This window comes from Curtobacterium sp. MCBD17_028, assembly GCF_003234875.1.
Lineage (GTDB): Bacteria > Actinomycetota > Actinomycetes > Actinomycetales > Microbacteriaceae > Curtobacterium.
The window spans coordinates 1-226,232 of the sequence record NZ_QKTQ01000003.1; the positions used below are offsets into that span (position 1 = coordinate 1).

Annotated in this window: 220 protein-coding genes, 1 tRNA gene and 1 pseudogene (1 of these 222 running past the window's edge); 90 read left to right on the forward strand and 132 right to left on the reverse strand. The window is 72.1% G+C overall.

The annotated features are described in order from the left end of the window. A pseudogene (locus tag DEI86_RS04430) lies at positions 1-531 on the reverse strand (hypothetical protein); the annotation flags it as partial. A 165-nt stretch (positions 532-696) separates the two neighbouring features. On the opposite strand from DEI86_RS04430, the gene DEI86_RS04435 reads away from it, so the two are divergent. Continuing rightward, positions 697-906 carry a DUF3073 domain-containing protein gene (locus DEI86_RS04435; protein ID WP_111011543.1) on the forward strand — a complete coding sequence of 70 codons (210 nt, stop codon included), beginning with the start codon at positions 697-699 and terminating at the stop codon, positions 904-906. 330 nt (positions 907-1,236) lie between these two features. Here the strand turns inward: DEI86_RS04435 and purM are convergent, their stop codons facing one another. Next, positions 1,237-2,337 (reverse strand): phosphoribosylformylglycinamidine cyclo-ligase, encoded by a 1,101-nt coding sequence (gene purM / locus DEI86_RS04440; protein ID WP_111048907.1) that lies wholly within the window; start codon positions 2,335-2,337, stop codon positions 1,237-1,239. A 70-nt stretch (positions 2,338-2,407) separates the two neighbouring features. Here purM and purF point away from each other — a divergent pair, with 70 nt between their 5' ends. Then, positions 2,408-3,865 (forward strand): amidophosphoribosyltransferase, encoded by a 1,458-nt coding sequence (purF, locus tag DEI86_RS04445; protein WP_111011545.1) that lies wholly within the window; start codon positions 2,408-2,410, stop codon positions 3,863-3,865. Positions 3,866-4,009: 144 nt separating this feature from the next. Here the strand turns inward: purF and DEI86_RS04450 are convergent, their stop codons facing one another. Further along, complete coding sequence (locus DEI86_RS04450; RefSeq protein ID WP_111027221.1) at positions 4,010-4,456, reverse strand: hypothetical protein; 447 nt, start codon at positions 4,454-4,456, stop codon at positions 4,010-4,012. 87 nt (positions 4,457-4,543) lie between these two features. On the opposite strand from DEI86_RS04450, the gene DEI86_RS04455 reads away from it, so the two are divergent. Next, positions 4,544-7,147, forward strand: coding sequence for a LuxR C-terminal-related transcriptional regulator (locus tag DEI86_RS04455; protein WP_111035497.1), 2,604 nt, complete (start codon positions 4,544-4,546; stop codon positions 7,145-7,147). Between the two features lie 237 nt (positions 7,148-7,384). Here the strand turns inward: DEI86_RS04455 and DEI86_RS04460 are convergent, their stop codons facing one another. Beyond that, the gene (locus DEI86_RS04460) at positions 7,385-7,750 is read right to left on the reverse strand and encodes a sterol carrier family protein (RefSeq protein WP_111048908.1); all 366 of its coding nucleotides are present in this window, start codon (positions 7,748-7,750) and stop codon (positions 7,385-7,387) included. A gap of 55 nt (positions 7,751-7,805) precedes the next feature. On the opposite strand from DEI86_RS04460, the gene purD reads away from it, so the two are divergent. The 6 genes from purD (at position 7,806) to DEI86_RS04490 (ending at position 12,933) form a co-directional block, all read left to right on the forward strand. Further along, positions 7,806-9,074 (forward strand): phosphoribosylamine--glycine ligase, encoded by a 1,269-nt coding sequence (purD, locus tag DEI86_RS04465; protein WP_111012430.1) that lies wholly within the window; start codon positions 7,806-7,808, stop codon positions 9,072-9,074. Next, positions 9,071-9,979 (forward strand): phosphoribosylaminoimidazolesuccinocarboxamide synthase, encoded by a 909-nt coding sequence (locus tag DEI86_RS04470; RefSeq protein ID WP_258376461.1) that lies wholly within the window; start codon positions 9,071-9,073, stop codon positions 9,977-9,979. The genes purD and DEI86_RS04470 overlap by 4 nt, the downstream gene beginning before the upstream one ends. Positions 9,980-10,081: 102 nt before the next feature. Beyond that, the gene (locus DEI86_RS04475) at positions 10,082-10,408 is read left to right on the forward strand and encodes a hypothetical protein (RefSeq protein WP_111027219.1); all 327 of its coding nucleotides are present in this window, start codon (positions 10,082-10,084) and stop codon (positions 10,406-10,408) included. A 91-nt stretch (positions 10,409-10,499) separates the two neighbouring features. Next, a complete protein-coding gene (locus DEI86_RS04480; RefSeq protein WP_258376462.1) occupies positions 10,500-11,297 on the forward strand; it encodes an SDR family oxidoreductase in 798 nt (265 codons plus the stop codon). A gap of 19 nt (positions 11,298-11,316) precedes the next feature. Next, complete coding sequence (locus tag DEI86_RS04485; protein WP_111011550.1) at positions 11,317-11,883, forward strand: GNAT family N-acetyltransferase; 567 nt, start codon at positions 11,317-11,319, stop codon at positions 11,881-11,883. Positions 11,884-12,105: 222 nt separating this feature from the next. After that, on the forward strand, positions 12,106-12,933 hold the full coding sequence (locus DEI86_RS04490; protein WP_111012428.1) for a cytochrome c oxidase assembly protein: 828 nt from the start codon (positions 12,106-12,108) through the stop codon (positions 12,931-12,933). Positions 12,934-13,055: 122 nt separating this feature from the next. On the opposite strand, the gene DEI86_RS04495 is transcribed toward DEI86_RS04490, so the two are convergent. Further along, a complete protein-coding gene (locus tag DEI86_RS04495) occupies positions 13,056-14,744 on the reverse strand; it encodes a DHA2 family efflux MFS transporter permease subunit (RefSeq protein ID WP_111048909.1) in 1,689 nt (562 codons plus the stop codon). Then, on the reverse strand, positions 14,741-15,370 hold the full coding sequence (locus DEI86_RS04500) for a PadR family transcriptional regulator (RefSeq protein WP_111012314.1): 630 nt from the start codon (positions 15,368-15,370) through the stop codon (positions 14,741-14,743). Before DEI86_RS04500 ends, DEI86_RS04495 begins: the two co-directional genes overlap by 4 nt. 125 nt (positions 15,371-15,495) lie before the next feature. On the opposite strand from DEI86_RS04500, the gene DEI86_RS04505 reads away from it, so the two are divergent. From DEI86_RS04505 to DEI86_RS04520, 4 genes are all read left to right on the forward strand, one after another. Next, on the forward strand, positions 15,496-15,747 hold the full coding sequence (locus DEI86_RS04505; RefSeq protein ID WP_111011554.1) for a phosphoribosylformylglycinamidine synthase subunit PurS: 252 nt from the start codon (positions 15,496-15,498) through the stop codon (positions 15,745-15,747). Between the two features lie 5 nt (positions 15,748-15,752). Then, positions 15,753-16,448: a phosphoribosylformylglycinamidine synthase subunit PurQ gene (purQ, locus tag DEI86_RS04510; RefSeq protein ID WP_111012427.1), complete on the forward strand. Its 696-nt coding sequence runs from the start codon at positions 15,753-15,755 to the stop codon at positions 16,446-16,448. Between the two features lie 256 nt (positions 16,449-16,704). After that, positions 16,705-19,005 carry a phosphoribosylformylglycinamidine synthase subunit PurL gene (gene purL / locus DEI86_RS04515; protein ID WP_111012426.1) on the forward strand — a complete coding sequence of 767 codons (2,301 nt, stop codon included), beginning with the start codon at positions 16,705-16,707 and terminating at the stop codon, positions 19,003-19,005. A gap of 2 nt (positions 19,006-19,007) precedes the next feature. Further along, entirely contained in the window at positions 19,008-19,952 is a 945-nt protein-coding gene (locus DEI86_RS04520) for a 2-hydroxyacid dehydrogenase (RefSeq protein WP_111048910.1), read from the forward strand. Between the two features lie 116 nt (positions 19,953-20,068). Here the strand turns inward: DEI86_RS04520 and DEI86_RS04525 are convergent, their stop codons facing one another. From DEI86_RS04525 to DEI86_RS04535, 3 genes are all read right to left on the reverse strand, one after another. Next, on the reverse strand, positions 20,069-21,184 hold the full coding sequence (locus tag DEI86_RS04525) for a beta-propeller fold lactonase family protein (RefSeq protein ID WP_111048911.1): 1,116 nt from the start codon (positions 21,182-21,184) through the stop codon (positions 20,069-20,071). Further along, positions 21,181-21,543 carry a chorismate mutase gene (locus tag DEI86_RS04530; protein WP_111011557.1) on the reverse strand — a complete coding sequence of 121 codons (363 nt, stop codon included), beginning with the start codon at positions 21,541-21,543 and terminating at the stop codon, positions 21,181-21,183. Before DEI86_RS04530 ends, DEI86_RS04525 begins: the two co-directional genes overlap by 4 nt. 62 nt (positions 21,544-21,605) lie before the next feature. Further along, positions 21,606-22,277 (reverse strand): haloacid dehalogenase type II, encoded by a 672-nt coding sequence (locus DEI86_RS04535; protein WP_111048912.1) that lies wholly within the window; start codon positions 22,275-22,277, stop codon positions 21,606-21,608. A 197-nt stretch (positions 22,278-22,474) separates the two neighbouring features. Here DEI86_RS04535 and DEI86_RS04540 point away from each other — a divergent pair, with 197 nt between their 5' ends. Next, on the forward strand, positions 22,475-22,762 hold the full coding sequence (locus DEI86_RS04540) for a putative quinol monooxygenase (protein WP_111011559.1): 288 nt from the start codon (positions 22,475-22,477) through the stop codon (positions 22,760-22,762). Positions 22,763-22,859: 97 nt separating this feature from the next. Next, a complete protein-coding gene (locus DEI86_RS04545) occupies positions 22,860-23,264 on the forward strand; it encodes a DUF1304 domain-containing protein (RefSeq protein ID WP_181434616.1) in 405 nt (134 codons plus the stop codon). A gap of 37 nt (positions 23,265-23,301) precedes the next feature. Here DEI86_RS04545 and DEI86_RS04550 read toward each other — a convergent pair whose 3' ends face one another. From DEI86_RS04550 to DEI86_RS04565, 4 genes are all read right to left on the reverse strand, one after another. Further along, positions 23,302-23,850 carry a class F sortase gene (locus DEI86_RS04550; protein ID WP_146244860.1) on the reverse strand — a complete coding sequence of 183 codons (549 nt, stop codon included), beginning with the start codon at positions 23,848-23,850 and terminating at the stop codon, positions 23,302-23,304. Between the two features lie 161 nt (positions 23,851-24,011). Beyond that, complete coding sequence (locus DEI86_RS04555; protein WP_181439695.1) at positions 24,012-27,032, reverse strand: DUF11 domain-containing protein; 3,021 nt, start codon at positions 27,030-27,032, stop codon at positions 24,012-24,014. 523 nt (positions 27,033-27,555) lie between these two features. After that, positions 27,556-28,068 (reverse strand): VOC family protein, encoded by a 513-nt coding sequence (locus DEI86_RS04560; protein ID WP_111011568.1) that lies wholly within the window; start codon positions 28,066-28,068, stop codon positions 27,556-27,558. Between the two features lie 235 nt (positions 28,069-28,303). Further along, positions 28,304-29,317, reverse strand: a complete 1,014-nt coding sequence (locus DEI86_RS04565; protein ID WP_111011269.1) for an iron-siderophore ABC transporter substrate-binding protein — start codon at positions 29,315-29,317, stop codon at positions 28,304-28,306. A gap of 133 nt (positions 29,318-29,450) precedes the next feature. Between DEI86_RS04565 and DEI86_RS04570 the strand changes: the two genes are divergently transcribed. Then, positions 29,451-30,215, forward strand: a complete 765-nt coding sequence (locus DEI86_RS04570) for an enoyl-CoA hydratase/isomerase family protein (protein ID WP_111048915.1) — start codon at positions 29,451-29,453, stop codon at positions 30,213-30,215. Positions 30,216-30,300: 85 nt separating this feature from the next. Next, complete coding sequence (locus DEI86_RS04575) at positions 30,301-30,879, forward strand: TetR/AcrR family transcriptional regulator (protein WP_181439696.1); 579 nt, start codon at positions 30,301-30,303, stop codon at positions 30,877-30,879. A gap of 129 nt (positions 30,880-31,008) precedes the next feature. On the opposite strand, the gene DEI86_RS04580 is transcribed toward DEI86_RS04575, so the two are convergent. Then, complete coding sequence (locus tag DEI86_RS04580) at positions 31,009-31,704, reverse strand: SDR family NAD(P)-dependent oxidoreductase (protein ID WP_111048917.1); 696 nt, start codon at positions 31,702-31,704, stop codon at positions 31,009-31,011. Between the two features lie 101 nt (positions 31,705-31,805). On the opposite strand from DEI86_RS04580, the gene DEI86_RS04585 reads away from it, so the two are divergent. Both DEI86_RS04585 and DEI86_RS04590 read left to right on the forward strand, forming a co-directional pair. Next, the gene (locus DEI86_RS04585) at positions 31,806-32,678 is read left to right on the forward strand and encodes a helix-turn-helix transcriptional regulator (RefSeq protein ID WP_111048918.1); all 873 of its coding nucleotides are present in this window, start codon (positions 31,806-31,808) and stop codon (positions 32,676-32,678) included. Between the two features lie 42 nt (positions 32,679-32,720). After that, positions 32,721-33,605 carry a shikimate dehydrogenase gene (locus DEI86_RS04590; RefSeq protein WP_111035484.1) on the forward strand — a complete coding sequence of 295 codons (885 nt, stop codon included), beginning with the start codon at positions 32,721-32,723 and terminating at the stop codon, positions 33,603-33,605. On the opposite strand, the gene DEI86_RS04595 is transcribed toward DEI86_RS04590, so the two are convergent. From DEI86_RS04595 to DEI86_RS04605, 3 genes are all read right to left on the reverse strand, one after another. Then, entirely contained in the window at positions 33,583-34,380 is a 798-nt protein-coding gene (locus DEI86_RS04595) for a metal ABC transporter solute-binding protein, Zn/Mn family (protein WP_258376463.1), read from the reverse strand. The two genes, DEI86_RS04590 and DEI86_RS04595, sit on opposite strands and share 23 nt — an antisense overlap. Before the next feature lie 370 nt (positions 34,381-34,750). Beyond that, positions 34,751-35,239 (reverse strand): FBP domain-containing protein, encoded by a 489-nt coding sequence (locus DEI86_RS04600; RefSeq protein ID WP_111012301.1) that lies wholly within the window; start codon positions 35,237-35,239, stop codon positions 34,751-34,753. A 211-nt stretch (positions 35,240-35,450) separates the two neighbouring features. Then, positions 35,451-36,035: a helix-turn-helix domain-containing protein gene (locus DEI86_RS04605; RefSeq protein ID WP_111011277.1), complete on the reverse strand. Its 585-nt coding sequence runs from the start codon at positions 36,033-36,035 to the stop codon at positions 35,451-35,453. Between the two features lie 83 nt (positions 36,036-36,118). On the opposite strand from DEI86_RS04605, the gene DEI86_RS04610 reads away from it, so the two are divergent. After that, positions 36,119-37,147 (forward strand): NAD(P)/FAD-dependent oxidoreductase, encoded by a 1,029-nt coding sequence (locus DEI86_RS04610; protein WP_111048919.1) that lies wholly within the window; start codon positions 36,119-36,121, stop codon positions 37,145-37,147. A 109-nt stretch (positions 37,148-37,256) separates the two neighbouring features. On the opposite strand, the gene DEI86_RS04615 is transcribed toward DEI86_RS04610, so the two are convergent. Next, a complete protein-coding gene (locus tag DEI86_RS04615; protein WP_111049049.1) occupies positions 37,257-37,799 on the reverse strand; it encodes a TetR/AcrR family transcriptional regulator in 543 nt (180 codons plus the stop codon). A gap of 54 nt (positions 37,800-37,853) precedes the next feature. Between DEI86_RS04615 and DEI86_RS04620 the strand changes: the two genes are divergently transcribed. Continuing rightward, positions 37,854-38,564, forward strand: a complete 711-nt coding sequence (locus DEI86_RS04620) for an MBL fold metallo-hydrolase (protein ID WP_111012298.1) — start codon at positions 37,854-37,856, stop codon at positions 38,562-38,564. Between the two features lie 92 nt (positions 38,565-38,656). On the opposite strand, the gene DEI86_RS04625 is transcribed toward DEI86_RS04620, so the two are convergent. Next, entirely contained in the window at positions 38,657-39,037 is a 381-nt protein-coding gene (locus DEI86_RS04625) for a YchJ family protein (RefSeq protein ID WP_111048920.1), read from the reverse strand. A gap of 143 nt (positions 39,038-39,180) precedes the next feature. Between DEI86_RS04625 and DEI86_RS04630 the strand changes: the two genes are divergently transcribed. Further along, a complete protein-coding gene (locus DEI86_RS04630; protein ID WP_220037876.1) occupies positions 39,181-39,753 on the forward strand; it encodes a GNAT family N-acetyltransferase in 573 nt (190 codons plus the stop codon). An 80-nt stretch (positions 39,754-39,833) separates the two neighbouring features. Next, positions 39,834-40,187, forward strand: a complete 354-nt coding sequence (locus DEI86_RS04635; RefSeq protein ID WP_111048921.1) for a hypothetical protein — start codon at positions 39,834-39,836, stop codon at positions 40,185-40,187. Between the two features lie 72 nt (positions 40,188-40,259). Here DEI86_RS04635 and DEI86_RS04640 read toward each other — a convergent pair whose 3' ends face one another. Both DEI86_RS04640 and DEI86_RS04645 read right to left on the reverse strand, forming a co-directional pair. Then, on the reverse strand, positions 40,260-42,053 hold the full coding sequence (locus DEI86_RS04640; RefSeq protein ID WP_181439697.1) for an IPT/TIG domain-containing protein: 1,794 nt from the start codon (positions 42,051-42,053) through the stop codon (positions 40,260-40,262). Positions 42,054-42,383: 330 nt separating this feature from the next. After that, on the reverse strand, positions 42,384-42,809 hold the full coding sequence (locus DEI86_RS04645; protein ID WP_111011329.1) for an organic hydroperoxide resistance protein: 426 nt from the start codon (positions 42,807-42,809) through the stop codon (positions 42,384-42,386). Between the two features lie 85 nt (positions 42,810-42,894). Between DEI86_RS04645 and DEI86_RS04650 the strand changes: the two genes are divergently transcribed. Further along, on the forward strand, positions 42,895-43,503 hold the full coding sequence (locus DEI86_RS04650) for a maleylpyruvate isomerase family mycothiol-dependent enzyme (protein WP_181439698.1): 609 nt from the start codon (positions 42,895-42,897) through the stop codon (positions 43,501-43,503). 63 nt (positions 43,504-43,566) lie between these two features. Here DEI86_RS04650 and DEI86_RS04655 read toward each other — a convergent pair whose 3' ends face one another. Beyond that, entirely contained in the window at positions 43,567-44,130 is a 564-nt protein-coding gene (locus tag DEI86_RS04655; protein WP_111011288.1) for a DUF3040 domain-containing protein, read from the reverse strand. Between the two features lie 174 nt (positions 44,131-44,304). Here DEI86_RS04655 and DEI86_RS04660 point away from each other — a divergent pair, with 174 nt between their 5' ends. Then, entirely contained in the window at positions 44,305-45,036 is a 732-nt protein-coding gene (locus tag DEI86_RS04660; protein WP_111048924.1) for an SOS response-associated peptidase, read from the forward strand. Positions 45,037-45,043: 7 nt separating this feature from the next. Here DEI86_RS04660 and DEI86_RS16455 read toward each other — a convergent pair whose 3' ends face one another. Then, entirely contained in the window at positions 45,044-45,193 is a 150-nt protein-coding gene (locus DEI86_RS16455) for a hypothetical protein (RefSeq protein ID WP_181435049.1), read from the reverse strand. Positions 45,194-45,310: 117 nt separating this feature from the next. Here DEI86_RS16455 and DEI86_RS04665 point away from each other — a divergent pair, with 117 nt between their 5' ends. After that, positions 45,311-46,207 carry a VanZ family protein gene (locus DEI86_RS04665; protein WP_111048925.1) on the forward strand — a complete coding sequence of 299 codons (897 nt, stop codon included), beginning with the start codon at positions 45,311-45,313 and terminating at the stop codon, positions 46,205-46,207. A gap of 108 nt (positions 46,208-46,315) precedes the next feature. On the opposite strand, the gene DEI86_RS04670 is transcribed toward DEI86_RS04665, so the two are convergent. Further along, entirely contained in the window at positions 46,316-46,873 is a 558-nt protein-coding gene (locus DEI86_RS04670) for a sortase (protein WP_111027196.1), read from the reverse strand. 74 nt (positions 46,874-46,947) lie between these two features. Then, positions 46,948-48,759: a DUF4012 domain-containing protein gene (locus DEI86_RS04675; protein WP_111048926.1), complete on the reverse strand. Its 1,812-nt coding sequence runs from the start codon at positions 48,757-48,759 to the stop codon at positions 46,948-46,950. Between the two features lie 95 nt (positions 48,760-48,854). Here DEI86_RS04675 and DEI86_RS04680 point away from each other — a divergent pair, with 95 nt between their 5' ends. Then, complete coding sequence (locus DEI86_RS04680) at positions 48,855-49,955, forward strand: glycosyltransferase (protein WP_111048927.1); 1,101 nt, start codon at positions 48,855-48,857, stop codon at positions 49,953-49,955. 9 nt (positions 49,956-49,964) lie between these two features. On the opposite strand, the gene DEI86_RS04685 is transcribed toward DEI86_RS04680, so the two are convergent. The 6 genes from DEI86_RS04685 to DEI86_RS04705 are packed head-to-tail and all read right to left on the reverse strand — an operon-like array spanning position 49,965 to position 58,041. Next, positions 49,965-52,025: a glycosyltransferase gene (locus DEI86_RS04685; protein WP_181439699.1), complete on the reverse strand. Its 2,061-nt coding sequence runs from the start codon at positions 52,023-52,025 to the stop codon at positions 49,965-49,967. Next, complete coding sequence (locus DEI86_RS04690) at positions 52,022-53,095, reverse strand: glycosyltransferase family 4 protein (protein ID WP_111048929.1); 1,074 nt, start codon at positions 53,093-53,095, stop codon at positions 52,022-52,024. The genes DEI86_RS04685 and DEI86_RS04690 overlap by 4 nt, the downstream gene beginning before the upstream one ends. Then, on the reverse strand, positions 53,086-54,114 hold the full coding sequence (locus DEI86_RS04695; protein WP_258376470.1) for a glycosyltransferase family 4 protein: 1,029 nt from the start codon (positions 54,112-54,114) through the stop codon (positions 53,086-53,088). The genes DEI86_RS04690 and DEI86_RS04695 overlap by 10 nt, the downstream gene beginning before the upstream one ends. Continuing rightward, positions 54,053-55,510, reverse strand: coding sequence for a hypothetical protein (locus DEI86_RS16795; protein ID WP_258376464.1), 1,458 nt, complete (start codon positions 55,508-55,510; stop codon positions 54,053-54,055). The genes DEI86_RS04695 and DEI86_RS16795 overlap by 62 nt, the downstream gene beginning before the upstream one ends. Before the next feature lie 34 nt (positions 55,511-55,544). Beyond that, entirely contained in the window at positions 55,545-56,684 is a 1,140-nt protein-coding gene (locus DEI86_RS04700) for a glycosyltransferase family 4 protein (protein ID WP_181439701.1), read from the reverse strand. Beyond that, positions 56,641-58,041, reverse strand: coding sequence for a lipopolysaccharide biosynthesis protein (locus DEI86_RS04705; RefSeq protein ID WP_111012284.1), 1,401 nt, complete (start codon positions 58,039-58,041; stop codon positions 56,641-56,643). The genes DEI86_RS04700 and DEI86_RS04705 overlap by 44 nt, the downstream gene beginning before the upstream one ends. Positions 58,042-58,115: 74 nt before the next feature. On the opposite strand from DEI86_RS04705, the gene DEI86_RS04710 reads away from it, so the two are divergent. After that, positions 58,116-58,814: a GDSL-type esterase/lipase family protein gene (locus DEI86_RS04710; protein ID WP_181434607.1), complete on the forward strand. Its 699-nt coding sequence runs from the start codon at positions 58,116-58,118 to the stop codon at positions 58,812-58,814. A gap of 31 nt (positions 58,815-58,845) precedes the next feature. On the opposite strand, the gene DEI86_RS04715 is transcribed toward DEI86_RS04710, so the two are convergent. Genes DEI86_RS04715 through DEI86_RS04730 form a run of 4 tightly spaced genes read right to left on the reverse strand, consistent with a single transcriptional unit; the run spans position 58,846 to position 63,356 of the window. After that, positions 58,846-60,312 (reverse strand): sugar transferase, encoded by a 1,467-nt coding sequence (locus DEI86_RS04715; protein ID WP_258369989.1) that lies wholly within the window; start codon positions 60,310-60,312, stop codon positions 58,846-58,848. A gap of 19 nt (positions 60,313-60,331) precedes the next feature. Beyond that, positions 60,332-61,324 (reverse strand): hypothetical protein, encoded by a 993-nt coding sequence (locus DEI86_RS04720; protein ID WP_111048932.1) that lies wholly within the window; start codon positions 61,322-61,324, stop codon positions 60,332-60,334. Further along, positions 61,321-61,923 (reverse strand): low molecular weight phosphatase family protein, encoded by a 603-nt coding sequence (locus DEI86_RS04725; RefSeq protein ID WP_111048933.1) that lies wholly within the window; start codon positions 61,921-61,923, stop codon positions 61,321-61,323. Before DEI86_RS04725 ends, DEI86_RS04720 begins: the two co-directional genes overlap by 4 nt. Further along, positions 61,923-63,356, reverse strand: coding sequence for a polysaccharide biosynthesis tyrosine autokinase (locus DEI86_RS04730; protein ID WP_111012280.1), 1,434 nt, complete (start codon positions 63,354-63,356; stop codon positions 61,923-61,925). Before DEI86_RS04730 ends, DEI86_RS04725 begins: the two co-directional genes overlap by 1 nt. Positions 63,357-63,499: 143 nt before the next feature. Here DEI86_RS04730 and DEI86_RS04735 point away from each other — a divergent pair, with 143 nt between their 5' ends. Continuing rightward, positions 63,500-64,243: a CPBP family intramembrane glutamic endopeptidase gene (locus tag DEI86_RS04735; RefSeq protein WP_181439702.1), complete on the forward strand. Its 744-nt coding sequence runs from the start codon at positions 63,500-63,502 to the stop codon at positions 64,241-64,243. Positions 64,244-64,277: 34 nt separating this feature from the next. Here DEI86_RS04735 and DEI86_RS16460 read toward each other — a convergent pair whose 3' ends face one another. Beyond that, positions 64,278-64,418, reverse strand: coding sequence for a hypothetical protein (locus DEI86_RS16460; RefSeq protein ID WP_181435044.1), 141 nt, complete (start codon positions 64,416-64,418; stop codon positions 64,278-64,280). Between the two features lie 126 nt (positions 64,419-64,544). After that, a complete protein-coding gene (locus tag DEI86_RS04745) occupies positions 64,545-64,751 on the reverse strand; it encodes a hypothetical protein (RefSeq protein ID WP_111011312.1) in 207 nt (68 codons plus the stop codon). A 286-nt stretch (positions 64,752-65,037) separates the two neighbouring features. Here DEI86_RS04745 and DEI86_RS04750 point away from each other — a divergent pair, with 286 nt between their 5' ends. Continuing rightward, a complete protein-coding gene (locus DEI86_RS04750) occupies positions 65,038-65,706 on the forward strand; it encodes a TetR/AcrR family transcriptional regulator (RefSeq protein ID WP_181434605.1) in 669 nt (222 codons plus the stop codon). A gap of 153 nt (positions 65,707-65,859) precedes the next feature. On the opposite strand, the gene DEI86_RS04755 is transcribed toward DEI86_RS04750, so the two are convergent. Further along, on the reverse strand, positions 65,860-66,180 hold the full coding sequence (locus DEI86_RS04755; RefSeq protein WP_111011314.1) for a hypothetical protein: 321 nt from the start codon (positions 66,178-66,180) through the stop codon (positions 65,860-65,862). Positions 66,181-66,605: 425 nt separating this feature from the next. Here DEI86_RS04755 and DEI86_RS04760 point away from each other — a divergent pair, with 425 nt between their 5' ends. The 5 genes from DEI86_RS04760 (at position 66,606) to DEI86_RS04780 (ending at position 71,277) form a co-directional block, all read left to right on the forward strand. Next, positions 66,606-67,280 carry an acyl-CoA dehydrogenase gene (locus DEI86_RS04760; RefSeq protein ID WP_111048936.1) on the forward strand — a complete coding sequence of 225 codons (675 nt, stop codon included), beginning with the start codon at positions 66,606-66,608 and terminating at the stop codon, positions 67,278-67,280. Continuing rightward, positions 67,253-67,993, forward strand: a complete 741-nt coding sequence (locus DEI86_RS04765; protein WP_111048937.1) for a hypothetical protein — start codon at positions 67,253-67,255, stop codon at positions 67,991-67,993. Before DEI86_RS04760 ends, DEI86_RS04765 begins: the two co-directional genes overlap by 28 nt. Further along, a complete protein-coding gene (locus tag DEI86_RS04770) occupies positions 67,990-68,955 on the forward strand; it encodes a hypothetical protein (RefSeq protein WP_111048938.1) in 966 nt (321 codons plus the stop codon). Before DEI86_RS04765 ends, DEI86_RS04770 begins: the two co-directional genes overlap by 4 nt. Beyond that, positions 68,949-70,805, forward strand: a complete 1,857-nt coding sequence (locus DEI86_RS04775) for a choice-of-anchor G family protein (protein WP_111048939.1) — start codon at positions 68,949-68,951, stop codon at positions 70,803-70,805. The genes DEI86_RS04770 and DEI86_RS04775 overlap by 7 nt, the downstream gene beginning before the upstream one ends. Before the next feature lie 106 nt (positions 70,806-70,911). Continuing rightward, positions 70,912-71,277: a hypothetical protein gene (locus DEI86_RS04780; RefSeq protein WP_111048940.1), complete on the forward strand. Its 366-nt coding sequence runs from the start codon at positions 70,912-70,914 to the stop codon at positions 71,275-71,277. Between the two features lie 193 nt (positions 71,278-71,470). Here DEI86_RS04780 and DEI86_RS04785 read toward each other — a convergent pair whose 3' ends face one another. Further along, on the reverse strand, positions 71,471-72,763 hold the full coding sequence (locus DEI86_RS04785) for an adenylosuccinate synthase (RefSeq protein ID WP_111011316.1): 1,293 nt from the start codon (positions 72,761-72,763) through the stop codon (positions 71,471-71,473). Positions 72,764-72,939: 176 nt separating this feature from the next. Here DEI86_RS04785 and DEI86_RS04790 point away from each other — a divergent pair, with 176 nt between their 5' ends. Genes DEI86_RS04790 through DEI86_RS04800 form a run of 3 tightly spaced genes read left to right on the forward strand, consistent with a single transcriptional unit; the run spans position 72,940 to position 76,228 of the window. Continuing rightward, positions 72,940-73,857, forward strand: coding sequence for a bacteriorhodopsin (locus DEI86_RS04790; protein ID WP_111048941.1), 918 nt, complete (start codon positions 72,940-72,942; stop codon positions 73,855-73,857). Next, positions 73,854-75,119, forward strand: a complete 1,266-nt coding sequence (locus DEI86_RS04795) for a lycopene cyclase family protein (RefSeq protein ID WP_181439703.1) — start codon at positions 73,854-73,856, stop codon at positions 75,117-75,119. Before DEI86_RS04790 ends, DEI86_RS04795 begins: the two co-directional genes overlap by 4 nt. After that, a complete protein-coding gene (locus DEI86_RS04800) occupies positions 75,116-76,228 on the forward strand; it encodes a Brp/Blh family beta-carotene 15,15'-dioxygenase (RefSeq protein WP_111048943.1) in 1,113 nt (370 codons plus the stop codon). The genes DEI86_RS04795 and DEI86_RS04800 overlap by 4 nt, the downstream gene beginning before the upstream one ends. Before the next feature lie 105 nt (positions 76,229-76,333). Here DEI86_RS04800 and DEI86_RS04805 read toward each other — a convergent pair whose 3' ends face one another. Further along, complete coding sequence (locus DEI86_RS04805) at positions 76,334-77,065, reverse strand: triose-phosphate isomerase family protein (protein WP_258376465.1); 732 nt, start codon at positions 77,063-77,065, stop codon at positions 76,334-76,336. Between the two features lie 126 nt (positions 77,066-77,191). Here DEI86_RS04805 and DEI86_RS04810 point away from each other — a divergent pair, with 126 nt between their 5' ends. Then, positions 77,192-77,365: an Rv0909 family putative TA system antitoxin gene (locus DEI86_RS04810; protein ID WP_111011321.1), complete on the forward strand. Its 174-nt coding sequence runs from the start codon at positions 77,192-77,194 to the stop codon at positions 77,363-77,365. Between the two features lie 159 nt (positions 77,366-77,524). Here DEI86_RS04810 and DEI86_RS04815 read toward each other — a convergent pair whose 3' ends face one another. Next, complete coding sequence (locus DEI86_RS04815; RefSeq protein WP_111012275.1) at positions 77,525-77,866, reverse strand: hypothetical protein; 342 nt, start codon at positions 77,864-77,866, stop codon at positions 77,525-77,527. Between the two features lie 175 nt (positions 77,867-78,041). After that, complete coding sequence (locus DEI86_RS16465) at positions 78,042-78,212, reverse strand: hypothetical protein (RefSeq protein ID WP_181434603.1); 171 nt, start codon at positions 78,210-78,212, stop codon at positions 78,042-78,044. Between the two features lie 300 nt (positions 78,213-78,512). Between DEI86_RS16465 and DEI86_RS04820 the strand changes: the two genes are divergently transcribed. Genes DEI86_RS04820 through DEI86_RS04830 form a run of 3 tightly spaced genes read left to right on the forward strand, consistent with a single transcriptional unit; the run spans position 78,513 to position 82,014 of the window. Further along, positions 78,513-79,193, forward strand: a complete 681-nt coding sequence (locus DEI86_RS04820) for a TetR/AcrR family transcriptional regulator (RefSeq protein ID WP_111048944.1) — start codon at positions 78,513-78,515, stop codon at positions 79,191-79,193. Beyond that, entirely contained in the window at positions 79,190-79,909 is a 720-nt protein-coding gene (locus tag DEI86_RS04825) for a hypothetical protein (protein WP_111048945.1), read from the forward strand. Before DEI86_RS04820 ends, DEI86_RS04825 begins: the two co-directional genes overlap by 4 nt. Beyond that, the gene (locus DEI86_RS04830; RefSeq protein ID WP_111048946.1) at positions 79,906-82,014 is read left to right on the forward strand and encodes a YhgE/Pip domain-containing protein; all 2,109 of its coding nucleotides are present in this window, start codon (positions 79,906-79,908) and stop codon (positions 82,012-82,014) included. Before DEI86_RS04825 ends, DEI86_RS04830 begins: the two co-directional genes overlap by 4 nt. A gap of 30 nt (positions 82,015-82,044) precedes the next feature. Here the strand turns inward: DEI86_RS04830 and DEI86_RS04835 are convergent, their stop codons facing one another. After that, entirely contained in the window at positions 82,045-82,851 is an 807-nt protein-coding gene (locus tag DEI86_RS04835; RefSeq protein ID WP_111048947.1) for an NAD(P)-dependent oxidoreductase, read from the reverse strand. A gap of 282 nt (positions 82,852-83,133) precedes the next feature. Beyond that, positions 83,134-83,796: a TrmH family RNA methyltransferase gene (locus DEI86_RS04840; RefSeq protein WP_111049052.1), complete on the reverse strand. Its 663-nt coding sequence runs from the start codon at positions 83,794-83,796 to the stop codon at positions 83,134-83,136. A 299-nt stretch (positions 83,797-84,095) separates the two neighbouring features. On the opposite strand from DEI86_RS04840, the gene DEI86_RS04845 reads away from it, so the two are divergent. Continuing rightward, positions 84,096-84,893: an HAD-IIA family hydrolase gene (locus DEI86_RS04845; RefSeq protein ID WP_111012270.1), complete on the forward strand. Its 798-nt coding sequence runs from the start codon at positions 84,096-84,098 to the stop codon at positions 84,891-84,893. Positions 84,894-84,946: 53 nt separating this feature from the next. Here the strand turns inward: DEI86_RS04845 and DEI86_RS04850 are convergent, their stop codons facing one another. Next, the gene (locus DEI86_RS04850) at positions 84,947-85,894 is read right to left on the reverse strand and encodes a CPBP family intramembrane glutamic endopeptidase (protein WP_111048948.1); all 948 of its coding nucleotides are present in this window, start codon (positions 85,892-85,894) and stop codon (positions 84,947-84,949) included. 95 nt (positions 85,895-85,989) lie between these two features. On the opposite strand from DEI86_RS04850, the gene DEI86_RS04855 reads away from it, so the two are divergent. Together DEI86_RS04855 and DEI86_RS04860 are read left to right on the forward strand one after the other, a co-directional pair. Beyond that, complete coding sequence (locus tag DEI86_RS04855) at positions 85,990-87,051, forward strand: sodium:calcium antiporter (protein WP_111048949.1); 1,062 nt, start codon at positions 85,990-85,992, stop codon at positions 87,049-87,051. Positions 87,052-87,104: 53 nt separating this feature from the next. Further along, on the forward strand, positions 87,105-88,052 hold the full coding sequence (locus tag DEI86_RS04860) for an aldo/keto reductase (protein ID WP_111048950.1): 948 nt from the start codon (positions 87,105-87,107) through the stop codon (positions 88,050-88,052). A gap of 145 nt (positions 88,053-88,197) precedes the next feature. Here the strand turns inward: DEI86_RS04860 and DEI86_RS04865 are convergent, their stop codons facing one another. Together DEI86_RS04865 and pyrE are read right to left on the reverse strand one after the other, a co-directional pair. Further along, positions 88,198-90,264: a septum formation family protein gene (locus DEI86_RS04865; protein WP_111048951.1), complete on the reverse strand. Its 2,067-nt coding sequence runs from the start codon at positions 90,262-90,264 to the stop codon at positions 88,198-88,200. Between the two features lie 383 nt (positions 90,265-90,647). Continuing rightward, positions 90,648-91,199: an orotate phosphoribosyltransferase gene (pyrE, locus tag DEI86_RS04870; RefSeq protein ID WP_111048952.1), complete on the reverse strand. Its 552-nt coding sequence runs from the start codon at positions 91,197-91,199 to the stop codon at positions 90,648-90,650. A gap of 101 nt (positions 91,200-91,300) precedes the next feature. Here pyrE and DEI86_RS04875 point away from each other — a divergent pair, with 101 nt between their 5' ends. Both DEI86_RS04875 and DEI86_RS04880 read left to right on the forward strand, forming a co-directional pair. Beyond that, the gene (locus DEI86_RS04875) at positions 91,301-92,950 is read left to right on the forward strand and encodes a hypothetical protein (protein WP_111048953.1); all 1,650 of its coding nucleotides are present in this window, start codon (positions 91,301-91,303) and stop codon (positions 92,948-92,950) included. Between the two features lie 51 nt (positions 92,951-93,001). Beyond that, a complete protein-coding gene (locus DEI86_RS04880) occupies positions 93,002-93,727 on the forward strand; it encodes an aminoglycoside 3'-phosphotransferase (protein ID WP_258376466.1) in 726 nt (241 codons plus the stop codon). Between the two features lie 182 nt (positions 93,728-93,909). On the opposite strand, the gene DEI86_RS04885 is transcribed toward DEI86_RS04880, so the two are convergent. Genes DEI86_RS04885 through DEI86_RS04905 form a run of 5 tightly spaced genes read right to left on the reverse strand, consistent with a single transcriptional unit; the run spans position 93,910 to position 96,329 of the window. Beyond that, the gene (locus tag DEI86_RS04885) at positions 93,910-94,503 is read right to left on the reverse strand and encodes a hypothetical protein (RefSeq protein ID WP_111048954.1); all 594 of its coding nucleotides are present in this window, start codon (positions 94,501-94,503) and stop codon (positions 93,910-93,912) included. Next, on the reverse strand, positions 94,500-95,213 hold the full coding sequence (locus DEI86_RS16470) for a hypothetical protein (protein WP_181439704.1): 714 nt from the start codon (positions 95,211-95,213) through the stop codon (positions 94,500-94,502). The genes DEI86_RS04885 and DEI86_RS16470 overlap by 4 nt, the downstream gene beginning before the upstream one ends. Next, positions 95,210-95,599 (reverse strand): hypothetical protein, encoded by a 390-nt coding sequence (locus DEI86_RS04895; RefSeq protein ID WP_111048955.1) that lies wholly within the window; start codon positions 95,597-95,599, stop codon positions 95,210-95,212. Before DEI86_RS04895 ends, DEI86_RS16470 begins: the two co-directional genes overlap by 4 nt. Next, a complete protein-coding gene (locus DEI86_RS04900) occupies positions 95,596-95,787 on the reverse strand; it encodes a DUF2273 domain-containing protein (RefSeq protein ID WP_111009649.1) in 192 nt (63 codons plus the stop codon). Before DEI86_RS04900 ends, DEI86_RS04895 begins: the two co-directional genes overlap by 4 nt. Continuing rightward, on the reverse strand, positions 95,784-96,329 hold the full coding sequence (locus DEI86_RS04905) for an Asp23/Gls24 family envelope stress response protein (RefSeq protein WP_111012263.1): 546 nt from the start codon (positions 96,327-96,329) through the stop codon (positions 95,784-95,786). The genes DEI86_RS04900 and DEI86_RS04905 overlap by 4 nt, the downstream gene beginning before the upstream one ends. Before the next feature lie 162 nt (positions 96,330-96,491). On the opposite strand from DEI86_RS04905, the gene DEI86_RS04910 reads away from it, so the two are divergent. Next, a complete protein-coding gene (locus DEI86_RS04910) occupies positions 96,492-97,328 on the forward strand; it encodes an exodeoxyribonuclease III (RefSeq protein WP_111048956.1) in 837 nt (278 codons plus the stop codon). 65 nt (positions 97,329-97,393) lie between these two features. Here the strand turns inward: DEI86_RS04910 and DEI86_RS04915 are convergent, their stop codons facing one another. Next, on the reverse strand, positions 97,394-98,314 hold the full coding sequence (locus tag DEI86_RS04915) for an AEC family transporter (RefSeq protein WP_111012261.1): 921 nt from the start codon (positions 98,312-98,314) through the stop codon (positions 97,394-97,396). 122 nt (positions 98,315-98,436) lie between these two features. Between DEI86_RS04915 and DEI86_RS04920 the strand changes: the two genes are divergently transcribed. After that, complete coding sequence (locus tag DEI86_RS04920) at positions 98,437-99,036, forward strand: nitroreductase family protein (RefSeq protein ID WP_111009653.1); 600 nt, start codon at positions 98,437-98,439, stop codon at positions 99,034-99,036. 146 nt (positions 99,037-99,182) lie between these two features. Here the strand turns inward: DEI86_RS04920 and DEI86_RS04925 are convergent, their stop codons facing one another. Next, positions 99,183-99,713: an AAA family ATPase gene (locus DEI86_RS04925; protein WP_111048957.1), complete on the reverse strand. Its 531-nt coding sequence runs from the start codon at positions 99,711-99,713 to the stop codon at positions 99,183-99,185. A 101-nt stretch (positions 99,714-99,814) separates the two neighbouring features. Between DEI86_RS04925 and DEI86_RS04930 the strand changes: the two genes are divergently transcribed. Then, positions 99,815-100,585 carry an HAD-IIB family hydrolase gene (locus tag DEI86_RS04930; RefSeq protein ID WP_111048958.1) on the forward strand — a complete coding sequence of 257 codons (771 nt, stop codon included), beginning with the start codon at positions 99,815-99,817 and terminating at the stop codon, positions 100,583-100,585. Between the two features lie 167 nt (positions 100,586-100,752). Here DEI86_RS04930 and DEI86_RS04935 read toward each other — a convergent pair whose 3' ends face one another. Both DEI86_RS04935 and DEI86_RS04940 read right to left on the reverse strand, forming a co-directional pair. Further along, positions 100,753-101,379: a phosphoribosylanthranilate isomerase gene (locus DEI86_RS04935; RefSeq protein ID WP_111009656.1), complete on the reverse strand. Its 627-nt coding sequence runs from the start codon at positions 101,377-101,379 to the stop codon at positions 100,753-100,755. A 209-nt stretch (positions 101,380-101,588) separates the two neighbouring features. After that, on the reverse strand, positions 101,589-102,656 hold the full coding sequence (locus DEI86_RS04940; protein ID WP_111027539.1) for a serine/threonine-protein kinase: 1,068 nt from the start codon (positions 102,654-102,656) through the stop codon (positions 101,589-101,591). 176 nt (positions 102,657-102,832) lie between these two features. Between DEI86_RS04940 and DEI86_RS04945 the strand changes: the two genes are divergently transcribed. Next, the gene (locus DEI86_RS04945) at positions 102,833-103,033 is read left to right on the forward strand and encodes a DUF2945 domain-containing protein (RefSeq protein ID WP_111009884.1); all 201 of its coding nucleotides are present in this window, start codon (positions 102,833-102,835) and stop codon (positions 103,031-103,033) included. 153 nt (positions 103,034-103,186) lie between these two features. Here DEI86_RS04945 and DEI86_RS04950 read toward each other — a convergent pair whose 3' ends face one another. The 14 genes from DEI86_RS04950 to DEI86_RS05015 all read right to left on the reverse strand — a co-directional run bounded on the left by DEI86_RS04950 (position 103,187) and on the right by DEI86_RS05015 (position 119,257). Beyond that, positions 103,187-103,852 (reverse strand): DedA family protein, encoded by a 666-nt coding sequence (locus DEI86_RS04950; RefSeq protein ID WP_111012258.1) that lies wholly within the window; start codon positions 103,850-103,852, stop codon positions 103,187-103,189. Between the two features lie 217 nt (positions 103,853-104,069). Beyond that, positions 104,070-104,633 carry a DUF2231 domain-containing protein gene (locus DEI86_RS04955; protein WP_111048959.1) on the reverse strand — a complete coding sequence of 188 codons (564 nt, stop codon included), beginning with the start codon at positions 104,631-104,633 and terminating at the stop codon, positions 104,070-104,072. A 148-nt stretch (positions 104,634-104,781) separates the two neighbouring features. Further along, on the reverse strand, positions 104,782-105,975 hold the full coding sequence (locus DEI86_RS04960; RefSeq protein ID WP_111009660.1) for an ABC transporter permease: 1,194 nt from the start codon (positions 105,973-105,975) through the stop codon (positions 104,782-104,784). After that, positions 105,972-106,790: an ABC transporter ATP-binding protein gene (locus tag DEI86_RS04965; RefSeq protein ID WP_111048960.1), complete on the reverse strand. Its 819-nt coding sequence runs from the start codon at positions 106,788-106,790 to the stop codon at positions 105,972-105,974. The genes DEI86_RS04960 and DEI86_RS04965 overlap by 4 nt, the downstream gene beginning before the upstream one ends. Continuing rightward, positions 106,787-107,878: a peptidoglycan-binding protein gene (locus DEI86_RS04970; RefSeq protein WP_111009662.1), complete on the reverse strand. Its 1,092-nt coding sequence runs from the start codon at positions 107,876-107,878 to the stop codon at positions 106,787-106,789. Before DEI86_RS04970 ends, DEI86_RS04965 begins: the two co-directional genes overlap by 4 nt. Before the next feature lie 44 nt (positions 107,879-107,922). Next, on the reverse strand, positions 107,923-108,477 hold the full coding sequence (locus tag DEI86_RS04975) for a hypothetical protein (RefSeq protein ID WP_146244862.1): 555 nt from the start codon (positions 108,475-108,477) through the stop codon (positions 107,923-107,925). A gap of 68 nt (positions 108,478-108,545) precedes the next feature. Then, complete coding sequence (locus DEI86_RS04980; RefSeq protein ID WP_146244863.1) at positions 108,546-109,079, reverse strand: hypothetical protein; 534 nt, start codon at positions 109,077-109,079, stop codon at positions 108,546-108,548. Positions 109,080-109,126: 47 nt separating this feature from the next. After that, positions 109,127-110,335 carry a HAMP domain-containing sensor histidine kinase gene (locus tag DEI86_RS04985; protein ID WP_111027537.1) on the reverse strand — a complete coding sequence of 403 codons (1,209 nt, stop codon included), beginning with the start codon at positions 110,333-110,335 and terminating at the stop codon, positions 109,127-109,129. 50 nt (positions 110,336-110,385) lie between these two features. Next, positions 110,386-111,039: a response regulator transcription factor gene (locus DEI86_RS04990; RefSeq protein WP_111009666.1), complete on the reverse strand. Its 654-nt coding sequence runs from the start codon at positions 111,037-111,039 to the stop codon at positions 110,386-110,388. Between the two features lie 182 nt (positions 111,040-111,221). Further along, positions 111,222-113,390, reverse strand: a complete 2,169-nt coding sequence (locus DEI86_RS04995) for an ATP-dependent Clp protease ATP-binding subunit (protein ID WP_111009667.1) — start codon at positions 113,388-113,390, stop codon at positions 111,222-111,224. A 73-nt stretch (positions 113,391-113,463) separates the two neighbouring features. After that, on the reverse strand, positions 113,464-114,957 hold the full coding sequence (locus DEI86_RS05000) for an MFS transporter (RefSeq protein WP_111049054.1): 1,494 nt from the start codon (positions 114,955-114,957) through the stop codon (positions 113,464-113,466). Further along, the gene (locus DEI86_RS05005) at positions 114,954-115,805 is read right to left on the reverse strand and encodes an SDR family oxidoreductase (protein ID WP_111009668.1); all 852 of its coding nucleotides are present in this window, start codon (positions 115,803-115,805) and stop codon (positions 114,954-114,956) included. Before DEI86_RS05005 ends, DEI86_RS05000 begins: the two co-directional genes overlap by 4 nt. Before the next feature lie 215 nt (positions 115,806-116,020). Continuing rightward, complete coding sequence (gene tatA, locus DEI86_RS05010) at positions 116,021-116,293, reverse strand: twin-arginine translocase TatA/TatE family subunit (protein WP_111009886.1); 273 nt, start codon at positions 116,291-116,293, stop codon at positions 116,021-116,023. Between the two features lie 147 nt (positions 116,294-116,440). Continuing rightward, positions 116,441-119,257, reverse strand: a complete 2,817-nt coding sequence (locus DEI86_RS05015) for a glycoside hydrolase family 2 protein (RefSeq protein WP_111048962.1) — start codon at positions 119,255-119,257, stop codon at positions 116,441-116,443. Positions 119,258-119,504: 247 nt separating this feature from the next. Between DEI86_RS05015 and DEI86_RS05020 the strand changes: the two genes are divergently transcribed. From DEI86_RS05020 to DEI86_RS05030, 3 genes are all read left to right on the forward strand, one after another. Continuing rightward, positions 119,505-119,930, forward strand: coding sequence for a pilus assembly protein CpaE (locus tag DEI86_RS05020; protein WP_111012416.1), 426 nt, complete (start codon positions 119,505-119,507; stop codon positions 119,928-119,930). A 266-nt stretch (positions 119,931-120,196) separates the two neighbouring features. Further along, positions 120,197-121,033 carry an aldo/keto reductase gene (locus DEI86_RS05025; RefSeq protein ID WP_111009671.1) on the forward strand — a complete coding sequence of 279 codons (837 nt, stop codon included), beginning with the start codon at positions 120,197-120,199 and terminating at the stop codon, positions 121,031-121,033. 107 nt (positions 121,034-121,140) lie between these two features. Next, positions 121,141-122,127, forward strand: a complete 987-nt coding sequence (locus DEI86_RS05030) for a hypothetical protein (protein ID WP_111048963.1) — start codon at positions 121,141-121,143, stop codon at positions 122,125-122,127. A gap of 78 nt (positions 122,128-122,205) precedes the next feature. On the opposite strand, the gene DEI86_RS05035 is transcribed toward DEI86_RS05030, so the two are convergent. The 9 genes from DEI86_RS05035 to DEI86_RS05075 form a co-directional block, all read right to left on the reverse strand. Then, on the reverse strand, positions 122,206-123,354 hold the full coding sequence (locus tag DEI86_RS05035) for a class I SAM-dependent methyltransferase (RefSeq protein WP_111012250.1): 1,149 nt from the start codon (positions 123,352-123,354) through the stop codon (positions 122,206-122,208). A 39-nt stretch (positions 123,355-123,393) separates the two neighbouring features. Beyond that, a complete protein-coding gene (locus tag DEI86_RS05040) occupies positions 123,394-123,807 on the reverse strand; it encodes a heat shock protein transcriptional repressor HspR (protein ID WP_111009674.1) in 414 nt (137 codons plus the stop codon). A 4-nt stretch (positions 123,808-123,811) separates the two neighbouring features. Beyond that, positions 123,812-124,810, reverse strand: a complete 999-nt coding sequence (locus tag DEI86_RS05045; RefSeq protein ID WP_111009675.1) for a DnaJ C-terminal domain-containing protein — start codon at positions 124,808-124,810, stop codon at positions 123,812-123,814. Positions 124,811-124,914: 104 nt separating this feature from the next. After that, the gene (locus DEI86_RS05050; protein ID WP_111009676.1) at positions 124,915-125,622 is read right to left on the reverse strand and encodes a nucleotide exchange factor GrpE; all 708 of its coding nucleotides are present in this window, start codon (positions 125,620-125,622) and stop codon (positions 124,915-124,917) included. 3 nt (positions 125,623-125,625) lie between these two features. Continuing rightward, entirely contained in the window at positions 125,626-127,485 is a 1,860-nt protein-coding gene (dnaK, locus tag DEI86_RS05055; protein WP_111009677.1) for a molecular chaperone DnaK, read from the reverse strand. A 166-nt stretch (positions 127,486-127,651) separates the two neighbouring features. Beyond that, complete coding sequence (locus DEI86_RS05060) at positions 127,652-128,911, reverse strand: ABC transporter permease (RefSeq protein WP_111048964.1); 1,260 nt, start codon at positions 128,909-128,911, stop codon at positions 127,652-127,654. Further along, positions 128,908-129,855: an ABC transporter ATP-binding protein gene (locus DEI86_RS05065; protein WP_258368529.1), complete on the reverse strand. Its 948-nt coding sequence runs from the start codon at positions 129,853-129,855 to the stop codon at positions 128,908-128,910. Before DEI86_RS05065 ends, DEI86_RS05060 begins: the two co-directional genes overlap by 4 nt. Positions 129,856-129,922: 67 nt before the next feature. Next, complete coding sequence (locus tag DEI86_RS05070; RefSeq protein ID WP_111048965.1) at positions 129,923-130,789, reverse strand: alpha/beta fold hydrolase; 867 nt, start codon at positions 130,787-130,789, stop codon at positions 129,923-129,925. A gap of 77 nt (positions 130,790-130,866) precedes the next feature. Next, positions 130,867-131,571, reverse strand: coding sequence for a GntR family transcriptional regulator (locus DEI86_RS05075; RefSeq protein WP_111009680.1), 705 nt, complete (start codon positions 131,569-131,571; stop codon positions 130,867-130,869). Positions 131,572-131,645: 74 nt separating this feature from the next. Here DEI86_RS05075 and DEI86_RS05080 point away from each other — a divergent pair, with 74 nt between their 5' ends. Further along, a complete protein-coding gene (locus DEI86_RS05080; protein ID WP_111048966.1) occupies positions 131,646-132,833 on the forward strand; it encodes an MFS transporter in 1,188 nt (395 codons plus the stop codon). Positions 132,834-132,960: 127 nt separating this feature from the next. Here DEI86_RS05080 and DEI86_RS05085 read toward each other — a convergent pair whose 3' ends face one another. Together DEI86_RS05085 and DEI86_RS05090 are read right to left on the reverse strand one after the other, a co-directional pair. After that, on the reverse strand, positions 132,961-134,178 hold the full coding sequence (locus DEI86_RS05085; protein WP_111048967.1) for a Vms1/Ankzf1 family peptidyl-tRNA hydrolase: 1,218 nt from the start codon (positions 134,176-134,178) through the stop codon (positions 132,961-132,963). Continuing rightward, positions 134,159-134,470, reverse strand: coding sequence for a hypothetical protein (locus DEI86_RS05090; RefSeq protein WP_111009683.1), 312 nt, complete (start codon positions 134,468-134,470; stop codon positions 134,159-134,161). Before DEI86_RS05090 ends, DEI86_RS05085 begins: the two co-directional genes overlap by 20 nt. 237 nt (positions 134,471-134,707) lie before the next feature. Here DEI86_RS05090 and DEI86_RS05095 point away from each other — a divergent pair, with 237 nt between their 5' ends. Further along, a complete protein-coding gene (locus DEI86_RS05095) occupies positions 134,708-137,833 on the forward strand; it encodes a glycoside hydrolase family 2 TIM barrel-domain containing protein (RefSeq protein WP_111048968.1) in 3,126 nt (1,041 codons plus the stop codon). Between the two features lie 107 nt (positions 137,834-137,940). Here DEI86_RS05095 and DEI86_RS05100 read toward each other — a convergent pair whose 3' ends face one another. Then, positions 137,941-138,357, reverse strand: coding sequence for a DUF3151 domain-containing protein (locus DEI86_RS05100; protein ID WP_181435042.1), 417 nt, complete (start codon positions 138,355-138,357; stop codon positions 137,941-137,943). Between the two features lie 128 nt (positions 138,358-138,485). On the opposite strand from DEI86_RS05100, the gene DEI86_RS05105 reads away from it, so the two are divergent. Beyond that, positions 138,486-139,616, forward strand: coding sequence for an L-dopachrome tautomerase-related protein (locus DEI86_RS05105; RefSeq protein WP_111048969.1), 1,131 nt, complete (start codon positions 138,486-138,488; stop codon positions 139,614-139,616). A 12-nt stretch (positions 139,617-139,628) separates the two neighbouring features. Here DEI86_RS05105 and DEI86_RS05110 read toward each other — a convergent pair whose 3' ends face one another. The 5 genes from DEI86_RS05110 to DEI86_RS05130 all read right to left on the reverse strand — a co-directional run bounded on the left by DEI86_RS05110 (position 139,629) and on the right by DEI86_RS05130 (position 142,700). Next, positions 139,629-139,961: a DUF3140 domain-containing protein gene (locus DEI86_RS05110; RefSeq protein ID WP_111009687.1), complete on the reverse strand. Its 333-nt coding sequence runs from the start codon at positions 139,959-139,961 to the stop codon at positions 139,629-139,631. Between the two features lie 56 nt (positions 139,962-140,017). Beyond that, on the reverse strand, positions 140,018-140,713 hold the full coding sequence (locus DEI86_RS05115) for an SDR family oxidoreductase (RefSeq protein ID WP_111009688.1): 696 nt from the start codon (positions 140,711-140,713) through the stop codon (positions 140,018-140,020). Positions 140,714-140,804: 91 nt separating this feature from the next. After that, positions 140,805-141,839 carry a YihY/virulence factor BrkB family protein gene (locus DEI86_RS05120; protein ID WP_111009689.1) on the reverse strand — a complete coding sequence of 345 codons (1,035 nt, stop codon included), beginning with the start codon at positions 141,837-141,839 and terminating at the stop codon, positions 140,805-140,807. Positions 141,840-141,889: 50 nt separating this feature from the next. Further along, complete coding sequence (locus DEI86_RS05125) at positions 141,890-142,294, reverse strand: hypothetical protein (RefSeq protein ID WP_111048970.1); 405 nt, start codon at positions 142,292-142,294, stop codon at positions 141,890-141,892. 7 nt (positions 142,295-142,301) lie between these two features. After that, the gene (locus DEI86_RS05130) at positions 142,302-142,700 is read right to left on the reverse strand and encodes a YtxH domain-containing protein (protein WP_146244865.1); all 399 of its coding nucleotides are present in this window, start codon (positions 142,698-142,700) and stop codon (positions 142,302-142,304) included. A 168-nt stretch (positions 142,701-142,868) separates the two neighbouring features. On the opposite strand from DEI86_RS05130, the gene DEI86_RS05135 reads away from it, so the two are divergent. Next, positions 142,869-143,606, forward strand: coding sequence for an MBL fold metallo-hydrolase (locus DEI86_RS05135; RefSeq protein ID WP_111012242.1), 738 nt, complete (start codon positions 142,869-142,871; stop codon positions 143,604-143,606). A 164-nt stretch (positions 143,607-143,770) separates the two neighbouring features. Here DEI86_RS05135 and DEI86_RS05140 read toward each other — a convergent pair whose 3' ends face one another. From DEI86_RS05140 to DEI86_RS05165, 6 genes are all read right to left on the reverse strand, one after another. Beyond that, positions 143,771-144,697: a prenyltransferase gene (locus tag DEI86_RS05140; RefSeq protein ID WP_111009693.1), complete on the reverse strand. Its 927-nt coding sequence runs from the start codon at positions 144,695-144,697 to the stop codon at positions 143,771-143,773. Further along, positions 144,694-145,065, reverse strand: coding sequence for a lycopene cyclase domain-containing protein (locus tag DEI86_RS05145; protein WP_111012241.1), 372 nt, complete (start codon positions 145,063-145,065; stop codon positions 144,694-144,696). The genes DEI86_RS05140 and DEI86_RS05145 overlap by 4 nt, the downstream gene beginning before the upstream one ends. A gap of 64 nt (positions 145,066-145,129) precedes the next feature. Continuing rightward, on the reverse strand, positions 145,130-145,495 hold the full coding sequence (locus DEI86_RS05150) for a lycopene cyclase domain-containing protein (RefSeq protein ID WP_111048972.1): 366 nt from the start codon (positions 145,493-145,495) through the stop codon (positions 145,130-145,132). Further along, positions 145,495-147,123, reverse strand: a complete 1,629-nt coding sequence (gene crtI, locus DEI86_RS05155) for a phytoene desaturase family protein (protein ID WP_111048973.1) — start codon at positions 147,121-147,123, stop codon at positions 145,495-145,497. The genes DEI86_RS05150 and crtI overlap by 1 nt, the downstream gene beginning before the upstream one ends. Beyond that, entirely contained in the window at positions 147,120-148,025 is a 906-nt protein-coding gene (locus tag DEI86_RS05160; protein WP_111027632.1) for a phytoene/squalene synthase family protein, read from the reverse strand. The genes crtI and DEI86_RS05160 overlap by 4 nt, the downstream gene beginning before the upstream one ends. Positions 148,026-148,057: 32 nt before the next feature. Further along, positions 148,058-149,116 carry a polyprenyl synthetase family protein gene (locus DEI86_RS05165; protein ID WP_111009697.1) on the reverse strand — a complete coding sequence of 353 codons (1,059 nt, stop codon included), beginning with the start codon at positions 149,114-149,116 and terminating at the stop codon, positions 148,058-148,060. 21 nt (positions 149,117-149,137) lie between these two features. On the opposite strand from DEI86_RS05165, the gene idi reads away from it, so the two are divergent. From idi to DEI86_RS05190, 5 genes are all read left to right on the forward strand, one after another. Beyond that, positions 149,138-149,671: an isopentenyl-diphosphate Delta-isomerase gene (gene idi / locus DEI86_RS05170; protein ID WP_111012239.1), complete on the forward strand. Its 534-nt coding sequence runs from the start codon at positions 149,138-149,140 to the stop codon at positions 149,669-149,671. A 194-nt stretch (positions 149,672-149,865) separates the two neighbouring features. After that, the gene (locus tag DEI86_RS05175; protein WP_111009699.1) at positions 149,866-150,885 is read left to right on the forward strand and encodes a LacI family DNA-binding transcriptional regulator; all 1,020 of its coding nucleotides are present in this window, start codon (positions 149,866-149,868) and stop codon (positions 150,883-150,885) included. Positions 150,886-151,208: 323 nt separating this feature from the next. Then, entirely contained in the window at positions 151,209-152,732 is a 1,524-nt protein-coding gene (mmsA, locus tag DEI86_RS05180; RefSeq protein WP_111012411.1) for a multiple monosaccharide ABC transporter ATP-binding protein, read from the forward strand. Further along, complete coding sequence (mmsB, locus tag DEI86_RS05185) at positions 152,729-154,021, forward strand: multiple monosaccharide ABC transporter permease (protein WP_111012238.1); 1,293 nt, start codon at positions 152,729-152,731, stop codon at positions 154,019-154,021. The genes mmsA and mmsB overlap by 4 nt, the downstream gene beginning before the upstream one ends. Before the next feature lie 133 nt (positions 154,022-154,154). Then, complete coding sequence (locus DEI86_RS05190) at positions 154,155-155,252, forward strand: sugar-binding protein (protein WP_111048974.1); 1,098 nt, start codon at positions 154,155-154,157, stop codon at positions 155,250-155,252. Positions 155,253-155,397: 145 nt separating this feature from the next. Here the strand turns inward: DEI86_RS05190 and dcd are convergent, their stop codons facing one another. Further along, positions 155,398-155,985, reverse strand: coding sequence for a dCTP deaminase (gene dcd / locus DEI86_RS05195; protein ID WP_111009702.1), 588 nt, complete (start codon positions 155,983-155,985; stop codon positions 155,398-155,400). Between the two features lie 203 nt (positions 155,986-156,188). On the opposite strand from dcd, the gene DEI86_RS05200 reads away from it, so the two are divergent. Beyond that, complete coding sequence (locus DEI86_RS05200) at positions 156,189-158,330, forward strand: cytochrome c oxidase assembly protein (protein WP_111048975.1); 2,142 nt, start codon at positions 156,189-156,191, stop codon at positions 158,328-158,330. A gap of 54 nt (positions 158,331-158,384) precedes the next feature. Here DEI86_RS05200 and DEI86_RS05205 read toward each other — a convergent pair whose 3' ends face one another. Beyond that, complete coding sequence (locus DEI86_RS05205; protein ID WP_146244866.1) at positions 158,385-158,732, reverse strand: hypothetical protein; 348 nt, start codon at positions 158,730-158,732, stop codon at positions 158,385-158,387. Further along, entirely contained in the window at positions 158,722-159,774 is a 1,053-nt protein-coding gene (locus DEI86_RS05210) for a DUF6177 family protein (protein WP_111048977.1), read from the reverse strand. Before DEI86_RS05210 ends, DEI86_RS05205 begins: the two co-directional genes overlap by 11 nt. Positions 159,775-160,053: 279 nt before the next feature. Between DEI86_RS05210 and DEI86_RS05215 the strand changes: the two genes are divergently transcribed. From DEI86_RS05215 to DEI86_RS05230, 3 genes are all read left to right on the forward strand, one after another. Next, positions 160,054-160,127 (forward strand) — tRNA-Gly (locus DEI86_RS05215). 325 nt (positions 160,128-160,452) lie between these two features. Then, entirely contained in the window at positions 160,453-160,905 is a 453-nt protein-coding gene (locus tag DEI86_RS05225; RefSeq protein WP_111048979.1) for a MarR family winged helix-turn-helix transcriptional regulator, read from the forward strand. Positions 160,906-160,978: 73 nt separating this feature from the next. Continuing rightward, complete coding sequence (locus DEI86_RS05230) at positions 160,979-161,188, forward strand: hypothetical protein (protein ID WP_111009708.1); 210 nt, start codon at positions 160,979-160,981, stop codon at positions 161,186-161,188. A gap of 58 nt (positions 161,189-161,246) precedes the next feature. On the opposite strand, the gene DEI86_RS05235 is transcribed toward DEI86_RS05230, so the two are convergent. Then, positions 161,247-162,038 carry an SDR family NAD(P)-dependent oxidoreductase gene (locus DEI86_RS05235; protein ID WP_111048980.1) on the reverse strand — a complete coding sequence of 264 codons (792 nt, stop codon included), beginning with the start codon at positions 162,036-162,038 and terminating at the stop codon, positions 161,247-161,249. Positions 162,039-162,100: 62 nt separating this feature from the next. Here DEI86_RS05235 and DEI86_RS05240 point away from each other — a divergent pair, with 62 nt between their 5' ends. Then, the gene (locus tag DEI86_RS05240; RefSeq protein WP_111048981.1) at positions 162,101-162,826 is read left to right on the forward strand and encodes an SDR family oxidoreductase; all 726 of its coding nucleotides are present in this window, start codon (positions 162,101-162,103) and stop codon (positions 162,824-162,826) included. A 40-nt stretch (positions 162,827-162,866) separates the two neighbouring features. Here DEI86_RS05240 and DEI86_RS05245 read toward each other — a convergent pair whose 3' ends face one another. Beyond that, the gene (locus DEI86_RS05245; RefSeq protein ID WP_181434598.1) at positions 162,867-163,769 is read right to left on the reverse strand and encodes a phosphatase PAP2 family protein; all 903 of its coding nucleotides are present in this window, start codon (positions 163,767-163,769) and stop codon (positions 162,867-162,869) included. A 169-nt stretch (positions 163,770-163,938) separates the two neighbouring features. Between DEI86_RS05245 and DEI86_RS05250 the strand changes: the two genes are divergently transcribed. Further along, positions 163,939-164,394, forward strand: coding sequence for a DUF4383 domain-containing protein (locus tag DEI86_RS05250; RefSeq protein ID WP_111012409.1), 456 nt, complete (start codon positions 163,939-163,941; stop codon positions 164,392-164,394). A 174-nt stretch (positions 164,395-164,568) separates the two neighbouring features. On the opposite strand, the gene DEI86_RS05255 is transcribed toward DEI86_RS05250, so the two are convergent. From DEI86_RS05255 to DEI86_RS05310, 12 genes are all read right to left on the reverse strand, one after another. Further along, complete coding sequence (locus DEI86_RS05255) at positions 164,569-165,864, reverse strand: ATP-dependent RecD-like DNA helicase (RefSeq protein WP_111048982.1); 1,296 nt, start codon at positions 165,862-165,864, stop codon at positions 164,569-164,571. Then, positions 165,861-167,825 (reverse strand): cytochrome c oxidase assembly protein, encoded by a 1,965-nt coding sequence (locus DEI86_RS05260; protein WP_111048983.1) that lies wholly within the window; start codon positions 167,823-167,825, stop codon positions 165,861-165,863. Before DEI86_RS05260 ends, DEI86_RS05255 begins: the two co-directional genes overlap by 4 nt. 128 nt (positions 167,826-167,953) lie before the next feature. After that, a complete protein-coding gene (locus DEI86_RS05265) occupies positions 167,954-168,241 on the reverse strand; it encodes an HU family DNA-binding protein (RefSeq protein ID WP_111009715.1) in 288 nt (95 codons plus the stop codon). A 327-nt stretch (positions 168,242-168,568) separates the two neighbouring features. Further along, positions 168,569-168,874 (reverse strand): 30S ribosomal protein S14, encoded by a 306-nt coding sequence (gene rpsN / locus DEI86_RS05270; RefSeq protein WP_111009716.1) that lies wholly within the window; start codon positions 168,872-168,874, stop codon positions 168,569-168,571. A 2-nt stretch (positions 168,875-168,876) separates the two neighbouring features. After that, on the reverse strand, positions 168,877-169,047 hold the full coding sequence (gene rpmG, locus DEI86_RS05275; protein WP_110823153.1) for a 50S ribosomal protein L33: 171 nt from the start codon (positions 169,045-169,047) through the stop codon (positions 168,877-168,879). Next, the gene (rpmB, locus tag DEI86_RS05280) at positions 169,047-169,283 is read right to left on the reverse strand and encodes a 50S ribosomal protein L28 (RefSeq protein WP_111009717.1); all 237 of its coding nucleotides are present in this window, start codon (positions 169,281-169,283) and stop codon (positions 169,047-169,049) included. Before rpmB ends, rpmG begins: the two co-directional genes overlap by 1 nt. Before the next feature lie 481 nt (positions 169,284-169,764). Continuing rightward, positions 169,765-171,219 (reverse strand): lipase maturation factor family protein, encoded by a 1,455-nt coding sequence (locus DEI86_RS05285; protein ID WP_111035419.1) that lies wholly within the window; start codon positions 171,217-171,219, stop codon positions 169,765-169,767. Between the two features lie 113 nt (positions 171,220-171,332). Further along, on the reverse strand, positions 171,333-172,064 hold the full coding sequence (locus tag DEI86_RS05290) for an alpha/beta hydrolase (RefSeq protein ID WP_111035418.1): 732 nt from the start codon (positions 172,062-172,064) through the stop codon (positions 171,333-171,335). A gap of 100 nt (positions 172,065-172,164) precedes the next feature. Next, positions 172,165-172,656 carry a Fur family transcriptional regulator gene (locus DEI86_RS05295; RefSeq protein ID WP_111035417.1) on the reverse strand — a complete coding sequence of 164 codons (492 nt, stop codon included), beginning with the start codon at positions 172,654-172,656 and terminating at the stop codon, positions 172,165-172,167. Beyond that, the gene (locus DEI86_RS05300) at positions 172,653-173,585 is read right to left on the reverse strand and encodes a metal ABC transporter permease (RefSeq protein WP_111009721.1); all 933 of its coding nucleotides are present in this window, start codon (positions 173,583-173,585) and stop codon (positions 172,653-172,655) included. The genes DEI86_RS05295 and DEI86_RS05300 overlap by 4 nt, the downstream gene beginning before the upstream one ends. Further along, positions 173,582-174,466 (reverse strand): metal ABC transporter ATP-binding protein, encoded by an 885-nt coding sequence (locus DEI86_RS05305; protein WP_111009722.1) that lies wholly within the window; start codon positions 174,464-174,466, stop codon positions 173,582-173,584. Before DEI86_RS05305 ends, DEI86_RS05300 begins: the two co-directional genes overlap by 4 nt. Before the next feature lie 133 nt (positions 174,467-174,599). Next, complete coding sequence (locus DEI86_RS05310) at positions 174,600-175,847, reverse strand: PTS transporter subunit EIIC (RefSeq protein WP_111009723.1); 1,248 nt, start codon at positions 175,845-175,847, stop codon at positions 174,600-174,602. A gap of 131 nt (positions 175,848-175,978) precedes the next feature. Between DEI86_RS05310 and DEI86_RS05315 the strand changes: the two genes are divergently transcribed. Further along, on the forward strand, positions 175,979-176,269 hold the full coding sequence (locus tag DEI86_RS05315) for a PTS glucose/sucrose transporter subunit IIB (RefSeq protein WP_258368533.1): 291 nt from the start codon (positions 175,979-175,981) through the stop codon (positions 176,267-176,269). Continuing rightward, on the forward strand, positions 176,266-176,718 hold the full coding sequence (locus tag DEI86_RS05320; RefSeq protein WP_111009725.1) for a PTS glucose transporter subunit IIA: 453 nt from the start codon (positions 176,266-176,268) through the stop codon (positions 176,716-176,718). Before DEI86_RS05315 ends, DEI86_RS05320 begins: the two co-directional genes overlap by 4 nt. On the opposite strand, the gene DEI86_RS05325 is transcribed toward DEI86_RS05320, so the two are convergent. Further along, a complete protein-coding gene (locus DEI86_RS05325) occupies positions 176,715-177,485 on the reverse strand; it encodes a GntR family transcriptional regulator (RefSeq protein WP_258368534.1) in 771 nt (256 codons plus the stop codon). The genes DEI86_RS05320 and DEI86_RS05325 overlap by 4 nt on opposite strands. 285 nt (positions 177,486-177,770) lie before the next feature. On the opposite strand from DEI86_RS05325, the gene DEI86_RS05330 reads away from it, so the two are divergent. Then, complete coding sequence (locus DEI86_RS05330; RefSeq protein ID WP_220038487.1) at positions 177,771-179,069, forward strand: glycosyltransferase family 2 protein; 1,299 nt, start codon at positions 177,771-177,773, stop codon at positions 179,067-179,069. Further along, entirely contained in the window at positions 179,066-180,586 is a 1,521-nt protein-coding gene (locus tag DEI86_RS05335; protein WP_146244867.1) for a glycosyltransferase family 39 protein, read from the forward strand. Before DEI86_RS05330 ends, DEI86_RS05335 begins: the two co-directional genes overlap by 4 nt. Before the next feature lie 36 nt (positions 180,587-180,622). On the opposite strand, the gene glgX is transcribed toward DEI86_RS05335, so the two are convergent. Beyond that, positions 180,623-182,641, reverse strand: coding sequence for a glycogen debranching protein GlgX (glgX, locus tag DEI86_RS05340; protein WP_111026958.1), 2,019 nt, complete (start codon positions 182,639-182,641; stop codon positions 180,623-180,625). Between the two features lie 114 nt (positions 182,642-182,755). Here glgX and DEI86_RS05345 point away from each other — a divergent pair, with 114 nt between their 5' ends. Then, the gene (locus DEI86_RS05345) at positions 182,756-183,169 is read left to right on the forward strand and encodes a hypothetical protein (protein WP_111012203.1); all 414 of its coding nucleotides are present in this window, start codon (positions 182,756-182,758) and stop codon (positions 183,167-183,169) included. Between the two features lie 12 nt (positions 183,170-183,181). Here DEI86_RS05345 and DEI86_RS05350 read toward each other — a convergent pair whose 3' ends face one another. The 5 genes from DEI86_RS05350 to DEI86_RS05370 form a co-directional block, all read right to left on the reverse strand. Next, positions 183,182-184,030, reverse strand: a complete 849-nt coding sequence (locus tag DEI86_RS05350; protein ID WP_111048985.1) for a CPBP family intramembrane glutamic endopeptidase — start codon at positions 184,028-184,030, stop codon at positions 183,182-183,184. Positions 184,031-184,163: 133 nt separating this feature from the next. After that, a complete protein-coding gene (locus DEI86_RS05355) occupies positions 184,164-185,663 on the reverse strand; it encodes a dihydrolipoamide acetyltransferase family protein (protein ID WP_111048986.1) in 1,500 nt (499 codons plus the stop codon). 55 nt (positions 185,664-185,718) lie between these two features. Continuing rightward, positions 185,719-186,678: an alpha-ketoacid dehydrogenase subunit beta gene (locus tag DEI86_RS05360; RefSeq protein ID WP_111012407.1), complete on the reverse strand. Its 960-nt coding sequence runs from the start codon at positions 186,676-186,678 to the stop codon at positions 185,719-185,721. A gap of 86 nt (positions 186,679-186,764) precedes the next feature. After that, positions 186,765-187,907, reverse strand: a complete 1,143-nt coding sequence (locus DEI86_RS05365; protein ID WP_111048987.1) for a thiamine pyrophosphate-dependent enzyme — start codon at positions 187,905-187,907, stop codon at positions 186,765-186,767. A gap of 29 nt (positions 187,908-187,936) precedes the next feature. Then, positions 187,937-189,010 carry a histidinol-phosphate transaminase gene (locus tag DEI86_RS05370; protein ID WP_111048988.1) on the reverse strand — a complete coding sequence of 358 codons (1,074 nt, stop codon included), beginning with the start codon at positions 189,008-189,010 and terminating at the stop codon, positions 187,937-187,939. A gap of 69 nt (positions 189,011-189,079) precedes the next feature. Here DEI86_RS05370 and DEI86_RS05375 point away from each other — a divergent pair, with 69 nt between their 5' ends. Beyond that, positions 189,080-189,478, forward strand: coding sequence for a phage holin family protein (locus DEI86_RS05375; protein WP_111009734.1), 399 nt, complete (start codon positions 189,080-189,082; stop codon positions 189,476-189,478). Positions 189,479-189,627: 149 nt separating this feature from the next. Here DEI86_RS05375 and DEI86_RS05380 read toward each other — a convergent pair whose 3' ends face one another. From DEI86_RS05380 to DEI86_RS05405, 6 genes are all read right to left on the reverse strand, one after another. Next, the gene (locus tag DEI86_RS05380) at positions 189,628-190,086 is read right to left on the reverse strand and encodes an Hsp20/alpha crystallin family protein (protein WP_111012406.1); all 459 of its coding nucleotides are present in this window, start codon (positions 190,084-190,086) and stop codon (positions 189,628-189,630) included. 193 nt (positions 190,087-190,279) lie between these two features. Beyond that, complete coding sequence (locus DEI86_RS05385) at positions 190,280-193,417, reverse strand: glycoside hydrolase family 38 C-terminal domain-containing protein (RefSeq protein WP_111048989.1); 3,138 nt, start codon at positions 193,415-193,417, stop codon at positions 190,280-190,282. Between the two features lie 142 nt (positions 193,418-193,559). Continuing rightward, positions 193,560-194,474 carry a carbohydrate ABC transporter permease gene (locus DEI86_RS05390; protein ID WP_111048990.1) on the reverse strand — a complete coding sequence of 305 codons (915 nt, stop codon included), beginning with the start codon at positions 194,472-194,474 and terminating at the stop codon, positions 193,560-193,562. A gap of 2 nt (positions 194,475-194,476) precedes the next feature. Next, positions 194,477-195,424, reverse strand: a complete 948-nt coding sequence (locus tag DEI86_RS05395) for a carbohydrate ABC transporter permease (protein ID WP_111009737.1) — start codon at positions 195,422-195,424, stop codon at positions 194,477-194,479. A gap of 160 nt (positions 195,425-195,584) precedes the next feature. Beyond that, positions 195,585-196,943: an extracellular solute-binding protein gene (locus DEI86_RS05400; RefSeq protein ID WP_111009738.1), complete on the reverse strand. Its 1,359-nt coding sequence runs from the start codon at positions 196,941-196,943 to the stop codon at positions 195,585-195,587. A 215-nt stretch (positions 196,944-197,158) separates the two neighbouring features. Further along, on the reverse strand, positions 197,159-198,499 hold the full coding sequence (locus DEI86_RS05405; RefSeq protein WP_111048991.1) for an ROK family transcriptional regulator: 1,341 nt from the start codon (positions 198,497-198,499) through the stop codon (positions 197,159-197,161). A 124-nt stretch (positions 198,500-198,623) separates the two neighbouring features. On the opposite strand from DEI86_RS05405, the gene DEI86_RS05410 reads away from it, so the two are divergent. The 3 genes from DEI86_RS05410 to DEI86_RS05420 all read left to right on the forward strand — a co-directional run bounded on the left by DEI86_RS05410 (position 198,624) and on the right by DEI86_RS05420 (position 200,658). After that, positions 198,624-199,076, forward strand: a complete 453-nt coding sequence (locus DEI86_RS05410; protein WP_111009740.1) for a GNAT family N-acetyltransferase — start codon at positions 198,624-198,626, stop codon at positions 199,074-199,076. Positions 199,077-199,084: 8 nt separating this feature from the next. Then, positions 199,085-199,405 (forward strand): MGMT family protein, encoded by a 321-nt coding sequence (locus DEI86_RS05415; RefSeq protein WP_181434597.1) that lies wholly within the window; start codon positions 199,085-199,087, stop codon positions 199,403-199,405. A gap of 104 nt (positions 199,406-199,509) precedes the next feature. Next, positions 199,510-200,658 carry a glutathione-independent formaldehyde dehydrogenase gene (locus DEI86_RS05420; protein WP_111009741.1) on the forward strand — a complete coding sequence of 383 codons (1,149 nt, stop codon included), beginning with the start codon at positions 199,510-199,512 and terminating at the stop codon, positions 200,656-200,658. 21 nt (positions 200,659-200,679) lie between these two features. On the opposite strand, the gene DEI86_RS05425 is transcribed toward DEI86_RS05420, so the two are convergent. From DEI86_RS05425 to sucC, 8 genes are all read right to left on the reverse strand, one after another. Further along, positions 200,680-201,204, reverse strand: a complete 525-nt coding sequence (locus DEI86_RS05425; protein WP_111009742.1) for a DUF805 domain-containing protein — start codon at positions 201,202-201,204, stop codon at positions 200,680-200,682. 174 nt (positions 201,205-201,378) lie between these two features. Continuing rightward, positions 201,379-203,187 carry an ABC transporter ATP-binding protein gene (locus tag DEI86_RS05430; protein ID WP_111035599.1) on the reverse strand — a complete coding sequence of 603 codons (1,809 nt, stop codon included), beginning with the start codon at positions 203,185-203,187 and terminating at the stop codon, positions 201,379-201,381. A 167-nt stretch (positions 203,188-203,354) separates the two neighbouring features. Then, the gene (locus tag DEI86_RS05435; RefSeq protein WP_111048992.1) at positions 203,355-205,166 is read right to left on the reverse strand and encodes an ABC transporter ATP-binding protein; all 1,812 of its coding nucleotides are present in this window, start codon (positions 205,164-205,166) and stop codon (positions 203,355-203,357) included. Between the two features lie 452 nt (positions 205,167-205,618). Further along, positions 205,619-207,283, reverse strand: a complete 1,665-nt coding sequence (purH, locus tag DEI86_RS05440; RefSeq protein WP_111048993.1) for a bifunctional phosphoribosylaminoimidazolecarboxamide formyltransferase/IMP cyclohydrolase — start codon at positions 207,281-207,283, stop codon at positions 205,619-205,621. Then, positions 207,280-207,873 carry a phosphoribosylglycinamide formyltransferase gene (gene purN, locus DEI86_RS05445; RefSeq protein WP_111009746.1) on the reverse strand — a complete coding sequence of 198 codons (594 nt, stop codon included), beginning with the start codon at positions 207,871-207,873 and terminating at the stop codon, positions 207,280-207,282. The genes purH and purN overlap by 4 nt, the downstream gene beginning before the upstream one ends. An 81-nt stretch (positions 207,874-207,954) precedes the next feature. Then, positions 207,955-209,682 (reverse strand): DUF6350 family protein, encoded by a 1,728-nt coding sequence (locus tag DEI86_RS05450; RefSeq protein ID WP_111048994.1) that lies wholly within the window; start codon positions 209,680-209,682, stop codon positions 207,955-207,957. 64 nt (positions 209,683-209,746) lie between these two features. Beyond that, positions 209,747-210,637, reverse strand: a complete 891-nt coding sequence (sucD, locus tag DEI86_RS05455) for a succinate--CoA ligase subunit alpha (protein ID WP_111009748.1) — start codon at positions 210,635-210,637, stop codon at positions 209,747-209,749. A 14-nt stretch (positions 210,638-210,651) separates the two neighbouring features. Continuing rightward, positions 210,652-211,821: an ADP-forming succinate--CoA ligase subunit beta gene (gene sucC / locus DEI86_RS05460; RefSeq protein WP_111009749.1), complete on the reverse strand. Its 1,170-nt coding sequence runs from the start codon at positions 211,819-211,821 to the stop codon at positions 210,652-210,654. A gap of 192 nt (positions 211,822-212,013) precedes the next feature. Between sucC and DEI86_RS05465 the strand changes: the two genes are divergently transcribed. The 6 genes from DEI86_RS05465 to DEI86_RS05490 all read left to right on the forward strand — a co-directional run bounded on the left by DEI86_RS05465 (position 212,014) and on the right by DEI86_RS05490 (position 216,959). Then, positions 212,014-213,669: a RecQ family ATP-dependent DNA helicase gene (locus tag DEI86_RS05465; protein ID WP_111048995.1), complete on the forward strand. Its 1,656-nt coding sequence runs from the start codon at positions 212,014-212,016 to the stop codon at positions 213,667-213,669. A 303-nt stretch (positions 213,670-213,972) separates the two neighbouring features. Then, positions 213,973-214,407 carry an ester cyclase gene (locus DEI86_RS05470; RefSeq protein WP_111009751.1) on the forward strand — a complete coding sequence of 145 codons (435 nt, stop codon included), beginning with the start codon at positions 213,973-213,975 and terminating at the stop codon, positions 214,405-214,407. A 138-nt stretch (positions 214,408-214,545) separates the two neighbouring features. Further along, positions 214,546-214,845, forward strand: coding sequence for a hypothetical protein (locus tag DEI86_RS05475; RefSeq protein WP_111009752.1), 300 nt, complete (start codon positions 214,546-214,548; stop codon positions 214,843-214,845). Next, on the forward strand, positions 214,842-215,624 hold the full coding sequence (locus DEI86_RS05480) for an oxygenase MpaB family protein (protein WP_258376471.1): 783 nt from the start codon (positions 214,842-214,844) through the stop codon (positions 215,622-215,624). The genes DEI86_RS05475 and DEI86_RS05480 overlap by 4 nt, the downstream gene beginning before the upstream one ends. Before the next feature lie 94 nt (positions 215,625-215,718). After that, positions 215,719-216,354 (forward strand): hypothetical protein, encoded by a 636-nt coding sequence (locus DEI86_RS05485; protein ID WP_111048997.1) that lies wholly within the window; start codon positions 215,719-215,721, stop codon positions 216,352-216,354. Then, on the forward strand, positions 216,354-216,959 hold the full coding sequence (locus tag DEI86_RS05490) for an FHA domain-containing protein (protein ID WP_111048998.1): 606 nt from the start codon (positions 216,354-216,356) through the stop codon (positions 216,957-216,959). The genes DEI86_RS05485 and DEI86_RS05490 overlap by 1 nt, the downstream gene beginning before the upstream one ends. A gap of 14 nt (positions 216,960-216,973) precedes the next feature. Here the strand turns inward: DEI86_RS05490 and DEI86_RS05495 are convergent, their stop codons facing one another. Further along, complete coding sequence (locus tag DEI86_RS05495; protein ID WP_111048999.1) at positions 216,974-221,416, reverse strand: FtsK/SpoIIIE domain-containing protein; 4,443 nt, start codon at positions 221,414-221,416, stop codon at positions 216,974-216,976. 179 nt (positions 221,417-221,595) lie between these two features. On the opposite strand from DEI86_RS05495, the gene DEI86_RS05500 reads away from it, so the two are divergent. The 6 genes from DEI86_RS05500 to DEI86_RS16480 form a co-directional block, all read left to right on the forward strand. After that, complete coding sequence (locus tag DEI86_RS05500) at positions 221,596-221,892, forward strand: WXG100 family type VII secretion target (RefSeq protein ID WP_111009757.1); 297 nt, start codon at positions 221,596-221,598, stop codon at positions 221,890-221,892. A gap of 97 nt (positions 221,893-221,989) precedes the next feature. Next, on the forward strand, positions 221,990-222,316 hold the full coding sequence (locus DEI86_RS05505) for a hypothetical protein (protein WP_111009758.1): 327 nt from the start codon (positions 221,990-221,992) through the stop codon (positions 222,314-222,316). Positions 222,317-222,318: 2 nt separating this feature from the next. Continuing rightward, complete coding sequence (locus DEI86_RS05510) at positions 222,319-224,115, forward strand: WXG100 family type VII secretion target (protein WP_111049000.1); 1,797 nt, start codon at positions 222,319-222,321, stop codon at positions 224,113-224,115. Further along, on the forward strand, positions 224,112-224,909 hold the full coding sequence (locus DEI86_RS05515) for a hypothetical protein (protein ID WP_111049001.1): 798 nt from the start codon (positions 224,112-224,114) through the stop codon (positions 224,907-224,909). The genes DEI86_RS05510 and DEI86_RS05515 overlap by 4 nt, the downstream gene beginning before the upstream one ends. A gap of 154 nt (positions 224,910-225,063) precedes the next feature. Further along, positions 225,064-225,756 carry a hypothetical protein gene (locus DEI86_RS16475; protein WP_181439706.1) on the forward strand — a complete coding sequence of 231 codons (693 nt, stop codon included), beginning with the start codon at positions 225,064-225,066 and terminating at the stop codon, positions 225,754-225,756. A gap of 187 nt (positions 225,757-225,943) precedes the next feature. Further along, positions 225,944-226,232: the beginning of a pyridoxal 5'-phosphate synthase gene (locus DEI86_RS16480; RefSeq protein ID WP_181439707.1), read on the forward strand. Its footprint extends 374 nt past the window's final position; the window shows 289 of its 663 coding nt (coding positions 1-289); it begins with the start codon at positions 225,944-225,946; its stop codon lies beyond the right edge, outside the window.

Genomic DNA, 226,232 nt, shown 5'->3' on the forward strand with positions numbered 1-226,232 from the left:
GTCCCCGCCGACCTGGTCCCCGCCGACCTGGTCCCCGCCGCCGCGGTCCCCGCCGTCGTCCGCGCCGCCGTCGTCCGCGCCGCCGCCGTCCCCGCCGCCGCGGTTCCCGCCGCCGGCGTCCGCGCCGCCGTCCCGGCCGCCGTCGGCCACACGGACCACCTCCACCGGGCGGTCCACGTGGATCCCGTGGTGCGCTTCGTAGCGGCCGTAGTACTCCGCGACGACGTCCCGGGCAGGACGCTCCGGGTCGGCGTCGGCGAAGTGCAGGCCCATGGCCCCCATGCCCGGCAGCTCGTGCACCCGGTGCGCCGCGCCGAGCCGCAGGGCTTCCCACCGGAACTGCCACGCGCCTCCCGGCCCGGGTGCCCGGTCGACGACGACCACCTCGTGCAGGCCGACGGTGCCCGCGGAGGACGCCGGATCGGCGGTCCGGAGCCCGAGCCGGCCGAGATGGTAGGCGACCGCGAGCCCGGCCTGACCCGCACCGACGACGAGCACGCGCGTGCGTCCGGTCGGCAGGGTGGCGTGCATCCCCTCGATTCTCCTGTGGACGCCCCCCGACGACCATGAGCGGATCGGGGTACATGGTAAAGTGACCGCTAGATTTCGAAACCACGCACCGTTCGGCTGCCCGGGTTCGACCCGGAGAGACGGGCCCGAGCCGGATGCCGGGCCGATCACACGAGGGGGTCACGCATGGGGCGCGGCCGTCAGAAGGCGAAGCACACCAAGGTCGCTCGGGAGCTGAAGTACTTCAGCCCCGAGACCAACTACGGTGCGCTCGAACGCGAGCTGTCCGCAGGGCATGAGTCCTCGGACGACTACGTCGACAAGTGGGCAGATCAGTACGCCGACGATGACGACGAGGTCGAGCAGGAGCAGGACCAGCACGACCGGTCCGCCTGACCTCGTCGTCCGGCCCGGGCGTCGTCCCGGATCGGGATCGGCATCGTCGGGAGCAGCGCCGCGCGGAGGACCGCGCGGCGCTTCGCTGTGTCCGCAGGCTTCGTGCGCGGTCAGCGACCGGGCGCCCCGACGACGAGTGCGCCGTCGCCTGATCGCGCCGTTGTCGCCCGCACGCGCAGTCGGCGCGCGGCCGCAACGGGCGCGGGTCGAGGACACACGGGCGCCGTCGTCCGGGCGGGCAGGTGTCGTCCGGGCGCGCAGCAGCGCGCGTGCCCGATCGCGCAGCAGCGTGCAGGCCCGATCGCGCAGCGGCGTGCAGGCCCGAGCGCGTCAGTCCGCGTAGCGTCCGACCAGCCGGACCGCGCCCCCGTCGACGCCCTTGGCGCCCTGCTCGAAACCGGCGAGGTCGTGCTCGGCGGTCGAGACCTCGCCGACCTGCCAGGCGGCGAGCCCGGAGGCCCCGAGCGCGGCGACGATCTGCGGGGCGGCGGAGCGCGCGACGACGGCGATCATCCCGACGCCGAGGTTCCAGGTGCCCTCGGTCGACTCGACGCTCATGTCGCCCATGTCGGCGAGCACGCGGAAGACCGGGAGGGGCGCCCACGTCGTGCGGTCGACCTCGGCCCAGGCACCGCGCGGCAGGACCCGGGCGAGGTTCGCCGCGATGCCCCCGCCCGTGACGTGGCTCAGCGCGTGCACGGTGCCGGCGAACACGGGGTCGCCGAGCAGGTCGAGCAGCGGCGCGGTGTAGAGCCGGGTCGGCTCGAGCAGGACCTCGCCCACGGTGCCGCCGAGGTCGTCCGAGTGGTCGGTGTACCCGACGCCCCGCGCGGCCAGGACGTGCCGGACGAGGGAGTAGCCGTTCGAGTGCAGGCCGGACGACGCGATCGCGATGACGGCGTCCCCGTCCTGCACGAGCTGCGGGCCGAGGGCCAGATCGGCCTCGACGACGCCGACGGCGGCACCGGCGACGTCGTAGTCGTCCGGACCGAGCAGCCCGGGGTGCTCCGCGGTCTCGCCGCCGACGAGCGACGTGCCCGTGGCGGAGCAGCCGCGGGCGATGCCGGCGACGATGTCCGCGATGCGACCGGGGACGACCCGGCCGCAGGCGATGTAGTCCGTCATGAACAGCGGCCGCGCGCCGACCACGACGATGTCGTCGACGACCATGCCGACGAGGTCCTGGCCGATCGTGTCGTGCTTGTCGATCGCCTGCGCGATGGCCACCTTGGTGCCCACGCCGTCGGTCGAGGTCGCGAGCAACGGACGGCTGAAGTCCCGCAGGAACGAGACGTCGAAGAGCCCGGCGAACCCACCGACGCCCCCGAGCACGGACGCGGAGTGCGTCGCCGCCACCGCGGTCTTCATGAGCTCGACGGCGAGGTCGCCCGCCGCCGTGTCCACACCGGCCTCGGCGTAGGGATTCGCCATTCGTTCATCCTCCGAGGGCGTGGCAGACTTGTTCGGTACCCCCCACTCTACGGTCTGGAGTCCGCTGCGCATGTGCGGCATCGTCGGTCTCGTCTCCCAGGGACCAGCCAACCAATCCATCTACGACGCACTCCTCCTCCTGCAGCACCGCGGGCAGGACTCGACCGGTATCGCCACCGCCGAGGGGCACGTCTTCCACTCCCACAAGACCCGCGGACACGTGCGCGAGGCCTTCCGCACGCGCGACATGCGCGCACTCCTCGGCACGATGGGCCTCGGCCACGTCCGGTACGCCACGAAGGGTGCCGCGAGCAACGAGGAAGAGGCCCAGCCCTTCTACGTGAACGCCCCCTACGGCATCGTGCTCGTCCACAACGGGAACCTGACGAACACGCGTGAGCTCACGCGCGAGCTGTTCGACATCGACCGCCGGCACCTCAACACGTCGTCGGACACGGAGCTGCTCGTCAACGTCCTGGCGCACGAACTGCAGGCCCAGGTCCGCGGCACCGACCTCGACCCCGACCAGGTGTTCGACGCCGTCGCACGCGTGCACGAGCGGGTCGAGGGCTCCTACGCCGCGATCGCGCTCATCGCCGGGCAGGGCGTCCTGGCCTTCCGCGACCCCTACGGCATCCGGCCGCTCATCCTCGGGCACCGGTTCGACGACGCGGGGTCGAGCGAGTGGATCGTGGCGAGCGAGTCGCTCGTGCTCGAGTCCGGCGGGTACGACATCGTGCGCGACGTCGCCCCGGGCGAGGCCGTGTTCATCTCGGTCGACGGGCAGATGGTCTCGCGCCAGTGCGCCGTCGAGCCGCGCCTGGTCCCCTGCTCGTTCGAGTACGTCTACCTCGCTCGTCCGGACTCGATCATGAACGGCATCTCGGTGTACGAGGCCCGGCTCCGCCTCGGCGAGCGCCTGGCCGACACCGTCGCCAAGTACGCGCCGGCGGGCGACATCGACGTCGTCATGCCGATCCCGGACTCGTCACGGCCCGCGGCGATGCAGGTCGCGCGGAAGCTCGGCATCGAGTACCGCGAGGGCTTCTACAAGAACCGGTACGTCGGCCGCACGTTCATCATGCCGGGGCAGGCGGAGCGCAAGCGATCGGTGCGCCAGAAGCTCAACGCGATGTCGAGCGAGTTCAAGGGCAAGAACATCCTCATCGTCGACGACTCGATCGTCCGGGGCACCACGAGTCGCGAGATCGTCGAGATGGCCCGCGCGGCGGGGGCGAACAACGTGACGTTCACGTCAGCCGCGCCGCCGGTCCGCTACCCGCACGTCTACGGGATCAACATGCCGACCCGCGCGGAGCTCATCGCGCACGGCCGCCGGATCCCGGAGATCAACGCCGTGCTCGGGAGCGACCACCTCATCTACCAGGAGGTCGCGGACATGGAGCAGGCGATCATCGAGGGCTCGGACGTCACCGAACTCGAGATGAGCTGTTTCACGGGCGAGTACGTGACGGGCACCGTCACGCCGGAGTACCTCGCCTGGGTCGAGGCGAACCAGCTCAGCTGACGCCCGACGCACGCGTGCGTGACGGCCGGGAGGCCCGCCTCCCGGCCGTCACGCGTGTCCGGCCCGTCGGACCAGGCGTGGTGCTCGGACCGGAGGGAGGGCGCCCGCGGCGCCCGCGGTCGCACTCAGCGCCCGCGGTCGGGTTCAGCGCCCGCGGTCGTCCTCGACGACGCCGTCGACCGTCTCGGTCGGCGATGTGATGCCGAGGTGCTCGGCGGTCAGCCGTCGGGCCTGCTTCGAGAACCGGTGGTCGAGCACGATCGCGACGATCGCGCCGATGACGCCGCCCGCCGTCACACCGTAGAACGAGAAGTACCCGACGAGACCCCAGAACCCGACGTCGGACCCGCGGCTCGTGCCGGTCGTGGCGACGGACGCGCCGTCGGCGAGGTGCTGCGTGGCGAGCACGACGAAGAAGGTCACGACGAATCCGAGCAGGCCGCCGCCGACGATGAACACGCCGAACTTCGGAGCACGCCGGATCGAGACCTCACGACGCGACGCCACTTCGGACGGGGCGGGGACGGACGCGTCGACGGTCCGCGGTTCGTCGGGGGTCCCGCGGTCTGGGGACGGCTCGGTGGTGCTCACCGGACCATTGTCCCCCACTGTGGGACATCCGCGGCCTGGCCATGGGTCCCCCGGACCGAGGACAATGGGGGACGACGAAGTCCCGACATGCGAGGAGCGACGGCCGTGGTGGAGCCGGAGGACGACACGCGCCGACGGGTTTCCCGTCCCGGTGCCCGTCTCCCGTGGCCACTCGTCCCCCGGCGCGAGGAGGACCGCGCCGTCACCGTGCTCGCCGACGACGGCTGGAGTGTCGCCATCGTCGGCGCGGCGGGACTCGGCAAGAGCGTCGTGGCCGCGCGCGTCACGGACCGCGTGGCGCAGCGCAGCACCGGGGACGTCCGGGTCATTCCGATCACGGCCTCACCGCACGAGACGGCCAAGCCGTTCGCGGCCGCCATCGCCCGGTTCGGGGACCTGCCGGCCGCGGCGCTCACCGACGAGCTCGAGGCCGAGCACACCCTCCGCGTCGCGGCGGACCTCGTCGACCGCGACGTCGTCCTGCGCATCGACGACGCCGACCACCTCGACCCGATCACCGCGCGGTACGTCGCCTGGCTCGTCCGGCACGCGCACGCACGGCTCGTGCTGACGTGCCGCGACTTCACCGGGCTCGAGGAGCCCCTGCGCCGCCTGTGGCAGGACGACCTGCTCGAACGCATCGACCTGACGCCGCTCGACCTCCGCGAGACCGAGCGGCTGCTCGAGCGGGCGCTCTCCGGCCCGCTCGAGCACGCCAGCGTGGAACGGGTGCACCGCGCGACCCGCGGCAACCCCCTGCACCTGCGCGAGGTCGTCCGCGCGGCGGTCGCGTCCGGCGCCCTCGAGCGGACCGCGTCGGGGTGGTACTGGCCCGGGCGGATCACCGCGTCGAACAGCCTGGCGGACATGTACCGATCGGAACTCGCGGGCCTCGAACCGGCCCTCCGGGACGTCGTGGACATCGTGGCGTTGGCGGACCCGATCCCGTTGTCGCGGCTGCTGGCCCTGGTGGACGACGCCGATGTCGACCGCGTCGCGTCGCTCGGTCTCGTGTCCGTCGACTCCGACATGACGGCGGACGGCACACCGGTGGTCCGGCCCGCCCACCCGCTCGTCGGCGAGGTCGTCCGGTCCCTCGTCCCGGTGGCACGTCGGGCCCGGTTGTTCGCGCGGGCGAACGCGTTCCGCGCTGACCCGGTCGGCGGGGACGCCCCACCGGCCGCGCGCCTCCGTGCCGCGTTGTGGGCGCTCGAGTGCGGCGTCGTGCCGTCGGCCGACCAGCTGCTCGACGCCGCCGGGGTGGCGGTACGGCTGCAGGAGTACGAGAGCGCGACGGCGCTCGCCTCCTCAGCGTTGTCGGCCGACGACACGACGTTGGCGGTGTCGGTGGCCGCGCTGTGCCTCCGAGCGACGGCCCGGACCTACGGGGTCGGGCGTGAGGCCGCGCGCCACGACGCCGAACGTGCCTGGCTGCTCGCCCGCTCCGACCCGACCGCCCTGCCCGGGGACCTGCTCGTCGAGGCCGTGGAGGTCCTGGCGAACCTCCGGCAGTTCCACGACGACGACGTCGACGCCGCGGTCGCCCTGGTCGAGGAGGCCGCGACGCTCGTGGACGACGCGTCCCGAGAGCGTCTCCGGGTCCTCCGGCTGACGCATCTCGGCTGGGGCGGCCGGTTCGCCGAGGTGCTCGCCGAGGTCGAGCGCAGCGGCGTGCTGCACGCGCCCGTGATCCCGTTCGGGTTCCTGGCGATCGCACCGTGCGCCGTGGTGGCACTCGCCACGACCGGCCGGATCGGCGAGGCCCTGCGGCTGTGCCGGACGTCACTCGAGGTCGCCGCCGCGAACATCGAGGTCGCGCCGTGGAGCCTCGGCGAGCTGTACTCGGTGCTGCACCAGGTCCAGCTCTGGGCGGGCGACGTCAGCGGCCTGACGGTGCAGGTCGACCGTCGGTGGAGCCCGTTCTTCAAGTACGACTTCACGCTCGAGCTCCTCGGCGCCGGGAACCAGGCGCTCGCGGAGCGCCGCTGGGACGACGCGATCACCGCGTTCTCCGGCGCGTGCGAGCGGTTCGCGGTGCTCGACCACGGCGGGTTCGCCGGATACGCCTGGGCGAAGCTCGCGTTCGCGCAGGCCGTCGCGGGGCGGACGCGCGAGGCCGTGGTGTCGGCGGAACGCGCCCGTGCGACGCCGCTCCGTGGGATGCGCATCACGGGCGAGGAGATCCCGCTGAGCCTGACGTTCACGGACTCGGTGCTCGGGCGACCTGCCGCGATGGCGGACGCCATGACGATCGCGCAGCGGTCGGAGCGCTCGGGCGCGTGGATGCCGGCGATGCTCGCGCGCAACGTCCAGTTCGTGCTGCTGTTCGCGCAGGGGGCCGACACCCGGGGCGCCCTGGCCCGGCTCCGCGCCGCCGCCGAGCACGTCGAGGGTGCCCTCGCGCCGGCGATCGTCGGCCACGCAGCGGCGCTCGCGAGCGGGGACGAGCGGGTCATCGCCGAGGCACGTGCGACCCTGGCGGCCGCGGGCGTGATGATCCGCGTCGGCCAGAAGGGCCCCCCGTTGACCCGTCGCGAGTACGAGATCGCGGAGCTCGCCGGGCAGGGGCTGAGCAACCGACAGATCGCCGAGCAGCTCGGTCGGAGCGTTCGCACGATCGACGCGCACATCGCGCGGATCTTCGCCAAGTGGGACATCCACTCGCGGTCGGAACTCGTCGATCGACTCTGATCGTCGAGTCCGCCGCACACCACGTGCGCCGTGATCACGGCCATGGCACCCACACGAACGCTGTTCGGGCAGCGTCGTGTGGGTGTCGTCGGGGTCGGGCCCGTTCGGGTCGGGCCCGCCTCCCGGTGGCTCCACCAACGCTAACGAGGGGACCCACCGGTCGGCATCGGTAAGCAGGTACCTAAATCTGTCACCCGCCCGAGGGACACGGGGGACAACCGGACCGATCGAGCGCGGTCAGGCGCGCGGCAGGCGGACCGGGAGGAACGGGGCCAGGTCGGCGCGTGATCCCGACGCCGTCACGCGCGCGGCTCCGACCGCCTCGGCCCAGGAGATCGCCCCCGTGGCGAGGGCGATCCAGGTCGCGGCATCGGTCTCGACCACGTTCGGCGGCGTGCCGCGCGTGTGGCGCGGTCCCGGAACGGCCTGGACGGCTCCGTACGGGGGGACACGGACCTCGACGCTGTTGCCCGGCACGGTGTCGGCGAGTACCTGGAGCGTCCACCGCACGGCGGTCGCGGTGGACGTGCGATCGGTGGCTCCGCCCTGCACGGCGGCGAGCGCGGCGGCGCCCTCGGCGGCGTCGATGGTCCTGCGGGGCACGGCGTCAGCGTACCGCCCGGGCCGGCGGTCGACCGTCGCTCGGTAGGCTGTGGCCGTGCGCATCCTCGTCCTCGGTTCCGGTGCCCGTGAGCACGCGATCATCGCCGCGCTCCTCGCGGAGGACGCCGGCCACGTCATCACCGCAGCCCCGGGCAACACCGGCATCGCCGCCGACGTCGAGACGGTCGGGCTCGACGCGACGAACCGCGGGCTCGTGACGGAGTACGCGATCGAGAACGGCATCGAACTCGTCGTGATCGGCCCGGAGGCCCCGCTCGTCGAGGGCGTCGCGGACGCGCTCCGGACGCGCGGCATCGCGGTGTTCGGGCCGGGCAAGGCCGCGGCGCGGATCGAGGGCTCCAAGGCGTTCGCCAAGCGGATCATGGCCGAGGCCGGGGTCCCGACGGGCGAGGCCGCCCACGTGGGAACAGCGGACGAGGTCGAGGCCGCCCTGGACCGCCTCGGCGCGCCGTACGTCGTCAAGGCGGACGGGCTGGCGGCAGGCAAGGGCGTGCTCGTGACCGAGGACCGCCAGGCCGCCGTCGAGCACGCGACCTACTGGCTCCAGTACGGCCACGTCGTCATCGAGGAGTTCCTCGACGGCGAGGAGGTCTCGCTCTTCTTCTTCAGCGACGGCCACGACGTGCTGCCGATGACCCCCGCGCAGGACTACAAGCGGCTCGGGGACGGCGACGTCGGGCCGAACACCGGCGGCATGGGGGCGTACTCGCGCCTGCCGTGGCTCGACGAACGCTGGGGCTCCGAGCGGGCCTTCGTCGACGAGGTCACCGAACTCGTGGCGCTGCCGACGGTCCGCCGGCTCGAGCACGAGGGCACCCCGTTCATCGGGCTCCTCTACTGCGGCCTCATCGTCACCGAGCAGGGCGTCCGCGTCATCGAGTTCAACGCGCGGTTCGGCGATCCGGAGACCCAGGTGGTGCTCCCCCGCCTCGTGACGCCACTCAGCGCGCTCATGCTCGCCGCCGCGACCGGACGGCTCGGCCAGACCCCGCGTCCGGAGTTCGCGCCCGGTGCCGCCGTCACCGTCGTGCTCGCGAGCGAGGGCTACCCCGACAACCCCGTCACCGGTCGGCCGATCACCGGACTCGACGACGCCGCGGCACTCGAGGGCGTGACCGTCCTGCACGCCGCGACGGGGATGCTCGAGGGACAGCTCATCGCCACGGGCGGCCGGGTGCTCAACGTCGTCGCGATCGGTGACTCGTTCGAGCAGGCGCGGGCCCGGGCCTACGCCGGCCTGTCCCGGATCCACCTCGAGGGCGCGCAGTACCGCACCGACATCGCGGCGCGGGTGGCACGGTGACCGCCGCGGAGACGGGGGGCGTGCGCCCCGCGACCGCAGCGGAGCTCGAGGGCTGGCGGCACGTCGCGACCGGCAAGGTCCGTGACCTGTACGTGCCGGCGAGCGCGGCCTCCCCGGCGACCGCGACCGAGCTCCTGCTCGTCGCGAGCGACCGCGTCAGCGCGTTCGACCACGCGCTCGAACCGCCGATCCCCGGCAAGGGCGAGCTGCTCACGCGGCTGTCGCGGTTCTGGTTCGCGCAGCTCGGGGACGTCCCGAACCACCTGCTCGGCGAGACCCACCAGGGCACGCCCGTACCGGAGGCCGTGGCGGCACGGTCGATGCGCGTCCGGCCGCTCACGATGTTCCCGATCGAGTGCGTCGTGCGCGGGTACCTCGTCGGCAGCGGCTGGGCGGAGTACCAGGAGACCGGGAGCGTGTGCGGCGTCGCCCTGCCCGCGGGGCTGTCGAACGGCGACCGGCTGCCCGAGCCGATCTACACCCCCGCGTACAAGGCCCCGCAGGGCGCCCACGACGAGAACATCACCTACGAGCGGACGGTCGAGCTCGTCGGGCCGGACGTCGCCGCCGCGCTCCGCGACATGTCCCTGCACGTGTACGAGTCCGCGGCCGCGATCGCCCTGCAGCGCGGGGTCGTCATCGCGGACACGAAGTTCGAGTTCGGCCACGACGCCGCCGGGCAGATCCGGATCGCGGACGAGGTCCTGACGAGCGACTCGAGCCGCTACTGGGACGCCGAGGCCCACGAGGGCGGCGACCGCACCGCGTCGTTCGACAAGCAGATCGTGCGGAACTGGCTCACCGAGCACTGGGACGGGCAGGGCGCCCCGCCCGTGCTGCCCGACGAGATCGTCGAGCGGACCGCAGCGCGGTACCGGGAGCTCATCGAACGCCTCGGCGCCTGACCCGCAGCACGTCAGCCCGCGGCGCAGCACGGCAGCCCGCCGCGCAGCACGACCGGCCACGCTCCGAGCACCGGTCCGGGAGGCGCGACGTACGCTGGATCCGTGCCTCGCGTCCTGTGTTCCATCGCTCTGGCCGCAGGCCTCGTCACCGGCCTGGCGGGCTGTTCCGTCCACGACAGCACGGGTCGGGTGAGCGTCGACGTGAGCACCGACGCCGCGCAGGGACACCGCTACAACGTGCAGGTGCTCGACGCCGACGGGCAGCTCGTCGAGCACCAGTCGATGCTCCCCGGGCAGTCGTCCGACTTCGCCGGGGTGCCGCTCGGGCGCATCACGGTCCGCGCGTCGGGGCTCTGCACGCTGCGCACGACGCTGCACGTCGACGAGGTCGTCCACGTCCGGCTCGGCACCGGGGGCTGCCACCGCTGATCTCCGTTCCGGCGTGTGCCGCCCGTCGACGGTCATCAGCGAGGCCATGATGTCCGAGGCGGACGAGACAGCCGACGGGGAGGACGACGACGTGGTCGACCGAGGGACATCAGCGCGACCGGTCGCGCTCGTGACGGGGGTCGGGCGCCGCGCGGGCATCGCGGCGGCGCTCGCGGAACGGCTGGCGGCGGACGGCTGGGACCTCGCCTTCAGCTGGTGGGGTCCGTACGACGAGCGCGTGTACGGCGCACCGGACCCCGAGGGGGTCGACGCGGTGGTCGAGGTCTGCGCCGCTGCCGGTGCCCGAGTGGCGCGCCTCCCGGTCGACCTGGCGGAGGCGGACCAGGCGGCGGGACTCGTGCCCGCGGCGGCGGCGGCGCTCGACGTACCGGTGGCGGCGCTCGTGCTGTCGCACGCCGAGTCGGTCGACTCGTCGATCGCGACCACGACGGTCGAGGCCTTCGACCGGCACGTCGCGGTGAACGCCCGGGCCACGTTCCTGATGATCCAGGCGTACGCCGAGGCACTGCGGGGCCCGGCCGCCGAGGTCCCGCGGGAGCGGCGCCGGATCGTCGCGCTGACGAGCGACCACACCGCGTTCAACCTGGCGTACGGCATGAGCAAGGGCGCGCTCGACCGGATCGTCCTGGCCGCCGCCAAGGAGCTCGCCGACCTCGGTGTCGCGGCGAACCTCGTGAACCCCGGACCGAACGACACCGGGTGGATGACGCCCGAGGTCGTCGAGATGGTGCTCGGGCGGACCCCGGGCGGTCGACTCGGCACCCCCGCGGACACGGCCGCGCTCGTCGGGTTCCTCTGCTCGCCCGAGGGCGGCTGGGTGAACGGGCAGCTGCTGAAGTCCGACGGCGGGTTCTCGCTCGAGGTCTGAGCCGGGGCAGGATGGAGCGATGACCGAGCCCGCACCCGAGTGGACCGTCGTCCGCGAGGGCGACCTCACCCTCACCGACCACGAGGCCATCGCGGCGATGCTCGCGCAGGCGTTCCCGGACTGGGACCACTGGTACGTCGGCGGGCGGAGCTGGAGCGGGATGCAGCCCGAACGGCGGGTGATCGCGACCGTGGACGACGTCGTCGTCGCGCACGTCGGGATCCGGCGGATGTTCGTGACCGTCGGCGGACGCGACCAGCTCGTCGGGGCGGTCGGGCTCGTCGGGGTGACCCCGCGCCTCCAGGGCCGGGGGCTCGGTGGCGAGCTCCTGGCGCGGACCGCGGCGGTGCTCGACGAGCTCGCGGTCCCCTTCGGCCTGCTCGGGACGGGCGAGGACCGCGTGCCGTTCTACGGCTCGGCCGGCTGGCGGCTGCTCTCCGACACCGCGGGCTGGTACTCGGCCTTCACCGCCGACGGGGCGGGCCTCACCGTCGTCGACGACGAGGGGTGGCTCGTGCTGCCCGTCCGCGCGACGCTCGAGGACTGGCCGGGCGGCGAACTGCACTGGGACGCGCAGCTGGTCTGAGCCGGATGCCGGTCTGCCGCGACGGCACCCGGTGCGGAGCACAGCGGGGCTGAGCCGAATCTCACCGAGGCGGAGCGTGCCGGACGGTCGCCGTGGACCGACAATGGAACCTCCACCGCCGCGGCTCCCGCGCGAGCCGCGGCCCCGCACGCCAGGAGGCACCCCACGCCCACGCCCGCCGTCTTCTGGAGCACCTGGCACCTCGACCCGCTCGCGGCCGTGATGCTCGTCGTCGCTGCGGTGGCGTACGGGCGGTGGCTCGTCATCGCACGTCGCCGCGGACACCAGTGGTCGGCAGCGCGGGTGCTCGGCTTCGTCGCGGCCCTCGTGCTGTTCGCGGTCCTGCAGTTCGGGATCACCGGCGTGTACGACCGGGAACTCCGCTGGGCGTTCGTCCTCCGGCTCGCGCTGCTGCTCATCGCCGTGCCGACCTTCGCCGCGCTCGGCGGCCCGCTCACGCTCGTCCGTCTGGCGGGCTCCGAGCGGAGCGTCCGCGTCGTCGACGGTCTGCTGCACTCGCGGGCGGTCCGGCTGCTCGGCAACGCGATCGTGTCGCCGCTCGTCGCGCTCGCGGTGTTCGCGGTGCTCCTCACCCCGCTCGCGGCGACGATCCGCACGTCGGGCGTGTGGGAGGTCGTCATCACCGTGTTCGTCCCGATGCTCGGGTTCGCGCTCGTCGCGCCGATCTCGGAGCCGGGCGTGCTGCGCTCCACGACGTTCCTCACGGCGGAGTTCCTGCTCGCGTTCGTGGAGCTGCTGCTCGACGCCGTGCCCGGGGTCGTCATGCGGATCACGAACCACGTCATGGACCACGCGGGCGTCGGGCTCGTCGGGCCGTCGTGGGCGCCGTCCGCCCTGCAGGACCAGCACCTGGCGGCGGACCTGCTCTGGTTCATCGCCGAGGTCGGGGACATCCCGATCCTCATCGCGCTGTTCATCCGGTGGCAGCGGACGGACCGCCGCGAGGCCCGCAGCATCGACGAGCTGTCCGACGAGGAGGTCGAGGCCATGACGCGGGAACACCTCGACCGGTTCCGCCGCCAGGCCTGACCCGCCGTCCCCCCTCCGGGGCCCCCGCTTCCGCCGGTTCCCGACACTCCCGCGGTCGGACGACGGCGGCCCGTCGCCACATGCAGGCGCATGGGACGGCGGGGCCGGGAGGCCGGGCGCGGCTACTCGAGGATGGTCGGCGTCGCGTCCGTGGTCGGGCCGACGGTGGCCGGGACAGCGGTCGCACCGGCCTCCGCCCTGGCGCCAGCCCGCGCCGGAGCACCGGCACCGGCACCGGCACCGGCACCGGCACCGGCACCGGCACCGGCACCGACCGGAGTACCAGCCGCCGCGGCAGGGGCACCGGCCTGCGCCGAGGCACCCGCACCCGCCGCCGGACGACCGGCCCCGCCCCACGCCGCGGCCTTCGGCTTCGCGAAGAACAGCGCGGCGACGATCGCCACGATCAGCACGGCCGCGGGGAGCACGAGCGCCTGCCCCATCGCGGTGCTGAACGGCAGCTTGAGGAACGACGGGAGCACCCCGATCGCGGAGGAGGCGCTGCCGGAGTTCCCCGCGCCTCCCGAGTGGGGGAACTCGGCGGAGATCCGCGACTCCATGAGCGCGGCGATGCCGGCGGAACCGAGCACGGCGCCGATCTGCCGTGTCGTGTTGTACACACCGGAGCCGGCGCCTGCGAGGCGCGGCGGCAGGTTCCGGGTGGCGGTGACGGACAGCGGCCCCCACATGCAGGCGTTGCCGAGGCCGAGCAGCAGCGCGGGGAGCAGGATCCAACCCCAGGGCGCGTTGCCGGCGATGAGGGAGCCGATCCAGAACAGCCCGGCCGAGGTGCAGGCGAGCCCGAACGCCCCGATCCACTTCGGGTTGACGCGGTGCATGTTGCGTCCGACGAACGGCGCGAGCCCCGCGGAGAGCACGGCCATGGGCGTGAGGAGGAGCGCGGCCTGCGTCGGCGAGAACGCCGTGACGTCCTGCGCCCAGAGCGTCACCGGCAGCGCGAAGGACGAGATCGAGACGCCGACGGCCGTGATGGCCAGGTTGGCGAGCGAGAAGTTGCGGTCCGCGAACAGGCCGAGCGGGAGGAGCGGCTCACCTTTCTGCACGCCCTGCCACACCACGAACGCGGCGAGCACGACGATGCCGGCGATGATGAGCGACCAGACGGAGATCGGGCCCGTGATGGTGCCCCAGTCGTAGGTCCCGCCCTCCTGGATGCCGAAGACGAGCAGGAACAGCCCGGCGGCGCTGAGCACGATGCCGAGGACGTCGAACGAGTGCGCGTGCGTGTCGAACGTCGGGACGAGCCGCTGCGCGAGCACGAAGGCGACGACGCCGACGGGCACGTTCACGAAGAAGATCCACTGCCAGCCGAGGCCGTCGACGAGCAGGCCGCCCGCGATCGGTCCGACGAGGGTCGCGACGCCGGCCGTGGCACCCCAGAGGCCCATGGCGGCACCACGGCGCTCGGGCGGGAACATCCGCGTGATGGTCGCCATGGTCTGCGGGGTCATCATCGCGGCACCGAGGCCCTGCACGACGCGGGCGACGATGAGCATGCCGATCGAGCCGGACAGCCCGCACCAGAGACTGGACAGGGTGAAGACGACGAGCCCGATCTGGTACATCGTCTTCGGGCCGAAGCGGTCACCGAGGCGACCGGTGATGAGGAGCGGCACGGCGTACGCGAGCAGGTAGGCGCTCGTCACCCAGATGACGGAGTCGATGTCGGCGTCGAGCTTCCGCTCGATGGTGGGGGTCGCGACGGACACGATGGTCGAGTCGACGAGGATCATGAAGAAGCCGATGACGAGGGCCCAGAGGGCCGGCCAGGGCTTGCGTTCGGTGGTCATGCGTTCGGTTCTGCTTCCTTGTGGTGGTCAGTCGCGTGGTACGCGAGGGCGTCGGGGTGGTCGTCCGCGCCCTCCCAGTCGAGGTCGCCCGTGGTGAGGCGGTCGACGACCTGCTCGACCGCCGCGAGTTCGGCGGCGAGCACGGTGCGCTGGTACGCCAGGTCGAGCCAGTAGCGCTCGGGGAGGTGCTTCGAGGTGACGCTCTCGTACGCCTCGTCGAGGAAGGCCGTCCGTTCCCGGAGCGCGGCGATCCGCGTGCCGAGGGTGTCGAGGACCTCGACGCGGGGCAGGTTGTGCGCCTCGGCGATGGCGAGCGGGAACTCGGGGTACTCCTCGGCCGGGGTCGCGAGCATCGTCAGGAGCTGCTCGCGGAGTACCGCCCGCCCCTGCTCCGTGATGGCGTAGGTGGTGCGCTCGGGCCGGTTGCCCTCGCGGTCCGTGCCCTGCTCGACCAGGTATCCGAGTTGCGTCAGTCGCCCGACCTGGTGGTAGAGCGTGCCCGGGCGCACCTTGACGTTCCGGTCCTCCTTCCGGAGCACCATCGTCTGGAACATCTCGTACGGGTGCATGGGGCGCTCGGCGAGCAGCGCGAGCGCGGCGAACGCGAGCGGTGTCATGTCCGGCATGGAGGGCCTCCCGTCCTGGTTGTCCGACGCCGATTATTCGACGTGGAATATACGCCTTGGAACAACCGGACGCAAGGGTAGACTCGGCTGGTCCCTTCCCCCCGACCCCTGTTGGAGTTGACAAGGTGCCCACGATCGTCGTCGAGGTCATGCCGAAGGCAGAGATCCTCGACCCCCAGGGGAAGGCCGTGGGCGGCGCCCTGGCCCGCCTCGGCAAGTCCGACCTCACGAACGTCCGCATCGGCAAGCGGTTCGAGGTGTCCGTCGACGGGCCTGTCGACGACGCCAAGCTCGACGAGGTCCGCGGGATCGCTGCCGACGTCTTCTCGAACGCCGTGATCGAGGACGTCGTCTCCGTCCACGTCGAGGGCGAGTGACCCCGGTGCGCATCGGCGTCATCACGTTCCCCGGATCGCTGGACGACCGCGACGCCCAGCGCGCCGTCCGCCTGGCCGGTGCCGAGCCGGTCGCGCTCTGGCACGGCGACCACGACCTCCAGGGCGTCGACGGCATCGTGCTGCCCGGCGGGTTCTCGTACGGGGACTACCTGCGCGCCGGTGCGATCGCCGCGAAGGCGCCGATCATGGCCGAGGTCATCGACGCCGCCGACAAGGGGATGCCGGTGCTCGGCATCTGCAACGGGTTCCAGATGCTCGCGGAGGCCCGGCTCGTCCCCGGCGCGCACACCCGGAACGCACACCAGCAGTTCATCCGGCGCGACCAGAAGCTGCGCGTCGAGAACGCCGAGACCGCGTGGACGAGCGGGTTCGCGCCCGAGCAGGAGATCACCATCCCGCTCAAGAACGCCGACGGCCGGTTCGTCGCCGACAGCGAGACGATCAAGCGCATCGAGGGCGAGGGGCAGGTCGTCTTCCGGTACGTCGGGGTCAACCCGAACGGCTCCATCGACGACATCGCCGGTGTCTCGAACGAGCGCGGGAACGTCGTCGGGCTCATGCCGCACCCCGAGCACGCCACCGAGCCCGGGTTCGGGCCGGACACCCCCGCCGCGATGTCCTCGGGCACCGACGGTCTCACCTTCTTCACCTCGGTCATCGAGTCGACGCTCGTCCGGTGACGAGCACCCCCGCTCGTCACACGGCGAGCACCGACGTGACCACCCGGCGCCGAACCGTCGACGCCCGCGACCAGGAGCCTCCGCAGCCGTGACCGACGCCCAGCAGTCCGACGCCCACGCGCAGTTCGCGCCCGAGCCCGCCACGACCGCGCCGGGCGCCCCGGTCGCCGAGGCGCCGACGATCCCCGGGCCCGCTCCCGCTGGCGCCGCTGGCGGTCCGTCCGCGGGCGGCCGAGGGGTCCCGGCTCCCGACACCGTGCAGGACGCCGCCGCGACGCCCGACAAGGAGCAGCCGTACGAGGCCCTCGGGCTCACGGCCGACGAGTACGCGCGAATCCGCGAGATCCTCGGCCGCCGCCCCACCTCGGGCGAGCTCGCCATGTACTCGGTGATGTGGAGCGAGCACTGCTCGTACAAGTCGTCGAAGAACTACCTGCGGCAGTTCGGCCGGAAGGTCACGCCGGAGATGACCAAGCGGCTCATGGTCGGCATGGGCGAGAACGCCGGCGTCGTCGACGTCGGCAACGGCTACGCCGTCACGTTCAAGGTCGAGTCCCACAACCACCCGTCCTACGTCGAGCCGTACCAGGGCGCGGCCACGGGCGTCGGGGGCATCGTCCGCGACATCATCTCGATGGGTGCCCGCCCGGTGGCGGTCATGGACCAGCTTCGGTTCGGCGCCATCGACGCCGAGGACACCGCGCGCGTCGTGCACGGCGTCGTCGGGGGCATCTCGTTCTACGGCAACTGCCTGGGCCTGCCGAACATCGGCGGCGAGACCTACTTCGACCCGATCTACCAGGGGAACCCCCTGGTGAACGCGCTCGCGGTGGGGGTCCTCAAGCACGAGGACCTGCACCTGGCGAACGCGTCGGGCACCGGCAACAAGATCGTCCTGTTCGGCGCCCGGACGGGAGGCGACGGCATCGGTGGCGCGTCGATCCTCGCCTCCGACACGTTCACCGAGGGCGGCCCGACCAAGCGTCCGGCGGTCCAGGTCGGCGACCCGTTCGCCGAGAAGGTCCTGATCGAGTGCTGCCTCGAGCTGTTCCGCGCTGGCCTCGTCGAGGGCATCCAGGACCTCGGCGCGGCCGGCATCTCGTGCGCGACCTCGGAGCTCGCGTCGAACGGCGACGGCGGCATGCACATCTCGCTCGACGACGTGCTGCTCCGCGACCCCACGCTCACGGCCGAGGAGATCCTCATGTCGGAGAGCCAGGAGCGCATGATGGCCGTCGTCCGGCCGGACAAGCTCGACGCGTTCCTCGCGGTCACCGCCAAGTGGGACGTCGAGACGAGCGTCCTCGGCGAGGTCACCGGCACCGGCCGCCTGGTCATCGACTGGCAGGGTCAGGAGATCGTCAACGTCGACCCCCGCACCGTCGCGGTCGACGGCCCCGTGTACGACCGGCCCGTCGCCTACCCGACCTGGATCGACGCGGTGCAAGAGGACAGCGCGGCCTCGCTCGACCGTCCGTTCGAGGGCGAGGACCTCCGCACCCAGTTCCTGCAGGTGCTCGGCTCGCCGAACATGGCGGACAAGCGCTGGGTGACGAACCAGTACGACACGTACGTCCTCGGGAACACGGCCCTGTCGTTCCCCGACGACGGCGGCATGATCCGCGTCGACGAGGAGACCGGCCTCGGTGTGGCGATCGCCACGGACGCCAACGGCCGCTACTGCTACCTCGACCCCAAGGAGGGCGCCCGTCTCGCCCTCGCCGAGGCCTACCGCAACGTCGCGACGACGGGTGCGGTGCCCGCGGCGGTGACCGACTGCCTGAACTTCGGCTCCCCGGAGAACCCCGAGGTGATGTGGCAGTTCTCGCAGGCGGTCGAGGGCCTCGCCGACGGCTGCATGGAGCTCGGGATCCCCGTCACGGGCGGCAACGTGTCGTTCTACAACCAGACCGGCACGACGCCGATCCACCCGACCCCCGTGGTCGGTGTCCTCGGGATCATCGACGACGTCGCCAAGCGGGTGCCGTCGGGCTGGCAGGACGACGGCCACAACGTCTACCTGCTCGGTCGGACCTCGCTCGAGCTCGACGGCTCGGCCTGGGCCGGCACCGTGCACGGGCACCTCGGCGGGCGTCCGCCGGCGGTCGACCTCGACCAGGAGAAGGCCCTCGCGGACCTCCTGCACGCCGCGGCCGACGAGCAGCTGCTGACGAGCGCGCACGACCTCGCCGACGGCGGGCTCGCGCAGTCGCTCGCCGAGTCCGTGCTGCGGTTCGGCATCGGCGCGCGCGTCGTGCTCGACGAGCTCGAGGACCGCGACGGCATCGACCTCGCCACCGCGCTGTTCTCGGAGTCGACCGGCCGCGTGCTCGTCACCGTCCGGCGCGAGGACGACGTCCGGTTCCAGGGACTCTGCGACGGCCGCGGGTACCCGGTGCTCCGCATCGGCGTGACCGACGCGGAGTCGCAGGCGCTCGAGCTCCAGGGCGCCTTCACCGTGCCGCTCGCCGAGCTCCGTCGGACCCACGGCAGCACCCTGCCCGAGCGGTTCGGTGCCGTGGTCGAGGAGACCGTCACCGAGGGGACGCTCGGCTGACGATGACGGTCGTCACCCTGCCGACCGCGGAGATGCTCGACCTGTTCGGGCCCGCGCCCGACGGCGTCACGCTCGAGGTGTGGGACATCGAGTCGCCCCACCCCCGGCCGTCCTCCGTCACCGGCGTGCTCATCCCGGCGTACTTCCGCGGCGGTCACCGCTGGCAGTACGTGCACGACCTGCCCGGGCTCGAGCTCCTGCAGCTCCCGAGCGCGGGGTACGAGTGGGCGCTCCCCCACGTGCCCGGACACGCCACGCTCGCGAACGGCCGCGGGATCCACGACGACGAGACCGCCGAACTCGCCGTCGGCCTGGCGTTGACCTCGCTCCGGAACCTCGACGTGCACACGCTCGAGCGCACCCGGCAGGAGTGGACCGTTCGGCTCGGGCGCTCGCTCGCGGAACGGCGGGTGCTCGTGGTCGGCCACGGCTCGATCGGCCGCGAGATCGCCGCGCGGTTCGAGGCGTTCAAGTCCCACGTCACCGTCGTGGCCCGCACCGCTCGCGAGCAGGACGGCCGGCAGGTGCACGCGTTCACCGAGCTCCCGACGCTCGTGGCGACGGCCGACGTGGTCGTGCTCATCACCCCGCTCACCGACACGACGGCCGGGCTGATGTCCGCCGAACTGCTCGCCGCCATGCCCGACGGCGCCCTGCTCGTCAACGTCGCCCGCGGTGGGGTCGTCGACACCGAGGCGCTCGTGGCCGAGTTGTCGTCCGGGCGCCTGTCCGCGGCGCTCGACGTCACCGACCCGGAGCCGCTGCCCGCGGGGCACCCGCTCTGGACGACGCCGAACACCGTGTTGACGCCGCACGTCGGAGGGAACACGGGTCTGAGCGTGCCGCGGACGGTGGACCTCATGCGGCGGCAGGTGGCGGCCCTGGCGGCCGGGCGGCCGCTCGCGAACGTGGTCCAGCCCGAGGGGGCGGGCTCCCCCACGGCCTGACCCCGCCCACCGATCCCGTTCCGCCTGTCTTCGACGGTCCGGGCGTGGCCTGTGGACACGGCACCCGCGGACACGGCGCCCGCGGACACGTCGCCCCGGGCTGCCCGACCCTCGGCTCAGGCGATGGGCACGATGCAGGTCGGGGTCCCAACGGGGACGACCGCGACGGGGACACCCGGGATGCCGTCCTGGTCGAGCGGCAGGACCGCGACGCCGTCGGACCGCTCGTTCGCGACGAGGAGGAACCCGCCGACGCGGGCGAAGTGCCGCGGCCACGATCCGCCGCACGGGACCTCCGCCAAGCGTCGCAGCCCCTGCGCGGCATCGAGCACGCAGATGGTGTCGCGCCCGCGAGCCGCCACGTACACGCGACCGGTGTCGTCGACCTCGATGTGGGACAGCAGCGTCTCGCCGACGGGCCCGCCGAACGCGGGTGCACTCTCGACGTCGTGCAGGACGCCGTCGGCATCGGCCTGGAGGCGGTGCACCCGTCCGTCGAGCTCCCCGCTGACGAGCAGGTGGTCGCCCCACCAGGCCATGTGCCGAGGCCCCGTCCCGGCGGGCAGGGTGTGCTGACGGACGTGGTCGATGACGGGGGCGCCGTCATCGTCGACACCCATGCGGTACTCGTGGATCGCGTCCCCGCCGAGGTCCGAGACCAGGACGGTGCCGTTGCGGCCCGCGACGACCTGGTGCGCGTGCGGCTGCTCCTGCCGCGTCACGACCGGCCCCGAGCCGTGCGGGAGGTCGGTGCCGGTCGTCGAGAGGACCGGGGCTCCGGCCCGGGTCTCCGCGCCGTGCTCGTACGCGACGGTCCCGTCGTGGAGGACCGACTCGGCGTGCACGTCCGCTGGTTCGAGTGCGACCGCACCGACGCTGCCCGAGGAGTAGTTCGCGAGCAGCAGGACGCCGGACGCATCGACGTGCGCGTGGCAGGGGTCTGCACCGTGGCTCGGGGCATCCCAACGGTGCTCGAGGGTGGCGTCGTGACGGCGGAACGCATGCACGCTGCCCTCCGCCGCTTCGGACACGGCGAACACGCTGTCGCCGGACTGCACGAGGAACGAGGGGTTGTCGACGACGGCGATGGTCCGCGCCGTCAGATCACCCGCGGTGTCCGCCTCGACCAGGGAGATCCCCGTCGCGTTCCCACCCCGGGATGCCGTGTACCCGCCGACGAGGAACCGCAGCGCGGCGAGTCCCTGCCCCGCCCCGTCCGCGGTGTCCGTCACTCGTCGCCCACCGCGATCCGCTCGTGGTGGTGGATCACCTCGGCGATGATGAAGTTGAGGAACTTCTCGGCGAAGGCGGGGTCGAGGTGCGACTCCGCCGCGAGCGACCGCAGCCGCGCGACCTGGACCTGCTCGCGCTCCGGGTCCGCCGGCGGCATACCGGCCGCGGCCTTCAGGTACCCCACCCGCTGCGTGTACTTGAACCGCTCCGCGAGCATGTGCACGACGGCCGCGTCGATGTTGTCGATGCTCTGCCGGATCGCCGCGAGCTCGTCGACCGCGGAGCGCTCGTACGGCGAGGCCGAGCGGGTTCCTCGGGTGTCGGTGGTGGTCCCGGAGGGCTGATCGGCGGCGGTCATGCGACGAGCCTAACGGCGGCCACCACCACGGGTCGCTGTGTGACAGCGGCTGTGGAGAGCACTCACATGTGGATCACGCCTGCGAGCTCGACGAGGGACGGCACGGCGAACTCGGCGCGCTCGAACACCGCCGGCCAGGGCGCTCCGGTGCGGTCGACGAACGCCGTCCGGAGCCCGGCCCGCCGAGCACCGTGCAGGTCCCAGGGGTGCACCGCGGCGAGCACGGCCTCGCCCGGTTCGACCCCGATCGACGCGAGCCCGCGCCGGTAGGCGTCCGGGTGGGGCTTCATGACGCTCGTGTCCTCGACGCCGATGTGCCGCTCGACCAGGTCCGCGACCCCGGCTCGCTCGACCAGTGCCCGTGCGTTGGCTCCCGCCCCGTTCGACAGCGTCACGATCCGGTGCCCCGCTGCGGCGAGCGCGGTGATCCCCCCTGCGACGTCGTCGTGCGGCGGGAGCTCGGCGAACGCTCCGAGGATCGCGTCAGCCGCATCCGCCGGCTCGTCGAGCAGACCCTCGACGTGTGCCAGGAGCCCGAGCAGCACGGGGCGTCCGACCTCGGCGAACGAACGGGACTCGCCCACCATCGTCAGGGCGAAGCCGTCGCGCAGGGTGGCGGCGAACCAGGTCTGCGCGAGGGCACCGGCAGCCCCCTCGGCCTCGAAGGCCGGGGCGAGCGCCGACAGGTCGGAGAGGGTCTCGTTGACGTCGAGCACGATGACGGGTCGGTCCATGTCGGTGACGCTACGCGCCAGGACGGGCGCGCCAGGGCCTCCCGGCTGACCCTGGGGACGACGGCGGTGCGGTCGGCGCTGTGGAGGGGAGGATGCCGGACACGGCCCTCCTGCCCGCCTAGGCTCGGCAGCGCCCGGCAGCGCCCGGCGTCGGCCGGGACCGGCGCGGGCCGGGAGGCACGGGAACGGAGTCGAGGATGGCAACGATCGTCAGCGCCACGTGGATCGCGATCGAGGGACACGAGGGGACCGTCGCCGAGTCCCTGCAGAGCCTCGTGGAGGCCACGCACGCGGAGCCGGGCAACCTCGTGTACGAGGTCTACGTCGACGACGCCGAGCCGCGCGTGTTCCGGATCTTCGAGAAGTACGTCGACGACGACGCGTTCCAGGCACACATCGACTCGCCCCACTTCTCGGAGTACGGCACGCTGGGAGCGATCCCCCATCTGGAGGGCCGGGAGCGGCGGACGTTCCGCGCACTCTGATCGGCGGTTCCCCCACACACCCCGCTGACACCACCGCCGTCCACACCACTCCTGTGCGTGGTCTGGGCAGCTCCCCGCTCCTGGGACAATGGTTCCCATGTCGATCGTGCTCGGGATCTCGTGTGTGTTCGCCGTCCTCGCCGGACTGGTGCACGTCTACATCTTCTTCCTCGAATCCGTCGCCTGGACGAGCCCGCGCACGCGTCAGGTGTTCGGCATCGCGGACGAGGCCGAGGCGCGATCGACCCGGACACTGGCGTTCAACCAGGGCTTCTACAACCTCTTCCTGGCGATCGGGGCGGTGCTCGGGGTCGTCCTCGTCGTCACGGGCAGCAGCGCGACCGGGTGGGCTCTCGTCGTCTTCGCGTGCGCGTGCATGGTCGGCGCATCGGTGATCCTCGGGGCCACCGGTCGCCGCTACCGCAACTCCGCGCTGGTGCAGGGGTCGTTCCCGCTGATCGCGCTCGTGTTCGCGTTCATCGGGTCGTTCTTCGCGTCCTGAGCCGCGCCTCCCGGCCGCACCGCGTGGCGGGCCCCGCTCACTCCCGGGTCGCCTCGATCACCACGTTGTCGACGGAGCGGCGGCCGTCCGGTCGCTGGAGGCACGTGATCACGACGAGTCGGCCCGGCACGTCCCTCCAGATCGACGAGGTCGACGCGAGCCGACCCTTCGGCACGACGCGCGCCGTGCTGACGCGGTACTCGACACCGCCGACGCTGATGACCGTTCCGGGGGCCACCGAAGCACGCCGCCGAGCGACGTCGATCAAGAAGTTCCCCGGCGCGAGGCCGCCGTTGCGGAGGGAGTGCATGACCACGAAGACCGTGCCGCGGTCCCCCTCGGCGCGAGACGCCCCGAGACCGTCCACGACGTAGGCGGACGTGAACCCGGGCGGGGTGATGACCCCGCCGACGGCGGCGAGCCGAGCGAGGGGCACGTCGAGATCGAGGGACCTGACGATGAACCGGGAGCCGGCCCGTTCCTCCTGCCCGGCCTCGGTTCCGGCACCGGTCGTGGCTCCGGACCCGGTCGCGGGCCGGGTCGCGATCGGACCCTCCGGGTCGAGCTGAACGGCGTTGCCGCGCATGTCCACCACCGTTCCGGCCGCTGAGGATCCGGCGTCTAGGAAGTACCCGCTCACGCCACCGGCGATCATGAGCACGGCGAGGGCGCCGGCCGCGAGGAGCACCCGCGGCCGGCGCCGGCCCGTCCGACGTCCCCGTCGCGCGGGATCCGCCTGCGGATCGGTCACCGCTGGCGACGCCGGAGGACCGTGAACAGCACCACACCGGCGAGCGCCGTGCCTCCGGCACCGAGGAGCACCGTCCACCAGCGCGCGCCCGCCCCGGGCTCGGCGACCGTGCCCCCGGTGCGCACCGCCGCGCCGGTCACCGGTTCGTCCGGCGCGGCCTCCGCGCCGGGCTCGGGCTCGGGAGGCGCGACCACCGTGGTCGTCGTGCATCCCGCGTCGGTCACGCATGCACCGCCCGGAGCACTCGGGGTGACGACGTTCACGAGCGATCGGTCGCCGGTGTCGGGATCGTCGACGGTCACCGAGTACGAGACCCTCGTCGTCTCGCCCACCCCGAGCGCCCCGGACCAGGCGAGGGTGGCGTCCGACACCGTCGCGCCGTGGTCCGCGTCCCGGTCGTAGGTCGCGTCGTCGAGGACCGCCGACAAGTCGTCCTCGAAGGACACCGGGTCCTCGTCCGTGAACGCGACGGCCCCGGTGTTCTCCACCGTCACCGTGTAGGTGACGACGTCCCCCGGATCCGCGTGGTCGGTGTCGGCCGTCTTCTGCAAGGAGTACGAGCGGACCGGGACCCGCACGACGCACGTCGGGTCCTGCAGGTCGGAGCGGCAGTTGCTGTGGGGCGCGACGACGGTGTTGGTCAGGACGTCGTCGGCGTCACTCGCGGCACGGTCACCGACGGTGACGGAGTAGGTGAAGGCCTCGGAGGCGCCGGCGCCGAGCGGGCCGCTCCACGTCAACTCCGGCTCGCGGTAGGTGACGTCGTCCGGGAGGGTCTCGACGGTCGCGTCGTCGAGCACCCCCGACAGGTCGTCGACGAACGTCGCCGGGTGTGCCGCGGTGTAATCCGCGGTACCGGTGTTCCGCATCGTCACGGTGTAGGTGACCGTCCCTCCGGGCGTGACGACGTCGACGTCGGCGGTCTTGCTCACCGCCAGGGAGCGCACCTTCGTGGTCGTGGCGCACCCTGCCGTCCCACAGGAGCCCCCTGCGGCCGTCGGTCGGACGGAGTTCACGAGCTCGTGATCGCCCGTGTCCGGGTCGTGGACGGCCACCGAGTAGGTGATGGTCTTCGTCCGCCCCACGGCCAGGGCCCCCGACCAGGAGAGGGTGTTCCCGGAGATCGTCGCGCCGTCCGGAGTGTCGCCCTGGTGGTCGGCGTCGTCGAACACGCCGGAGAGGTCGTCGGTGAACGAGGCCGGGTTCCCAGCCGTGTAGTCGACCTTGCCGGTGTTCGACACCCGAACGGTGTAGGTCACGACGTCGCCCGGATCGGCGACCGACGCAGACGCTCGCTTCTCGACGGTGTAGGCGGCGGCGCGGGAGTGGGCCGTGCAGTCCGGGTCCGGGTGTGTGGTCGTGCAGTTGGCGCCCGGAGCAGTGCCGACGACGGTGTTGTCGAGCCGGCCGTCACCGCCACCACCCGGATCACCGACGACGACGGAGTACGTCACGGTGACCTTCGCCCCCACCGCCAACGGCCCCGACCACCGCAGCCCGGGCTCGTCGTACGCCACGGCACCGCCGGACGCCGTCGCGTCCCGGCCGTACGCGGCGTCGTCGAGGACCTGGGCGAGGTCGTCGTCGAACGACGCCGGATGCGCGTCCGTGTACGGGGCCGCGCCCGTGTTCTCGACCGTGATGGTGTAGCGGACGGTCGATCCCGCGACGACGTCGGAACGGTCCGCCGTCTTCGTCAGGACGTAGGACCGGACCGGCGTCGTCGTGGCGCACCCGGCCGCTCCGCAGGTCCCGCCCGGGGACGACGGGGCGACCACGTTGCGGAGTCGGTGATCACCCTGGTCGGGATCGTCCACCGTGACCGAGTACGTGATCGTGCGGGTCGCACCGGCCGCGAGCGCGCCCGACCAGGAGAGCGTCTTCCCGGTGACGACCGCACCACCGGACGCGTCGTCGCGGTATCTGGCGTCGTCGAGGACACCCGTGAGATCGTCCGTGAACGACGCGGGGTCCTCCGACGTGTAGCCGACGTTCCCCGTGTTGGCCACCGTGATCGTGTACGACACGCGGTCCCCCGGCTGTGCGACCGTCGCTGAGGCGGACTTGGTCACCGTGTAGCTCCGGGCGCTGTTGGTGACCGTGCACGTGATGTCGTCACCGGCCGCCGGGGTCACGCGTTGGACGGTGCCGCCGCCCGACGGCAACCGCGTCGGGCTCCCGGCGTTCGCGTTGGTGCAGGTCCACTGCTGCGCGTACCCGGACAGGTCGGTGCCCGTGCCCGTGGTGGCGGTCTCGGAGAGCGTGAACGCGCCTCCACGGCTGTCCGGGAGGACCGTGGTCGACCCCGTCGTCGAGGTGTCGGCACCCCCGGTCGTCGCGGATGCCAGGACGGTCCCCTGCGGTGACGTGATCGCCGTGTCGAACGAGTCGGACGGACTCGAGCGGCCGTCGACCGCCTTCCGCAGGGTCAACCTCGACGTGACGAACGCGAACGCGACAGCCTCCGCGCCGCTGCGGTTGGTCTCGCTCAGGACGGCCTCGATCGACGTCGGTTCGTTCGCCTGGAGCACGAGCGCACCGAACGGTCCTCTGCCCCCCTCGCACCGGACCGCGGTCGATCCGATCCCGGTCACGCCCCCGCTGCATGCGGGTCGCGCCGGATCCGGGACGTCGAGGCGACCGAGCGGAACGTCCGACGCGAAGTCGATCCGTTCGTGGGTCTCCGAGGTCTCCGCATCGGCGGCGACCATGCCCCATCCTGTGACCGGCGTCCCCGACGCGTCCTCGACGTGGATGTCGCTCAATGCGAAGCGCGCCCCGACGTTCCGCGCGTCGTCGAACCCGAGTGCCGGTCGACCTGGGATGCCCCGGTAGATCTGCGTCCCGATGTACGCCTGTTTGTACGTCGGTGTGCTCGCAGCACGCGTGGTGCCGGCACGGTACCCGCTCGGCGTCGCGGTCCTGATGGTGTATCGCAGGACGTAACCGCCGGGGAGCCGGGCGCTCATCGTCTGGCCGGTCGTGGAGCGCGCCTGACCCTCGTCGTACGAGGACATGTCCAACCAGCACAGATTGGACGCTTCAGTCCCTCCACTGCCGTACCCGCAGCCCGTGGGCGAATCCGAGACGGTCCGGGCTTCGGCGACGGGCGCGAGGACGCCGGTGGCGAGAGCGGTGCTCGCGGTGAGGACGGCGGCTGCGAGAGCCGCGATCCGCCTCCGGATGGGTGCGCCGCCGGGGCGGTTCCTGTGGTGTTGCGTGTGCATCGGGGCAGCGTGGGCCTTCCACCACCGCGGACCGCGGCGACCGCGGTCGGGTGGACGTCATGAACGGGAGGCGTTCACTCTGACGTCCACGGGCGGCGGCGATCGGCCATCCCTCGCAGCACACGGGGGTCGTGGCCGGTCACCTCACCCGTCGCATGACCTGGGGGCGACGCGGGATCCTCGAGCACCTCGTCCCCACACCGGGCCGCGACCGCGGGCCCGGGCTCGGGCTCGGGCTCGGGCACGTGCACGGCCCGGGCCCTGGTTACGGCTCGGGCGCTGGTTACGGCTCGGGCGCTGAGCAGCCCGGTGCTCAGGCGTCGGCGGCGAGCTGTGCGGCGGCCTGCCCCCACCACTCCTCGACGGCGCGGATGCTCTGCTCCTCGGAGATGTCCGGGCGGCGGCTGAGCAGTGCCCAGCGGTGTCCGAACGGGTCGATGATCGACGCGAAGCGATCGCCGGACACGAAGTCACTCGGGGCCTCGCGCCCGTCGGCCCCTGCTGCGACCGCCCTGGCGTAGACGGTGTCGACGTCCGCCACGTAGAGGACGGTCGAGCTGCTGACGCCGTCGCCGCCCTTCTGCGGCGGGGTCAGTCCCATCGCCGGCATCGGGTCGGACAGCTGCAGTCGCCCGGTCCCGAAGTCGAGCTCCGCCTGCCCCACGAACGGTTCGCCGCCCTGGGTGGCGGGAGCGTCGAGGCGGTAGACGACCTCGGCGCCGAAGACATCGACGTAGAACGCGATCGCCTCGGCCGCGGGGTGCACGACGAGGAACGGGGTCAGGCTGGTGTAGCCGGCGGGGCGGAAGGCGCTGTCATCGGTCATGTCGCTCATCCAACTCCCGGCCGCGGAGCACTGCTCGGACGGCGTCGTGTCCACAGACGACCGAACTCGTGTCGCCCGACAGTGGTTCCGTCGTCACATGCGCACCAGCATCTGCGGACACATGAAGCGACGTTCCCGTTGTCGGACGACGCGCACAGTGTCGGGAACAGGCGGTCTCCGAAGGAGGGCGGGGCGAGGCCGAGGGCCCGGGGCGGGGCCGAGGGCCCGAGGCGGGTCAGCCGAGCTTCGCCGCGAACTGGTCCGGCAGCCGCTTCAGGGCCCAGAGGATCGCGGGCACGGTCCCGATCGAGAACGCGGAGGAGACGTCGGCGTTGCGCTCGACGATGACGTGACCCTTCTTCACCGAGGGCACCTGCTTGAACAACGGGCTCGAGGACGCCTGGGCCGCCGTGGTGTAGATCGGCAGGATCACGGTGAGGTCCGCGTCGAGCAGGTCGAGGTTCTCGTTCGACAGCGTGGCGGAGAACGCGCTGCCCGCGGCCTTGTCGACCGCCTTCGGCTGGGTGAACCCGAGCTGCTTCATGAACGCGACGCGGGAGTCGCCCGAGGCGTAGGCGCCGTACCCGCTCGATGTGTACGCGCCGATGACGGCCGTCTTGCCCTTGAACTCGGGGTGGGCCTTCCGCGCGCTGGCGAACGCGGAGTCCACCTGGTCGAGCAGGTCCTTGCCCTGCTGCACCTTGCCGAGGGCCTTCGCGATCATGGTCACCTGCTGGTCGGTACTCGTCAGGTAGTTCGCGCCGCCCTTCGGGATGGCGACGGTCGGGGCGATGGCGGAGAGCTTCTGGTAGCGGTCCTTGTCGCCCGAGCTCTTCGTGTCGAGGATCAGGTCGGGCTTGAGCGCGACGATCTGCTCGTAGCTCGGCTCCAGGGTGCCGATGATCTTCGGCGACGTGGTGTACGCGCCCTTGAGCCAGGGGCCGACGCCCTCGCCGCCGAACGCGAGCCAGTCGCTCGCGCCGACGGGCTGGACACCGAGGGCGAGGGCCGTCTCGGCGTCCCCCCACCCGAGCGCGACCACGCGCTTCGGCGCGGACGGGATCGTCGTCGTGCCGAACGCGGTCTGCACCGACACCGGGTAGGAGGAGCCGCTCGTCGCCGTCTGCGAGGCGCTGTTCGAGGCGGTGCCGCTGCTGCACCCGGCGAGGACGAGGGTGGCCACGACGGCGGTCGCGATGGCGGCGACGAGGGAACGGAGGCGGCGCGCGGGCCGACGGCTGGCAGTCACGAAGGTGAGGCTACCCTAAGCCGCCCCCACGCCTCCCGCGAGTCCGGCTTGACGTAACTGAACTGATCTGTATGGTTGAGCCAACGCGGCTGAACAGACCTGTTCAGTTGCCAACCGAGCCCGAGGAGCCACCATGACCACGCCCACCTACTTCGACCAGTACGACAACCTCGCCTTCGAGCGCGACGAGGACGGCGTGCTCGTCCTCCGCTTCCACACGGACGGCGGACCCCTCACCTTCACCGGCCGGACCCACGAGGACCTCCCCCAGGCCCTCGAGGACATCGCGCTCGACGCCGACAACCGGGCCCTGGTCATCACCGGCACCGGCGAGCACTTCATGAAGGACATCGACGGCCCGAGCCTCGGCGAGATCTTCAAGCCGGCCGCGTGGGAGAAGACCCGCGTCGAGGGCCGCAAGGTCCTCGAGCGCCTCCTCGACCTGCCGATGCCGGTCGTCGGCGTCGCGAACGGCACCGCCACGATCCACTCGGAGTACCTGCTGCTCGCCGATGTGCACATCGCGTCGGAGCGGGCGACCTACGGCGACTTCCCACACCCCGCGTTCGGCGTCACCGCCGGCGACGGCCTGCACGTGGTGTGGGAGGAGATCGCCGGCACCCAGCGCGCCAAGTGGCTGCTCTGGACCGGCGAGACCATCGACGCGCAGACCGCGTTGCAGTGGGGTGTCGTCAACGAGGTCGTCGCGCACGAGCACGCCCTCGAGCGCGGCATCGAGATCGCGCGGAAGCTCGCCGCCAAGCCCGCGCTCTACCGTTCGCTGCAGAAGCAGACGCTCAACCTCGCCCTGCGACGCCGGCTGACCCAGGACGTCCCGTTCGGGATGGCGCTCGAGGGCCTCACCGCCGCCGATCTGGCGTACCAGCAGCAGGCCTGACGTGGAAAGCGCGGGGGTGCCGCCGTCTCGATCGGCGCCCCCGCCCGCGTCGTAGACTGAACAGATCAGTTCAAGGAGGCCCGACGTGGCGACCACGACACCCCGCACCCGCAAGCGCCCTGCGCTCGACCGCGTCGTGCAGACCGCCGACCGGCTCTTCTACGCCGACGGCATCCACGCGACCGGCGTCGACACGATCGCCGATGCCGCGAACGTGTCGAAGGCCACCATGTACACGTACTTCCGCACGAAGGACGACCTGGTCGGCGCGTACGTCGAGGGCCGGAGCCTCGCTTGGCGCGACCATCTCACGACGCAGCTCGCCGCGGCCGACGTCGACGCGGCAGAGCAGATCCTCATGGTCTTCGACCTGCTCGGCACGTGGTTCGCGACGGACGACTTCAACGGCTGTCCGTTCATCAACGCCGAGGCCGAGAGCACGACGGATTCGCCCGCGCACGTCGTGAACGTCGAGCACCGCACCTGGATCCGGGCGCTCTTCACCGACCTCGCCGCCCGGGCCGGCACCGCCGACCCCGCCGCGACGGCGATCCGGCTCGCGATGCTCTACGACGGTGCCATGGTGGGCGCACACACGGAGCCGCAGCTGCCGTGGGCCGCCGAGGCCCGCGACGCGGCCGCCGTCCTCATCGCCCAGCGCTAGCGACGCGTCCGCGGCCCCGCAGGGTGGCGCGGCGCACATCGGACGCACACCGCCCCTCGAGGACGTGGCCGGGAGGCGCGACGCACGTCGGACGCGCGCCCCGCCTCCCGGCCATGGTCGATGGCCCGATCACCAGGCGACGGCGCCGCTGCGATCGACGAACGTGCCGGTCGGGCCGTCGGCGCCGATCGTGGCCATGGCGACGATCACGTCGGTGCCTTCCTCCACGGTCTGGTGGCCGGAGTTGCCGTTGAGGTCGGTGGCGGTGTAGCCGGGGTCGACCACGTTGAAGCGCACCTCCGGGATCCACTTGGCGTAGATCGTCGTGAGCATGTTGAGCGCGGCCTTGCTCGCACTGTACGAGAGGGTCGGGATCTGCGCCTCGATCCGGGAGTCGTCGGCGCGGACGGCGAACGAGCCGAGGCCGCTCGAGACGTTCACGACGACGGGTGCCGTGGAACGACGGAGCAGCGGGAGGAACGCGTGGACGACCCGGACGGGGCCGACCGTGTTCGTGTCGAGCACCTGGGCGATCGCGGGCCCGTCCACCTCGTCGAGCGGCGCACGGCCTCCGGCGATGCCCGCGTTGTTGACGAGCACGTCGAGGGTGCCGAACCGCTCGGTGAACTCGGTGGCGGCCTTCGAGACGGACTCGTCGGAGGCGACGTCGATGGTGATCCAGTCCACGCCGAGCTCCGCTGCTGCCGATGCACCGCGCTCGGGGTCGCGGGATCCGATGACGACGGTGTGCCCGAGGTCGCGGAGTCGCTGCGCCGCCGTGTACCCGAGTCCCTTGTTGCCGCCGGTGATGAGTGTCGTTGTCATGGCTCCACCGTGCTCCTCCACAGCGGGGGCTACCAGGGAACCGTCAACAGTGTGACCGGCGGTACCACCCAGGGGACCGCGGTCGGTGGGACCATCGATGCATGACCGAACGAGGCGACTTCGCGACCCTGCTGCGCGCGTGGCGCGACCGGTTGCACCCGGCCGCGGCGGGCCTCCCGGCCGGTGCCGGGCGGCGGGCGACTGGGTTGCGGCGTGAGGAACTCGCGGCCCTGGCCGGGGTGTCGGTCGACTACGTCGTGCGGTTGGAGCAGGGGCGGGCGGACCGGCCGTCGGCGCAGGTCGTCGCCGCGATCGCCCGCGCGCTGCAGGTGTCCGAGGGCGAGCGCGACCAGTTGTACGTGGCGGCCGGGCTCGCCGCTCCGTTACCGACGGTGGTCCCGACGTTCGTGCCACCGAGCGTGCAACGGCTGATCACGCGGATGCCGGACGCCGCCATCGCGGTGTGCAGTGCGGACTGGACGATCCTGACGACCAACGCGGCATGGGACGCGCTGCACGGCGCTCCTCCGGCGAGCGGGCCGGAGCGGAACGTCGTCCGGCGGCACTTCCTCGGCTCGCCGACCCGGCTGCTGCGCGAGGAGGGCGAGACCGAGCGGTTCGAGCAGGCGATCACGTCGGACCTGCGGACGACGACGGTGCGCTACCCGCAGGACCGGCAGCTGCAGGCGCTGATCGACGAGCTCGTCGCCGGGAGTCCCCGGTTCGCCGAGCTGTGGGCGCAGGTCGGCGCCGCCCGACACCGGACGGAGCGGAAGACGATCCTGCACCCGACGGTCGGGCCGGTGCTGCTCGACTGCGATGTGCTCAGCGTGTCAGGCGAGGACCTGCACATCGTCACGAACACGGCCGAGCCGGGCACCGAGGACGCCTCGCGGTTCGACCTGATCCGGGCACTCGGGGCGACCGGGGCGGCACCGCTCGACCCCGCGGATTCGCCGCTCCTGCCCAGCTGAGTCGCCCAGCGGTCACGGTCCCGGTCGGTAGGGTGATGCGCTGTGCCCGCTGCTCTCCCCGATCCCGACCGCACCCGCCTCGCCGTCCTCGGTCAGCCGATCGACCACTCGCTCTCGCCGACGTTGCACGCCGCGGCGTACCAGGCCCTCGGTCTCGATCTGACGTACGAGCGGCACGAGGTCGGCTCCGGCGAGCTCGAGGCGTTCGTCGGTGACCTGGACAGCTCGTGGCGCGGCCTGAGCCTGACGATGCCGCTCAAGCGCGAGGTCCTGCCCCTGCTCGATCGCACGACACCGCTCGTCGACGAGCTCGGCGTCGCGAACACCCTGCTCCTCCGGACCGAGGCCGGCCGCACCGTGCTCTCGGGGGCGAACACCGACGTCGACGGCATCGTCCGCCCGGTCGAGGCCCTGGGGCACGTGCCGGGTGCCGCGACGATCCTGGGCGGCGGAGCCACCGCGGCGAGCGCCTTGTTCGCGTCGCTCCGTCTCGGGGCGTCGTTCGTGCGCGTGTACCTGCGCGACACGACGAAGGCGAGCGAACTCGTGCTGCTCGCGACGCGGCTCGGTGTGACGCTCGAGGTGCACCCGCTGGCAGACCTGCCCGATGCTCCCGCGTCGGGGCTCGTCATCTCGACGCTGCCGGGCGGCGCCGCCGACACCCTGCAACTGCACCCGTCAGGCGACGACGCCGTCCTGTTCGACGTCGCGTACGACCCGTGGCCGTCCGTGGTCGCCGAGCGCTGGTCGGCAGCGGGCGGCCGGGTGCTCAACGGGCTCGACATGCTCGTCGAGCAGGCCATCGGTCAGATCCGGTTCTTCACGAGCGGGGACGCCGACCTGCTGCTGCCCGACGAGGCCCGCGTCCGCGATGCCATGCGGGCCTCGGTCGGGCTGTCGGCGATCAGCCCGCAAGCGCCTTCTTGACGGCGTCGATGTTGCTCTGCTGCCAGGCGATGTAGCCCTTGCCGGACGGCAGGGTCTCGGTGACGCCGACGACCGGCACGTGGTTGCTGCGCGCCGCGGACTTGACCTGCTCGGTCTCGGGGCTCGAGGTCTGGTCGTTGTAGGCGAGGAGCTTGACGGGGTCCTTGCCAGTGAACAGCTGGAGCGTGTCGTTGAGCGCCGCGGGTGGCACGTCGTCGCCTTCCTCGATTGCCTCCGAGAAGTCCTGCGGGGTGACGTTGCGCAGCCCGATCGCGTCGAACAGGTAACCCGGCACCGGCTCGGTGTAGGCCACGCGGTCGCCGGCGTCCTGCTGCTTGAGCGCTGCCGTCTGCGCTTCGAGGCCCTGGAGCTGCTTGGTGACTCGTGCCGCGTTGGCCCGGAACGACCCCTTGTGCGTGGGCTGCTCCTGGCCGAGCTCGGTCGCCACGCGACTGACGAACCGGACCATGGTCGGGTAGCTGTAGAACACGTGCTCGTTGAAGTCGTCGTCGCCGGCCTTCTGGAGCCCGGACAGCTTGACGACGTCGATGAGGTCGGCCTTGGACTTCGTCGAGTCACGCAGGGTCTCCATGTACGAGTCGTACCCGCCGCCGTTCTCGATGAGCAGGTCTGCATGGGACACGGCGAGCTGGGTGCGGGGCGAGGCCTCGAACGAGTGCGGGTCCTGCGAGGGGTCGGACAGGATGCTCGTCACGTGGACGTGGGAGCCGCCGATCGTCGACACGAGGCCGCCGTACACGTTGGTCGACGCCACGACGTCGATCCGGCCGGAGGACCCGGAGCCACCGGAGGCGGACGACCCGGATCCGGACGTTCCACCCGCCCCTCCGGAACTCGAGCATCCGGTGAGACCGAGAGCGGCGGCGCCGGCGACGGCGGCGAGGGCGATGAGGGCGCGTTGACGCATGAGGGGTGGAGGTCCGTTCCGAGGCCGCTCGACAGGGACGGGCGGCGGCGACCACGCTGCGCCCGCACCGCGACGCTATTCACTATCGATAATGATTGTCAATTCCGATGCACTGGGGAGGCGCGACCCGCGCCTCCCCAGCGGCCCGCGCCTCCCCCGCGGCTCACGCCGCGCGGACGGCCCCCGCTCCGCGGACCGTTCACGCCCCCCGGACGGTTCACGCCCCCCGCACGTCCCGCGCGAACGCGGCCGCCCGCTGCCGGAGGCTGACGATGCGCTCCTGCCGGGCCGCCTCGACGTCGAACCCGAGGTACGCCGGCGGCGGTGGGTTCCGCACGTTGGCCGAACACTGGAAGTCGGCGCAGACGAGCGTGCCGACGGTGTTGCCGTTCCGCCCCGAGGCCCCACTCCGGCGCGCGCTGTAGAACAGCACGTCGTTCGGCAGGCGGACGTCCTGGCACCAGGCGCACTGCGGCCGGGTGCGGGTGCCGCCATCGGCCTGGCGGAACAGGATGCCGACGAGGGCGTCGCCGTCGGGGATGATCGCGTACGCCCGGCGTCCGATCTTCGGGTCGCGCCAGCCGAGGTAGTCGAGCTCGTCCCAGTCGAGGGCGTCGAACCCGCTGGGCAGGGTGATGTCGGAGACCTCTTTGCGCGAGGCGTTCACGAACGCGGCGCGGATGGCCTTCTCGGTGATGGGGAGCATGGGTGTGCCGTTCTCTCAGCCCGGGCGCGCTGGCGCCGGGCGGGTGTCATGGGGAGGAGGGCACAGCGGACGACGGTCACGACGACCGGGATCGATCCACTGCGCCGCCAGCCGGCATCCGCGGAAGCGGGTGCCGGGGCGGCCGTCACCTGACGTCGGCGGATGGACCGCCGGCGACCTCCTGCCATGACGAGTTGCGCACGCTCCTACGCTACCGCGCGCCGGACGTGGGCAGGACGTGCGCGCGCTCCCCGCTCCTCCCGGACAGGCTGAGGAACTCGACCGCTTCCGGCCCCGCAGCACCGGACCAGTGTGGGGTGCGGGTGTCGAACTCGGCCGCTTCACCGGGACCGAGCACCATGTCCTGGTCGCCGAGCACGAGGCGGAGTCGGCCGGTCAGGACGTACAGCCACTCGTGCCCGGGATGGGTCATGGGCTCGGGCACGGCCGGCGCGACCCGCCCCGGCATGACGTGCTTGAACGCGGTGATCCCGACGGCCCCGCGTCCGAGCGGCAGGATCGTGTGGCCGTGGGCGCGGAACGGTCGGATGTGGATGCGCGGGTCGCCACTCGGCGGCGCTCCGACGAGCTCGTCGAGCGGCACCTGGTATTCGCGGGCGAGCGGGAGGAGCAGCTCGAGTGTGGGACGTCGCCCGCCCGACTCGAGCCGCGACAGCGTGCTCACGGACACCCCGGTGGCGGCGGACACCTGCGCGAGCGTCAGTCCGCGGTTGGTCCGGAGCTTCCGAAGCCGGCCGCCGACCGCGTCGAGGGTGCGTTCCCACGTCTCGTCCATGGCCCCACTTTGCCATTCCCGCAAGAACGATTGCCACTTCGGCGAGCACCGCACAAGCTGACGGTCGAACGAGGAGGAACGACATGCCCACACACACTGACCACGACGTCGTCGTCATCGGCGGCGGTGCGGCCGGCCTGAGCGCCGCGACGGCACTGGCGCGCTCGATGCGATCGGTGGTGGTCGTCGACGCGGGCGAGCCCCGGAACGCACGGGCGGCGGCCGCCCACAACGTCCTCGGCCGCGAGGGGACCGCACCGGCCGACCTCCTGCGCCTGGCCCGCGCGGACGCCGAGCGCTACGGCGTCCGCATCACCGTCGGACGAGCGACCGCCGCCGCACGGCAGGGCGACGGCATCGCCGTCAGCCTCGAGGACGGCAGCCGACTCCGCGGCCGCCGTCTCGTCCTGGCGTCGGGCGCGGTCGACGAGCTCCCCGACGTGCCCGGACTGCGCGAGCGCTGGGGGCGCGACGTCGTGCACTGCCCCTACTGCCACGGTTGGGAGGTCCGGGGCCAGCGGATCGGCGTGCTCGGCTCCGGCGCGATGGCCGTCCACCAGGTGCTGCTCTTCCGGCAGCTCAGCGACGACGTGACGCTCTTCCGGCACACGATGCCCGAGCCCTCGGACGAGGAGTGGGAGCGGTTGGCGGCTCGGGGCATCCGCGTCGTCGAGGGTCCGGTCGCTCGGGTGCTCGTCGACGACGACCGGTTGACGGGCGTCGAACTCGACGACGGGCACGTGTTCCCCCTCGACGCGGTGGCCGTGCAGACGCGGGTGGTCGCCCGAGCGGACGTGTTCGAGCACCTCGGCGGCGAGGTCGCCGAGCATCCGAGCGGCATGGGCCGACACGTCCCCGCCGACCCGACCGGTCGGACTGCGCTGCCCGGCGTGTGGGCGGCCGGGAACGTGACGGACATCGGCGCGCAGGTCATGAGCTCCGCCGCCGCGGGCGTGATGGCCGGCGCGGCGGTCAACATGGACTTCATCGAGGAGCAGACGGCCGCGGCGGTGCGAGCGCGGCGGGAGCCGTTCTCGCCCGAGGCCGAGCGCGAGGTCACCGGGCGGGTGCTCGGCGATCGCCGCCACGGGTTCGAGCCGGCGCGGGACTGAGCCTGACGCCGGCGCGGGGCCGAGCCTGACGCCAGGGCTGCGCACGCGGACGACGAGTGCGCACGCGGCCGCATGCCCCGTTGTCGTCCGCATGCGCACCCGACCTGCGTCAGCGCCCCATCCCCAGTGCCGCGACGATGCGCTCCCGCCCGAACGCCCACGCCGCCTCGACGTCCCCGCCGAGCTCGAAGCGCTCGTTGAGTTCCATGCCGACGAACCCCACCACCCAGGCCGTGAGGGTCCGCGCCGCCTCGAGCGCGTGCTCCTCGCCGGCGAGCTCGCCGCCGAACCGCACCACGGCGACACTGGCCGCAGCGCCGAACTCCGGCCGGGCAGCGGAGACACCCGCGCCCGGCGTCATGACGAGCTGGAACGCAGCGGGCCGCTCGTGCCCGAACGCCCGGAACACGTCGGCGACCTCGGCGGCAGTGGTGGCGGACTCCATCCGCCCCGCGAGGTCCGACAGGGTCGCCTCGGCCACGAGCTGGACAAGGTGGTCGCGGCTCGACACCCGCTTGTACAAGGAGGGCGCCCGCACCCCGACCCGCAGCGCGACGGACTGCATGGTGAGACCGGCCAGCCCGTCGTGCTCGAGCAGGTCACGGGCGGCGGTCACGATCGCGTCGAGGGAGGTGCGTTCCGGGGTGGGCATGTCCATCAGCATAGCTATTGACGGTAGCCATCATGGCTAAGTACAGTAGCCATCATGGAACTGGCACCGAACCTCCACCGCATCGGCAACGACATCGTCGCCGCGTACCTCGTCGTGGCGCCCGAGGGCATCACCGTCATCGACGCCGGCCTCCCCGGGTCGTGGCACGACCTGGTCGCCGAACTCGCCTCGATGGGCCGCTCGCTCGACGACGTGCGCGGCGTCGTCCTGACCCACGGCGACTCCGACCACGTCGGGTTCGCCGAACGCCTGCGCCGTGAGCGCGGCGTCCCCGTGTACGTCCACGCCGCCGACGCCGCGCGGGCCAAGGGCGGCGACAAGCCGAAGGCCGGCAAGCAGTCGATGCGCCTCGGCCCCCTGCTCGGATTCGTGGGCTACTCGATGCGCAAGGGCGGGCTCCGGACGAACTGGCTCACCGAGGTGGTCGAGGTGCACGGCGGCGAGACCCTCGACCTCCCCGGCGCCCCGCGGATCATCAGCACGCCGGGGCACTCGCCGGGCAGCATCGCCGTGTTCGTCCCGGCCGTCGACGCCGTGTTCGTCGGCGACGGCCTGACGACCCGGCATGTCCTCACCGGCCGCACGGGTCCCGCGCCCGCGCCGTTCACCGACGAGCCCGAGCAGGCGGTCCGGTCGCTCCGCGCCCTGGTCGACACGAACGCCCACTGGGTGCTCCCCGGTCACGGCGCCCCGTGGAGCGGCGGCGTCGCCGCGGCGGTCCAGGCCGTCGAGCACGCCGACTGACCCCCTGCCGGGAGGGACCGACGACCGGGAGGGGCCCGGCCACCGGGAGGCACCGGCCACCGGGAGGGACCGGCCACCGGGAGGAACCAGCGTCAGCTCGACACACCGTCCACGTAGAACCAGCGCCCGGCCTCGCGCACGAACGCGCTGTCCTCGTGCAGCTCGCCCCGCTCCGAGGGCGTCCGCCACCACGCGCGGAACTCGACGGTCCCGCTCGTGTCGAACGGGCCTCCCGAGCTGGTCCCGAGGACGTCGAGTCGCGTCCACCGCATCATCGGGTCGAGCTCGAGGCTCGTCGGCCGCGTCCGCGGGTGCCACGACGTCAACAGGTACTCCGGCATGGTGAGCGCGAACGCCGTGAACCGCGAGCGCATGAGCCGCTCGGCCGTGGGCGCGGCCGCTCCCGCGTGCAGGGGGCCGCAGCACTCCGCGTACGGATTGCCGCTCAGGCAGGGGCATCGTTCCGCTGACATGTCCTCAGCGTAGGACCGCGACGCCGCCTCGCCACCGGCTCGGGAGGCCCGCCCCCTCCCCGCCGCACGCGTGACGTCCGCATCGACCCCACCACCGGCCCGGGAGGACCGCCGCACCCCGCGACCGCGTTTACGGTTGGTCCATGAGCACTCCCCTGACGATCCGCCGCGCCACGCTCGAGGACGCCGCGACCGTCGCGGACCTCGTCGAGCGTGCCTACCGCGGCGAGGCGAGCCGCGAGGGCTGGACGAGTGAGGTCGACGTCATCGGCGGTCGACGCACCGACACGGAGCAGATCCGCGCGCTCATCGCTGCGCCGCACTCGGTCGTGTTCGTCGGCGTCGACGAGGGCCGGATCATCGCCACCTGCCAGGTCCAGCGGCATGGCCCAGGCCTCGCGTACTTCGGCACCTTCGCGGTCGAGCCGACGATCCAGGGCAGGGGCCTGGGGCGCCGGATGATGGAGGCCGCCGCCGAGCACGCCCGCACGACGTTCGACGCCGCCGCGCTCGAGATCACGGTCGTCGCGCAGCAGTCGGCACTCATCGCCTGGTACCGACGCCTCGGGTTCGTGCCGACCGGCGCGACCCGGCCGTTCCCAGCCGAGGCCTGGGGCGCGACGCCGCTCGTGCCGGACGTGCACTTCGTCGTGATGCGGAAGCCGCTGAGCGACCGCGATGAGGTCGACACCGAGGACGTGGACCGGGTCGGCTGACACGAGCAGCCCGTCCGATCAGGGACAATGGCTCACGCGACGGATGAGACCGCCGCACGATCCCGCCCCGAGGAGGCGCCGTGCCCCGACTGACGATGGACGAGCTCGAGGGTTGGATCTCGGAGTTCCGGGCGGGGTCGTCGCACCTGCTTTCGAGCCCGCAGGCGGTCGACATGTCGTGGGACCAGGCGACCATCGACACCGCGCTCATCGTCATGCACCTGGAGACCAGTGGCACCGAGGTCTACCTGCAGCGCGAGATCGGTGTCTCGCCGGAGTGGACGGTGACGTTCGAGCGCCGTGAGAACGACGCCCGGGTCTCGGCCGAGCAGGTGCTGACCCTGGCGGCCGAGGTGAGCGCGATCGGCCACCTGTGCTCCTACCTGACGCTCAAGACGTCGGAGCACCTGCAGCGGCACGCGGCAGCGCAGTAGCCCACGGACGACGGAGGCCGCCGCGGGTGATCAGCATCACCCACGGCGGCCTCCAGGTCGCCGGTCGCCGCGTCAGCGGAGACGCAGGTGGCGGCGTCGGTACCCGATGAGCGCGACGATCCCGCCGAGCCCGAGCAGGCCGATGCCCGTGATCGCAGCGGGTCGGGCGTCCGAGCCGGTGTAGGCGAGGGCGTTCGCCCCGGTGCCGTCACCGCCACGGTCGCCGGTCAGCAGCGCAGCGCCGGTGCCTGCACCGGTCGCGCCGGTCCCGGTGGCCGCCGCAGCCACGTAGCGGAAGCCCGTGGCGCCGCTCGTGCCACCGGTCGTCGTGACGGTGATCGTCGTGGCTCCCGGGTCGCAGGCCGGCGTCGTGAACACCAGCCGGGTGCCGGCAGCGTTCACCGTCACGTCCGCAGCGGGGATGGTCGTCCCGCAGATCGTGACGCTGGTCCCGCCGGGCACGAAGCCGGTTCCGCTCACGGTGACCGTCGTGCCTCCCGTCGTCGATCCCTGCCCAGGGTCGGTGCCCGTGACGGTGGGTGCGGCGCGGTAGGTGTAGCCGTCATCGTCACGGGCTGCACCGGCCGGATCGGTCAGGACGACGTCGACCGGCCCGGCCGCACCGGCGGGCGTGGTGACGGTGACGCTGGTGTCGGTCGGCGTGCCCACGATCGTCGCCGGGACGCCACCGAACGTGACGCCGGTGACGTCACCGAGCCCGGTACCCGAGACGACCACGGTCTGGCCGCCGGAGGTCGGACCGGACGCGGGGGTCACACCGGTGATCGTCGGCGCACCGGCGGTGACGTAGAGGAACTGGTCCGGCGCGGCGACCGTCGTGCCACCGGGGAACCCGACGACGACGTCGGCGAGGCCGGCACCCGGCGGCGTCGTGACGACGATCTGCGTGCCGTCCGCGGAGACGGAGCGGACGGTGCCGGCCGTTCCGCCGAACGTGACGCCGGTCGCGTTCTGGAGGCCCGTTCCCCTGATGGTGACGGACGTCCCGCCCGCAGCGGGGCCCTGGTCCGGCGTGATCCCGGTCACGGTCGGCGCGACGTACGTGTAGCCGAGCCGGGCGGTCCCGTTCGGGTCGCTGACGACCACGGTGGTCGGGCCCGCGGCGCCGACCGGCGTGACGGCGGTCAGGGAGTTCCCGTCGGCGGCGACCTGGACGTTCGTCGCCCGGGTCCCGCCGAAGGTCACGGTGGTGTCGGGCGTGAACCCGGTGCCGGTGATGGTGACCGTCTGGCCTCCGGTGGTCGGCCCGGTCGCGGGCGTGATCCTGGTCGCGGTGACCGGGATCGGCGCGGTGGGCGTCTCGCAGGTCGCGTTCGCGAGGACGACCGTCGCGACGGTCTCGTTGACCAGCGGAACACCGGCGACGGTGCCGTTCAGCGTCGCGACCGCGCGGACGGCCGTGCCCGTCGCGGTGGTCCCGGTGGTCGTCTGGACGCGGCTCGCCTGGACCGTCAGGGTCGCACCGGCGAGCGTTCCGGTGAGGTCCGCGCTCACCGTCGCGGTCGGCGTGGCGGCGTTCAGTGTCACCGCACGGCCGAGCAGGGTCAGGCCGACCAGGTCCGCGGCGCTCGTCGGCGTCCCGCCCACCGGGCACGTCGCCGTCGCGGTCGCCGCGTCCGCGGTGAGCACGCTCTGCCCGAACAGCGCCACGTTCGCACCCGCGATCCGCGAGGACGCGGTGGACCGCGTCGCGTTGCTGCTCGCCGAGGTCGTCACCGCCCCGACGGTGATGTCCGCGGCCGCCACGTCGGCCAGCGTCGAGCCGTCCGCGTCGGTGAAGGCGCGGTCACCTGATCCCGTGACCGCGACGTCACCGACGGCCGCGTTGACGTCCAGCGTGGCCACGCCTGCGACATCCGCGTCCGCGACGGCACTGATGCCGACCGCCGACGCATCCCCCGGTGCCGCTGACGCCGGTCCTGCGACGACGAGGGCACCCCCAACCACCAGTCCCGCGGACAAGCCGACCGCGGACAACCGCATTCCCACGCTCCGTCGCATGGCGCCCCCTTCACGAGCTGTTCTGCCTGCGCACGCTAGGCCCGGGGGTGGCGGGTACGTTCGCTCCAACACTGGGGTTTGACAACCACTCACGAACAGGAGTACGACGTCCCGGCACGTGGAACGCCCGGCCCCCGCATCGGGGACCGGGCGTTCGGCGCTGCTCGCCGACGATCAGTCGACGAGCGAGAGCGTGACCTCGACGTTGCCGCGCGTCGCGTTCGAGTACGGGCACACCTGGTGCGCGGCCTCGGCGACCTCCTGCCGACGGTCCGCCGGCACGTTCGGGGCGTAGATGTCGAGCTCGACGGCCAGGCCGAACCCGCCCTCGCCGTTGTCGCCGATGCTCACGCTGGCCGACACGGAGGCGTCGGTGGTGTCGACGCCGAGCCGCTTGCCGACCAGGTGGTAGGCGCCGAGGAAGCAGGCCGAGTACCCGGCGGCGAACAGCTGCTCGGGGTTGGTGCCCTCGCCGTTGCCACCCATCTCCGTGGGCGGGCGGGTGTCGAAGTCGAGGCGGTCGTCCTCGCTCCGGACGTGTCCGTCGCGACCGCCGCCCGTGGCGTGGGCGATCGCGGTGTACGTGATGTCAAGGGTCATGCACCCCACCTCACACCACGGGACTGGACGGTCGCTGACGTGTATCCGGTGGACGCACACCGCAAGGAGCGGCCACGATGTGATGATGAGCAGCGTTGCCCAGTTCAGTTCGTCCGCCGATGCCTTCGTGGCCGTCGTCGCACAGGTCCCCCACGACGCGTGGGAGCGACCGGCACTGGGCGAGTGGACCGTGCGGAGCCTGGTCGGGCACACCACGCGCGCACTCCTGACGGTCGAGCAGTACCTGCACCTCGAGCCACCGGCCGAGGTGACGATCCCGACCGCGGCGCTGTACTACGCCACGGTCTACGAGCAGTTCACGGACTCGAACGCCGTGACGCAGCGCGGGATCGCTGCGGGGATCTGGCTCGGGAACGAGCAGCTCCTGCGGATCACGGACGCCCTGGCCCGCGCGAAGGCCGCGATCGAGGCGGCTCCCCCGGACCGTGCCGTGTCGATCGGCGGGATGGGGATCCCGCTCGAGGAGTACCTGCGCACGCGGGTGTTCGAGCTCGTGGTGCACACGATCGACCTCGCACGCGCGATCGAGGTGCCGTGCGCGCCCCCGCCGGACGCGGTGGAGTCGTGCGCGGTCCTGGCCGTGTCGGCCGGCAACGCGCGCGGCGACGGCGAGGCGGTCCTCCTGGCCCTGACCGGGCGCGGGTCGCTCCCGGACGGGTTCTCGGTGGTCTGACCGCGCCGGAACGGCGCGCTCCGGGTGCCGCGGGGACACGACCGGGAGGCCCGACCCGGCGACTCAGCGTCGGCGTCGGCCCTCGGCCGATCCGTGGGACGGCTCCCGGTCCTCCCGGCTGTCGCGGCGGAGCACGAGCGACAGGGCCGCACCGAGCAGTCCGGCGACGATGAGCACGATCGGCACGGAGATCGGTGCGTGCGTCGGCGCCGCGATGACGAGCAGCACCAGCCCGAGCACGACGAACCCGATGGAGGCGATGAGCACGTTCCGGCGCGTCGCACGACGGGCGTTGGCGCGGTTCGGTGCGGCGAGCAGGTCGGGATCGTGGAGGACACCGCCGTCGCCCGGCCGCGCCACCGACACGGCGGATGCCTGCGCGGTCCGAGGGGTGGGAGAGGCGAGGAGCCCGGCGATCGACGGACCGCTCGGGGCGAGTTCGGCGTCGAGGTCGTCGTCGTCCTCCTCGGGCACGGGGACGACGAGCGCGGCCTCGCCGGCGTGGCCGGCCTCGGCGCGCTCGGATTCCTCGCGGATGGCGATGGCGCGCTCGGCCTCGGCCGCCTGCTCCGCCTCGTCGAGGTGGTGCGCGGAGGGACGACGGACGTCGGGGTGTTCGTTGGTCACGAGGCGGGTACCTCTCGGGATCGTGGACGGCACGTCGGGGTCCGCGCCGGTACCAGCACATCAGGAACGTGCCGGATGCGCGAGCATATGACACCGATCTGGTAGCGCGCTGCCCTTGTCCGGTGAGCGCGCCCAGACTCGAGCACACTGGCTGCGCTCGGGCACACTGGTCGCATGTGTGGCCGATTCGTCGTCTCCGACACCACCGCTGACCTGTTGCCCGAGCTCGTGGGTGAGCTCGCGTCCCGCACCGAGCACGTCGACGAGGACACGGGCGTCGTCAGCACCGGACTCGTCGAGAACTACAACATCGCCCCGACGGACGACGTGCAGGCGGTCCGGCAGTTCCGCGGCGAGCGGGCGATGCCCGACGTGCACTGGGGGTTCGTGCCGTCGTGGGCCAAGGACTTCCGGAAGCAGCGGCCCCAGCCGATCAACGCCCGGATCGAGACCGTCGCGACCTCGGGCATGTTCCGCAGGGCGTTCGCGGGCAACCGCTGCATCGTCCCGGCGCAGGGGTACTACGAGTGGGTCCTGACCGAGACCGGCAAGGAGCCCCACTACATCCACCAGCCCGACGGCGCGCTGGCGATGGCCGGCGTCGTGAGCGCCTGGCCGGACCCGACCAAGCCCGAGGGCGACCCGGACAAGTGGCGCCTGTCGATGGCGATCATCACCCGCGACGCCCACGTCGCGCCCGGCGAGGTCCACGACCGCATGCCCGCGTTCCTGACCCCGGACAGCTACGACGCCTGGCTCGACGACACCCTGTCGCCCGACCAGCTCCTGGCGCTGCTCGACCGCGGATCGCACGAGGTCGCGCACGACCTGGTGCAGTACGAGGTCTCGCGCGCGGTGAACAGCGTGCGGAACGCCGGGCCGCAGCTCATCGAGCCGGTCGCGTAGCCCACCATCACCGGGTGAGCGCCACCACCACGAGCACCACGACCACCACCGCGAGCGCGGCGACGAGCACCCACTGCCACCAGCGGAACTTGGCGCGGCCGTTCGAGCCGCGCGGGCGGATGGGTGAGCTGGGTCGTGAGCGCGGTCTGGCGGACATGCGCGAACCCTAGGCGCGACGCATGTGCGCACGCCGGTCCAGGGAGACGGAACCGTTCAGGCCGCGGTGGGGGCGCCTCCAGGATGGGCCGTCGGCCGCCCGGTAGCGTTGCTCGGCATGACAGCACGACGCCCGTTCGTGGTGGGGGCCGCCGCCGTGCTCCTGGTCGTGTACGTACTCGCCAGTGGCGCGTTCGTGCTCATCGGCGGTGCCGCCCGACAGCGGCTCGAAGCCGACGCGGTCCGCGTCCTGCTCGCCGTGCAGTCGGTCGGGCACGGGACGCTCCAGCTCGACCGCGGGTTCGTCGCCGCGATGGCCGTGTCGCTCGTCGTGGCGCCGCTGCCGATCGCCGCCCGGGTGCTCCTGCCCCGCCGGGGTGCCCGCGCCGCATGGGCCCTGGCCGCCGTGGTCGTCCTGCTCGTCGTGCTGCTGGGTGCCGCGTTCCGGTTGCTGTCCGGCACCCACGCGATCTCCGTGGCGCTGGGCTGCGTCGTCGGCCTGGCGTTCGGGGTCCTCGTGGACCTGGCGGCGCGGTCGCTCGCCGCCCTGCGCGGCCACGAGACCGAGGGGCCCACGGGCCGGAGCCGATGGATCGCCCTCGCCCTGATGGTCCTGTACGTCGTGGCCGTCATGCTCATCGCGTTCCACGGCTCCCCCGTCGACGCCGGCAGCGACGGGTTCCTGTTCCGGGTGCTCGACTGGTTACACCGGCACGGCACGCCGCAGTGGATCGGCTACGCCGCGGTCGAGTTCACGGCGAACATCGTGTACTTCGTGCCGCTCGGGATCCTCGTCGCCCTGCTCATCGGCATCCGGCGCTGGTGGCTCCCGGTGGCCATCGGGTTCGTGGCGAGTGCGTTCATCGAGGTCGTGCAATCGGTGCTCCTGCCCGAGCGGACCGGCTCCGTCGACGACGTCCTGTCGAACACGGCCGGGGCGTTGCTCGGGACCCTGGTGGGCATCGTCGTCCTGGCACGGCTGCGGCGGCGGGCGGGTGCGCGGCAGCTCGGCTGAAGCACCGGGCGCGCGCCTCCGCCTGCGTTCGACGGCGTCGGTCCGCCGTCCCGGAACGACGAAGCCCCCGAGCCAGCAGGCTCGGGGGCTTCGGTGTGGTGCTGGGTGTCAGACGTTCTTGCGCTGACGACGCGTGGCCGCCGTGACGCCGACGAGCGCGCCACCGAGGACGACCGCGCCACCGGCGCTCCAGACCAGGAGGGTCGGGACGGTCGAACCCGTGAAGGCAAGGCCGGTGCCGGTGCTGGTCGCGGTGACCGTGGCGCCCGTGCCCGTGGCGGCCGCCGGAACGACGGTGAGGGCCGTGGTCGCGATGTTGCCGGACGTGACACCGGTCGCGGTGACCTCGTAGGTGCCCGAGGCACCGCGGGGCAGCGTGATGGGAGCGTTGAGCGAGCCGGTCGCGGACGCCTGGCGGACCGCGGTGACGGTCTGCGTCGGCAGCGCGCCGATCGTGACGGCACCAGCACCCGTGACGGAGATGGTGACGTTCTCCGAGTCGGCGAACGAGCCCGGCGCGAAGTTGATGATGGTCGTACCACCGGCGACGACAGAGCCCGACACACTGACGTTGCTGGCGGGCACGTAGCCCTCGGCGTTGGCGGCCATCGGAGCGGCCATGACGGCTGCGCCGGCGAGCACCAGCGCCGCGATTGTCTTCTTCATGAGTGATCCCCTAGTTCGAACGCGACGGCGGCCTGACCTCTCGCAGGACGCTCGATTAGCGAAGTTCCATCAAACTATCGGCTTTCACAGGTGACGTCCACGGGTCGTGTAACAGTTTGGTGAACGCCCGGGGTCGATTCCGCCGCGACCGTGTGGCCCGCTGCCGCCTTCGGCCCGAGGAACTGCACCGTCAGCGTGGTGCTTTGCCCTGGTGAGAGCAGAGTTGGGATCTGCACCACCGGGTACGTGCCGTCGAGCGCAGTCTGGGGGCTGGCCGCCTTGCCGTCCTGTGACGCGCTCAGGAACACCCCCGTTCTGGGGGCGTAGATCGCGACGTTCGTTCCGACGTTGCCCGGCGACACGCCGAAGTCCCCACCACCGGTCACATACCGGGGAAGGCTCGTGGCGGCGTCCGCTGGCGCCGTGTTCTTCAGGGTGACCTGCACGGTCCAGGTCGGGCGACCATCGGCGCGGCAGACCTTGCTCCCCACGGCGATCTGCTTCGTGAGGTAGTAGTCCATCTTCGCGCCGGTGGCGTCGTTGAGGTAGACGCCGAAGCGAGCAGTGGAGTCGTCGCTCGCCGGCAGAGCACCGGAGACAGGCGTCTGCTTGACGATCTGCTCCTGATGCGCATCCTCGCTCCAGAGTTTGACTCGCCCCTCGTCGGCTCCTCGGGTGAGTGCGGCGACCAGTGCCGACGGGTCGAATGCGCCGGTTGCGATCTTCTCGAACACCCCGACAGCGGCCGCGGCGAAGAACTCATCCTGTTCGGCGTTGTCCGGGTAGCGCGCGTACACCTGGCTGAGCAACAGCGGGACCGCGTTCGACGAACTAAGGGTGTCACCGGTCGGGAGCGTGACAGGGCCGGTCGCCTTGAGGATGTACCCGAGCGTCACCGGGTCGAGGGACAAGACCCCGTCTACGTCTTCACCGTACTTCTGCTTCCACATCGCTCTGACCAGCTTCGCCGAGGTCGAGAAGCGCGGTGTCAGCGTCACGTCCTGGATGTACTCGGCGGTGATGGCGCCGTACAGCCCCTGCGTATCCACTGGGAGCGGTAGCACCGGCGACGCGGCCTTCGGGAAGTCGGAAGAGGACGCTTGCCGCTCCAAGGAGATCGCCCCGTCGTCAGTGTGCAGCAGTGCCACCGCACCCGGGATTCCGCCGCCCGACCGCAGCTCTGCGTTGTTCTCGAACAGCAGCAGATATCGCTTCGGTCCGGCGGCGCCGAGCATGTCGGGCGCGAGCCGCACGACATGATCTGCAGCCGCAGCTTCTTCGGACGCTGACTGCAGTGCCGTTCGCAGTTGATCCACCGCAGACTCCACTGGGCTGATCGTCCGGCCGGCGTCGATCGCATCGGCCCTGCGAAGCGCGCCTCTGAGCGACTCGGCGGCTTTCGTGATCGGCTCCTGCGCCTTGACGAGCGGGCTCAGGTCCACCTTCCCGGACTTGGGGGTCAGTGACGCAGCGTTGAACCCGGACAGCACGGAAACCGCTGGCCGAACAGCGCCTGTCGCCACAGCGTCAGTGATCGCCGCGATCTGGCGTACTGCGCGGAGATTGCTACCGAGGAACGGCGCATGCTCATATGTGCGCCAAATGGGATCGCTGGTGAGTCGGCTTGCGCTGGCAGCGCGCTGCTCCAGCTGTTCGGCTGCGCTCTTCGCCTGCTCCCCTTTGCCACTCGCGACGTCTGCTTTGATCTCCGATACGAGCGACATCGACGTCCTCAGGTCGCGTTCGGCAAGGAATCCGCGAACGCCGACCCAGACGAAGGAGAGAACGACGATCGCCACCAGAGCCGTGACTGCGATACGAAGTGGACGTCTCGACCGCGACGGCTCCGCGCTCGAAGCGACGTGCGCCTCGCGGGGGTCGGACATGCGCTCATCCTACGCAGATGCGGAAGCGCACTCGCGTTGTCGATCGGTCCGGCAAGGCGGCCTCGTCTCTGCACCGCCCCCGATAGCATTCGACGATGCGCATCCGCGTCGCTCACGATTACCTCACCCAGCGGGGTGGCGCTGAGAGAGTCGCTCTGACAATTGCGAGCGGACTCTCCTCGACTCCCATCATCACCTCCGTCTACGATCCGGCGACGACGTTCGAGGAATTCCGGGAAGTCGGTGTACAGGACACGTTGCTGAGCCGGATCGGGTTCTTCCGCAGTGATCCGCGGCGAGCGCTTCCACTGCTGGCGATCCTGTGGTCGAGGATGACTCCCGTCGCCGCCGAGGCCGTGGTCTGCAGTTCTGCGGGCTGGGCGCACGCGCTGCCGGTTCGACCGGGGACAGCCAAGATCGTCTATTGCCACAACCCTGCCCGTTGGTTGTACCAGGCGGAGGACTACCTCGAGGGCCACGGCGCACTCGCTCGTGTGGTGTTAGGACTGATCGCGGCTCCGCTCCGGCGGTGGGATCGCCGGCAGGCATCACGCGCCGACGCCTACGTGGTCAATTCGACGAGCGTGGCTCAGCGAGTACGCGAAGCTTACGGGTTGGAACCGCAAATCCTGTTCCCGCCAGTGAGCATCGACATCACAGGTCCGATAACGCCCGTCGACGGGTTGGAACCGGGTTACTTCCTCACCGTCAGCCGCGACCGGGGATACAAGGGCACCTCTCGGCTGATCGACGCTTTCTCCGAGCTCCCCGAGGAACGGTTGGTGGTCGTCGGTACTGTCGAGCAGCCGCTACCACCGAATGTCCGAGCTGTGGGTCGGGTCAGCGATGCAACCCTCCGTTGGTTGTACGCGAACGGACGCGCCCTGATCTCGGTCTCACACGAGGACTTCGGCCTGACGCCGCTCGAGGCCAACGCCTTCGGAACCCCGGTACTCGTCCTCAGGGCCGGGGGTTTCCTGGACTCGACCGCGGAGGGCGTCTCCGGTCTGTTCATCGAAAACCAGGACACGGCCTCCATCAAGAGTGCGGTTCAGGAATTCCCGGTGCACTGGGACGCATCAGCGGTTCGACGGCACGCCGATCGCTTTTCCGTAGAGAACTTCCTCCGCAGGCTGCAGGAGATCATCGAAGAGACGATCGATCTGAAGAAGGAAAGCTCGGCACGACTCGTGTGAAAACGACGCTCACCCTTGGTACTCGCGACCTTGGAGCAGGTCGGCTACTCGCGTTCCGGCGCTCGTGATGGAGAACTGGTGGCGGATCAGAGCTCGGTTGGTGTCGTCGTTCAGAGGTCGGTCGAACGCTCGGGCGAGAGCTTCGAGGAGTCCGGTCACATCGCCGGGCGGAAATGCCTCCGCGGACGCTTCGGCCAGCTCGGAACGAACGTACGGCAAGTCCGACAGCACGAGCTTCGTGCCAGCTCCCATCGCTTCGAGTACGGCGATGGGCAATCCCTCCTTGACTGACGCGTTGACGAAGACCTCGGCGCGCGCGACCAGGCCAGCGAGTTGCGATGGGTCATCGATTCGGCCCGTGAGCGTCACGCGATCGCGCAAGTTCGCGGACGCTTCCACGCGATTGCGTATGCGGTCGTGATCCGGCCCGGTTCCAACCATCGTGAGCGTCCAACCGCTCGTCGCGGAGTCCTCCCAGGCACGCAACAACGTGTCGAGGCCCTTGACGCGCTCGTCGAAGCGTCCCACCCAGATCGCGCTACCCGCAACGCGTTCTTCTTCCGAGTTGATGAAGGTGTCCGATACCCAATTCGGCGCCCACACGACCCGGTCCACGGTCGAACCGCTTCGGACCGAACGGACTGACTCTCGCTCCTGCTTCGTCAATGTGGTGAGGAGGTTCGACCCTCGTGCGATGCGCTGCACCAGCCATCGAGGCGCGGCTGCCACGGGAGTGCCGTGGTGCGCGCCGATGAGCTTGTCGTCCGGCAGCTCGGACATCAGGCCGCCGAAGCGCGGATAGGCGTACTCCTGTGCGTACACGCGATCAAACCCCTGGACGTCGCGGGCGAGTCGCCGTCCTTGCAGATAGCTCAAGAGCTCACGGAGCTTCCAACGACGGAGCCTCGGAGGGATGACTCGACGGAGCGGAAGCACCGGCACGACCCAGACATCCATGAGGGAGCCCTTCAGTCTCGCGGGTGTTGCACCCGGGACGACGAGCGTGACGTCGGTGCCGCGCGACCGGAGGAGCTCCGCGTACTGCGTGATCCAGGTTCCTCGGTACCGTCCGTTCGCCAGGTCGCCAGCCGTGACGCCAAGCGCCGAGAAGTGGTCCTCGAACGTCTCGCAGCTGGGCACGATGGCAAGTGACGGCGAGTTCACCGTGCCCTCGTTCCTCTGGGGCGAGCGAATGCGGTTGGCAGCCGCTATCCCATGCAGGGTGGAGGTCACGAGCCGCAGCCGCGCTCCACGAGCCAAGCGAGCCAGTCCGGGCGCGTGCGGGTACCCGATCACTGCCAGGAACAAAGCGTTGCGGAGTGAACCCTCTCGGCGGAAGAAGCGGAACCCCAAGCGTTCGTTGAACGCCGCCTCGAACACTTTCTCGACGCTGGCCGCCCGATCGTCGCCGGAGAGCCGTGGGGCCGGATGATGATCGACGAGAACCTCGGGGTCGAGAACCAGCCGGTAACCCTGCGCCGCAACGCCCAGGCTGTACAGGAAGTCGTTCCTTGCCTGTGCGCCGCTTCCGGCGAGCGCGTCCACGATGTCGACCCGGAGGAACGGTTCACGCCGGAAACTACAATTCACTCCCTTCAAGTGATCGACCTCTCGCGCCGCCCCGACGGCAAGGTGATGATCACCGACGACGCGACCGGATCGACCGATGCGTGCGGTCATGGCTGACGTTGCTGTTGCTTCCTGCACACCCTCCAGGTCAGCGTCGATCAGGTCACGTCCGCCCACGCCGCCGACGCTGCCGTCCTCGTAATGGCGAAGGAGCCGCGCGCTCCAGTCCGGGTGGACTTCTGCATCGTCGTCTGTGAACGCAACCACCTCGCCACTCGCCGCGACGGCACCAGCTCGCATCGCCCAGGCGAGACCGGGCCGTTCCACCGTGACGACCGACGCATCGAACTGGCTCGCGACGGCGAGTGTCTTCTCGTCGTCCTTTCTGGCGACCACGATGACCTCGTGCGCCGGGGGCTGAAGCCGTTGCGCGGCCGCCAAGGCCCGCCGGAGCGACTCCGGTCGACCGACCGAGGGAATGATGAGGGAGATACGACTCACGAGCGCAGCCCTTCCAGCAGCGTTTTGATCGGCTCGTACACGGCAGGGGCACGGAAGCGCCCACTCGCGACACGAGCTTGACGAGCCATCACCGACGCGCGATCGGCATCGAGCAGTGTCGAGGCGATCGCAGACCCGAAGGCACGAGTATCGCGGACATCGACGGCCACGCAAGAATCATCGGGGATGAGCCAGTCGAACTGCCCGCCTTCGTCGCTGCAGACGATGGGTACTCCAGCCGCCGCAGCCTGCGCGAGTACCTGACCGAACGGCTCTGGAGTACGACTTGCATGGACGAGGACCCATGCGCTTCGAAAGAGAGCCTCGACCTCGACGACGTGTCCCCGCATCTCGAGAGGGAACTCCGCCCGCGGGAGGGGAAACTCATCGCCGAACTCGGCATCGCCGGCGATCACCATCCGCACGCCGGGCACGGCAGCTGTCACCTCGTTCACCGCCTCGATCGCGAGGTCCTGTCCTTTCCACCGAGCGATGCGACCCAGCATGAGCACTTCAGGCGCATCGGCGGGAGCACGATCCACCGAGTAGAAACGGTCCTCGACCGCGGTGGGTACCACGATGCCCGCCACTCGCCAACTCCGACGAGTCAGCTCGCTGTTGAACACGCGGTCAACGGCGAAGTAGCGCGTGAGCATACGGAGCACACGTGTGAGCGAGGCAGGGCGATTGCCTCCCGCTCCGAGGTCACGGACGTAACACACCAACGGCACGCGCGCGAGCTTGCACGGGACCGCGAGATGCAACATGCCCTGCACGCTGTTCGACAAGACGACCTCGGGTCGTTCCCGCCGCAGGACCCTGAACACCTCGATCTGCACGTACGCGAGCTGGAGCACAGCCACGAGGCTCTGAAGGAGGGATCGCTGGCGAGAATCCGCCGTGCTTCGGAAACGTCGGACGCTGATGCCGAGCCGGGACGCGCGCTCCGGTAGCGCACCGTCGCCTCGTACCCAGAGCGCCAGATCCAGTGACTTCGCCAAGAGCGGCGCGGCGAGTTCGGCTCCACCGTCTGCTGAGCTGTGGCAGTAAAGCACCCCCTTCACCGACATCCCGCGATCTCCTCGATCTCGCGCACGACACGGGACCACGAAAATCCCAGCGCGTATTCCCGGAGGGCTGACCGCTCTGCTGGGTCAGCCGCAGCAGCGGCACGTATCGCCGCGCTGAGCTGAACGGGATCGCCGAGATCGAACAGATACGGCGCTCTCGCCCACGGGCCCATCGCTTCCCTCAGGCCCCCCTGACCGGTCGAGATGACGGGCAACCCCCGAGCCATCGCCTCGATCACGACCAAACCGAAACCTTCCAGGGATTCTGTCGGGACCACGGCCACGTCGGACGCATCGACGACAGCGAGCAGCTCGTCGTCTGGAACCCGGCCGTGCAGCACGACATTCGCCTGGCGCTCATGCTCCGTGACCCAGTGCTCAATCGCGCCCTCCTGCTCACCACCACCGACGACGTGCAGGACGACCGGGCGGCCGTCCGCGAGGAAGTCGACTTGCTCGAGCGCCTCCAGGAGTCGCAGGTGCCCCATGCGACGCGTCAACCGACGGACGCACACCAAATGGACCTCCGGGCGATCCGCATGCGCGGTCGCCCGCGCAGCGAATCGCTCGTCGAGGCCGGGCGCGACACGATGCACCTTCTCGGGCACCACACGGAGGTGCTCCACCGCGCCGCGCGCGAACTCGTTGCTCAGGACCACGATCTGGTCGGCCATCCGACCACAGGCCCGTTCCATCGTGCGCATGAGCCTCAGCTTGAGCCTGCTCCTGCTCCCCGCGACCTCCGCCTCCAGCGCCCAGGGTCCGTGGTAGTTGAACACGACCTTGGTCCTCGGTCGCCTCCGCAACGCTCGTGACGCAGCATGGCCGACGAGGAATGGGGCCGCGTACATCGCGAAATGGACGTTCAGCACATCCACCGGCCCGCTTCGATAGCCCGCTAGGAAGAACCGCCAGATCCGAACTGCAGCGCCACCACGGATGAGGCTGGTGTCCGTCTCAGGCTTGATCGGGCCGCGCGCGACGAGGAGCAATCGCAGGCCGCGGCCACTCCCGCGCACCGCCTCGGAGAGGCCGCGGACGTACGAGTTCAGGCCCCCGCTCGTCTCGCTCGAGATGTCCTTGCCCACGATCAACCAAGTCGGTGCCGTCATTCCCTGCCTTCATCCCTTGGTCGGTGAGCGCCCCCATGAACAGCCACAAGCACGCGGTCATCCCGTAGAACCCCACGGTCAGCCATTGCCCGATCGATGCGACCAAGCACAGCGCCAAGAGGAGTCTGAGTCGGTCGCGCCCCCGCATCGCCGTGACGGCTGCCACGAGCGCGCGGCCGTAGACGGCGATGAGCGCTACGACGCCGAGTATTCCGGCGGCCAACGAGATGTTCGCGATGTCCACCTCCGCATTCGCGGAGTTGCCGGTGAGCTGCCCCAGCTGACCGAAGCCCGTCCCAATGATCGAACGCAGCCCGTTCATGAGGCCGGACACGAGGAGCTGAACGTGCACGGGCGCAGTGGTGTCACTGACTTGATCGCTACCGCTGATGAGAGCGAGCGAGTGAGCCGCGCCACCCCCGGCGACTCCGACCAGATCGCGTGAGAACGTGACTGCCCCCACAGCGACGACCGACAAGGCGACCAGTAGGCGTACGAGGAAGTACCTGCCACGAACCGCCACGGCGAAAGCAACGGACACGAGGGCGAGGATCAGGAAGGTACGGGTACCGCTGGCAACCGTGGCGACGAGACACACTGCTGCCACCACCGCGACGAGGCCACGCCACCGAGTCAATCCCAGGATGAGGCAGGACGTGGCGAGGACGAATCCCAACGCCGCGAGGAGAGCGCTCTCCGCCGCGCTACTCGCCAGCCCGAGCGGCCGGACTTCGTTCACGCCCACGTACAGGGAGGCGTATCCGTCGTATCGCACCCAGCGCTCGTCCCACGGTCGGAGTCCCCACAGGACCTGCGCCAGCATGTAGACCGAGTTGAGCGTCGCGATGAGGAGCACTGATCTGATCACTGTCGTGAGGTTCACACTCCGGGTCCTCCCGAGGAGGAACGCCGCGACGAAGGACAGGAGCAAGGCGCCGGTCAGGAAATTGCTAGCGAGGCCGGCTCCCAAGGGGTTGATTGCGCCCAGCACGCCGGCGCAGAGCATCAACTTGAGCGCGAGCGGGCTCCGCGCCACCCGAACTTCCCGCGATCCCGCGATCGCTGCGACGATCAGCAGTGTGGGCAGCAGCACGATCTGATCGGTCAGGAGGCTCTTCGGATCCCACCATTCGATGAGGCGCCGCCAGAATCCGCTGGAGACTCCGATGACGATCGCCGACACCACACCGGTCGTTGGGTTCCGCACCGCCAAGGCGACGAGTAGCAGAGCCAGCACGACAAGTGCGGGGCCTGCACCCAGGGACGGGAAGGCGAAGGCCGAGGTCGTTCCGATGACCAGCACCGTGGTGACCGCCAGGGGTGCTACTCGTCTCATCTCAAACAATGCGTCTACTCCAGAGCTTCTCGAGGAGTTCGTCCCGCGCCCGATCAACCGCAGCCGATGAGAAGTGGTCCTCGATGTAACGGCGAGCCCGTTCAGATGAATCGCCGCGGTCAGCAGAGAGGACCGCAGTCAACGCCCTCGTGAAGGCCTCGACGGAACGATCCGCCACCACGCCGCAACCGGTCTCGCGAACTGCGTCTGCCAAGCCGTGCACCTCAGTCGTGATCACGGGAAGCCCAGCTGCGAGAGCCTCGTGTCCTGCCATGCTGAACGTCTCGTAGCGACTCGCGAGGATGAACGCGTCTGCAGCAAGGAGTTCAGACACCGGGTCACTCGTCCAAGCAGCGTGCTCGACGCGGAGCCCAGCGATACGCCGCAAGCGGGCGATCTCTCGTCGGCTCCCTGCCCCGAATACCTTCAGTGCTACCGGAGCACCGATCTGACGACTCGAGGCACCGAGGCACCGAGCTGCGAACGCCAACCCCTTTCGCCCCCACTCACCGCCGAGGAACACGACGACCCGCTCGTCCTGATCGTTGTGTCGTACCCGGGATCCCGCCACCGTCGTCCGGACGGGGTTCGGAAGGACCTCGACATCACGGTGTCGATAGCGCTTGCTCAAGGCTCGCGCCTCCGAGTGACTCACCGCCACGAGAATCGCCGTCCTACTTCCGAGATGCAGGACGTAGAGCTCCGCGAGCCAGGCCGCAGCACGAGCGATCGATTGCGACCCGAATCGCAGGGCGCTGCCCGGCCAGGAGCAGAACCAACCCACCGATCGAAGGTGCTCGGCGTGCCAGAAGTGCATCCACACGCCATCCACCGACGCCGGTGTGATCGCACCGCATGCGAGTACCACGGCGGGTCCCACAGATGCGGCCGTCCGTATCCGGGCGGTCGACAACGCCCAGAACCAGAGGAAGCGGAGGACGAAGGGGCCGGGAATGCGAGGAACACGGTGAACGGTGGCAGCTTCCGAGACCTCCGCCGAGGCCCTGAACGCCACGACCTGCACGTCGTAGCCCTGGTCGACCGCTTTCAGCGCGAACTCCTCCAGCGCTCGTTCCTGCCCTCCCCAGGGACCGAGGTCATGCGCGACCACGACCAGCCGCCGCGGCTCTTCCGATTCCACTTGAACGTGCACTCAACCTCACCCCCGCCATCACTGCCATCACGCAGGCCATGCTCAATTCGTCGAGATGCCCCGTCCCATGGAGGATGAGAATCCCCGCGAGCATGACCACGAATGCGATCGCCGAGGCCACGACGAGACGGACGCCGTTCTGAGCCGCCGAGTCGAAGAAAACCCGGAGCTGCCACTGGTCGTTCAGCAGTTGGAACACGACCAGGATTGCCGTGACCGCGGGCAACTCCTCGTAACCCGCCCCGAACAGCGCGCGCCAGAAGAGAACCGTCACGGCGACGATGAGCACGCCGGACGCGACCGAGCTGGCGAAGCCCATCAAGGCCCTGGTCCGGAGGTTGCCTCGCCCTTCTTCGCCGAAGAAGGTCGCGAATCCGGCGTTGTTCAATGCCTGCGTCAACGCTCCTGACGCGGATGAGCAGGTGACGGCGACAGCGTAGATGCCGAGGTGGGCGGGAGCGACGAAAGCACCGAGGGCCAGCTGGTCGAATCGGGCACCGAGACTGTCGAAGGCCGAGGCCAGCCAGTAATGGGTGGAGAACTTCCAGGGCAGCCGACGGGAGACGCCCGCCCGACGCCGGGTGGGAAACGCGAAAGCCGCACCGAGCAGCGTGGCGATCGCTTGGCCGGAGAGGGTCGCGAGGAACGCATTCGCGAGCGTGAGATGACCGATGACGTAGAGCACGACGATCAGCAACGACGGCAGAACGAGCGTCGCTGCACGGATCGCGTTCCAGCTCCACATCCGCTGCTCGAGCAGGAGCCGCTCTCCCCCGAACTGCGCGAACCCCGTTGCGAGCAGCGTCAGCGAGGCGATACGGACGTAGACCTCGACAACGGGAGTGTCCCCGTACAGCACGGGAGCCGAGAAGTAACCCATAGCGGTCGCGGCCACACCGAGCACGGTCATCACGAGGTAGGAGCGCCGCGGCGTGACGAGCTGCGCTTTCTCCTCGACGGCGGCTCCCCGAGGCACCCCCAGGAACGCCATCCACGCAAGGAGCTGAACGACGACGAAGGTGGCCGCGAGCTCACCCCGACCCGTCGCACCGAGGGCGTGAGCGAGTGCTGGCGCGGACAGCACACTGAGACCCATCCCGAGATAGGTGATGCCAGTCGTCCAGACAACCGGGCTCTGGGCCAGGGCCTTCAACTCCAGCTGACGCGCGTCCCGGACGATGGAGTACAGCCGCGATGCGCCCATCGGGCTGCCGGAAGTCGTGCTGCGTTCGCGTCGGGCGCTCACCAGCACCTCCTGAAGGATGCATCTCCGGTGCGCCAGGATGACGAACTCGTGCGTGACAGACACCGTGTCGTTCGAGTACGACAGGGGCCCCTGTGCCATGCCGCGTGCTCGACGCCACCCCGGATCCTACCGGACACCGTGGTTCTCGCTGGAGGTGCCGATACCATCACCCTGTGGTCGCACAGACGCTTCTCCTGCTGGGCGATTCCATCGCCAACGGTCTCGGCGTTCGCCGCCGGACGTACGGACAGATCGTCGCCGCGGAGCTCGGTCATCGCTTGATCGATCTCTCTCGTACTGCTCGGCAAGTATCCGAATCCCTGCAGTTGACGCGAGGGTTGACCGAGCGCCCGACCATCGCTCTCGTCGCGCACGGCATCACCGAGAGCATCGTCCGGCCGCGACCGCGCGCGCTGGCGCTGGTCCCGCCGCGTTGGCGTCGCACCGGTTGGATGGATCCTCGTCCCTACTTCTCGTCCCACCCGAACAAGCGGCGGATCCAGATGGTCGAGAGCGGCGTTCGCTGGCGAGTTCGGAATGCACTCATCCATGTCGGCGGAGGCGACCAGCTCCAGAGTCTCGACTCGTTCTCCGATGACCTGCAGCAGATCGTCGAAGACCTGCAAGCCCGCGGCACACGGGTGTTGACGCTCGGTCAGCCCAGTCTCGACGGACGGTACTTCGCGGGAAGCCCAGCGGAATCGCAGCGATACGAGGGGGCGATGCAGGCGCTCGATGCCGAGCACGTGGTCCTGCGCGGCCGATTGCGAGAGTGGGGCGACTTCCTCGCCGACCACTTCCACCCGAACGACGACGGACATGAAGCGATAGCAGACATCGTCCTCGCGGCGATCCGGGGAACGCAGGGCTGATCGCTCCCACGTCCGGACGTCGAGAGCCCGATTAGTAGGCACCGTGACTCGCCACCACTGCCCGCAACGTCCGCCACAGGATCACCAGGTCCCCGGTGATCGACCAGTTCTCCACGTAGTACAGATCCAGCCGCACCGAGTTCTCCCACGACAGATCGGACCGCCCGCTGACCTGCCACAGTCCGGTCAGGCCCGGCTTGACGAGGAATCGGCGGTGCACGTGTCGGTCGTACTGCTCGACCTCACGCTGCAGCGGCGGACGCGGGCCGACGAGCGCCATGTCGCCGAGCAACACGTTGAACAGCTGCGGGAGCTCGTCCAGGCTGTACCGCCGCATGAACGAGCCGACGCGGGTCACCCGGGGGTCGTTGCGCATCTTGAACAGCACGTCGTTGCCCTCGGCGCGGTCGAGCTGGCTGACCTCCTGGATCCGGCTCTCGGCGTCGACGACCATCGACCGGAACTTGATCATCCGGAACGTCGAGCCGTTGAGGCCGACCCGCTCCTGCAGGAACAGCACCGGGCCCGGCGAGGTGACCTTCACGGCGATCGCGAGCAGCAGGAACACGGGCGACAGCACGATGACGAGCACGGCGGCGATCGCCAGGTCGAACACCCGCTTGGTGTAGAGCTTGCGGCCCGAGTACGTCGGGGTCTCGACGTGGATCAGGGGCAGGCCCTGCACGGGCCGCGTGTGGATGCGGGGACCACCGATGTCGGTCAGGCTCGGCGCGACGACCAGGTGCTGCTGGCCGGGCTCGAGCGACCAGCTCAGCTCGCGCACGCGCTCGGGCGGTAGGTCGTCCGCGCTGGTGATCACGACGGTGTCCGCGTGCGTCGCGTCGAGCGCGTGCTGCAGGTCGTCGAAACCGCCGTAGGAGTGCAGGTCGGTACCCGGCAGGACGCCGACGAGTCCGGTGGAGACGGCCGCGCCGAGCACGCGGTAGCCGGCGGCCGGTTGGCGCTCGAGCTGCGCGGCGATGTGGCGCACGCTGGCGGGTGAGCCCACGAGCAGCACGCGGGCGGAGTACCGCCCCTGCTTGCGCTGCAGGATGAGCCACTGCCGCCACATCCACCGCGAGAACAGCAGCACCAGGATGCCGATGGGGAACGCGATGAGCACGTAGCCGCGGGCGAGCTCGAGGTGCAGCAGGAACGCGGCGATCGCGAACAGGCCGAAGACGCGGATGCTCGAGTCCGCGACCAGGCGGTACTCGGTGCTGCCGACGCCGATCACGCGGTCGCCCCGGGTGTCGTAGACGCCGAGTGCGAGCGTCCACACCACGATCACGAACACCGAGATCCCGGTGTAGCTGAGCTTCAGGTCGTTCTCGTTCGACACGAGGTTGGAGCGCAGGCCGAGCCAGGCGATCTGCACGCCGAACACCACCCACGCCAGGATGAGGACGTCCGTGATCACCAGACGGCGCGCGAACGCACGACTCCAGCCCAACGTCGATGCGTCGGTCTGGAGGGCCGTCTCGCGTTCCGCGGTCATGGTCGCCGCCGCCTCCCGGTCACCACGTCGCGCCCCCATCGGTCGACGTCAGCACCTGCGACCCGCTCCAGACGGACACCCTGCTGTCGGTCTGGACGATCGCCACGGCGCCACTCGTGGTCGTCGCGGGAGCGCACCCGGCGTGGGTCGGCTTCGACCCCGCGGCGGCGGCCGCCGTGGTGAGCGTGTCGACCTCGACGCCGTGGCACGTCGAGCGGCCGGTGCGTGCGAGCGTGAACCCGCTGTCGGTGGCGGTGGCCGCGACGAGTCCGGAGACCGGCACCTGCACCCAGTCGTCGGCGGCGGTCTGCCGGACCGCCAGCACCCCGGGGCAGACGACGGCGGCGGTGGTGCCGTTCGTCAGGACCTGGGTCGGCGACGCGCACGGCGAGGCGGACGTGCCCGACGACATGTGGATGCGCGAGTCGGTCGTCACGTAGTCGGAGACCAGAGCCGCATCGTCCGCGGCCCAGTACTCGCCGTCGGTGTACGACGACAGCGCGGTCTCGGCACAGCTGGCGCCGGTGCCGGCGACGATGCTCGTCTTGACGCCGCCGGCGTCGAGCCCGGCGACGGTGTGGACGTCGTACTGCGCGGTCGATCCCGCCTTCCAGGTCGCTCCGCCGTCGGTCGACCGCTCGACGACGGCGTCACCGCCGGTGCACGACCCGGACGTCGCGCGCCAGAGCTCGGAGGCGCTGACGGCAACGAGGAACCGCCGCTGACCGTCACCTGCAGCGGTCGGGGTCCCGGTGGCCGACGGGGTCGGGTCGGCGGTCGCGCTGGCCGAGGCCGAGGGACGAGCGGTGGGGGTCGCGGTCGCAGCCGGGACACTGCTGAACGCCGGGATCGGTGCTGCCTGACCGTTGTCGCCGGGGGCGGTCCGCCCGAGCGCCACGGTCACCAGGAGCACGTCGACCACGACGAGCACCACGACCACGGCGGCCACCCAGACCAGCGCCTGTCGCGACACCGCGAAGCCCAGACGCCCCTTCCCCCCGTTCGAGCTCATCCCCGACTGCCCCCTGCTGTCGTCGAGTGGATCGCGGTCGTGATGGTCCCGACCGCCCCGGCGAGCACGTCGGCCACGCGCTCGTGGACCTCGGGCGACCGCCGGTACGGGTCCTCGACGTCGTCGTCAGCCGGGTCGGCCGGCGGCGGCACCATGCCGCGCGCGGCCGCGACGGTCGTGACGAGCGAGGCCAGGTCGGTCACGGCCTCCAGGTCCGCGGGCTCGAGCCCGCGCAGCACCCGCGCGAACTGGAGGATCGTGAACGTCCGCCGCGACGCCCGCGGCAACAGCGACACCACGGCAGCGCGGTGCGCCCGTTCCGCGGTCAGGATCAGGTCGGCGTCGGCGACGATGCGCTCCGTGAGGTACCGGGACCGGTGATCGTTGGGGTCGCCTCCCAGCCGTTCCGACTGCACGGCGGCGGTGACGTCCATCGGCGCGCCGTCGTCGGCCATGGTCCCGGCGCTGGCGACGACGATGCCGGGCAGGTCGGCGAGCTGCGCGCGGAGCAGCTGCGCCGCCAGCGGAGACCGGCAGATGTTGCCGGTGCAGACGGTGAGGATCGTGAACGGACGGGCGGTCCCCTCCCCCGTCGCCATCAGTCCGCTTTCCGCAGCGGACCGACGCCGGCGCTGGGCTTGCGGGGGATCTCGGCCTCGTCCTCGTTGTCCAGCCCGTAGCCGTACGCGTATCCGTACCGGCCGTAGCCGTAGGCACCCGGACCCTTGGTCGGCATCATCGTCAGGACGAACCCGGCGATCGGTGCCCCGACGTTCTCGAGCGTCGACGCGGCGCCGGCGAGCTGCGCCTTGTGGGTCTTGCCCGAGGCGACGGCGACGATCGCGCCGCTCGCCTTCTTCGACAGGATGGCCGCGTCGGTGACCGGGAGGAGCGGGGGCGCGTCGAACAGGATGTAGTCGTACTCCTGCTCGAGGCGCTCGATGAGCAGCTGCATGTTCCGCGAGCCGAGGAGCTCCGACGGGTTCGGCGGGATGGGCCCGGCGGGCATGACGCGCATCGCACCGCGCCCCCAGGGCTGGGCGACGTCGTCGAGGTCGGCGCGGCCGATGAGCACGTCGGTCAGACCCGCGGCGCCCTCGACGTCCATGTACTGCGCGACCTTCGGGCGGCGCAGGTCGGCGTCGATGAGGATGACCTTGTACCCGGCGGTGTCGAGCGCGATCGCGAGGTTCGCGACGGTGGTGCTCTTGCCCTCGGACTCGACCGACGACGTCATGACGAACGTGCGCGCCGGGCCGTCGAGGTCGAGGAACTGCAGGTTCGTGCGGAGGGTGCGGAACGACTCGGCGCGCGGACTGCGCGGGTCGGCCTGCACGATGAGCGGACGCGTCGCCGCCTTGTTGTCGAAGGCGATGCCACCGATGATCGGCTTGGTGCTGATGCGCTCGATGTCGGTCTCGGTGCGGACGCGGTTGTCGAGCGTCTCGCGGAGCACGGCCACGCCGACGCCGAGCGCCAGGCCGACGAGCAGGCCGAGGACGATGTTGACCGGCACGTTCGGGCTGACCGGCTTCGAGGGGACCTGGGCCTCCTTGACGCGGGTGAGCTTGACCGTGCTCTGACCGTTCGCGTCCGTCGCCTCGATGTTCTGCACGACGTTCGTCAGGCTCGACGAGGTCGCGTTCGCGATGTCCGCCGCCCGCACCGGGTCGACGTCGGTCACGTTGATCGTGATGAGCGTGGTGCTCGTCGGGGCGTCGGCGCTGACGAGGCCGGCGAGCTGCTCGGCCGTCATGTGCAGGTGGAGCTTGGCGATGACCGGCAGGAGCACGATCGGCGTGCTCACGAGGTTCGAGTAGGTGACGACACGCTGCTGCGTGAACGTGTTGCCCTGCGCCAGGTCGGACGCGCTGCCGCTCGTCTCGGTGGAGACGAACACCTGCGCCGACGCGGCGTACTGCGGCGTCTTGGCGATCGAGAACCCGGCCGCTGCTGCCACCCCCACGAGCGCGAGGATGAGGATCATCATCCAGCCCTTGCGTAGCACCGTGATGTAGTCGCGAAGCTCCACGCTCCAGCCTTCCCCGAACTGACGTCACCGATGCTCCTGATGCGTCGTGTGACAGCCACCGGTGAGGAAATAGTGCCATACCGATGAGGAGGGATCGGGTTCGTCGTGCACATCGGGCTGGAGCTGACCCCTACGGTGAGTGCATGAGCGCCGAAGAACCGACGATCGCTCCGCCGCGTCGCCGGAGTCTCCTGCCCCTCGGGATCGCGCTGGTGATCGTGATCGTGCTCGAGCGGATCGTGAGCAGCGCCGTGCAGCGGGGGTCGGTGCCGAGCGCTCCCGTGCAGCTCCTGCTGTCGGACCTGGCGTCGTGGGTGCCCCTCGTTCTGGGGGTGCTCTGGTACCTGCGCGACCGCGGCGCGACCTCGGTCGTCGATCGCCTGGGCCTCCGGATCAGCGTGTTCGACGTCTTCCCGGCCATCGCGATGGCCTGCGTGGCGCGGGCCGTGGACGGGTTCCTCAACCTGGCGATGTTCGACAGCACGGGGCTCAGCCCGCAGCCGGTGCTCGGCGGCGGGGTCCAGGTCGCGGTGCTCACGCTCACGGTGCTCGGTCCGTGCATCCTGTCGCCCGTGATCGAGGAGCTGTTCTTCCGCGGCACACTGCAGCCACTGCTCGCCGATCGGATCGGCGGCGAGGACGACCGACGGGGCAACCTCCGGCTCGCGACCGTCCTGGGCGTCGTCGCTGCCGCGGTGCTGTTCGCCGCGATGCACGTCCTCGTGGCGAACACCACGGTCGAGGGGGCGTTCGTCACCTTCGTGAGCACGTTCGTCCTCGGGCTGCTGCTCGGGACGTTCGTCGCCGTCACGAAGCGACTCGGCGGCGCGATCCTGGCGCACGTCCTGTTCAACGCGATCGCGGTCGCGCTCACCTGGCCTCGGTGAGCACGACCGCGATGCGGTGAGCATGGGCGCTCGATCAGTGGATGACCGGGTGCACGTGCTCGTACGCGAGCCACACGAGTGAGACCGACGACGCCGTGACGACGCCGAGCGTGGCCCACTGGTGCCAGGTCGCGCGGAAGCGGCCGTAGCGGTCGCGCTGCGCGGTGTGCTGCATGTGCCGGATCTGCGTACGGGAGTAGCGATTCTGGGCGCGGTTGTAGACGGGTTGCATGGTGGCCTTTCGGGTAGGAACCAAGCGGATTCGGGATTTCGGGTAGCCGAAGAATAACGCGAGAGGACCTCAGGGGCTAGTGCGGACGGGGCGACGCGGCGCCCGCCAGTGCGGCTGCGGGACCAGCCCATCACCCGCCGGCACCGTCACGTGGTCCTCGCCGCGCTCGCAGAAGCAGGCGAGCAGGATCGGCGTGCCGTCGTGGAGCTGGTGGAACGTCTCGACGTGGGGCCGCGGCTGCCCGCCATCGCTCGTCGGCTGTGTCTCGTCCGGCATGGATCGATTCCCCCTGGTCCCCGACCACCTCGTCCGGAGCGGCGACACCGTGGTACTCCAACGAGGAACCGGGAAGCGCTCCTCGACCCCCGCCCCGGACGGGTGTCCTCTACCCCGCGCGCAGACCCGAAACCGGCGCGGAGCGAGGTGCGACACATGTTGCCTGGTTCGGACACGTTCCACAAGTCGTTCGTCTGGCGAACCGGCCGGTGGCGGCCGGGCGGTGCCGCAGGGTCCTCGCCGCTCTGCTCGCCGCCCCGCTCCCCGATCCGGATACGGTGATGCGATGCACGACCAGCGATCGACGACCAACCACCGTCAGGAGCAGAAGGCGAACACCCGTGCCGCGATCCTGCGCGCCGCCGCGACGGAGTTCGCGACCCGGGGCTACGCCGGCACGAGCATCGCGAGCATCGCAGCGGCCATGGGCAAGCCGAAGTCAGCCGTGGGGCACCACCAGTTCGCGTCGAAGCAGCAGATCGCCGAGGCGATCGTCCGGCAGCAGCAGGAGACGTGGGCCTCGATGCGGGCGGAGGTCGAGCAGGCGACGCCGCCGGGACTCGGCCGGTTGCTGCGCCTCCTCATGACGGCGGCGCTCGACGCGCGCGAGCATCCGAGCGCACTCGCCGCAGTGCGCCTCCTGGCCGACCAGCGTGCGAACGGGATCACCCTGCCGCGCTCGACGGTGCCGTGGCGGGCGTACGTGGCTGAACAGTTCCAGATCGACATCGACGCCGGACGGATCCCGTCCGACCGCCCCGCCGAGGAACTCGCGCGACGGCTGCTCAACGCGAGCTTCGGTGTGTTCGACGCCGAGAGCCGCGGACTCCAGGCCATCGACACCGAAGCGGCACTCCGGGCGCTGTGGGCGGACCTCCTGGCCGGGGTCGGCGTGACGGACGTCGACGCCGTGCTCGAGCAGGTCGGCGCGGTGGACGCCGCGCCCCCCGCCTGACGCGCCGATCCGACTGCGGCCCGACCGCGGACGGGCGGTCGCACGACCGCACCCGTCCGCGCGACCGCCGACCGCGCGACCGCCCGGAACGACGAACGCCCCCGCTGCCGGAGCAGCGAGGGCGTGAGGCCGTCGATCGTGGAGCGCTCGAGCTCAGCGGATCGGGCGGATGACGTTCGGAAGCATGAGGTGCAGGTGCTCCGAGAGCTTGGCCTGGGCGTCCTCGAGCGAGGCGTAGTCGCCGATGTACTGGCCGAAGGTGTCCGACGCGAAGTAGTGGGCGCCCTGCTTGTCGACCGTGCCGCCGTAGTAGCCGCCGTAGCTCGCGACCCAGAGGCCCTTGTCCGCCTCGGTCCACGTGATCTGCGCGCGGGTCACCTGGCCGGCGGCTGCGGCTTCCGCCTCGAGGATCGCGATGGTGTCCACGGTGTCCGTGTCCAGGGTGACGTCGGAGTGGGAGATGGTCATGCTCATGTCGCGGCCTCGCTTTCCTTCGGGGTACGTCTGCGGTACTCCTCCACCGTACGAACTCCGGGTCCGTGCGCGCCAGTCGGCCCCGGGATCTCCCGGGATCCTCCGAGCCGTGCCCAGGACGAGGCCCGGAATCATCGGCCAGGAGCGACCCCCGCCATCCCCCGCAGTGGGGTACAGGGGTACGTCAGCGTCACACCGCCGGACACGTCCGCGCAGCGGGTGACGCGGCCTCGTCGTTGCCCCCAGTCTGCGGGGCAGGGCCTTGTGCACTGGACGCCAGTCCTGTCAACATCGTCAGCACGAACCGACGCGGTACGGACCGTCCAACGACCGGTCTCGCCGGCGCCTCCTCACCAGGGGCGCCTCGGCCACCTCCCCACCAGGGGTGGCCGCCGCGTGGGCAGGATCAGGACGAGGAGACAGGCATGGCCGACGTTCCAGCGCGCGCTGCGCGACGCACGAAGTTCTTCGCCGTCGCCGCCGGAGGCGCACTCGTCCTCGGGGGCCTCGGGTACACGCTGGCGTCGTGGACGGACACCGAGTGGGTGTTCGGCGGCACCGGCACCGATGACGCCCCCGCCGTCGGTACCTCGCAGTTCGAGGTCGAGCAGAGCGTCACGGCCCCGTTCGTCGACGCGGCCTCGGCGACGTGGACGAACGACGCCGCCGAACCGGGTGGGTCCATGCGGTTCTCGATGCCCTCGATGTCCCTGTCCCCCGGCGACACCACCTACGCGTCGGTCGTCCTCCGCACGACGTCGGACTCCGTCGCCGGTGACGTCGCGCTGCAGCACGCGATCGCCGCACCGGACACCGCCCTGGATCAGGACCTGTGGAACGCGCTCACCGTCCGGGTGACCGCGACGCCACAGGCAGGCGCGGCGTGCGATGCGACGGCCTTCACGGGAGCGGCGGACGTCATCGCGTCCGGCGCCCTCGGGAGCGCCCAGGACGCGACGGGTGCCACCCAGCACCTGACCGCGCAGTCCGGTTCGCTCGAGCAGTACTGCTTCGCGGTGACCCTGCCGACCGGCAGCCCCGACAGCCTGCAGGGCCTGTCCGTCACCCCGGCGTGGCAGTTCGCGTCGACCTCCGACTGACCGACGTCGTGACGACCACCGACACCCAGACTCCCGGCGCGGCCACGTCTCCCGCCGGGACCCCCGCCCTCGCAGTCCCCACCGCGCGAGGGCACCGGGCCCGCGACCGTCGTACCCACGCGTCGCGGGCCCGGCACTCCGGGACACCCCGGCCCACCGCCGGCGCGCGGGTCAAGGGCGTCGTCGTGACGCTCGCGGGCGTGTTCGGCATCGCCTGCGTCGCGTGGTGGCTCGTCGCGAAGATCGTGGGTCTGTCACTCGTCGTCGTCACCACGGGCTCGATGACCCCGACGATCCCCGCCGGCGGCATCGCGGTCGACCACCAGGAACCTGCCGCGACACTCCGCCCGGGCATGATCGTCACGGTCCCGAAGCCGGACGCGGACCTGCCCGTCACGCACCGCATCGTCCGCGTCGACACCGTCCCCGGGCACCCCGAGGCGCGGTCGCTCACCCTCCGCGGTGACGCCAACGCGATCGAGGACCCCAACCCGTACGTCGTCGACCACGCCGGTGTCGTGCTCGCGCACGCGCCGCGGGTCGGTTCGCTGCTCGTCACCGTCACCAGCGCACCCGTTCGCGGGCTGGCCGTCGCCCTCGTCGGACTGCTCGTCATCTGGGCGTTCTGGCCCGCCGGCGAGCGGACCGCGCCCGGAGCGCGAACGCGGAACGACGCGGCGGCGAGCACGGAGGCGACCACGGGGAAACCGTGACCGTCCGCACGCAGCGCGAGCACCGCCTCCCGGCCCGGGCCGCCGTCGCCGTGGCCGGAGCGGCGGTCGCCACCGTGCTCGGCGCCACGACCACCGCTGCCGCGGCCGAGACCTGGATGCCGGTGCCCGAGACCGGCGATCCGGGCGAGCTCATGCTCATGAGCGACGCGTACCCGGTCCGGCTGCCGGACCTGTCGCCGGGCGATCCCGCGTCCTGGCAGCTGCACACGCACGTCGACCAGCACCAGCGGGTGCGCCTGGACCTGCGACTGCAGAAGGACGGTGCGCTCGCGTCCGCGCCGGACGGCCTCCGCGTCCGCGTCGACGCCTGCCAGCAAGCCTGGACGGACGTGGACGGCACGCCGTCGTGCGCGACCGGCGGCTGGAGCATCGCCCGCAGCACGCCCGCCGACCAGGTGGCGACGCAGAGCCCGATGTTCTCGATCGCACCGAGCGACAGCGACGGCACGGTGTACCTGCTCGTCACCCTCGCGCTCGCGGACACGGCGAGCGCCGCATCCGACAGCGCGCTCATGGGGCTCACCGCGACGGTCGGGCTCGGCGTCACGGCCACCGCGCAGGACGGATCGGCTGCGCCCGCACCGACCGCGCCGTCGACCGCGCCGCCGGGTTCCGCGCCTCCGTCGTCCGATCCGAGCCCCGCCGCCACGGGCGGACCGGGGTCGGGTGGCACGAGCACCGGCAGCGGCTCGGGCACCAGCAGCGGCACCGGCAGCGCCACTCGGCCGGGAGGCCCTGCCCCGATCAACGCATCGACCATCCGTTCCACGCTGCTCGCGTTCACCGGCGGTGGGTTCCTCGGACCGCTGTTCCTGGGCACCGCGGTCGTGCTCGCGGGGCTCGCGGTGCGCTGGCGACGGGCGGACCGGACGGCCGGAGAGCGCGCCGGAGCCGCCGGGGCAGCCGGCACCGGAACCGCATCCGGGACGGACGCATGCTGATCCCCCGCTCCCCCGCACGACACCGCCGGCCCCGAACCCTGCTCGAGGACCGACGCCTCCGCCGTCGGCTCGCACTCGTCGTCGCCGCGGCAACGACCGTCGCCGTCGTACTCCCCGGTGTCGCCGCTGCGATCGCCCCGAGCACGGCGTCGTGGACCGACCGCGAGTGGGACGCCGGCCGACTCAGCACCTCCGCACTCGCGTGCGGGACGGACACGGACTCCACGGCGACGTCGTCGAGCAGGTTCCTGACCGGGACGCTCGCCGGCACGTCCGTCGACAGCACCGCGGACGTCGAGGGGGTCACGGTGGCCAAGGCCGGCACCGCGGCGGCCACGGTCGACCCGGTCACCGCGCCGGCACTCGACACGGGCGGCGACACCACGGTCGCCGCGTTCGGGAACCCGTTGCAGGTGAACGCGCTCGGCGGTCTCGCCGGACTCGACCTGACGGGGTTGGGGACGGGCCTCCCGGCCGGGTCGACCGGTGCCGTCAACCAGATGGCGACCGTCAGCAGCACCGGCGCCACGACCGCCGCGTCCGGCCTCGTGTCGAACTCGGGCGGCGTGCTCGTCACGGACAGCACCCCGTCCGCCGACTTGCCGGAGCCGGCGTCCCTCGACCTGACGAGCGCGCTCGGGCCGATCGCGAACGTCACCTCCCCGGCACTCGACGTCGGCGCGGTCGGGTCGTCGGCGCAGCTTGACGGATGCGACGCGCTCGAGGACCAGCTCTGGGGCACCAGCTCCAGCTCGACGGTCGACGAGACCGGGGCGGTCGTCCGACCCGCGGCGCTCGCGGACGAGGGCACCGTCGTCCGCGCCGCCGCCACCACGACCGACCCGGTCCGCCGCGACTACGGCATCGCGAGCCTCGACCTGCGGCTCAGGAGCCCCCTGGCGGCGGCGCTCGTGCCGAACATCCGGACGACGGTGAACGGCACGATCAGTGCGGTCACCGGACCCAGCGGTTCACTCGTGCAGGGCGTCGTGGGCATCGTCGGCGGGCTCCTCGGCTCGTTGAGCCTCGGCAGCGCCCAGGCGACCATCGACACCGCCCCGGTCACGGCGCTGATCAACGGCCTGACGGGGCCGCTGACCGACTCGACGAACACGGTGAGCGTGGACCTGAGCACCGGCACGGTCGAGGTCGACCTCGCACACCTGCTCGGGCACGCCCAGCTCGACGACCTGCCCCCGAACACCGAGATCGTGCTCGATCCGACCCTCCTCGCCGCGGTCAGCGTCGACGTCACCACCCTGCTGACCGATTGGGTCCGCCGCGTCGCGACCATGATCGTCACCACCGTGCAGGCGTCGTCGCTCACCCTCAGCGTGACGCTGCAGGTGCTCGGCTCGCGGCTCACCATCGCGCTGCCGAGCGGTGCGACGGTCGGTGGTGCCGCGGCGAACGGAGGCGGGGTGACCCTGAGCGGCGGCGTCCTCGGACTCGTCGGAGGGCTCCTGTCGAGCTTGACGAGTGGCATCGTCGGGAGCATCGAGCGCGTGCTCACGAAGAACCTGATCACACCGCTCCAGAACCTCCTGACGACGGCGATCCCGGGGTCCAGCACCGCCACCACGGCCGCCACCACGATCACCGCGCTCGGTACCGCACTCTCGTCCGTCACCGTGCTGCTGCCGCGGGTCCTGTCACTGCGCGTGAACGTCCAGACGACGACCGGGGGTGGGCGTCGAGCCGACGGCGGGGCCACGACCCCGACCTACACCGAGACCGCGCTGCGGATCGGACTCGTCAGCAACGGGCAGGGCGCCGACCTCGCACACCTCGACCTCGCGACGTCGAGGGTCGGCCCGGTGAGCGTCACCGGCTCCGGACTGAGCACCTGACGCCCGCCGCCCCGCGCCGGTACCGGGAGCTCCCGCCACGCAAGGCCTTGGTGATCGGGTGCGACACCTGGTCGAATGGCTCCCAGGCCGACCGTCAGGAGGACGCGTGCACGCCGGAGACCTGTCAGCCGCGCTGTGGAACGAGCGCGCGCTGCTCGAACGCCTCGTCAACGCGACCCGGACCGCACGCCCCGCAGCCGAGTGCGACGCCGTCCTGGAGGACCTCCGTGCCGCCCGCCTCGTCCGTGACGTCCACCTCGCCACCGTCCTCCGCGATCTGCACCGCGCCGAGGATGCGGGCCTGTCCGCGTTGCTCGAGCCGGGCCTCCCGGCCCCGTGGGACCTGATCCTGCCCGAGCACGTGACGGCGATCCGCGCGCTGGCGGCCGAGATCGACGCGCAGGAGCGCGGGCGCCCCGGTGCCGCCCCCGCGCGATGGCCGGCGTTCGCGGCCGCCGCCGGGTACCGCTGACGCCCGGGCGGCTGGCCAGCCGACCGGGCACCGGCCTCCGGCCGCTCCCCCGAACCGCGAGATCGCACTCGTTGCCGCTTCGACCGGGGTCATAGCGGCAACGACTGCGATCTCGCGGGAGAGAAGGGGCGCCACCGGCCGGCGCCGGCGCCCCGGCGGCCGACGCGGCCGGAGGGGGCGCCCGCGGCGTCGGCTACTCGGCGCCGAGGAGGTCGTGGCGCACGACGATGGCGTCACGGCCGGGGCCGACGCCGATCGCGGAGATGCGTGCGCCGGACATCGCCTCGACCGCGAGCACGTAGTCCTGCGCGTTCTTCGGCAGGTCGTCGAAGCTCCGCGCGCCCGAGATGTCCTCGGACCAGCCGGGGAACTCCTGGTACACGGGCACGGCGTGGTGGAAGTCCGACTGCGACACCGGGACCTCGTCCATGCGCTCGCCGTCGACCTCGTACGCGACACAGACCGGGATCGTCTCGAGGCCCGTCAGGACGTCGAGCTTCGTGAGCACGAAGTCCGTCACACCGTTGATCCGGGCCGAGTACCGGGCGATCGGGGCGTCGTACCAGCCGCAGCGGCGCGGCCGTCCGGTCGTCGTGCCGAACTCGAACCCGTTCGCACGGAGGAACTCCCCCGACTCGTCGAACAGCTCGGTCGGGAACGGGCCGGCGCCGACCCGGGTCGTGTACGCCTTGACGATGCCGATGACGCGTTCGATGCGGCCGGGACCGATGCCGGAACCCGTGGCGGCGCCGCCCGCCGTGGCCGAGGACGACGTGACGAACGGGTACGTGCCGTGGTCGACATCGAGCATGGTGGCCTGGCCGGCCTCGAAGAGGACGGTGTCGCCGCGCTCGAGCGCCCGGTGGATCTCGAGCGCCGTGTCGGTCACCATCGGGCGGAGCCGGTCGGCGAACGACAGGAGCGACTCGACGACCTCCTCCGCCTCGATCGCCCGGCGGTTGTAGACCTTGACCAGCAGGTGGTTCTTCTGCTCGAGCGCGGCCTCGACCTTCTGCCGCAGGATGTTCTCGTCGAAGATGTCCTGGATCCGGATGCCGACGCGGTTGATCTTGTCGGCGTAGGTCGGCCCGATGCCCCGGCCGGTCGTGCCGATCTGCCGCTTGCCGAGGAACCGCTCGGTCACCTTGTCGATGGTCCGGTGGTAGTGCGTGATGACGTGGGCGTTCGCCGACACCCGCAGCTTCGAGACGTCGACCCCGCGGGCCCGGAGCGCGTCGAGCTCCTGGAACAGGACCTCGAGGTCGACGACGACGCCGTTGCCGATGACCGGCGTGACGCCCGGCGTGAGGATGCCCGAGGGCAGCAGATGCAGGGCGTACTTCTGTCCGTCGACCACGACCGTGTGCCCGGCGTTGTTGCCGCCGTTGAACTTGACGACGTAGTCGATGCGGCTGCCGAGGAGGTCGGTGGCCTTCCCCTTGCCCTCGTCCCCCCACTGGGCTCCGATGATCACGACTGCGGGCATGTGGTTCTCCTCACGTCTGCGGAGGACCGGGCCCGACCGAGCGGCCGGTGGTCCACCCGATTCTATCGGGCTCGTTTCCCCCGTTACCTGGGGCGTCGGGCAGTCGCCTCCGAGCATCGTCAGGGCGGTCCGCAGCGCGCGGCGGCCGCCCCGGTGGCCACGACGAGAGGTGCAGCATGCACGACGACACCATCGCCCCTTGGAAGGTGCCCCTGACCGAGGCCGAACACTCCGTGATCCTCTACGCGCTGGCGGTGGCGGGCCTGGCCATGATCGCCTACTTCATCAAGTCGTGGACGTCGCGCAACGAGGTCTCGCCGCGCTACCGCACCTCGGTCTACGCGAGCATGGGGATCACCGCGGTCGCGTTCCTGTCGTACGTGCTGCTCGTCATCAAGTTCGACCTCGGCTACGACCAGCACGGCAGCCGGTGGCTGCCGAACAGCGACGCGATGCTGAGCTGGACCCCGCGGTACATGGACTGGACGGTCACCGTCCCGATGCTCATGATCGAGCTCATCGGCGTCGCGATGCTCGCGGGGCCGGCGGCTCGACGCGTCCGGTTCGTCGGCATCGGTGCCGCGTTCCTCATGATCACGACCGGGTACATCGGCGGCGTGGTCATCGACGACGGGGAGTCCCTGGGCGGCCTCGCGCTGTGGGGGTCGATCTCCGGCGTGTTCATGGTGGTCCTGTACATCGTGATCATCTACGTCATGGTGGGCAGTCGCCGGCAGTTCGCCGACGGGGAGGCGATCGGCACCTACACGAACGCGTGCATCCTGTTGCTCGTCACCTGGTTCGTGTACCCCATCGTGTTCGGCCTGCAGGGCTGGGGCCACGGTGGCGCCGTCACCACCTGGATGCAGGTGCTGCTCTCCGCCGCCGACATCGCGGCCAAGGTGGGCTTCGGCGCCATGATCCACAAGGTCGCGAAGCTCCGCACGGCAGCCGACGTCCGCGACCACGAGGACACGCACCCCGAGTCGGTGTGGTGGTCGTCGGTCAAGGTCTCGGACGCGGTCCTGCCGCCGCTGTCGGAGTCGGTCCGCGCCTCGGCGCAGGGAGCGCCGCGGGTCAAGCGCCCCCGGTGAGCGGCGCGCTCGCGCACGACGCCCGCCCGGGCACGGGCACGGGCACGACGGCAGCGCCGGAGCCCGGGTCCGCGCGCAACCCCGTCCCGGTCGACTACGCGGTGCTCGGCGCGGGGTGCGCGGGGCTCGCCACCGCGATCGCCCTCGCCGAGCGCAGGTCGGCCGGGTCCGTCGTGTTGCTCGACGCCCGCACGGCCTACACGGACGACCACACGTGGTCGTTCTGGCACGTGGAACCGACACCGTTCGACGACTGCATCACGGCGCGCTGGTCGTCCTGGGCCGTCCGTGCGGGTGGGCGCACCGTGACGACGACGGCCGCCGCGACCCCGTACGTCTCGATCCGTGCGTCCGACTACTACCGGGAGGCCCTGCATCGGCTGGCGGGGCTGGCCGACGTCCGGCTCCGGCTCGGCACCGCCGTCACCGGCGTCGACGCCGGCCCCGACGGCAGCACGGTTCGGACACCATCGGGCGACGTTCCGGCCCGGCGCGTGGTGGACGCCCGCGGGCCGGTCGACACCAGGCCGGAGGACGGCGGCGGTGCGTTCGCGCAGCGCTTCCTCGGCGTCCGGGTCCGCGCGCACCGTCCCGTGTTCGACCCCGGGGTGGTCACACTGATGGACTTCGACGTCGACCAGTCCCGCGGGATCCACTTCGTGTACGTCCTGCCCGCGTCGAGGACCGAGGCGCTCGTCGAGGACACCTACCTGACGGAGGCGGCGGTGCCTCGCGCGGTCCTCGAGGCAGGGATCACGACGTACCTCCGGGAGCGCCACGGACTCGGCCCCGACGAGCTCGACCGCATGGGCGGCGAGCACGGCGTGATCCCGATGCGGCTCGCTGGGCGTGATGTGCCGCCGGACATCGTCGGCGTCCGTGGAGGAGCGGTGCGACCGAGCACCGGGTACGCGTTCCTGCGGATCCAGCGCGCGGCCGCCGGGCTCGCCGCGGGGCATCGGACCCCGCCCCGCGGACCGATGCGGACGTGGGTGCTCGACACCGTGTTCCTGCGGTTCCTCCAGGACCGCCCCGACGCGGTCCCGGGTGTCTTCCTCCGGATGTTCGACCGGGTCCCGGGGGACGCCCTGGTCCGGTTCCTCACGGAGCGCTCGACGGCCCGCGACGACCTGCGGATGGTCCTGGCGCTGCCGACGGTCCCGTTCCTGCTGGCGGCGGTCCGGGTGGTCGTGCGGGCGCTGCTCGCCACGGCACGGGATCGGCGAGCGGGACGGCTGGCGGACCGCTCGGCGCCCGGATGAGCAGCACGGGCCTCCCGGGCGTCGCGAGCGCGCCCGCTGACCTGCCACTGGACGGAGCCCTGCGCGGTGCCGTGCGGGGACGGGTGCTCCGGCCCGCCTCGCTGGTCCTCGGGGCCGTGCTGGTCGCCTGCGTCGCCCTCCGCGCCGCCGAGGTGCAGCTCCCCCCGGCGGTGCAGCTCGTGCCGTTCGCGCTCAGCCTCGTCGTGTTCGGCCTGCCGCACGGCGCGCTCGACCACCTCGTGCCGGTGCGCATGCGAGCGACAGCGCGGGCGCCGCTGTCGGTGTTCGTGGTCGTCGTGGCGTACCTGGTCCTCGGTAGCGCGACCGCAGTGCTCTGGTGGGCGGCACCACTCGTCGGCTTCGCCGGCTTCATCGGGCTGACGTGGTTCCACTGGGGACAGGGCGACCTGTGGGTGCGACAGTCGGTCGAGGCCCGGCCGGCATCCGTGCCGCTCGCGGTCGGGACCGTCGTCGTCCGCGGTGGGATCCCGATGCTCGTGCCGTTCGTCACGCAGCCGGCGGTGTACCGACAGGTCCTGCTCGACACCGCGGGCGTGGTGCGGCACGTGCCCCCGGGCGACGTCGCCGCGGTGTTCCAACCCACCGTCCGCGTGGCCGTCGGTGTGGTGTTCGCCGCCACGGTCCTCCTGACCGTCCTGGTGGAGGCGTGCTCAGCCCGGGCCCATCCGGCGCAGCGTCGCGCGTTCGGACGGGACCTGGGCGCGACCCTGTTCCTCGTCGCGTTCTTCGCCGTCGTACCGGCGGTCCTGGCTGTTGGTCTGTACTTCTGCCTGTGGCACGCGCTCCGGCACATCGTCCGGCTCGAGCTGCTCGACCCGGCGTCGGCGTCGGACCTGCGCGCCGGGCGTCCGGTCCGGCCGTTCCTGCGGTTCGCGCGCGACGCCTGGCCGGTCACGGCGATCGCGACGGCCATGCTCGTGGCACTCGCCCTGCTCCGCCGCGGTGACGGTTCGCCGCTCGGCGTGTACCTCGCGTTGATCGCGGCGCTCACCGTCCCGCACGTCGCGGTCGTGGCCTGGATGGACCGGCGACAGGGCGTGTGGGGCGTGCGCCGGCACCGTCGGGAGGCGCGGCGCGACGAGGGCTGATGCGGGCCTCGTGACTCGCCCCACGGTGCCGAGGTCGCAGCACACTCCGCTTCCCACCGCGCCCGTTGACGGCGCGTTCTGCGATTCGGCAGCGTGAACGGGGGGTCAGGCGGTGAGGGCCGCGGCCTCGTCGAGGACCCGGCGGACGTTCTCCGGATCGTGGGCGAAGCGCCCGAGGAACAGGCCGTCCACGCTCGGGCGGAGCCGTCCGAGCAACCCCGGGCCCGCACTCCCCCCGTAGACGATCGGCGTGCCCGCGAGCGCTCCCGGCAGTCCGTCGCGCAGGGCGTCGACGGTCGCCGTGACGTGGGACGCTGGGGCCGGTTCCGCGGCACCGATCGCCCAGACCGGCTCGTACGCGATCATGAGCGGTCCGGTCGTGGCGGCGCGGACCTGCTCGAGGCACCACGCGGCGGCCTCCCCCGGGTCGCACCGCGTCGTCTCGCCGACGCACAGGAGCGGGGTGAGCCCGGCCTCCTGGGCGACGGCGACCTTGGCGGCGACCACCGCGTCGGTCTCGCCGTCGGCGCGACGCTCGGCGTGCCCGATCTCGGCCATCGCGACCCCGAGCTCGGCGAGCAGGGGCGCGCCGGTCTCGCCGGTGTGGGCGCCCTCGGCGTAGCGGCTGACGTCCTGCGCGGCGACGCGGACCCGGGTGCCCGCAGCGAGCCGGACGGCGGACTCGAGCAGCGGCGTCGAGGGCGCGACGAACAGCGCCACGCGGCCGTCGACCACGCCGGGGTGGTCCCGAGCGAGCTCGGTGACGCGGCCGAGCCAGTCGAGGGACTGGCGGTACGACAGATAGAGCTTGGTGCTGATGCCGATGTGGATGGTCACGAGCCCAGTGAACGCGATGACCGGCCGAGACGCTGGGAACGCTCCCCGCAGCCGGGAGGAACGTGGGCACCCAACGTCCGGGGCAGTGGATCCCGGGCGGGCTGGAGCACTCGGAAGGAGCACGACATGGCAGACCTCGGCGACAAGGCGAAGGACTTCGCGGACAGCGACAAGGGCGAGAAGGCGTCCGACGCCGGCCTCGACAAGGCGGCAGGCGCGGCCGACAAGGCCACGGGCGGCGGACACTCCGACCAGATCGAGAAGGGCGAGCAGGCCGCCGACGACAAGATCGGCAACTGACCCCGCTCCACCGACACGACGACGGCACCCGTTCCCTGTGGACCGGGTGCCGTCGTCGTCAGGGGGACCGGGTGCCGACTCGTCAGGGGACGGGTGCCGCCCCGTCAGGGAGGCTCGGGGCCGGTGGCTCCGTCGCCGTCCGGACCTGCGGCCGCTGGCTCAGTCGCCCTCGGGGCGCGGGACGCCAGCGCGGAAGTCCGGTGTGCCGTCGGCGTGGACCGGCGTCGCGCCCGACAGCTTCCGGGCACCCTCACGGAGCCGCTCGACGAACGCGGGGTCCTCGGGCTCGAGCTCGTCGTCCGGGGCGTCGTCGACGACGATCTCGCTGGCGGGTCCGATGAGCAGCGTCGCGTACGCGACCGATCCGTGGTCGTCGAAGGTCGGGACGTGCACGGTGTCCGTACCACCGGCCGCGCCGAGGGCCGCGGCGTACTCGATCACGGCGTCGGCGATCTCGCTCCCCGTCATGACCGCGGTGCTGTCGTAGTGGATGTACTTCATCGCTCCTCCTGCATCCTGCCGACCAGTGAAACACCGGCTCCCGGAGCGCGTTCACGTCCTGTCCAGGGAACGAGACGAACGCGCGTCCCGGCCGGGTCCCGGGACGACGACGGCACCCGCTCCGGTCAGGAGGGGTGCCGTCGTGGGCCGAGCGCGGGACGGACCCGCGGGGCGCTCAGGCCTGGAAGAAGTCCGCGTAGCTCGGGTCGAGCGGACGGCGCAGCTTCGACGTGCCCGAGACGCGGGCCTCGACCATGGCGGCGAGGGCGTCCGGCGGCGTCAGGCCACGGCGGCGCCACTCGATGGGGTTCTGGCGCAGGCTGGCGAGGGTCTCACGGTCGAGCATTGATGGCCTCCTGGTCGAGGAAGAGTTGGCGCATGTCGATGGGTTGCGTCGGGGGGAACGCGTCGACCGCGTGGGGCCCCTCGGGATTGCGCCGGTTCGTCATGGGTCGAGCATGGCATCGAAACACTAGGCCGTCTAACTACTTGTCCACCTTGCGCATCCTTTGCGTCAGAGCATCCCCTAGACGCGGGCCAAGGCCTCCGGAGGGCCGCAGAACGAACTCCGAGCCGCGTTGCGCAGCCGATCGCGATGCGCCACCCCGATGTTGCACAGCACTGTGCACGTTCGTAGGCTGATCCCATGCCCTCGAGGAGTCCGCGACGCGACGCAGCCGAGAACCGGGCCGCACTCGTCGACGCCGCCCGCACGGTCCTCCAGGCCGACCCCGACGGTTCGATCGAGACCATCGCCGCGGCGGCGGGCCTGTCGCGCCGCGCGGTCTACGGACACTTCCCCACCCGTGAGGACCTGGTCGACGAGGTCGTCACGGGCGGCGCGCGCCGGATCCTCGGCACGATGCCCGCGGCGGCCGAGCTCGCACCGCTCCTGCCCGACGTCCGCATCGCGACCATCGCCGCCGCGCTCTGGGCCGAGGTGGCCGACGTCCGCTCCCTGGCCCGGATCGCCCTGCACGGACCCTCGGTCGACCGCATCGCGTCGGTGTTCGCCCCGCTCCGCGCCGCCGTGATCGACGCCTGCGCCGACGGCGTCCGGGCCGGGCTCTTCCGCGACGACGTGCCCGTCGAATCGCTCGCGCGCCTGGTCGAGGGCGCCTGCATCGCCGTGCTCGACGAGGCCACACGCGCCGGCACGAGTCCCGCCGACGGGCACCGCATGGTCGTCGTGTCCGCACTCGGCATGGCAGGGCTGGACTGGAGGTCCTCCCTCCATGTCCTCGAGACCGTCCCGCCGCGGACACCCATCGTCGCACCCGCACCCGCATCCGCATCCAGACCCGTCACCCCGGAGCCGCCCGCATGATCCTCGAACTCGACGCCCTCGCGATCGGCAGCGGGCCCGGCGCCCCACTGCCCCCGGTGTCCGCCGTCGCCGAACCCGGTCGCCCCGGGCTCGTCGCCGTCGAGACCGAGCAGACCCCCGTCGTGGCGTCGCTCGTCGCCGGCGGCCGGATGCAGCCCGACGCCGGCCGCCTGCTCGTCGACGGTGTCGAGGACCCGGCCCGCGTCCGCCGGACGGTCGCCCTCGTCGACACACCGACCGTCGCCGAGCCCTTCGCCGTCATGACCGTGCGCCGCATCGTCCGCGAGGAACTCGCCTTCGCCGGACGCCACACCGGCCGCGACGCCGTCACGACCGTGCTCGACGAACTCGACCTGACCGAGTGGGCCGACACCCCGATCGAACGCGTCCCGACCGCGCCGCGCATCCGCCTGCTCGTCGAGCTCGCACTGCTGCGCGACGGCATCGAGGGGCTCGTCGTGACCACCCCCGAGCGCCACGGCGGGTCCGTGGCGGACTGGTTCGCGGTCCTCCAGAACGTCGCCGACCGCGGCATCGCCGTCCTCGTCATCGCCTCGGCGGCGGCCGTCGAGACCATCACCGCCATCATGCAGCGGAGCCAGCCACGAGCGGGAGGCACGGCCCACGACGGACGCGCACCGTCCCTCCCGGCCGCATCGCCAGCCGCACCCGCACCCGCACCCGCAGCGTCCACCCAGGGGAGCACCCGCTCGTGACCACACCCGCACTCGTCCGCGCCGAACTCGGCCGGCTCACCGCGACCCCCCTCGCCCGCGTCGCGTTCATCGCGCTCATGATCGTGCCGCTGCTGTACGGCGGGCTGTACCTGTGGGCGAACCAGAACCCCTACGCCAAGCTCGACCACGTCCCCGCCGCGCTCGTCGTCAACGACACCGGGGCGACCGTCGACGGCCACCACGTCGACTACGGCGAGCAGGTGGCGAAGCAGACCGTCCGCGACGGCTCGTTCGACTGGACCGTCACGTCGGCGTCGGCCGCCACCTCCGGCATCAAGTCCGGCCGCTACGACTTCGTGGTCACGATCCCCGCGGCGTTCTCCCAGGACCTCGCGAGCGCCTCGGACAGCGACCCGCAGCGCGCCGAGCTCGTCATGACGACGAGCGACGCCAACTCCTACCTCGCGTCGACGATCGCGGAGCAGGCCGGCAAGACCATGCGCACCTCGGTGTCCGAGCAGGTCGGCAAGCGAGCCGCCAAGACCCTGCTCGTCGGGCTCGCGGACATCCGGACGAACCTGCTGCCGGCCGTCCGGGGCAGCGGGTCACTCGCGTCCGGTCTCGGGACGGCCGAGTCGGGCGCCCAGCAGCTCGCGGCGGGGACGGGGAAGCTCTCCTCCGGGGCGTCGCAGCTCGCGTCGGGCACCGCCGACCTGCCGGCGCAGACCGCCGCACTCGCCTCGGGCGCGTCGCGGGTGGCCTCCGGCTCGGCCTCGGCCGCGTCGGGCGCCGCGTCCCTGGACGCCGGGCTCGACCAGCTCCGGTCCCAGACGGCCTCGCTGCCGTCGTCGACGCAGCAACTCGCGACCGGTGCCGCACGGGTCGCCGCCGGCAACCAGCAGCTCGCCACCACGTTCGACCCCGTGTTGAACGGCGTGGCCGCGCTGTCGCCCACCACCCTGCTGACGCAGATCCAGGCCGCCCTGCCCGCCGACGCCGCCCTGACACCCGCGCAGCAGGCCGCGATCGCCGCCGCGCTGCAGAACTCCACGCTGCAGCAGCAGATCACCGGCCTGCAGCAGCAGAGCGCCACGCTCCGCACCCAGCTCGACCAGCTCGCCTCCGGGTCCGCCCAGGTGTCGTCCGGCGCTGCCTCGCTCGCCGCCGCGACCCCCACGCTGACGAACGGCATCGCCCGGCTCGACGACGGCGCCGGCACGCTGTCCTCCGGTGCCGCCCAGGTCTCGAGCGGCGCCGCGGCCGTGTCCTCCGGGGCATCGGCCCTGGCGAAGGGCGCCACGACCCTGTCCTCGGGCGCGTCGTCCCTCGCCGCCGGGGCAGCCACGGCCGATGCCGGCGCGACGTCCCTGGCGTCCGGGCTCGACACCCTACACGCCGGCGCAGTCGAGCTGCACACGTCGCTCAAGTCCGGTCGGAACGACATCCCCGCATCGAACGCCTCGACCCGGAACGCGCAGGCGTCGGTCATCTCGGACCCGGTGCGCGTCGCCGACCAGGACATCGCCAACGCCGGGACGTACGGCGCGGGGCTCGCCCCGTTCTTCATCTCGCTCGCGGCGTGGATCGGCATGTACGCGCTGTTCCTGATCCTGCGGCCGATCTCCCGCCGCGCGATCACCGCCGTCCGGAAGCCCCTGCCGATCACGCTCGGCGCCTGGCTCACCCCGGCGCTGCTCGGCCTCGTGCAGATGCTCGCGCTGTTCGCGATCGTGCGGTTCGCGCTGGGGTTCGGCGTGGAGCACGTCGCGGGCACGATCGCCGTGATGGTCCTCGCGTCGGTCACCTTCGCCGCGATCATCATGATGCTCAACGTGCTGCTCGGGTCCGTCGGGCAGTTCCTCGGGCTCGTGCTCATGCTCATCCAGCTCGTCACCGCGGGCGGGACCTTCCCGTGGCAGACGCTGCCCGCGCCGCTCGCCGCACTGCACTTCGCCCTGCCGATGAGCTACTCGGTCGACGCGATCCGGCAGCTCATGTACGGCGCCTCGGTGTCCGCTGCGTGGTCGGACTCGGGCGTGCTCGCTTGCTGGCTGCTCGGGGCACTGGTGGTCACCGCGCTCGTGGCCGGGCGGCAGAGTCGGTTCCGGACGCTGCGGGACCTGCGGCCGAGCCTGATCGGGTAGGCCGGGGCTCCGAGCGACGGGGGCCTCGGGTCAGGGGGCCGGCTCGCCCAGGGGCTGCGTCGCCATGCTCCCCCCGAGCCACCGCATCTCCTCGTCGGGCATCGCGGCGAACTCCTCGTCCGACAGCACCGCGGCCGCGTCGTCGACCGGGCGGAACCCGATCCGCTCCCCCGCCGTCAGGTCGACCTGCGAGCCGCTGTTCCGGGAGGTCGCCCACACCACGTGGTGCCCCGGCTCGGTCAACCCGACGGTCACCTCGACGAGGCGCGCGAGGTCGTCCGCCGACGTCCACACCCACCGCGCCCGTCGGGAGTGCGGACGCTCGGGCGCGAACGCCGCGATCCGGGCCGAGACGATCGACATCTCGAAACGGTCGACGAACAGGCTCCCGAGGAGTTCCATCACGGCCTTCGACACCCCGTAGTACGAGTCCGGGCGGGGCAGCCGGTCGCCGGGGACACTGCTCGGGGCGTCGTGCTCCTCGGCGACGAACCCGACGGCGTGGATCGAGCTCGCGAGCAGCACGCGGAGCACCCCGTTCGCCGCGGCGACCTCGAGCACGTCCTTGGTCCCGGTCATGTTCGTCGCGACGATGTCGTCCCAGGTGGCCTCGGTCGGGATGCCCGCGAGGTGCACGACCGTGTCGACGCCGATCATCGCGGTCTCGAGCGCGGCGCGGTCGTGGAGTTCCCCCGGCACGAAGCGCTCCCCGTCGCCCACCGGTGGGTCGGGCTCGCGCGCGTCGAACAGCACGAGGGAGTGTCCGGCCGCCAGGAGCCTCGGGCGCAGCGCCGACCCGATGCGTCCCGCGGCCCCGGTGATGAGCAGCGTCGCCATGCGTCGACACTACGGCCGGGAGGCCCACCACGGCCCAGGCGAGCACGCGCCAGTCGTCGCTCGGTGCTGTCGCCGACGCCGCTGCACCCTCCCCCGGTGTTGAACCGCGGACGGGGGGCGTTGAACCGGGTACGGGACGTTGAACCGGGTGCGGGACGTTGAACCGGGGCATTCAGCGGTGCGACGTGCATTCGCGCGGTGCAACCCCGCCCCGGGGGTCGAGGTCGCGCCGCGGGCCGAGGTCGCACCGCGGGTCACGTCGGGTAGCGCCGGGCGTCGACGTCAGCCCGCCGGTCGACGCCCGGCGCCGGGCAACACCCCGTGCTGCACGATCCACGCGTGCATGACGATCGCCGCCGCGGCCGAGGCGTTGATGCTCCGGGTCGACCCGAACTGCGTGATCTCGAGGGACCGGTCCGCGCCGGCGAGGGCCTCGGGCGAGAGCCCCGGCCCCTCCTGCCCGAACAGGAACACGCACCGCTCGGGCACGGCCGCGGTCTCGATCGGCTCGGCGCCGGGCAGGTTGTCGATCGCGACGACCGGTCGCCCCTCGTCCCGCATCGCCGCGAGGAACGTCGCCACGTCGGGATGGTGCACCACGTGCTGGTACCGGTCGGTCACCATCGCCCCGCGTCGGTTCCAGCGCCGCCGTCCGATGATGTGGACCGTGCCGGCGAGGAACGCGTTCGCACTCCGCACGATCGACCCGATGTTGAGGTCGTGCTGCCAGTTCTCGATCGCCACGTCGAACCCGTGCCGACGGGTGTCGAGGTCGGCGACGATCGCCTCCATCCGCCAGTACCGGTAGGCGTCGACGACGTTGCGGGTGTCACCGTGCTGCAGCAGCTCGGGGTCGAGCCGTGGGTCGTCGGGCCACGGTCGGGGGTGGGGCCCGACCCCGTGGGTGGTGTGCTCGTGCGACGGCGGGAGGACGGGCGCCGGCACTGCGTCGGGGACGGCAGCGGGGCCTCCCGGCCGGACGGGGACGTCGGGTGCCGGGGCGTCATCGGTCACCAGTCGAGGATACGGCGGCCGGGAGGCACGGTTCCGGTCCCCGTGCGCGTTCCCGCACCGAGCGGGCGGCCGGGAGGTGCGGCTCGGGTCCGCGTGCTCGATCCCTCACCACGTGGCCGGGCTGGCACTCCGCCCACAGGCAGCCGTGAGCCCGACGGGTGGTCGAGGCTGCGACGGTATGGTGAAGCGGCCCGCTGGGCGGCGGGACCGGACTCCGACGAGAGGGACGCATGGGATCGCGCGACGAGGTCGAGGCGTGGCTCACCGACATGGACGGCGTGCTCGTGCACGAGAACCACGCGCTCCCCGGGGCGCCCGAACTCGTGCAGCAGTGGCTCGACACCGGGACGCCGTTCCTCGTGCTGACGAACAACTCGATCTTCACGCCGCGTGACCTCAGCGCGCGCCTCCGACGGTCCGGTCTGAGTGTGCCGGAGGACCGCATCTGGACCTCGGCGCTGGCGACGGCCGACTTCTGCGCGTCGCAGATGCCCGGCGGTTCCGCGTTCGTGATCGGCGAGGCCGGCATGACGACTGCCTTGCACGAGGCCGGGTTCATCATGACCGAGACCGCGCCGGACTACGTCGTCGTCGGCGAGACCCGGAACTACTCGTTCGAGGCGATCACGAAGGCCGTGCGACTCATCCGCGACGGCGCCCGGTTCATCGTCACGAACCCGGACGCCACCGGTCCGAGCGCCGAGGGCGTCCTGCCCGCGACGGGCGCCATCGCCGCGATGATCTCGAAGGCCACGGGCAAGGAGCCCTACGTGGTCGGCAAGCCGAACCCGATGATGTTCCGCTCGGCGATGAACAGGATCGGGGCGCACTCCGAGAACACGGGGATGATCGGCGACCGGATGGACACCGACATCGTGGCGGGGATCGAGGCCGGGCTGCACACCATCCTGGTGATGAGTGGCATCAGCGACATGTCCGAGGTCGAGCGGTACCCGTTCCGTCCGAACGAGATCCTGTCGGGCGTGCACGAGCTCGTGACGCAGACCCCGTACGAAGTGGAGATGTAGGGGCTGCTCAGGTGGTTCCCTCCGCGTCCCCGACCCCGGGAGAGACCTTGCAGCTAGCCCAGGGCCACGGACTCGGCGTCGGACGCCGGACCCGACGGCGGCGGTCCCTCGGACACCGGACCCGACGGCGGCGGCCCATCGGCGGCGTGCGGTGAGACGGCCGCCGGGACCTCGAACGCCGAGCGTGGTGGAACGTGCTTCCAGCGCTGCGCGAGGCGCCGGGGCCGATCGGTGTGCAGCGCGACGAACGCGGCAGCGACGACGCCGAACACGAGGATCCCGAAGGTCAGCAGCCCGAGGAACCCGACGACCGGCAGCGGCACACTCGTTCCCGCGGCTCCGGCACCGATCACGCCGAAGTCCCAGACCGCGTGCAACAGCATCGGCACGAGCAGGGTCCGGGTGAGCCGCCGCGCGATGTACAGCACGGACCCGAACGCGGCCGCGAACACCACCTGTTCGATCGTGGTCCCGAGGCCCTGTCCGGCGAGGGCGTTGAGCAGGTGCAGGCAGCCGAACACCGCCGAGGACACCATCCACACCCAGAGTTCCGGCAGGCGACGGCGGAGCCCGACGAGCAGGACGCCGCGGGCCATGGTCTCCTCGAAGAACCCGACGAGCAGCGTCGCCAGTCCGAGCAGCAGGAAGTAGGCGAGGGGGCGGCCGTTCCAGGCGACGGTGGCGAGCCTCCCCGCCTCGATGAGGAGGATGACGATCGGCGCGACGGCCGCCCATCCGGGAGCTCCGCGACGCAGGTCGATCGTGCCGATGCGCCACCAACCGAGCCCGGTCACGACGAGGGCGAGCGCGACGGCGGCGATCGCCTCGGGCACGAGCAGGGCGGTGACGACGCTCGGGATCGTCAGGCCGACCCGCTCGTAGTCGTCACCAGGCCGGGCACGGATGACCTCGATCGTCGCGAACACCACGACCGGCGCGATGCCGACCAGGAGGGACGGGGGGACGCGCGGACGCCTGCGCTCCGTCGACCGTTCGCGCACGCCGCTCCCCCGCTCCGGGCGTCCGGGCGCGCCCTGCAGGGAGCGTACATCGCCGCTCCGGAACCGCGTCGGCTCCCGGAGGGTTCGATGGGACCATGGCGTCCCTCCCGTTCTGGCTGCTCGTGCTCGTGTTCGTGGCGGGGTCCGCCGTCATCTGGGTGGCGGGCATCCAGCTGTCGAAGACCACCGACGTGCTCGACGACCGGCTGCACCTCGGGAGCGCGCTCGGGGGCCTCATCGTGCTCGCCCTCGCGACGAACCTGCCCGAGATCGCGATCACGGTGAGCGCCGCGTTCTCCGGCTCGATCGAGGTCGCGGCCGGGAACATCCTCGGCGGCATCGCGCTGCAGACCGTCGTCATCATGATCATCGACGCGTTCGGCAAGCGCGGGAAGAGCGTGAAGCCGATCACCTACCGTGCCGCGTCGCTCGGACTCGTGCTCGAGGCGATCGTCGTCGTCGCCGTGCTCGCGGTCGTCATCGCCGGGAGCCAACTGCCGTCGAGCCTGCTGTTCGCCCGGCTGACCCCGGACGTGGTCCTCATCGCCGCGATCTGGGTCGTCGGCCTGCTCCTCGTCCAGCGGGCGAGCAAGAGCCTGCCGTGGCACGACAACGGCACGGCCCCCGACAGCTCGCCGCACGCGACTGGGCACCGCCGCTCCAAGCCGAAGCCGCCGCCGATGGGCACCGCGAGGGCCGCGGTCATCTTCGCGGTGTCGGCCGCGGCGACGCTCGTCGCCGGTGTCGCGGTGGAGCAGGCGGGCGATGCGGCCTCGGGGCAGATCGGCCTGTCGGGCGTGCTGTTCGGCGCGACCGTCCTGGCCCTGGCGACGAGCCTGCCGGAGATCTCCACGGGCCTCCAGGCCGTCAGGCAGGGCGATGACAACCTGGCGATCAGCGACATCTTCGGCGGGAACGCGTTCCTGCCGGTGCTGTTCCTCGTCGCGACCGTGATCAGCGGCAAGGCGGTGCTGCCGCAGGCGAACGCGAGCGACATCTACCTGACGGCGATCGCCGCGCTGCTCACCCTCGTCTACGCGGTCGGGCTCGTGTTCCGGCCGCAGAAGCGGATCATCGGCATGGGGATCGACTCGTTCGTCGTGCTCGTGCTGTACCTGATCGGGGTGGGCGGACTCATCGCGATCTCCGTCGGCTGAGGATCCGTACCGGTCCCGGCGCGACTCGGAGGCCCGAGGCATAGCCTCGCGGCATGACCCGCATCGGCACCAGTGACCTCCATGTCTTCCCCCTCGCCCTCGGCGGCAACGTCTTCGGTTGGACCGCGGACGAGCAGACCTCGCACGACGTCCTCAGCGCGTACGTCGACGGCGGCGGGAACTTCATCGACACCGCCGACGTCTACTCGGCGTGGGCAGCGGGCAACTCGGGTGGTGAGTCCGAGACCGTCATCGGATCGTGGCTCGCGGCGACGGGCAAGCGCGACGACGTCGTGATCGCGACGAAGGGCTCGCAGCACCCGGAGTACCAGGGCCTGGCAGCGGACACCGTCGCCGCGGCCGCCCGTGCCTCGCTGCAGCGCCTCGGCACCGACCGCATCGACCTCTACTACGCGCACTTCGACGACCAGGACACCCCGCTCGAGGAGACCGTCCGCGCGTTCGACCAGCTCGTCAAGGACGGCATCGTCCGCTACACCGCGATCTCGAACTACTCCGTCGACCGCGCCCGCGAGTGGATCCGGATCGCACAGGAGAACGGCCTCGCCGAGCCGGTCGCGATCCAGCCGCACTACAACCTCGTCAAGCGGCAGCCGTACGAGGCCGAGCTCGCACCGTTCGTGCACGAGACCCACCTCGGCGTCGTGCCGTACTTCGCGCTCGCCGCCGGCTTCCTGACGGGCAAGTACCGCACTCGCGAGGACATCGCGGGCAAGGACCGCCAGGGGCAGCTCGAGGGGTACTTCTCGGACGAGGGGTTGCGCGTGGTCGACGCTCTCGCCTCGGTCGCCGAGGCGCACGACGCTCCGATCGCGTCGGTCGCGCTCGCCTGGCTGCAGACGCGACCGGACGTCGTCGCGCCGATCGCGAGCGCCCGGAACCTCGAGCAGCTGCCGGCGCTCCTCCGGTCCGCCGAGCTCGTGCTGACGGCCGACGAGATCGCCGCGCTCACCGACGCGTCGGCCGCCGTGCCCGCCTGACCCGGGACCGATCGGACGAGGACGGGAGGCGCGGTACCAGCGGGTGCCGCGCCTCCCGTCCGTCGTGTCGGCCGTCCGGAGGTCGGTGCGAGCGGGTGCCGCGCCTCCCGTCCGGCGCGCGGGGGCAGCGCGGCGGCGACCGCGGTCAGGCCGAGGGCGCGAGCGAACTCGTCAGTGGCTGTCCCGACGACCGCGAGGCGAAGCAGTAGTAGTAGCGGTCGCCCGCGTTCCACTCGCTCTGGTCCGCCGGGTACGCGCCCTGGACCTGTAGGTCCGTGTAGGCGGCCGCGGCGCCGAGGTCGATCGCACCGGTCGCGCTGCACAGTTCGGTCATCTGGCCGCGTAATGCGTCGGGCCCGGGGTAGCTGGACTGGGTCAGCGTGCCGCGGAACGTCATCTGCGCAGCGTGGGCGGCCGAGCAGTCGACGACCGTGAAGGTCTGTGCCCACGCGTTCTCGTACGGTGACAGGCACTCGCCGCCCGCGAGGTCGCGCCACGAGTGCTGCCCCACCGACGCCGCCGTGGTGGCGAACACCGCCGTGGCCGAAGGAGCCGGCGCGGGCGTCGAGGACGTCGACCGGGTCGACGCCGCTGCCGGTGACCGTGACGCCTTCGGCGACGACGTGGAGGACGGAGCCGGCGCCGGCTGGTTCTGCGGGTCGCCGCCGAGGATCCACCGCACGACGAGGAACACGAGCACGAGCAACACGATGATGATCGCGATCGCGCCGTACACGAGCAGCTGCTTGCCCCGACGACCCTGCGCGGCGAGGCGCCCGAAGCCCTCGTTGAGGAGGTTGTCGCCGCGGCCGTCCCCCCGCCCGACCGGCACGGCACCACGAGCCCTCTGACCCGGGAGCGCCGAGCCGGAGGAACGACCGGCGCCGGCCGGAGCGACACCAGGAGCGCCGGTCGGAGGAGCACCGGGAGCACCGACGACGGGCATCATCCGCGTGCCCGTGTCCCCGACGCGACCGGCGGCGAAGTCGGCGTGGTCGTCGCCGAGGGCAACGTCGTCCTCGACCCCGTCGACGGCGCGGAGTGCGCCCGTCCCGAACAGCGCGTTGATCGCCCGGGTGTCACTGGTCTCGCGGCCGTCCCACTCGGTCTGGTCGACGACGTCCGCGGGTCCGGTCTCGACGACGTCCGCGGGGCCGGTCTCGGGCGCCCAGGCAATCGTCTCCGGCTGTTGCTCGGGACGGGGACGGCGGCCGTCCGGCACGTGCGCCGAGCGGTCGGTGCCGAGCAACGCGTCGAGGTCCTGGCCGACGGCCGGAGGCAGGTGGGCCGGGTAGACCTGCTCGGGGTGGGCCGGATCCACGGGCGACACCAGGGGCGGCGCGGCCGTGGGTGGGAGCGGATCGGCGGCGCGCGAGGGGCTCTCGGGCACGACTGCGGGGCCGGTCTCGGGCTGCGCCCACCAGGGCAGCGCAGCGGTGGGGGTGTCGACGCCGGAGTCGTCCGTGTCGCGTTCGGCGGCGTCTTCCGTGTCGACGACGGGCTCCGCGGTGTCGGATCCCGCAGGGACGCCCTCGGGGGCGTCGTGCTGCGCCGGGATGGCCGCCGTGACCTCGGAGTGCGCGGACTGCGCGGTCAGCGCGGAGCCCGCCTCGGCGGCGTCCGATCCCGCATCGTCGTCGGACAGGGACCAACGCGTGGGCCGGGAGCCCGCTGCGGGGGCAGGGACGGCAGCGGCAGGAACGGGAGCAGCGGAGGCAGCAGGGGCAGCTGCAGGTCCGTCGACGACCGCGGCACGGCTCGCCTCGGCGTCGACATCACCAGCACGGTCAGCGCCGTCGGCATCACCGGCATCGGCGTCGCGGTCGGCGTTCGTGCCCTCGTCGTCGGCACCGCCGAGCGCGGCCCAGTCGAAGCGCGAGTCGTGGTCGGACGTTCCGGCGCCCGCTGCGTCGTCGCCCGGCAGGCGCAGCAGGTCGGTGAAGCTCGGCCGCTCCTCGCCGCGGGGCAACCGGGACCGGACGCCCGCGACGGGCGGCTCCGTCGGTGCGGCCGCGGGCGGGATCACGTCGTCGCGCTCCGACGGGAGGCTCGGGGCCACCCCCGTCGCTCGGCCGAGCCAGTCGACGTCCTCACGGCCGGTGCCGTGCGGGTCGACCCGACGGCGCTCCTCGTCGATCGCGCGGATCTCCTCGGCGCGCTGATCCCGAGTGGACCGTGCCGTGGGCAGCTGCAGGGAGCTCGGGTGGGACACCGCCCGGGCAGGGGTCGCGGGTGCAGCAGGCGGCTCCGGCGCATCAGGCGGTTCTGGGGCAGCGGGCGGCTCCGGCGCAGCAGGCGGGTCGGACGCAGCAGGCGGCTCCGACGCAGCAGACGGGTCCGCGGGCGGCAGCTCCGGCGGGATCTGCTCGGTCGGCGGCAATGGCGTCACCTCGCCCGACTCGGCGGCACGCTCGGCGGCTCGGCGCTCGCGGCGCGTCGGCCAGTTGTCGGGGAGCTTCGCCTCGCCGAAGATCGACGACGCGCTGCGGAGACCGCTCGGCGGGACGGGGCGCGGGGCGGTGCGAGCGTCGTCATCCGACCGGACAGCATCGTCCGGGCGCGGTTCCTCGGGCTCGCCGTCGGTGGGACGTCCGCTCACGGGGCCAGCCCGAGGTCGCCCAGTCCGATCGCCGCGTAGTAGGGGTACCCGGCACGCTCGATGGCTTCCTTCGCGCCGGTGTCACGGTCGACCACGACGGCGACCGCGGCGATGATCGCGCCTTCGCGCTCGAGCGCCTCGGCGGCCTTGAGCGGGGAGCCACCCGTGGTCGAGGTGTCCTCGAGCACGACGACGCGCTTGCCCCGCACGTCGGGGCCCTCGACCTGCCGGCCGCGGCCGTGGTCCTTCGGCTCCTTGCGGACGACGAACGCGTCGTAGGCCTGGCCCCGGGCCGCGGCCTGGTGCAGCACCGCGGTGGCGATCGGGTCGGCGCCCATGGTCAGTCCGCCGACCGCGACGACGTCGGGGACCTCGGCGACGAGGTCCGTCATCACCTGGCCGATGAGCGGCGCGACCCGGTGGTCGAGGCTGACCTTGCGCAGGTCGATGTAGTACGTCGCCTTCTTGCCGCTGGTCAACGTGAAGTCGCCGTGGAACACGGCCTCGTCCCGGATGTGGGCGATCAGCTGGCTACGCGCGTCGGTCACGATCCACCACAGTATCCGCTCCCCCTCGGGGATCCCAGCCCACCGACGAGGCCTGTGGACAGCGCTCCTGGCGGGTCAGCGCCTCCCGGTACGCTCCGGACATGGCCCAGGCGACCCGACCCCGCGTGCTCCTGCGGGTGCTCGGGGCCGAGGCCCTCGGTGCCGCGATGGCCCTCGCGCTCGCGCTCGCCGCACTCCGGCACGTGCTCGCCACCGACCGCGTCCGGCTGCTCTGGTACGACGGCGACTCGGTGCTCCTCCCCCTGGTCGAACGCTCGCTCCGGCTGGGGCAGTCGTTCGAGTGGGCGATGTCGCCCACGCTGTTCTTCTTCCCCGAGATCCCGGTGTACCTGGCGTGCGCCGCGCTGACGTCCACGCCGCAACAGGCACTCGCGCTGAACGGCCTGCTCGTGGTCGTGGCGGTGTACGTCCTCGTGCGGGCGGTCGCCGCGCAGGTGATGCCCGAGGCGCCCCGTGCGGTCCGCGTCGCCGTCGCGGTCGGCGCCCTCGGCGTCGTGACGTTGCTCGTCCTCACGGAGTCCTCCGGGACGGCGTCGAGTCTCGAACTCGCGTCGCTCCTCCTGACGACGACGTACTACTACGGCGCGGTGCTCGCGATGCTCGGCACGGCCGCGCTGGCGTTGCGGGTGGTGCGCACGGCCTCCCTGCCGGTGCCGCGCACGTCGTGGGTCGCGTTGGCCGTCACGACGCTCGTGGCGGCGTCCAGCACGGCGTCGGACCCGCTGTACGTGCCGTGGTCCGCGGCGCCCGTGATCGTGACGGTGGGGTTGCTCGCCCTGGCCCGGCGTCTGCCCTGGCGTGTGGTGTCGGGGCTCGGCGTCGCGCTGGCCGGTGGGTCCGCGCTGGGGTACCTGCTCCGGATCCCGCTCGCGCCGTTCGTGTCGCTCGACCCGTCGACGTACATCCACCCGGGTGGCGCGGGCACGACGCTCTCGTACTTCGCGGCGCTGACGGACGAGCGCGCCGGCGCGGGCCTCGGCGAGGTCGAGCTCGTGCTGCTGCTCGTGCTGTTCCTCGCCTCCCTCGGCGGCACGGTGTGGGCCTGGCGCGTCCGGAGCTCCCGGACGGTGCTCGTGGCGTCGGCGCTCGGCATGGTGACCGTCGTCGCCGTCTCCGTCGGCGTCGTGCTCGCGGGCTCGTCCACGCCGCGCTACCTCGAGCCGATCGTCACCGCGCCGCTCATCGGGCTCGTCGCGGTCGCGGAGCTGGCCCGGACGGCGATCCGGCGAACGCGCCTCCACACCGCTGGTCGCGGACTCCGTCTGATCGCCGTGGCCGCCACCGTCGCGCTGCTCGCGGTGGGCGGGGCGGTCGCGCCGTCGACCGTGGAGGCCGTGGTCACCGCCTCCTACGCGCCCGCCTCGTGCCTGGACCGGTGGGTCGGCGGTCGCGGGGTCGTCGGCGTCGGACAGTTCTGGACGGTCCGACCGCTCGCCGCGTACGGGGACGAGGGCGTGCGACTGCTCCAGGTCCGCGACGACTTCACGACCTACCCGTGGCTCGTGGACCTCGCCGCCTACCGCGACGCCCGTCCGACCTACGTCGTCATCGGGTCGCAGGACGTCTGGACCACCCCGGTGCAGGACGCCCTCGGCGATCCCTCGGCGATCGTGCACTGCCCCGGCTACGACATCTACGACTACGCCGGCACGCCGGGCGCCGCGACGTTACGTCACGACGTCGTCTCGACCGCGCAGGAGTTCATCGAGGAGCGCGGGTTCGGCGGGTAGACCTCGACCCGTGCGCTGGCGTCGACCGCCCAGAGCGACGAGGATCGGTCCGTGCTGCCCATCGCCGGACTTCCCCAGGGCCACGTCGACGTCCCCGAGTGCGTCTCGGCCCTGGCCGCCGGACGGGCGATCACCGCGGTGTGGCGCAACGCCCTCGACGGCCGCACGTTCCGGCTCGGCGAGGGACCCGCGGCCGAGTACGTCAAGTGGGCGCCCCACGGTGTGCGACTCGACCTGCTCGGTGAGATCGCGCGGCTCTCGTGGGCGGGGTCGTACACGCCGGTGCCGCGGGTGGTCGACCACGGCGAGGACCCGGACGGCCGCTGGCTCCGGACGGTCGCGCTCCCGGGTCGGAGTGCGGTCGACCCTCGGTTCCAGGCCGATCCCCGGCCCGCGGTGATCGCCGCCGGCCATGGACTCCGCGCCCTGCACGACGCCCTCCCGGTGGCCGACTGCCCGTTCGAGTGGTCGGTCACGCAGCGCATCGCCCGCTCCGGTGCCGACGACGACACGGTGGCGGCGCTCGGTCCCCGTCCGGAGCCGGACCGGATCGTGGGCGAGGACGGGCAGTGGGTCGGCCACGTCGACCTCGACGCCCTCGGCATCGCGGATCGGTGGGCGGACATCGCCGTCGCGACCATGGCCCTCGGATGGAACTTCGGCGACGGGTGGGAGTCCCTGTTCCTCGACGCGTACGGCATCGCGCCCGACCCCGAGCGCACCCGCTGGTACCGGGCGCTGTGGAACCTCGGCGACGGGGCGCTGCCGCGCGACTGAGCGGCGCCCGGCGCACGTCGAACCGCGTCCTTCCGTTCGAACACCCACATGCCGCGGTTCTATGGGAAGGACCCGGTGCGACACGCCCCCCCGGCCGACGCACCCCCGGCGGCGCACCTCCGGCCGACGCACCCCCGGCGGCGCACCTCCGGCCGACGCACCCCGGCCGGCGACCCCCCGCCTCAGTGCACCCGAACCGGCTGCCCGGCCGCACCCCCGCGTGCGATGTGCAGCAGGACCGGCAGCCGCATCCCGAGCACGGCGTCGAGGTCGCCGACGACGTCCTCGATCCGCGTCGTGAGATCTCGCGGCGCCGAACCCTGCCGGGGCCGGACCCGGATCCGAACGGCACGGGCGCCCCGGACGCGGTAGACGTCGACGGCGAGCGAGTGGACCTCGGGCAGCGCACCGATGGCCGAGGACAGCGCGTGCTGCACCGCGGTGGAGTCGACGGTCACGAGGCCGTCGACGGGGGCGGCGGTGCCCTCGTCCTCGACCACCGTGGCGACCCGACCGCCACCGCGGGTGGCGAGCACCACGAGCGCGAGGACCGCGACGAGCAGGGCCACACCGAGCGCGATGGACCACGCCGTGACCGACGCCGGACGGTCGGCACCGGAGCCGAACCCGGCGAGGGCGCCCGGCGCGATGCGGTGCCACGTCCGTGCGGCACCCGGCACGGTGCCGAGCGCGACCACGGCGAGCCCACCGGCCAGGAGCACCAGGCCGACGAGGACGAGCAGCACGCGGCCGAAGGTGCGGTTGCTCGCGGTCATCCGTCGACCCTCCCCGCCGGTTGCACGCGCACCCGCACGCTGATCGCGGGTGTGGGGTCGATCGTGTCGACCTCGGCGCGCACGGCCTCGGTCACGGCGACGACGGGGACGTCGACGCCGGCGGCGGGCCGCAGCACGACCTCGGCGGTTCGGCGCCCGACGGTGCCGACCGCGCCCTCCGGGCCGAGGCGCGTGACGCTGCGGGCGGCGCGCGCGGTGGCGGAGGCCAGCACCTCGTCGTCGACGACGACGGCGAGCCGCTGTGACGGCATCGTGTGCCGCGCGCGCCGCTTCGGCAGCACACCGAGCAGCACGAGGACGAGCCCGAGGAACGCCACGAGCCCGCCCACCACGTCCAGGACCGGGAGGACCGTCCCGGCCGGAGCGGCGACGGCTGCGTCGACGACGGTGCGCGGTTCGAACCCCGCGAGGCGTTCGTGGAGCAGGACGAGGACCGCGGCGAGCGCCACGGCGGCGGCCACGAGGACGACGCAGACCATGGTGACGGAGACGGCGACGGACCGGGAGACGTGCGTCTCGCGCCGCAGGAGCCGATGGTGCACGCGGTCGTGCTCGGCGGGGTCGTCGGCGGACCGGTCACGGGGGTCGCCGAACCCGCGCGGGGTGGCGAGACCGTGCGGCGATCCGCGGCCGTGGGAGGCGCGGGGACCGTCGGGCGAGCCGGCGCGGTCGCCGGTCTCCATGCTCATCGGACCCGCCCCGGGACCTCGACGATCGACGACGTGAACACCACGGACACACGGGACACGTGGCGCCCGGTCACGGTGTGCACCCGTTCGGCGATGACGCCGCGGGCGCGGTGCGTGCGGGCGAGGACCGGCTCGTCGGGCACCCGGTGCGAGCCGAGCTGTGGCAGCGCGAGCGGTCCGCGGACCTCGATCGCCAGGGCACCGCGGCCGTCGTCGGCGACGCGCGCGCGGACCTCGCGGACGGGCACGTGCAGGGCCTCGGCGGCGGCGGCCTGCGCGGTGTGGACGAGGGCGGGCACGGCGATGCGGTCCCAGCCGGGGACGGGCCTCCCGGCCGACCCGGCCGACGCGACCGACCCCACCGGCCCGTTCGGCTCACTCGTCACGACGAACTCCGGCGTCCACGCAGGACGTCGGCGAGCCGGCGGACGTCGATGTCGCCGCTGACGAGCCGTCCGACCAGAGCACCGACGGCCATGAACACCGCGACGACGACGAACGCCCAGAACCCGAGCGTCACGGCCACGATCGCGAGGACCGCGCCGGCGCCCATGCCGACCACCGTGGCGTTCACTGGACCCGCGCCTCGGTCGGTTCGCCGTTCAGCGCGGGGATGTTGACGTCGTTGATCGCGACGTTGACCTCGGTGACCTCCAGGCCGACGAGCGTGGTCAGGGCGGCGGTGACGGCCGAGCGGACGTCCTGTGCGACCTCCATCATCGGCATCGGGTACTCGACCACGATGGTGAGGTCCACCGCGACCTGGGTCTCGCCGACCTCGACGCGGACGCCCTGCCCGAGGTCGCTCGAACCGATGGCGTCGCGGATGGCCCCGAACGCGCGGGCGGTGTTGCCGCCGAGGGCGAAGACGCCGGGGACCTCGCGCGCCGCGATCCCGGCCACCTTCGCGACGACCGCGTCGTCGATGACGGTCCGGCCGTGCGTCGTGACCTCGGTGGTCGTGGTGGGGTCCGCGACGACCGCGCTCGAACCGTCGACGCGCGAGGACCCGCCGGCCGTCGTGCGCGCTGTCGTCACCCGCGTGGTGCTCGCGCCGGTCGTGCCCGCGCGGCCGGGGGTCGCCGCTCCGCCCGCGCCGTTCGTGGTGGTTGCCATGTCCGCTCCCGTCGTCGATGTCGTGATGGAGGTCCTGCGACCGTGCGCCGCGGGCGCCGGGTCTGCCGTCCAACCAACACCCTGCCGTGCGGGGCCGACCGCCCCGGTCGGGAGACCCCCAGGGACCGCCGGGCGTCGGGGGCGGCCGGTAGGTTCGTCACCATGCGTGTCGCCTCGTGGAACGTCAACTCGATCCGATCCCGCGCCTCCCGTGTGGTCGACTGGCTCGTGCGTGAGGACGTCGACGTGCTCGGCATGCAGGAGATCAAGTGCAAGCCCGAGCAGTTCCCGGTCGACCTGTTCGAGGCCGCGGGCTACACCGTCGAGGCTCACGGCCTGAACCAGTGGAACGGCGTCGCGTTCGCCAGCCGGCTGCCGATGGAGGACGTGACGCGCGACTTCCCGACGCAGCCCGGGTTCCTCAAGGGGCACGAGGGCGACGACGTCCCCGTGGAGGCCCGCGCGATGGTTGTGACGGTCGACGGCGTGCGGCTGTGGAGCCTGTACGTGCCGAACGGCCGCGCGGTCGGCGACCCCCACTACACGTACAAGCTCGACTGGCTCGCGCGGCTGGCGGCCCGCACCGAGGAGTGGATCGCCGCCGCTCCGGACCAGCCGCTCGCGCTCATGGGCGACTGGAACGTCGCCCCCTTCGACGAGGACGTCTGGGACCGCGCGCTGTTCGAAGGCCACACGCACGTGTCCGAGCCGGAGCGGGCCGCGTTCCGCGCGTTCGAGGGCATCGGGCTGACGGACGTCGTCCGCCCGCTCGTGCCCACCGGGTACACCTACTGGGACTACAAGCAGCTGCGGTTCCCGCGGAACGAGGGCATGCGCATCGACTTCGTCATGGGGTCCCCCGCATTCGCCGAGGTCGTCACGGCAGCCGCCATCCACCGCAACGAGCGCAAGGGCGACGCCCCGAGCGACCACGTGCCGGTGAGCGTCGACCTCGACCTCGACACGAGTCTCGACGACGACCGCCCGATGATCTTCTGACGCCGCATCCGCCGGACGGGAGGGCCGGGGCGGGCCGGTCCCGCGCCTCCCGGCCGGCGGTGGCGTCAGTGCAGCAGCGCCGCCACGACGACGAGGACGGGCACCGCGCCGATCGTCGACACGAGCACGACGTCCCGCGCGACGGGCACGGCCGCGTCGTACCGCTGCGCGTAGTTGAAGACGTTCTGCGCCGTCGGCAACCCGGCGAGCACCGTCAGGACGAACAGGTGCTCGTGCGACACGTGGAACACGAAGCGCGCGATGACGTAGGCGAGCACCGGCATCACGAACAGCTTGAGCGCGCTCGCCACGACCACGTCCACCCGGGTGTCCGGGTCACGGAAGGGCGCGTTGCCGTGCAGGCTCATCCCGAACGACAGCAGGACGACGGGTACCGCGGCCGCGCCGACGAGCGAGAACGGCTCCATCACCGGGTCGGGGATCCGCACGCCGGTCAGCGACACGACCAGGCCGAGGAGGGACGCGATGATGAGCGGGTTGCTCACCGGTCCGAGGATCCGCCGCCGCAGGCCCCCGCCCGAGGACGTCGCCGTGTCGAGGATCGTCAGCGCGATCGGCGCGAGCACGACGAGCTGCAGCAGGATGACCGGCACCACGTACGCCGGATGGCCGAGCACGTAGACGGCGACGGGCAGGCCGATGTTGTTCGAGTTGACGTACCCGGCGGCGAGCGCCCCGACCGTGGTCTGGGCGAGGTCGCGGCGCAGCACGAACCGGAACACGGCGGCGGTCCCGAGCGCGACGACGAGCGCGGTCACGAGCGACACCACGAGCATCTCGGACAGCAGCACGTGGATGTCCGCCGTCGCGATCGTGTGGAACAGCAGGCACGGGGTCAGCACGAAGAACACGAGCCGGCTCATGACGAACTGCGCGTGCGGGCCGAGGACCCCGAGCCGTCCGACGAGGTACCCCGTGGCGATCACGGCGCCGATGATCGCGAACCCGATCAGCACTCCGCTCACGGGTCCATCCTGGCATCGAGCGCATCGGCGGACGGACGGCCGTCTGATCCGACATCGGGCGCCGGTCGGAGTCGACGACACCCGTGGGAATACGTTCGCATGGAACACCGTTGGGAGGCACCATGACCGCAACGTCCGACACCACCACGCTGACCCGTTCCACCGACTCCAGCCGCCCGCTCGTGCCGCTGCTCGAGGAGCGCTGGAGCCCCCGCTCGTTCGACGAGACGGCGACGATCGACGACGACACCGTGACCACGCTGCTCGAGGCCGCGCGCTGGGCTCCGTCCGCGTCGAACACCCAGCCCCGCCGGTTCGTGGTGGGCCGCCGCGGCACCCCGACGTTCGACGTGATCATGGAGCACCTCATGGGCTTCAACCAGGCGTGGGCCCACCGCGCGAGCGCCCTCGTCGTCGCGATCGCCGAGACCGCTGACGAGGACGGTCAGCCCCGCCGCTGGGCGGAGTACGACCTCGGTCAGGCGATCGCCGCGCTCGCCGTCCAGGCGCACGCCGAGGGGCTGCACGTGCACCAGCTCGGCGGCATCGACGTCGACGGCCTCCGCACCGCGTTCGCGTTGCCCGAGCGCTTCGTGCCCGTCACGGTGACCGCGATCGGGACGGTCGCCGACCCGTCGCAGCTCGACGAGCAGGCCGCCGCCCGCGAGCTCGCGCCCCGCACGCGCCTGCCCCTCGACGAGCTGGTGCTCGCGCGCGACTGACCCCGGGTCCGGGGCCCGGGACCCCGGGCCCTTGTTCCGCCGAGATCGCAGAAGATGCCGCTTCGACCCCTGTCGAAGCGGCATCTTCTGCGATCTCGGCGAGGGGGTGGGCGGGGAGCGCCCGGCAAGGGCGGCCGGCGGGGCCGTCAGGGGCGCGGCGGCTGCACGGCCCCGAGCGCCGCGGCCACCAGGGCCTCGACCGGCTCCGCCGCGTCGAGCACCGTGCGCTCCGCCGCCCAGCGCTCCGCCGCCCATCCGTCGAGGGCGTCCGCACGCGGAGCCAGGGTGTCCCACCCCGGCTCCGGGAGGCGCGTGAAGCGCTGACCCCGGCCCTCCAGACGGGCGCGGTGCCGGTCCGGGTCCGCGAGCCGGAGCTCGAACCAGTGCGTCTCGGCGCCCGACCGTTCGGCGAGCCCGATCCACTGCTCGCGAGCGCGCGGGTCGTCGTTCACGGCGTCGACGACGACCGACCGTCCCACGGCGAGCTGCGCCTCCGCGACGCGTTCCACCACGCCGTAGGCGGCGACACCCGTGGTGGACCCGGCAGGCAGCCCGGCCGCGAGCAGTGCGTCCTCGACGAGGTCGACGGCGAGCACGACCGCGTCGACCCGGGCCGCGAGCGCCGCCGCGAACGTCGACTTGCCGACACCGGGCAGCCCCGCCAGGACGATGAGCACGCGCTCACCCTACCGACGCTCAGGAGACCCCTGGCCAGCGCGTCCGGCCGCGTCCTCGTGCACCCTCCTGCCGCCCCGGCGCCTCTGCCAGGATGGTCGCCATGCCCGTACCCCGTCTCGTCGCCTTCGACCTCGACGACACCCTCGCCCCGTCGAAGTCCCCGCTCGACCCCCGCATGCTCGACACCTTCGCCCGCCTGCTCGACGCCGTCCCCGTCGCCGTCATCTCCGGCGGCCAGTTCGCCCAGTTCGACCAGCAGCTCGTCGCCCCGCTCCGGGCCCGTGAGGGCCTCCGCCTCGACGACCTGCACCTCATGCCGACCTGCGGTACCCGCTACTACCGCTGGCTCGACGCCGACTGGCGCCTGGAGTACGCCGAGGACCTGACCGAGGACGAGCGCACCCGAGCGATCGCCGCCGTCGAGGACCAGGCGAAGCAGGCCGGCCTGTGGGAGACCGAGACCTGGGGGCCGATCATCGAGGACCGAGGCTCACAGATCACGTTCTCGGCGCTGGGACAGGCCGCTCCGGTCGACGCGAAGAAGGCGTGGGACCCCGACGGCAGCAAGAAGGACCACCTCAAGCGGCTCGTGCAGGCGCAGCTCCCCGACCTCGAGGTCCGCTCGGGCGGCTCCACGTCGATCGACATCACCCGCAAGGGCATCGACAAGGCGTACGGGATGACGAAACTCGCGCAGATCACGGGCATCGCGCTCGACGACATGCTGTTCGTCGGCGACCGCCTCGACCCGGAGGGCAACGACTATCCCGTCAAGGCGCTCGGCGTCCCCTGCCACGCGGTCACGGGCTGGCCGGACACCGCCGACTACCTCGACGAGCTCATCCCCCGCTTCCGCGCGCCCGTCGTCTGACGCCGGCCCGCGGATGCGTCGGCCGGGAGGCCCGGCCCGGCCCCGTCCCTCCTGTCCGGCCCCGCAGGTGCGCGCGTGGACGACGAGTGCGCCTGCAGACGACGGCGCAGTTGTCGTCGGCGCGCGCCCGCGACACCGCGGCCCGCTCCTCGCCTCCGCGCGGCAGGTCAGGCGATGCTGCGGACGGCCTCGACGAACGCCCGGATGCGCGCCGGGTCCTTGACGCCGCGCGAGGACTCGACGCCGCTCGACACGTCCACGCCGTCCGGGTCCAACAGCTGCACGGCGGCGCGGACGTTCGCCGGCGTGAGTCCACCCGCGAGGATCCAGGCCTCGTCGACGCGTCCGGCGATCGTGCTCGGGTCGACGAGCTTGCCGGCCCCGGGTTCCGCTGCGTCGAGCAGGAGCAGGTCGTGGTCGTACGCGGCGCGCTGCTCGGGCGTCTCGCGGAGGTAGTCCTGGGCCGCCACCGCCCGGATCGTGAAGAACCCGGCGTCGCGAGCGCGCGCGAAGTCCGAGGGGGTCTCGTCGCCGTGGAGCTGGAGCGTCGTGAGCCCCACCGCCGAGGCGACCCCGACGATCTCGTCGATCTCCTGGTCGCGGAACACCCCGACCGCGTCGATGCCCTCCGGCACCCGCTCGACGAGTTCCTTCGCCTGGTCGGCCGTGACCGTGCGAGGGCTCCCCGCCGCGAACACGAAGCCGAGCGCATCGGCTCCGGCGTCGATCGCGGCGTCCACCGTCTCGGGGGTCGACAGTCCGCAGATCTTGATCCAGAGGGCGTCGGTGGTCATGCTCCGATCCTGCCCGACCGCACCTGCGCTGTCACGGCAGCGGGTCCGTCGGCGTCGCCCCGGGCGTTTCCCGTGTCCCTCGGTGCTCGACCCGTGCCGACCCCGCCGGGCGAGAGCGCACGACGCGTCGTGCACCCTCGGCGGAAGCACCCGACGACTCGCGCACTCTCGGCGGAAGCACCCGGCGCGCCGTGCACCCTCGGCGTCGTCTAGTGCACGGCAGCGCCGAGCAGGTACGACCCGAAACAGGCCGCGACGACGCCGATGCCGGCCAGGCTGCCGACGATCGTGTTCCGGCGGCGCCACCGCCGCACCGCGTCGAACGTGCCCCGGCGGGTGTGCCGGTGTGCGGCGCGGTGCAGCCGGTGCTCGGCACGGTGCGACGAACGGGAGGACCGGGTCCGGCCGAGCGGGACCGGTCCCGTGACGCGGGACGCGCCTCCACGCAGGACGCGGGCGACGGTGACGGCGCTCGGTCGCTCCTCGGGTTCACGCGACGTCATCGCCACGAGGAGGTCACGCCACTCGCTGCCGACCGTCTCGGGGATCTCGGGGTCGTGCTGCAACCGGGCGAGGGCGGCCTCGATGACCGTGCCCGAGTACTCCTGCTTGCCGGTGAGGGCCTCGAGGAGCACCAGGCCGAGGGAGTACACGTCGGTCGCGAACGTGATGGACTCGCCCGCGACCTGCTCGGGGCTGAGGTACGCGGCGGTACCGATGATCGTGCCGTCGCCGGTGAGGCGGGAGCCGTCGACGAAGTGGGCGACGCCGAAGTCGGTGAGCTTGACGGTGCGGGCGAACCCGGCGGACCCCTCGTCGTTGATGAGGATGTTCGCCGGCTTGACGTCCCGGTGCACGATGCCGCGGGCGTGCACGTACGCCAGGGCGTCGGCGAGCTGCGCCCCGAGCGAGGCGACCTCGTAGTTGTGCAGGGGTCCGTCGGCGAGGCGGCGCAGGAGCGTCGGGTCGGAGATGAGCTCCATGACGATGAACCGGTGGGGCCCGTCGACGAGTTCGTGGGTCCCGGCGTCGTACAGCGGGATGAGTCCGGGGTGGCTCAACATGCTCAGCAGCCGGATCTCGCGCTCCTGGCGGACCCGGTCCGCGTGCGTCATCGACTGGGGCGTCGCGAACAGCTTGATGGCGACGTCACGGTAGGTGTGCTCGTCACGGGCGCGGTACACGGTCCCCATGCCGCCGGTGCCGATCACCTCCGTCAGCCGGTATCGCCCGGCGAGGACGGTGTCGGCCGTCACCGTGCTGGAGACCAGACTCATTCGGGTTCGTCGATCCTCTCGGGGCGCCGGGGGTGCGCAGGGCGCCGCTGGGTGGGCGACGCACCGTCCACGCTACGCGTGCACCTCCGGCGCGCATGCCGTGTTATCCACTTGTGACCGGTGGATGTACCGCGAGCGCTGCACGTCCTCGCAGGCCGCCGGGTACGGTCCAGCGCATGGCGATCCACGAGGGCGACGAGGTGCACTGGAACACCTCGCAGGGCGAGACGACCGGCACCGCGCGCGAGAAGAAGACGAAGGACTTCACGTTCGACGGGCAGGACTTCAAGCCCACCGACGACGACCCGTACTGGATCGTCGAGTCGGCCAAGTCCGGCAAGAAGGCCGCGCACAAGGAGTCGGCGCTCCGGTCCTGAGGGCAGTTCCCCGGCCGTACCGGTGATCCCGGCGGCACCTGCGCGCGTCGACGACGACTGCGCGTGCTGGCGCGAGCGCAGTTGTCGTCCGCGCGCGCACGACCCGCCCACGACGAGCGCGCACGACGAGCCGCGCAGTCGGGTTCGAGGGGCTCAGCCCCGCTGGCGGCGCTCCCGCCCCCGACGCCGGACGCGCCGCACGACGAACACGGCGACGACGGCCACGAGCGCGGCGTACACACCGCGGTCGATCCACGCCGACCAGCCCTCGAGCAGCTCCCACCGCGAGCCGAGCGCCGCGCCCGCGAGGACGAGCGCCGTGTTCCACACGACGCTGCCGAGCACGGTGCACACCGAGAACGTCACGAGGTGCATCCGCCCGGCGCCGGCCGGCAGCGAGACGAGGCTCCGCACGCCGGGCACGAGCCGCCCGAGGAACACCGCCGCCGCTCCGTGCCGGTCGAACCAGTGCGCGGCGCGACGCAGGTCGTCCTCGTCGACGAGCGGCAACCGCGCGGCCCACCCGATCGAGCGCTCGAGGCCGACCCGGGCCCCGAGCGCGTAGAGGGCGAGCGCCCCGAGCCACGAGCCGATGGTCGCCGCGACGAGGACGAGCGCCAGGTCCATCGCTCCCGCGCCGGCGAGGAACCCGGCGAGGGGCAGGATGACCTCGCTCGGGATCGGCGGGAACACGGTCTCCGCGAACAGCAGGAGTCCGACGCCCCACTCGCCCAGGCGGTCGACCACCTCGAGCACGAACCCCGTGAGGCCGCCGACCCCGCTCGGACCGTCGGTGCGGGCGGTGGCGGTCATCGTCATGCCCGCACGGTACCGACGGCGCCTGGACACGCGGTGCCGTGTGGCCGGACACCCCCTCGGAGTGGGAACGGGAGGCGGCGCCCAGTCGGACGCCCGCCTCCCGCCGATGCCACCCCGGCATCTCCACCCCGGCGCCACCCCTGACGCCGGAGACCCCCGGACACTACCGCGTCCGGCCGTGTGCGACCAGTCCCGCCGGTGGCACCCTGCAGCGGTCTCAGGCGCCGACGGGAGGACGCTCGAACGGCACCTCGCCGTGTTCGCTCACGCCCGCGCGCTGGCGGTAGGACAGGTGCCCACCGAGGTAGCCGCCGCCGGACACGACCACGAGTCCGAGCATGCCGAGGGCCTTGCCGCGCAGGTGGTTCCCGCGCTTCCGCTGCCACCACGACAGCCCGTAGAGCGTCATCGCGGTGCCGTTCACCACGGCGTGCACGTACCCCGTGCGCTGCTGCTCGCGGTCGAGCTCCGACCAGTCGATGAGCCCGGCCGTGGTCGCGACGCCGGCCGACACCACGCCGACGCCGACGAGCGTTCGGGACGACCGGTGCGTCCCCGGCAGCAGGTCGAGCAGGGCCGAGGACAGCCACGCGCCGAGGGGTACCTGGACCATGAGCGGGTGCAGCGGGTGCCCGAACGGCACGCCGTGCAGCAGCTGCTTCAGGGCGTCGGGCTGGACGAGGGCCTTGACGGCCTTCACGTCGACGTCGATGAGCTTGTCGAGCACGCTCGCGTGCTCGATCGCGCTGGTCAGACTCTGCAGTGCACGGATCTCCCGCATGACGCTCCCTCGGATCGGCTGTCCCAGACCGTAGTCGGCGGACGGGAGGCCCGCTCGGGTCGGTCCCGGACCTCCCGGCCGGTACGCAGGAACCTGGGAACGGGAGGCACGGCGACCCTCCGGTGCCGCGTCTCCCGTCCGTTCCGGGTCATGCGGCCGCGAGCGCCGACGTCGGCGGGATCCGTGCCGCCCGCGCGGCTGGGTAGATGCCCGAGACGCCACCGATGAGGACGGTCGCCCCGACCCCGCCCAGGACGGCCCACGCCGGGATCGCGACCGGCCACCCCTGCGCGAGCGCGAACCCGACCGTCACGGCGACCCCGATCGTGACGCCGGCCACGCCGCCGAGGAGCGACAGGAGCAGCGACTCGACGAGGAACTGGTCGCGGATGTCCCGTCGGCGTGCCCCGAGCGACCGGCGGACCCCGACCTCGGCTCGGCGCTCGAGCACCGTGATGACCATGGTGTTCGCGACGCCGATGCCGCCGACGAGCAGCGCGACACCGCCGATACCGACGAGCAGGCCGGTGAACGAGTCCTGCGACGCGTTCTTCGCGGCGAGCGCGTCGGAGGGCCGGGTCACGGCGACGTCCTTCGGGTGGAGGGGACTGATCGACCGGGGCAGCCGTTCGCGGGCCTCGGCGACCGCGTCCGGGTCCACGCGCGTGAGGATCTGCGTCGGATGCCCGTCGAACCCCATCCCTGCGGCCGTGGAGCGCGGGATGAACACCTGCGTGTCGAGCTGCGGCGCGAGGGCGAGTGGCTCGAGGATCCCGACGACCGCCAGCCGATGTCCGTCCGTCCAGATCGCGGTGTCGTCCGTGACCCGGTCGATCCCCAGGCGCTTCGCCGCTTCCGCACCCAGGACCGCCTGCTCCGGCGCGGATGCGTCGTCCGCGCCGACGAGCCAGTGCCCCGCGGCGAACCGACCGGCGAGCACGCGCGGGACGTCGCCGAACGCGGCCACGAGGCCGATGCCCTTCGACTCGAGCGCGGGGACCCGGGCGCTCCGGTAGACGCGTCCATCCTCGACGCGTCCGACACCGGCGGCGTCGAGGACGTCGGACTGTCGGACGGCCGTCGACACCCCGTCGACGGGGAGCGGTTCCGGCTCGCCGAAGCCGGTGGCCTGCTGTGCCGCGAGCACGTTCGTCCCGAGCGCGTCGAGCAGGGCGTCGAGCTTCGCCTTGCTCGAGCTCGAGATGCCGACCACCGCGACCATCGCGGCGATGCCGATCGCGATGCCGAGCGCCGAGAGGACGACCCGGGTGGGACGCGTCCGCAGCCCGAACAGTCCGAGCCGCACCAGGTCGCCGGCGTGGACGTGCCCGGTCGCGGTCATGCCCGCGCCTTCGTCCCCGTGCCCGCTGCCCGGATCGCGTCGGCGAGCGTCGTGGCGTCGACGCGCGCACCGCGTCCGTCGTGCCCGTCGCCTCCGCCGTGGGTCTCGTCGGCGATCCGGCCGTCGCGCATGCGCACCTGCCGGGGCAACGAGGCCGCGAGCTCGAGGTCGTGGGTGATCACGAGCACCGTGGTGCCCCCCGCGTTGAGTTCACGGAGCAGGTCGAGCACCGCTGCGCCCGACGCGGTGTCGAGCGCGCCCGTCGGCTCGTCGGCGAGGAGCACGGTGGGGTCGCCCACGATGGCCCGGGCGATCGCGACGCGCTGCTTCTCGCCGCCGGAGAGTTCGTGCGGACGGTGGTCGAGCCGGTGTCCGAGCCCGACCCTGCGGAGCGCGTCCGCGGCCCGTTCGGTGCGCTCGCGGCGGCCGGTGCCCGTGTAGAGCAGGCCGTCGGCGACGTTCTCGACGGCGGTGGCGCCCTGCGCCAGGTGGAAGTGCTGGAACACGAACCCGATGTGGTCCGCGCGGAGCCGCGACACCGCGTCGTCGGACATCGTGCCGACGTCGTGCCCGGCGATGACGACCCGGCCCTCGGTCGGCAGGTCGAGGGTGCCGATGATGTTGAGCATCGTCGACTTGCCGGAGCCACTCGGCCCGACGACCGCGACGAGTTCGCCCGCCGACACCCGCAGGTCGATCCCGCGCAGGGCCTCGACCTCGCCGTACCGCTTCGTGACGCCCTCGAGGACCAGGACGCGGCCCTCCGGGTCGTCCGGCACCGTCGTCCGCCGGGGCACGGTCGCGACCGCGGTCATGACGGCACCACCACCCGGTCGCCCTCGTGGACCCCGCCGCTGACCTCGACGCGCCCGTCGGCCGCGAACCCGACCTCGACCGGTACCCGCTCGGTCTCGCCCGACGCCCGGACACGATCCACGGCGTACCCGTCGCCGCGCGCGGCCAGCAGTGCCCCGACCGGGACCGAGAGCACCCCCTTCCGCGTCTCGCCCTCCACCTGGACGTCCACGCCAGCCGCCTCGGCCACGCCCGACGGGACCGCGGCACGGAGGTCGATCTCGACGACCAGGCCGCCGTCGTCCGACGACGGGTCCGCGCCGACCGAGCGCACCGTGCCGTCGACGTGCTCGGTCGATCCGGAGAAGCCGACCGAGACGGTGGACCCGACCGGGAACGAGCCGGCAGCGAGTTCGTCGATCGGGACCGTCACCGTGCGGGTGGTGCTCGTGTACCCGTAGAGCGGTCCACTCGCCGGGGAACCGACCGTGGCCTTCGGCTCGGCGACGCGGACGTCCCCGTCCACGAAGGCGATGTCGTCCGCCGTGAGCCGTCCGGTCACCGCGAACCCGCGGTCCCGCTGCCACTGACGCACCGCCGCGGCCGTCCGAGTGCCGAAGCGGTCGTCCTGCGCGACGTCGTACCCGAGGGCAGCGAGGTTCCGGTTGAGCTGCGCCACGTCGGTCCCACGCAGGCCCCGTTCGAGCGGACGCCACAGTGGGACCGCGCCGTGCATCGCCCGGACCGGCCGTTCGTCGCGCCAGTACAGCGCCTCGTCCCGGTGCACGACCTGTCCGTAGTCGGGCAGGCCGGTCAGGGTGCCGCTCCCGGACCCGAGCAGGTCCTTCGGCGTCCCGTGGCCGAGCGTGCCCGCGAACGTGCGGCGTTCCGTGAGGTCGCCCCGGACGACGGGTGCCGTGGGGCGTCCGTCCGCGGTGCGCTTCGGCGCTCCGCCCCCGGAGGACGGGGTCGCGCTCGCGGACGCGGCCTTGCCGGGCGCGGCGACCGCGCGATCGTCCTCGGGCACGACGGTCGTCACCGCGACCGTGGCGCTCGCGACCACCACCACGACCGCGGCGCCGACGGTGACCGCCGTCCCGCGGCGCACCCGCGTGGGCCGCGTGGGTCGTCGCGCCGGCCGTACGCGGCGGCTCACTTCGCGATCTCCGCGCCGTGGACCTGCTTCCAGCACGTCTCCTCGGCCGCGAGGAACGCGCTCGAGGGCGGGTCACCGGGGTCGTAGTCCACCTGGCCGTGCACGGGGTCGGGGTAATCGGTGATCCCGTGCTCGCGCATGCACCGGGACACCTCGGGATCGGCGTCCACCGCCTCCGCGGGCTCGGCACCACCGGCGCGTTCCTCCGCGCACGACACGAGTGCACGCTGGTAGGCGTCGGGGTCGACGCCTTCCGGTACCGCTGCACGTTCGCCCCCCTGCGTCGGGTCGCTGTCCTCCATCGGGATCCCCCGGTCCCGCATGCACGCCGAGAACGCGTTCGCGTCCGTGCTCGGTGCCGACGAGCGGGTGCGGCCCGCCTCGTCCCGCCCGCTCTCAGCCGCGCAGCCGGTCGCGCCGGTCACGCTGAGCAGGGCGAGGACGACGGCGAGCGTCACCCGGACCCCGTGGGTCGGTACCGACCCGCCGAGTCCGGAGCGCCGTCCGTCATCGCGGAGCGACCTCGTGGTCGTGGTCGTGGTCATGGTCATGGTGGTCCTCCTGTGCGTCGTGGTCGCCGCCTCCCGGCGACCGGGTTCGGTGAACGGCGTCTCCCGGGTCATCCGGTCGTCCCCCAGTCGGCGAGGTACCGATCGCTGCACTCCTCGTCGGCCTGCGTGACGGTCGGTGAGTCGCGCAGCGGTTCCTCGGCGTACTTGCCGTAGTCGAGCCCCGATTCCGGCTCCGGCTCCGGGAAGTCGTCGAGGCCGTGCTCCCGCATGCACGCCGAGAAGTCGCGGAGCTCCTGGTCCCAGATGGCCTTCTGCTCGTCGGAGGCCCTGGGCGCGTCGTCCCCCCGGCAGCTCGCGGAGGCGCGTTGGAACGCGTCACCGTCCGCGCCGGACGGAGCACGGACGACTCCGGAGGACCACTCCGCCTCGGACGGGTCCTCGATGTCGAACCCCGCGTCCCGCATGCAGGAGCCCCACGCGGCGGCGCCGACGGAGCTGGAGCCCCCGCGCGAGGACGAGGATCCGGGCGCGTCGGAGCACCCGGACAGGACGACGCTCACCGCGAGCGCCATCGTGGAGGACAGGAGGAGCGCCGCACGGGGCCTCCTCCGCGGCCGGTCGGTGTCACTGGTTCGTTCCATGCGGACAGTCCAGCGGGCGGGCCGTTTCGCGGGCGTCCGGTCGACGGTCACACGGGCGAAACACCGTGGACGCGGACCACCAGGCCGCCCGCCGACCGGGGCGTGATCGCCAGGCGCCACCCGTGCGCCCGCACGACGGCGTCGACGACCGACAACCCGATGCCGCTGTGTCGACGGCCCGGGTGTTGCTGCTCCGCGCGCGTGAACGGCTCGGTCAGGGTGCGGGCGGTCTCCGGTGACACGAGTGGCCCGCTGTTCTCGACGACGAGCCCGTCGTGGGTCACCTCGATGCGCACGAACCCGTCCGGTCGGTTGTACTCGAGCGCGTTGTCGACGAGGTTCTCGACGAGGTGCCGGACGAGCACCGGATCGCCCGCCACCCGGAGGCCGTCGCCCGGCTGGACGTGGAGGTCCAGGCCCGCGGACCGCGCACGAGTCCGGGACGCGGCCGCGGCGCCCTCGACGACGTCCGCGAGGTCGACCTCCTGGGCCCGACCGGTGACACCCCGTTCCGCCTCCGCCAGGTCGAGCAGGCCCTCGACCAACTGTTCGTTCCGCCGGTTCGCGTCGAGGAGCTCCTGGCGGACGGCGCGGATCGTGTCGGGGTCGGCGTCGTCCTCGAGCCCGATCTGGATCGCGGCCCGTTGCAGGGCGAGCGGCGTCCGCAGCTCGTGGGAGGCCTGGGCGACGAAGCGGCGTTGCCCCTCGAACGCCTGCTCGAGCCGTCCGAACAACGCGTCGATCGTGTCCGCGAGCCGTCGGACCTCGTCGTCGGGGCCGCCGAGGTCGATGCGTTCGTGCAGGGTCGTCGCCGAGATCCGCTCCGCGGTCGCGCGGATCACACCGATCGGACGGAGCACGGCCCGGGCGACCAGCCAGCCGGCACCGGCGGCGACCAGGCCGGCCGTCCCGATGCCGACCGCCGACCACAGCCACTGCTGCGACGCCACCAGCTGCCCGACACGGGCGACCCCGGCGACGGACCCGCTCGGGCCGGTGTGCCCCTCCGGAGGGGGCGCACCCGGCAGCGCCGCGCGCGCCGACGCGGTCGCCTCGGGGACCGTCCACACCGGGCTCGCGCTCGTGCCGCACCCCGCGACGTCGGCACGGGGACACGCTCCGCCGTCGTCGAGTTCGAGCACCGTCACGATCCCGCGCTGCGTCATGAGGTTCACGAACACCAGGACCGCCGCGGCGAGCACCATCGACAGGCCGCCGAACGCCACCGCGGTGCGCGTGTGGATGCTCCACCGCATCCGCGGTCCTCGACCGGGGCGCGACCCGTCGGCGCGCCCCGACCCGGTCGTCACAGCGCGTACCCCTTGCCCGGCACCGTCCTGATCGGATCGGGCTCACCGAGCTTGCGGCGGAGCTTCGACATCGTCACGCGCACGGCGGACGTGAACGGGTCGACGTTGACGTCCCACACCTTCTCGAGCAGCTCCTCCGCGCTCACCAACCGGCCGTCGGCCCGGAGGAGGACCTCGAGCAGCCCGAACTCCTTGGGCGTCAGGTCGAGCGGGCGTCCGTCGCGGGTGGCCATGAGCCGGTTCGTGTCGAGCACGATCCCGTCGTGCCCGAGCACCGGCGGGGCAGCGGGGGCGCTCCGGCGGCCGAGTGCCCGCACCCGCGCGACGAGCTCCGGGTACTCGAAGGGCTTGGGCAGGTAGTCGTCGGCGCCGAGCTCGAGCCCGGCCACGCGGTCCGCCAGGGTCGTCGCGGCGGTCAGCATGAGCACCCGCGTGCACCCACCACGGGCGGTGCAGCGACGAGCGACCTCGTCGCCGTGGAGCCCGGGCAGGTCACGGTCCAGGACGACGACGTCGTAGTCGTTCACCGCCAGGAGTTCGTCCGCCTCGTCGCCGCGGAACACCACGTCGACGGTCATCCCCTGCCGTTCCAACCCACGGGCGATCAACTCGGCGAGGGACTGCTCGTCATCCACCACCAGCACCCGCATCCCGTGGAGGGTAGGGCCCCGGGTCCGTGATCCGCACCTTCCGTGTACACGACATGGCGCTGCCCACGCGATGTCTCACCCGCCGGATCGCCCGGAGGCACGGCGTCGGTCACCCGCACCACGGACGGGAGGCGCGGCGTGCGTCCTCCGCACCCCGCGCCTCCCGTCCGTCCCGCCGAGCGCTACTCGACGAACTCCGGCACCACGAACGGCTCGACCGTCAGCGACTCCCCGTCGTCGGCGACGTCGACGCGGACGGTGTCGCCGTCGCGGACGTCGCCCGCCAGCAGTGCCCGGGCGAGCTGGTCGTCGATCTGCCGCTGCATGAGGCGACGCAGCGGCCGCGCGCCGTACACCGGGTCGTACCCGCGCTCCGCCAGCCAGGTCCGGGCCGAGGGCGTGACCGCGAGCTCGAGCCGACGGTCCGTGAGCCGCGTCGCGAGCCGGTCGACGGAGAGCGACACGATCTGACCGAGGTCGTCGGTCGTCAGCGCCTGGAACACGACGATGTCGTCGAGGCGGTTGACGAACTCCGGCCGGAACGCCTGCTGCACCATGGCGCGGACGGACTCCTCGCGCTCCGCAGCACCGAGCGACGGGTCGGTCAGGAACTGCGACCCGAGGTTCGACGTGAGCACGAGGATCGTGTTCCGGAAGTCCACCGTGCGGCCCTGACCATCGGTCAGACGGCCGTCGTCGAGCACCTGGAGCAGGACGTCGAAGACCTCGGCGTGCGCCTTCTCGACCTCGTCGAGCAGGATCACGGAGTACGGGCGGCGACGGACGGCCTCGGTGAGCTGGCCGCCGGCCTCGTACCCGACGTACCCGGGCGGGGCGCCGATGAGTCGCGCGACCGAGTGCTTCTCGCCGTACTCGCTCATGTCGATGCGGACGAGGGCCTTCTCGTCGTCGAACAGGAAGTCGGCGAGCGCCTTCGCGAGCTCCGTCTTGCCGACGCCGGTCGGGCCGAGGAACAGGAACGACCCGGTCGGGCGGTCGGGGTCGGAGATGCCCGCCCGGGAACGCCGGACGGCCTCGGACACGGCCGTGACGGCCTCGCGCTGACCGATGATCCGCTTGCCGAGTTCGGTCTCGAGGTGCAGGAGCTTCTCGGTCTCGCCCTGGAGCAGCCGCCCCATGGGGATGCCGGTCCACGCGGCGATGACGGCGGCGATGTCCTCGTCGGTGACGCGGTCGTTCACCATCTGCGGACCGGCCGGCTCGTTGCGCTCGGCCTCCGCGAGTTCCCGCTCGATCACCGGGATCTCGCCGTAGAGCAGCCGGGAGGCCCGCTCCAGGTTGCCTTCGCGCTGGGCGCGCTCGGCCTGCATGCGGAGGTCGTCGAGCCGGGTCTTCAGTTCGCCGACGCGGTTCAGGGAGGCCCGCTCGAGCTCCCAGCGCTGCTGCAGCTCCGTCAAGCGCTCCTGCCGCTCCACGAGGTCGGCGCGGAGCTTCTCGAGGCGGTCCTTCGAGGCGTCGTCCTTCTCCTTCTTGAGCGCGAACTCCTCGAGCATGAGGCGGTCGACGCTCCGCTTCAGCTCGTCGATCTCGACGGGGCTCGAGTCGATCTCCATCCGGAGGCGCGACGCGGCCTCGTCGATGAGGTCGATGGCCTTGTCGGGCAGCTGCCGACCGGTGATGTAGCGGTCGCTCAGGGCCGCGGCGGCGACGAGGGCGGAGTCGGCGATCGTGACCTTGTGGTGCGCCTCGTAGCGCTCCTTGAGCCCGCGGAGGATCGCGACGGTGTCCTCGACGCTCGGCTCACCGACGTACACCTGCTGGAACCGGCGTTCGAGCGCGGCGTCCTTCTCGATGTACTCGCGGTACTCATCGAGCGTGGTCGCCCCGATCAGGCGGAGCTCACCGCGGGCGAGCATCGGCTTGAGCATGTTCGCGGCGGCGACGGAGCCCTCACCCCCGCCGGCGCCCATGAGCGTGTGGAGTTCGTCGATGAACGTGATGACCTGGCCGTCGGAGTCGTCGATCTCCTTGAGGACGGCCTTGAGGCGCTCCTCGAACTCGCCGCGGTACTTGGCCCCGGCGACGAGCGCGGCGAGGTCGAGCGAGACGAGCCGCTTGTCCTTGAGGCTGTCGGCGACGTCACCGGCGACGATGCGCTGCGCGAGCCCCTCGACGACGGCGGTCTTGCCGACGCCGGGCTCGCCGATGAGCACGGGGTTGTTCTTGGTCCGGCGCGTGAGCACCTGCGAGATCCGGCGGATCTCCGAGTCGCGTCCGATCACCGGGTCGAGCTTGCCGCTCCGCGCGATCGCCGTGAGGTCGACGCCGTACTGCTCGAGTGCGGTCTTCTGCTGCTCTTGCGACGCGGGAGCGCCCTGCAGGTTGGCCATGGGGGCGTCCTTTCCTGTGGTCCTGATGTCCTGGTGCGGTGGTTCCGGCACCTTGAGTCCTGTTGACTCAAGTTTACTCCGACGGCACGGCGTCCGCCAGCGTCGGGCGATCGCGGCGCGGGTTCCTGATGCCGATCGCCGACACGGTGCCGCCCGCCACGAGCAACGCGGCCATGACGACGACCGCGCGGTGGAAGCCGGCCACGCTCATGCCGTCGGCGCCGAGCACGACCCCCGCCAGGGCCACGAGCACCAGGCTCGCGATCCGTGCGACCGCGTTGTTCACGGCCGAGCCGACACCCGCCCGCGTCTCCGCGACGGACCCGAGCACGGCACTCGTCAACGGCGCCACCATGAGGGTCAACCCGACACCCATGAGGAGCATGCCCGGGAACACGGTCGCGAAGTACCGCGGGCGGTCCCCGGCGCCGAGCATGACCAGGACGCCGAGCCCCGCGAGCACCGGACCGCCCGCCATGAACCACCGGGGCCCCGTGCGGCCGGACCACCGCCCGACCGTCGTGGAGAACCCGAGCAGCACGAGCGTCGGGGGCAGGGTCGCCACGCCCGCCAACCAGGCGGAGAGCCCCCAGACCTCCTGCAGGAACAGCGTCACCGTGAACCCGGACAGGCCGAGCGCGCCGTAGACCGCGAGCGTCGTGAGGTTCCCGACCGTGAACGACCGGGCACGGAACAGGTCGAGGGGCAGCAACGGGGCCGCCACGCGGCGCTCCCACGGCACGAACACGGCGAGCGCCCCCACCCCGACGGCGAGTGCGACGACCACGAGCGGCGACGCCCACCCGAGGCGCTCCTGCTCGATGAGACCGAGGACGAGCGCCCCCACCCCGAGCACGGCGAGGCCGGCACCCACGACGTCGATCGCGGGCCGGTCCGTCGCGCGCACGTCCCCGGTGACCCGACGGACGAGCGGGATCGTCACCGCGATCGGCGCCGCCGTGAGGACGAACACCCAGCGCCAGCCGATCGAGTCCACCACGACCCCACCGATCACGGGCCCGGCGATGACCGACGCGCTCGACCACGCCGTCCACGTGCCGATCGCCCGGGCCCGTGCCGCACCCCGGTACGCGGCGATGACGAGCGCGAGCGAACTCGGCGTCACGAGCGCGCCCCCGACGCCCTGCACGGCCCTCGCGCCCACGAGCACGCCGCCCGTCGGGGCGATCGCACACGCGACCGACGCGAGCCCGAACAGGACGAGTCCCCAGGTGACGACCCGGACCCGCCCGACGAGGTCGGACACCGAGCCCGCGACCAGGATGAGCGCCCCGAGGGTCACGAGGTAGGCGTCGACCGTCCACTGCTGCACGACGATCCCGCCGCCGAGCTCCCGGCCGATCGACGGCAGGGCGACGTTCACGACGCTGCTGTCGAGGCCGACGACGAACGTGGCGAGGACGGCGACCACGAGCACGACGCGACGGTCGCGGTGGAGGGGTGCCGGGCCTCCCGGCCGATCGGCGTCGACGCTGCCGGACGCGCCGGACGCGCCGGACGCGCCGGATCCGTCGGAGGCGCCGGATCCGTCGGCCCCGTCGGTCATCCGGCGGCCGGCTCGCCGGCGTGCGTCCCGCCCTGCGCAGCGAGCGACACCGGCTCCCACTCCACCCAGGTCCGCAGGCGGTCGGCGTAGAGCGTCTTGACGAGGTGCGTCGGCTGCTCCCCGAACAGCACCCGCAGGGGCTTGTCGTCGGCGTCGACGATGCGGAGCAGCGCCGCCCCGGTCGCCGTGGGGTCACCCCGGCCGGCACTCGCGGCGGCCCGCCCCGCGAGGACCTGCTCACGGAGCCCGTCGTACGCCGGCAGGGGCGCGGAGTGCCGGGCGCTCGACCCGGCCCAGTCCGTCGAGAACCCGCCGGGCTCGACGAGCGTCACGTCGACGCCGAAGCCGCGCACCTCCTGGGCGAGGGCCTCGGTCAGCCCCTCGAGCGCCCACTTCGACGCGTGGTACGCCCCGATCATCGGGAACGCCGCGATGCCGCCGATCGTCGAGATCTGCACGATGTGACCGGAGCCCTGCGCCCGCAGGATCGGGAGCACCGCCTGCGTCACGTGCAGCACCCCGAACAGGTTCGTGTCGAGCTGGTCCTGGAGCTCGGCGTCGGTGAGCTCCTCGACGAACCCGAAGTGGCCGTACCCGGCGTTGTTGACCACCACGTCGAGGCGTCCGAATCGTTCGTGCGCGCGGCGGACCGCGTCGTCGACCTGCGCGCGGTCGGTGACGTCGAGCGTCAGCGGCAGGACCGCGTCGCCGTAGGCGGCCACCACGTCGTCGAGCGTCGCCGCGTCGCGCGCCGTCGCCGCGACCCGGTCACCGCGCCCCAGGGCAGCGAGGGCGAACTCACGGCCGAGTCCGCGGGACGTGCCCGTGATGAACCACACCTTGCCCATGGGGGCCTCCTCTCGGCGCCCACGCGTCGGGCACCGCCACCGACGCTATCCCCGGGAACGACGAGACCGCCGCGCCTCACAGAGGCTGCGGCGGGAACGACGAGACCGCCGCGCCTCACAGAGGCTGCGGCGGTCTCGGTCCCGGGGCTGGGAGTCCTCCGGCGGTGCCGGCGGGGCTTGCAGCGGGCCGCGCGCGGCGACCCGGACGCGGTGTCTCAGACGCGGTGGTCCGACTGCGGCTGGACCGACGGGGCCGGGTTGAGGACCGGCTCCTGCTGCACGGTCGGCTGCACGGTGCCGGCCTGCGGCGCCGCCGTCGTGGTGGTCGTCGTGGTCGGAGCGTCGTGGTTGGTCTCCATCTCCTTCTTGAAGATGGTGATCGACTGCCCCAGACCCTTGGCGAGGGCCGGCAGCTTCGTCGCACCGAACAGCAGCACGATGATGCCGAGGATGATGATCAGGTGGATGCCGGTGAGGCCCTGGAACATGATGTCCACTCCTTGTCTGGAACTCGTCGGGAGCGCATCGCCGTCGAAGCGACCCCGGGGAGTCCGTGATGCTCCATGGTACCGCCGCCTCGCCCGGAAGCCCAGTGGCACCGGGATGCTCTCAGGACAGGCTCGGTGCCGCCCGGGCTAGCGGGTACTGGCGGCCGCGGCCTCGTCCGCGAGCACCCGGTCGAGCGTGAGCAGCACGGGCGCCCGCACGAGCTCGGCGCTCCGGTCGGCCCGGACGCCGTCGAGCCGGAAGGGCACGCGCTCCCCCGGCAGCAGCGTCATGAACCCGCGGTCGACACGGCCCGTCGGACTCACCCGGTCCGGCTGGACGAGCAGGTCGCGGACGAGCCCCTGCGCCTCGACCGTGAGCACCGACCCCGACGCGGCGTCCTCGACCCACACGCGGTACTCGGCCGGCCGCCAGTGCATCTCCTGGTCCGGCAGGGGCGTCCACACCGCCCGGCGCCAGTCCATGTCCGCCACGATGAGTTCCTCGGCGGGGTCGTCGACGACACCGACGTGGTCGGGCACCGCGAGCCGCAGCACGCCCGGTCCGGCGAGCTCGACCGGCAGGACGACCTCTTGCAGGATCCGTCCGGTCAGGTCGATCCGTCGCACCCGCACCGTGGTCGTCAGTCCCCGCCGGGAGGACCGGATCGCGATCTCGACGGGCACGCGGCGGTCCGCCTCCCGGTCGCGTCGTCGACCGCGCACGGTCCCGGGGTCGAGGACCGCGGTGTCCGCGAGGTCCCCGAGGGCCTCCTCGTCGCTGCCGACCGTCGGACGGCTCGGCTCGGTGGCGGGGTCGGCCGCCCCGGGGACGGGGAGGGACAGGGTCGCGGGGTGCGCGCCTCCCGGGTCGGCGGCACGGTCCCGTCCGTCGAGGGGCCGGTCCCGCTCCCCCGCCGCGGGTGGCTCGATCGGCACGATCGCCAGGAGCACGTCGTCGTACAGGCGGCGCAGCTCGTGGAACAGGGGCTTCGGACGTCCGGCACCGTCGACGGCCGACCACGACGCGACCGGCCACAGGTCGTTGAGCTGCCACACCACGACGCCCGTGTTGTGCGGCCAGTGGGTGCGCCAGTGCTCCACACCCGTCGCGATCGCCCGGGTCTGCTGCAGCTGCGTCAGGTAGTGCCAGCGGTCGAACACGTCGTCGGTGTCGCCCTGCGGCACGGGGAACCGCGGCGCGAGGCCACGGGCGAGCTTGCCCATGCCGTCCTCGGCCTTCTGGTGGTGCACGACGCCGGGCGACGTCGGGGTCATCGGGTCGTCGTCGACGGCCTCCCGGATCGTCCGCCACTGCGGGGGTGCCTGCCAGCCGAACTCGCTGACGAACCGCGGCACGCTGTCGCGGTAGTGCTCGTCGCCGATCTGGTTCCAGACCTGCCACGAGTGGTGGGTCTCGTGGTCGACGTCGTTCGCGTACACGCGCTCGTCGCCGGACCAGGGGCTCGCCGCCGTGTAGAAGCGCGACGGGTCCACCGCGTCGACGATGGTCGGCAGCAGGTCCAGGTAGTAGTCGAGGCCCCACGGTCGGTCACCGAGCTCCGCCGCCCAGCCCATGTCGTCGTGGAGCCAGATGTTCTCGTTGTTGCCGTTCCAGACGACCAGGCTCGGGTGCCGGCTCAGGCGCGCCACGTTGTCCCGGGCCTCGGCGATGACCTCGGAGCGCATGGGCTCGCCCTCGGGGTACGCGGAGCAGGCGAACAGGAAGTCCTGCCAAACGAGCAGGCCCCGGGCGTCGCACTCCTCGTAGAAGTCCCGCGACTCGTACACGCCGCCGCCCCACACCCGCACGAGGTTCGCGTTGCACGCCGTCGCCTGGGCGAGCCGCGCGGCGTACCGGGCACGGTCGACCCGGGACACGATGACGTCGTCGGGGATCCAGTTCACCCCGCGCACGTCGATCGGCACGCCGTTCACCACGATGGTGAAGGGGCGGCCGGTGGCGTCGGGCTCGGTGTCGACCCGGAGGGACCGGAAGCCCGTCCGGAACACGTCGCGGTCGAGGACCTCGCCGTCGGTGGTCTGCACCTGCACCTCGACGTCGTACAGCGCCTGCTCGCCGTACCCCCGGGGCCACCAGAGCCGTGCGTCGGGGATCCGGACCGTCACGACGGCCTCGTCCTCCTTCGGCGTCACCGTCACCCGCGACCGCTGCTTCGTGTCGTGCCCGGACACCGTGACGACGAGCACGAGGTCGTCGTCCTCACCGTCGTGGTCGCGGTCCGCCGTCGTCGCACCGGCCGGCGTCGGACCGGAGCGTTCGATCGCGATGTGCGCGTCGAGGACGCCCTCGCCCGCCTCGACGTCGACGAGCGGACGGACGTCGCGCAGCCGGGCGGTCGACCAGCGCTCGATCGCGATCGGCCGCCAGGGTCCGCTCGTCACGCACGTCAGGCCCCAGTCCCAGCCGAAGTTCGACGCCATCTTCCGCACGTACGCGAACGGCTCGTCGTAGGGGCCGGGCATGCTGCCGAACCGGTCCGCCATGCGCTCGGTCTCGCGGTAGGGCGACTCGAACAGGATCTCGAGCTCGCGGTCCGTGCGTTCGTTCGTGCCCCCGGTCCGGTCCCGCAGGTCGAACCGGTAGCGCCGGTGCATGTTCCGTGTCGACCCGATCGACACGCCGTCGAGGGACAGCGACGCCACGGTGTCGAGACCGTCCGCGACGAGGTCGACCCGGTCGTGTCCGCGCGGGTCGACGTCGATCCGCCGCCGGTACGCCCAGTCGGCCTGGCCGACCCAGCGCACGAGCTCCTCGTCGCGGTTGCGCGTCGGGTCGGGCACGAGGCCCACACGCTCCAGGTCCGTGTGGATCTGCCCCGGCACCGTCGCCGGGATCGCCGTGCCGCGGACCCCGGCCGGGATGCCTATGGGCACCCCGCTCGTGGCGTCCTCCGCGAGCATGGCGGTCCAGTCGGTTCGCAGTTCCTCGCGTTCGAGGGTCATCTGGGTCCTTCTCTCGGCCCCGCGCTGCGGTGCCGGCGGTCGGGACACGGTGCGGCATCGGCCGCGTCGGGCCCCCACCGCTCCGGTCGTCGTCACCTTGCGGCGCGGTCCCCGGACCTCCCGGGGACGCCGCCTTGAGCTGCGACGGAATGTTAGTCCCTGCGTCCACGACACTCCGTCAGACTCCGTGTACCGGCGGTCGGCGGCACCCGAGTCCGGATCCACCACCGCGTGGCATGGTGGAGCCATGATCAGCGTCGACCTGGCCCGGACCCTGCGCGAGGCGGGACTCCGGTGGCACCCCGAGACCGGGGACCGCTTCGTCATCGACAAGCCCGGGGTCGACGACGACGTCTACACCGTGTCCGAGATGACGATCGAGAAGCACGAGTACCCGAGCGGCACGATCCTCGGCTTCAACGGCACGACCGAGTGGGCGCTCGACTCCGTGGCGGCCGACGACGCACTCTGGATCCCGCGCGAGGACCAGCTCCGGACGCTGCTCGGGCCGGCGTTCGTGGGGCTCACGCGCATCGAGACCGCGGACCGGGGCGTCGTGCACACCGTGACCTGCCGCATCGACGACGTCGAGCGGACCTTCGCCGCACCGGACGCCGCGACGGCCTACGGCGAGGCGCTGCGCTCCTACATCACGGCCTCGCTGGCCATCTGAGGGACCGGGCCCGATCACCGGGCGGGAGGCGGGGCTCCCGGACCGGACCTGCCGCGGGCTGCTGCCGGGCCTCCGGGCCGGGCCGGACCCGCTCACGGGGCGGTGCCGGGCCTCCCGGCCGGACGCGCCAGCCGGACGGGTGCCGGGCCTCCCGGCCGACCCCAGCCGGACGTTCCCGGAGCGTCCGCTCGGAGCGGGGTGTTGACTCGACGGGTGCCGCTCGGCACGGGTGCCGCACGGCACCACCACCCAGACGAAGGAGCACCGTGACCAGCACCGTTCCCGACATCACCCTGAACGACGGCCGCACCATTCCGCAGCTCGGCTTCGGGGTGTTCCAGATCCCCGCGGAGCAGACCAAGGAGGCGGTGCTCACCGCCCTCGAGGTCGGCTACCGCCACATCGACACGGCCGAGATGTACGGCAACGAGAAGGAGGTCGGCGAGGCCGTCGCCGCATCGGGGATCCCCCGTGAGGAGATCTTCATCACCTCGAAGCTCAACAACGGGTTCCACGCTCCCGACGCCGCGCTCGAGAACGGCAAGAAGTCGGCCGAGCTGCTCGGTGGGTACATGGACCTGTTCCTCATCCACTGGCCGCTGGCGACCGTGATCGACTTCGTGCCGACGTGGAAGGCGCTCGAGGAGCTCTACCACGCGGGGACGTCCCGCTCCATCGGCGTCTCGAACTTCCAGGCGCACCACCTGCACCGTCTGCGCGACGAGACCACGGTCACCCCCGCGGTGAACCAGATCGAGGTGCACCCCTACCTCGTGCAGGACCCGCTGCGTGCGGCCGACAGCGAGCTCGGGATCGCCACCGAGGCGTGGTCCCCGATCGCGCAGGGCCTCGTGCTCGACGACCCGACGATCACCCGCATCGCCTCGGCCCTCGACAAGACGCCCGCGCAGGTCGTGCTCCGCTGGCACATCCAGCGCGGCGACATCGTGTTCCCGAAGTCGGTCACCCGATCCCGCGTCGAGGAGAACTTCGCCCTGTTCGACTTCGAGCTCTCGGGCGAGGACATGACCGACATCACGTCGCTCGACAAGGGGCAGCGGACCGGGCCGGACCCCGACACGTTCGACTACGTGCCCGCCTGAGGCCCGGCGCGCGCGGCTCCGCTCCCGCAGCTGCTCATCCAGACGACAAGTGCTCATGCGCCCGCATGCGCACTTGTCGTTCCCGTGAGCATCGCGACGAGAAGGCTGTGGAGAACGTCGGGACACGGCCGTTCGTCGGGCAGCATCTGCTGATGCTCGAGGTCCTCCGTGTCGACGCCCGCACGCCCGACGACGTCGCGCGGAGTCGGCAGCGTGCTGCGTCCGATGCCCGCGGGGCACCGGTGCGGGAGGGCCTGCTCCGGCTCGCGACGGGTGCCTACGTCCGTCGGGACGACTGGGAGGCCGCGGACCGCCGGACTCGTCACATCGCCAGGATCGCCGCCGTCGCACCACTGATCCGCGAGGGACGCGTCGTCGCGCACCGTTCCGCAGCGGCGCTCCACGGCTGGCCCGCCCTGGATGGCTGGCCCTCGCAGGTCGACCTCGCCGAGCGCGGGCGTGTCCGACTCGACCGTCGGGCGCGATCCGTCGCGCTGCACCCCATGACGGCGGACGCCCACGAGCTCCGCGAGGCGCTCGGGGCACTCGTCCCGGTGCACGACCCCGCCGTGGTCGCGGCGGACATCGCTCGCGCGGCGACGTTCCCGGAGGCCGTCGTGATGCTCGACCACGCGGTGCGATCCGGCGTCGACCGGCAGCGCGCCGAGGAACTCGCGAGTGGGGCCGGTGCTCGTGGCGCGGCCCGTGCTCGCCGGGCCTTCGCATTCGCCGACGGTCGCTCTGAATCGGTGGGCGAGTCCTTGACGCGCGTCGTGCTCCACGAGCTCGGCGCCCCGCCGCCGGTCCTGCAGCACGAGTTCCACGCCCCGGACGGAGCACTGGCGCGGGTGGACTTCTGGTTCCCGGACCAGGGCGTCGTCGTCGAGTTCGACGGTGAGGTCAAGTACCGGGACCGGGCGATGCGCGCCGGCCGCGACCTCGAGCAGGTCGTCATCGACGAGAAGTACCGGGAGGACTGGGTCCGCGCCGTGCCGGAGGTCCGCTCCTTCGTCCGGGTCCGCTGGGCGCAGCTCTTCCGGCGGGCAGCGTTGGCCGCGGTGTTCCGTCGGGCCGGACTTCCCCTGGCCGCATGAGGCTGGTGTGCACGCGGACGACAACGGGACATGCGGCCGCATGCGCAGTTGTCGTGCCCATGCGCATCAGCGACGAGCTCAGCGGCGCGTCGAGGCCGTCACCGTGAACTTCGGGGTGCGCGTGACCTGCCGGGTCGGCCCCACGAGGCGCTCCAGGATCGGCCGGTAGCGCAGGTGCGAGTTCCAGACGACCCAGAGCTCGCCGCCGGGGCGGAGGACCGTGGCCGCGTGCCGGAACATCTCCACCGCGACGTCCGTGGTCACCGCGGTCTCGTCGTGGAACGGCGGGTTGCACAGCACGAGGTCGGCGCTCTCGTCGTCGAGCTCGTCGCCGGCGTCGGACCGCACCGTCGTCACCCGGTCGCCGACCCCCGCGAGGTCCGCCGTCAGCCGCGCCGAGGTCACGGCCGACGTGGCGACGTCGGTCGCGACGACGTGCACCCCACGCCGACGGCGCGCGACCGCGGTCGCGATCACACCGCTGCCGCACCCCAGGTCGACCACGTCCCGGGCGCCGGGCACCGCTTCGTCGACCACGTCGAGCAACACCCGCGTGCCCTGGTCGAGCGCGGTGCCCGCGAACACCCCGCCGTGCGCGGCGACGGTGAACCCGAGTTCGTCCGAGAACACCCGTCGGGGCCACGGGTCCGTGATCGAGGCCCGGTTCGCCGCGGCCCGGAGCGGGTCCGTCGCGACGAGCAGGCGGGAACGGTGGCGTCCCCGGCTGGCCGTGACGTCACCGAACGAGCGGCGGAGGACGTCGTTCTGCGACAGCGTCATGTACTTCGTCCGGCCCCCGGCCAGGAGCACGACGTCGGGAGCGGCGAACCGCGCCACCGATCGGGCGATCTCGTCGAGCCGGTCGAGCGACTTCGGCAGGCGGAACAGCACGAGGCGCGCGTCCTCGAAGGCCTCCTCGTCGTTCTGCGGGTGCTGGAAGCCGCCCCGGCCGAACGTGCCGGCGTTGGCGGCGAGCGCCCGCTCCCCCACGAGCGAGTCCTGCAGGACGCGGACCTCGCTCGCGCCGTGCAGCGCGATCACACCGAGGGTGAGCACCCCGAACTGGTCGTCGACGACGGTGACGGCGCCGGGGTGCCGGAGCGCGTCGCCGTGGATGAGCGGCGCCTCGTCGAGCATGAACCGGTCGGTGCCGTCGATCGCCATGAGATCGGGCTCCTCGACCTCCGGGAAACGCCGGAAGTGGTCCACGAAGTCGAACGAGGGCATCGTGGGAGGCTACCGGGCGGCGCTGGGAACGCCGGGGCCTCAGTCTCCCCGGGGACGCCAGAGCACGACGGCCGTGTTGCGCTCCGGCCGGGACCCCGCACGGAGCGGCACCGCGCCTCCGGTCATGGTCGCCGCGAAGATCCGAGCGCCGGGACGGCTGATGAGCTCGTCGGCGAGTGCGCTCTCGAGCTCGCGGACCCGGGCGCGGAGCGCGGTGTTCTCGTTCTCGAGGTCGATCACGCGGCGGATGCCCTCGAGGCTGACGCCCTCGGCGCCGAGCCGGGCGACCTCGCGCAGCTGCGTGACGTCGCGCATGGAGTACCGGCGGGACCCACCCCGCGTCCGCTGCGGCACGACCAGCCCGAGCCGGTCGTACTGCCGCAGCGTCTGCGGGTGGAGCCCCGCCAGTTCCGCCGCCATCGCGATCGCGAGGACCGGCGAGTACTCGTCCATGGCCTCAGGACTCCCGGGCGCGCGCGATCAGGTCGTCGCGCGGGTTCTCGGCCGGGAGGGCCGTGGCGAGTGCCTCCACCGCCTCGCGTGCCGACGGGGTCAGGTGGGACGGCACGGCGACCTGGACGGTCGCGAGCAGGTCGCCCGTCCCGTTCTTCGTCGTCACGCCGCGGCCCTTGACGCGCAGGACGCGTCCGGACGGGGTCCCCGGAGCCACCCGGAGCTTGACCGGGCCGCCGCCGAGCGTCGGGACCTCGATGGTGGCGCCGAGCGCGGCCTCGACGAACGTCACGGGGACGTCGACGCGGAGGTTCAGCCCGTCGCGCTCGAACACCGGGTGCTTGCGGACCTGCACGGTCACGACGAGGTCGCCGGCCTCGCCACCGTCGGGGCTCGGCTCGCCCCGACCCTTGAGCCGGATCTTCTGGCCGTCGGCCACGCCTGCGGGGATGCGGACGTTGACGGGGCGTCCGGAGCCCTGCGTCAGCTTGACCGTGTCGCCCGCGATGGCGGTCGTGAAGTCGAGCGTGGTCGACGCGGTGACGTCGCGGCCCTTCGTCGGACCGCCGAACCCGCGGTAGCCGCCGGAGGACTGGCCGAAGCCACCGCCCCCGCCGAACATGCCGCCGAGGATGTCCTCGAAGCCACCGCCGCCGCCCTGGCCGAAGCGGACGCGCTGACCGCCGCCGCCCCCACCGAACATGCCGCCGAAGACGTCCTCGAAGCCACCGGCGCCACCCGGCGCACCCGCCGTGAAGCGCGCACCGGAGCCCATGGCGCGGATCTGGTCGTACTCGGCGCGCTGCTCCTTGTCGGAGAGCACGGAGTAGGCCTCGGAGATCTCCTTGAACTTCGCCTCAGCCGAGGCGTTGCCCGGGTTCGAATCCGGGTGGTACTGCCGCGCGAGCTTGCGGTAGGTCTTCTTGATGTCTGCGTCCGACGCGTCCTTGGAGACGCCGAGGACCGCGTAGAAGTCCTTGTCGAACCAGTCCTGACTGGCCAACCGACACCTCCTTCGTCATGTCGTCTCGGGGTCCCGGGGCGGGTCGCACCCGGAACCGGGGCGAGCGGGAGCCCACAGGGGCTCCCGCTCGCCGGGGTCGATCGTCAGGCGGGCACCGACACCGCGACCTTGGCGGCGCGGAGCACCCGCTCGCCGAGCTTGTAGCCCGGCTCGACGACGTCGGCGACGGTCTGCTCCGTCGCGCCCGGCGTCGGGAGCTGCACGATCGCCTCGTGGACCTGCGGGTCGAACTTCTCGCCCTTCTCGCCGATCGGGGTGAGGCCGAAGCGGTCGAACCCGCCGCGGAGCTTCGACGCGATGACCTGCATCGGGCCCTCGGCGAGGTCGCCGTGCGCCTCGGCGCGGTTGAGGTCGTCGAGTGCCGGGAGCAGCGCGCGCACGACCTCGGCGATCACGGCGTCGCGGTTGGCCTCGCGGTCACGCTCGACGCGCTTCCGGAAGTTCACCAGCTCGGCCTGTGCCCGGAGCATGTCCGCGCGCATCTCGGCGACCAGGTCGCGCTCGTCGACGGTGAGTGTGTCCTCGCGGAGGCCGCGGGCCGCGTCGTCGAGCAGTGCCTGGTCCTCCGGGCTCAGCTCGACGTCGGCGTCCTCGGCGTCCACCAGGTCCTCGGTGCCGTCGACGTCTGCCGTGCCGCCGTCCTCGGACGTCTGGCCGGGGGTGCCGGCGGGGGCGTCGTCCGCCCCCGCCGCCGACTCCGACCGCAGCTCGCCCGTCTCGGGGTCGATCCGCCGCTTGTCGCGGACGATCGGCTCCTCGTGTTCGTTCTCGTTGCGGTTCTCGTCTGCCATGGGTTACTTCTTGTCGTCCTCGTCGTCCACGACCTCGGCGTCGACGATGTCCTCGTCGTCACCGGTCGCGGCACCGTCGGTCGCACCGGCGGCGCCGGCTGCGTCGGCCTGCTGGCCCTGGGCGTAGATCGCCTGGCCCAGCTTGCTCTGCGACTCGTTCAGCTTGTCGAACGCGGACTTGACCGCCGCGTCGTCGTCGCCGTTGAGCGCGGACTTGAGCGCGTCGACGTCACCCTGGACCTCGGACTTGACGTCCGCGGGGAGCTTGTCGTCGTTCTCCTTGATGAGCTTCTCGATCGAGTAGGCGAGCTGCTCGGCCGAGTTGCGGGTCTCCTGGGCCTCACGACGCGCCTTGTCCTCGGCCGCGTGCTCCTCGGCCTCGCGGACCATGCGCTCGATGTCGTCCTTGGACAGCGACGAGCCGCCCGAGATGACCATCGACTGCTCCTTGCCGGTGCCCTTGTCCTTCGCGGACACGTGCACGATGCCGTTGGCGTCGATGTCGAACGTGACCTCGATCTGCGGGATGCCGCGCGGGGCCGGTGCGATGCCGGTGAGCTCGAACGTGCCGAGCGCCTTGTTGTCGCGGGTGAACTCGCGCTCGCCCTGGAACACCTGGATCGCGACCGACGGCTGGTTGTCGTCGGCGGTCGTGAAGGTCTCGCTGCGCTTGGTCGGGATCGCGGTGTTGCGGTCGATGAGCTTGGTCATCGTGCCGCCCTTGGTCTCGATGCCGAGCGAGAGCGGCGTGACGTCGATGAGGAGGACGTCCTTGCGCTCGCCCTTGAGGACACCGGCCTGGAGCGCGGCGCCGACGGCGACGACCTCGTCCGGGTTGACGCCCTTGTTCGGCTCCTTGCCACCGGTGAGCTGCCGCACGACGTCGGCCACGGCCGGCATGCGGGTGGAGCCACCGACGAGCACGACGTGCGCGATGTCGGAGACCTTGACCCCGGCCTCGCGGATGACGTCGTTGAACGGCTTCTTGGTGCGGTCGAGCAGGTCGGAGGTCATCTGCTCGAACTGCGCGCGCGAGATGGTCTCGTCGAGGTTGAGGGGGCCGTCGCTCGTCAGCGTGAGGTACGGGAGCTGGATGCTCGCGCTCATCTGGGAGCTGAGCTCCTTCTTCGCCTGCTCCGCGGCCTCCTTGAGGCGCTGACGCGCGATCTTGTCCGTGGACAGGTCGACACCGTGGGCGTCCTTGAACTTCTTGACGAGGTGGTCGACGATCCGGGCGTCCCAGTCGTCACCACCGAGGCGGTTGTCACCGGCGGTGGCGCGGACCTGGATGGTGGAGAAGTCGTCGTCCTTGCCCACCTCGAGCAGGGAGACGTCGAACGTGCCACCACCGAGGTCGAAGACGAGGATGAGCTCGTCCTCCTTGCCCTTGTCGAGGCCGTACGCGAGCGCCGCGGCGGTGGGCTCGTTGATGATGCGGAGCACGTTGAGGCCGGAGATCTCACCGGCCTCCTTCGTGGCCTGCCGCTCGGCGTCGTTGAAGTACGCCGGCACCGTGATGACGGCGTCGGTGACGTCCTCTCCCAGGTACTGCTCCGCGTCGCGCTTGAGCTTGCCGAGGATGCGCGCCGAGATCTCCTGCGGGGTGTACCCCTTGCCGTCGACGTCGACCTTCCAGTTCGTGCCCATGTGGCGCTTGACCGAGGCGATGGTGCGGTCGACGTTCGTGACGGCCTGCCGCTTGGCGGTCTCGCCGACGAGGACCTCGCCGTCCTTCGTGAACGCCACGATCGACGGCGTGGTGCGCATGCCCTCGGCGTTCGCGATGACGGTGGGCTCACCACCCTCGAGGACCGAGACGACCGAGTTGGTCGTTCCGAGGTCGATGCCTACTGCACGTCCCATGTGTTGGGTCTCCTTCTGTTGGTGCTGGCCCTGCCGTCACGGCGGGACCGATGGAAGTCGTCGCAGGACTTGCGCCTGCTGGACTCAACTTTACTCACCACCAGCTGGACGTCAAGTCCACGTGCCGGAACTTGCGTCGACCCGACGCAAGTCCGCGCGTGACCGGTCAGGAGGCCGAGGACGAGTCCGTCGGTCGGCGTGCGGACCGCCAGGACCGCACCTGCCGCAGCGTCACCTTGCTGCCGTACTGCGCGACGGAGTGCCGGAAGAGGAACACCGCGAAGCGGAGGACGAGGAACGCCGCCACGTAGAGCTCGAGGACGCACACCACCGACGCGACCGGGCCCAGGGTCCCCATCGCGTTCCGGAGCATCGCGGTGACCGGCGTGAACGTCGGGAAGTACGTGAACACGGCCGTCACCGGGGACGTCGGGTTCGTCAGCACGAAGAACACCGCGTACACGGGGATGAGCACCGAGAACAGCGCCACCGACTGCAGCGCACTGGCGTCCTTGATGGTCGGTACCGCGGCGCCGACCGTCACGAACAGGCTCGACGCCAGGAGCACGCCGCCGACGAGCAGCAGCGCCCCGACGAGCATCCGCCACGGGTCGACGGGGATCGGCCCGAACCGCGCCGCCAGCACGGGCAGGACGACCCCGATCGTCGCGAGCGACGGCACGAGGAACACCGCGAGCTGCACGAGCACGACGAGCAGCATCGCGATCACCTTGCCGCGGACGAGCACGGTCGCGTCGAGCGTCGTCAGGATCATCTCGGAGATGCGGTTCTCCTTCTCCTCGACCACGACCGTGACCATGCGCGCCGCCAGCAGCAGCACGAGCGCGAAGAACGCCGCCGCGAACACCATCGGCGGGAGCGCGGACGCCCATCCGGGGGCGACGTGTCCGTGCGCGTAGGCGGTGACGTTCGTGGCGGGGGTCCCCCGCAGGAGCCGGACGGCCTCCGGGTCGTGCACGCGTGCGGCGACGCTCGCGTGCAGGACCTTCGTCGCCGTGTTCGCGTACTTCTGGTTGCCGAAGAGTCCGGCGTCGCGTGCCGCGACCTCGATCGTGCCCGTCGCCGGGTCGGCCGGGAACTCGACGAAGGCGTCGAGCGTGCCGGCACGGACGCGGGCGACCGCCGCCCGCGCGTCGGACGTGGGCGTGCCTCCCCACCGTGCCGCGACCCGTTCCGAGACGAGACCCGAGTGGTCGACGTACGTGAACGGGACCTTCGTCGCCGCACCGATGCTCGTGACGGAGTCGGCTCCGGCCGCGTTGCCCGCGCCCACGAGCAGCCCGACGACGACGATGAGCACGGGGAGCGCCAGCGTGCCGATCCAGAACGACGGCTTCTTGATGGTGCGGACGAACTCGAACCGGACGACGGTGCCCAGCCGGCCGCTGCCGAACCGCCCGCTCACGCCCGGGCCTCCGCCGCGACCGGCGTGGGCACGGGCGTCTCGACACCGGCGTCGTGCCCGTAGACCTGCACGAAGATCTCGTCGAGCGGGATGCGCCGCATCTCGAACCCGGTCACGCCGATGCCTGCCGCGACGAGCGAGGCCAGGAGGTCCGCGCCGTCGGTCGGCTCGGTCGGCGCCAGGTCGGTCACGTGGCCCTCGCGCCGGATGACGCGGTAGCGCGGGCTCACGGGGACCTCGCGCTCGGCGTGCACGCGGGCGACGGCCCCGCCGAACAGGTCCTGCACCTCGGGGATCGACCCGTACGCCGCCGCGACGCCGTCTCGGAGGAGCAGGATCCGGTCGCAGAGCCGCTCGACCTCGTCCATGTGGTGCGTCACGAGGATGACGGTCGCGCCGTCGGCCCGGCGTTCGTCGACGAGGTCGAGCAGCAACCGCCGGTTCACCGGGTCCAGGCCCTTGGTCGGCTCGTCGAGGATGAGCAGCCGGGGCCGGTCCATGATCGTGATGCCGAGCTGGACCTTCTGCTGCTGGCCGCCGGACAGCTTGTCGACGCGGAGCCGCCCCTTGTCGGCGAGCCCGACGCGCTCGAGGTACGCCTGCGACCACACGCTCGCGTGCCGCGACGTCATCCCCTTGAGCCGCGCGAAGTACGTCATGACGTCGAGGACGGTCTCCTTGCGGTAGAGCCCGCGGTCCTCGGGCAGGTACCCGACCCCGCCGCCTGCCGTGGCCCGGTAGCGGGCACCGTCGATCGTCAGGGAGCCGGACGTCGGCTCGGTGATGCCGAGGAGCGCCCGGATCGTGGTCGTCTTGCCCGAACCGTTGCTGCCGAGCAGTCCGAAGGTCTCACCCGCACCCACCTGGAACGACAGGCCGTCCACCACCGTGCGGTCACCGAACCGCATCACGAAGTCGTCGACGGCGATCGCGGCACCGGACACGTGGCCTCCTCGGGTGGGGTCGCTGCCGAACCTACCCGGAAGGACCGGCGCTCCGTGCGTCCGGCGCTCAGGCGTCCGCGAGGAACCCGTCGAGCAACCTCGCGGTCGCCTCCGGAGCCTCGATCGCCGGGCTGTGCGCGCTGTCCGGGATCACCGCGTACCGCGCGCCGAGCCGTTCGGCCATGTCGTGCTGCCACACCTGCGGCCACGCTGCGTCGTCCTCGCCGTGCGCGACGAGAGTCGGCAGCCCGGTGTCCCGGAGCGCCGCGGTGGTGTCGTCGGCCAGCTCGAGGATCGCGGCCGTCGTCGTGATGCCGACCGTGCTCGACCGGTCCATCCGCATGCGGGCGAACCGCGTCGCCTGGTCGAGGGCCGCGTCCGCGACGCCGATCGCGATCGGGTTCTGGGCGTCGAACAGCGCCCGGTTGCCCTGCTCCGCCGCCAGACGCCGAGCCAGGAACATCCGGTTCGGCCACCCGTGCGGCCCGGAGCACAACATCGTGACGGACCGGAACGCGCTCGGGCTCGCGATGGCCGCCGCCCGCGCGATCACACCGCCCAGCGAGTGCCCGAGCAGGTGCACGGGCGCGCCGTCGTCGACCAGGGCCGCGACCCGGACGACGTCGGCCGCTTCCTCGTCGAGCGTGTAGGCAGCCGGGTCGGTGGGCGCCGCCGAGTCCCCCTGCCCCCGCCTGCTCATCGCGAGCACCGACCACCCCGCATCGCGCAGGAGCGGCACGAGCGGGCGGAAGTCCTCCTTCGACCCGGTGAACCCGGGCACGAGCAGGACGCTGCCGCGGCTCGGGCCGTCCGGCAGGCCGCGGTACGCGGTCAGCCGACCGACGGGCAGGTCGACCCCGACGACGTCGACGCCGTCGGGGGTGGGCAGGTCGCCGAACGGCGGGACGGTCTGGAGGCGGTGCACGCGACCCATGCTGCTCCTCCCGTCCGACGTCGGCCCGGAGACGCGGCGTCGGCCCGGAGACGCGGCGTCGGCCGGGAGGCGCGGCGTCAGTCGAGCGTGCTGCTCCCGACCACGGCCATGCCGGCGCCGCGCAGGCGGCGCCGCTCCTGCGCGATGAACGCCATGAGGCGGTCGTTCGTGCCGGAGACGTGGGCGGCGAGGAGCTCCGCGGCGCGGTCCGCATCCCGCCTCGCGACGGCGTCGAGGATGGCGCTGTGCTCGTCCCACGCGGCGTCCCGGGCCTCGGGCGTGCGCACCTCGAGCCACCGGCTCCGTTCCAGGCGGGTCATCGCGTCGGCGATCGCCTCGGTGACGAACCGGTTGCCGCCGAGCGTGGCGAGGTCGAGGTGGAACGTGCTGCCGGCCTGCACGCCGGCGGCCTCGTCGGGCGCCGGGCGGAGGGTCTCGAGGTGCGCCCGGACCTCGGCGAGCGCCGCGTCCGTCGCGCGCTCCACCGCCAGACGGGCGGCGGCCGGCTCGAGCACGACGCGGAGTTCGGCGAGCGCTGCGATCTCGTCGAGGTCGATCGGCGTGACGGTCCACGACCGCCCCTCGTGCAGGATGAGGCCCTCGCGTTCGAGACGGGACAGCGCTGCCCGGACGGGCGTGCGTGAGGCGTGGAACCGGGCCTCCAGACCGCGTTCCGAGATCCGCTCGCCGGGCGCGATGCCGAGCGACAGGATCGCGGCCCGCAGGTTGTCGTAGAGCAGGGTGGTCTGCGACACGGGCGCGGCGTCGATCGGTGCGGTCACGGTCGGTCAGCGTAGCCGAGGGGCCTGCGCGATGGTATACCGTCTTGGTATACCAACGCTCGGGAGGCGGTGACATGGCGACGACGACGGTCACCACGACGAGGGCGTGGGTCATGCTCGCCCTCGGCGTCGCCGCACAGGCCGCGGGGACGCTCGTCGTCTCGGCGCCCGCGTTCCTCATCCCCCTCCTCACCCGGCAGGGCATGCCGCTCACGGCCGCGGGGTTCCTGGCCGGCGCGCCGACGTTCGGCATGGTCCTGACCCTCATCGCCTGGGGCGCCGTGACCGACCGACACGGCGAGCGCGTCGTCATCGCCGGGGGCCTGGTGCTCACCGCCCTGGCCACGACCGGCGCCCTGCTCGCCGCGGGGAACCCGGTCCTCCTCGGCGTCGCGTTCCTCGCCGCGGGGATGACGAGCGCCTCGACGAACGCCGCCAGCGGCCGCGTGGTCGTCGGCTGGTTCCCGAAGCACCGGCGCGGACTCGCGATGGGGATCCGTCAGATGTCACAGCCGCTCGGGGTCACGCTCGCGGCGCTGACCGTCCCGACCATCGCCGGGAGCGCGGGAGTCCGGGCGGCGCTCGTGCTGCCGATCGCGCTCACCGCCGTGCTCGCCGTCTGCTGTGCGCTCGCCGTGGTGGATCCGCCGCGTCCGAGCCGCGACGCCGCGGAGGTCGTGACGAACCCCTACCGCGAGTCCGCGTTCCTCTGGCGCATCCACGCCGTGTCCGTGTTGCTCGTCGTGCCCCAGTTCACGCTCTCGACGTACGGCCTCGTGTGGCTGACGCGGGACCTCGGCTGGAGCGCGCTCGCCGCCGGGGTGCTCGTCGGCGCGTCGCAGTTCGTCGGTGCGCTCGGGCGGATCGTCGTCGGGCTGTGGAGCGACCGTGCCGGGTCCCGCGTCGGACCCCTGCGCGTCGTGGCCGTGTCCGCCGCCGTCGTGATGGGCGTCCTCGCGGCCGTCGACGCGACGCACCTGGCAGCCGCGGCGGTGTTCCTCGTCGTGGCGACCGCCGTGACCGTGGCGGACAACGGGCTCGCGTTCACCTCCGTCGCCGAGGCCGCGGGGCCGCACTGGTCGGGTCGGGCGCTCGGGGCGCAGAACACGGGGCAGTTCGTGGCGGCGTCGGCGGTCGGACCCGGGATCGGCGCCCTGGTCGGCGCGGTGGGGTTCGCCGGGAGCTTCCTCGTCGTCGCGGCGTTGCCCGTCGTCGCCCTGGCCCTCGTCCCGCGGAGGGACCGGGAGCACCGCCCGGCCTGACCGCCCCCCCTTCACTCTCCGCCTCCCTCCGCCTCCGTCCGCCACCCTCCGCGAGATCGCAGTATTTGCCGCTCTGGAGGCCCGCTGAACAGCATCTCCTGCGATCTCGCGGGGGGGGGGGGGGGGGTCAGCCCCGGTCGGAGCCCTCGCCCCGCCCGGTCGCACCGGCCGCGGGCCCCGCCCCGGGCACGTCCGGCCCGACGTGCCAGCGGAGCAATGCGGCGACGGGCGCCCCGGACGGCACGGACGCCGCGTTCACGAGCACGACCTCCGCGTCGGTCAGGAGCGCCGCACGGGTGATGCCGACCGCAGCCGGGACGGACCCGAGCACGGTGGTGCCGAGGGCCTCCTCGGGCGCGGTCGCGATCCAGGGCGCGGCGTCGAGCGCGAGCACCGTGCGGTCCTCGAACGCGGCCGGGTCGACGACGACGATCGACGCCTGCGCCTGCTGGAGCGCCGACACGACCGGTCCGACACCGGCGACGGCCTCGCGGTCGCCACGGCCGACGTGCGTACGGAGCAGGTCCTCCACGTCGTGGCGGCGCTGGGCCACCACCCGCGCGAGGGCGATCTCGACGTGCTCGACGAGGGCGTTCTCGGACGCATCCGGTGCCCGGGTGTCGACCGGCACCTCGGACACGAGCGGCCGGGTCGCGGTGCTCAGCTGGTCGATGAACAGCTGGCGTGCGCGGATGTCCCCGGCGACGACGACGAGCCGCGGCCGCAGCCGGTCGACCGCCTGTTCGACGGCCTCGACGACCTGTGCCTCGTTCTCGCGCCAGATCTCCTCGGTGTGGTGCTGCCAGCGCAGGTGCGCCCAGCCGCCGCCCTGGAACTTGTGGAGCGTGTCCGTACGCCCCTCGACGTACTCCTCCTCCTGCTGCCCGCTCGGCTCGGCGTGCCCGAGCCGGTAGGCGCGGTAGCCGCCGCCCTCGCGTCCGACCTCGACCACGAGGAACGGCACGTCGAGCGGCCGGTGGGCGAGCAGCGGCACGAGGTCCGGGACGGCGCCGTACCCGACGCTCTCGGGTCCGTGCATGTGCCCGGGCAGGACCTCGCTGACGACGAGCTCGCCGTCGCGCGCCAGGACGAACCGAGCGACCGGGGCGGGCACGCCGGGTGCCTCACCGAGTTCGCGTTCGATCGCCTCGACGTCGGCGGACGGTGCCCCCTGCGCCATGAGCTGGTCGCGGGCGGCGCGGACCTGGAGCGCGGCGAGGTGCTGCGGGTCCTCCCGGTCGCCCGAGACGTCGACGTACGCCCACGACCAGGTACCGGGCTGCGCGAGGAGGGCAGCGAGCCCCCGGTGTTCCTCCGAGACCTGCTCAGCGGTCGTCGGCGCCATGGTCCACCACCTTCCCCTCCGAGACCTGGTCCGTCTCGGTCGTGTACACGGTCGTGTCGATGCCGTCGGCGTCGTCCTCGGGCAGCGCGTGCGTCGCGTCGTCGACGAACTCGCCGTCGTAGCCGGACGCCGCGAGGGTCTCGGGGGCGTCGGTGTCGTCGGTGACGGGTTCCGATTGCCGGAACTCCTCCACGTGGGACGAACTGCCGTGCCCCTGGACGATGCTCTGCGCCTCGTGCGCCATCTGCTCGTCGACCTCCGGGCTGTGGGTGGTGTTGCCCCGTTCGATCATGTCGATCTCCTTCCGTCGGTCCCGCCATGGTCGGCGGCCGCGCCTGCGTGTGTCCGCAGCTCACGGCGGACGTCGAGGTCGGGAGGGCCGGGACGGGCCGGTCTCGCGCCTCCCGTCCGGCGGGCGCCCCGTGCAGAGCGGACGCCCGGGCCGCAGGGGACGCTCGCTAGGGTTGGAGCACCCGCCGGCCGGCGGACCAGGATCGACGACGACCCTCGCGGTCGAGGACAGCACCCAATGACGGACATCGCCACCGCGCCCGCTCCCCGGGCGATCTCGGACCTCCACTCGACCGCTCCCGGCTCGGCCTCGCGCCGTCGCCCCCGCGCCCACCTGCACACCGACGCACCGTCGCTGTCGCTCGACGGGGACTGGCGGTTCCGCTGGTCGCCCGTCGCCGAGGTCGCCGAGGACTTCGCGGCCGACACGTTCGACGACGCCGACTGGCAGACCCTGCCCGTCCCGTCGCACTGGGTGCTGCACGGGCACGGCGCGCCGATCTACACGAACGTGCAGTACCCGTTCCCGATCGACGCACCGCACCCGCCGGAGGAGAACCCGACGGGCGACCACCGCCGCACGTTCGAGCTCCCGGCGTCGTTCGCGGACGCCGACCGGGTCGTCCTGCGGTTCGACGGGGTCGAGTCGCACTTCCGCGTCTGGCTCAACGGCGTCGAGGTCGGCTGGTCGACGGGGTCGCGCCTCGTGACCGAGTTCGACGTCACGGCGCTGCTCCGCCCGGGCGCGAACACGGTCGCGGTCCGGGTGCACCAGTGGTCCGCCGCGAGTTACCTCGAGGACCAGGACCAGTGGTGGTTGCCCGGGGTCTTCCGCGACGTCACGCTGCTCGCGCGCCCGGTCGCCGCGATCGAGGACGCCTTCGTCCGCGCCGACTGGGCTCCGCTGCTCGCGTCGGCCGCCGCCGCCGGCACCGCTGCGTCCGGCGCCCCCGCCACCGGCGTCGGTACGGTCACGGTCGAGCTCGACGCCGTGTTCCCGGTGGTGTTCCGGATCCCGGAGCTCGGCCTGGAGGAACGGTGGGCGACCGCCGCGGACGTCCAGCCCGTCACGCTGCCGGCCGTCGAGCCCTGGAGCGCCGAGGTCCCCCGCCGGTACGAGGCGACCCTGACGTCGGGGACGGCCGCGGGCGGGACGGGCGCTGGCGAGACCGTCACGCTGCGACTCGGGTTCCGCACGGTCGAGATCCGCGGCGACCGGTTCCTCGTCAACGGCGAGCGCGTCGTGTTCCACGGTGTCAACCGGCACGAGACCCACCCGGAGCGGGGCCGCGTGTTCGACGAGGCCCACGCGCGCGCGGACATGGCGATGATGAAGCGCGCGAACGTCAACGCCATCCGAACCTCGCACTACCCGCCGCACCCCCGGGTGCTCGACCTCGCCGACGAGCTCGGGTTCTGGGTGGTCCTCGAGTGCGACCTCGAGACGCACGGGTTCGAGCACCTGGGCTGGGCCGGCAACCCGTCGGACGACCCGGCGTGGCAGGACGCCTACCTCGACCGCATCGCCCGGACGGTGGAGCGGGACAAGAACCACCCGTCGATCGTCCTGTGGTCCCTCGGCAACGAGTCCGGCACGGGCCGGAACCTCGCGGCGATGTCGCACTGGGTCCACCGCCGTGACCGCTCGCGCCCGGTCCACTACGAGGGCGACTACACGGGCTCCTACACGGACGTCTACTCGCGCATGTACCCCTCGCTCGTCGAGACCGAGTCGATCGGCGGCGGCCCCGTCGTGACCCCGCTCCTCGGGTGCGGTCCGGCCGAGGCGGCACGCCAGCGGTCGAAGCCGTTCCTGCACTGCGAGTACGTGCACGCGATGGGCAACGGACCGGGCCAGATCGCGGAGTACGAGGCCCTCGTGGACCGGTACCCGCGCCTCCACGGCGGGTTCGTGTGGGAGTGGCGCGACCACGGCCTGCTCAGCCACACGGCCGACGGCACCCCCTACCACGCGTACGGCGGCGACTTCCGCGAGGTCGTGCACGACGGCAACTTCGTGATGGACGGTCTGGTCCTGCCCGACGACACCCCGACGCCGGGCCTCGCCGAGTTCGCCGCGGTCGTCGCGCCGATCCGGATCAGCGTCTCCACGACGGTCGCCGGGGGCACGGTGCTCGTCGAGAACCGGTACCACTCGGCGTCGACCGCCGGACTGCGCTTCTGTTGGACGCTCGAGCGCGACGGCGTCGCGGTCGCGGCCGGGAGGCTCGCTCCGGGCCTGGTCGCGGCCGGCGCCTCCGCCACGGTTCCGGTCCCGCCCGAGGTCCTCGCGGTCGCCGCCGAGGGCGTCGAGGGCGAGTTGTTCCTCGACGTGACGGCCGAACTCGCCGGGCCGACCGCCTGGGCCGACACCGGGCACGTCATCGCCCGCACGCAGGTGCCCGTCCCCGTCGTGGCGGACGCCACCGGCCGGGCGACCGACGCTCGCGGGGTGCGCACGCACCGGGCCTCCCGGCCGTCGTGGCAGGGCGACGCCCTGGGGATCGCGACGTTCGACGCCCGAGGCGACCTGGCGACGTGGCACGGCCTGCCCGTCGCGGGGCCGCGCCTCGAGCTCTGGCGCGCGCCCACCGACAACGACCGCGGTGCGTCCCAGGGCTCGTACGAGGTCGCCGACCCCGCGCTCACCCTGGGCGTCGGCGGCATCGCTCCCGCCTCGGCCGTGCGGTGGGAGGCCCACGGGCTGCACCGCCTGACGCACCGGCTGGTCGCCGTCGAGCGCACCGAGCACGGGCTCGTCCAACGGGTCCGGGTGTCCGCGGCGAACAGCGGCGCCGGGGTCGACGTCGTGCACCGGTGGACCGCGACCGCCGAGGGCGTGCTGCTCCGCACCGAGGCCGTCCCCTTCGGCGCGTGGGACTGCACCTGGCCGCGGATCGGCGTCCGGTTCGACCTGCCCGGTTCGCTGGCCGACTCGGACCTGACCTGGCTCGGGACGGGGCCCGACGAGTCCTACGCCGACTCGTCACACGCCGTCCGCGTCGGTCGGTTCACCGCCGCGGTCGACGACCTGTCCGTCCGGTACTCACGGCCCCAGGAGACCGGGCACCGGCCGGACCTGCGGTGGCTCGAGCTCGGGCCGCTCCGCGTGACGACCGTGCCCGCGGCGGGATCCGGGCACGGCGCGCACGCCGGTCACCGCGCGGGGTTCACGCTGTCGCGCTGGACCGCGCAGCAGATCACCGCGGCCGGGCACCCGCACGAGCTGCCGGCCTCGGACGCGCTGTACCTGTACCTCGACGAGGCACAGCACGGGCTCGGGTCGCGCGCGTGCGGGCTCGACGTCCTGCCGGAGCACCAGCTGTGGCCGGCGGCGCGGGCGTGGGAGGTGCTGCTCGGGTAGGGCACCCGGGCCTGCCGGCGTCGCACCGGTTCCTTCCGTTCGAACCCCGCGATCCGGGTGTTCGACGGGACGGAGGCGGTGCACCTCGCGACGGGCCCCCGGCGGCGTCAGCGCTGCTCGGCGGCGATCGCGTCCGCGGCGGCGGGGTCGGCGTCGTGGAGGAACGTCGACAGGCGCTCGACCTCCGGCTCCTCGCCGATGCCGTCGGCCGCCCGGCGCAGCGCGAACAGCGAGCGGAGCACGCCCCGGTTCGGCTCGTGCGCCCACGGGATCGGGCCCTGCCCGCGCCAGCCGGCCTTCCGGAGGGCATCGAGGCCACGGTGGTACCCCACGCGGGCGTAGGCGTACGACTCGAGCGCGGCGCCGCGGTCCCAGGCCTCGTCGGCGAGGAGCGCCCACGCCAGGCTCGATGACGGGTGCGCCGTCGCGACGTCGGCCACGGGAGTGCCCGCGGCGAGGGCGGCGGTGACGTCCGGGTCATCGGGCAGGCGGGTCTCGGGCACGCCGAGGAGGTTGTCGGTCATACGCACCAGCCTCGCACGGCGCACCGTGACAGCACGGCCGACGCGGTCCGCGCGACGACGACATGCGCGGCCAGACGCCGGGGGACGCGCACCGGCGACCCCCAGGCCCCGCGCCTACCGTGCACCGCATGAGCGACTTCGACGCCGACCACGCCGCCCCGACCGCCCCCGAAGACGAACCACGCGGCGACCTCGAGGTGGTCCACGAGTTCACCGACGGCCCGATGCCCACGGGCGTGAGCGTCTCCCACGGCGGCCGGGTGTTCGTGAACTTCCCGAAGTGGGGCGACGACGTCCCGGCCACGGTCGTCGAACTCGTGAACGGGCAGGCGGTGCCCTACCCGTCGGTCGAGATCAACCAGGCGCGGTCGATCGACGACGCCGAGCGGCTCGTCAGCGTGCAGAGCATCGTCGTCGCGCCGGACGACCGCCTGTGGATCCTCGACACGGGCAGCCCGATGATGGGTCCGACCAAGGAGGGCGGCCCGAAGCTCGTGTGCGTCGACCTCGGCACGGACCGCGTCGTGCAGACGATCGTCCTCCCGCGCAGCGTCGCGTACGAGACGACGTACCTCAACGACGTGCGGTTCGACCTCCGCCGCGGCGAGGCCGGGTTCGCGTTCGTCACGGACTCGGCGTCCGAGGGCCCGAACGCGATCATCGTCGTGGACCTCGCCACCGGTGAGGCGTGGCGGCGGCTCGAGGACCATCCGTCCACCAAGGCCTGCCCGCCGCAGGACATGGTCCCGATGGCCGAGGGACGGGTGCTCGCACAGCGCGCCCCGGGTGCGGCCCCGAAACCGGTGACGATGGGCGCGGACGGCATCGCGATCTCGGCGGACGGCGAGCGGCTCTGGTACTGCCCGCTCATCAGCCGCCGCTGGTACAGCGTGTCGGTGGGGGCGCTCGTCGACCGGGCGATCTCGGAGGAGACCGTCGCTGGGACCGTCGTCGACGAGGGCGACAAGGGCGGGGGCGCGGACGGCCTGGAGTCCGACGACCAGGGCCGCCTGTACGCCACGAACTGGGAGCACGAGTCGATCACCCGGCGGCTGCCGACCGGCGAGATCCAGACCCTCGTGCACGACCCGCGCCTGCTGTGGACCGACACGATGTCCGTCGCGACGGACGGCTACCTCTACGTCACCGCGAACCAGCTGCACCGTCAGGCGGACTACCAGGGCGGCGAGGACCTCCGCGTGTACCCGTACTCGCTGTTCCGCTTCCGGATCGACGCGGGTCCCGTGCTCCTGCGCTGAGCAGGCGCCCGGTCACTTCTCGGGGTCGTGGCCCCAGTTCATGAGGGAGTACCGCCAGCGCGTGTGCGTGTCGTCGCCCGATGGGCGCTGCGCGGAGTGCCGGGCGACGTAGCCGACCACCTTGCGCATGTGCGCGTAGTCGTCGTCCGTGTACTCGCCCTGTCGCTCCTCGAGGATCCGGACGATGTGCCGGCCGCTCTCGTGCCCGGTGGACTCGCCGCCGCCGTCGGGCTTCTGCCCCACGGCCTTCGAGTCGTCGGTGTCGAGCCAGTGGCGCAGCTCGGTCGCCGTCATGTTCACGGCACGGTGGAAGTCCTCGCGGGTCTGCTGCTCGTCGTCGGCCATGTCCCGATCCTGCGCCGCGCACCTCCGTGCCTGGCGCTCCGCGGTGTACCCCGGGGTCAGCGCTTGCGGGTGGGCCGCACGCTGAGCAGCTCGACGGTGCCGCGCTCCGGCAGGTCGACCACGGTCCGCACCGCGGCGGCGACGTCCTCGGGCGCCAGGTAGTAGCGGGTGTCGTAGTCCTCGCCGAGCTTCGTGGCGAGGGCGACCTGCATGTCGGTGTCGACGCGCCCCGGGTGGACGCCGGACACGCGGACCCCGTGCTCGCGCTCCTCCTCGCGGAGGGCATCGGCGAAGGCCCGCAGGGCGAACTTCGACGCACCGTAGACGCCGCCGCCGGGCCCGCTCACGAACCCCGAGCCGCTGTTGATCGTGACGACGAGGCCGCGGACGGACCGGAGCGCGGGCAGCGCCAGCCGGGTGAGTTCCGCGACCGCGACGACGTTCGTGGCGAGGACGCGCTCCCACACCTCGCGGGGGGTGTCGGCGACGCGGCCGCCCTCCTCGATGCCGGCGGAGTGCACGAGCACGTCGAGCCGGTCCGGCAGCGGTGGCAGCGGGCCCGCGACGAGGTCGGCCACGAACGGCTCGGCGGACGGCAGCGCGTCGACGACGGCGGCGACGGCAGCGGCGGACCGCCCACCGACGAGCACGTGGTGTGTGCGGCCGAGGTCGGCCGCGATCGCGCGTCCGATCCCCCGGGTCGCCCCGGTCACGAGTGCGGTCGGTCGGACGGGAGGCACGGTGTCGGTCACCGTGTCAGCCTACGGAACGCGGCTGCGGTGCCGGGCCGAGTCGGGCCTCCCGGCCGCGACGCGCGCGGCGCGACGGACGGGAGGCCCCTGCTCACTTCTCTCGACCGGCGCTCTCGCGGATCTCGATGCCGGAGAGGACGTCCTTCGCGTGCTTCTCGTCCTGCTTGTCGATCTGGCGGGTGTCGCGCTCGGGGAGCTGGATGTCCTCCTCGGCGTGGATGCCGGCCTGGAGTTCGCGGCCGCGCTCGACCTCGGCGTCGAACTCGGCGCCGAACAGCAGAGCGCAGTTCGTGATCCAGATCCACAGGAGGAACACGATCACGCCGCCGAGCGACCCGTACGTCTTGTTGTAGTGCGAGAAGTTCGCGACGTAGAACGCGAACGCGATCGAGGCGATGATCCAGATGAGGAGCGCCAGGAGCGCGCCCAGGCTCATCCAGCGGAACTTCGGCTGCCGGACGTTCGGTGACCAGTAGTAGAGGATCGCGATGATCACGACCGCGATCGCCGCGAGGATCGGGAGCTTGGCGTAGTCCCACACGGTCACCGCGACGGAACCGAGTCCGATCGCGTTGCCGACCGCCTCGGCCACCGGGCCGGAGAGCACGAGCATGAGCGCGCCGATGACGAGCAGGACGACCGTGAACACCGTCACACCGAGCATCGTCGGGCGGAGCTTCCAGATCGGACGCCCCTCACGGATGCCGTAGATGCGGTTCATCGCACGGCCGAACGACCCGACGTACCCGGACGCGGACCACAGCGCGCCGAGCACACCGACGATGAACGCGAGCGGGGCCGCGGGCGACCGGACGAGACCGTTGATCGGGCCCTTGAGCAGGTCGACGACCTGGTTCGAACCGACGTTGCCGAGCACCTTCATGACCTGGTCGACCGTCGCCTGCCCCTCGCCGAACAGGCCGAGGATCGAGACGATCGCGAGGATCGCGGGGAACACTGCCAGGACGGCGTGGTACGTCAGGCCGGCTGCCAGGTCGGTGCACTGGTCACTCGAGAACTCGCGGAGCGTCTTCTTGAGCGTGTACTGCCACGAGGGCTTCGTCAGGTCGGTCGGGTCGTCCGGCTTGCGGGGGTCGTCCGGGTCCGGTGCGGTGTTCCTTGCCATCGGTGGCTCCTCCTGTGGTCGACGTCGTCAGCGGGTCGCGGGGTGGCGACTCACCGGTCGTCGGCGTCGCGACGCTTCTGGACGGGGTTCAGCTTGTCGGGCTTGCGGGCGAAGGCGGCCTTCTTCCGCTTGCCGCTCTTCTTGGTCTTGCCGGGCTTGTAGACGGGCAGCAGCATCGGCTCCCGCGCGGCGTCGAGGCGCCCCGCGTCCGTCCGACCGATGACCACGCCGCCGACGATCGCCACGAGTCCCGCACCGGCCGTGACGGCCATGGCCACGAGGGGCGTCGGGTCCCGGTGCAACTGCTGACGCGCCTTCGCGACCGCCAAGCGCCACTGTGCGGGGACGTCCGAGCGCCGCACGACCTCGTTCACGGTGTGGCGCAGGTCCTCGCGCGTCCGCACGTTCTGGAGTTCGAGTTGCGGGATGCTGTCGCGCGATCCGCTGTCGACCATACCGGGCCTACACCGCGTCCGGCGACGGCGTGCCTGCCGTACCGGTCGTGTCGGTCTCGCTCGACGTGGCGGCGCTCGGCGCCTCCGGCTTGCCCGCAGCGCTCGGACCCGCGGTTCCGGGTCCGCCGGCCACGGTGTCGGTGCTCGAGGCGTCGGTGTCGCCCGACGACTTCACCTTGCTCTGCACGGCGCCGGCGGCACTCGTCGCCGCGTCCTTGACCTTGCTCGCGACGACCGGTGCCTTGTCCTTGACGAAGCCCTCGGCGTCGTGGAGGCCCTTCTGCACCTTCGGGTCCGACCACACGCCCTGCGCCCGGGTGCGGATGCGCTCGTACGAGGAGCGTCCGGCTCGGGCTCCGAGCACGTACCCCAGCGCGATGCCGGCGATGAACAGCAATCTCTTCATGGTGGTCCTCTCGTGTGGAGTCGTCCACCGCCGTGCCTACTCGGAGTCGAGTGGACGCTCATGCGGCTCGCACCGGTCTCCCAGGCGCCGACGTCGGCCGTCCCCCGGTCACGCACACCGTCGTGCCGCCCGACGGCCCGCGCGGGCGCCGACGAGTAGCCTGCGGCCATGCTGTTCCGAGACGTCGCCGAGGGGATCCACCGCCTCGAGATCGCCCACACGAACCTCTACCTCGTCGAGACCGGCGACCAACTGCTCGTCGTCGACAGCGGTCTGCCCGCCGCGTGGCCGCACCTGCTCGTCGCGATCGCCGAGCTCGGGTACACCCCCGACGCCGTCGAGGGCATCGCGCTCACGCACGGGCACTTCGACCACGTCGGCACCGCGGCCCGTGCGCGTCGGGAGTGGGACGTGCCCGTGCTCGTGCACCCGCGGGACGCGGAGCTGGCCGCTCACCCCTACCGGTACCGGACGGAGCGGAACCGGCTCGTGTACCCGCTGACACACCCCGCCGGCCTCCCGAAGCTCGCGCGGATGGTGGTCGCGGGAGCGCTCATGGTCGAGGGTGTGACCGACACGAAGCCGCTCGACGAGCGGGACGCCGTGCAGGCCTCCCCGTGGATCATCGAGACGCCCGGGCACACCGACGGCCACGTCGCGCTGTACTTCGCCGACCGCGACGCCCTCATCGCCGGCGACGCGATCGTCACGCTCGACCCGTACACCGGTGGGATCGGGCCGCAGATCGTCGCCGGGTCGGCCACCGCGGACAGCGGCGCCGCCCTGGAGTCGCTCGACCGGCTCGTCGACACCGAGGCACGGATCGTGCTCCCCGGGCACGGCCCCCAGTGGCGCCGGGGCATCCGGAGCGCGGTCGAGCAGGCCAAGCGCCGATCCGCGCACTGAGGTCGGGGTTCGCCGACGTGACCCAGCGGGTCGCCTGAGGTCGGGCGCGGGTCGCGTGAGGTCGGGCGCGGGTCGCGTGGATTCGGGCCGCGGGTCGGGTGGAGTCGGGCCGCGGGTCGGGTGGAGTCGGACGGGGGTCGCGTGCGTTGGGGCGCCGCCGCGACTCAGCGGGTCGCGGCGTAGCCGATGAGCACCATGGTGACGAGGAACCCCGCCAGGTAGTTCACGAGCAGGAACCGGCGCCACCCGGCGTTCGCCGCGTCGGCGTCGGCGTCGGCGACCGACCACCACGGCAGGACGTTCAGCGCGTAGGGCACGACGACGATCGCCGCGAACGGCCCCGGGAACGGCGTCGCGAGCACGACGAGCCCCGCGACGACGTAGGCCACGAACGCCAGGCGCACCGTGGCCCGGGCGCCGATGACCGTCGCGACGGACCCGATGCCCCCGGCGCGGTCGGCCTCGACGTCCTGGACCGCACCGAACGCGTGGCTCGCGACACCCCAGAGGAAGAACGACACGCACACGGCCAGGAGCGAGCCCGTCCAGTGCGCCCCCGCGAGGGTCAGGCCGTACACCGCCGGGGACACGAAGTGCGTGCTCGAGGTCAGGGAGTCGAGGAACGGCCGCTCCTTGAACCGCAACCCCGGCGCGGAGTACGCGACGACGGCGAACACGCTGACGGCGAGCACGAGCCAGCTCCACGGGCCGCCGAGCAACACGAGTGCGACGAGGAACGGCACGTTCGTCACGACGACGGCGACGAGGGTCGTCCGATGCACACTGCGGTCGAGCAGGGCGCCCTCGACGCCGCCCTTGCGCGGGTTCCGCAGGTCCGACTCGTAGTCGAACACGTCGTTGATCCCGTACATCGCGAGGTTGTAGGGGACGAGGAAGTACACGACCCCGAGCACGAGGACCGCGAGGTGGAAGCCGTCCGCCTCGTGTGTCCCGACCCCGGTGCCGAGCACGTACGCGGCCGCGAACGGGTACGCGGTGTTCACCCAGCTCACCGGCCGGGACGACACGAACAGCGCCCGGAGTGTCGACCCCGCGCGGCGCGGTCGGGCCGTCGGACTCGCGGCGCTCATCGTTCCGACCTCGATCGGGGCCCGAACAGCACGACGAGCGACGGCAGCAGCAGGACCGCCGCGATCGCGTACGCCAGGTCCTCGACCGGGACGACGCCGAGACGGATGCCGCTGATCCGCTGCGCGTCGTACGCCACGATGCCGGTGCCGACGATCACGTTGTCGAACACGACCGTCGCCACGACCAGGACGACGCCCGCCACCAGGCCGGTCAGGAGGACCGTGCGACGCCACCGCGCGACGGCCTCCGGTCCGCGCCGGACCGCCACCCGACGCACCGCGACGACCGCGGCGGCCACGGCCACGAGGACCACGACGGCGAGGAACGCGAGGTCGAGGAGGGCGTAGGTCGCCGCGCCCGCGGTCATCGGAGCACCACCCCGGCGGCCGGGAGCACCGAGAGCACGCGGGCCACCCGCGGCGGCACCCCGCTCACCGCGCCACCCCGTTCGTCCGGCGGGCGGGAGGTTCGACGCGCGGCGGGGCCGTGCGCTCGACGACGGGTCGGACGAAGCCGATGAGGTCCATCGTCACGTAGCAGAGCAGCGCGAGGAAGAACAGCTCCTCGACCGGGACCTCCGGCGCCACCTGGACACCGATGAGCCACGAGGACGGTCCGCGGTGGAAGACACCGAGCCCGATCCCCGCGAGGTCCCACACGAGGAAGTACGCGATCCCGACGGCCATGACGGCGGCGGCCCGCCGTGGGCCCCGCCAGAAGAACAGGCGGAACCGGGCGTCGAGCACCGTCATGCCGACGAGCGCGACCACGAGACACGCCAGGTAGAGCCCGGGCATCAGGGCCGCCGTCGCTCGAGCGGCTCCGGGAGCGGCTCGGTCGAGGTGTCGCCGTGGATCCGTTTGAGCAGCACCTCGGCACTGATGAGGCACATCGGCAGCCCGATGCCGGGGATCGTCGACGCCCCGACGTGGTAGAGGCCGTCGACCCGGGTCGACGCGTTCCGCGCCCGGAAGAAGGCGCTCTGCCGCAGGGTGTGGGCCGGCCCGAGCATGCTCCCGCTCCACGCGTTGTAGTCGTCGGCGAAGTCCCTCGGCCCCACGGTGCGGCGCACCCGGATGCGGTCGACGAGGTCGGGGACACCCGCACGCTCGGCGAGCGCCGCGATCGCCCGGTCCGCGATGCGCTCGACCTCGGGATCCCCCGCACCGTCGATCCCGCCACGTCCGATCCCGACGTCGGCCGGCAACGGGACGAGCACGAACACGTTGCTCGACCCCGCCGGCGCGGCGGTGGGGTCGGTCTCCGAGGTCGCGGACACGTAGATCGACGCGGGGTCGGGCACGTGGCGTTCCTTGCCGAAGATCGCGCCGAAGTTCGCGTGCCAGTCCGCCGTGAAGACGAGCGTGTGGTGCAGCAGGCCGGGGACGGGTCCGTCGATGCCGAGGTAGACGAGCACCGCACTCGGACCCGGGTCGCCACGCTCCCAGTAGGCGTCGCCGTGCGATCGGTACCGCGGCGGCAGCAGGTCGGTCTCGGTGTGGTGCAGGTCGGCCGCACTGACGACGAGGTCGGCCGGGGTCGTGACCGCGTCGCCGTCGGACGTCGTGTGGTGCACGCCCGTCACCGTGCCGTGCTCGACGACGATCCGGTCGACCGTGGCCCCGGTCACGATCCTCGCGCCCTCGGCCGATGCCATCCGCTCGACCGCGTCGATCACCGTGCTGATGCCGCCCTGCGGGTACAGGACGCCGTCGGCGAGGTCGAGGTGGCTCATCAGGTGGTACATGCTCGGCGCGGCATACGGGCTCGTCCCGAGGAACACGGCGGGGTACCCCAGCACCTGCTGCAGGCGCCGGTCCTGCACGGTGGCCTCGACGAAGGACGACAACGGCCGGGTGAGCAGGCGGAGCAGCCGCCCGGCGCGACGGAGCACGTCGGGTGTCGCGAGCCGCCGCAGGTCCTGGAAGCTCGTGTAGAGGAACCGGCGCACGGCCATCGCGTAGGTCTCGGCCGCCGAGTCGAGGTAGCGCTCGAGCCGACGGCCCGATCCCGGCTCGATCGACTCGAAGAGCGCGACGTTGGCCTCGCGGGTCGCGGCGAGGTCGATGGGTTCGTCGTGGCCCTCGCTGTACACGCGGTACCCGGGGTCGAGTCGGACGAGGTCGAGCTGTTCGGCCGCGGACGTCCCGAGCAGCCGGAAGAAGTGGTCGAACACCTCGGGCATGAGGTACCAGCTCGGCCCGGTGTCGAACCGGAAGCCACCGGCCGACCAGGTCCCGGCCCGCCCCCCGAGCTCGGACCGCTGCTCGAGCACGGTCACGGCGTAGCCGTCACGCGCGAGCAGTGCGGCGGCGGCGAGCCCGCTGATGCCGCCACCCACGACGACGACGCGACGGGCGGGGACGCGGCGGCCGGACGGTGCGGTGTCGGCGGCCTGGTCGGCCACGGTGGTCTCGGTGCTCATGCCGTGCCTCCCGGCCGGTTGCCGCGTCGAACGCGAGGGACGGGGGCGCGGCCGACGAGCACCCGGGCGGCCAGAGCGGCCTTGACCGGGTCGGGGACCCGGACACGCGTCGTGACGAGCCGCTCGGCCGGGGTCGCGGCGATCCGGTCGTTGAGTTCCTGGAACAGGGCGTGCGCGAGGGTCACCGCAGGACGTGCCCGGCCGGGCAGGAGCGGGAGCGCACGCGCGGCGGCGTCGAGGTCGTCCTGCACGTCGGCCACGAGCCGCGCCTTCGTCGCCTCGTCGAAGGACCGGACGTCGACCCCGGGGAAGTACGACCGGCCGAGCTCGAGGAAGTCCGCCCGCAGGTCGCGCAGGAAGTTCACCTTCTGGAACGCGGCCCCGAGCCGACGAGCCCCCGTGACGAGCACCGCCTCGTCGAACGTCGGCCGTCCCGCCCGGTACACGAATGCGCGGAGGCACATGAGTCCGACGACCTCGGCGGAGCCGTACACGTAGTCGACGAACGAGGCGTCGTCGTGTTCGCTGCGCGTGAGGTCGGCCCGCATGGACCGGAAGAACGGTTGCGTCAGCTCGGCCCCGAACCCGGTGGTCCGGGCGGTCCGGGCGAAGGCGTGCACGACCGGGTTGACGGAGAACCCGATCGTCATCGCACGCTCGGTGTCCTGTTCGAGCTCGTCGAGCAGGCGGCCCGCGAGTGTCGGGTCCAGACCGGCCTCGGTCGCGGGGCCGTCGACGATCTCGTCGGCCACCCGCACGAGTGCGTACACGTGTTCGATGTGCTCGCGCACGTGCGCTGGCAGCAGGCGCGATGCGAGCCCGAACGACGTCGAGTACCGGCGGATGACGACCGACGAGGCGGCCGCCGCGGTCGCGTCGTACAGGCCGAGCCCCGTGGTCACGGTCGGAGCCGCGCCGGCCACGTCGCCCCGGGTCACCGGACCCGGTCCACGAGTTCGGTCGCGATCGCCGCCAGCTGGCACCGCAGGTCGTCCGGGAGACCCGCCAGCGCTGCCGTCGCGAGGCTCGCGTGGCGCTCGACCCGCTCCTGCGCGACGTCACGTGCGCCACTGCAGAGCAGACGGAAGCGCAGGTGCTCCGCTTGATCGTCGGTGAGGTCCCGGTTCCCGAGGAACGGCTCGATGGCGGCCCAGTGCTCGGTCGTCGCCGCGTGGGCCACGAGCACGGTGCGCTTGCCCTCGCGCAGGTCGCCCACCGCGGTCTTGCCCGTCGTCGCCTCGTCCCCGAAGACCCCGAGGATGTCGTCGACCACCTGGTACGCGACCCCGATCTCGCGCCCGAACACCCCGAGCGCGGCGACCACCGCGTCCGACGCCCCCGCGAGCACCGCGCCGGACTGCAGCGGTGCCTCGAACGAGTACACCGAGGTCTTCGCGCGCTCCATGGCGAGGATCTCGTCCACGCTCGGCATGACCCCGATCGACAGGTCGACGTCGGTCATCTCGCCCGCGGCGCTCGCGAACACGGCCTCGTCCAACAGGTCGAGCAGTCGCGTCCGGCGCTCGCCGTCGACACCGCTCGACTCGATGAGCCGCGGCGCGCCCGCGAGGGCCAGGTCCCCCGCGATGACGGCCGCGCTCGTGCCGCGGTGCTCGGCCACCGGCGTCGGGATGCCGCCCGTCGTGGCCTCGTCCCGGTAGCTGCCGGCGACGTTCGGCACGCCCCGCCGGGACCAGTCGCGGTCGATGACGTCGTCGTGCACCACGAGCGCGGTGTGCAGCAGCTCGTATGCCGCGCCGACGTGGGCCGCCGCATGGAGGTCCCGCCCGCCGAGTCCGGTGTAGGCGGTGAGCACCATCCGCGGACGGAACTGCTTGCCGCCGGTGCTGGCGCGCTTGAGCACACGCCAGAGGTCCTCGGACGCACGGCCGTAGGTGCTGGCCCGACGCGCGGCGAGTGCGAAGAACCGCTCGAGGCACTCGTCGACGAGCGTGAGTCCGTCCCGGGCGACGGCGGTCGCGTCGTCGTTCATTGGCCTAACCTATCCATCGCGATGAGCACTTTCCCGGAAACCGTCGTCCTGCTGGACGACGACGGCGCGCCCATCGGTGTGGCCGACAAGTTCGCCGTGCACACCGACGCGACGCCGCTGCACCTGGCGTTCTCGTGCCACGTGTCGGATCCCGAGGGGAACATCCTGGTCACACGCCGGGCCCTGACGAAGGCCACCTGGCCCGGGGTGTGGACGAACACGTTCTGTGGACATCCCGGACCGGACGAGTCCTTCGAGGACGCGATCGCCCGACGTGCCGCGCGCGAACTCGGGATCACCGTGGCGGACGTGACCCCGGTCCTCCCCGACTTCCGGTACCGCGCCGTCGACGCGTCCGGCATCGTCGAGAACGAGGTCTGCCCGGTGTTCCGTGCCACGACGACCGACGTGCCACGACCCGCGGCGGACGAGGTCGCCGAGTGGATCTGGGTCTCCGAGGACGAGCTGCGGGCCGCGGTCGCCGCGGCTCCGTTCGCGTTCAGCCCGTGGCTCGGGTGGCAGCTCGCGGTGCTCCCGGCGCGCGCGCTCGACTGAGGCGGACGCCTGGTGGACCCCGTCCCCGGGTGGTCCGGACGGCGGCCCGGGAGGCGTCCCCTCCACTGCGGGACTCTGCGGCTGGGCCGCCTCCCGGGTGCCTGCGCGAACTCGATGCGGCGACCGCCAGCGGAACGTGCATAATGATGTGGCTCGCGATGTGAACGTGCACATCGGGGTGGAATGAGAAGGCAATGGCGTCGGCGAAGACAGAGAAGTCGCGTGCGCCCAGCATCCGGGACGTCGCTCGGGTCGCTGGGGTGTCGCACCAGACGGTCTCCCGCGTCCTCAACAACTCCGACGCGATCCGCGAGGCGACCCGGGACAAGGTCGTCGCCGCCATGGAGCAGCTGCAGTACCGGCCGAACCGGGCCGCCCGCGCCCTGGTCACCAGTCGCTCCCGCACCATCGGGGTCCTCACCTCGCAGCGCTCCCACTACGGGCCGACGCTGACCCTCCAGGCGATCGAGGACGCCGCGGTCCGACGCGGGTACTTCGTGACGACCGCGAACATCGCGGCGCCGGACGACGCGTCGATCCGCCAGGGCCTCGGTCACCTCCTCGACCAGGACGTCGAGGGCATCGTCGTCATCGCGCCGCAGACGCGGGTGTTCGACGTGATCGCCGAGTCCGGCATGCAGACGCCGTACGTCACGCTGCGATCGAGCATCGGCGAGGACCCGACCGCGCTCTGGGTGGACCAGATGACGGGGGCGCGGCTCGCCACGGCGCACCTGCTCGACCTCGGGCACCAGTACGTGCGGCACATCGCCGGCCCACGGGACTGGATCGAGGCGGACGCGCGCATGCAGGGGTTCCTGCGCGAGATGTCCGACCGCGACATGCCCGTGCAGCCGCCGATCCTCGGGGACTGGACCGCCGACTTCGGGTACCACGCGGGCCGCGAACTCCTGCGCTGGCGCGACTGCACGGCCATCTTCTGCTCGAACGACGCCATGGCCCTCGGCGTCATGCACGCCGCCCGCTCCTACGGGCTCGACGTCCCCGGCGACCTGTCCGTGGTGGGCTACGACGACATCCCCGAAGCCCAGCACTTCTGGCCGCCGCTCACCACGGTGTCCGTCGACTTCGCCGAGCTCGGGCGCCGTTGCGTCGACCTCCTGCTCCCGGTCGAGGGCGACCTCCGGCCCGTCGACATCGTGCCCCGACTCGTCGTCCGCGGCTCCACCGGCTCGCCCCGGAGCCGGTCGTGACCGCCCCTGACCCCCGTTCCAGGGGCCTCCGGACCGCGTTACCAAACCGCGACCCCGGGGAATTGACAGCCGCCCGGAACCTGTGCGTAATATTGCCCCCGTTCCGCTCGATGTGACCGTTCACATGGCGGACGACCCGGACGCGACAACGGAGTCCGACACAGTGCTGCTGTGACCTCCGCTGGCGCGATCACCAGAAGGACTGCCGACACCTCGGCAGAAGGAGATGCACTGTGGCGTCACACCCGATCGGAACCGGCTCCGGCCAGTTCGAAACCGGCACCGAGACCCGGTCGATCACCGCGAACGAGACGATCCTCGAGATGCGGTCCATCACCAAGGAGTTCCCCGGCGTCAAGGCCCTCTCCGAGGTCAGCTTGACCGTGCGGGCCGGCGAGATCCACGCGATCTGCGGCGAGAACGGCGCGGGCAAGTCGACCCTGATGAAGGTCCTGTCCGGCGTGTACCCCTACGGGACCTACACCGGCGACATCGTCTACGAAGGCGAGGAGGTCCGGTTCGCGAACATCAAGCAGTCCGAGCAGGCCGGCATCGTCATCATCCACCAGGAGCTCGCGCTCATCCCGGAGCTGTCGATCACCGAGAACCTGTTCCTCGGCAGCGAGCCGAGCCGCTTCGGCGTCATCGACTGGACCGCGGCGCAGCTCCGCGCCGAGGAGCTCCTGGCCCGCGTCGGCCTCGACGACAACCCGGACACGCAGATCAAGAACCTCGGTGTCGGCAAGCAGCAGCTCGTCGAGATCGCCAAGGCGCTGCACAAGAACGTCAAACTCCTCATCCTCGACGAGCCGACGGCGGCCCTGAACGAGAACGACTCGCAGCACCTGCTCGACCTCATCGTCGGCCTCAAGTCCCGCGGCGTCAGCTCGATCATCATCAGCCACAAGCTCAACGAGATCGAGCAGATCGCGGACAGCATCACGATCATCCGTGACGGCAAGTCCATCGAGACGCTCGACGTCCAGGCGGACGGCGTCAACGAGGACCGCATCATCCGCGGGATGGTGGGCCGCTCGCTCGAGAGCCGGTTCCCGGACCGCACCCCGAAGATCGGCGACGTCTTCTTCGAGGTCCGCGACTGGACGGTCCAGCACCCGGTCGACCCCACGCGCCTCGTCTGCAAGGGCTCGAACTTCCACGTGCGCCGCGGCGAGATCGTCGGCTTCGCGGGCCTCATGGGCGCGGGCCGCACGGAGCTGGCGATGAGCATCTTCGGCCACTCGTACGGCACCTTCGTCAGCGGCCAGATCATCAAGGACGGCCGCGAGATCAAGGTCAACAACGTCCAGCAGGCGATCGACAACGGCATCGGCTACGTGTCCGAGGACCGCAAGGCGCTCGGGCTCAACCTGCTCGACACGGTCAAGCGCTCGACCGTCGCGGCCGACCTCAAGAAGATCTCGAAGGGCGGCGTCGTCGACTCCCTCGAGGAGTACGACGTCGCCGAGAAGTACCGCAAGATGCTCCGCACCAAGGTACCCACGGTCGAGGAGGGCGTCGGCAAGCTCTCCGGTGGGAACCAGCAGAAGGTCGTCCTGTCGAAGTGGATGTTCACCGACCCCGACCTGCTCATCCTCGACGAGCCCACCCGCGGCATCGACGTCGGCGCGAAGTTCGAGATCTACGGGATCATCCAGCAGCTCGCGGCCGAGGGGAAGGGGATCATCCTCATCTCCTCGGAGCTCCCGGAGCTCCTCGGCCTCTCGGACCGCATCTACACGATCTTCGAGGGTGCGATCACCAACGACCTCCCCGCCGGTGAGGCGGACCCCGAAACCCTCATGCGAAGCATGACCTCCGCGCGGAAGGGCGCACTCACGAAATGAACAACCTCAGACTGCTCTTCGGCAAGGGCAACAGCGTCGGCCAGTACGGCATGATCATCGCGCTCGTCGCGATCGTGATCATCTTCGAGATCTTCACCCACGGGCTCACGCTGGACCCGACGAACATCATCAACGTCTTCCTCCAGTACTCGTACATCCTGATCCTGGCGCTCGGCATGGTCATGGTGATCATCGCCGGTCACATCGACCTGTCCGTCGGGTCGGTCGCGGCGTTCGTCGGCATCATCGTGGCGCAGTCCATGGCGGTCTGGCACTTCCCGTGGTGGCTCGCGATCATCCTCGGTCTCGCCGTGGGTGCGGCGGTCGGCGCGTGGCAGGGCTTCTGGGTCGCGTTCGTCCGCGTCCCGGCGTTCATCGTGACACTCGCCGGTCAGCTGATCTTCCGTGGCGCGAACCAGATCATCGGCAACTCGACGTCGGTCCCCGTGCCGAACGACTTCCAGACCATCGGCGCCGGCTTCATCCCGGACTTCGGCCCGGACTTCGGCTTCAGCAACGGCACCCTGATCCTCGGCATCGTGACCGCGCTCGCGCTCATCTACATGGAGGTCCGCGGTCGCCAGCGTCGCAAGAAGATGCAGGCCGAGGTCCCCCCGGTGTGGGTGTCGTTCGTCCGGACCGGCGTGCTCGTGGCCGTGACCCTGTTCGCGACCTACCTGTTCGCGTCCGGCAACGTCGGCACCTCGGTCCCGGTCGTCGCGATCATCCTCGGCGTGCTGGTCATCATCTACGGCTTCGTGACCCGCAACACGATCTTCGGTCGTCAGGTCTACGCCGTCGGTGGCAACGCGAACGCCGCGGTCCTGTCCGGCGTGAGCGCCCGCAAGGTGAACTTCTTCGTCATGGCGAACATGTCGCTCCTCGCGGCCGTCGCCGGCATGGTGTTCACCGCCTACTCGAACGCCTCGGGCCCGAACGACGGCACCGGCTGGGAGCTCGACGCCATCGCCGCCGTGTTCGTCGGTGGTGCCGCGGTCTCCGGTGGTATCGGTACCGTCTCCGGCTCCATCGTCGGTGGTCTGGTCATGGCCCTCCTGACGAACGGCCTGTCGCTGCTCGGCATCGAGTCCAACATGACGCAGATCATCCGCGGTCTCGTGCTCCTGGTGGCCGTCGCCTTCGACGTCTACTCGAAGTCGCAGGGCCGTCCGTCGCTCATCGGCGGCATGATGCGCCAGTTCCGGCGGCAGGAGACCCAGGAGACGACCATCGCGGACCAGCAGCCGCAGTCGATCCAGGACCAGCCGGACAAGGTCCTCTCCCACTGACCCCATCCATCCCCTGAACCCGCCGGCGGCGGTCACCACCGCCGCCGGCACCCGACGACGGCCTCCGCCGTCGACACGACCCGGGAGGGTCGGCACCGTCCCTCCCCTACCTCAACGAAGAGAAAGCAATCACATGCGCAAGAAGTTCATGGTCGGTGCGAGCGTCGTGCTCGTCGCCGGTCTCGCCCTCACCGGTTGCTCGGCCCGCGGTGGCTCGAGCGCGAGCGGTGCGGACATCAAGAAGGGCGACACCATCGGCGTCGCGCTCCCCGCCAAGACGTCGCAGAACTGGGTGCTCGCGGGCGCCGCCTTCAAGAAGGCGATCGTGGCCGCCGGCTTCAAGGCCGACATCCAGTACGCCGCCGCCACGAACACCGTGTCCGACCAGCAGAGCCAGGTCTCCGGCATGGTCACCAAGGGCGACAAGGCGATCATCATCGGCGCGCAGGACGGCTCGCAGCTCGGCTCGCAGGTCAAGGCCGCCAAGACCTCCGGCGCGACCGTCATCGCCTGGGACCGCAACCTGCTCAACACGAAGAACGTCGACTACTACGTCGCGTTCAACAACTTCAAGGTCGGTCAGCTGCAGGCGCACGCCCTGCTCGACGGCCTGAAGAAGAGCAAGGGCAACGGCCCGTACAACGTCGAGATCTTCGCCGGTGCGTCCACCGACGCCAACGCGACGGTGTTCTACAACGGTGCGATGAGCGTCCTCACCCCGAAGATCAAGGACGGCACGCTCAAGGTCGTGTCGGGTCAGACCAAGTTCCAGAACGTCGAGACGGACGGCTGGCTCGCCCAGAACGCCCAGTCGCGCATGACGAACCTGATCACGCACTACTACTCGGGCGGCACCAAGCTCGACGGCGTCCTGTCGCCGAACGACACCCTGGGCCGCGCGATCCTGACGGCCACCAAGGCCGCCGGTATGCCGAACCCGATCGTCACGGGCCAGGACTCGGAGACCGCGTCGATCCCGCTCATCATGAACGGCACGCAGTACTCGACGATCTACAAGGACACGACGCTCGAGGCCAACACGGCCGTCGACCTGGTCAAGACCCTCAGCCAGGGCAAGAAGCCCAAGACGGTCCTCGACAAGGCCAACAACAACAACGGCGTCAAGACGGTGCCCGCGATCGAGCTCACCCCGGTCCTCGTGACCAAGGAGAACGCGGTCCAGGCGTACAAGAACAACCCGACGCTCGAGCAGCTCGCCAAGCAGGGCTGACCCGCCGCGTCACCGACGCACACAGGACCCCGTCCGCGACCCAGTCGCGGGCGGGGTCCTCGTCGTTCCGGGCCGGGATGGGCCTCCCGGCGGTGGGCACGACCCGCGCGTCTGCGGGAGCGGCGGGGGGCGAGGACCCGGCGCGCTACCGCTCCCCCGACACGTCCGTCCGGTGGAAGTTGAGCGCCGAGCGGGACGCCGTCGGACCCCGCTGCCCCTGGTACCGCGACTGGTACTCGGCCGAGCCGTAGGGCTTCTCCGCCGGGCTGGAGAGCTGGAAGAAGCAGAGCTGCCCGATCTTCATCCCCGGCCACAGCATGATCGGCAGCGTCGCGACGTTGCTCAGCTCGAGCGTGACGTGCCCGGAGAACCCGGGATCGATGAACCCCGCGGTCGAGTGCGTCAGCAGCCCGAGGCGTCCGAGCGAGCTCTTCCCCTCGAGTCGCGCCGCGATGTCGTCGGGCAGCGTCACGACCTCGAACGTCGACCCGAGCACGAACTCGCCCGGGTGCAGGACGAAGGGGTCGTCCCCGGTGGTCTCGACGAGCCGCGTCAGGTCCGGCTGGTCGACCGACGGGTCGATGTGCGGGTACTTGTGGTTGTCGAAGAGCCGGAAGAACTTGTCGAGCCGGACGTCGATGCTCGAGGGCTGCACGAGCGACGGGTCGTACGGGTCGAGGCCGATCCGTCCGGCGTCGAGCTGAGCGGTGATGTCGCGGTCGGAGAGCAGCACGGGTCGATCGTATTGCGCGCGGTCCCGACGGTGCCAGCCGCCTCCGCCCGCGACCGTCGTGCACTGAGTGGGGCCGCAGCGCCCGGCCTGTGGAGACTCAGCGGGCGTGTCGGGAGGCGGACGTACGATTGACCGTCCGCGCACCCCGGCCCTCCCGGCCCCGCCGCGCATCCGCTGATGAGAACAGGCCGTCGAGACCAGGCATGACCGTCACCTCCTCCCCCGCCGAGGGCGCCCCCACCGCTGCCGACGACCGCGTCGACCCCTCGCGCAGCGCTGGTTCCGACACCGACGGCGCACTGCCGGGAGGCCCAGCACCGGACACCGAGCCCGCTCCGGCCCGCGCGTCCACCGTCGCGACGGTCCTCGCCATCGCGGTGCCGCTCGCGGTGGCCTGTGCGGTCGGGTCGATGGCGTTCACGGGGGCGCTGACGGGCGACCGGTCACTGGTCGACGCCGGGAACTTCGTCGCCGTCAGCCTGCCGATCGCCCGCGCCGTGCACGACGGCATGGCCGCGCTCACCGTCGGGCTGCTCATCGTCGCCGCGTTCGCGCTGCCGGCCCAGCGCAAGGACCCGAAGCAGATGTCGCGGATCCAGCACCGCGCCGCACGGTGGGCCGCCGTGTCCGGGTCCGTCTGGTTCCTCGCCGCGGTCGTCGGGGTGCTCCTCACGGCCGCGACCACCCTCAGCGTGCCGTTGACGAGCCCCGTGTACGCGCGGAACTTCCTGGTGTTCGCGTTCCAGGTCGAGATCGGCGAGTCCCTCGTGGTCTCGGCGGCGGCGGTCCTCATCGCCACGGCGATCGCCGCGTTCGCCACCCGCGTCACGACGCTCGCCGTCGCCACGTGCTTCGCGCTGTTCGCCTTGCTGCCGCTCGCGCTCTCCGGGCACTCGGCGGGGTCGTTGCAGCACGCGAACGCGGTCAACTCGCTCGCGATCCACCTGGTCGGCGTGTGCGTCTGGGTCGGCGGTCTGGTCGCGGTGGTGCTCCTGCGCACGGGCACGAAGGGCGCGACGGGCCGGGTCGTCGCCCGCTACTCGACGCTCGCGGGCTGGTGCTTCGGTGCCGTCGCGTTCTCGGGGATCATCAACGCGTCGCTCCGGATCACCGGCCCCGGCGACCTCGTGTCCACGCCCTACGGCTGGCTCATCACGATCAAGGCGACGATCCTCGTCCTGCTCGGGATCGCGGGCGTGGTGCAGCGTCGCCGACTGGTACCGGGCCTCCTGCGGGACCCGTCCGACCGCCGCCTGTTCGTGCGGTTCGCCCTGGCCGAGATCGTGTTCATGGCGATCGCCATGGGCGTCTCGGTCGGTCTGTCGCGGAGCCAGCCGCCGGTGCCGCAGACGCCGGTGGTGGGCGACGACGCGCGGAGCGGTCTGATCGGGTTCCCGTACCCGCCCGCGCAGACCCTGCACACGTTCCTGACCCAGTGGCAGATCGACTGGGCGTGGCTCGCCGTCGCGGTGACGATGGGCGTCTGGTACCTGCTCGCGGTCCGCAAGCTCCGCCGCCGCGGCGACAAGTGGCCCGTCCACCGGACGGTGGCGTGGCTGCTCGGATGCGTCCTGTTCATCTGGTTCACGAGCGGTGGGCCCGCGGTCTACGGGATGATCCACTTCTCGAGCCACATGATCCAGCACATGGGTCTCATGATGTTCGTGCCGCTCCCGCTCGTGCTCGGCGGCCCCGTGCTCCTGGCGCTGCGGACCCTGCCCGTGCGGAACGACGGCAGCCGGGGCTCGCGTGAGTGGCTCATGCTGTTCGTGCACTCCCGCTACATGCACTTCCTCGGGCAGCCCGCCGTGGCGGGGACCCTCTTCGCGGGCTCGCTCATCGTCTTCTACTTCACGCCCGCGTTCCAGTACGCCATGCAGTCCCACGAGTGGCACGTCGTGATGGTCGTGCACTTCATCCTGAGCGGGTACCTGTTCTTCTGGGTCTTCATCGGGGTCGACCCGGGGCCGAAGCGTCCGCCGTACCCCATCCTGATCATCGCGCTGCTGGCCACGCTCGCCTTCCACGCCTTCTTCGGGGTCGCGGTCATGACGAGCTCGGACGTGTACGCGCTCGACTGGTACCACGCGCTCGGGCAGACGAACGACGCCGCGCTCCTCGCCGACCAGCACACCGGCGGGGGGATCGCCTGGGGCGCCTCGGAGATCCCGATGGTGCTCGTCGCACTGCTCGTCGTCCGGGGCTGGATCCAGTCGGACGAGCGAACCGCCAAGCGCCTCGACCGGCAGGCGGACCGTGACGGCGACGCCGAGCTCAACGCGTACAACGAGCGGCTCGCGGCGATGAACGGCCGTCGGGCTCCCGGCGCTGGGGACCAGCGGTAGCACGCCCGGCCGCCTTCCGCTGCGCCGAGCGGGGGAACCGGCGGCCGGGGGTCGTCAGCTCCCGTGGACGATGCAGACCGCGTCGAGCGCTCGGGCGGCCTCCTCGGCGGCGGCGACGCCGGCCTCCCCGTCCGGCCCGTAGGGCGCAACGGCGTCGACCCACCACAGCGGTACGGGCAGCGGGGGCGCGTCGGGCAGGATGCGCTCCACCTCGGTCGCGGCGTCGACCCGGTGCACACCGAGGATGCTGATCACGGGGTGATCGGCGTCACGGCAGACCTGGAGCACGGAGCCGTGGTCGAGGGCGCGCACGCCCCAACCGTCCGCGTGCGCGACGATCGCTTCCGCCACCTCCCGCAGGTCGACGGGCTTGCGGGAGAGCAGGGTGACGTCACGGGGCACCGGCGCCTCCGAGCGTCCGTGCATCGTGCTCGTCGAGGGCGCCCTCGGCCTGCGCGGGCTCGAGCGGACCGCCGCCGACGAGCGTCAGGAAGCGGTCCTCGTCCATGCGGTCGAGGAACGCCTCGAGCGCGTCCCAGCCGGAGTCGAACCGGACGAGGAGACCCTCGTGGTCGTCCGACCCGAAGGTCTCGATGCGGGTGTCGGCAGGCGGCCAGTGGCCGCTGCGGTCGAGGAACGCCGTCGCCTCGGGGCCGACGACGACCGCGGCGGGCTCGGGCTCGCCGTACGACACCGCGCGGACCATGTGGTCAGGATCGCCGTGGCGCCGCATGACGACGCCGAACACCGGGACGACGTCGTTCGCGACCTCGCGGACGGCGTCGAGCACGGCGTCCACTCCGCCGTCCGGCTCGGTGACCATGGCCGAGAGCGTCTCGACCACGAAGCCGTTCGTCATGTGGGCGGTCATGGTGGCCGCCATGCCGTCCCCGATCGCGTACGAGGTGCTGACGTCCGGCGCGCGGTGCTTGGCGTACTGGGTGACGACCCAGCGGTCCCACGGCACGGTGAGCGGCTCGGCGGTTCCCCATCGCTCCGGGCAGCTGTCCGCCGCGTCGCAGAGCGCCTCGAGCGCACCGCCGACGTTGATCTCGCGGTCGGGGTGGTGTCGGAGCGTCAGGTCGATGCTCACCTGCGGGACGGCGTGCGGGGCGACCGGGTGCTCGGGCGACGGTGTCCCGGACAGTTCCGGGCCGCGGAGCACGAAGTCGTCGATGGAGGTCGCACGGACCCCGGTGCGGCCGTCGCGCAGGGAGCCGTCGCGGTCGGTGACGGCCCATGCCGCACCGTGGGCACCGAGGGCGTGCCGGAGCGCGGGTGTGATCGCGGCGTCGGCCTCGGTCCGGAGCACGACGAGGCGTTCGCTCGTCGCGGCTCGGGCGAGCAACGACGCGAGGGCGTCGGTGAGCCAGACCACCGGGGCACTCGACTCGACCACGATCGCCGGCCCGACGACGTCGTCGATGAGTGGGTGTCTGACCATCCGCTTCGCCTCCCGAGTGCTGCTCACGGGCCGATGGGCACCGAGCGCAGGGAATCGCTCGGCACCGTGGACGGTACACACGGACGCTCGGCGTGTCCGTGGAGCACGGCCGCTCCCAGGGATCCTGGAGGGACGTGCCGGAGGCGGCCCGGGCCTCCCGGCTGGAACGGGCGCCCCGCTCCGCGTGCCGACGTGCGGCGATCGACCGGGAGGCCCCGCCCACCTCGTGCGCGCGGGTGCCGCGCGCATCCGCTAAGCTGGTTCGAGCCTCCGGGCGACGCGAGTGTAGTTCAATGGTAGAACTCCAGCTTCCCAAGCTGGTAGCGCGGGTTCGATTCCCGTCACTCGCTCCACAGGACCCCGTGTCGACCGCACGTTCCGCGATGCGTCCGCGTCGCTGGCACCGGCATGGTGGAGGCGGCGACACGCGTGGAACACGACGCCTTCGGGGTCCCGGTCCACTGCGTCCGCTCGACGGGACGGGTAGCGCGTCGACAGGAGCAGGGACCGGGAGGGATACACCGCTCGGACCGGGCACGGGCGGGGTCCGGTCCGTCCGGGTGCAGCGGGTACTCCTCCGAGCGTAGGTGTCGGCCGGACGCCCGACAACGTCGCAGCGCGCCCCAGTTCGAGGGCGGCGGGGCACGAACCATGAGGGCACGAACGTAGGATCGAGCCATGACCGCTGCGCCGGAGACCGTGGACCCGCTCGCCCTCGACCGTCAGCTCTGCTTCGCGCTCGCGGCGACGTCCCGGGCCGTGATCGGGCTGTACCGGCCGCTCCTCGAGCCGATGGGTCTCACGCATCCGCAGTACCTCGTGATGCTCGCGCTGTGGGAGGACTCCCCCAGGTCGGTCCGGGCGATCGCGCGTGAGCTGCACCTCGACTCGGCGACGCTCAGCCCCCTCCTCAAGCGGCTCGAAGCATCCGGATATGTCCGTCGCGACCGCAGCCCGAGCGACGAGCGCCAGCTGCAGGTGTCGTTGACGATCGCGGGTCGCGCCCTGCGCGAGCGGGCGCGGGCGGTGCCGCTCGCCGTCGCCGAGCGGCTCGGGTGGCCGGTCGCCCGTCTGGAGGCCCTGAAGGACGACCTGACGGCCCTCCTGTCGGTCGTCGACGACGCCTCCTGACCCATCGCTTGTGGTGAGGAGGCAGAACAGCGTCGTACACTGATCATTAGGGCACGAACGAACTGGAGGAGCGATGGCGGGTCGATTCGGACGCTGGTACACGCGCTGGAACACGACGCTCATCGAGAAGATGGGGCCGTCGCAGATCGGTGCCGGGCGTCCCGAGGGCCCCGACGACCGCACGGTGGACCGCGCGTGCCCGATCTGCGGCGCGCCCCTCTCACAGCACCGTGTCGAACGCCGCGAAGGGCAGCGGGCATCGTCGACGCTGCACTGCCCCTGACCCGGAGCGAGCCCACCGCGCGGAGCGGGACAGCGCCGTCGCCCGGGCGGGGAGCGCGTCAGTCCGGCAGCGCCGCGATCTCGTACGCCTTCGCCGGGATCTGTGTCGCGAACTTGCCGCCGCTCACGTCGATGAGCGCGCCGGTGACGTACCCGGCAGCTCGACTCGCGAGGAAGCAGACCACGTCGGCCACGTCGTCGGCGGTCTCCCAGCGGCGGAGCGACAGCGTGTCGAGCAGTCGCGCCTGCGCCGCGTCGTCCATGTCGGCGAAGCCGTTCATCGCCGTCGGCACCATGCCCGGGGCGTAGGCGTTCACCGTGACGCCCCACGGCCCGAGTTCACCCGCCAGGACCCGCGTGAACTGCACGACCGCCGCCTTCGAGGCCGCGTAGGCGGCGCTCCCGACGCTCGGCACGATCGCCGCGAACGACGCCGCGTTGACGATGCGTCCGGACCGCTGCGCCCGCATGGTCGGGATCACCGCTTGGCTCATCAGGAACACCCCGCCCACGTTGACATCGAAGCACCGCCGCCAGCGGTCGGGGTCGAGCGTGTCGATGGTGCCCTCGACGTTGATGCCGGCGTTGTTCACGAGCACGTCGATCCGTCCGGCGCGCTCGACGATCGTCGCGATCGCGGAGCGGACCGAGGCCGGATCGCTGACGTCGCACACGAGCTCGACGAACCGGTCGGCCGGCGTCGGAGCATCTCCGTCGTCCGCCGCGCCGAACGCCAGGTCGAGCGCGAACACCGTCGCCCCCTCGGCGAGGAACCGCTCCGCGATGGTGCGTCCGATCCCCCGGCCCGCACCGCTCACCACGACCACCTGGTCGTTGAACTCGATCAGCATCCTCGCTGCCTCCACCCGTCCGCGTCGTGCCGCCGAGCATACTGACGACAGGAGGACGGACGATGAGCGATGACGCACGGGTGCTGTGGATCACGGGCGGCGGGACCGGGATGGGGCGCGCGGCGGCGCGGACGGCTGCGGCCGCAGGGTGGCGCGTCGCGGTGAGCGGCCGTCGCCGGGAGGCGCTGGACGCGGTGGTGGCGGAGGTCCGGTCCGACGGTGGGGACGCGATCGCCCTGCCGGTCGACGTGACGGACCGGCGGGCCCTGGCCGCCGCCCACACCGAGCTCGTCGATCGACGGGGTCGCATCGACGGTCTCGTCCTCGCCGCCGGTCTCAACGACCCAGCCCGACGATGGGCAGACCAGGACCTCGCCCGCTTCACACAGATCGTCGACACGAATCTCACGGCGGTGGTGGCGGCGGTCGACCTCGCGCTGCCGGAGCTGCGGCGGGCGGCCGGCGTCGTGGTCGTGGTGTCGTCGTACTCGGGATGGCAGTTCTCGCCCGGGGCCGGCGTGGCCTACAGCGCGAGCAAGACCGCCCTGGGATCCGTCGTCCGGACGTTGAACGACCAGGAGGCCGAGCACGGCGTCCGGGCCTGCCACCTGTGCCCGGGAGACGTCGACTCGGACTTCCTGGCGATGCGCCCGGTCGTGCCGGACGCCGACGCCCGCGCGGTGATGCTCACCCCCGAGGACGTCGCCGCAGCCGTGCAGTTCGTCCTCGACGCTCCCGGGCACCTCCGCGTCGACGAGCTCGTCATCTCGCCCGTCTCGCAGCGCTGAACCGCGGCGACCGCCTCACGCACTCCGGCCAGACCGCTCGTCAGCGCCGACCACCCCCACCGGCGTGGTGCATGCCGTCGGCGAGCCACACCGCGAGCATCGTGAGCACGACGCTCCCCGACGCCGCCATCCGACCCGCGACCAGCAGGGACGGACCGTCCGCCGCGTCGCTCACCACGAACACGACCGCGGCGACGGCGCCGATGAGCACGGCGATGCCGAGGGCCGCCAGGAGCGCTCCGGTGACGAGGACGCGCGGCCCCCGCGGAGCGTCGCGGTCGCCCCGCAGGCCGAGGTCGACCCGCGGTCCGACCGCCCGGACGATCCCGAGCCAGAAGAGCGCGACCCCACACGCGCCGACGATGTCGCTCATGCGGTGCCAGCCGTAGACGACGGTCTGGTTCGCCACGATCACCGCGTAGGCGGCGCCGACGAGCAGCACCACGGGCCGGAACCGCCGGGGGGTCACCATGAGCACCGCGAACGACGCCGCGAGCGCGATCGTGGCGTGACCCGACGGGAACGAGTTCGGGGTCGTCGACCCGGCGATCTCAGGGCGCGCGGCGATACGCTTGAGCAAGGTCGACGTCCCCGCGGACGCGAGCACCACGACCCCGGCTCCGATGCCCACGCCGAGCCGCCGTCGGCCCAGACCGACGGCGACGATCACGACGACGAGCAGCAGGATCACCGGGACCGAGATGACGTTGAGCGCGGTGTCGGACCCGAACAGGTCCGTGTCACGGACCCCGCTCAACGCAGCGTCCTCGAGGCGCTGACCGATCGGGGTCAGCACGGCGGCCGCGTAGACGAGAGGCACGACCACGAAACCCACGGCAGCGAGCAGGAACCACCGTCCCCGACGTGACACCTCGCCGGTGCGGTCGGGCGTGAAGGTCACGGGACTCCTCTTGATCGGGGCGGTGGTCGTCGGCGTGGGCATCCGCATCGTGGCGGCGCTCCGATTGGGCCGGTCGGGGCGGGACACGATACCGTTTCCCCGCCCGCCGGAGGCTGAGAGCGACCATCGACCGTCGCGCTCGGCGCGCATCTGGGCGGCACTGACCCACGATCCCGAGGACGACCACGACGTCCGAGGAGAGGAGAACGAGATGTCCATCGTCCAGCCGAGCTTCGCGTCCTCACCGAACCGGGCGCTCGCCATGACGGCGGGCTCGATGTTCGCCATCTGGGGCGTCCTCGGCTTCTTCTTCGCGGGCAACGGCGGTCACCACTTCCTCGGCAACGAAGGCGGCTACCTCTGGGGCGCGTTCCTCGTGAACCCCGCCCTGGCGTTCATCTGGACGGCGCTCGCGGCGGCCCTCCTCATCGCCGGCATGGGGACGCTCCCGTCGGCGCGGGGCATGAACCTGCTCGTCGGCGTCATCGTCCTCGTGATCGGCGTCTACGGGTTCGTGTTCATGAACACGAGCGCGAACGTCCTGGCGGCGAACACCACCGACAACGTGTTCCACGTCATCGTCGGCGCGATCCTCGTGCTCACCGCGATCGGTGCAGACAAGCAGAACCTGCGGGCGATCCGCGGCCTCAACCGCGCCGGCGCCTGAGCGCTCCCGCTCCACGGCACCGACGACGCCCCCGGGACATCCCGGGGGCGTCGTCCTGTCCGCGTGGCGCGCCGCATGGGAGGCGCTCCCCGGCTCCCCCGTCATCGCCCGGTCTCCGCGTCGTCACCGGTCTCCGCGTCGTCGCCCAGCCACCGCGTCCGCGGACGCGCGAGCTCACCGGGGCGGCGCCGGCAACGCGGTCGCGACGATCCGCGGCGCCTCGGACATGAACCGCCGCACGTCGTTGTCGACGATGATGTCGCGCGGCCGGAGGTCCCGTGTCATGTAGAGCCCGTCGAGCGAGGTGATCCGGCTCAGCGCGACGTACGCCTGCCCCGCGCTGAACACCCGGTTCCCGAGGTCGACGACGGCACGGTCGTACGTCTTGCCCTGCGACTTGTGGATCGTGACGGCCCAGGCGAGGCGGAGCGGGAACTGCTGGAACTCGCCGACGACGTCCTTCTTGAGCTCCTTCGTCGCCGCGGAGTACGAGTACTTGACCTTCTCCCACACGCTCGGCTGGACCTCGAACTCCTCGTCGTCGACCTCGACCCAGACGGTGTCGCGGATCTTCGTGACGACGCCGATCGTCCCGTTCACCCACCGCTGGTCGGCGTCGTTCCGCAGGAACATGACGTGTGCGCCGGGCTTCAGCTCGAGCGCCTCGTCGGCGGGGTGGTTCCGGCCGCCGAAGTCCCCGCTCACCTCGGCCTTGGCGGTCTTCACGCGGCCGGGTAGTCGGTCGAGCGCGCTCTTGTTGATCCGCGCGACGGTGTCGTTCCGGGTCGCGAGGGTGATCACGCCGTCCGGAGCCGGTCGCGCTCCCGCGGTGTTGAGCGCGTTCGCGACGTCCGCCGTGACCCGCCCGTGGCGCACGGCCGTGAGCATCGCCGCGAACGCGTCGTCACGCTGCCGGTGGATGCGGGCCAGCTCGACGATGTGCAGCTCGGTCTCGAGCCACACCTTGGCGTCGAAGAACCACATCGACCGATAGTGGTCGGCGAAGTACGCCCGCTCGTCGGCGTCCCCCGGCACCGGTGGCAACTGGTAGGGGTCTCCGAACATGACGACCTGCACGCCGCCGAAGGGCTCGCGGGAGCGCTGGCGTGCCTTGCGGAGGGAGCGGTCGATGGCGTCGAGCAGGTCTGCGTTGACCATCGAGATCTCGTCGATGACGACGGTGTCGATCGTGTTGAGCAGCTTGCGGACCTCGCTGTTCTGCTCGAGGTCGGCGTCCGCGATGAGCCCGATCGGCAGCCGGAACAGCGAGTGGATCGTCTGACCGCCGACGTTGAGCGCCGCGACACCGGTGGGCGCGCAGATGACCACCTGCTTGGCGGTGTTCCACGACAGGTGGTGCAGGAGGGTCGACTTGCCGGTGCCCGCCCGGCCGGTGATGAACACGTGGTCACGGGTGGATTCGATGTACTCGAAGACCGCCCGCTGCTCCGGCGTCAGCTCGGGACTCATGACCGGCCCACCGCCGTCGTCACACCGGCGTCGACCCGGGCCGTCGGACCCGTGGACCGGACGGTCGGCTCACCCTCGGACGAGGAGCGTCGGGACCGCACGAGCACCACCACGACGACGAGCACGAGGAAGGCGATGCCGGCCACGACGAGCACGAGTCCGCCCCGCGCCTGGTCGACCACGGGATCGGGGCCCCACGTCCGGCCCATCGCGCCGAACCAGGACGCCTGGACCAGGCCGAGCGGGCCTCGGAGCACCGAGCCGAGCACCACCATCGACGCCGCGACGAGCGCCCCGCTGCCGATCCGGACCAGTGCCGCGCCGGTGCTCGGGCGTCGAGCCCCGACCGCCACGGGCGTCAGGAGCGTCGGCACGGCGACGAGCCCCACCCCGAGGAACACGACGTCGGTCACCGTGCGGGTGATGCCGTCGTCGGCCGCCCACCGCAGGACGTCGGTGTCGACGTACGCCCACCAGAGCGCGCCGAGGAGCACGGCCGCGGGGAACGGCTGCGCGAGGTACCGGACGACCACGTTGTCGACGAGGATCCCGGTCCACTCGCGGACGCCGGTGCTGCCGTCCTGCCGCGGGTGCACCGCGGCCCGGATCAGGAGGACCGGACCGGCACCCCAGGCGAGCACCGGCACGAGGAGCCCGAGGAGGACGTGCTCGGCGAGCGCCGACGACACGAGGAACCGGTCGTACCGGTGCAGCGCGCCGTTCGTCGCGGCGAGCAGCACGAGCACCGTCGCGATCGCCGACACGGTCCGCAGCACCGGCCACCGCCGACCCTGGCGCCGGAGGCGGATGATCCCGGCCGCGTACACCGCGGCGAGCAGCACGACGGCCATGACCCAGAACAGGTCGAGCGAGCCGCCGGTGAGCCACGTCCACGCACCGGGCGCGGCGGGCAGACGATCGTCGGTGAGCAGTTCGGCGGGCGTCGGGTCGCTGGTCGTGCTGAGGGCGACCTGGTCGACCGGGGGCGCAGTGCGGGCGAGCGCCGCCGCGAAGCCCGACGCGACGCCCATCACCGCGAGCTCGGCGACCACGAGCGTCCAGAAGGGGCGCCGTCGGGCGGGGTCGGCCGCGAGCGCGACGACGGTCCGACGACGCTGCAGTGCGCCGAGCACCCCGATGCCCAGGAGCGCCGCGGTCTTGACGAGCACGAGGACGCCGTACGGGGTGAGCAAGGCCCCCCAGCTCCCGACGCGGATCGATGCGGAGGCGTACCCCGAGGCGGCCACGAGCACGAAGCACCCGAGCGCGATGCTCGAGTACCGCGCGGTGACGAGCGGCAGCCGCTCGGCGGGGAGGACGCCGCGGAGGAGCGCCAGGGAGAGCAGCCCGCCGACCCAGAGCGCCGCGCCGACGAGGTGCAGTCCGAGTGCCGTGACGGCTGCGTCGTGGCTGGCCGTGCCCGCGGCGTGCCCCTGCTCGGCCATCGGGACCAGGCCGACCATCGCGACGCCGGCGACGAGGGCCACGAGCCCGCGGGAGCGGACCGCGAAGCAGAGGACCGTGACCACGGCGGCGACGAGGACCGTGACGATCCACGCCAGCCCGAGATCCGTGCCGGTCAGGAACACGCTGAGGGACTGGCCGAACTGCTGGTCGAGCGTGACCGGGACGTCCACGACGCTGAGGAACGAGAAGAACGTGGTGACCGCGGCGGCGACCGTCCACACGCCGGCGGAGGCGGCGGCGACGTCGAGTGCTCGGTTCCACTCCGGTGCCGTGCGGGACAGCGCGACGGTGGCGAGCCCGAGGCCGCCGATGGTCGCGGCGGCCGCCAGGTCCACCACGGTCTTGGCGATCGGCAGACCGAACCGGACGGCGGCACCGGGATCCGACACGAGCGGGGCGTCCGCCGCACCACCGATGACGAGTGCCACGAGCACGGACACGAACGCCACGAGGAGCAGCACCGCGGGCGCGGCGATCCGGGCGAGACGAGTCACCCGTCCAGCCTACGGCGATGCCCCGGCGACCCCGACCGACTGTGGATCGCGGTCGTGGGACGCACGACAGGCCGGGAACGACGACGGGGACAGCGCAATGCGCCGTCCCCGTCGTCGATCCGCCGTCGTTACTTGACGGCGGCCTTGAGCTTGCTGCCCGCGCTCACCTTGACGCTGTCGCTCGCGGCGATCTCGAGCGCCTCGCCCGTCTGCGGGTTGCGGCCCGTGCGGGCGGCGCGGTGGGTCTTCTCGAACGCGATCCACCCGGGGATCGAGATCTTGGCGCCCTCGCTGAGCGACTTCGACACGACGGAGAAGAGCGCGTCGACGACGCCGTTGACGGCGGCCTGGCTCTGGCCCGACTCGGTCGCGATCGCGGCGACGAGCTCGGTGCGGTTGAGGGACTTGTCAGCCATGGATGTCCTCCTCGGACTCTCAGCGGTACAGACCGGGCGCATGCCGCACCCGAGCGGGGTGACCACGAGGCCGAGGGCCCGTGGAACCGTAGGCGAACCTACCAGCCACCCGGGCGCATCCCGGCCAACTCGCCCGGATTCTCGCGGTTCCTCGGGACTGTTGGGGCTGCTGTGACCCGTGTGACCGAGCGCCCGGTCCATCGCATCACCCGCGGCCGACCGCATCACCCTGGGTCGACCGCATCACCCAGGGAACGACGAACGCTCCCCGACCCGAGGGACGAGGAGCGTTCGTTCGTGGTGACCCGCGGTGTCAGCGGGTCGGCGTCACCAGGACGACTTGGTGATGCCGGGGAGCTCGCCGCGGTGCGCCATGGAGCGGAAGCGGACACGGCTGATGCCGAACTCGCGGATGTTGCCGCGGGGGCGACCGTCGATGGCGTCGCGGTTGCGGTAGCGGACCGGCGAGGCGTCGCGCGGGAGCTTCTGCAGGCCGACGCGGGCGGCCTCGCGGCTCTCGTCGGTGCCGTTCGGGTCCACGAGGGCCTTCTTCAGCTCGAGACGACGCTCGGCGTAGCGCTCGATGATGACCGCGCGCTGGTCGTTCTTGGCGATCTTGCTCTTCTTGGCCATGCTTAGCGCTCCTCGCGGAAGTCGACGTGCTTGCGGATGACCGGGTCGTACTTCTTGAGCACGAGGCGGTCGGGGTTGTTCCGGCGGTTCTTCTTGGTCACGTAGGTGAACCCGGTGCCCGCCGTGGAACGGAGCTTGATGATCGGACGGATGTCCTGACCGCGCTTGGCCATCAGATCTTCTCCCCACGGGCCAGGATGTCCTTGACCACGGACTCGATGCCGCGGGCGTCGATCACCTTGATGCCCTTCGCGCTGACGGTGAGCGTGACGTTGCGCCGGAGCGACGGCACGAAGTACGTCTTCTTCTGCACGTTCGGGTCGAAGCGGCGCTTCGTCCGACGGTGCGAGTGTGAGATGTTGTGCCCGAAGCCGGGAACGGCGCCGGTCACCTGGCAGACTGCTGCCATGGTCTCCTCCTGAGATGGTTACCGTGCGGCCGGATCGGCCACACCCAAGGTCACTTGCCTGGCGCGCACGCGCTCGTGTCGACCGATCGACAGGAGCGAGGGGGGTGTGCGCACCGCCCCGTCCGTTCCCGAGGGAGCGGATCCGCGCGACCACGGCTGCTGCGATGGTCGGAGGGCAGAACAACAGTTCGCCGCGCGGACGCGACGGACCAAGCGACAAGCCTACGTGAGGCCCGGGTGCGTCGCAAGCCGCGCCTCCCGGCCGGCCGCACGCGGCCACCGCTCGCTCCCGCGCCGAGAGAGCACGACGCCCCGCTCGCTCCCGCGCCGAGAGAGCACGACGCCCCGCTCGCGTCCGCCGAGAGAGCACGACTCGCCGTACGGGAGGAACGTGAGCGGCCCGTCTTGCACGCTCGTGAGCCGGGGCCGGCGGAGCCGAGGCCCGACCGGGGCCGGCGGCGGGGCCGGACCGCACCCGGGGTCACCGCTCGCGCTGGGGCGCCATCCCCGTCGGCCGCACGAGGGTGAACTGCTCCTGCCGCACCCAGTACACGCCCGTCGCACGGCGCTCCTCACGCGTCGCGAACCGGTACAGGAACATCCGCGCACGGATCCACCGGGGACGCCGCCCGTCGAAGGGGTCCACCCGGAGCAGGCGGAGCGTCGGCCGGTCCGCCTCGAGCAGGCGCACGACGAACACCCGGAACCAGCCGTCGTCGGCGCCGAGCGCCAGGAACCACATGAGCCAGTCGAGCCGCAGGTGGTACGGCGCGAACTGCCGCGGGCGCCGGCGCGGGTCCCCCGGTTTCCCCTTGAACTCGTACGGGACCCAGTCGCCCTCCTGCGGGACCTCGGCCTCGGTGCCCTCGACGATGACCTCGGACCGCTGCTGCGTCACGCTGCCGAACGCGCCGTACGCGTTGACGAGGTGCCAGCGGTTGAAGCTCGCGTTCATGAGCTGGCGCTTCGACACCAGGTTCTTCGCGGGCGGCCACGACAGCCAGAGCAGGAGCAGCCCGACGAGCACGGTGAGCACGACGAACCACATGGGCGTCGCGGTCGGCCCTGCGGCAGCGTCCACTGCGGGGATCACCGCACCGAACGCCCGGTCGTCGATGGCGGCGAACGCCAGCAGCATCGTGAGGACGTTGAGCCACGCGAAGTTGCCGCTCACCACGAGCCAGAGCTGCGTGATGACGACGAGCGCCGCGGCGATGCTCGCGACCGGCTGGGGTGCGAACAGGAAGAACGGCACGACGAGCTGCACGACGTGACTGCCGAGCGTCTCGAACCGGTGCACGGGCTTCGGCAGCAGGTGCGCGGTGCGGCTCATCGGGTTCGGCATCGGCTGCGTCTCGTGGTGGTAGTACAGCGCGGTCAGGTCCCGCCACGACGCGTCGCCCCGCATCTTGATCATCCCCGCGCCGAACTCGAGCCGGAACACGAGCCAGCGGATCGCGAACAGGACGATCACCGACGGGGCGACGTCGTCCGAGCCGAGGAACGCGACCGTGAACCCGGCCTCGAGGAGCAACGACTCCCATCCGAAGCCGTAGAACGTCTGGCCGACGTCGACGATCGACATGTACCCGAGCCACATGAGCAGGAACACGACCGCGGGCACCCAGGCGGGCCCGAGCTGCGGCAACCCGGCGACGACCGACAGCGCGAGCACGACGCCCGCTCCCGCGAGCATCCGCAGCCGCCGGTCGGTGTACGGGATCCACCGCCACACGATCGGCTGCTGCTGCGCGTACCGGAGCCGCATGTACCGGGGCACGGGCAGGAGGCCGTGCTCACCGAGCAACGCCGGGAACTGCGCGAGCGTGGACAGGAACGCGATGGCGTAGACCGCCGCGACACCACGCTGCAGTACCTGGCGCGCCAGGTCGTAGTCGGTCGCGCCGGCCCACGTGGTCAGCGTGCTCACGTCCATGGCCGGGAGGCTACGCGGGTCCGGGTCGGGACCGGTCCGGCCGGGCGCAGGGCAGGTGGGCACCGGGCCGGGCGAGCGCAGGGCCGGCGAATGCCGCGCCGGCGAACGCGGGGTCAGACCCCCTGCGTCGGCCGCGGCGCGAGCGCCTCGACGATGAGCGCCCCGAGCTCCGCCGGCCGGGTGGACATCGCCCAGTGCCCGGTGTCGAGGCCGACGATGCGGAGGTCCTCGGTCGCCGCGAGCTCGGTCGCCCAGTCCGCGTGCGCCGTGATCCCCGCGGTGAGCTCGTCCGGGCTCATCTCGCTCGTGATGACCGTCGTCGGGACCCGGCGGCGTGCCTCGTCCGTCAGCCGGAAGTGCTGTCGGGTCGCCCCCGCGGGCACGGGGATCGCCCGCGCCTGCAGCGCCGCCCACTGCTCGTCGGTGGTGTCCCGGACCATGGCCTCGCCGAACGCCGAGCGCTCCGGGAACGGCACGACGCCGTCGACCACCGGGAACTCGTCGTTGTCCCAGTCGCCCTCGGGGAACGGGATCGCGTCGACGTACACCGCGGCACGGATCCGCGCCGCCCGGCGGTCGACCGCGACGCCGACCACGGCGCCCGAGGCCGAGTGCCCGACGAGGGCGATCGACTCGGCACCCGAGGTCGTGCGGCTCGCCGCGTCGACGCGGTCCACGACGGCCTGGACCTGGTCCTCGAACCCGACCGACGCGGGGTCGTCGCCCGGGTGCATCCCGGGGAGCGTCACGGCCTCGACCTCGTGCCCGGCGGCGCGGAGGACCGGGGCGACGTCGTCCCACGCGCTCGCGTCGAGCCACATCCCCGGCACCAGGATCACGTACATGCGCCGCAGCCTAACGCCGACCCGGGACGGACGGGGAGGGCGTGTGCCGGGCACGCGCGGTGCCTCCCGGCCGACCCGTGGTGCGGTGCGCCGCCCCGTGTCAGCGCCGCGCGCTGCAGGACGCGCACTCGCCGAACACGTCGACGACGTGGTTCGCGCGGGTGAACCCGTGCTCCGCGGCGACGCGCTGCGCCCACGACTCGACCTCGTCCGCCTCGATCTCGACGGTGGTGCCGCACGTGCGGCAGATGAGGTGGTGGTGGTGCGTGCCCGGCGTGCAGGCGCGGTACAGGGTCTCGCCGTCCTGCTGCAGGACGTCCGCGGCGCCCTCGTCGGCCAGACCGCCGAGCGCGCGGTAGACGGTCGCGAGGCCGATCGTCGACCCGGTGTCGCGGAGCCGGGCGTGCAGACCCTGGGCGCTCACGAAGCCCTCGGTGGCGTCGAGGGCCTCGCGCACCGCCCCGCGCTGCCGGGTCGTGCGCTTGTGCGGGGTCGCGTCGGCGGTGTCCGCCGCGGGCAGGGCGTTCGTCGCGTCCGTCGCGTCCGTCGCGTCCGTCGCGTCCGTCGCGTCCGTCGCGTCCGTCGGGGTCATGCGCCCACCTCCGCTGGGGTCGTCGTGGTCACTGGGTCCTCGCGTGCCGCTCGGCGGGCGATGCGGTCCCGCCCCCGAGCGTCCCGCCGACCACCGACGATCCGACAGACGACCCAGATGGCGAACGAGATCGTGGTCACGTACGGGCTGATCGGCAGGCCTCCGCCGAGGGCGAGCAGGATGCCGCCGACGACACTCGTCACCGCGAACACCATCGACAGGACGGGCACGAGCACGGGGTGCACGGTCACGCGGAGGGCCGCCGCGGCGGGGGTGACGAGCAGCGAGAGCACGAGCAGGGCCCCGACGACCTGCACGGACACCGCGGTCGCCAGCCCGAGGACGAGCATGAACAGGAGGGCGAGGGTCCGGACCGGCAGTCCCGCGGCCGCGGCCACGTCGGGGTCGACGCTGGCGAAGTGCAACGGTCGCCAGATGACGAGGAGCGTCACGACGACGATCGCCGCGACGACGAGCAGGATGCCGAGCTGGGGGTCGTCGACGGCCACGATCTGCCCGGTGAGCAGCCCGAACTTGTTCGCCGCGCGGCCCCGGTACAGCGCGAGGCACAGGATCCCGAGGCCGAGGCCGAACGGCATGAGCACCGCGATGATCGAGTTGCGCTCGCGGGCCCGGGATCCGAGCAGGCCGATGACGACCGCGGCGAGCACGGACCCGACGAGCGACCCCGCGACGACGTCGACGCCCATGAGCAGTGCGGCGGACGCCCCGGCGAACGACAGCTCGCTGATGCCGTGCACGGCGAACGGCAGGTTGCGGGCCACGACGAACGGCCCGATGAGCCCCCCGACGATCCCGAGTACCGCGCCGGCGAGGATCGAGTTCCGCACGAGGCCGAGCAGCGCGCCGAAGTCCTGGAACGAGAACACGGTCGAGAGCAGCTGGTGCAGGTCGGTGGCGAGGATCATCGGCGCGCCGGTCCTTCCGTCGCGTCGTCGGCGATCCGGAGGTCGTGATCGCCCTCGTGGTGGTGGTGCTCACCGAGGTGGTCGTGCGGGTCGTTCGAACCGACGATGACGATCCGCCCCATGGTCCGGACGACGTCGACCGGCGTGCCGTACAGGTCGGACAGGACGTCGGCGCGGAGGACCTCGTCGGGCGCGCCGATCCGGAAGCGGCCGCGCGCGATGTAGAGCACGCGGTCGACGACGTCGAGGATCGGGTTGACGTCGTGCGTCACGAACAGCACGGCGGCGTCCCGCTGGCGACGCTGCCGGTCGATGAGCGCGGTCACCTCGCGCTGGTGCCGGAGGTCCAGCGAGATGAGGGGTTCGTCGCAGAGCAGGAGCGCGGGATCCGCGGCGATCGCCTGGCCGACCCGGGCGCGCTGCTGCTCGCCGCCGGACAGCTCGGCGACCGGGGCGTCGGCGAACGCGGCGGCGCCGACCTCGTCGAGGATCGCGTCGATGCGGGCGCGTTCCGCCGCGCGGGCCGGGCGGAGGCCCCACCGGTGCCCGGTCACCCCGAGCGCCACCAGGTCCCGGGTCCGCAGCGGCGTGCCCGACTCCATGAGCCGCTGCTGGGGGACGTACCCGATGCGCCGGTGTCCGCGGGTGACGGGTTCGCCGAGGAACCGGATCGAGCCGGTCGTGAGCGTCTGCTGCCCGAGCACGGTGCGCAGCAGGCTCGTCTTGCCGGCGCCGTTCGGTCCGAGGACCGCGAGGAACTCACCCGGCCGGACGTCGAGGTCGAGGTCGTGCCAGAGGTGCCGTGACCCGTACGCGAGCCCGGCGCCACGCAGGGACAGGACGGCGTCCTGCTCGTCCTCGTGGGGTGCGCGCGGGGTCACGGCGGTCCTTCCTCGCGGCGAACGCCCGTGCGCTGCCGCCCCTCGACGCTAGACCTGTTGAGAATGATCGTCAAAACCACGGACGGGAGGCGCGGTACCGACCGGCACCGCGCCTCCCGTCCGTCGCGCCACGTCAGGGCGTGGTGGCCGCCTCGACCGACTCGGCCGCCGCGTCGTCCTCGCGCCCCGGGGTCCGGAGGTTCCAGCGTTTGATGACGAAGCTGAAGACGAAGTAGTAGATGACGCCGTAGGCGATGCCGATCGGGATGAGCCAGATCGCACCCTGCGCCTTGCCGAAGTTGAGCACGTAGTCGATCGCGCCCGCGGAGAACGTGAAGCCGTCGTGGATCCCGAGCGCGTTGACGAGTGCGAGCGACGTGCCGGTCAGGACCGCGTGCACGACGTAGAGCGGCCAGGCCACGAACATGAAGGAGTACTCGAGCGGCTCGGTGATGCCCGTGACGAACGAGGTGAGCGCGGCCGAGAGCATGATGCCGCCGACGACCTTGCGGTTCTGCGGCTTCGCGTGACGCCAGATCGCCAGGGCCGCGCCCGGGAGACCGAACATCATGATCGGGAAGAACCCGGTCATGAAGATGCCGGCGTGCGGGTCGCCCGCGAAGAAGCGGTTGAGGTCGCCATGCGCACCGTGGTAGTCGCCGATGATGAACCAGACGACCGAGTTGAGGATCTGGTGGAGGCCCGTCGGGATGAGCAGGCGGTTCGCCGCGCCGTAGATCCCGCCGCCGACGACCGAGTTGGACGCGACCGCGTTGCCGATCCAGGTGATCACGGCGTCGAACGGGATGTAGAGGAACGCCATCGCCACGCCGATGAACAGCCCGGCGAACGCGCTGAGGATCGGGACCAGGCGTCGGCCGGAGAAGAACCCGATGAAGTCGGGCAGCTTCGTCCGGTGGAACCGCTGCCAGAGCACCGCGGACACGAGCCCCATCACGATGCCGCCGAGGACCCCGTAGTTGATGGTGGGCACGGTGCCGGCGGCGTTCTTGTGGGTGCCGAGCACGATGGGCGACATCGCGGTGAACACGCTCGAGAGCACCATGTAGCCGACGACCGCGGCGAGGGCGGTCGACCCGTCGGACTTCTTGGCCCACCCGATCGCGATGCCGACGGCGAAGATGAGCGGCAGCCACGTGAAGACGCCGTTGCCGGCGGCGGAGATGACCGCGGCCCACTGCCCGAACCCGGGGATGGCGCCGAGCAGGTCGGCCTGCCCGAGGCGGAGCAGGATGCCGGCGGCCGGGAGCACCGCGATCGGGAGCATGAGGCTCCGGCCGAGCCGCTGCAGGTTGGCGAACGCGCGACTGGGCTTCTTGGCCGGTGGGGTGGACACCGGGACGGCTTCGGCCGTGGTCATGGTGGATCCTCTCGTCATCGGGTGGAGCATGGGTGGTTGATGCCCGGATCCCGCGTCGGTACTGTTCGAGAACAGTGCCGGTCCTGTCCGGTCATGACCAGTTCGCTGTAGTCTCCACATCAGCGTGGTCCGTGTCAACAACCCGGTCCCGGCCCCGTCGAGACCGCAGTTCATCCCCTGGAGGAGGACCCATGTCGAAGGCAGAAGCGATCGTGGCAGCACTCGGCGGCGCCGACAACATCGAGGAGGTCGAGGGCTGCATCACGCGCCTCCGCACCGAGGTGGTCGACCCGTCGCTCGTCGACGAGGCCGCGCTCAAGCAGGCGGGTGCGATCGCCGTCGTCGCCATGGGCACCGGCGTGCAGGTGATCGTCGGCCCCGAGGCCGACAACCTGGCGCAGGACATCGAGGACATCCTGTGACGGACGTCCGCACGCCGTTCGCCGGACCGGTCGTCGGGCTCGCCGACGTGCCGGATCCGGTGTTCGCGGGCCAGCTCGTCGGGGCGGGCGTCGCCGTGCGCCCGGACGAGCACGCCCGGTCCGTGACGGCGGTGGCGCCCGTGGCGGGCACGATCGTCAAGCTCCACCCGCACGCGTTCGCGATCGAGGGCGCCGAGGGCACGGACGTCCTCGTGCACGTCGGCATCGACACGGTCAAGCTCGGCGGTGCGGGGTTCGAGCTCCTCGCCGCCGAGGGGGACACCGTCGCGGCCGGCGACCCCGTCGTGCGGTTCGACCCGGCGGCGATCGTGGCGGCCGGCTACGCCCCGGTGTGCCCGGTCGTCGTCCTCGGTTCGACGCCCGACTCGGTCCCCCAGGACGCCGTGGGCAGCTCCGTGCCCGAGGGCGCGACGCTCTACACGACCTAGATCAGCGCGATCGTCCGCGGCGCCTCGGCCGAGACCTCCATCTGGACCCGGTACCGGTCGCTCCGGTACCAGCTCCGGGTGTGCTCCACCGGGCCCGGCTCGGCGAACGACACGCGGTCGAACACGAGCACGGGCGCCCCGGTCCGCGTGCCGAGGAGTGTCGCCACGTCGTCGCTCGCCGGGTCCGCCGCGACCGTCTGCACCGCGCGGACGATCGGCAGCCCGTACCGATCGGCCACCAGCGAGTACACCGAGCCGCTGAGGTCGTGCTCCAGGAGCCCCGGGTACGCGGCGCGCGAGAACCAGGCGTCGTCGATCGACACGGGGACGCCGTCGGCGAGCCGCAGGCGCTTCAGGTGGACGGCGACGTCGTCGGACTCGAGGTGCAAGGCGGCCGCGGTGTCCGCGGGCGCGACCCGTTCCTCCCGGACGAGCACGACCGTGGTCGGCGTGTGTCCGAGCGCACGCATCTCCTCGGTGAACGAGGCGAGGTGGAGCGTCGACTGCACGGGTCGGTGCGCGACGAACGTGCCCTTGCCGCGGACACGCGTCAGGTAGCCCTCGTTGACGAGTTGGCCGAGGGCCTCGCGCACGGTGATGCGGCTGACGCCGTACTCGGTGATGAGCTGCCGCTCCGAGGGGATGGCGGCGCCCGGCTGCAGTCGCTCGGTCACGAGTTCGAGCAGGATCCGCCGGAGCTGCGCGTGCTTCGGGATCGCGCTCTCGGTGATCCGTCGTGCCGCACCCTCGTCGCTGCGTCGTGCCACGCGTCGTACTCCTCGCCCGCAGTGGAGGCCCGGCGACCGGGGGCTGGTCCTGTGCGGACATGACCAGTCGAGCACACAGTAGCGAACAGCGCTGGGAGCGCCAGGGTCATCCGGCGGGACGGGACCGCGGGTGACAGCGGATCCCCGCCCGGGTGAGTGCGTGCCGTAAAGGAGCGACGCCGACGGGCGGATCGGTGCGGTTCGACGTCCTCGACACGTCCGGACCCGCACACCATGCGGTCTCGGGACGCCGACCCCCGACGCCCCGTGATGTGGAGGGACCCCGTGCTCGACGCGCCACTCCTCGCCGCCGCGATCGCCACGCACCTCGCCCTCGCCGCGGCCCTGACGGCCTTCGCGGCCCTCACGCTCCTGTGGTCCCTGCACACGCAGGCATCACCGGAGCGGGTGGCGCGGAGCCGGTTCGACCGGACGCCGCGGGCGTGCACGCGGTCGTTCTCGCTCCTCGTGCCGGCCCGGCACGAGGAGGGGGTCCTCGCGGACACGCTCGACCTGCTCGCCGCCCAGACGCACCCGCGGTTCGAGGTGATCGTCATCGTCGGGCACGACGACCGCGCGACGGCCCGGATCGCCGAGGCCGCGGCGGCCCGGCACCCGGACCACGTCCGCGTGGTGGTCGACCGGGGGCGGGTGAAGACGAAGCCGCGCGCCCTGAACCGTGGGCTCGCGGTCGCCGCGGGCAGCGTCATCGGGGTGTTCGACGCCGAGGACGACGTGCACGAGCGACTCCTCGAGCGGGTGGACGCGCGGTTCGCGGAGACGGGCGCGGACGTGGTGCAGGGCGGGGTGCAGCTGATGAACCACGCGCGGTCGTGGTGGCGCGTCCGGAACGTGGTCGAGTACGCGCTGTGGTTCGGGTCACGGCTGCACGCGCACGCGGCGGCGGGGGTCGTGCCCCTCGCGGGGAACACCGTGTTCGTCCGCCGTCGGGTGCTCGAGCGGATCGGCGGCTGGCAGGACGACTGCCTCGCCGAGGACTGCGAGCTCGGCATCCGGCTCTCCGCAGCGGGCGCCCGGATCGACGTCGTCACGGACCCGACGTACTCGACCCGCGAGGAGACCCCGCCGGACCTCCGGGGGCTCCTCCGCCAGCGCGTGCGCTGGAACCAGGGGTTCCTCCAGGTGCTGCGTGGCGGCGCCTGGAAGGGCCTCCCGTCGTGGCGGCGGCGCACGCTCGCCCGCGTCGTGCTCGGCATGCCGTTCGCGCAGGTGCTCATCGGCATGTCGGTCCCGGTGGCCGTCGTCGAGACGCTGGCGGTGCGCCTCCCGGTCCCCGTGACGCTCGTGACGCTCGCGCCCGTGGCGCCGTCCGCGCTCATGCTCGTGGTCGAGTGCCTCGCGCTCGACCAGTTCGGTCGCGCCTTCGGCCGTCGGGTCCGGCCGGCGGACCACGTCCGACTCGTGCTCGGGGCGATCCCGTTCCAGGTCGTCCTGTCCGTCGCGGCCGTCGTCGCGGTGTGGCGCGAGGTGCGCGGCGACCACTCGTGGCAGAAGACGGTGCACACCGGCCTGCACCGGCGTCAGCGGCGCGGTGCCCCCACGCCGGGCCGGGCCCCGGCGTGAGCAGCCGCTCCGCGGTCCTGCGGGGAGTGGTCTGGTGCGGACCCGTGCTCGTGGTCGAGATCGTGGCACTGTGCGTCGGCCTCGGCCGCACGCCCCAGCGCGCCGACGACGAGGGCACGTACGTCGCGCAGGCCTGGTCCTCACTGCACTCGGGCGCGCTCGCCCACTACACCTACTGGTACGACCATCCCCCGGCGGGGTGGATGCAACTCGCCCTGTGGTTCGGCGCGACGGGTGCGCTGGCACGGCACCAGTCCGCGGTGCTCGCCGGCCGGGAGGCCGTGGTCACCGCCACCCTCGCGGCCACGGTCCTGACCTGGCTGTTGACCCGACGCCTGGGCGGCTCCCCGGTCGCGGCCACCGTCGCGGCGGCGGTCTTCGCGATCTCGCCGCTGGCGGTCGCGTTCCACCGGATGGTCTACCTCGACGACCTCGCCGTGCCGTGGGTCCTGCTCGCGGCGGTCCTGGTCACGGCGCGACACCGTCAGCTGCCGGCCTGGGCCGGCGCGGCCGCCGCGTGCGCGGTCGCGGTCCTCACCAAGGAGACGACGGTGCTCGTCGTCCCGTTCCTGGCGTGGGTCGCCGCGCAGCGCGGGCACCCGGCCGTCCGCCGCACCGCCGCCGGTGTCGCGGTGCCGCTCTTCGTCCTGCTCGTCGCCGTGTACCCGGTGTCGGCCGCCATCAAGGACGAACTCCTCCCCGGCGCGGGTCACGTGAGCCTCCTGGGGTCGGCGTGGTTCCAGGTCGCCGGTCGGGAGGCCGGGGGTTCCGTCCTCGACGCGACGAGCGACACCGCGCGCACGCTGGCGTCGTGGTGGTCCCTCGACGCCCCCTTCGTCGTCGCCGGGCTCGCCGCCGCGGTGCTCGCCACGGCCCGGCAGCGGCTCCGCCCGATCGCCGTCCTCGTGCTCGGACACGTCGCCGTGGCGCTCCGGCCCGGCGGGTACCTGCCCGTCCCGTTCGTCGTCGTGCTCCTGCCGTTCGGTGCCGTCCTCGTGGCGCTCGTCGTGGAGGGCAGCCTGCGCCCATGGCTGCGACACGACCGCCGGTTCCCCCGGTCGTTGACGCGTGCCATGGCGGCCGGCACGGTGCTCGCGGTGGTCGCCGTCGGCGCGTTCTGGGTGCCGAGCGCCACGCAGGGCCTCCGCTGGCTGACGACCGCCGATGCCGACCGTCCGATGCGATCCGCCGAACGGTGGCTCGCCGCCCACGTCGGTCGGCACGCGGTCGTGGTGGTCGACGACGCCATGTGGCTCGACCTCGTGCGCGCCGGCCGTGACCCCGACGACGTCGTGTGGTTCCACAAGCTCGACAGCGATCCGGAGGTCCGAGGCCGCACCGACGACGGCCGCACGGTCGACTACGTGGTCACGACCGTGTCCGTGCGCGAGGACCTGCCGCACCTGCCCCTCGTCCGCGCCGCGGTGCGGCGGGCCGTGCTCGAACGACGGTTCGGTTCGGGCGAGGACCGCGTCGACGTGTGGCGGGTGGCACGACGGACGGGTGGCCGGGCGTGACGCCCGACCACCCGTCCGTGGTCCCGCGCGCAGTGCTCAGACGAGCGCGGTGAAGGACGCGTCGCGCACCAGGAGCGTCGTCGCGCCCTCCTCGACCTGCTGTTCCGCGTCGCTCGACAGCCCGAGGGACCAGTCGCCGCCGCCCGGGCGCTCCGGCAGCGTGAACTCGACGACGGTCTCGGACGCGTTGAGCAGCACCGCGACGACGTCCTCGCCGTCGGTGAGCAGCAGCGTCACCGCCATGTTGAGCGGGTCCTCCCAGTCGTCGTCGCCGAACGGCTCACCGTCGGCGCGGAGGATCTGCACGGTCTCGACGCCGTGCTCCGGCGCGACGCGGTACCACTCGGGGGTCAGGGCCGGGTGCGCCTTGCGGAACGCGATCGCCGAGGCGGTGAACGCCTGCAGCTCGCGGTCGGCGGCAGCCCAGTCGTACCACGAGATCTCGTCGTCCTGGCAGTAGGCGTTGTTGTTGCCGCCCTGGCTCCGGGCGATCTCGTCGCCCCCGAGGATCATCGGCACGCCCGTCGACAGCAGCAGCGTCCCGAGGAAGTTCCGGCGCTGCAGGTTCCGGTAGTCGTTCACGGAGCCGTCGTCGGTCGGTCCCTCGATGCCGCCGTTGAACGAGCGGTTGTCGCTCTCGCCGTCGTTGTTGTCCTCGCCGTTGGCCTCGTTGTGCTTCTCGGCGTACATCGTCAGGTCGGCGAGCGTGAACCCGTCGTGCGCGGTGACGAAGTCGACGCTGCACAGCGGGGAGCGGCGGGACGCCTCGTAGACGTCGGGGCTGCCGAGCACGCGCTGGACGGCGGCGCCGAGCGACCCCGGGGTGCCGCGCCAGAAGTCGCGGAGGTCGTCCCGGTACTTCCCGTTCCACTCGGACCAGTCCGCGGGGAACCCGCCGACCTGGTACCCGGCGGTGTCCCACGGCTCGGCGATCATCTTGACCTCACGCAGCACCGGGTCCTGGTGGATGATGTCGAGGAACGCGGAGAACTTCTCGGCTTCGCCGCCCTGGCGGGTGAGCGTCGTCGCGAGGTCGAACCGGAAGCCGTCGACGTGCATCTCCTCGACCCAGTAGCGCAGCGAGTCCATGATGAGCGCGAGGGCGGCCGGGTGGGCCACGTTGAGGCTGTTGCCGGTGCCGGTCGTGTCGAAGTAGTGCTCCTCGTCGCCCTCGACGAGCCGGTAGTACGACGTGTTGTCGATGCCCTTGAACGACAGGGTCGGCCCCATGTGGTTGCCCTCGGCAGTGTGGTTGTACACGACGTCCATGAAGACCTCGAGCCCGGCGGCGTGCAGGGCCTTCACCATCTCCTTGAACTCGCGCACCTGCTGCCCGGCGGTGCCCGACGACGAGTACTCGTTGTGCGGTGCGAGGAAGCCGATGGTGTTGTAGCCCCAGTAGTTCCGCAGACCCTTGTCGGTGAGCGTCGCCTCCTGGACGAACTGGTGGGTCGGCAGGAGCTCGACCGCGGTGACGCCGAGGTCGACGAGGTGCTGGATCGCGGCGGGGTGCCCCATGCCGGCGTAGGTGCCCCGGATCTCCTCGGGCACGTCGGGGTGCTGCTTCGTGAACCCCTTGACGTGCGTCTCGTACACGATCGTGTCGGACAGCGGGGTGCGGAGCGGGGCGTCGTCGTCCCAGTCGAACGCCCGATCGGCCACGACGCACTTCGGCATGGCGCTGGCGGAGTCGGTGTCGTCGATCTCGTCCGGGGCGTCCATCTTGTGCCCGAAGAGCGCCTGGCCCCACTCGTAGTCGCCGTCGATCGCGGTGGCGTACGGGTCGAGCAGGAGCTTCGCGGCGTTGTGGCGGAGCCCGTTCGCCGGGTCCCACGCACCGTGCACGCGGACGCCGTACCGGGTGCCGACGGCGACGTCCGGGACGATGTCGTGGAACACGTACCCGGTGCGGTTCGTGAGTTCGGTGCGGTGCTCGGTCCCGTCCTCGTCGAACCGGCAGAACTCGACGCGGTCGGCGGTGGCGGAGAACACGGCGACGTTGGCACCATCCTCGACGAGGGTGACACCGAGGGGATGACGGGAGGATCGGCTCATCCGTCCATCCAACCGGGCGAGGGCCGCGCGTGTCCGCAACCGACGCGACGGCCACGTTCCGGGGACAGCCGGGTACCCGACGCGCGTCCATGGAGAGCGCGTACCGTCCCCGGCATGACGGATCAGGAGCACGGACGGATCGACCAGGACGACCCCGAGACGACACAGACGGAACGGGTGACACGGATCCAGGACGACGCAGCGCGTCTCGGGCTCGCCATGGTGGGCGAGGCGACCGCGATGACGACCGGCGACGAGGACGCCTTCCGCGCGAGCGAGGAGAACCTCCGCGAGGTCGTCGCCGAACTCGTCGACGAACCACTCACGCCGCGACAGGAACAGGTCGTCGAGACCCTCGGGGCCATGGGCGGCAGCCTCACGGCCGGCCTCGGGAGCGCGCTCGCGCAGGAGCAGGACCGTGAGCCCACGGAGGTGCTCGGCGGTGCGGCCGCGAGCATCGTGTGGCAGCAGCGACTCGCCGACGTCGAACAGGACGTCGACGACATCGAGGACGTCGAGGACCGCTGAGCCACCACGCGCTCAGCGCGGGGTCGCCCTGCCGCTGGTGTGGACCCGGTCCTGCGGAGCGCGACGGAGCGCGACGACCATCCCCATGACCGCGGCGACCACGATGACCGCCGTCGCGGCGACCACGAGCAGCGGCGGAACGCCCACGGCGGCGTGCCCGCGGAACCCGAGGATCCCGTTGGAGAGCGCGTGCAGCAGCACGGCGCCCCAGAGCGCCCCCGTCACGCGTCGGGCCAGGTAGCAGGCCGAGCCGAGCACGAAGGTCGTCACGACCTGGTAGAGACCACCCGCCGCCTCACCCTGGTTGAGCAGGTGCATGAGGGCGAACACCGCGGTCGACACCAGCCAGACCGCCCATTCCGGTGTCGCCCGGCGGAGCCCCGACACGAGGATCCCACGGAAGACGAGCTCTTCGACCACCGCGACCGCGACCACGGCGACGACGAGAGCACCGAGGTACCCGGCGGCGCCGGAGCGGACCGGAGCGAGGAACGTCAGGACCGCCACCACGACGTACGCGACGAGTGCCGCCACCGCCCACCACGGGCGAGCGGACGCGCTCTCGGCGAGCACCCGACGCCACCCGCCGAACACGGTCACGATCACCGCGAACACGACCAGCAGCACGCCCTCGCCCGCCGACTGGTGCAGGAGCGCCTGCGACGACGACAGCGGGTTCACGCCCGACCCGGTGCTGACCGCCTGCCCGGCGAGGACGGCGAACGGGAGCACCAGCACCACCACGATCGTGACCGCGACGGCCAGCCACGGACGCTCGATGCGCGCCGGGAAGGGTCGTGGTCGGCCGGAGCGGTCGGGACCCGAGCGGGGTCCAGGCGAGGGCACGGGCGAAGCGGACATGGGCGACTCCTCGAGGACGAAACCTGGTATATCGGTCGTGGTCCAAGCCTAGGCGTGATCGAGGACGCCGAGGCGCGGGCCCCGCCACCCGGGACGTCGCCGCTCCGGACGTCGCCGCTCCGGACGTCGCCCGTCAGTCGAGCAGGAGCGCCGGCTCCTCCATGACGGACGCGACGTCCTGGACGAAGCGGCTGGCGACGTCGCCGTCCACCACACGGTGGTCGAAGCTCGCGCCGATCGTGGTGACCATGCGCGACCGGACCTCGCCGTCGACGACCCACGGCTTCGGCTTGATCGTGCCCATCGCGACGATCGCGACCTCGCCCGGGTTGAGGATCGGGGTTCCCGTGTCCATGCCGAACACGCCGATGTTCGTGATCGTGACCGTGCCCGCCGCCATGTCCTCGGGCGTCGTCTTGCCGTCCCTCGCCGTCAGCGTGAGCCGTTCGAGCGCCTGCGCGAGCTCGAACAGCGACATGTCCTGGGCGTCCTTGACGTTCGGCACGATGAGACCGCGCGGGGTGGCCGCGGCGATCCCGAGGTTCACGAAGTGGTGCACGATGATCTCGCGGTCGGTCCACGTCGAGTTCACGGTGGGGTTCCGCCGCACCGCCCAGATCACCGCCTTCGCCATGATGAGCAACGGCGACACCTTGACCCCGGCGAACGTGGGCGAGGTCTTGAGTCGTGCGACGAACTCCATCGCACGGCTCGCGTCGACGTCGACGAACAGGCTGACGTGCGGCGCGGTGAACGCGCTCGACGTCATCGCGGTCGCGATCGCCTTGCGCACGCCCTTGACCGGGATCCGCTCTTCGCGCACGTCGCCCCACTCGGGGGTCTCGAGGTTGCGGAACACCGTGGCCTGGGTCGCGGAGCGGATGACGTCGTCGCGCGTGACCTCGCCCGCGAGCCCGGTCGCGACGACGGCGGTCAGGTCGACACCGAGGTCCTTCGCGAGCTTGCGGATCGGCGGCTTGGCGACGACCGGCAGCGCCGACGCGGCCGGCACGCTCGCGGGGCGACGCGCTGCAGCCGCCTCGTGCGCGGCCTCCTGGTCGGCCCGAGCGGTCGCCCGCCCCGCCTCGACGGCCACGGCGGCAGCGCGACGGGCACCGGGCCGGCGGCGCGACGGCGCACCGGCGGCGGACCCGTAGCCGACGAGGACCGCGCCCGACGCCTCGTCGGTGCCGAGCGGCATCGCGGTGTCGGCGATCTGCGGGGTCGTCGTGACGGTCGGTGCGTCGAGGACCGCGGTCGTGCCTCCCGACCGGTCGGGGCCCGCAGCACCCGCCGCGGTGCCGGCGGACGCGGAGTCGGCCGCCCCGGCGCCCGAGCGGGCCCCGGTGGGGCCGCTCTCGCCGGTGCCGCCCTCGCCGGTGCCGACCTCGACCGGGCAGTCGACCTGGATGATCGGCACGCCGACCTCCACCGTGGCGCCCTCGTCCACGAGCAGCCGCGTCACCGTCCCCGCGAACGGCGAGGGGAGCTCGACGAGCGACTTGGCGGTCTCGATCTCGACGAGGACCTGGTCGACACTGACCTCGTCCCCGAGCGCGACGCGCCACTGCACGATCTCGGCTTCGGTGAGGCCTTCTCCCACATCGGGGAGCGGGAATTCTGCGACGGGCATGGTGACTCCGTTCTCGGTCGGGCCGGCGCGGCCAGGGAACCGCGCTCGGACAGGATCAGTAGGCGAGCGCGCGGTCCACGGCCTCGAGCACGCGGTCGGCGTCGGGCAGGTGCAGGTGCTCCAACTTCGACTGCGGGAACGGGATGTCGAACCCCGAGACCCGCAGGGGCGGTGCCTGGAGCGTGTAGAAGGTCTTCTCGGCGATGGTCGCCGCGATCTCGCTGCCGAGACTGACGAAGCCGGAGGCCTCTTGCGCGATCACGACACGGCCGGTCCGACGAGCGGACTCGAGCAGGGGCTCCCAGTCGATGGGCGACAGCGATCGGAGGTCGACGACCTCGAGGCTCGTGCCCTCGGTCTCGGCGATCTCGGCCGCCTGGAGCAGCGTCGACACCATCGCGCCGTGCCCGACCACCGTGACGTCGGACCCCGTCCGGGCGATGCGCGTCGTGTGCATCGGGACGCCGCCGTCGACCAGGTCGACCTGCCCCTTCGGCCAGTACCGGCTCTTCGGCTCGAGGAACACGACCGGGTCCGCCGACCGGATCGCCTCCTGGATCATCCAGTAGGCGTCGTTCGGGGTGCTCGGGCTCACCACGCGGAGGCCCGGGGTGTGCGCGAAGTACGTCTCGGGGCTCTCCTGGTGGTGCTCGACCGCGCCGATGTGGCCGCCGTAGGGGATCCGGATCACGACGGGCACCGACATGTGGGCCGGCAGGCGGTTCGCCATCTTCGCGAGCTGCGACGTGATCTGGTCGAACCCGGGCCACACGAAGCCGTCGAACTGGATCTCGACGACGGGCCGGTACCCGCGGAGCGCCAGGCCGATCGCGGTGCCGATGATCCCCGACTCGGCGAGCGGGGTGTCCATGACGCGCTGCGACCCGAACCGCTCCTGCAACCCCTCGGTGATCCGGAACACGCCACCGAGCGTGCCGATGTCCTCGCCCATGAGCAGCACCCGCGGGTCCTGCTCCATCGCGGCGGCGAGCCCGGCGTTCAGCGCCTTCGCCATCGGGAGGACCGGGGTCGGATCCGACGGGACCGCCCCCGCACCCGGGTGGGTGCGCAGGGTGTAGTCGACGAGCTCCTCGGTCCCGCTCACGCGGCATCGCCTCCTGCGGTGTCGTGGGCCGCCTCGTACGCGCGCAACCACGCGCGCTGCTCGGCGACGCGTGGGTGCGCCTCGCGGTACACGTGGTCGAACATGGCCTCCATCGGCGGGACCTGGAGGGCCGTGGTCCGGCGTCGCACGTCGGCCGCGACGTCCTCGGCCTCCTCCTCGATCGCGGCGAGCCACGACTCGTCCACGCCGCGCGCCCGCAGGTGACGCTCGGACCGGACGATCGGGTCGCGCGCGACCCATGCGGCGAGTTCGTCGTCGCCGCGGTACCGCGTCGGGTCGTCCGAGGAGGTGTGTGCGCCGATCCGGTAGGTCTCGGCCTCGATGAAGCGGGGGCCGCGACCGGCGCGGGCGTCGTCGGCGGCCGCGAGGGTCGTCGTGTAGGCCGCGAGGACGTCGTTGCCGTCGATGTGCACACTGGGGATCCCGAACCCGCGGGTCCGGTCGACGAGCGGCGTGGGCGACTGCACGGACACCGGCACCGAGATCGCCCAGTGGTTGTTCTGCAGGAAGAACACCACGGGCGCACTGGTGCTCGCGGCGAAGACGTACGCCTCGCTGACGTCGCCCTGGCTCGTCGCACCGTCGCCGTAGTAGACGATCGTGCAGGCGTCGACCCCCGGGTCGCCCGTACCGACCACGCCGTCGAGCCGCTGCCCCATCGCGTAGCCGGTGGCGTGCAGGGCCTGGGAGCCGATGACGAGCGTGTAGATGTGGGTGTTGCCCCGGGCGTCCGGGTCCCACCCGCCGTGGGCGTTGCCGCGGAACACGCCGATGATCTCCATCGGGTCGACACCGCGGGTCAGGGCGACGGCGTGCTCCCGGTACGAGGGGAACACGTGGTCCTGCGGACGCAGGGCGTGCGCGGACCCGACCTGGGCGGCCTCTTGCCCGTGGCTCGGTGCCCACAAGCCGAGCTGGCCCTGTCGCTGCAGGTTCGCCGCAGTGTGGTCGAAGCGTCGGGTGACGACCATGTCGCGGTGCAGACCGAGCAGGACGTCGTCGGGGATGTTCCGCGCGACAGCGGCGTACTCGGCGTTCGTGTCGTCCTCGACGAACCGCCCGTCGGGGTCGAGGATGCGGATCGTGGTCGTCGCGGGACCCGCGGCGGGGGAAGGCATGCGGACCAACCTACTGGCCGCGCGAGGCCCTACTCCGTGAGACTCCCGACAACGTGCTGGGCGGTCCGCAAGAGCGTGTCGACAGCCTCCGACTCCCCGATCGACACCCGGATGCCCTCGGGAGCGAACGCGCGCACCATGATCCCGGCCCGCTCGAACGCCTCGGCGGCGGCGGCTGTGCGCTCACCCGTCGGCAGCCAGACGAAGTTGCCCTGCGCGACCGGGACGCGCCAGCCCTGGTCGAGCAGGGCGTCGCGCACGCGGTCCCGGAGCGCCGCGATGCGGTCGACCCGCTCGAGGAGTTCCGGCTCGCGCTCCAGGCTCACGAGCGCGGCCGCCTGGGCCTGCGCCGTGACCGACAGCGGGATCGCGGTCGACCGGGCGGCGTCGAGCACGGACGCCGGGCCGAGCGCGTAGCCGATGCGGAGGCCCGCGAGCCCGTACGCCTTCGAGAACGTCCGGAGCACGACGAGGTTCGGGTAGCGCTCGAGCAGCCCGGCGCCGCGGACGGCGTCCGGGTCCGTCACGAACTCGGCGTAGGCCTCGTCGAGGACCACGAGCAGGTCGGTCGGCACCGACTCCATGAACGCGGCGAACTCGGCGCCCGTGACGATCGGCCCGGTCGGGTTGTTCGGCGAGCAGACGATCACCATGCGGGTCCGCTCCGTGACCGCGGCCGCCATCGCCGGCAGGTCGTGGCCACCGTCCAGTCGGTTCGGGACCTGCACGCTCTCGGCACCCGCGACCGTGACGAGTCCGGGGTAGGCCTCGAACGACCGCCAGGCGTAGACGACCTCGTCACCCGGGCCCGCCGCGGCCTTGGCGAGCTCGTGCAGGATCGCGACGCTGCCGGACGCGACGTGGACCTCGTCCACCGTCAGTCCGAACCGGGCGGCGAGGACCGCCCGCACCGCGATCGCCGAGGCGTCCGGGTACCGGTTGTACGCGGTCTGGCGCTGGACGGCCTCGACCACGCCGGGCAACGGGTCGAACGGGTTCTCGTTGCTCGAGAGCTTGAAGGCGTCGCCGGGCGCCTGACGGCCCTGTCGGTAGGCCGGGAGCGCCGCGATCTCGGGACGGAGGCGGACGGGCTGCTGGGTCACCCGGTCAGCCTAGCGACGCACACCGTCCGGCCCTCGGCGCAGGGCGGTCCCCGCGGGCAGTATGGGGGCATGCGATTCCTCGTCCGACTCGTCGTCAACGCCGTCGCCCTCTGGCTCACGACGCTCATCGTCCCCGGCGTGCACGTCGACGCCTTCGGCGATCAGGGGCTCGTCGCCACCGTCCTGACCTACCTGCTCGTCGCGTTCGTGTTCGGGCTCGTGAACGGGATCATCGGGACGCTGATCCGCATCGTCGCGTTCCCGATCTACATCCTGACGCTCGGGCTCGTGTCGTTCATCGTGAACGCCGTCCTGCTGCTCGTCGTCGCCGGGATCTCGACCTCGATCGGCTTCGGTCTGCGGGTCGACAGCTTCGGGTGGGGCATCGTCGGCGCGTTCGTGCTCGCCGTCTTCGCCTGGCTCATCGGCCTCCTGGCCCGCCCCGTCATCCGGCACGCCCGGGCCTGACCCCGCCCTTCGCCTTCTCCCCCCCTCTCACCCGCGAGATCGCACTCGTTGCCGCTTGGCACGGGTCCAAAGCGGCAACGAGTGCGATCTCGCCGGAGTGGTGGGCACGACGAAGGGCCCCGACCGATGGTCGGGGCCCTTCGCGTGCGTCAGGACTGCAGCTCAGCGGGACCGGCCTCGGCGCCGGCACCGACGCGGAGGGTCTGGCCGCTCGGGTTGCCGGTCGTGACCTCGATCCGGCGGGGCTTGGCGGCCTCGCTGACCGGGATCGTGACGCTGAGCACGCCGTTGTCGTAGCTCGCCGCGATGCGCGCCGTGTCCAGCCCCTGCCCGAGCGTCAGCTGGCGCAGGAACGAGCCCGACTGGCGCTCGCGGGTGATCCACTTGGCGCCGTCCGGGGCCCCGACGGTCCGCTCGGCGCGGATCGTCAGGAGCTGACCGTCGACGTCGATGTCCACCGAGCCCGGGTCGATGCCCGGCAGGTCCGCGCTCAGGACGTAGTGGTCGCCGTCGCGGTAGAGGTCCATCGGCATCACACGGGGACCGCGGCTCTCGAACAGGCTGCTCGCCATGCGGTCGAGCTCACGGAACGGGTCGAAGTTGGCCATCGTCATCAGCTCCTTCGTGTCGAGTGATCGAGGACTTGAGTCGCGTCGACTCAAGCTGTGACCAGATTAGCACTCGGGCAGGTCGAGTGCTAGAAGGATGCCGAGAGGTCGCCGAGTCTTCGCCGAGATCCCGGTCGGCCGGTCCGGCCGACCGGTCCGGCTGGCCGGTCCGGCCGGCTGGCCGGGACCACCGTCAGGCCCGCCGCACCCGCAGCGTCGCGATCTCGAACGGACGGAGCGTCAGCGTCACGGGCTCGTCCGCACCCCAGGCACCCGAGCCCGGCTCGCCAGCGGCGAGGTCACGCTCGAGCAGGTCGGTCCGCGTGACCGAGGCCACGGGGAACCCGAGGTCGACGAGCACGTCCGTCGCCCGCCCGCCGCGTGCCTCGTACAGGCGGACGACGACGTCGCCGGAGCGGTCCTCCGCGAGCTTGACGGCCTCCACGAACACCGCCGGGTCCGACACGGTGACGATCGGTGCGACCGGGGTGTCACCCGCGACCGCGCGCACCGGCAGGTTGAGCCGGTACCCACTGTCGGCGGCGTCGAGCACCGTCGCTCCCACCCGGAGGACCGTGCGGAACACGTGCCGGCCCTGGTCCGCCGACGGGTCCGGGAACTTCGGCCCGCGCACGAGCGATTCACGCACGAGCGTCGTGGTCCCGCCGTCGGGCCGCGTCACGCGGGTGATGTCGTGCCCGTACGTCGAGTCGTTCGCCACCGCGACGCCGAACCCCGGCTCGGCCACGTGCACCCAGCGGTGCGCGCTCGTCTCGAACCGCGCGAAGTCCCACGAGGTGTTCTGGTGGGTCGGCCGGTCGATGTGACCGAACTGGATCTCCGACGACGCCTGGTCGGCCTTGACGTCGATCGGGAACCCGAGCTTGAGCAACTTCTGCTGCTCGTGCCAGTCGACCTCGGTCTCGACGTGGAGTTCCGGCTCGCCGCGGAGGGCCGAGAACCGGGTGGTGACGGTGGAGTCGTGGAACGCACGGGTCACGACGAGCCGGTCCCCCTCGACCGCGATCGTGTCGGCCGTCGCGAGCTCGGTCGCGTGCCGCTGGTACGACCGGTCGATGTCCCAGGCGTCCCACTGGTTCGGGGTGTCGCGGAACACCGTGTACAGCGCGCCCCGGGTGCCGGGGGCGATCGCCTCGCGCCCCGACGCCGCGTCGACGACGGATGCCACGAGCCCGTCGTCGTCGACCGTCGCCACCACGCGACCGGTGTCGAACACCCACGCGTCGCCCTGCCGGACGGGAGGAACGGCTTCCGGCTGCGGGACGACCTCGCCAGCCAGCGCGGTCACCCCCTCCGCGCGCACCGGCGCCGCGTTGAAGCGCACGACCGCGCCGGTCGTCCCGTCACCGCCGACACCGAGGGCGTCCGCGGTGGTCGGCGCGTCGAGCGGACCCGCACCGTCGGCGATCGCGGTCGAGGAGGCGGCGACCCCGGCGAGCGCGGCGGCTCCCCCGTTGGCGAGCGCGGACGTCGACGTGCCGATGAGCCCCTCGAGCGTCGCCGCGACGGCCGCGTAGTGCTCCTCCGCGACCTCGTACACCCAGGCGATGCTCGAGCCGGGGAGGATGTCGTGGAACTGCTGGAGCAGCACGGTGTGCCAGGCGTCCTCGAGCGCCGCGTACGGGTACTCGAGCCCCAGTCGCACGGCTGCGGTGGTCGCCCAGAGCTCGGCCTCGCGGAGCAGGTGCTCCGACCGCCGGTTCCCCTGCTTCGTCCGGATCTGCGACGTGTAGGTGCCGCGGTGGAACTCGAGGTACATCTCGCCCGACCAGACTGCGGGCGTCGGCAGCAGGCGCTCGAGCTCCTCGTACACGTCGGTCGGGGTGCCGAGCTCGACGCGCGGCGAGCCCTCCAGGTCGTGCTGGCGGTGCGCCGCGGCGAGCATCTCGGGCGTGGGGCCGCCACCGCCGTCGCCGAACCCGTACAGGAGCATCGAGACGTCGGCGGTGCCGCGCTCCTTGTTCTGCCGTTCGCCGCGGTGCAGGTCCGCCGGGGACAGCTCGGAGTTGTACGTGTCCGCGGGCGGGAAGTGCGTGAGCACCCTCGAGCCGTCGATGCCCTCCCAGTGGAACGACGTGTGCGGCATGACGTTCGTCTCGTTCCACGACGGCTTCTGCGTCAGGAACCACCGGGAGCCGGCCGCGCGGATGATCTGCGGGAGGGCGCCGGTGTAGCCGAACGAGTCGGGCAGCCAGGCCTCGCGGGGTTCGAACCCGAGCTCGTCGATGAAGAACCGCTTGCCGGCGACGAACTGCCGAGCGAGGGCCTCACCGCCGGGGAGGTTCGTGTCCGACTCGACCCACATGCCGCCGACCGGGATCCAACGGCCCTCGGCGACCCGCTCCTTGATGCGGGCGAAGACCTCCGGGTAGTGGTCCCGCATCCACGCGTACTGCTGGGCGCTCGAGCAGGCGAAGGTGAACTCGGGGTCGCGGTCCATGAGCTCGAGGACGTTCGAGAACGTCCGGGCACACTTGCGGATGGTCTCGCGCACGGGCCACAACCACGCCGAGTCGATGTGGGCGTGCCCGACGGCCACCGCGCGGTGGGACGCCGTCGAGGCCGGGACGTCGAGGACGTCGCGCAGCACCGCGCGGGCGTCGGCGGCGGTGCCCGCGACGTCGTCGGGGTCGATCGCGTCGGCGGCACGCTCGAGCGTGCGGAGGATGTCGGCACCGCGCGTCGAGTCCGTCGGCAGTTCGGTGAGGAGCCCGCGGAGCACCCACAGGTCCTGCTGGAGTTCCCAGACGACGTCGTCCCGCTCCGCGAGTGCGAGCTCCCGGAGCCGGTAGATGGGCTCGTGCCCCGCCGTGCGCTTCGATCCGAGCGGCGTCGCGTCGTACGCGAAGTGACCGCCGACGTCGGGGTTCGCGGCCGCCTCGATCCAGAGGTCCACCGTGCCACCCGGCCCGGCCGTGACCGGCACCGCGGTGTTGCGGGGCTCGATCGCCTTGACGGTGCTGCCGTCCGGCCGGAAGACGAGCCCCTCGGCCTGGAACCCGGCCTGGCGCGCACTGAAGCCCAGGTCGACGACGAGGTCGACGCTCGTGCCCTCGGCGGTGCCGAAGTCGTCGGGCACGGTCCCCGTCACGTGGAACCAGGTCGTGCCCCAGGGCTTCCCACCCCACGGGTCGCCGATCGCGAACGGCTCGTACGGCTGCGCGACGGCCTCGGTGAACGGCACGGGTTCGTCCGGCACCTGCCAGGCCGTGATCGTGACGGGAGCGGTCCGGCGGTGCACGTGGGGGTCGATGCGGTCGCGGACGAGCCGGGCGATGCGGCTCTGGACGAGGGGTTCGTCGTGGTGCACGGGGATGCCTTCCTGGTGACGGGCGTGCGTGTGGAGGGGTCGGTGGTGACGGATCCGGTCGTGGCGGGACCGGCGCTGGTGGACGGGCCGGGGCGTGGCGGGGCTGCGGTCCGTGACGGATCGCGGTCGGGCCTCCCGGGCGTCAGCCCTTGATGCCGCCCGCCAGCGCGTTCCCGCCGCCGAGGCCGCGGGAGACGATCACGTAGAGGGCGATCACCGGGACGGAGTAGAGGATCGAGAAGGCGGCGAGCTGCCCGTACGCCACCGATCCGTACTGCCCGAAGAAGTTGAAGATGCTGACCGCGGCGGGTTGCTTGTCGGGTGAGAGCAGCAGGACGAACGGGACGAAGAAGTTCCCCCACGCCTGGATGAACACGAAGATGAACACGACGGCGATCCCCGGACGCATGAGCGGCACGACGATCCGGGTCAGCGTCGCCATCATCGAGGCACCGTCGGTCCAGGCGGCCTCCTCGAGCTGCACCGGCACGGAGTCCATGAAGTTCTTCGCCATCCAGATCGCCATCGGCAGGCTCGTCGCGGCGAGGAAGAACACGGTCCCGGCGACGTTGTCGATGAGGTTGAGCGACACGAACAGGCTGTAGACCGGCACCATCATCGCGGTGATCGGCAGGCCCGTCCCGAACAGGATCCCGTACAGGAACGGCTTGTTGACCCGCATCCGGTAGCGCGACAACGGGTACGCGGCGAGGATCGCGATGACGACCGTGACGATCGCGCACCCGCCCGACAGGATGAGGCTGTTGAGCAACGGCACGAACGCGAGCTGCGGCGTGAGGACCTTCGTGAAGTTGTCGAGGGTGAAGTGCGTCGGCAGCTTGACGCTCAGGGTCGCGCTCGCGTCGAACGATGCGAGGACGAGCCAGACGAGCGGCACGGCGAAGCAGATCGCGACGATCGCCAGGACGACGTTCGCCACCCAGCGCATCGTCCGGTGCCCCGGGCTCGTCATGTGCAGCGACCGGGCGTGGTCGCGGGCACCCGTGCGCGCGTTCCCCGGCGCGGTGGCCGTGGGTTCGTCGATCGTGATGGCCATGGTCAGTCCACCTCCGGCTTCAGCGCCCGGATGTACACGATCGAGAAGACCGCGCCGACGATGAGGAGGATCGTCGCGATGGCCGTCCCGAACCCGAGCTGCGAGAACTTGAACGCCTCCTGGTACGCCAGGATCGGCAGGGTCGAGCTGTTCGTGCCGGGGCCGCCACCGGTCATCACGTAGATGAGGGTGAACACCGACAGGGTCTGCAGGGTGGTGAGCATGAGGTTCGTCGAGATGCTCCGCCGGATGACCGGCAGGGTGATGTACGCGAGCCGCTGCCAGCCGGTGGCACCGTCGACCTCGGCGCTCTCGGTGATCTCGTCCGGGACCTCCTGCACGGCCGCCGAGTAGACGAGCATCGAGAACGCGGTCCCGCGCCAGATGTTCGCCAGGATGATCGCGATCATCGGGTACGTGTAGAGCCAGTTCGCGCCGGTGATCCCGATCATCGACAGGAACGTGTTGAGCGTGCCCTTGTCGTTGAAGAACGCGTAGGCCGCGAACGACGCGACGATCTCGGGGAGCACCCACGCGGCCACCACGAAGGTGCCGACGAGTGCCCGGATCACCCGGTTCGCCTCCCGCATGAGCAGTGCCAGGCCGAGGCCGAGCACGTTCTGCCCGATCACCGCGGAGCCGATGAGGAACACGAGCGTCAGCAGCACGGACTTCGGGAAGTCCTTGTCCTGGAACAGGTCGACGTAGTTCTTGAGTCCGACGAACTGCTGGCTCGACGCGGCCGCGCCGGTGAGCGCGGAGTTCGTGAACGAGCCGTAGAACGACGAGATGATCGGCCCGACCAGGAACACGACGATGAGGACCATCGCCGGCACGAGCGGCGTCGCCCGTGCGGCCGTGCGCAGGCCGTGTCCGCTCCGCCGCCGGGGCGGGTCCGTTCGTCGGGGTCCGCGGGTGCCGGGCAGGGCCGGCGCGATCTGGGTTGCCATCGGGGTACCGCCTCTTCGCTGGGTCGTGGCCGGTGGGGTGGGGTGACCGGGTCGGGCCGGGAGGCGCGGTGCGGGCCCGTCCGGGCTCGCAGGCTCGCCCGGCGCCCGCCGCGGATCGCTGGCGCGATCCCGCTGAGCGGCGGGCGCCCGGCCGGCCCACCTACTTGATCTGGACGGTGTGGTCCTGACCGACCACCCCGATCACCGCCTTGTCGTAGGTCGCAGCCGCCTGTTTCGGCGTCTGCTGCCCGGTCATCACGGACTCCATGGCCACCTGGATGGCGTTCGAGATCTGGCTGTAGTCGCTCGTCGCCGGGCGGAAGTTCGTGTGTTCCACGAGTCCGGAGAAGAACTTGAACGTCGGGTTGGACGCGTCGTAGGTCGGGTCCTCGGCGACGTCACTGCGCACCGCGATCTGGCTGTTCTGGATGTCGTACTTGAGCGACCCCTGCTTGTCCAACGCCATCGTGATGAAGTTGAACGCGGCCTGCGGGTTCCCGGAATGCGCCCCGACCGCGAGCGTCCAGCCACCGGACATGCTGTTGTAGCCCGGGGCCTGGCCGTTCTGCGTCGGCATCGGCGCCTGGCCGAGCACGCTCGACCACTGCGACCACGGGGCCGTCCCGGTCTTCAGCCACGTGCCGGACTGCCACGAACCGTCGAGGTCGATCGCCAGCTGGCCCTTCGGCAGCCACGTGTTCGCGACGGTCGTGCCGACGTTCGGGTCGAGTTCCTGCTGCGGTGTCGGGCCGAGGCCGCCCTGGTAGACGTCCTTGACGAACTGGAGCGCGTCGACGAACTGCTTCGAGCCCGTCACCCACTTCTTGTTCTGGTAGAGGGTGTTGCCCTTGCCGTCCGCCCCGTACAGGAGCATCTCGAAGCCCTGCATGGTGGAGGCCTCGCCCTGCGGCTTGCCCGAGTACATGTGGAACGGGATGACGCTCGGGTCCTTGGCCTTGATCGTCTTCGCCGCGTCGAGGACGTCCTGCCAGGTCTTCGGCTGCCACGGGACGGGCAGCCCGACCTTCTTGAAGATGTCCTTGTTGTACCAGAGTGCCCGGGTGTCGGTGCCCATCGGGACGCCGTAGGTCTTGCCGTCGACGCCCTGCCCCGCCTGCTTGGCGTTCGTGTAGAACTTGCTCCAGTCGCTCCACTTGGCCGTGTACTTGTCGAGCGGCAAGAGGTACCCGGCCTGCGCGTCCGCCTTGACGAGGAACGTGTCCTCGTACATGACGTCGGGCGCGGTGGCCGACGCCTTGTTCATGAGCGCGAGCTTCGTGTAGTAGTCGTTCTCCTGCGCCTGGATCGGCACCAGGTCGACGGTCATGTTCGGGTACTTCTTCTCGAACGCCGCCTTGACGTCCTTCATGTGGTGGTCGAGCTGCTGGAAGCTGCCGAACTTCTGGTAGGCGATCTTGATGGTGTCGCTGCTCGAGGATCCCGAGCTGCTGCACCCGGCCAGGGCCAGGGCTGCGACCGCTGCTGCTGCGACCGCGGCGATGAGACGAGGGCGTTTCATGGTGCTCCTTTGCTCCACAGGACGCTTCGGGCTCCCTTGCCCGGTCCGCGATTAGTCCACCGTATGGACTTAATGCTTGTCAAGCACCACGGGGGTGCGTTTCGCCCCGATCCCGCGAGATCGCACTCGTTGCCGTTCAGCACGCGCTCAGAGCGACAACGAGTGCGATTTCGCGGAGAGGGGGCTGCCTGGCCGACCGGCGGCCGGGGCGGCACTCAGCGGTCGATGAGCAGGGTGGAGGCCCGGGGCGACAACGTCGTGTCGAGCACCAGACACGCCGCTCCCACGGCGGTGACGTCCTCGTCGATCTCGCTCTGCTCGACCACGACGGGGTGCTTCGCCACGAGGACCGGCGACGACGCGATCGCCTGCGCGGCCGCGGGCAGGGCCTCCACGGCGATGCGCGACCAGAAGGGTCCGCCGAACACGACGCGGTCCACGTCGAGCAGGTTGACGATGACCACGACCGCACGGCCCATCGCGGTGCCGGCCGCCGCGGCGATCGCCCGCGCGATCGGGTCGCCCTCCGCGACCAGGGCCGACAGCTCGGAGAACGCGGCGTCGACCGCGGCCACGTCGGTGGGGCCGTCCCCGGTCGCCCAGGGCGCGCCGATGTCCAGTCCGGCCGCGGCGCCGAAGCGGACCAGGCGCTCGGGCGTCACGGTGTCGCCGACCTCGGCCCGGCCCTCCCCCGACCGGGTGGCCCGGGTCGTCACCGGCGCGGTGCCGACCCCCCGGCTGCCGCGGTCCGGTGTCCGGCGCGGGCCCGGCCCCTCGGGCAGCTCGGCCAGCAGGCCCTGGTCGATCATGATGTGGCCGGCGTCGCCGGCGTTCCCGCCCGCTCCGCGGAGCGGCTCGTGGTCGATCACGAGCCCGACGCCGAACCCGGTGCCGTAGTACACGAAGGCGAAGTTCCGGGCCGACGCCTCGTCGGTCAGCCACATCTCGCCGACGGCGGCGGCCGTCACGTCCTTCTCGAGCAGGACCGGGAGGCCCGTGGCCGCGGCGAGCGCGTCGCGCACCGGGACGTCCCGCCACCGGGGCAGGAACGGCGGGTCGAGGACGACGCCCCGTTCCGGGTCGATCGGTCCGGGCGAGGCCACCCCGACGCCGAGCACCGCCGCGCGGTCGACGCCTGCGTCGGTGACGAGTCGCTCGACCGCGTCGGCCATCGTCGACACGACGTCGTCCGGGTTCGCCGCGGAGGGCGTCGGGACGCTCGCCCCGGCGACGACCGCCCCCGTGAGGTCGAGGAGCACGCTCGTGACGACCGCCGGGTCGACGTGGACACCGACGGCGTACCGACTGGTGGGATCGAGTCGGAGGATCGTGCGGGGTTTGCCGCGGCCCGCGACCACGGTGCCCGACTCGACGACCATGCCCGCGTCGATGAGGTGCCGGGTGACGTTGGACACGGTCTGGGGGCTGAGCCCCGTGCGGTCGGCGAGCTCGACGCGACTCAGCCCGTCGGTGCTCCGGCGGATCGCGTCGAGGACCACGGTGCGGTTGAACCCGCCGATGGCCGGGAGGTTGGCACCGCGTCGATGCTCGGCCATCGCTCCTCCGTTCGTCCGGGGCCGACCCTATCGCCCGACCCGCCACGCCCGGGCGTCCTGGTTCTCCGGAAGCTCGTGGCAGCCCCTCTGGTCCGCTCGCAGGAGCACCGCTACCCTGACCGGCATGACGGACCTCCGCCTCGAGCCCCTCTCCGCCGCGACGATCGTCGCGGCGAACTCGCTCACGCTCAAGCCAGGGCAGGAGCAGTACGTCCAGCCGGTGTCGCACTCCATCGCCGAGGCCTACGTCCGACCGACGACGGCCTGGCCGCGCGTGGTGCTCGACGGCGACGAGGTCGTCGGGTTCATCATGGGGAACTTCGACGCCGAGAACAGCCAGGAGGAGCTCCGCAGCTGCATCTGGCGGCTCAACGTCGCCGCTTCGGCCCAGGGCCGCGGAGTCGGCCGGTTCGCCGTGCACGGCCTGGCAGAGGAAGCCCGCTCGCGCGGGTTCGACCGGCTGACCGTCATGTTCGAGCCCGGCGACGACGGCCCCGAGCCGTTCTTCCGCGCGATCGGGTTCCAGGTCATCGGCGAGACGCAGTACGGGGAGCACTTCGCCGCCCTGACACTCTGAACCCGGTGGTGGACGAGCCCGGAGACCCCGGCACGGACTTCGGCGCCGCGGTGGCCGATGTGGTCCGCGGCATCCCGCCCGGCCGGGTGATGACGTACGGCGACGTCGCGGCGGTGCTCGGCTCTCGGGCGTCGCGGCAGGTCGGCCGGGTCATGGCGCACGAGGGCCACGGTCTGCCGTGGTGGCGCGTCGTCCGCGCCGGGGGTCTGCCGCCCGTCGAGCACGAGGCCCGCGCCCTCGAGCACTGGCGCACCGAGGGGACCCCGCTCCGGCCGGGCACCCCGACCTGGAGGGTCGACATGCGTCGGGCGCGTTGGTCGCCCTCCTGAACCGCTCGCGGGGGACACACCCTGACCGGAGTCGGCCTGCACCGCGCGTACCGTCCCGGGGGGCCGGGCGTTCCCGTCGTCCGGCGACGAACAGGAGGAGCACCATGCGAGCAGTCGTCTACAACGGACCGCGCGACGTCAGCGTCCAGGACGTCCCCGACGCCCGGATCGAGAAGCCGACCGACATCCTCATCCGGGTGACCGCCACGAACATCTGCGGGTCGGACCTGCACATGTACGACGGCCGGACGGACATCGAGCCGGGCAGCGTCTTCGGACACGAGAACCTCGGCGAGGTGATCGAGGTCGGCTCCGGGGTCGAGAAGGTCTCGGTCGGCGAGCGCGTCGTCCTCCCCTTCAACATCGCCTGCGGCTTCTGCAAGAACTGCGAGCGCGGCTGGTCGAGCTTCTGCCTGACGACGCAGCCGAACCCGGAGACGGCCGGTGCGGCGTACGGCTACGCGGACATGGGTCCGTACCGCGGCGGGCAGGCGGAGCTCCTCCGCGTGCCGTTCGGTGACTACAACGCACTCCGTCTCGGCGAGGACTCGGTCGAGAAGGAGAACGACTACGCGATGCTGTCGGACATCTTCCCCACCGGATGGCACGGCACCGAGCTCGCGGGGGTGAAGCCGGGCGACTCGGTCGTCGTGTACGGCGCCGGCCCGGTCGGGTTGATGGCGGCACTGTCGGCCACGATCAAGGGTGCCGCGAAGGTCATGGTCGTCGACCGGCAGCCGGACCGCCTGCGTCTGGTGGAGTCGATCGGTGCGATCCCGATCAACGACGCCGAGGTCGACCCCGTCCAGGCGGTCCTCGACCAGACCATGGGGCTCGGGGCGGACGCCGGTGTGGAGGCCGTCGGGTACCAGGCACACGACCCCGAGGGCAACGAGCAGCCGAACCTCGTGCTGAACCGCCTCATCGCGTCCGTGCGGTTCACGGGCGGCATCGGCGTCGTCGGTGTCTACCTGCCGCAGGACCCGGGCGCCTCGGACGAGCTCGCCAAGAACGGGCAGATCGCGCTCGACTACGGCACGTTCTTCTTCAAGGGCCAGCACATGGGCACCGGGCAGGCGCCGGTCAAGCGGTACAACCGGCAGCTCCGCGACCTCATCGCCGCGGGCAAGGCGGAACCGTCCTTCATCGTGAGCCACGACCTGCCGCTCGACCAGGCACCGGACGCGTACCGGCACTTCGACGCCCGCGACGAGGGCTGGACGAAGGTCGTGCTGCACCCCGCCTCGGCCTGACCGGTCGCCGGGCCGCGGCCGTCAGGCGGTCGCGCGCCCGGCCTCCAGGTCGTAGCGGTCGCCCCGCGGGGCGGTCGGCAGGGCGAGCAGCACGAGCAGCACGAGGTTGACGACCGGGACGAGGTCGAGCAGCAGCCACCACCCGCTGCGTCCCGTGTCGTGCAGGCGTCGGACCCCGAGCGCGATCGTCGGCAGGAGCGTGGCGAGGCCCCAGACCGCGCTGACGGCCACGACGACGACGATCGCGATGACGGGCCCGTCCGGGACGCCGCTCGTGGTCGTGCCCGAGGGCAGCGTGGCCACGGTGACCCCGAAGACGATCCCGGCCACGATGCCGAACACGAGACCCACCAGCGCCGCGACGAGCAGCCACCACCAGCACTCGCTGCGGCTCGCGCGGCCCCGCAGCACCACGTAGCCGCGCCAGAACCGGCGGACGGCGACGGGCAGCGGGGCGCCGTACCAGGGCACGCCGATCGGGAGGGCCGCAGCGGGGCCTCCCGTCCGGTCCGGTCGGGTCGTGGTCGGTCGGGCACCGTCGCTCATGGGGACCATCCTGCCCTGTCCCGGGACGCCCCCGCGCCGCCCCCGCGCCGTCCTCGGAGTCGCCGAGATCGCAGAACACGCCGCTCACATGAGGACGTGAGCGGCGTGTTCTGCGATCTCGGCGGGCCCGGGACGGGACGGCCGGACCGGCCCGGCCGGACCGGGGCCGGCGGGTCAGACCAAGCTGTCCCGCCAGGCCGCGTGGAGCTGAGCGAACCGGCCGGTACCCGCGATGAGGTCGTCCGGCGTGCCGTCCTCGACGATCTGCCCGTGTTCCATGACGAGCACCCGGTGGGCGATCGCGACCGTCGAGAGGCGGTGCGCGATGATCACGGCCGTGCGGTCGGCGAGCAGGGTCTCGAGACCCTCCTGCACGAGCCGCTCGCTCGGGATGTCGAGCGACGCCGTGGCCTCGTCGAGGATGAGCACGCGCGGGTCCGCCAGGAACGCCCGGGCGAACGACAGCAGCTGCCGCTGGCCCGCCGACACCCGGCCACCGCGCTTGTTGACGTCGGTGTCGTACCCGTCGGGCAGCGCCTCGATGAACGTGTGGGCGCCGACGGCCTTCGCCGCCCGCTCGATCTCGGCCCGTGACGCCCCCGGCTTGCCGAGCGCGATGTTGTCCGCGACGGACCCCGAGAACAGGTACGCCTCTTGCGTGACCATGACGATCGCGCGCCGCATGTCCCGCGGGTCGAGATCGCGCAGGTCGATGCCGTCGAGCCGCACGGAGCCCTGTGACGGGTCGTAGAACCGCGCCATGAGCTTCGCGAGCGTCGACTTGCCCGCGCCCGTCGACCCCACGAGCGCGATCGTCTGACCGGCCGGGATGTGCAGGTCGAACTCGGGGAGCACGACCGTCTCGGCGTTGTACGCGAACACGACGTCGTCGAAGTCGACGCGGCCCTTCGCCTGGGCGAGGTGCTGCGGCCGGACCGGGTCCGGCACGCTCGGCTCCTCCTCGAGCACGCCCGAGATCTTCTCCATCGCAGCGGACGCCGACTGGTACCCGTTGTAGAACATGGCGAGCTGTTCGGCCGGGTCGAAGAACCGCCGGGCGTACAGGGCGACGGCGAGCAGGGCGCCGATCTCGAGCGAGCCACCGACGACGCGGAACGCGCCGATGATGACGACCGCCGCGAGCGTCGCGTTGCCGATGAGCACGAGGCCCGGGTCGAACGTCCCGAACAGGTTGAACACCTTGGCGTTCGCGGCGCGGTAGTCCTCGACGTACCCGGCGTACTCGTCGCGGTTGCGGGACTCCTTGCGGAACGCCTGCACCGCCCGGATGCCCGTCATGGTCTCGACGAAGTGCACGATCACCCGGGCGCTCGTGACACGCGTCGCCCGGAACAGCTGCTGCGAGCGCTTCTGGAACCACCGGGTCAGGAACCACAGCGGCACGAGGGCGATCGCGAGTACGAGGCCGGACGTCGGGTCGAGCGACACGAGCGCGATGGCCGTGAACACCATGTAGAGCACGCCCTGGATGAGCTGGTTCAGCCCGGAGTCCAGGAGTTCGCGGATCGAGTCGAGGTCGCTCGTCTGGCGCGAGATGATCCGCCCGGACGTGTAGGTCTCGTGGAACTCGAGGCTCAGACGCTGGGTGTGCAGGAACACGCGCTTGCGCAGGTCGAGCAGGATCTTCTGGCTGATCTTCGCCGCGAGCACGGTGTACCAGGCGGTGAGCAGCGCGCCCGCGACGGCGACGACGATGTAGCCGGCCACCACGAGGTACGCGGGGAGCCAGTCCTGTCGGTGGAGCACCGACGGCAGCGCGCTGTCGATGCCGTACGCGATGAGGGTCGGACCGGCCACCTGCGCGCCGGTCGACACCACCACGACGATCGCGATCGTCCACAGGTCGCGCCGGAGCGGTCCGAGCAGCGAGCGCATGAGCGCGAGCGACCGACGCCGGAGCCGTCGACTCTCGGCCTTCGTGAAGTGCTCCCGCTCCTCGCCGCGCACACCGCGCACGGTGATGGAGGCGGTGACCGGCTGCCCGTCGTCGGCCGCGGTGACGACGGCGGCCGGGCCTCCCGGCTGTGCGGTGTCCGTGGCGGGCTGGGCCCGCTCCTCGAACTCGGTCTGGTACTCGTCCTCGGGCTCGCCGGGGGCGTCCGGCCTGGCCGACGTCCGCTGGGGGTCGCTCATGCCAGTGCCTCCTCTCGCGCGGTCGCGTCGTCCTCGTCGAGCGAGGAGATGACGTAGCGGTAGTGGTCGTTCGTGGCCATCAGGTCGTGGTGCGTCCCGACGGCGGTGATGCGCCCGTCCTGCATGAGCGCGACCCGGTCGGCCAACGTCACGGTGGAGGGGCGGTGCGCGACGATGAGCGAGGTCGTCTCGGCGAGGACGCGTCGGAGTCCCGCCTCGACCCGGGCCTCGGTGTCGACGTCGAGCGCCGACAACGGGTCGTCGAGCACGAGCACGCTCGGTCGGGCGGCGATCGCCCGGGCCAGTGCGAGCCGCTGCCGTTGCCCGCCGGACAGGCTCAGGCCCTCCTCGCCGACGCGGGTGTCGACGCCGTCCGGGAGCCGGTCGACGAACTCCGCCTGCGCGACGTCGAGCGCCTCGCGGAGCAGGGCCTCGGCCTCGTCCCCCGAGACGTCCGGGCGGCCGAGGAGCACGTTGTCCCGCACCGAGGCGCTGAAGAGCGTGGCGTCCTCGAACGCGACGCCGACCCGGTGCCGCAGTTCCTCGCGCGTGAGCTCGCGGACGTCGACACCGTCGATCGTGATCGAGCCGCCCGTGACGTCGTACAGACGCGGCACCAGGGCGAGCAACGTCGTCTTGCCCGACCCGGTGAGCCCGACGAGCGCCATCGTCTCGCCCGGCTGCAGGACGAGGTCCACCCCGTCGACGAGGTCCGGCGTGCCCGCGGGCGCGTCCTGGTAGCGGAAGTGCACGTCGGTGAACGTCAACGCACCACGGGGGTCGGTGATCGTGCGCGGGCGCTCCGGGTCCTGGATCGTGTTCTCGGAGTCCATGACCTCGAAGAACCGATCGACCGCGGTCCGGGTGTCGAACGTCATCGACAGCAGGAACCCGATGGACTCGATCGGGAACCGGAGGACCGCCGCTGCCGAGAAGAACGCGAACAGCTCCCCGACCGTCAGGTGGCCCTGCGACGCCAGCCAGATCCCGGCGAGCAGGCACAGTGCGAACGCGACGTCGGGCACGAGCAGGAGCCACAGCCAGATGCCGGCGATGGCCCGGGCCTTCTCGATCTCGGTGCCCCGGAGCTGCTCGGCCTGTTCGCTGAACTCGTCGAGCTTGTACCGGCCGCGGCCGAACGCCTTGAGCACGCGGATGCCGTGCACCGACTGCTCCACACTCGTCGCGAGGTCACCGACCTGGTCCTGGCTGCGCCGGGCGACGACCGAGTACTTGCGCTCGAACACGAGGCCGTTGATCCAGATCGGGATCGACGCGACCATGAAGATGAGCGCGAGCAGCCAGCTCCACGTGAACAGCACGCCGAAGCCGACGATGATCGTGACGATGTTGACGACGAGCAGCACGATGCCGAACGCCAACCAGCGTCGGATCAGGCTGAGGTCCGACACCGACCGCGACAGCAGCTGACCCGACTGCCACCGGTCGTGGAACGCGACCGGCAGGTCCTGGAGCTTGGCGTAGAGGGCGTTGCGCATGCGCGACTCGACGTACGTGCCCGGCCGGAGGACCAGGCGACGGCGCGCGGCGATCATGAGGGCCTCGAGCACCCCGAGGCCGAGCACCGCCAGGCCCGCGGGGACGATCTGGCCACGGTCGCCGGACTTCAGCGGCCCGTCGACCAGGGCCTGCAGGACGAACGGGATCGCGAGCGCGACGAGCGACGCGACCATCGCGGCGACCATACCGAGCACGATGCGCCCGATCGCGGGCTGGACGTAGGGGTAGATCCGCGCGATGGCGCGGAAGGTGGACGGACGCGCTGCTGCAGCGGGCGTTCTCGACATGGGGAGACCTCATCGTCGAACCGGTCGGGACCGGAGTGCGGATTGATGCGACCTCCGACCCGTCGGGCGGGCCGGGAGGCGGGACCTCCGCCCGACGTCATGGTGACGACGGGCGTGGCCGGGTGGGGCGGGCGGGGGCGGACGCCGAGGCGTCACGCGCCGCGAGCGGCGGACCGGTGGCCCGTCGGCGGCGTGCTGGTCCCCGCGGGGGCGACTAGCGGAACGTCGGTCCCTCGACGGACGGGGCGACGACTCCGAAGGCGTCCAGGCCGGCAGGAGCCAGGGTGCTGGTCATCGCGTTCATCGTCACTCCAGTCGTCGTCATCGTCACGCCGACCACCGGGCCGCGCTGGTGGGGCGTGTCGAGGCCGGTCGGAGCCTCACAGACTATTCGCAGGCAGTCGCACGATGCAATGCGGTGCGGCGTGTCGCCCGGGGCGGCGCGGCGGGCGTCAGTGGAAGAAGTGGCGTTCGCCCGTGAAGTACATCGTCACGCCGGCCGCGTTCGCCGCAGCGATCACCTCGGCGTCGCGCACGGACCCGCCGGGCTGGACCACCGCCCGGACACCCGCGTCGATGAGGACCTGCAGCCCGTCGGCGAACGGGAAGAAGGCGTCCGAGGCGGCCACCGACCCCGCGGCGCGGTCGCCCGCCCGGGTGACGGCGAGGTGGCACGAGTCGACCCGGTTCACCTGGCCCATGCCGACGCCGACGCTCGCCCCGGCGTTCGCCAGGAGGATCGCGTTCGACTTGACGGCCCGGCAGGCCTTCCACGCGAACGCGAGGTCCGCGAGGGTGGCGTCGTCCGCGGCGTCCCCGGACACGAGGTCCCACGTCGCCTGGTCGAACGTGGTGAACCGGTCGGCGTCCTGCACGAGGAACCCGCCCGAGATCTGCTTGACCTCGCGGGGCGCCAGGGCGAAGTCGGCCGGCAGGGTGAGCAGCCGGATGTTCTTCTTGGCGGACAGGATCTCGACGGCCTCGGGGTCGAACGCGGGTGCGATCACGACCTCGGTGAAGATGTCCGCCACGGCCTCGGCCATGCCGCGCGACACGGGGCGGTTCGCCGCGATGACCCCGCCGAACGCGGACAGGGGATCGCACGCGTGGGCACGGGCGTGGGCGTCGGCGATCGGGTCGGCCGCGTCGGGTGCCGCGACCGCGATGCCGCAGGGGTTCGCGTGCTTGATGATCGCGACCGCCGGCTCCGTGAAGTCGTACGCGGCACGGAGCGCTGCGTCGGCGTCGACGTAGTTGTTGTACGACATCTCCTTGCCGTGCAGCTGGGTCGCCTGCGCGATGCCGTGGCCGTCGGCGGCGGTGTAGAGCGCGGCGGCCTGGTGCGCGTTCTCGCCGTAGCGGAGACCCGCCGCGAGCGAGCCCTCGAGCTGGATCGTCGGTGCGAAGCCGCTGGCGCCGGACCCGTCCGCTGATCCGTTCCCCGAGCCTCCCGGCTGCGCGACGTCGCCATGGACCGTCGGGCCGCCCGCGACGTGCTCGGTGAAGTACGCGGCCACGGCGGTGTCGTACGCCGCGGTGTGGGTGAAGGCCGCGGTGGCGAGCCGACGGCGGAGGGCGAGGTCCGTGCCTCCCGACCGGACCGCGGCGATGACCTCGGCGTACGACGACGGCGAGACCACGACGGCCACGTTGGCGTGGTTCTTCGCGGATGCACGCACCATCGCGGGGCCGCCGATGTCGACGTTCTCGACGACCGTCGCCGTGTCCGCACCCGACGCCACGGTCTCGACGAAGGGGTAGAGGTTCACGACGACGAGCTCGAACGGCGCGATCCCGAGGTCGGCGAGCTGCTGCTCGTGCGACTCGAGCCGCAGATCGGCGAGCAGACCCGCGTGCACGGCCGGGTGCAGGGTCTTCACGCGGCCGTCGAGGGACTCGGGGAACCCGGTGATCGCGGCGACCTCGGTGACGCCGATGCCCGAGTCGGCGATGGCCTTCGCTGTCGACCCCGTGGACACGATCTCGACCCCGGCGGCGTCGAGGGCCGCGGCGAGGTCGAGGAGGCCGGACTTGTCGCTCACCGAGATGAGCGCGCGGCGGACGGCGACGCGGTCGCGCTCGCGGTAGAGGCTGGGATCGGCGGCGTGGACGCTCATGCGCGGGCGAGTTCCTTCAGGTCGACGGTTCCGTTGGCGATGTCGAGGACGGTCTGGATGAGCAGCCGTCGCTCCACGTGCTTGATGCGGTCGTGCAGCGTGGACTCGGAGTCGTCCGGCTCCACCGGGATCCGCTCCTGGACGATGATCGGGCCGCTGTCGACGCCGTCGTCGACGAGGATGACGCTCGCGCCCGTCTCCCGCACGCCCGCGACGAGGGCGTCCCGCACGGCGTGCGCGCCGGGGAACTCGGGCAGGTGGGCGGGGTGGGTGTTGACGATCGCGGGGCTGAACTCGGCGACGACGTCGTGCGGGAGCAGCCGCATGAACCCCGAGAGCACGAGCAGGTCGGGCGTCCACGGGCGGATCTGCTCGGCCAGGGCGGCACCCCACTCCTGCCGGGTCGCGAACGCCGTGAAGGGGACCGTGAAGGTCGGGATGCCGTACTCCTCGCCGAGGTCGAGTCCCTCGGCGTCACGATCCGCACCGATCGCGACGACCCGTGCGGGGTACTCGGCGTCCCGTGCGGCGTCGAGCAGCGCGCGGAGGTTCGATCCGGCACCGGAGATCAGCACCACCAGTTCGAGCACGGTCGCCAGCCTACCGGGTGTCGTTCAGCGGGCGGCGTCGCCGCGGGTGTCGTTGAGCAGGCGGCGTCGCCGCGGTGTCGTTCAGCGGCCGGCGTCGCCCTTGGGCCGACGCCACCACGGGAGCTCGTGCTCGGGGATCTCGTCGACGACGTCGGTGTCCCACTGGTCGGCCTCGCCGCCGACCGCTTCGGCGGACGTCGACTCGGCGCCGTCCGACCCTCTGGTCTCGGTGTGCCCAGACGGCCGGGCCGCCGCCCATCCGAGCGGGAGCTGGGGCAGTGCGGCCTCGCGTTCCCGCTCGCGCTCGCGCTCGAGCTCGCGGACGACCTCCGGGTCCCCGTCGGACACCGGCTCGGTCGGCTGCTCGGGGTGCGCGATCGTCGCACCGCTGCGTCCCGTCACGCGGAACCGGGAGTGGCCACCGGTGCGGCCGCCCACCGTCGTCGTGTCCGCCGCCCCGGCCCGATCGAGCGCGCCGAGGAACCCGCCGTCGTCGTCCTCGGTGATGGTGTCCACGGGGAGCGGGGCGGCCGCCTCCGCATCGTCGTCGCGCCAGCGTTCACGGCGGGGCAGCCAGGAGTCGCGCTCCGGCCACCGCACCAGGTCGCTGCCGACCGCGAGCGCGAGGACCGCGGGCACACCGGCCTCGAGCGCGGCGAGTGCCCCGACGGCGACGGGGGACGGCCCGACGGTGACGAGTCGTCCAGGACCGAGGGAACCGGCGGTCAGCCACGCGGCGAATCCCGTCGCCAGCCCCGCCACCACGCCGATGCCGACGCCGGCGATGGCGCGGCGTCCGGCCGTGTTCCCCTCCGCGAGGGCGCGGACGAGCCGCGGGCGGAGCAGCGCGGCGACGAGGAACGCCCCGACGGCGGGCACCAGCACGGACAGCAGGCCGAACGCGTGTCCTCCGGTGGGAAGCGCGCCGAGGACGGGGATGCCCGGGATCGGACCGAGGGTCGTGCCGATCGGCGAGACGTCCGACCCGGTGCCGATCGCGAACCCGGGGCCGACGATCCACGCCATCGCCCAGCCGACGAGGTCGGGCAGGAACGCGAGTTCACCGACCGTGATCGCGAGGCCGCCGACGAGTCCCGCGTGCGACTGCTCGTAGAGCGTGATGACCTGGGCGTACGACCCGAGCACGAGCAGGGCGACGAGCAGGGCCGCCGCGGTCACGAGCACCGCCACGACGCCGAGACCGCCGCGCAGCGCCACGTCGGTCACGGAGCGCCACGGGCCCGGGATCCGGTCGACGGCGTCGAGCACCGCGGCGGTCGCGGGGTCGAGATCGGCGCCCCGGCGGCGTCGGGCGACCTCGGCCGCCACGAGCAGCGGCACGGCGTACCAGAGGGTCGGCAGCAGGACCGACTGCCAGATCGAGGGACGAGCCGCGACGCTGACGGTCGACAGCGCGACGGCGAGCGCCAACGCGGCGACGACGACGATGCCGGCGATGCTGCCGGTCACGCGGTGTTCGGTCTCGGCGAGGCGTCGACCGGCGCGTGCGCCGAGCCACGCGGTGATCACCGCGAACCCGAGCGCCGCGATCGTCAGGACGATGGGCGCGTCGGCGCCGCTGAGGCCGGTCGCCTTGGCGGTGGCGGCGTCGAGCACGAAGGTGACGTCGACGCCGTGGCCGATCAGCCAGACACTGCCCGCCGCCCGCCAGAACGCGAGCCACGGGACCTGCAGGCCGTACTCGATGCCCCAGAGGAGCGTCAGCGGCACGAGGGCGATCCCGACGCCGACGGCGACCGTCACGACGGCCTCGACGGCGGCGAAGAGAGCGGTGCCCGGGCGGTTCATCGCGGACGAGGATACGGGAGGGCCCGCCGCACACCGGGTCGGCGCGCGGCGGGCCGGGCGACACTCAGCCGAGTGCGGCGACTGCCTCCCGCAGCAGGGCCGCGGTCTCGCTCGGGGTCTTGCCGACGCGGACCCCGGCGGCCTCGAGCGCCGCCTTCTTCGCCTCGGCCGTGCCGGCCGAGCCGGACACGATCGCCCCGGCGTGCCCCATGGTCTTGCCCTCCGGCGCCGTGAACCCGGCGACGTAGCCCACCACCGGCTTCGTGACGTTGGCCTTGATGAAGTCGGCCGCGCGTTCCTCGGCGTCGCCGCCGATCTCACCGATCATGACGATCGCGGTCGTCTCGGGGTCGGCCTCGAACGCGGCGAGCGCGTCGATGTGCGTCGTGCCGATGACCGGGTCGCCGCCGATGCCGATCGCGGTGGAGAACCCCAGGTCCCGGAGCTCGTACATCATCTGGTAGGTCAGCGTGCCCGACTTCGACACGAGGCCGATCGGCCCCTTGCCCGTGATGTTCGCGGGGGTGATGCCGACGAGGGACTCACCCGGCGTGATGATGCCGGGGCAGTTCGGCCCGATGATCCGGGTCTTCCCCCCGAGCGCCTTCGCGTGTGCCCAGAACTCCGCCGCGTCCTGCACCGGGATGCCCTCGGTGATGACGACGACGAGGGGGATCTCGGCGTCGATGGCCTCCATCACGGCGTCCTTCGCGAAGGCCGGCGGGACGAACACGATCGACGTGTCCGCTCCGGTCTCCTGGATGGCCTCGGTCACCGAGCCGAACACGGGCAGGGTGACGTCGCCGTGTGTGACCGTCGTGCCGGCCTTGCGCGCGTTCACGCCGCCGACGACCTTCGTCCCGGCCTTGAGCATGAGCGCGGTGTGCTTCGTGCCCTCGCCGCCGGTGATGCCCTGGACGATGACCTTCGAGTCCTTGTCGAGGAAGATGGACATGGTGCTGGTCCCTTCTAGGCCGCGGCCGCGGCGAGTTCGGCGGCCTTCTCGGCCGCGTCGTCCATGGTCGCCACGACGGTGACGAGCGGGTGTGCCGCCTCGGCGAGGATGCGCCGGCCCTCGTCCACGTTGTTGCCGTCGAGCCGCACGACGATCGGCTTCGTGGCCGCGTCGCCGAGGATCCCGAGCGCGGCGACGATGCCGTTCGCGACGGCGTCGCACGCGGTGATCCCGCCGAAGACGTTGACGAAGACGCTCTTCACCTGCGGGTCCCCGAGGATGACGTCGAGGCCGTTCGCCATGACCTCCGCCGAGGCGCCGCCGCCGATGTCGAGGAAGTTCGCGGGCTTGACGCCGCCGTGGCGCTCCCCCGCGTACGCGACGACGTCGAGCGTCGACATGACGAGCCCGGCTCCGTTGCCGATGACGCCGACCTCGCCGTCGAGCTTGACGTAGTTGAGGCCGTGCGCCCCGGCCTTCGCCTCGAGCGGGTCGGCCGAGGCGCTGTCCTCGAGCGCGGCGTGGTCCTCGTGCCGGAAACCCGCGTTGTCGTCGAGCGACACCTTGCCGTCCAGCGCGAGGATCTGGCCGTCCTCGGTGCGGACGAGCGGGTTGACCTCGACGAGCGTGGCGTCCTCGCCCTGGAACACGCCGTAGAGCGCGACGAACACGGGCACGACCGCGGGGATCAGGTCCTCGGGGAACCCGGCCTGGCGTGCGATCTGCTCGGCCTCGGCGTCGTTGATCCCGGTGAGCGGGTTGACCTCGACGCGGGCGAGTGCCTCGGGCTTCTCGACCGCGAGCTGCTCGATCTCCATGCCGCCCTCGACGCTGACGAGCGACAGGTACGAGCGGTTCGCGCGGTCGAGCAGCACGGAGAAGTAGAACTCCTCGGCGATCTGCGCGCCCTGCGCCACCATCACGCGGTGCACGGTGTGGCCCTTGATGTCGAGCCCGAGGATGGCCTGCGCGGCCTCGTACGCCTCGTCGGGGGTCTTCGCGACCTTGACCCCACCGGCCTTCCCACGCCCGCCGACCTTGACCTGCGCCTTCACCACGACGACCCCGCCGATGCGCTCGGCCGCCGCGCGGGCCTCGTCGGGGGTGTCGGCGATGATGCCCTGCAGGACGGGGACGCCGGAGGACTCGAAGAGGTCCCTGGCTTGGTACTCGAAAAGATCCACGCTGTTCTTCCTCACCGCGATGTGCGTCTTCGGGCAGCGCCGTCGTCGTGCGTCGGCGCTGGTCGGACGGTCGCACTCGACGTCGAGGTCGCTCGATGTCGAGACAACGGCCGCGGCCAGCCTAGCGCTCCGGGCCGGTCGTACCCCGGCCGCCGGGTCGCCTCCGAGCGGCGCTCCGGCAGGGTGTCGTGCATGAGCGACGACATCCGCGACCGTGCCGAGGCGACCGCCCGCGAGGTCTTCGGTTGGGAGGCCCTGCACGCCGGCCAGGCCGAGGCGATCGAGGCGGTGGTCGGCGGACGCGACACCCTCGCCGTGATGCCGACCGGCTACGGCAAGTCCGGCATCTACCAGGTGGCGGGGCTCCTCATCGACGGCCCGACCGTCGTCGTCTCCCCGCTCATCGCGCTGCAGGACGACCAGGTGGCGGGGCTCGAGGCGCGAGAGCAGACCGGCGGACCCCGTGCGGTCGCCGTCAACTCGACCCGGTCCGCGGGCGAGGTCGAACAGGCATGGGCCGACCTGGCGAGCGGAGACGCCGAGTACGTGTTCCTCGCGCCCGAGCAGCTCGCGAAGGACGAGGTCGTCGAACGCCTGCTCGACCTCGGCGTGCGCCTGTTCGTCGTCGACGAGGCCCACTGCGTGTCGAGCTGGGGGCACGACTTCCGCCCCGACTACCTGGTCCTCGGCGAGGTCGTCGAGCGGCTCGGTCACCCGACGGTCCTCGCCATGACCGCGACCGGCTCGGGTCCGGTCCGGTCCGAGATCGTCGAGCGGCTCGCCATGCGGGACCCGCTCGAGCTGAGCCGCGGGTTCGACCGGCCGAACCTCCGGCTCGAGGTCGTGCGTCACAGCGACGACGACGGCAAGCGGGCCGCCGTCGTCGAGCAGGTGGCGACCCTCCCGGTCCCCGGTCTGCTGTACGTGGCGACCCGCAAGGAGACCGAGTGGTACGCGGACGAGCTGGCGGACCGCGGGCGGAACGTCCGCGCGTACCACGCCGGACTCAAGGCGTCCGAGCGGCAGGAGGTGCACGAGGCGTTCCTCGCCGGCACCCTCGACGTCGTCGTCGCGACGAACGCGTTCGGCATGGGCATCGACAAGCCGGACGTGCGCTTCGTCGTGCACGCCGACGTGCCCGAGTCCGTCGACGCGTACTACCAGGAGATCGGCCGGGCCGGACGCGACGGCGATCCGGCGACCACGACCCTCCACTACCGGGCCGAGGACCTCGGGCTGCGGCGGTTCTTCGCGTCCGGCACGCCCGCCAAGGCGAAGCTCCGGACGGTGTTCGACGCCGTGCCCGACGACGGCGCGATCCGTCGTCCCGAGCTCGCCGAGGCGGCGGAGGTGCCCACGCGGTCCCTCGGCCGCTACGCGAACGCCCTCGTCGAGGGCGGGGCGCTCGAGGAGACCGAGGACGGCCTCGTCCGCACCGACGACGACGCCGCGCGGGACGCGGACGCCGCCGCCGACGCCGCGGTCGCCCGCGCCGAGGACCGTGAGCGGATCGAGGAGTCCCGCATCGCGATGATGCGGCAGTACGCCGAGACCCTCGGTTGCCGACGCCAGTTCCTGCTCGGCTACTTCGGCGACGAGCTGCCCCAGCCCTGCGGCAACTGCGACACGTGCGCCTCCGGCTCGGCGTACGCGCAGGACGCCCACGTGGCGGACGGCTCGAACGACGCCGCGTACCCGCCGGACTCCGAGGTCGAGCACGACGAGTGGGGTCACGGGACCGTCATGAGCACCGAGGAGGACCGGATCACCGTGTTCTTCGAGTCGGTGGGGTACCGCGTGCTGTCGATCGACGCGGTGCGCGAGCGGGGCCTCCTGCGGACCGTCTGACGGCCGTCGTCTCCCGCTGCCGGCGGCCCGGCGCGGGTCGGGGGAAGGCGCGGCCGCTCGACCACCCGTCGGCGGCCGCGCTCCACTCCCCCGAGCCAGAGCAGCCTGGCCCACTCGGGCGTCGCGCAGGTGACCGCCCGGTGAACACCGCGTGGCGGATCGCGGTCCGATGCGTCGCCACGGCGTTGCCTGTGCGGCACCTCCGGATGCCGGGGCCGGGAGGCCCGGTGCGGGTACCCAGGAACCGTCACCGACGCGGTGGCCCAGCGGCGCACCCGCGCCGACCCGACGACAGGAGTCACCATGAGCAAGGACGTCAACACGAAGGCCCAGCAGCACCTCGGCGAACTGCTCCAGCAGCGTGCGTTCGACCGGTTCGGCGAGGTGTGGGCCGAGGACGTCGTCGACCACGACCCGGCGCCGGGCGCCGCTCCGGGGCTGGCGGGCATCGTCGCCTTCTGGCAGGAGTTCACGACCGCGTTCCCGGACGTCGCCCTGCAGCCCGAGACGCTCGTCGCCGACGATGACTCCGTCTCGGTCGTGTTCACGATCACCGGCACGCACAGCGGCGAGTTCCAGGGCCACGCGCCCACCGGCCGGACCTTCCGCGTCCGGGGACTGCAGACCGCGCGGTTCGAGGACGGCAAGATCGTCGAGCGCTGGGGCGCGACCGACGAGAAGGGCCTCGCCGAGCAGCTGCACCTGACCGGCGGCGAGACGCACTTCGTCACGGCCTGACGCCGACCACCCCGCTCCGGACACCCGGCGCGGAGCGACGCCGGCCACCGTCCGGAGGCACACCCCGGCCGGACCGAGTACGAACGAACGGGGACGGCACCACGGCCGTCCCCGCCATCAGCACCACGGGAGGACCCCATGAGCGACCCCGCCATCGGACCGGACGACGACGCCACCGAGCTCCGCGAGCAGACGACGACCGACGACCAGGTCGCGTTCGACGAGGACCCGGACGCGATCCAGGAGTCCATCGAGACCGTCACGAACGACGCCGTCGCCGGCGAGACCGTTGATCCGGAACCGGGCGACGGCACGGCGAACGGACCGACCGGCGGTGCCCCGCGCGAGGGCGAACCGATCCTCTGGGAGAACGACGGCGAGGACGAGCCCGAGTCCCAGGGCGTCGACTTCGGCAACGACGAGTACCGGTCGCTCTGACGAGCGTCTCCCCGGCCGTCCGCCGGTTCGCGGCGGACGGCTCGCTCGTCATGGCGGGGGGCCGGGCGATCCTGCTGCAGATCGCGGACCCGGTCGTCGCGGCCGGTGTCGCCCGGCACAGTGACTTCGCGCACCGACCGCAGCAGCGGCTCGTGCACACGCTGCAGTACGTCTACGCGGTCGTGCTCGGCTCGCCCGCCGACGCCCGCGCCGCAGCAGCGTTCGTCGAGCACGCCCACCGACCCGTGCAGGGCGCCGACGACCCGGACCACCAGCTCTGGGTCGCCGCGACCCTGTACGAGTCGGCGCTCTGCATGCACGAGGTGCTCCGCGGTCCGGTCGACCCGGCGCTGGCCGCAGCCGTGCTCACCGCGTACGAGCCGCTCGGCGGCGCGCTCCGGGTCCCCGCGGACCGGTGGCCGTCGACGCCCGCGGCCTTCGACGCGTACTGGCGCCGGGCCTCCGCGGCGCTCCGGGTGACCGACGAGGCACGCGGGGTGGTCCGGGACCTGCTCCACCCGCGCTTCGCGCCCGTCTGGATCCGCGCGCTCATGCCCGTCGCGCGGATCGTCACCGTCGGGATGCTGCCGCCCGACCTGCGGACGGCGTACGGGTTCGCATGGGGAGGCGCGGAGCAACGCCGGTACGACCGCACCGTCGCCGTGCTGCGCCGGGTCGTGGCGGCGGTCCCGGGACCGGTGCGGCGCCTCCCGGTCCAGATGCTGCTGCGGTCGCTCCGACGGGCGGCCGCACGCCGCACCACCGTCGTCGGCCGCTGAGCGTCAGGCGCTGAGCCTCGGCCGCTGAGCGCCAGGCGCTGAGCGTCAGGCGCTGAGCATCAGGCGCTGAGCCTCAGCCGCTACGGTGGTCGGCATGGGGGCCGACCACTTCGCCATCACCGTGCCGCGGACCTGGTTCGAGCTGCCGGTCCGACCCGAGCACCGCGACGACGCGATCAGCGCCCTCGTGCAGGAACGGGTCGGGGACCAGCCGACGCTGCGGGAGCACCGCACCGAGATCGTCCGCATCCTCCGACGGTTCGCCCGGTCCGCCTGGGACTCCGGCGCCCGGTACTGCGCCGCGTTCGCGGAACCGAGCGACGACGGGATCGTGTCCGGTGCGCTGACGGTCAGCATGCTCCCGGCGCCCGATGGGGACGACGATCCGCTCACGGCGCTGACCGACCGGGTCGCCACGCTGGCCGATCGAGACAGTCGTGACGACGAGGCTGCGCGCGCGCACGTCGACCTCCACGACCTCCCCCGCGTCGGGCGGGTCCCGCGTACCTGGGGCATCAGCCGGATCATCGATCCGTCCGGGCAGCGGTCGTTCCCCGTCGCGACGATGCAGACGTTCGTGCCGATGGACGACCAGGTGGCACTCGTCAGCGTCGCCTCACCCGCGGTGGACCTCGCCGAGGCGCTGTTCGACCTCTTCGAGGCGGTGACGGACACGTTCGAGCTCATCGACGCGGGCGCGAGCGGTGCCACGGATCGGGAGGCGCGGTGATGCGCCTCCGGTTCCGTCGCCGTCGTCGTCCGGTCACGGTCGTGCCCGAACGGGTCGCGCCCGACGACGTCACGCGCATGGCCGCGGACGGCCGACTCGCACGGGTCGTGACGACGCCACCGCCCGCGCCGCGGGCGAGTGCCGGACGGGTGCGGGACCTCCTCGCGGTGCTCCCGGAGCGGCCGCTCGGGCACACCGCGGCCACCGACGCCACGGCGCCGGCGCGGCCCGCCGCTGCCGTCGTCCTCGTGCTCGACGACGACCGACGCGTGCTCGTGCGTGGCCCCGGGGTCCTCGGACGCGACCCGTCGCTCCACGCCGCCGGGATCGACGACGACACCGCCCACCGGATCACGCTCGACGACCCGGATCGGTTGCTCAGCCGGACCCACCTGGCGTTCGGGTTCGGGGCCGAGGGCTCGTTCTGGGTCCTCGACGCCGACTCCGCCAACGGCGCCGAGCTGCACCGCCCGGGGTTCCCCTCCACGATGCTCTCGCGGGGCCAGCGCACCACGATCCGCCCGGACGACGTCGTCGTCTTCGGGGGTCACGTGCTCCGCACCGAACCGGCGACCGCGCTCGTGCCCGAGACACCGCTCGACTGACGGCGCGCACGCGATCAGTCGCCCTCCGGCACCTGCACCACCCGGAGGACGTCGTCCGCGTCGTGCAGCAACCCCCGCCCGGGCATGCGGTCCTGACCCAGCGCGCTCTTGGTCAGGCGCGCACCGATCAGGTCGCCGTCGACGGTGCTCAGCGGCGCGAGGAGCAGGCCCCGTCGTGCCTTCTTGGCGTCCACCTGCCAGCCGCGGAACCCGCTCGCCACGCCCTCGACGTCACCGCCGAGCACGAGGCCGACGCGGCGCCCCCGCTCCGACGCCATGATCGCGCGGAACACCGGCTCGGCATCGGTCTCCTTGAGCAGCTCCGCGTCGTCGACGAGCACGAGGGTGAAGCCCTCCGCCCCCTCGACCGCCGCGGCGAGGTCGTCGGCGCTGAGTCCGGGATCGGTGAACACGGTGCACCGTGCGTGCTCGGCCGCGAGTGCGCGCAGCGGTGAGTCGCGCGGGACGACCGCGACGACGCTCCCGCCCGTGTCCAGGGCGTGTCGGGCCATCGCGACCAACGTCGTGCTCTTGCCTGAGCGGGCGCTCCCCGCGACGACGAACACCGCGGTGTCGTCGACGAAGTCGTGGGTGTGGAAGCGGAGCTCGTCGCCGCCCACACCGACCCCGATCCTCCCGGCGCGCGCATCGGCGACCGGCAGGTACCGGACCGCCTCGGAGCGCGTGATCCCCTGCGGGAGCGCATCGACCCGGACCGGCCGGGGCGCGTCCGCGGCCACCAAGGCTCGGACCTCGTCACCGATCCCGCGGAGGGCGTCGGCCTGCGCCCGCCCGGTGGCGCCACCGGGGAGCACGGCGATCTGGGTCTCGGTGGCCGTGGCGTTGCGGAACCCCCGACCGGGCGGGATGATCTCGGGCAGCTTCTTGCCGTTCACGCCCTCGTACGCGTAGTCGCCGCGGTCCGCCAGGGCGAGCAGGAGCTTCCGCTCGACCTGGCTCGACATGCGCCCGGCGGTGAGCGTCCGATCCCCGGTGACGACGAGGTGCACGCCGACGCCGACGCCCTCGCGCAGGAGCGTCTGGACGGCGTCGTGCAGTGCGCCGTTCTCGACCTCGGCCAGCGAGGACATGAAGCCCTCCCACTGGTCGAGCAGGACCACGACGTGGGGCATGGGGACCTCGTCGGCGGCGGGCGCGGCCTCGCGCTGCTCGGCGATGGACCCGTACCCGCCGCGGGCGAACGCCGTCTGCCGCGTCCGGACGAGACCGAGCAGGGTGGTCACCAGCCGCGCGACACGTTCCGGCTCGTGTCGCTGCACCACTGCACCGCAGTGCGGGAGCGCGCCGATCGGCAGGAGGGCACCGTTGCCGCAGTCGATGCCGTAGAGGTGCACGTCCCCGACACCGAGCCGCAGGGCCATCGCGCCGGCGAGGGTCCGCAGCGCCTGACTGCGTCCGCTCCGCGGCGAGCCGATGACGAACAGGTGGCCGTCCTGGTCGAGGTCGAACACCAGGGGCCGCTGCTCCTGCCGGTCCGGGTGGTCCTCGAGCCCCCAGGCCACCGCGAGCGGCGCCGTCGCCGCGGACACGGCCTCCACGTCGGCCAGGGTCACGAGCGACGGCAACGGTGGGAGCCACGGCTTGCGCTGCTCGGGGACGCCGATCGCCATGGCCGCGTCGCCAACGGCCCGGACCAGCACGCTGAGGTCCGTGACCTCGACGTCGGCCAGGTCGGAAGCCGTCGCAGCGCGGCGCGGTGCCGGTTCGCTGAGGTCCGCGAAGCTCCGCTCGCGCACGAGCGGAGCGACGTCCGCGTCCTCGCCGACGCCCCCCGGACGGCGACCCCCGACGCGACCGGTCTGGAACGGCAGGAGCGACGCCGCGCCGAGCCGGACGTAGGCGCGTCCGGGCGTGGTCTTCGCGATCCGCGCCGCGTCGTTCGCCCCGATCACGTCCTGGCTCTCGGACTGGTCGGTCACCCGCAGCGCGATGCGGATGTTCGTGTTCGCCCGGATCTCGGGCGACACGACGCCGCCCGGCCGCTGGGTCGCGAGCACCAGGTGGATGCCCAGCGAGCGGCCCCGCTGCGCCACGTTCACCAAGCCCTTCACGAAGTCCGGGAGTTCGCGGGCGAGCGACGCGAACTCGTCGATCACGATGACCAGACGGGGCAAGGACGGGACCGAGGCGTCACCCGCCGCCGCCCGCTTGGCGCGGAGGTCCTGGTGGTCCTCGAGGTCCTTGGCGCCCACCGCGGCCAGGGCGTGCTCGCGGCGGCGGAGCTCCGCCCCGAGCGACTCCAGCGCGCGCTCGACCTGGTGGGTGTCGAGGTCGGTCACCATCCCGACCGTGTGCGGCAGGTCGACGCAGTCCTTGAACGCCGCGCCGCCCTTGTAGTCGACGAGGACGAACACCATCTCGTCCGGGCGGTTCGCCACCGCGAGCGACGCCACCAGCGACTGCAGCAGTTCGGACTTGCCGGACCCCGTCGTGCCGGCGACGAGCCCGTGCGGCCCGTCGCGGTGCAGGTCGATCGCGAAGGCGCCGTCGATGGACTCGCCGATCACGGCCGTCGTGCTGCGCCCGCCGAGCGTCCAGCGCGCCTGGACGGCCTCGGACGTCGGCGGTTCGAGCGCGAGCACGTCCAGCAGGCGGGACGACGACGGCACCGCGCCGTCCTCGACGTCGGGGCTCGCGTCGACGATCGGCGACAGCGACCGCGCCACCCACTCGAGCCAGTCCTGGTCCACCAGGTCCGGGCGGGCGTCGTCGATCCGCTCGCTCCGTTGCTGGCGGACGCGGAGGCGGCCGTCGCGGATGACGACCACGGCGTCGCACTCCTCCGGGAGCAGGCGCTCGTCGAGGTCGAGGCAGATGCTGAAGACGCCGACCGCCGGGCCCTCCTTGAGCACCTGGACGAGCGACGGCATGGCGCGGAGCCGGCGCGCGCCGTCCATGACGACCACGATCTGGCCGGCGTGCTGCGCCTGCCGCCCGGCCCGGACACCGGCCTCCTTCCGGGCGTCGATGGTGGCGGACAGCTCCGCGATGAGCCGTGCGGTGCCGGCCGCGGTGGACGCGATGCTCGTGACCGGCTGGTCGGCGCCGTCGCGGCGGACGTGTGGGAGCCACGACATCCACTCCCACAGGCCCGTCCTGGTCGAGTCGGTGAGCAGCGCGAACGTCAGGTCCTTCGGGCTCTGCAGCGTCGCCAGTTGCGCGACCACCCAGTTCGCGATCCGGCGCGCGTCGTCCCCCGGGCCCGCGATCCCGAGCACGCCCCGCTCGGCGAGCTCGATCCGCACCGGGACGTCGCGGGCGTCCCACGTGACCGTCCGCTTGTGCGAGAGCTGTTCCGGGTCCTCGAGCGTCACCTCGGACCGCTGCGTCGCGGTGCCGACGCGGACGAGCAGGTGGTCGGGGTCGGTCGGGCGGCGTTCCCAGAGGCGCGGGAGCGGCCCGACGGCGGTCTCGTACACGTCCGCGGGATCGGGAGCGCTGGCGATCCACCGAGCACGCTCACGTCGGAGGGACTCGGTCGCGTCCGCCTCGATCCGCGCCCGGGTGTCCTCGTACTCGGCCACCCGCTGCCGGTGGGTCTTCTTGCCCTGCCGTCGGCCCTGCAACCCGGTGATCACCATGACGAGGGGCGAGAGCAGGGCGACGAGCAGGTAGATCCAGCGCCCCGTCGTCGACACGAACATGACGGCCATGCCCATCGGGGCCAGGGCCATGAGGATCGGCAGGGCCCTGGCCGGCGGCTCGACCGGCGGCACCGGCAACTGGTACCGCGCGTGGTCGTCCGGCGGCAGGATGCGGGGTGGCCGGTTGTACTCCAGGGCCATGCCGTCCTCGGCGAGCGCGAGGTGCGCTCCGCGGCTCCGCGGGCGTCCGTACGCGAGCAAGGCCGACCCGATCGTGAGCTGCGCGTCCTCGGCCCATGCGGTTTCCGTCACCACGGGGTCGCCGTCGAGCGCGGCACCCGCGTACCCGTTGACCGGGCGCACGGTCGCGCCGTCCGGACCGACGGAGACCAGGAGCGCGATGTCGGGCACGCCCTGGCCGCCGAGCGCCGCGGCGGCGTCCGCCAGGCCGTCGGCCTGGGTGGCGGCCTCCACGCGGAGCTGGGCCGCCGCCCCCGAGCCGATCGTGACGATCCCCGCGTCGGCCCGGACGACCGTGCCCGCGTGCGGTCCGGACACGATCCGGACCTCGCCGAGTGACAGCGCACGGACGGGAGGCGGTGGGACGGCCTCGGCGCTCCGGCTCACCACCACGCCGTCACGGACACCGGAGGCGGCGATCGACGCGTCGAGGTCCAACGGGCGCTCGCCCACGAAGTAGGTCGCCGGGCCGGTGGCGGACGTGACATCGGTCGCGAGCAGCCGCTCGGCCTCGGCCACGACCTCGCGGACCGCCCGCCCGGTGTCGCCGTCGACGTGGACGTTGGCCGTCTGACCGCTGTCGCGGTCCACCATCGTGAACGTGAACGTCATCCTGCTCCCCCTCGCCCCGCCATCGTGGCGGGCACCTCTGACAGCGGGGCCCCCTAGCACATGCGATTGCATGAACTGTGGAGAACCGCTGTGCGGCCGACGCGTCGATGGTAGTGTCGCGCCGTGGAACGCCCCGAACGGGGGGAAATACAGCATGACTCCGGGGAAAGGGAGCACCAGTGGCGAACATCAACGTGTCCTACGCGGACCTCGAGGCAGCGGCATCCGACCTCAAGGCGGGGCAAGCCGACATCGAGGACCGTCTGTCCGCGCTGCAGCGCAAGATCCAGCAGCTCATCTCCGACGGCTACGTCACCGACAAGTCGTCCGTGGCGTTCGGTGAGTCCTACGACGAGTTCAACCGGGGCGTCACGCAGACGGTGCAGGGCCTCGACGGGCTCTCGTCATTCCTGACGAAGGCGTCGCAGACCCTGTCCGAGACCGACGAGTCGCTCGCATCGGGCCTCAAGGGCTGACATCGCTCCACGACCCGTGCGCCGTCCGCGGCGCACGGGTCGTGGGCGTATCCGCGCGAGTCGTGGGCGTATCCGCGCGACGGGGAGGGACATCGCCATGGCAGACCGGCTGCTCGTCGACCTCATGGGTCTCGGCGAACTGGAACGGGACCTGACGACCGTGCACCGCACGCTGGAGCGTGCGCACAAGCAGGTCGACGCATCCGACGACGAGATCGGATCGCGCGTCGTCCAGGGTGCGCTGCACGACTTCGACCACCGGTGGGAGGACAAGCGCCGGAAGATCACGGACTCCACCGCGGCCCTCGCTGCCATGCTCACGACGTCCGAGCGCGCCTACCGCGAGACCGACGCCCACCTCGCCTCCGCCCTGCGGGTCGACGACCAGGCCGGTGGGCCCACCGCCGCCGGATCGGCGCGGTAGCCGTGTCCCGTCCCACGGGCTGGGCGGTCGTGGACCAGGGGTTCGACCCGGTCCCCGGCGACCCCACCGTCGTCCGCATGATGGCCCGTGAGTACCAGCGCATCTCGGAGGCCGCCGACGACGCGACCACGCGCCTCCGGTCCGTCCGCGGCTCGGGCTGGCTCACCGATTGGCAGGGTGAAGCCGCCGACGTCTTCGTCCGCGCGATCCAGGACACCCCCACCGACCTCGCGAAGCTCGTGCACTCGTACGCCGACGTCGCCACCGCGCTCCTCGGGTGGGCCGACGTCGTCGACCACACGCAGTACCGCGCCGACGGTGCCCTCGCCGACGCCAAGGACGCAGCCGGCGACCTCGACGCCGCCCGTCACCGGCTCGACGACGCCCAGGCGACCGCGGCGCACTACGCGGCGACGGCCTCCCGTCTCACCGCGCTCGCCGCCGCGCACCCCGCCGGCTCGCCGCCGCCCGCCGGCGCGGAGGTCCCGACCCCGGCGCAGCTGCGCGCCGCGTCCGACAACGCCGCCGTGGCATCCGACGGGGTGGACGCCGCACAGAGCTCCATCACCGCCGCGCAGTCCCGGATCGACGCCGCGAAGCGTCTGGTCGCCGAGGCCCGTGGCGACTGGGAGGACGGCGAACGTCGCACGGCGACCGCGATCGGCCACGCGGCCGACGCCGGTCTCGGCAAGCAGTCCGTCTGGGACGAGGTGTTCCAGTCCGAGGTCTGGAGCGACATCGTCTCCGTCGCCAAGGTCGTCGTGGCCGTGGGGGGCGTCATCGCGCTCATCGTCGGCGGTCCGATCGCCTGGATCGTCGCGGGTGTCGCGCTCCTCGTGCTCGCCGACACCGTCTACAAGATGACCAAGGGCCAGGCGGACGGGTGGGACCTCGCGTTCGCGGCCCTCGACTGCATCCCGATGGGCAAGGGGATCACCACCGCGGCCCGGGTCGGCGAGGAGTTCGCCAAGGGCGCGGGACTCGCGGGCGGGATCGCCTCCGCAGGCAGGCACGTCGGTTCCGAAGTGGTGAACACGGCGCGGTCGTTCACCGCGCTCCCGCACCTCGTCGCCAACGTGCGGCACGGGACGGCGCTCCGGTCGGTGGAGTCGCTCCGCGCGTTCGTCGTCGCGGGGCTCCCGGCCGGGGTGCGGGACGTGCGGAACGCGCGCGGCGCCTTCCGCGATGGCGTGGAGGCGTACTGGCGGTCCGACCTCCCCTCGGTCGCAGCTCGCGCCCGGCACTGGCAGGGCACAACGAGCGGTTGGAAGAGCGGCTACCCGGGGGTCGACCCGTGGCGCTCGGGTCGACCGACGTCCATCGTCGGTCAACGCCTGCAGGTGGTCGGGAACGGCGAGTTCTACGTGATGAGCGAGGGACCCGCACACGATCTCATCACGACTGGTGGTGACGCCGCGCAGTACGCCGCCAGCGTGCAGGTCGGAGTGCACGACGCGAGCGGCCCGTTCCAGACCTTCCGGCCGCAGGGCGAGACCTACCTGGTCACCCAGCCCCTGCCGCACGCCATCGGATCGGCAGTGGCCAATCCGCAGTACGGCGCAGGCGGCGCGAGCGAGGTCTTCATCCCAGGTGACCGCTCGTCGTGGGGCACGGCCTTCCAGTCGATCGACCGGCCTCTCATGGATCCTGCCAGTGTCCATCCCCTCCCCGGCACGCTCCGGATGGAGGAGTACGGCTCCGCACTCCGTTCCATGGGTGTCGGTGCTCGCGGCCTCGTCGTGGCGACGCCCTGGGACTACGCCGACGACCTCCGGCATCACGTCGTCGCTGCGCAGTGAGCCCCCGCGGGATCACGCGAGGCGGCGAAGAGATCCTGCCGCGCTCGGCGAGTTGGGCGACCCAGCCCGCCGGCGACGGCACGGGTCGGCTCGTCGTGCCGCCGTCGCACGTCCCGATGTGGCCCGAGTACGGGCGGCTACTCGGCCTCGTCAACTGGTACCAGGCGTCCGGGTACGAACTCCTCGAACACCGAGGGCCAGCGATGGAGCGAGGGAACGAGATCATCGCTGACCGACGGATGACGCTGCTCGGTCCCGTGCCGACGCCCGCCGAGTTCGCGGCGCGGTGGGTGCTGCCGCCGGGGACCACGTACGAGGCCGTACCGGCCCTCGGGCACGACGGTGACGGACTGCGGGTCCGCGACGGGCTCGAGGCTGGCGGCTCGCGGTACGCCGTGGACCTCCGCTTCGCTCGTCCGGGCACGGAGACGGTCGCGACCGACACCGCCGATCCGGTCATGCGGCGTCCGATCCCGCTCCGTGCCGCGCTCCGCGACCCCGCTGACCCGCAGGGCGGATGGGGCCGTCTCCCCGCACTGGTGGCTCAGCTCCGCGGTGCGGGCGCGCGCGTGCACTCCGCCTTCGGCCGCTACCGGCGCTTGTCCGGACTGGTCGAGCACTCGGCGGGCGTCCGGGTGTCGGGCCACCACGTCTGGTCGGAGCTGCTCGCGACGGCGGCACTGCCGGCCGGTGTCCTCGTCGAGGACTTCGGCGACGGCCACGGCATCGTGCGCGACTTCCCCCAACCGTTCCGCGCGGAACGACCCCGATTCGCGTTGGTCCTCGAACCGTGAACCGGACGCCGACGTCACACGCGGAATCCGTCGCGGCCGGAACCGGTGACCGCAGTCGAAACGGGCAGCGCATCGCGGCCATGATGGAGTTCGACGGGGAGCCCGGGAGCCCGGTACCGCCTCCCTCGACCACCGACGACGACGGGATGACCCCATGCCCCTGACGCCTCCGCGGAACGCGCACCGCGACATGATGCTTCGCTCGAAGTACGGGTTCGCCGAGGCACAGGTCATCGTCCTCCGACACGAAGAGCAGGGTGTTCCGTTGGCGGTCAGCACGCCAGCGGGTGTCGCACTGGTGTTGGGGTTCACCGTGCCCGAGGACGCCCTCGCTCGCATCCCTGCGGGGACCCCTGCCCGGATGCTGTCGATCCCGGTGCACGAGCTCCTCCGTCGGATCCCCGACGAGTGGGGTCTCGTGGTCGACATCGACCGCCCCTTCCCGCAGGTCGTGCAGCCCGATGAGAAGGCGGCGCTGGTGAGCGCCAGTGGGCCGTTTCCCGTCGGCGCGCAGGTCGCGCTCGATCGGGTGACGCGTCGGGATCGGCGGTTCATCGAGGCACTCCATGAGCACGCTCCCGCCACCGCCGAGACACCGCGCGTGTGGGTCTTCCGACATGCGGTCGAGTCCCTTCCGGAAGACCTGCTCGTGGTCGTCACCGCTCGCGATCAGGACGCCGCGCTGCGGTACGCCGAGGCGGTGTACGACGTGTCGTCGTCGCTGGGCGTGCCCGATCCGGTCACCACGACGTGGATCGACGAACTGCCCGTCGAGCACGCGATGTGGGTCAGGACGCAGGACCCCGTGTCGACCGCGCTCGGTGCGACGGATCCGACCACGACGTGAGCGCACGACGGGGGTGACGCCCACGGACAGCCCGCGCGGATCGAGCCGCGGGGGCCCGGAGGACCCGTCGTACCCATCGCGGATCACCGTCGGACCCGATGGCAGAAGCGACGGAGTCCGGCCCAGCACGCGCTCGAAGGCCCGTGGTCGTGATGCGCTCGCGCGCCCGCAGGAGCATCGTGGGCTCGTGACCACGGACCGCATCACCCGCGACGACACCGCCAGCTTCCCGGAGTTCGACGGCCTGACCGCCCACCCCGACCACCCGATGACGCTCGCGCGACGCTGGCTCGACGCCGCGACCGCCCGGGAGGTCCGCGAACCGCTCGCGATGACCCTCGCCACCGCGAGCCCCACGGGTGTGCTCAGCGCCCGGACCGTCGACGTCAAGGAGCTCGCCGACGAGGGGCTGCTGTTCGGCACGGGCACGGACACCCCCACGGGCGTCGAGCTCACGGCGAACCGGAACGCCGCTC

Excerpts from the sequence above, each read along its gene's own strand:
- DEI86_RS05405 (WP_111048991.1), bottom strand. The coding sequence starts at position 198,499 with ATGGCCGAGCATCGACGCGGTGCCAACCTCCCGGCCATCGGCGGGTTC.
- DEI86_RS05425 (WP_111009742.1), bottom strand. The coding sequence starts at position 201,204 with ATGAGCGACGGTGCCCGACCGACCACGACCCGACCGGACCGGACGGGA.
- DEI86_RS04670 (WP_111027196.1), bottom strand. The coding sequence starts at position 46,873 with ATGAAGAAGACAATCGCGGCGCTGGTGCTCGCCGGCGCAGCCGTCATG.
- mmsB (WP_111012238.1), top strand. The coding sequence starts at position 152,729 with ATGAACAACCTCAGACTGCTCTTCGGCAAGGGCAACAGCGTCGGCCAG.
- DEI86_RS04945 (WP_111009884.1), top strand. The coding sequence starts at position 102,833 with ATGGCGATCCACGAGGGCGACGAGGTGCACTGGAACACCTCGCAGGGC.
- DEI86_RS04435 (WP_111011543.1), top strand. The coding sequence starts at position 697 with ATGGGGCGCGGCCGTCAGAAGGCGAAGCACACCAAGGTCGCTCGGGAG.
- DEI86_RS05345 (WP_111012203.1), top strand. The coding sequence starts at position 182,756 with ATGACGGATCAGGAGCACGGACGGATCGACCAGGACGACCCCGAGACG.
- DEI86_RS05300 (WP_111009721.1), bottom strand. The coding sequence starts at position 173,585 with ATGATCCTCGCCACCGACCTGCACCAGCTGCTCTCGACCGTGTTCTCG.
- DEI86_RS05360 (WP_111012407.1), bottom strand. The coding sequence starts at position 186,678 with ATGGCGAAGGCGCTGAACGCCGGGCTCGCCGCCGCGATGGAGCAGGAC.
- DEI86_RS04715 (WP_258369989.1), bottom strand. The coding sequence starts at position 60,312 with ATGACCGCGGAACGCGAGACGGCCCTCCAGACCGACGCATCGACGTTG.
- DEI86_RS04885 (WP_111048954.1), bottom strand. The coding sequence starts at position 94,503 with ATGACCGCGAGCAACCGCACCTTCGGCCGCGTGCTGCTCGTCCTCGTC.
- DEI86_RS04610 (WP_111048919.1), top strand. The coding sequence starts at position 36,119 with ATGCCCACACACACTGACCACGACGTCGTCGTCATCGGCGGCGGTGCG.
- DEI86_RS05265 (WP_111009715.1), bottom strand. The coding sequence starts at position 168,241 with ATGGCTGACAAGTCCCTCAACCGCACCGAGCTCGTCGCCGCGATCGCG.
- DEI86_RS05190 (WP_111048974.1), top strand. The coding sequence starts at position 154,155 with ATGCGCAAGAAGTTCATGGTCGGTGCGAGCGTCGTGCTCGTCGCCGGT.
- DEI86_RS04760 (WP_111048936.1), top strand. The coding sequence starts at position 66,606 with ATGGCCGACGTTCCAGCGCGCGCTGCGCGACGCACGAAGTTCTTCGCC.
- DEI86_RS04455 (WP_111035497.1), top strand. The coding sequence starts at position 4,544 with ATGCGAGGAGCGACGGCCGTGGTGGAGCCGGAGGACGACACGCGCCGA.
- purF (WP_111011545.1), top strand. The coding sequence starts at position 2,408 with ATGTGCGGCATCGTCGGTCTCGTCTCCCAGGGACCAGCCAACCAATCC.
- DEI86_RS04990 (WP_111009666.1), bottom strand. The coding sequence starts at position 111,039 with ATGCGGGTGCTGGTGGTGGATGACGAGCAGTCCCTCGCCGAGTTGATC.
- sucD (WP_111009748.1), bottom strand. The coding sequence starts at position 210,637 with ATGTCCATCTTCCTCGACAAGGACTCGAAGGTCATCGTCCAGGGCATC.
- DEI86_RS05100 (WP_181435042.1), bottom strand. The coding sequence starts at position 138,357 with ATGACCGACAACCTCCTCGGCGTGCCCGAGACCCGCCTGCCCGATGAC.
- dnaK (WP_111009677.1), bottom strand. The coding sequence starts at position 127,485 with ATGGGACGTGCAGTAGGCATCGACCTCGGAACGACCAACTCGGTCGTC.
- DEI86_RS05070 (WP_111048965.1), bottom strand. The coding sequence starts at position 130,789 with ATGGGTCGCGTGCACCGCCTCCAGACCGTCCCGCCGTTCGGCGACCTG.
- DEI86_RS05120 (WP_111009689.1), bottom strand. The coding sequence starts at position 141,839 with ATGGCAAGGAACACCGCACCGGACCCGGACGACCCCCGCAAGCCGGAC.
- DEI86_RS04485 (WP_111011550.1), top strand. The coding sequence starts at position 11,317 with ATGACCGAGCCCGCACCCGAGTGGACCGTCGTCCGCGAGGGCGACCTC.
- purM (WP_111048907.1), bottom strand. The coding sequence starts at position 2,337 with ATGGCGAATCCCTACGCCGAGGCCGGTGTGGACACGGCGGCGGGCGAC.
- DEI86_RS04560 (WP_111011568.1), bottom strand. The coding sequence starts at position 28,068 with ATGACCGATGACAGCGCCTTCCGCCCCGCCGGCTACACCAGCCTGACC.
- DEI86_RS04615 (WP_111049049.1), bottom strand. The coding sequence starts at position 37,799 with ATGCCCACCCCGGAACGCACCTCCCTCGACGCGATCGTGACCGCCGCC.
- DEI86_RS04650 (WP_181439698.1), top strand. The coding sequence starts at position 42,895 with ATGAGCAGCGTTGCCCAGTTCAGTTCGTCCGCCGATGCCTTCGTGGCC.
- DEI86_RS04940 (WP_111027539.1), bottom strand. The coding sequence starts at position 102,656 with ATGAGTCTGGTCTCCAGCACGGTGACGGCCGACACCGTCCTCGCCGGG.
- rpsN (WP_111009716.1), bottom strand. The coding sequence starts at position 168,874 with ATGGCCAAGAAGAGCAAGATCGCCAAGAACGACCAGCGCGCGGTCATC.
- DEI86_RS04550 (WP_146244860.1), bottom strand. The coding sequence starts at position 23,850 with ATGCGCGGCAACGCCGTTCAGCTCGACCCGGAGGGTCCGATCGCGACC.
- DEI86_RS04645 (WP_111011329.1), bottom strand. The coding sequence starts at position 42,809 with ATGACCCTTGACATCACGTACACCGCGATCGCCCACGCCACGGGCGGC.
- DEI86_RS05450 (WP_111048994.1), bottom strand. The coding sequence starts at position 209,682 with ATGAACCGCCCGGGCACCGCTCTCTTCGCCGCCGTCGAGGCCGTCGTG.
- DEI86_RS04950 (WP_111012258.1), bottom strand. The coding sequence starts at position 103,852 with ATGACGATGACCGCCACCGCCCGCACCGACGGTCCGAGCGGGGTCGGC.
- rpmG (WP_110823153.1), bottom strand. The coding sequence starts at position 169,047 with ATGGCCAAGCGCGGTCAGGACATCCGTCCGATCATCAAGCTCCGTTCC.
- DEI86_RS05380 (WP_111012406.1), bottom strand. The coding sequence starts at position 190,086 with ATGGCCAACTTCGACCCGTTCCGTGAGCTCGACCGCATGGCGAGCAGC.
- DEI86_RS04800 (WP_111048943.1), top strand. The coding sequence starts at position 75,116 with ATGAGCAGCACGGGCCTCCCGGGCGTCGCGAGCGCGCCCGCTGACCTG.
- DEI86_RS05255 (WP_111048982.1), bottom strand. The coding sequence starts at position 165,864 with ATGAGTCCCGAGCTGACGCCGGAGCAGCGGGCGGTCTTCGAGTACATC.
- DEI86_RS05485 (WP_111048997.1), top strand. The coding sequence starts at position 215,719 with ATGGGGGCCGACCACTTCGCCATCACCGTGCCGCGGACCTGGTTCGAG.
- DEI86_RS05050 (WP_111009676.1), bottom strand. The coding sequence starts at position 125,622 with ATGGCAGACGAGAACCGCAACGAGAACGAACACGAGGAGCCGATCGTC.
- rpmB (WP_111009717.1), bottom strand. The coding sequence starts at position 169,283 with ATGGCAGCAGTCTGCCAGGTGACCGGCGCCGTTCCCGGCTTCGGGCAC.
- DEI86_RS04820 (WP_111048944.1), top strand. The coding sequence starts at position 78,513 with ATGCCCTCGAGGAGTCCGCGACGCGACGCAGCCGAGAACCGGGCCGCA.
- DEI86_RS04570 (WP_111048915.1), top strand. The coding sequence starts at position 29,451 with ATGACCACGCCCACCTACTTCGACCAGTACGACAACCTCGCCTTCGAG.
- DEI86_RS04530 (WP_111011557.1), bottom strand. The coding sequence starts at position 21,543 with ATGACCGCCGCCGATCAGCCCTCCGGGACCACCACCGACACCCGAGGA.
- DEI86_RS04665 (WP_111048925.1), top strand. The coding sequence starts at position 45,311 with ATGACAGCACGACGCCCGTTCGTGGTGGGGGCCGCCGCCGTGCTCCTG.
- DEI86_RS04725 (WP_111048933.1), bottom strand. The coding sequence starts at position 61,923 with ATGGCGACGGGGGAGGGGACCGCCCGTCCGTTCACGATCCTCACCGTC.
- DEI86_RS04910 (WP_111048956.1), top strand. The coding sequence starts at position 96,492 with ATGCGTGTCGCCTCGTGGAACGTCAACTCGATCCGATCCCGCGCCTCC.
- DEI86_RS05145 (WP_111012241.1), bottom strand. The coding sequence starts at position 145,065 with ATGACCGCGGGCGCGGCGACCTACGCCCTCCTCGACCTCGCGTTCCTC.
- DEI86_RS04860 (WP_111048950.1), top strand. The coding sequence starts at position 87,105 with ATGACCCGCATCGGCACCAGTGACCTCCATGTCTTCCCCCTCGCCCTC.
- DEI86_RS04660 (WP_111048924.1), top strand. The coding sequence starts at position 44,305 with ATGTGTGGCCGATTCGTCGTCTCCGACACCACCGCTGACCTGTTGCCC.
- DEI86_RS05210 (WP_111048977.1), bottom strand. The coding sequence starts at position 159,774 with ATGGTCAGACACCCACTCATCGACGACGTCGTCGGGCCGGCGATCGTG.
- DEI86_RS05495 (WP_111048999.1), bottom strand. The coding sequence starts at position 221,416 with ATGACGTTCACGTTCACGATGGTGGACCGCGACAGCGGTCAGACGGCC.
- DEI86_RS04520 (WP_111048910.1), top strand. The coding sequence starts at position 19,008 with ATGACGGTCGTCACCCTGCCGACCGCGGAGATGCTCGACCTGTTCGGG.
- DEI86_RS04905 (WP_111012263.1), bottom strand. The coding sequence starts at position 96,329 with ATGGCAACCACCACGAACGGCGCGGGCGGAGCGGCGACCCCCGGCCGC.
- DEI86_RS04845 (WP_111012270.1), top strand. The coding sequence starts at position 84,096 with ATGGGATCGCGCGACGAGGTCGAGGCGTGGCTCACCGACATGGACGGC.
- DEI86_RS05250 (WP_111012409.1), top strand. The coding sequence starts at position 163,939 with ATGTCCATCGTCCAGCCGAGCTTCGCGTCCTCACCGAACCGGGCGCTC.
- DEI86_RS05390 (WP_111048990.1), bottom strand. The coding sequence starts at position 194,474 with ATGGCCATCACGATCGACGAACCCACGGCCACCGCGCCGGGGAACGCG.
- DEI86_RS04545 (WP_181434616.1), top strand. The coding sequence starts at position 22,860 with ATGTCGATCGTGCTCGGGATCTCGTGTGTGTTCGCCGTCCTCGCCGGA.
- DEI86_RS04680 (WP_111048927.1), top strand. The coding sequence starts at position 48,855 with ATGCGCATCCGCGTCGCTCACGATTACCTCACCCAGCGGGGTGGCGCT.
- DEI86_RS05490 (WP_111048998.1), top strand. The coding sequence starts at position 216,354 with ATGCGCCTCCGGTTCCGTCGCCGTCGTCGTCCGGTCACGGTCGTGCCC.
- DEI86_RS05365 (WP_111048987.1), bottom strand. The coding sequence starts at position 187,907 with ATGCCTTCCCCCGCCGCGGGTCCCGCGACGACCACGATCCGCATCCTC.
- DEI86_RS16470 (WP_181439704.1), bottom strand. The coding sequence starts at position 95,213 with ATGAGCATGGAGACCGGCGACCGCGCCGGCTCGCCCGACGGTCCCCGC.
- DEI86_RS05000 (WP_111049054.1), bottom strand. The coding sequence starts at position 114,957 with ATGACCGACGGGGCCGACGGATCCGGCGCCTCCGACGGATCCGGCGCG.
- DEI86_RS05080 (WP_111048966.1), top strand. The coding sequence starts at position 131,646 with ATGGCGACGACGACGGTCACCACGACGAGGGCGTGGGTCATGCTCGCC.
- DEI86_RS04745 (WP_111011312.1), bottom strand. The coding sequence starts at position 64,751 with ATGCCGGACGAGACACAGCCGACGAGCGATGGCGGGCAGCCGCGGCCC.
- DEI86_RS04935 (WP_111009656.1), bottom strand. The coding sequence starts at position 101,379 with ATGACCACCGACGCCCTCTGGATCAAGATCTGCGGACTGTCGACCCCC.
- DEI86_RS04585 (WP_111048918.1), top strand. The coding sequence starts at position 31,806 with ATGACCGAACGAGGCGACTTCGCGACCCTGCTGCGCGCGTGGCGCGAC.
- DEI86_RS04855 (WP_111048949.1), top strand. The coding sequence starts at position 85,990 with ATGGCGTCCCTCCCGTTCTGGCTGCTCGTGCTCGTGTTCGTGGCGGGG.
- DEI86_RS04815 (WP_111012275.1), bottom strand. The coding sequence starts at position 77,866 with ATGAAGTACATCCACTACGACAGCACCGCGGTCATGACGGGGAGCGAG.
- DEI86_RS04785 (WP_111011316.1), bottom strand. The coding sequence starts at position 72,763 with ATGCCCGCAGTCGTGATCATCGGAGCCCAGTGGGGGGACGAGGGCAAG.
- DEI86_RS04605 (WP_111011277.1), bottom strand. The coding sequence starts at position 36,035 with ATGGACGAGACGTGGGAACGCACCCTCGACGCGGTCGGCGGCCGGCTT.
- DEI86_RS05435 (WP_111048992.1), bottom strand. The coding sequence starts at position 205,166 with ATGTCGAGAACGCCCGCTGCAGCAGCGCGTCCGTCCACCTTCCGCGCC.
- DEI86_RS04750 (WP_181434605.1), top strand. The coding sequence starts at position 65,038 with ATGCACGACCAGCGATCGACGACCAACCACCGTCAGGAGCAGAAGGCG.
- DEI86_RS04535 (WP_111048912.1), bottom strand. The coding sequence starts at position 22,277 with ATGGACCGACCCGTCATCGTGCTCGACGTCAACGAGACCCTCTCCGAC.
- DEI86_RS05295 (WP_111035417.1), bottom strand. The coding sequence starts at position 172,656 with ATGACCCCGACGGACGCGACGGACGCGACGGACGCGACGGACGCGACG.
- DEI86_RS04810 (WP_111011321.1), top strand. The coding sequence starts at position 77,192 with ATGGCAGACCTCGGCGACAAGGCGAAGGACTTCGCGGACAGCGACAAG.
- DEI86_RS05285 (WP_111035419.1), bottom strand. The coding sequence starts at position 171,219 with ATGGACGTGAGCACGCTGACCACGTGGGCCGGCGCGACCGACTACGAC.
- purH (WP_111048993.1), bottom strand. The coding sequence starts at position 207,283 with ATGAGCGTCCACGCCGCCGATCCCAGCCTCTACCGCGAGCGCGACCGC.
- DEI86_RS04775 (WP_111048939.1), top strand. The coding sequence starts at position 68,949 with ATGCTGATCCCCCGCTCCCCCGCACGACACCGCCGGCCCCGAACCCTG.
- DEI86_RS04755 (WP_111011314.1), bottom strand. The coding sequence starts at position 66,180 with ATGAGCATGACCATCTCCCACTCCGACGTCACCCTGGACACGGACACC.
- DEI86_RS05225 (WP_111048979.1), top strand. The coding sequence starts at position 160,453 with ATGACCGCTGCGCCGGAGACCGTGGACCCGCTCGCCCTCGACCGTCAG.
- DEI86_RS16465 (WP_181434603.1), bottom strand. The coding sequence starts at position 78,212 with ATGCTCGACCGTGAGACCCTCGCCAGCCTGCGCCAGAACCCCATCGAG.
- DEI86_RS05085 (WP_111048967.1), bottom strand. The coding sequence starts at position 134,178 with ATGGCGCCGACGACCGCTGAGCAGGTCTCGGAGGAACACCGGGGGCTC.
- DEI86_RS05095 (WP_111048968.1), top strand. The coding sequence starts at position 134,708 with ATGACGGACATCGCCACCGCGCCCGCTCCCCGGGCGATCTCGGACCTC.
- DEI86_RS05400 (WP_111009738.1), bottom strand. The coding sequence starts at position 196,943 with ATGAAACGCCCTCGTCTCATCGCCGCGGTCGCAGCAGCAGCGGTCGCA.
- DEI86_RS05005 (WP_111009668.1), bottom strand. The coding sequence starts at position 115,805 with ATGGGCAAGGTGTGGTTCATCACGGGCACGTCCCGCGGACTCGGCCGT.
- DEI86_RS05015 (WP_111048962.1), bottom strand. The coding sequence starts at position 119,257 with ATGACCCTCGAACGCGAGGAACTGCGAACCGACTGGACCGCCATGCTC.
- DEI86_RS04930 (WP_111048958.1), top strand. The coding sequence starts at position 99,815 with ATGCCCGTACCCCGTCTCGTCGCCTTCGACCTCGACGACACCCTCGCC.
- DEI86_RS04705 (WP_111012284.1), bottom strand. The coding sequence starts at position 58,041 with ATGGCACAGGGGCCCCTGTCGTACTCGAACGACACGGTGTCTGTCACG.
- DEI86_RS05175 (WP_111009699.1), top strand. The coding sequence starts at position 149,866 with ATGGCGTCGGCGAAGACAGAGAAGTCGCGTGCGCCCAGCATCCGGGAC.
- crtI (WP_111048973.1), bottom strand. The coding sequence starts at position 147,123 with ATGAGCACCGAGACCACCGTGGCCGACCAGGCCGCCGACACCGCACCG.
- DEI86_RS05290 (WP_111035418.1), bottom strand. The coding sequence starts at position 172,064 with ATGTACGTGATCCTGGTGCCGGGGATGTGGCTCGACGCGAGCGCGTGG.
- DEI86_RS04540 (WP_111011559.1), top strand. The coding sequence starts at position 22,475 with ATGGCAACGATCGTCAGCGCCACGTGGATCGCGATCGAGGGACACGAG.
- DEI86_RS04965 (WP_111048960.1), bottom strand. The coding sequence starts at position 106,790 with ATGACCGCGGTCGCGACCGTGCCCCGGCGGACGACGGTGCCGGACGAC.
- DEI86_RS05150 (WP_111048972.1), bottom strand. The coding sequence starts at position 145,495 with ATGCCCGGGCTCTACCTGGCGTGTCTCGTGGTCGCGCTCGTCGGCATG.
- DEI86_RS05410 (WP_111009740.1), top strand. The coding sequence starts at position 198,624 with ATGACGGACCTCCGCCTCGAGCCCCTCTCCGCCGCGACGATCGTCGCG.
- DEI86_RS05375 (WP_111009734.1), top strand. The coding sequence starts at position 189,080 with ATGCGATTCCTCGTCCGACTCGTCGTCAACGCCGTCGCCCTCTGGCTC.
- DEI86_RS05395 (WP_111009737.1), bottom strand. The coding sequence starts at position 195,424 with ATGGCAACCCAGATCGCGCCGGCCCTGCCCGGCACCCGCGGACCCCGA.
- DEI86_RS04875 (WP_111048953.1), top strand. The coding sequence starts at position 91,301 with ATGGCCCAGGCGACCCGACCCCGCGTGCTCCTGCGGGTGCTCGGGGCC.
- DEI86_RS05465 (WP_111048995.1), top strand. The coding sequence starts at position 212,014 with ATGAGCGACGACATCCGCGACCGTGCCGAGGCGACCGCCCGCGAGGTC.
- DEI86_RS05420 (WP_111009741.1), top strand. The coding sequence starts at position 199,510 with ATGCGAGCAGTCGTCTACAACGGACCGCGCGACGTCAGCGTCCAGGAC.
- DEI86_RS04600 (WP_111012301.1), bottom strand. The coding sequence starts at position 35,239 with ATGCTCCCCATCACCGAGAAGGCCATCCGCGCCGCGTTCGTGAACGCC.
- DEI86_RS05505 (WP_111009758.1), top strand. The coding sequence starts at position 221,990 with ATGGCAGACCGGCTGCTCGTCGACCTCATGGGTCTCGGCGAACTGGAA.
- tatA (WP_111009886.1), bottom strand. The coding sequence starts at position 116,293 with ATGTTCCAGGGCCTCACCGGCATCCACCTGATCATCATCCTCGGCATC.
- glgX (WP_111026958.1), bottom strand. The coding sequence starts at position 182,641 with ATGAGCCGATCCTCCCGTCATCCCCTCGGTGTCACCCTCGTCGAGGAT.
- DEI86_RS05040 (WP_111009674.1), bottom strand. The coding sequence starts at position 123,807 with ATGGACGAGTACTCGCCGGTCCTCGCGATCGCGATGGCGGCGGAACTG.
- idi (WP_111012239.1), top strand. The coding sequence starts at position 149,138 with ATGAGCACTTTCCCGGAAACCGTCGTCCTGCTGGACGACGACGGCGCG.
- DEI86_RS04625 (WP_111048920.1), bottom strand. The coding sequence starts at position 39,037 with ATGTCAGCGGAACGATGCCCCTGCCTGAGCGGCAATCCGTACGCGGAG.
- DEI86_RS04630 (WP_220037876.1), top strand. The coding sequence starts at position 39,181 with ATGAGCACTCCCCTGACGATCCGCCGCGCCACGCTCGAGGACGCCGCG.
- DEI86_RS04955 (WP_111048959.1), bottom strand. The coding sequence starts at position 104,633 with ATGCGGGAGATCCGTGCACTGCAGAGTCTGACCAGCGCGATCGAGCAC.
- DEI86_RS05135 (WP_111012242.1), top strand. The coding sequence starts at position 142,869 with ATGCTGTTCCGAGACGTCGCCGAGGGGATCCACCGCCTCGAGATCGCC.
- DEI86_RS04995 (WP_111009667.1), bottom strand. The coding sequence starts at position 113,390 with ATGGCCAACCTGCAGGGCGCTCCCGCGTCGCAAGAGCAGCAGAAGACC.
- DEI86_RS05350 (WP_111048985.1), bottom strand. The coding sequence starts at position 184,030 with ATGTCCGCTTCGCCCGTGCCCTCGCCTGGACCCCGCTCGGGTCCCGAC.
- DEI86_RS05020 (WP_111012416.1), top strand. The coding sequence starts at position 119,505 with ATGATCAGCGTCGACCTGGCCCGGACCCTGCGCGAGGCGGGACTCCGG.
- DEI86_RS05245 (WP_181434598.1), bottom strand. The coding sequence starts at position 163,769 with ATGCCCACGCCGACGACCACCGCCCCGATCAAGAGGAGTCCCGTGACC.
- DEI86_RS04490 (WP_111012428.1), top strand. The coding sequence starts at position 12,106 with ATGCTCGTCGTCGCTGCGGTGGCGTACGGGCGGTGGCTCGTCATCGCA.
- DEI86_RS05470 (WP_111009751.1), top strand. The coding sequence starts at position 213,973 with ATGAGCAAGGACGTCAACACGAAGGCCCAGCAGCACCTCGGCGAACTG.
- DEI86_RS04620 (WP_111012298.1), top strand. The coding sequence starts at position 37,854 with ATGGAACTGGCACCGAACCTCCACCGCATCGGCAACGACATCGTCGCC.
- DEI86_RS05165 (WP_111009697.1), bottom strand. The coding sequence starts at position 149,116 with ATGAACGACGACGCGACCGCCGTCGCCCGGGACGGACTCACGCTCGTC.
- DEI86_RS05105 (WP_111048969.1), top strand. The coding sequence starts at position 138,486 with ATGAGCGACTTCGACGCCGACCACGCCGCCCCGACCGCCCCCGAAGAC.
- DEI86_RS04555 (WP_181439695.1), bottom strand. The coding sequence starts at position 27,032 with ATGTCCTCGTACGACGAGGGTCAGGCGCGCTCCACGACCGGCCAGACG.
- DEI86_RS05125 (WP_111048970.1), bottom strand. The coding sequence starts at position 142,294 with ATGGTCGACAGCGGATCGCGCGACAGCATCCCGCAACTCGAACTCCAG.
- DEI86_RS05355 (WP_111048986.1), bottom strand. The coding sequence starts at position 185,663 with ATGCCCGTCGCAGAATTCCCGCTCCCCGATGTGGGAGAAGGCCTCACC.
- DEI86_RS05035 (WP_111012250.1), bottom strand. The coding sequence starts at position 123,354 with ATGCCCTCGTTCGACTTCGTGGACCACTTCCGGCGTTTCCCGGAGGTC.
- DEI86_RS04960 (WP_111009660.1), bottom strand. The coding sequence starts at position 105,975 with ATGACCGCGACCGGGCACGTCCACGCCGGCGACCTGGTGCGGCTCGGA.
- DEI86_RS04835 (WP_111048947.1), bottom strand. The coding sequence starts at position 82,851 with ATGGCGACGCTGCTCATCACCGGGGCCGCGGGACGCATCGGGTCGGCG.
- DEI86_RS05110 (WP_111009687.1), bottom strand. The coding sequence starts at position 139,961 with ATGGCCGACGACGAGCAGCAGACCCGCGAGGACTTCCACCGTGCCGTG.
- DEI86_RS04920 (WP_111009653.1), top strand. The coding sequence starts at position 98,437 with ATGACCGCAACGTCCGACACCACCACGCTGACCCGTTCCACCGACTCC.
- DEI86_RS05130 (WP_146244865.1), bottom strand. The coding sequence starts at position 142,700 with ATGAAGAGATTGCTGTTCATCGCCGGCATCGCGCTGGGGTACGTGCTC.
- DEI86_RS05200 (WP_111048975.1), top strand. The coding sequence starts at position 156,189 with ATGACCGTCACCTCCTCCCCCGCCGAGGGCGCCCCCACCGCTGCCGAC.
- DEI86_RS05240 (WP_111048981.1), top strand. The coding sequence starts at position 162,101 with ATGAGCGATGACGCACGGGTGCTGTGGATCACGGGCGGCGGGACCGGG.
- mmsA (WP_111012411.1), top strand. The coding sequence starts at position 151,209 with ATGCGGTCCATCACCAAGGAGTTCCCCGGCGTCAAGGCCCTCTCCGAG.
- DEI86_RS04735 (WP_181439702.1), top strand. The coding sequence starts at position 63,500 with ATGAGCGCCGAAGAACCGACGATCGCTCCGCCGCGTCGCCGGAGTCTC.
- DEI86_RS04790 (WP_111048941.1), top strand. The coding sequence starts at position 72,940 with ATGCACGACGACACCATCGCCCCTTGGAAGGTGCCCCTGACCGAGGCC.
- DEI86_RS04675 (WP_111048926.1), bottom strand. The coding sequence starts at position 48,759 with ATGTCCGACCCCCGCGAGGCGCACGTCGCTTCGAGCGCGGAGCCGTCG.
- DEI86_RS04690 (WP_111048929.1), bottom strand. The coding sequence starts at position 53,095 with ATGTCGGTGAAGGGGGTGCTTTACTGCCACAGCTCAGCAGACGGTGGA.
- DEI86_RS05475 (WP_111009752.1), top strand. The coding sequence starts at position 214,546 with ATGAGCGACCCCGCCATCGGACCGGACGACGACGCCACCGAGCTCCGC.
- DEI86_RS05090 (WP_111009683.1), bottom strand. The coding sequence starts at position 134,470 with ATGATCGAACGGGGCAACACCACCCACAGCCCGGAGGTCGACGAGCAG.
- DEI86_RS16455 (WP_181435049.1), bottom strand. The coding sequence starts at position 45,193 with ATGTCCGCCAGACCGCGCTCACGACCCAGCTCACCCATCCGCCCGCGC.
- DEI86_RS04500 (WP_111012314.1), bottom strand. The coding sequence starts at position 15,370 with ATGCCGGACATGACACCGCTCGCGTTCGCCGCGCTCGCGCTGCTCGCC.
- DEI86_RS04975 (WP_146244862.1), bottom strand. The coding sequence starts at position 108,477 with ATGACCATGACCACGACCACGACCACGAGGTCGCTCCGCGATGACGGA.
- DEI86_RS16460 (WP_181435044.1), bottom strand. The coding sequence starts at position 64,418 with ATGCAGCACACCGCGCAGCGCGACCGCTACGGCCGCTTCCGCGCGACC.
- DEI86_RS05310 (WP_111009723.1), bottom strand. The coding sequence starts at position 175,847 with ATGACCACGGCCGAAGCCGTCCCGGTGTCCACCCCACCGGCCAAGAAG.
- DEI86_RS05230 (WP_111009708.1), top strand. The coding sequence starts at position 160,979 with ATGGCGGGTCGATTCGGACGCTGGTACACGCGCTGGAACACGACGCTC.
- DEI86_RS04580 (WP_111048917.1), bottom strand. The coding sequence starts at position 31,704 with ATGACAACGACACTCATCACCGGCGGCAACAAGGGACTCGGGTACACG.
- DEI86_RS04985 (WP_111027537.1), bottom strand. The coding sequence starts at position 110,335 with ATGCGGTGGAGCATCCACACGCGCACCGCGGTGGCGTTCGGCGGCCTG.
- DEI86_RS16475 (WP_181439706.1), top strand. The coding sequence starts at position 225,064 with ATGCCCCTGACGCCTCCGCGGAACGCGCACCGCGACATGATGCTTCGC.
- DEI86_RS05235 (WP_111048980.1), bottom strand. The coding sequence starts at position 162,038 with ATGCTGATCGAGTTCAACGACCAGGTGGTCGTGGTGAGCGGTGCGGGC.
- DEI86_RS04495 (WP_111048909.1), bottom strand. The coding sequence starts at position 14,744 with ATGACCACCGAACGCAAGCCCTGGCCGGCCCTCTGGGCCCTCGTCATC.
- DEI86_RS04720 (WP_111048932.1), bottom strand. The coding sequence starts at position 61,324 with ATGAGCTCGAACGGGGGGAAGGGGCGTCTGGGCTTCGCGGTGTCGCGA.
- DEI86_RS05140 (WP_111009693.1), bottom strand. The coding sequence starts at position 144,697 with ATGAGCGCCGCGAGTCCGACGGCCCGACCGCGCCGCGCGGGGTCGACA.
- DEI86_RS04980 (WP_146244863.1), bottom strand. The coding sequence starts at position 109,079 with ATGGAACGAACCAGTGACACCGACCGGCCGCGGAGGAGGCCCCGTGCG.
- DEI86_RS04825 (WP_111048945.1), top strand. The coding sequence starts at position 79,190 with ATGATCCTCGAACTCGACGCCCTCGCGATCGGCAGCGGGCCCGGCGCC.